The organism is Psychrobacter sp. N25K4-3-2 (genome assembly GCF_015351755.1).
Classification (GTDB): domain Bacteria; phylum Pseudomonadota; class Gammaproteobacteria; order Pseudomonadales; family Moraxellaceae; genus Psychrobacter; species Psychrobacter glaciei.
The window spans coordinates 173,015-403,700 of record NZ_JADKLX010000001.1 but is presented as its reverse complement, the minus strand read 5'-3'; the positions used below and the strand labels follow the sequence as shown (position 1 = coordinate 403,700).

Annotated in this window: 177 protein-coding genes, 1 other RNA gene and 1 pseudogene (1 of these 179 only partly in view); 101 read left to right on the top strand and 78 right to left on the bottom strand. The window is 43.6% G+C overall.

Going from position 1 to position 230,686, the window contains the following annotated elements; all coding sequences use genetic code 11:
* Positions 1-575: 575 nt before the first annotated feature.
* From ftsY to IOD06_RS01545, 3 genes are all read left to right on the top strand, one after another.
* Positions 576-1,550 carry a signal recognition particle-docking protein FtsY gene (gene ftsY / locus IOD06_RS01555; protein ID WP_227669908.1) on the top strand — a complete coding sequence of 325 codons (975 nt, stop codon included), beginning with the start codon at positions 576-578 and terminating at the stop codon, positions 1,548-1,550.
* A 103-nt stretch (positions 1,551-1,653) separates the two neighbouring features.
* The gene (locus tag IOD06_RS01550; RefSeq protein ID WP_194618739.1) at positions 1,654-3,723 is read left to right on the top strand and encodes a hypothetical protein; all 2,070 of its coding nucleotides are present in this window, start codon (positions 1,654-1,656) and stop codon (positions 3,721-3,723) included.
* A gap of 58 nt (positions 3,724-3,781) precedes the next feature.
* Complete coding sequence (locus tag IOD06_RS01545) at positions 3,782-4,354, top strand: methylated-DNA--[protein]-cysteine S-methyltransferase (protein ID WP_194618738.1); 573 nt, start codon at positions 3,782-3,784, stop codon at positions 4,352-4,354.
* 143 nt (positions 4,355-4,497) lie between these two features.
* On the opposite strand, the gene IOD06_RS01540 is transcribed toward IOD06_RS01545, so the two are convergent.
* From IOD06_RS01540 to IOD06_RS01520, 5 genes are all read right to left on the bottom strand, one after another.
* Complete coding sequence (locus IOD06_RS01540; RefSeq protein ID WP_194618737.1) at positions 4,498-5,712, bottom strand: ABC transporter permease; 1,215 nt, start codon at positions 5,710-5,712, stop codon at positions 4,498-4,500.
* Positions 5,712-7,022, bottom strand: a complete 1,311-nt coding sequence (locus tag IOD06_RS01535; RefSeq protein ID WP_194618736.1) for an ABC transporter permease — start codon at positions 7,020-7,022, stop codon at positions 5,712-5,714. The genes IOD06_RS01540 and IOD06_RS01535 overlap by 1 nt, the downstream gene beginning before the upstream one ends.
* Positions 7,023-7,025: 3 nt before the next feature.
* Positions 7,026-8,225: an HlyD family secretion protein gene (locus tag IOD06_RS01530; RefSeq protein WP_194618735.1), complete on the bottom strand. Its 1,200-nt coding sequence runs from the start codon at positions 8,223-8,225 to the stop codon at positions 7,026-7,028.
* Between the two features lie 85 nt (positions 8,226-8,310).
* A complete protein-coding gene (locus IOD06_RS01525; protein ID WP_194618734.1) occupies positions 8,311-9,174 on the bottom strand; it encodes a YihY/virulence factor BrkB family protein in 864 nt (287 codons plus the stop codon).
* 130 nt (positions 9,175-9,304) lie between these two features.
* Entirely contained in the window at positions 9,305-11,017 is a 1,713-nt protein-coding gene (locus IOD06_RS01520; RefSeq protein WP_194618733.1) for a TolC family protein, read from the bottom strand.
* A 596-nt stretch (positions 11,018-11,613) separates the two neighbouring features.
* Here IOD06_RS01520 and glpK point away from each other — a divergent pair.
* The 5 genes from glpK (at position 11,614) to IOD06_RS01495 (ending at position 17,676) form a co-directional block, all read left to right on the top strand.
* Positions 11,614-13,218, top strand: a complete 1,605-nt coding sequence (gene glpK, locus IOD06_RS01515) for a glycerol kinase GlpK (RefSeq protein WP_194618731.1) — start codon at positions 11,614-11,616, stop codon at positions 13,216-13,218.
* Between the two features lie 263 nt (positions 13,219-13,481).
* On the top strand, positions 13,482-13,994 hold the full coding sequence (locus IOD06_RS01510; protein ID WP_194618730.1) for a hypothetical protein: 513 nt from the start codon (positions 13,482-13,484) through the stop codon (positions 13,992-13,994).
* Between the two features lie 172 nt (positions 13,995-14,166).
* On the top strand, positions 14,167-15,498 hold the full coding sequence (locus tag IOD06_RS01505) for a sodium:proline symporter (protein ID WP_194618727.1): 1,332 nt from the start codon (positions 14,167-14,169) through the stop codon (positions 15,496-15,498).
* A gap of 241 nt (positions 15,499-15,739) precedes the next feature.
* A complete protein-coding gene (locus IOD06_RS01500; protein WP_194618725.1) occupies positions 15,740-16,768 on the top strand; it encodes an endonuclease/exonuclease/phosphatase family protein in 1,029 nt (342 codons plus the stop codon).
* A 215-nt stretch (positions 16,769-16,983) separates the two neighbouring features.
* The gene (locus IOD06_RS01495) at positions 16,984-17,676 is read left to right on the top strand and encodes a TetR/AcrR family transcriptional regulator (protein ID WP_010198157.1); all 693 of its coding nucleotides are present in this window, start codon (positions 16,984-16,986) and stop codon (positions 17,674-17,676) included.
* Between the two features lie 113 nt (positions 17,677-17,789).
* On the opposite strand, the gene IOD06_RS01490 is transcribed toward IOD06_RS01495, so the two are convergent.
* The 5 genes from IOD06_RS01490 to IOD06_RS01470 all read right to left on the bottom strand — a co-directional run bounded on the left by IOD06_RS01490 (position 17,790) and on the right by IOD06_RS01470 (position 28,633).
* Entirely contained in the window at positions 17,790-18,563 is a 774-nt protein-coding gene (locus IOD06_RS01490) for a hypothetical protein (protein WP_194618723.1), read from the bottom strand.
* A 110-nt stretch (positions 18,564-18,673) separates the two neighbouring features.
* Complete coding sequence (locus IOD06_RS01485; RefSeq protein WP_194618721.1) at positions 18,674-24,007, bottom strand: SdrD B-like domain-containing protein; 5,334 nt, start codon at positions 24,005-24,007, stop codon at positions 18,674-18,676.
* 125 nt (positions 24,008-24,132) lie between these two features.
* Positions 24,133-26,214, bottom strand: a complete 2,082-nt coding sequence (locus tag IOD06_RS01480; protein WP_194618719.1) for a hypothetical protein — start codon at positions 26,212-26,214, stop codon at positions 24,133-24,135.
* Positions 26,215-26,255: 41 nt separating this feature from the next.
* Positions 26,256-26,723 (bottom strand): hypothetical protein, encoded by a 468-nt coding sequence (locus IOD06_RS01475; protein ID WP_189581509.1) that lies wholly within the window; start codon positions 26,721-26,723, stop codon positions 26,256-26,258.
* Between the two features lie 263 nt (positions 26,724-26,986).
* Positions 26,987-28,633 (bottom strand): hypothetical protein, encoded by a 1,647-nt coding sequence (locus IOD06_RS01470; RefSeq protein WP_194618717.1) that lies wholly within the window; start codon positions 28,631-28,633, stop codon positions 26,987-26,989.
* A 691-nt stretch (positions 28,634-29,324) separates the two neighbouring features.
* Here IOD06_RS01470 and aceE point away from each other — a divergent pair.
* On the top strand, positions 29,325-32,138 hold the full coding sequence (gene aceE, locus IOD06_RS01465; protein ID WP_194618715.1) for a pyruvate dehydrogenase (acetyl-transferring), homodimeric type: 2,814 nt from the start codon (positions 29,325-29,327) through the stop codon (positions 32,136-32,138).
* 25 nt (positions 32,139-32,163) lie between these two features.
* Positions 32,164-33,903 (top strand): 2-oxo acid dehydrogenase subunit E2, encoded by a 1,740-nt coding sequence (locus IOD06_RS01460; RefSeq protein WP_194618713.1) that lies wholly within the window; start codon positions 32,164-32,166, stop codon positions 33,901-33,903.
* 195 nt (positions 33,904-34,098) lie between these two features.
* Here the strand turns inward: IOD06_RS01460 and IOD06_RS01455 are convergent, their stop codons facing one another.
* Positions 34,099-34,728 (bottom strand): OmpW family protein, encoded by a 630-nt coding sequence (locus IOD06_RS01455; RefSeq protein ID WP_010198177.1) that lies wholly within the window; start codon positions 34,726-34,728, stop codon positions 34,099-34,101.
* An 809-nt stretch (positions 34,729-35,537) separates the two neighbouring features.
* On the opposite strand from IOD06_RS01455, the gene IOD06_RS01450 reads away from it, so the two are divergent.
* Positions 35,538-36,521 (top strand): ion transporter, encoded by a 984-nt coding sequence (locus IOD06_RS01450; protein ID WP_194618711.1) that lies wholly within the window; start codon positions 35,538-35,540, stop codon positions 36,519-36,521.
* A 253-nt stretch (positions 36,522-36,774) separates the two neighbouring features.
* Here the strand turns inward: IOD06_RS01450 and IOD06_RS01445 are convergent, their stop codons facing one another.
* From IOD06_RS01445 to IOD06_RS01435, 3 genes are all read right to left on the bottom strand, one after another.
* Entirely contained in the window at positions 36,775-37,422 is a 648-nt protein-coding gene (locus IOD06_RS01445) for a TerD family protein (RefSeq protein WP_010198180.1), read from the bottom strand.
* Between the two features lie 80 nt (positions 37,423-37,502).
* Positions 37,503-38,657, bottom strand: a complete 1,155-nt coding sequence (locus IOD06_RS01440) for a YafY family protein (RefSeq protein WP_227669833.1) — start codon at positions 38,655-38,657, stop codon at positions 37,503-37,505.
* 210 nt (positions 38,658-38,867) lie between these two features.
* Positions 38,868-41,705, bottom strand: coding sequence for an ATP-binding protein (locus IOD06_RS01435; RefSeq protein WP_194618709.1), 2,838 nt, complete (start codon positions 41,703-41,705; stop codon positions 38,868-38,870).
* 379 nt (positions 41,706-42,084) lie between these two features.
* Between IOD06_RS01435 and rsmG the strand changes: the two genes are divergently transcribed.
* The 10 genes from rsmG (at position 42,085) to IOD06_RS01385 (ending at position 52,327) form a co-directional block, all read left to right on the top strand.
* Positions 42,085-42,801: a 16S rRNA (guanine(527)-N(7))-methyltransferase RsmG gene (rsmG, locus tag IOD06_RS01430; RefSeq protein WP_194618708.1), complete on the top strand. Its 717-nt coding sequence runs from the start codon at positions 42,085-42,087 to the stop codon at positions 42,799-42,801.
* A gap of 264 nt (positions 42,802-43,065) precedes the next feature.
* Positions 43,066-43,839, top strand: a complete 774-nt coding sequence (locus IOD06_RS01425; RefSeq protein ID WP_194618706.1) for a ParA family protein — start codon at positions 43,066-43,068, stop codon at positions 43,837-43,839.
* Positions 43,840-44,102: 263 nt separating this feature from the next.
* Complete coding sequence (locus IOD06_RS01420; RefSeq protein WP_194618704.1) at positions 44,103-45,248, top strand: ParB/RepB/Spo0J family partition protein; 1,146 nt, start codon at positions 44,103-44,105, stop codon at positions 45,246-45,248.
* 78 nt (positions 45,249-45,326) lie between these two features.
* Positions 45,327-46,061, top strand: a complete 735-nt coding sequence (locus tag IOD06_RS01415) for a MotA/TolQ/ExbB proton channel family protein (RefSeq protein WP_194618702.1) — start codon at positions 45,327-45,329, stop codon at positions 46,059-46,061.
* An 86-nt stretch (positions 46,062-46,147) separates the two neighbouring features.
* On the top strand, positions 46,148-46,579 hold the full coding sequence (locus tag IOD06_RS01410) for a biopolymer transporter ExbD (protein WP_010198193.1): 432 nt from the start codon (positions 46,148-46,150) through the stop codon (positions 46,577-46,579).
* A gap of 138 nt (positions 46,580-46,717) precedes the next feature.
* Positions 46,718-48,505: a lipid A export permease/ATP-binding protein MsbA gene (gene msbA / locus IOD06_RS01405; RefSeq protein WP_194618700.1), complete on the top strand. Its 1,788-nt coding sequence runs from the start codon at positions 46,718-46,720 to the stop codon at positions 48,503-48,505.
* A gap of 78 nt (positions 48,506-48,583) precedes the next feature.
* Positions 48,584-49,696, top strand: coding sequence for a tetraacyldisaccharide 4'-kinase (gene lpxK, locus IOD06_RS01400; RefSeq protein ID WP_194618698.1), 1,113 nt, complete (start codon positions 48,584-48,586; stop codon positions 49,694-49,696).
* A 35-nt stretch (positions 49,697-49,731) separates the two neighbouring features.
* Complete coding sequence (gene kdsB / locus IOD06_RS01395; RefSeq protein ID WP_194618696.1) at positions 49,732-50,580, top strand: 3-deoxy-manno-octulosonate cytidylyltransferase; 849 nt, start codon at positions 49,732-49,734, stop codon at positions 50,578-50,580.
* A 106-nt stretch (positions 50,581-50,686) separates the two neighbouring features.
* Positions 50,687-51,823 carry a DNA polymerase III subunit delta' gene (locus tag IOD06_RS01390; protein WP_194618694.1) on the top strand — a complete coding sequence of 379 codons (1,137 nt, stop codon included), beginning with the start codon at positions 50,687-50,689 and terminating at the stop codon, positions 51,821-51,823.
* 156 nt (positions 51,824-51,979) lie between these two features.
* Complete coding sequence (locus IOD06_RS01385; RefSeq protein WP_189581546.1) at positions 51,980-52,327, top strand: PilZ domain-containing protein; 348 nt, start codon at positions 51,980-51,982, stop codon at positions 52,325-52,327.
* A gap of 156 nt (positions 52,328-52,483) precedes the next feature.
* Here IOD06_RS01385 and ppk2 read toward each other — a convergent pair whose 3' ends face one another.
* Together ppk2 and IOD06_RS01375 are read right to left on the bottom strand one after the other, a co-directional pair.
* Positions 52,484-53,497, bottom strand: a complete 1,014-nt coding sequence (gene ppk2, locus IOD06_RS01380; protein ID WP_228293107.1) for a polyphosphate kinase 2 — start codon at positions 53,495-53,497, stop codon at positions 52,484-52,486.
* Between the two features lie 236 nt (positions 53,498-53,733).
* Entirely contained in the window at positions 53,734-55,305 is a 1,572-nt protein-coding gene (locus IOD06_RS01375) for an acetyl-CoA C-acetyltransferase (protein WP_194618692.1), read from the bottom strand.
* Between the two features lie 645 nt (positions 55,306-55,950).
* On the opposite strand from IOD06_RS01375, the gene IOD06_RS01370 reads away from it, so the two are divergent.
* The 4 genes from IOD06_RS01370 to IOD06_RS01355 all read left to right on the top strand — a co-directional run bounded on the left by IOD06_RS01370 (position 55,951) and on the right by IOD06_RS01355 (position 60,872).
* Positions 55,951-57,351 carry a 3-oxoacyl-ACP reductase gene (locus tag IOD06_RS01370; RefSeq protein WP_194618690.1) on the top strand — a complete coding sequence of 467 codons (1,401 nt, stop codon included), beginning with the start codon at positions 55,951-55,953 and terminating at the stop codon, positions 57,349-57,351.
* 415 nt (positions 57,352-57,766) lie between these two features.
* Complete coding sequence (locus tag IOD06_RS01365; RefSeq protein WP_194618688.1) at positions 57,767-58,681, top strand: MaoC/PaaZ C-terminal domain-containing protein; 915 nt, start codon at positions 57,767-57,769, stop codon at positions 58,679-58,681.
* A gap of 80 nt (positions 58,682-58,761) precedes the next feature.
* Positions 58,762-59,286 (top strand): sulfur transferase domain-containing protein, encoded by a 525-nt coding sequence (locus tag IOD06_RS01360; RefSeq protein ID WP_194618686.1) that lies wholly within the window; start codon positions 58,762-58,764, stop codon positions 59,284-59,286.
* Between the two features lie 170 nt (positions 59,287-59,456).
* Positions 59,457-60,872, top strand: a complete 1,416-nt coding sequence (locus IOD06_RS01355) for a serine hydrolase (RefSeq protein WP_194618684.1) — start codon at positions 59,457-59,459, stop codon at positions 60,870-60,872.
* A 13-nt stretch (positions 60,873-60,885) separates the two neighbouring features.
* On the opposite strand, the gene IOD06_RS01350 is transcribed toward IOD06_RS01355, so the two are convergent.
* The 3 genes from IOD06_RS01350 to IOD06_RS01340 form a co-directional block, all read right to left on the bottom strand.
* Complete coding sequence (locus IOD06_RS01350) at positions 60,886-62,133, bottom strand: sodium:proton antiporter (protein ID WP_194618682.1); 1,248 nt, start codon at positions 62,131-62,133, stop codon at positions 60,886-60,888.
* Positions 62,134-62,361: 228 nt separating this feature from the next.
* Entirely contained in the window at positions 62,362-64,248 is a 1,887-nt protein-coding gene (gene ilvD / locus IOD06_RS01345) for a dihydroxy-acid dehydratase (protein WP_194618680.1), read from the bottom strand.
* A gap of 180 nt (positions 64,249-64,428) precedes the next feature.
* Positions 64,429-65,241: a hypothetical protein gene (locus tag IOD06_RS01340; protein WP_194618678.1), complete on the bottom strand. Its 813-nt coding sequence runs from the start codon at positions 65,239-65,241 to the stop codon at positions 64,429-64,431.
* A 345-nt stretch (positions 65,242-65,586) separates the two neighbouring features.
* Between IOD06_RS01340 and IOD06_RS01335 the strand changes: the two genes are divergently transcribed.
* The 3 genes from IOD06_RS01335 to dusB all read left to right on the top strand — a co-directional run bounded on the left by IOD06_RS01335 (position 65,587) and on the right by dusB (position 69,501).
* Positions 65,587-66,030 (top strand): HIT family protein, encoded by a 444-nt coding sequence (locus tag IOD06_RS01335; RefSeq protein WP_194618676.1) that lies wholly within the window; start codon positions 65,587-65,589, stop codon positions 66,028-66,030.
* Positions 66,031-66,283: 253 nt separating this feature from the next.
* Positions 66,284-68,329: a BCCT family transporter gene (locus IOD06_RS01330; RefSeq protein ID WP_189581574.1), complete on the top strand. Its 2,046-nt coding sequence runs from the start codon at positions 66,284-66,286 to the stop codon at positions 68,327-68,329.
* Between the two features lie 134 nt (positions 68,330-68,463).
* Positions 68,464-69,501 carry a tRNA dihydrouridine synthase DusB gene (gene dusB / locus IOD06_RS01325; protein WP_194618675.1) on the top strand — a complete coding sequence of 346 codons (1,038 nt, stop codon included), beginning with the start codon at positions 68,464-68,466 and terminating at the stop codon, positions 69,499-69,501.
* Positions 69,502-69,533: 32 nt separating this feature from the next.
* Here dusB and IOD06_RS01320 read toward each other — a convergent pair whose 3' ends face one another.
* Positions 69,534-69,923 (bottom strand): DUF1622 domain-containing protein, encoded by a 390-nt coding sequence (locus IOD06_RS01320; RefSeq protein WP_194618674.1) that lies wholly within the window; start codon positions 69,921-69,923, stop codon positions 69,534-69,536.
* Positions 69,924-70,431: 508 nt separating this feature from the next.
* Between IOD06_RS01320 and IOD06_RS01315 the strand changes: the two genes are divergently transcribed.
* From IOD06_RS01315 to IOD06_RS01295, 5 genes are all read left to right on the top strand, one after another.
* On the top strand, positions 70,432-71,319 hold the full coding sequence (locus IOD06_RS01315; RefSeq protein WP_189581584.1) for an SDR family NAD(P)-dependent oxidoreductase: 888 nt from the start codon (positions 70,432-70,434) through the stop codon (positions 71,317-71,319).
* Between the two features lie 495 nt (positions 71,320-71,814).
* Positions 71,815-72,882, top strand: a complete 1,068-nt coding sequence (locus tag IOD06_RS01310; protein ID WP_194618673.1) for a DUF1852 domain-containing protein — start codon at positions 71,815-71,817, stop codon at positions 72,880-72,882.
* Positions 72,883-73,109: 227 nt separating this feature from the next.
* A complete protein-coding gene (locus IOD06_RS01305) occupies positions 73,110-74,138 on the top strand; it encodes a methionine synthase (protein WP_194618672.1) in 1,029 nt (342 codons plus the stop codon).
* Positions 74,139-74,291: 153 nt separating this feature from the next.
* Positions 74,292-74,795, top strand: a complete 504-nt coding sequence (locus IOD06_RS01300; RefSeq protein ID WP_194619586.1) for a flavin reductase — start codon at positions 74,292-74,294, stop codon at positions 74,793-74,795.
* A 217-nt stretch (positions 74,796-75,012) separates the two neighbouring features.
* Positions 75,013-75,828 (top strand): sulfite exporter TauE/SafE family protein, encoded by an 816-nt coding sequence (locus IOD06_RS01295; RefSeq protein ID WP_194618671.1) that lies wholly within the window; start codon positions 75,013-75,015, stop codon positions 75,826-75,828.
* Positions 75,829-75,915: 87 nt separating this feature from the next.
* Here the strand turns inward: IOD06_RS01295 and IOD06_RS01290 are convergent, their stop codons facing one another.
* From IOD06_RS01290 to lipB, 3 genes are all read right to left on the bottom strand, one after another.
* Positions 75,916-76,380 carry a hypothetical protein gene (locus IOD06_RS01290; protein ID WP_189581596.1) on the bottom strand — a complete coding sequence of 155 codons (465 nt, stop codon included), beginning with the start codon at positions 76,378-76,380 and terminating at the stop codon, positions 75,916-75,918.
* A gap of 162 nt (positions 76,381-76,542) precedes the next feature.
* On the bottom strand, positions 76,543-77,073 hold the full coding sequence (locus IOD06_RS01285; RefSeq protein ID WP_110923013.1) for an inorganic diphosphatase: 531 nt from the start codon (positions 77,071-77,073) through the stop codon (positions 76,543-76,545).
* A gap of 207 nt (positions 77,074-77,280) precedes the next feature.
* Positions 77,281-78,132 (bottom strand): lipoyl(octanoyl) transferase LipB, encoded by an 852-nt coding sequence (gene lipB, locus IOD06_RS01280; protein ID WP_194618670.1) that lies wholly within the window; start codon positions 78,130-78,132, stop codon positions 77,281-77,283.
* Positions 78,133-78,571: 439 nt separating this feature from the next.
* On the opposite strand from lipB, the gene IOD06_RS01275 reads away from it, so the two are divergent.
* From IOD06_RS01275 to pncB, 4 genes are all read left to right on the top strand, one after another.
* Positions 78,572-80,035, top strand: a complete 1,464-nt coding sequence (locus IOD06_RS01275; protein ID WP_194618669.1) for a coniferyl aldehyde dehydrogenase — start codon at positions 78,572-78,574, stop codon at positions 80,033-80,035.
* A 348-nt stretch (positions 80,036-80,383) separates the two neighbouring features.
* Positions 80,384-82,336 carry a glycine betaine ABC transporter substrate-binding protein gene (locus tag IOD06_RS01270; RefSeq protein ID WP_194618667.1) on the top strand — a complete coding sequence of 651 codons (1,953 nt, stop codon included), beginning with the start codon at positions 80,384-80,386 and terminating at the stop codon, positions 82,334-82,336.
* Between the two features lie 18 nt (positions 82,337-82,354).
* A complete protein-coding gene (locus tag IOD06_RS01265) occupies positions 82,355-83,293 on the top strand; it encodes an ATP-binding cassette domain-containing protein (protein WP_194618665.1) in 939 nt (312 codons plus the stop codon).
* A gap of 265 nt (positions 83,294-83,558) precedes the next feature.
* A complete protein-coding gene (gene pncB / locus IOD06_RS01260; protein ID WP_194618664.1) occupies positions 83,559-84,776 on the top strand; it encodes a nicotinate phosphoribosyltransferase in 1,218 nt (405 codons plus the stop codon).
* Positions 84,777-84,791: 15 nt separating this feature from the next.
* On the opposite strand, the gene xseB is transcribed toward pncB, so the two are convergent.
* From xseB to IOD06_RS01245, 3 genes are all read right to left on the bottom strand, one after another.
* Positions 84,792-85,037 (bottom strand): exodeoxyribonuclease VII small subunit, encoded by a 246-nt coding sequence (gene xseB, locus IOD06_RS01255; RefSeq protein ID WP_010198302.1) that lies wholly within the window; start codon positions 85,035-85,037, stop codon positions 84,792-84,794.
* Positions 85,038-85,082: 45 nt separating this feature from the next.
* Positions 85,083-86,633 (bottom strand): exodeoxyribonuclease VII large subunit, encoded by a 1,551-nt coding sequence (gene xseA, locus IOD06_RS01250; protein WP_194618662.1) that lies wholly within the window; start codon positions 86,631-86,633, stop codon positions 85,083-85,085.
* Positions 86,634-86,971: 338 nt separating this feature from the next.
* Positions 86,972-87,340 (bottom strand): hypothetical protein, encoded by a 369-nt coding sequence (locus tag IOD06_RS01245; protein WP_194618661.1) that lies wholly within the window; start codon positions 87,338-87,340, stop codon positions 86,972-86,974.
* A 389-nt stretch (positions 87,341-87,729) separates the two neighbouring features.
* Between IOD06_RS01245 and IOD06_RS01240 the strand changes: the two genes are divergently transcribed.
* The 11 genes from IOD06_RS01240 to purF all read left to right on the top strand — a co-directional run bounded on the left by IOD06_RS01240 (position 87,730) and on the right by purF (position 99,247).
* Positions 87,730-88,386, top strand: coding sequence for an alpha/beta hydrolase (locus tag IOD06_RS01240; protein ID WP_194618660.1), 657 nt, complete (start codon positions 87,730-87,732; stop codon positions 88,384-88,386).
* A gap of 208 nt (positions 88,387-88,594) precedes the next feature.
* Entirely contained in the window at positions 88,595-89,701 is a 1,107-nt protein-coding gene (gene zapE, locus IOD06_RS01235) for a cell division protein ZapE (protein ID WP_194618659.1), read from the top strand.
* Between the two features lie 145 nt (positions 89,702-89,846).
* Positions 89,847-90,521 carry a nitroreductase gene (locus IOD06_RS01230; RefSeq protein WP_194618658.1) on the top strand — a complete coding sequence of 225 codons (675 nt, stop codon included), beginning with the start codon at positions 89,847-89,849 and terminating at the stop codon, positions 90,519-90,521.
* A gap of 114 nt (positions 90,522-90,635) precedes the next feature.
* Positions 90,636-91,949, top strand: coding sequence for an NAD(P)H-dependent glycerol-3-phosphate dehydrogenase (locus IOD06_RS01225; RefSeq protein ID WP_194618657.1), 1,314 nt, complete (start codon positions 90,636-90,638; stop codon positions 91,947-91,949).
* Positions 91,950-92,057: 108 nt separating this feature from the next.
* Positions 92,058-92,516, top strand: coding sequence for a phosphohistidine phosphatase SixA (gene sixA, locus IOD06_RS01220; RefSeq protein WP_194618656.1), 459 nt, complete (start codon positions 92,058-92,060; stop codon positions 92,514-92,516).
* A 313-nt stretch (positions 92,517-92,829) separates the two neighbouring features.
* On the top strand, positions 92,830-94,134 hold the full coding sequence (gene gspL, locus IOD06_RS01215) for a type II secretion system protein GspL (RefSeq protein ID WP_194618654.1): 1,305 nt from the start codon (positions 92,830-92,832) through the stop codon (positions 94,132-94,134).
* Positions 94,135-94,236: 102 nt separating this feature from the next.
* Positions 94,237-94,785: a type II secretion system protein GspM gene (gene gspM / locus IOD06_RS01210; protein WP_194618652.1), complete on the top strand. Its 549-nt coding sequence runs from the start codon at positions 94,237-94,239 to the stop codon at positions 94,783-94,785.
* A 345-nt stretch (positions 94,786-95,130) separates the two neighbouring features.
* Positions 95,131-95,559 carry a hypothetical protein gene (locus IOD06_RS01205; RefSeq protein WP_189581640.1) on the top strand — a complete coding sequence of 143 codons (429 nt, stop codon included), beginning with the start codon at positions 95,131-95,133 and terminating at the stop codon, positions 95,557-95,559.
* A gap of 178 nt (positions 95,560-95,737) precedes the next feature.
* On the top strand, positions 95,738-96,772 hold the full coding sequence (locus IOD06_RS01200) for a quinone-dependent dihydroorotate dehydrogenase (RefSeq protein ID WP_194618650.1): 1,035 nt from the start codon (positions 95,738-95,740) through the stop codon (positions 96,770-96,772).
* Between the two features lie 27 nt (positions 96,773-96,799).
* Entirely contained in the window at positions 96,800-97,297 is a 498-nt protein-coding gene (locus IOD06_RS01195; RefSeq protein ID WP_010198340.1) for a CvpA family protein, read from the top strand.
* A gap of 414 nt (positions 97,298-97,711) precedes the next feature.
* Positions 97,712-99,247 (top strand): amidophosphoribosyltransferase, encoded by a 1,536-nt coding sequence (gene purF, locus IOD06_RS01190; RefSeq protein WP_194618648.1) that lies wholly within the window; start codon positions 97,712-97,714, stop codon positions 99,245-99,247.
* A gap of 154 nt (positions 99,248-99,401) precedes the next feature.
* Here the strand turns inward: purF and IOD06_RS01185 are convergent, their stop codons facing one another.
* The 7 genes from IOD06_RS01185 to yajC form a co-directional block, all read right to left on the bottom strand.
* Positions 99,402-99,935 carry a DUF2058 domain-containing protein gene (locus IOD06_RS01185; protein WP_189581649.1) on the bottom strand — a complete coding sequence of 178 codons (534 nt, stop codon included), beginning with the start codon at positions 99,933-99,935 and terminating at the stop codon, positions 99,402-99,404.
* Between the two features lie 269 nt (positions 99,936-100,204).
* Positions 100,205-100,561, bottom strand: a complete 357-nt coding sequence (locus tag IOD06_RS01180) for an AzlD domain-containing protein (protein WP_194618646.1) — start codon at positions 100,559-100,561, stop codon at positions 100,205-100,207.
* Positions 100,551-101,282: an AzlC family ABC transporter permease gene (locus tag IOD06_RS01175; RefSeq protein ID WP_194618644.1), complete on the bottom strand. Its 732-nt coding sequence runs from the start codon at positions 101,280-101,282 to the stop codon at positions 100,551-100,553. Before IOD06_RS01175 ends, IOD06_RS01180 begins: the two co-directional genes overlap by 11 nt.
* Before the next feature lie 110 nt (positions 101,283-101,392).
* Positions 101,393-102,814, bottom strand: coding sequence for an MATE family efflux transporter (locus tag IOD06_RS01170; protein ID WP_194618642.1), 1,422 nt, complete (start codon positions 102,812-102,814; stop codon positions 101,393-101,395).
* A 179-nt stretch (positions 102,815-102,993) separates the two neighbouring features.
* Positions 102,994-104,253, bottom strand: a complete 1,260-nt coding sequence (gene secF / locus IOD06_RS01165) for a protein translocase subunit SecF (protein WP_010198347.1) — start codon at positions 104,251-104,253, stop codon at positions 102,994-102,996.
* 9 nt (positions 104,254-104,262) lie between these two features.
* Positions 104,263-106,140 carry a protein translocase subunit SecD gene (secD, locus tag IOD06_RS01160; protein WP_010198348.1) on the bottom strand — a complete coding sequence of 626 codons (1,878 nt, stop codon included), beginning with the start codon at positions 106,138-106,140 and terminating at the stop codon, positions 104,263-104,265.
* 253 nt (positions 106,141-106,393) lie between these two features.
* On the bottom strand, positions 106,394-106,720 hold the full coding sequence (yajC, locus tag IOD06_RS01155; RefSeq protein WP_189581667.1) for a preprotein translocase subunit YajC: 327 nt from the start codon (positions 106,718-106,720) through the stop codon (positions 106,394-106,396).
* Between the two features lie 581 nt (positions 106,721-107,301).
* Between yajC and IOD06_RS01150 the strand changes: the two genes are divergently transcribed.
* The 3 genes from IOD06_RS01150 (at position 107,302) to IOD06_RS01140 (ending at position 112,745) form a co-directional block, all read left to right on the top strand.
* Positions 107,302-108,612, top strand: coding sequence for a CNNM domain-containing protein (locus IOD06_RS01150; RefSeq protein ID WP_194619584.1), 1,311 nt, complete (start codon positions 107,302-107,304; stop codon positions 108,610-108,612).
* Positions 108,613-108,989: 377 nt separating this feature from the next.
* A complete protein-coding gene (locus IOD06_RS01145) occupies positions 108,990-109,484 on the top strand; it encodes a hypothetical protein (RefSeq protein ID WP_189581670.1) in 495 nt (164 codons plus the stop codon).
* A gap of 267 nt (positions 109,485-109,751) precedes the next feature.
* Positions 109,752-112,745, top strand: coding sequence for a LysM peptidoglycan-binding domain-containing protein (locus IOD06_RS01140; protein WP_194618641.1), 2,994 nt, complete (start codon positions 109,752-109,754; stop codon positions 112,743-112,745).
* Positions 112,746-112,846: 101 nt separating this feature from the next.
* On the opposite strand, the gene IOD06_RS01135 is transcribed toward IOD06_RS01140, so the two are convergent.
* Positions 112,847-113,596: a YebC/PmpR family DNA-binding transcriptional regulator gene (locus IOD06_RS01135; protein WP_194618640.1), complete on the bottom strand. Its 750-nt coding sequence runs from the start codon at positions 113,594-113,596 to the stop codon at positions 112,847-112,849.
* A 359-nt stretch (positions 113,597-113,955) separates the two neighbouring features.
* Between IOD06_RS01135 and IOD06_RS01130 the strand changes: the two genes are divergently transcribed.
* A complete protein-coding gene (locus IOD06_RS01130; protein ID WP_010198359.1) occupies positions 113,956-114,786 on the top strand; it encodes an ion transporter in 831 nt (276 codons plus the stop codon).
* Between the two features lie 28 nt (positions 114,787-114,814).
* On the opposite strand, the gene IOD06_RS01125 is transcribed toward IOD06_RS01130, so the two are convergent.
* Together IOD06_RS01125 and aroQ are read right to left on the bottom strand one after the other, a co-directional pair.
* Positions 114,815-116,116, bottom strand: coding sequence for an AarF/ABC1/UbiB kinase family protein (locus tag IOD06_RS01125; RefSeq protein ID WP_194618639.1), 1,302 nt, complete (start codon positions 116,114-116,116; stop codon positions 114,815-114,817).
* A gap of 177 nt (positions 116,117-116,293) precedes the next feature.
* Positions 116,294-116,830: a type II 3-dehydroquinate dehydratase gene (aroQ, locus tag IOD06_RS01120; RefSeq protein WP_194618638.1), complete on the bottom strand. Its 537-nt coding sequence runs from the start codon at positions 116,828-116,830 to the stop codon at positions 116,294-116,296.
* A gap of 502 nt (positions 116,831-117,332) precedes the next feature.
* On the opposite strand from aroQ, the gene IOD06_RS01115 reads away from it, so the two are divergent.
* On the top strand, positions 117,333-117,548 hold the full coding sequence (locus tag IOD06_RS01115) for a cold-shock protein (RefSeq protein ID WP_010198374.1): 216 nt from the start codon (positions 117,333-117,335) through the stop codon (positions 117,546-117,548).
* Positions 117,549-117,808: 260 nt separating this feature from the next.
* On the top strand, positions 117,809-118,963 hold the full coding sequence (locus IOD06_RS01110) for a DEAD/DEAH box helicase (protein ID WP_194618637.1): 1,155 nt from the start codon (positions 117,809-117,811) through the stop codon (positions 118,961-118,963).
* Positions 118,964-119,212: 249 nt separating this feature from the next.
* Here IOD06_RS01110 and IOD06_RS01105 read toward each other — a convergent pair whose 3' ends face one another.
* The 8 genes and pseudogenes from IOD06_RS01105 to ilvA form a co-directional block, all read right to left on the bottom strand.
* Positions 119,213-120,166 carry a sulfite exporter TauE/SafE family protein gene (locus IOD06_RS01105; RefSeq protein WP_189581691.1) on the bottom strand — a complete coding sequence of 318 codons (954 nt, stop codon included), beginning with the start codon at positions 120,164-120,166 and terminating at the stop codon, positions 119,213-119,215.
* Between the two features lie 103 nt (positions 120,167-120,269).
* The gene (gene ccoS, locus IOD06_RS01100) at positions 120,270-120,566 is read right to left on the bottom strand and encodes a cbb3-type cytochrome oxidase assembly protein CcoS (protein WP_189581694.1); all 297 of its coding nucleotides are present in this window, start codon (positions 120,564-120,566) and stop codon (positions 120,270-120,272) included.
* A 146-nt stretch (positions 120,567-120,712) separates the two neighbouring features.
* Positions 120,713-121,441, bottom strand: coding sequence for a YdcF family protein (locus IOD06_RS01095; RefSeq protein ID WP_227669832.1), 729 nt, complete (start codon positions 121,439-121,441; stop codon positions 120,713-120,715).
* A 34-nt stretch (positions 121,442-121,475) separates the two neighbouring features.
* Positions 121,476-122,624 carry a UDP-N-acetylmuramate dehydrogenase gene (murB, locus tag IOD06_RS01090; RefSeq protein WP_227669831.1) on the bottom strand — a complete coding sequence of 383 codons (1,149 nt, stop codon included), beginning with the start codon at positions 122,622-122,624 and terminating at the stop codon, positions 121,476-121,478.
* A 93-nt stretch (positions 122,625-122,717) separates the two neighbouring features.
* On the bottom strand, positions 122,718-123,215 hold the full coding sequence (locus IOD06_RS01085; RefSeq protein ID WP_189581700.1) for a low molecular weight protein-tyrosine-phosphatase: 498 nt from the start codon (positions 123,213-123,215) through the stop codon (positions 122,718-122,720).
* 326 nt (positions 123,216-123,541) lie between these two features.
* A complete protein-coding gene (locus tag IOD06_RS01080; protein ID WP_010198411.1) occupies positions 123,542-123,982 on the bottom strand; it encodes an RNA-binding S4 domain-containing protein in 441 nt (146 codons plus the stop codon).
* Positions 123,983-124,167: 185 nt separating this feature from the next.
* Positions 124,168-124,326, bottom strand: a pseudogene (locus tag IOD06_RS13690) (excalibur calcium-binding domain-containing protein); the annotation flags it as partial.
* 391 nt (positions 124,327-124,717) lie between these two features.
* The gene (gene ilvA / locus IOD06_RS01070) at positions 124,718-126,271 is read right to left on the bottom strand and encodes a threonine ammonia-lyase, biosynthetic (protein ID WP_010198415.1); all 1,554 of its coding nucleotides are present in this window, start codon (positions 126,269-126,271) and stop codon (positions 124,718-124,720) included.
* 185 nt (positions 126,272-126,456) lie between these two features.
* Here ilvA and IOD06_RS01065 point away from each other — a divergent pair, with 185 nt between their 5' ends.
* The 5 genes from IOD06_RS01065 to rpiA all read left to right on the top strand — a co-directional run bounded on the left by IOD06_RS01065 (position 126,457) and on the right by rpiA (position 130,317).
* The gene (locus tag IOD06_RS01065) at positions 126,457-126,825 is read left to right on the top strand and encodes a helix-turn-helix transcriptional regulator (protein WP_194618636.1); all 369 of its coding nucleotides are present in this window, start codon (positions 126,457-126,459) and stop codon (positions 126,823-126,825) included.
* A gap of 53 nt (positions 126,826-126,878) precedes the next feature.
* Positions 126,879-127,280, top strand: coding sequence for an arsenate reductase (glutaredoxin) (gene arsC / locus IOD06_RS01060; RefSeq protein ID WP_010198418.1), 402 nt, complete (start codon positions 126,879-126,881; stop codon positions 127,278-127,280).
* Positions 127,273-128,031 carry an arsenical resistance protein ArsH gene (arsH, locus tag IOD06_RS01055; RefSeq protein WP_194618635.1) on the top strand — a complete coding sequence of 253 codons (759 nt, stop codon included), beginning with the start codon at positions 127,273-127,275 and terminating at the stop codon, positions 128,029-128,031. The genes arsC and arsH overlap by 8 nt, the downstream gene beginning before the upstream one ends.
* Positions 128,032-128,206: 175 nt before the next feature.
* Positions 128,207-129,517: an arsenic transporter gene (locus tag IOD06_RS01050; RefSeq protein ID WP_194618634.1), complete on the top strand. Its 1,311-nt coding sequence runs from the start codon at positions 128,207-128,209 to the stop codon at positions 129,515-129,517.
* 140 nt (positions 129,518-129,657) lie between these two features.
* Entirely contained in the window at positions 129,658-130,317 is a 660-nt protein-coding gene (rpiA, locus tag IOD06_RS01045; RefSeq protein ID WP_189581730.1) for a ribose-5-phosphate isomerase RpiA, read from the top strand.
* Positions 130,318-130,433: 116 nt separating this feature from the next.
* Here rpiA and argF read toward each other — a convergent pair whose 3' ends face one another.
* The 3 genes from argF to dnaB form a co-directional block, all read right to left on the bottom strand.
* A complete protein-coding gene (gene argF / locus IOD06_RS01040) occupies positions 130,434-131,351 on the bottom strand; it encodes an ornithine carbamoyltransferase (protein WP_010198425.1) in 918 nt (305 codons plus the stop codon).
* A gap of 214 nt (positions 131,352-131,565) precedes the next feature.
* The gene (gene alr, locus IOD06_RS01035; protein ID WP_194618633.1) at positions 131,566-132,672 is read right to left on the bottom strand and encodes an alanine racemase; all 1,107 of its coding nucleotides are present in this window, start codon (positions 132,670-132,672) and stop codon (positions 131,566-131,568) included.
* 150 nt (positions 132,673-132,822) lie between these two features.
* The gene (gene dnaB, locus IOD06_RS01030; RefSeq protein ID WP_010198448.1) at positions 132,823-134,226 is read right to left on the bottom strand and encodes a replicative DNA helicase; all 1,404 of its coding nucleotides are present in this window, start codon (positions 134,224-134,226) and stop codon (positions 132,823-132,825) included.
* A gap of 334 nt (positions 134,227-134,560) precedes the next feature.
* Here dnaB and pdxA point away from each other — a divergent pair, with 334 nt between their 5' ends.
* Positions 134,561-135,649, top strand: coding sequence for a 4-hydroxythreonine-4-phosphate dehydrogenase PdxA (gene pdxA / locus IOD06_RS01025; RefSeq protein ID WP_189581735.1), 1,089 nt, complete (start codon positions 134,561-134,563; stop codon positions 135,647-135,649).
* A gap of 331 nt (positions 135,650-135,980) precedes the next feature.
* On the top strand, positions 135,981-136,370 hold the full coding sequence (locus IOD06_RS13540) for a DUF6122 family protein (RefSeq protein WP_227669830.1): 390 nt from the start codon (positions 135,981-135,983) through the stop codon (positions 136,368-136,370).
* 220 nt (positions 136,371-136,590) lie between these two features.
* Here IOD06_RS13540 and IOD06_RS01020 read toward each other — a convergent pair whose 3' ends face one another.
* Both IOD06_RS01020 and IOD06_RS01015 read right to left on the bottom strand, forming a co-directional pair.
* Positions 136,591-137,229 (bottom strand): transmembrane anchor protein, encoded by a 639-nt coding sequence (locus tag IOD06_RS01020; protein ID WP_189581738.1) that lies wholly within the window; start codon positions 137,227-137,229, stop codon positions 136,591-136,593.
* 16 nt (positions 137,230-137,245) lie between these two features.
* Positions 137,246-137,986, bottom strand: a complete 741-nt coding sequence (locus IOD06_RS01015; protein WP_194618631.1) for a HupE/UreJ family protein — start codon at positions 137,984-137,986, stop codon at positions 137,246-137,248.
* 196 nt (positions 137,987-138,182) lie between these two features.
* Here IOD06_RS01015 and IOD06_RS01010 point away from each other — a divergent pair, with 196 nt between their 5' ends.
* The 6 genes from IOD06_RS01010 to IOD06_RS00990 all read left to right on the top strand — a co-directional run bounded on the left by IOD06_RS01010 (position 138,183) and on the right by IOD06_RS00990 (position 142,751).
* A complete protein-coding gene (locus IOD06_RS01010) occupies positions 138,183-138,461 on the top strand; it encodes a metal-sensing transcriptional repressor (protein ID WP_189581756.1) in 279 nt (92 codons plus the stop codon).
* A 30-nt stretch (positions 138,462-138,491) separates the two neighbouring features.
* Positions 138,492-139,814, top strand: coding sequence for an MFS transporter (locus tag IOD06_RS01005; RefSeq protein WP_189581759.1), 1,323 nt, complete (start codon positions 138,492-138,494; stop codon positions 139,812-139,814).
* A gap of 227 nt (positions 139,815-140,041) precedes the next feature.
* Positions 140,042-140,167: a hypothetical protein gene (locus tag IOD06_RS13685; protein ID WP_265087649.1), complete on the top strand. Its 126-nt coding sequence runs from the start codon at positions 140,042-140,044 to the stop codon at positions 140,165-140,167.
* A gap of 12 nt (positions 140,168-140,179) precedes the next feature.
* On the top strand, positions 140,180-140,515 hold the full coding sequence (locus tag IOD06_RS01000) for a hypothetical protein (protein ID WP_227669829.1): 336 nt from the start codon (positions 140,180-140,182) through the stop codon (positions 140,513-140,515).
* Positions 140,516-140,801: 286 nt separating this feature from the next.
* Entirely contained in the window at positions 140,802-141,665 is an 864-nt protein-coding gene (gene rsmA / locus IOD06_RS00995; RefSeq protein ID WP_194618629.1) for a 16S rRNA (adenine(1518)-N(6)/adenine(1519)-N(6))-dimethyltransferase RsmA, read from the top strand.
* Positions 141,666-141,914: 249 nt separating this feature from the next.
* Complete coding sequence (locus IOD06_RS00990; protein WP_194618627.1) at positions 141,915-142,751, top strand: symmetrical bis(5'-nucleosyl)-tetraphosphatase; 837 nt, start codon at positions 141,915-141,917, stop codon at positions 142,749-142,751.
* A 44-nt stretch (positions 142,752-142,795) separates the two neighbouring features.
* Here the strand turns inward: IOD06_RS00990 and IOD06_RS00985 are convergent, their stop codons facing one another.
* The 8 genes from IOD06_RS00985 to IOD06_RS00950 form a co-directional block, all read right to left on the bottom strand.
* Positions 142,796-145,285: a site-specific recombinase gene (locus IOD06_RS00985; RefSeq protein ID WP_194618625.1), complete on the bottom strand. Its 2,490-nt coding sequence runs from the start codon at positions 145,283-145,285 to the stop codon at positions 142,796-142,798.
* Positions 145,286-145,554: 269 nt separating this feature from the next.
* Positions 145,555-147,339: an acyl-CoA dehydrogenase C-terminal domain-containing protein gene (locus IOD06_RS00980; protein WP_189581771.1), complete on the bottom strand. Its 1,785-nt coding sequence runs from the start codon at positions 147,337-147,339 to the stop codon at positions 145,555-145,557.
* Between the two features lie 293 nt (positions 147,340-147,632).
* Entirely contained in the window at positions 147,633-149,426 is a 1,794-nt protein-coding gene (locus IOD06_RS00975; protein WP_194618623.1) for an acyl-CoA dehydrogenase C-terminal domain-containing protein, read from the bottom strand.
* A gap of 397 nt (positions 149,427-149,823) precedes the next feature.
* Positions 149,824-151,536: a bifunctional diguanylate cyclase/phosphodiesterase gene (locus IOD06_RS00970; RefSeq protein ID WP_227669828.1), complete on the bottom strand. Its 1,713-nt coding sequence runs from the start codon at positions 151,534-151,536 to the stop codon at positions 149,824-149,826.
* 366 nt (positions 151,537-151,902) lie between these two features.
* Positions 151,903-152,775 (bottom strand): 16S rRNA (uracil(1498)-N(3))-methyltransferase, encoded by an 873-nt coding sequence (locus IOD06_RS00965; protein ID WP_194618618.1) that lies wholly within the window; start codon positions 152,773-152,775, stop codon positions 151,903-151,905.
* Between the two features lie 205 nt (positions 152,776-152,980).
* Positions 152,981-153,829 carry a methylenetetrahydrofolate reductase gene (locus tag IOD06_RS00960; RefSeq protein ID WP_194618616.1) on the bottom strand — a complete coding sequence of 283 codons (849 nt, stop codon included), beginning with the start codon at positions 153,827-153,829 and terminating at the stop codon, positions 152,981-152,983.
* 13 nt (positions 153,830-153,842) lie between these two features.
* On the bottom strand, positions 153,843-155,267 hold the full coding sequence (ahcY, locus tag IOD06_RS00955; protein ID WP_194618614.1) for an adenosylhomocysteinase: 1,425 nt from the start codon (positions 155,265-155,267) through the stop codon (positions 153,843-153,845).
* Between the two features lie 355 nt (positions 155,268-155,622).
* Positions 155,623-157,548 carry a TonB-dependent siderophore receptor gene (locus IOD06_RS00950; RefSeq protein ID WP_194618612.1) on the bottom strand — a complete coding sequence of 642 codons (1,926 nt, stop codon included), beginning with the start codon at positions 157,546-157,548 and terminating at the stop codon, positions 155,623-155,625.
* A 406-nt stretch (positions 157,549-157,954) separates the two neighbouring features.
* Between IOD06_RS00950 and IOD06_RS00945 the strand changes: the two genes are divergently transcribed.
* Positions 157,955-159,898, top strand: a complete 1,944-nt coding sequence (locus tag IOD06_RS00945) for a mechanosensitive ion channel family protein (RefSeq protein WP_227669827.1) — start codon at positions 157,955-157,957, stop codon at positions 159,896-159,898.
* Positions 159,899-159,923: 25 nt separating this feature from the next.
* Here IOD06_RS00945 and IOD06_RS00940 read toward each other — a convergent pair whose 3' ends face one another.
* The 5 genes from IOD06_RS00940 to IOD06_RS00920 form a co-directional block, all read right to left on the bottom strand.
* Positions 159,924-160,556, bottom strand: coding sequence for a DNA-3-methyladenine glycosylase (locus IOD06_RS00940; RefSeq protein ID WP_194618608.1), 633 nt, complete (start codon positions 160,554-160,556; stop codon positions 159,924-159,926).
* Between the two features lie 280 nt (positions 160,557-160,836).
* On the bottom strand, positions 160,837-161,568 hold the full coding sequence (locus IOD06_RS00935) for a Smr/MutS family protein (protein WP_010201940.1): 732 nt from the start codon (positions 161,566-161,568) through the stop codon (positions 160,837-160,839).
* 108 nt (positions 161,569-161,676) lie between these two features.
* Positions 161,677-162,552, bottom strand: coding sequence for an indole-3-glycerol phosphate synthase TrpC (gene trpC / locus IOD06_RS00930; RefSeq protein ID WP_194618607.1), 876 nt, complete (start codon positions 162,550-162,552; stop codon positions 161,677-161,679).
* Between the two features lie 78 nt (positions 162,553-162,630).
* Complete coding sequence (gene trpD / locus IOD06_RS00925; protein ID WP_189581797.1) at positions 162,631-163,752, bottom strand: anthranilate phosphoribosyltransferase; 1,122 nt, start codon at positions 163,750-163,752, stop codon at positions 162,631-162,633.
* Between the two features lie 83 nt (positions 163,753-163,835).
* Positions 163,836-164,459: an aminodeoxychorismate/anthranilate synthase component II gene (locus IOD06_RS00920; RefSeq protein WP_194618606.1), complete on the bottom strand. Its 624-nt coding sequence runs from the start codon at positions 164,457-164,459 to the stop codon at positions 163,836-163,838.
* Between the two features lie 778 nt (positions 164,460-165,237).
* Between IOD06_RS00920 and glnA the strand changes: the two genes are divergently transcribed.
* Both glnA and IOD06_RS00910 read left to right on the top strand, forming a co-directional pair.
* On the top strand, positions 165,238-166,647 hold the full coding sequence (gene glnA, locus IOD06_RS00915) for a type I glutamate--ammonia ligase (protein ID WP_010201934.1): 1,410 nt from the start codon (positions 165,238-165,240) through the stop codon (positions 166,645-166,647).
* Between the two features lie 203 nt (positions 166,648-166,850).
* Complete coding sequence (locus tag IOD06_RS00910; RefSeq protein WP_194618605.1) at positions 166,851-167,615, top strand: DUF4124 domain-containing protein; 765 nt, start codon at positions 166,851-166,853, stop codon at positions 167,613-167,615.
* Positions 167,616-167,755: 140 nt separating this feature from the next.
* On the opposite strand, the gene IOD06_RS00905 is transcribed toward IOD06_RS00910, so the two are convergent.
* Positions 167,756-168,472: an SIMPL domain-containing protein gene (locus IOD06_RS00905; protein ID WP_189581806.1), complete on the bottom strand. Its 717-nt coding sequence runs from the start codon at positions 168,470-168,472 to the stop codon at positions 167,756-167,758.
* A 294-nt stretch (positions 168,473-168,766) separates the two neighbouring features.
* Here IOD06_RS00905 and ffs point away from each other — a divergent pair.
* From ffs to msrB, 12 genes are all read left to right on the top strand, one after another.
* Positions 168,767-168,863: signal recognition particle sRNA small type (gene ffs / locus IOD06_RS00900), an RNA gene on the top strand.
* 218 nt (positions 168,864-169,081) lie between these two features.
* A complete protein-coding gene (locus IOD06_RS00895; RefSeq protein WP_194618604.1) occupies positions 169,082-169,678 on the top strand; it encodes a LemA family protein in 597 nt (198 codons plus the stop codon).
* A 40-nt stretch (positions 169,679-169,718) separates the two neighbouring features.
* A complete protein-coding gene (locus IOD06_RS00890) occupies positions 169,719-172,547 on the top strand; it encodes a M48 family metalloprotease (protein WP_194618603.1) in 2,829 nt (942 codons plus the stop codon).
* A gap of 132 nt (positions 172,548-172,679) precedes the next feature.
* Positions 172,680-173,558, top strand: coding sequence for a hypothetical protein (locus IOD06_RS00885; protein WP_194618602.1), 879 nt, complete (start codon positions 172,680-172,682; stop codon positions 173,556-173,558).
* 160 nt (positions 173,559-173,718) lie between these two features.
* The gene (gene serC, locus IOD06_RS00880; protein ID WP_194618601.1) at positions 173,719-174,828 is read left to right on the top strand and encodes a 3-phosphoserine/phosphohydroxythreonine transaminase; all 1,110 of its coding nucleotides are present in this window, start codon (positions 173,719-173,721) and stop codon (positions 174,826-174,828) included.
* A gap of 271 nt (positions 174,829-175,099) precedes the next feature.
* Complete coding sequence (locus tag IOD06_RS00875; RefSeq protein WP_194618599.1) at positions 175,100-176,932, top strand: extracellular solute-binding protein; 1,833 nt, start codon at positions 175,100-175,102, stop codon at positions 176,930-176,932.
* Positions 176,933-177,020: 88 nt separating this feature from the next.
* A complete protein-coding gene (gene gloB / locus IOD06_RS00870; protein ID WP_189581821.1) occupies positions 177,021-177,800 on the top strand; it encodes a hydroxyacylglutathione hydrolase in 780 nt (259 codons plus the stop codon).
* A gap of 107 nt (positions 177,801-177,907) precedes the next feature.
* Positions 177,908-178,978, top strand: a complete 1,071-nt coding sequence (gene yejB / locus IOD06_RS00865) for a microcin C ABC transporter permease YejB (protein WP_194618597.1) — start codon at positions 177,908-177,910, stop codon at positions 178,976-178,978.
* A gap of 68 nt (positions 178,979-179,046) precedes the next feature.
* A complete protein-coding gene (locus tag IOD06_RS00860) occupies positions 179,047-180,060 on the top strand; it encodes an ABC transporter permease (RefSeq protein WP_201574438.1) in 1,014 nt (337 codons plus the stop codon).
* 7 nt (positions 180,061-180,067) lie between these two features.
* Positions 180,068-181,732, top strand: a complete 1,665-nt coding sequence (locus IOD06_RS00855) for an ABC transporter ATP-binding protein (RefSeq protein WP_194619576.1) — start codon at positions 180,068-180,070, stop codon at positions 181,730-181,732.
* Positions 181,733-181,944: 212 nt separating this feature from the next.
* Entirely contained in the window at positions 181,945-183,261 is a 1,317-nt protein-coding gene (locus IOD06_RS00850) for an iron-containing alcohol dehydrogenase (protein ID WP_194618595.1), read from the top strand.
* Between the two features lie 181 nt (positions 183,262-183,442).
* Entirely contained in the window at positions 183,443-184,657 is a 1,215-nt protein-coding gene (gene msrB / locus IOD06_RS00845) for a peptide-methionine (R)-S-oxide reductase MsrB (RefSeq protein WP_194618593.1), read from the top strand.
* 114 nt (positions 184,658-184,771) lie between these two features.
* Here msrB and folE read toward each other — a convergent pair whose 3' ends face one another.
* Complete coding sequence (gene folE, locus IOD06_RS00840; protein ID WP_010196233.1) at positions 184,772-185,368, bottom strand: GTP cyclohydrolase I FolE; 597 nt, start codon at positions 185,366-185,368, stop codon at positions 184,772-184,774.
* Between the two features lie 492 nt (positions 185,369-185,860).
* Here folE and IOD06_RS00835 point away from each other — a divergent pair, with 492 nt between their 5' ends.
* Positions 185,861-186,670, top strand: coding sequence for an enoyl-ACP reductase (locus IOD06_RS00835; RefSeq protein ID WP_010196229.1), 810 nt, complete (start codon positions 185,861-185,863; stop codon positions 186,668-186,670).
* Positions 186,671-186,848: 178 nt separating this feature from the next.
* Positions 186,849-187,559, top strand: a complete 711-nt coding sequence (locus IOD06_RS00830) for a YoaK family protein (protein WP_194618591.1) — start codon at positions 186,849-186,851, stop codon at positions 187,557-187,559.
* A 28-nt stretch (positions 187,560-187,587) separates the two neighbouring features.
* Here the strand turns inward: IOD06_RS00830 and IOD06_RS00825 are convergent, their stop codons facing one another.
* Positions 187,588-187,752 (bottom strand): hypothetical protein, encoded by a 165-nt coding sequence (locus tag IOD06_RS00825; RefSeq protein ID WP_189581845.1) that lies wholly within the window; start codon positions 187,750-187,752, stop codon positions 187,588-187,590.
* A gap of 317 nt (positions 187,753-188,069) precedes the next feature.
* On the opposite strand from IOD06_RS00825, the gene IOD06_RS00820 reads away from it, so the two are divergent.
* The 7 genes from IOD06_RS00820 (at position 188,070) to hrpA (ending at position 198,168) form a co-directional block, all read left to right on the top strand.
* Complete coding sequence (locus IOD06_RS00820; RefSeq protein ID WP_194618589.1) at positions 188,070-189,491, top strand: DASS family sodium-coupled anion symporter; 1,422 nt, start codon at positions 188,070-188,072, stop codon at positions 189,489-189,491.
* Positions 189,492-189,720: 229 nt separating this feature from the next.
* Positions 189,721-190,758: an alpha/beta fold hydrolase gene (locus IOD06_RS00815; RefSeq protein ID WP_194618587.1), complete on the top strand. Its 1,038-nt coding sequence runs from the start codon at positions 189,721-189,723 to the stop codon at positions 190,756-190,758.
* Positions 190,751-191,563, top strand: a complete 813-nt coding sequence (locus IOD06_RS00810; protein WP_194618586.1) for a metallophosphoesterase — start codon at positions 190,751-190,753, stop codon at positions 191,561-191,563. The genes IOD06_RS00815 and IOD06_RS00810 overlap by 8 nt, the downstream gene beginning before the upstream one ends.
* Before the next feature lie 263 nt (positions 191,564-191,826).
* A complete protein-coding gene (locus tag IOD06_RS00805; RefSeq protein ID WP_194618584.1) occupies positions 191,827-192,417 on the top strand; it encodes a DUF1543 domain-containing protein in 591 nt (196 codons plus the stop codon).
* A 1-nt stretch (position 192,418) separates the two neighbouring features.
* Entirely contained in the window at positions 192,419-192,736 is a 318-nt protein-coding gene (locus IOD06_RS00800; protein ID WP_194618582.1) for a hypothetical protein, read from the top strand.
* A 323-nt stretch (positions 192,737-193,059) separates the two neighbouring features.
* Complete coding sequence (locus IOD06_RS00795) at positions 193,060-193,818, top strand: hypothetical protein (protein ID WP_194618580.1); 759 nt, start codon at positions 193,060-193,062, stop codon at positions 193,816-193,818.
* Positions 193,819-194,016: 198 nt separating this feature from the next.
* Positions 194,017-198,168 carry an ATP-dependent RNA helicase HrpA gene (gene hrpA, locus IOD06_RS00790; protein WP_194619574.1) on the top strand — a complete coding sequence of 1,384 codons (4,152 nt, stop codon included), beginning with the start codon at positions 194,017-194,019 and terminating at the stop codon, positions 198,166-198,168.
* A 1,168-nt stretch (positions 198,169-199,336) separates the two neighbouring features.
* Here the strand turns inward: hrpA and IOD06_RS00785 are convergent.
* The gene (locus IOD06_RS00785; protein WP_194618578.1) at positions 199,337-200,125 is read right to left on the bottom strand and encodes a DUF2071 domain-containing protein; all 789 of its coding nucleotides are present in this window, start codon (positions 200,123-200,125) and stop codon (positions 199,337-199,339) included.
* An 84-nt stretch (positions 200,126-200,209) separates the two neighbouring features.
* On the bottom strand, positions 200,210-201,067 hold the full coding sequence (locus IOD06_RS00780; RefSeq protein ID WP_265087648.1) for an AraC family transcriptional regulator: 858 nt from the start codon (positions 201,065-201,067) through the stop codon (positions 200,210-200,212).
* 234 nt (positions 201,068-201,301) lie between these two features.
* On the opposite strand from IOD06_RS00780, the gene IOD06_RS00775 reads away from it, so the two are divergent.
* The gene (locus IOD06_RS00775; protein ID WP_194618576.1) at positions 201,302-201,715 is read left to right on the top strand and encodes an organic hydroperoxide resistance protein; all 414 of its coding nucleotides are present in this window, start codon (positions 201,302-201,304) and stop codon (positions 201,713-201,715) included.
* 299 nt (positions 201,716-202,014) lie between these two features.
* Here IOD06_RS00775 and IOD06_RS00770 read toward each other — a convergent pair whose 3' ends face one another.
* A complete protein-coding gene (locus IOD06_RS00770) occupies positions 202,015-202,962 on the bottom strand; it encodes a DMT family transporter (protein WP_194618575.1) in 948 nt (315 codons plus the stop codon).
* Positions 202,963-203,337: 375 nt separating this feature from the next.
* Positions 203,338-204,249 carry a DMT family transporter gene (locus tag IOD06_RS00765; protein WP_194618573.1) on the bottom strand — a complete coding sequence of 304 codons (912 nt, stop codon included), beginning with the start codon at positions 204,247-204,249 and terminating at the stop codon, positions 203,338-203,340.
* Positions 204,250-204,694: 445 nt separating this feature from the next.
* Between IOD06_RS00765 and IOD06_RS00760 the strand changes: the two genes are divergently transcribed.
* Positions 204,695-205,378 (top strand): DUF421 domain-containing protein, encoded by a 684-nt coding sequence (locus tag IOD06_RS00760; RefSeq protein WP_194618571.1) that lies wholly within the window; start codon positions 204,695-204,697, stop codon positions 205,376-205,378.
* Positions 205,379-205,493: 115 nt separating this feature from the next.
* Here the strand turns inward: IOD06_RS00760 and creD are convergent, their stop codons facing one another.
* The 4 genes from creD to pnuC form a co-directional block, all read right to left on the bottom strand.
* Entirely contained in the window at positions 205,494-207,131 is a 1,638-nt protein-coding gene (gene creD, locus IOD06_RS00755; protein ID WP_194618569.1) for a cell envelope integrity protein CreD, read from the bottom strand.
* Positions 207,132-207,260: 129 nt separating this feature from the next.
* Positions 207,261-207,785, bottom strand: coding sequence for a TIGR00645 family protein (locus IOD06_RS00750; RefSeq protein ID WP_194618567.1), 525 nt, complete (start codon positions 207,783-207,785; stop codon positions 207,261-207,263).
* Between the two features lie 63 nt (positions 207,786-207,848).
* Positions 207,849-208,433 (bottom strand): AAA family ATPase, encoded by a 585-nt coding sequence (locus IOD06_RS00745; protein ID WP_194618565.1) that lies wholly within the window; start codon positions 208,431-208,433, stop codon positions 207,849-207,851.
* A complete protein-coding gene (gene pnuC, locus IOD06_RS00740; protein ID WP_194618563.1) occupies positions 208,384-209,097 on the bottom strand; it encodes a nicotinamide riboside transporter PnuC in 714 nt (237 codons plus the stop codon). Before pnuC ends, IOD06_RS00745 begins: the two co-directional genes overlap by 50 nt.
* Before the next feature lie 295 nt (positions 209,098-209,392).
* Here pnuC and IOD06_RS00735 point away from each other — a divergent pair, with 295 nt between their 5' ends.
* From IOD06_RS00735 to IOD06_RS00710, 6 genes are all read left to right on the top strand, one after another.
* Positions 209,393-210,538, top strand: a complete 1,146-nt coding sequence (locus tag IOD06_RS00735; protein WP_189581890.1) for a beta-ketoacyl-ACP synthase III — start codon at positions 209,393-209,395, stop codon at positions 210,536-210,538.
* A 265-nt stretch (positions 210,539-210,803) separates the two neighbouring features.
* Entirely contained in the window at positions 210,804-211,895 is a 1,092-nt protein-coding gene (gene prfA / locus IOD06_RS00730) for a peptide chain release factor 1 (RefSeq protein WP_189581893.1), read from the top strand.
* Positions 211,896-212,293: 398 nt separating this feature from the next.
* Positions 212,294-213,826, top strand: a complete 1,533-nt coding sequence (gene lysS / locus IOD06_RS00725; RefSeq protein ID WP_194618561.1) for a lysine--tRNA ligase — start codon at positions 212,294-212,296, stop codon at positions 213,824-213,826.
* A gap of 220 nt (positions 213,827-214,046) precedes the next feature.
* The gene (locus tag IOD06_RS00720; RefSeq protein WP_194618559.1) at positions 214,047-215,312 is read left to right on the top strand and encodes a hypothetical protein; all 1,266 of its coding nucleotides are present in this window, start codon (positions 214,047-214,049) and stop codon (positions 215,310-215,312) included.
* Positions 215,313-215,396: 84 nt separating this feature from the next.
* Positions 215,397-217,325 (top strand): DNA polymerase III subunit gamma/tau, encoded by a 1,929-nt coding sequence (gene dnaX / locus IOD06_RS00715; RefSeq protein WP_194618558.1) that lies wholly within the window; start codon positions 215,397-215,399, stop codon positions 217,323-217,325.
* A 236-nt stretch (positions 217,326-217,561) separates the two neighbouring features.
* Positions 217,562-218,461: a LysR family transcriptional regulator gene (locus IOD06_RS00710; protein ID WP_010198065.1), complete on the top strand. Its 900-nt coding sequence runs from the start codon at positions 217,562-217,564 to the stop codon at positions 218,459-218,461.
* A gap of 228 nt (positions 218,462-218,689) precedes the next feature.
* Here the strand turns inward: IOD06_RS00710 and IOD06_RS00705 are convergent, their stop codons facing one another.
* Positions 218,690-219,871 (bottom strand): aspartate aminotransferase family protein, encoded by a 1,182-nt coding sequence (locus IOD06_RS00705; protein ID WP_194618556.1) that lies wholly within the window; start codon positions 219,869-219,871, stop codon positions 218,690-218,692.
* A gap of 40 nt (positions 219,872-219,911) precedes the next feature.
* A complete protein-coding gene (locus tag IOD06_RS00700) occupies positions 219,912-220,103 on the bottom strand; it encodes a DNA gyrase inhibitor YacG (RefSeq protein WP_194618554.1) in 192 nt (63 codons plus the stop codon).
* Between the two features lie 202 nt (positions 220,104-220,305).
* On the opposite strand from IOD06_RS00700, the gene IOD06_RS00695 reads away from it, so the two are divergent.
* Complete coding sequence (locus IOD06_RS00695; RefSeq protein ID WP_194618552.1) at positions 220,306-220,983, top strand: DUF938 domain-containing protein; 678 nt, start codon at positions 220,306-220,308, stop codon at positions 220,981-220,983.
* 73 nt (positions 220,984-221,056) lie between these two features.
* Here IOD06_RS00695 and IOD06_RS00690 read toward each other — a convergent pair whose 3' ends face one another.
* Entirely contained in the window at positions 221,057-222,451 is a 1,395-nt protein-coding gene (locus tag IOD06_RS00690; protein ID WP_194618550.1) for an AarF/ABC1/UbiB kinase family protein, read from the bottom strand.
* Positions 222,452-222,843: 392 nt separating this feature from the next.
* Positions 222,844-224,193 carry a phosphoribosylamine--glycine ligase gene (gene purD / locus IOD06_RS00685; RefSeq protein WP_194619570.1) on the bottom strand — a complete coding sequence of 450 codons (1,350 nt, stop codon included), beginning with the start codon at positions 224,191-224,193 and terminating at the stop codon, positions 222,844-222,846.
* A 460-nt stretch (positions 224,194-224,653) separates the two neighbouring features.
* Between purD and IOD06_RS00680 the strand changes: the two genes are divergently transcribed.
* Positions 224,654-229,504, top strand: coding sequence for an NAD-glutamate dehydrogenase (locus IOD06_RS00680; protein WP_194618548.1), 4,851 nt, complete (start codon positions 224,654-224,656; stop codon positions 229,502-229,504).
* 247 nt (positions 229,505-229,751) lie between these two features.
* On the opposite strand, the gene IOD06_RS00675 is transcribed toward IOD06_RS00680, so the two are convergent.
* Positions 229,752-230,686, bottom strand: the 3' end of a protein-coding gene (locus tag IOD06_RS00675; protein WP_194618547.1) for an AAA family ATPase. It continues 2,980 nt past the right edge of the window; only the last 935 of its 3,915 coding nucleotides appear in the window; the start codon falls outside the window, past its right edge; it ends in the stop codon at positions 229,752-229,754.

Here is a 230,686-nt window from a genome sequence, read left to right as displayed (position 1 = left end):
AATAATCTATCATTTGAATGGTAGAAAACTGACAATATACCGATCAATTTTAAAATAAACATCTTACTAATAATGATAACTTTTAGGGCAAGCTTATGAATAACCCAAATAATAGCAATCGTGTAGTCATTAACCTTGACGGTGGTCTCGATGACTTAGATGACGATGATATTACCTTACCCAGTCTACCGGTGCAATCTATGCCCATCGTTGATGAGGATAGCGTACCTACTAAACCGTTAGACGATGCTAGGGTGACTGATAAGCATCATGACAATGCGGCAAATAATGACAATGTGAAAAATAATGACGATACGACAAATCAAGAGACGACTACAAACAAAGACGTCTCAAGCGCCCATGCTGCTGAAAGTATCGCTTTAGCCACGCCGATTGTCATGACAGAAGAGCATAACGTACCTAAAAGTTCCTCTGAAAGCTTTTCGCGTGCCAAAGAAACAGAAGCTAGCAGCAAGACCAATACGGCTTCAACGATTCCAACCATGCCATTACAGGAGCAATTGGGAGATAGTCCAAGCGTGACCCCCGTTGTTAATAGCGGTGGGCAAGTTGCCATGCCAAAAGAGCCAGTAGCAGAGACTCAAGAAAGTCAGAAAAAAGGCAGCTGGTTTAATCGGATGAAAACAGGGCTGAGTAAATCACGTAAAAATCTAGCCGAAGGTATGGTCAGTATCCTGATCGGTGGCAAAGAAATCGATGATGAGTTGTTAGAAGAAGTTGAAGATCAGCTACTGGTTGCTGATATTGGTGTCAGCGCGACCAACCGTATTATCAAAAGCTTGACTGAGCAGACAGCTCGTGGGGATTTGATTTATGCGCATTCATTGTATAAAGCATTGCAAACGGAACTGGTTGATATCTTAACGCCAAAAGTTGCGCCGTTGGTGGTTGATACCAGCAAAAAACCTTTTGTGATTTTAGTCGTGGGCGTCAATGGGGTCGGTAAAACCACCACCATCGGTAAACTTGCCAAACGCTTACAAGGTGAGGGCAAATCTGTCATGCTGGCTGCTGGTGATACGTTCCGAGCTGCCGCAACCGAACAGCTGCAAATCTGGGGTGAGCGCAATAACATTCCAGTCGTGGCGCAAGGTCATGGTTCTGATAGTGCCTCTGTTATTTTTGATGCCATGCAGTCTGCCAAAGCAAAAAACATTGATGTGCTGATAGCAGATACCGCTGGGCGCTTGCAAAATAAAACGCATCTTATGGCTGAGCTAGAAAAAGTCGTACGCGTCATGCGTAAAGCTGATCCAAGCGCACCGCACGAAGGCATGATTGTCCTCGATGCTGGCACGGGTCAAAATGCCATTAACCAAGTAGAACTCTTTAACAAAGTCGTGCCATTAACGGGTATTACGATTACTAAGTTAGACGGTACTGCTAAAGGTGGTGTGGTCTTTAATATTGCCGAAACCACAGACGTGCCTATCCGTTATATTGGTGTTGGCGAGTCGATTGATGATTTACGCGCCTTTAGTCCAAAACAATTTGTCGCTGCCTTGTTCGAAACCGACGATAAAGAGTAGCACTCGATAGGTCGTTTTGCATTAAGTCATAAATATTAGGTCTGGAATAAATACAAAAGTAAAACTATAATATAAGTCAACTTTTGTTTTAATAAGATTTTTTATGGCTTTCTTAGGAACGCTAGCTTCTTTATGTTTGGCTGTGATAACGTTGTTTGTGGTTTTTAAATATTTATATCAGCTTGTATTTAGTGCCACAAAGCTGAAACGGCTCAAAGAGCCCATTCGCATACTAACCCAAACTGAAAAGCACTTTATAGCGCCTTATCTGCAAAAGTATGAGTTAGCGCTTAGAGATGATAATGTTTATGAGCTAAAGGGTGATGACCTAGCTGTCCATACCTTTACTGCTCAAGGTAATACGACCACTAGGTTATTATTTGCAGGTATAGAGGTTCTTATACCTTATGATTTAGATAGTTTTTTTAGAGCTGGTGAGAATACGGTTGAGATTGCTGTCGCAAAAGCTTACACAAGTAAGACATCAGGGGTTCGCATTGGCGTTATCGTTGCTATTAATGACATCGAGCTTACTGATAGAGCGACAGGCATCTGGCAAGAGAATAATAGAAATGAAGATGCTATATTTTATTTGAATATTATTTCCAAACGTAAAGAGTCTGATTTAGAGCTATACTTGCGTCGTAATCAGTTATGGTACGGCGGTAGTATCACATACAGTGGACTATCTTTATTGTCGTTTTTGGCGGTGCTTTATCTACCGCAGACCGTCAGTTGGTTTTGTTTAATAATAGCGTTCTTATTTATTCTGCTAGGCGTAAGAAGCCTTACAAAAACGTATCGAAGCCATCAGCAGAAACAAAATGTATCGACAGCTCGGGGTAAAATTACCAGTTTGCCCATCAAGCAGCTCAACAAGTGGCATCTGAATGATATTGAGCTTTACATTACCCCCGAATATCATTTAAGGTTTCCTGATGAGGAGCAAAAACGCACGTTTATTTACACCCACTATAATAAAGATACAGAATATTTAGCTGCTTTCACTGCCCATAAAAGTTCAGGCTATCAATTACTGTCTTTAGAACCCTTTCAATCTATACTTGAGCATTATCATAAAAAGACAAAGGTAGTTAACCTCAGAGCTCTATTATTGATAGGTGGGGCGGTGATAACACTTGCTCTGACATACCCTTTTTTTAACCAATTGGATATTACTCCAGAAACAATATTTCAAAATACAAAAAATCATTCCTCGGAATTAAAAGCCTATTCTGGTTATCAAGAAATTATAAACAATCCACCCAATATCGGAGATCGGATGACCTTGAATAGCAATGAAGTGCTGTCTTGCAAAATAGCGTCCAGGTTTCGAGGTAATAACGCGCCAGACTGTAATGTAATCATCATTGGCAAGCAAGGCGAAAGAGCTGAGACATTGCCTGATTATATTCAGAGCATGATGACGCTTAATATTATGCCTAGTAATGTAGGGTTTATGTCAGGTTCTGGATATGGTGATGACAAGATTATTATGAGACCAACCTACATACAAGATATTGATAAGGCTTGTGCCTTTAATCCTGCATTCGATTGTAATGAAATTTATCAAAAGCTAGCCAGTCGTTTTAGTACATCAACTACTGACTCTAGTTATGAGGATACAGAGATAAGCAGTCAAGCCCAGATTGACAATATAAAGGTAAGTCTCAGTCAGCCTGTTCTGCGTTTGGATACAACGACCCATTCTCTACTGATAACGTCAATCAGAACATGGGCAGAAAAAAGTGCCGCTAAATATTGGCAAAACTACTTTTCTGACCAACCAGAGTCGCAGAGCTCGACAAAAACAGATGAAGTCACTATTCAACTACCCAAAGGTTATTTTTATAAATTTGATGAGAACGCTGTCGTACCTATAACTAAATCTTATGCCAAAGATGAAACTGAATACTGGGTAAATGCTGGAAAAATAGCTTCATCGAAGCCTGATACCATAGCGGAATATAGTATTGAGGGTAATGTAGTGAGTTTTAAACGGCAAGGTGCAGCAATGGCTATCAAGCTGAGTGATGGTGGTGCAAACCCATACCAGCAGACGATCGCATTTTTCATGATTGTTATTTTATCAGTGTCAATCATGCTACTTACTATTGGACAGTATGTCTCACAAAAGAGTAAGATACGATTAGCAACTAAAACTATAGAGTAAGTCTAATTAATCTTGGGTAAATTTGATAGTCTATAGACATCTGGAAATGGGAAAAACTATGATAGTTACTACAGCGGCTTTTGGATCACATCAATTGACGTTGATTGCAAGTGTCAATGAGCATAGCAGCCCTAAGCTGGTTGAAGTCAATTGGCTGCTGGCAGGTAACTCTTGGCACCGCTCAAAATCTATTCCCAAACTTAAAAAGCACTACGGCCTTGTCGATCAGAATTTTACGTTCATTAATAACGATAGCCTAAGCGAAAGTGAGCCTGCCCAAGCATTACTCATAAATGCTATCGAACAATTAAAGGCTTATTTTAAAGGGAATCGTCAGAATTTCGATTTGCCTATAGATGCAAGCTTAGGAACCCATTTTCAGCAACGAGTTTGGCAAGCATTACAAGATATTGGGTATGGCGAGACAATCAGCTATGCAACACTGGCGCAAAATGTGGATAATCCTAAAGGCTTTCGCGCGGTGGCCAATGCCAATAGCAAAAATCCTTTTAGCATTATCGTTCCTTGTCATCGCGTCATTGCTAGCGATGGTAAGCTTGGTGGTTATACGGGCGGGCTGGATAAGAAAGAATATTTATTAGCGCTTGAAGGCGTCACGTGCAAAACTTAGTTTGAAGCAGATGCCTATCACACAAATAAACTCAAAAAAGGCCAAACATTTTAAGTGTTTGGCCTTTTTTACGAATATGTCCCGTCCTGAAATAGATCTAAGAAAAACGATTTCATTTATGGATGAGACAATCGGCTGACTTGTTATATCTTTATCGAAACTTTATGAGGCAATTGTCTTTGCGAGGTACGCCAGCGAAACAGCAGCAGTAATGCAAAGTAAAATGCCCATAAGCCTGCGAGTGCATAAAAGCCCATAGCGACTTGAGCGACACTGGCACCCATTTGATTTAGCTGCACAGAGGTATTGATAGCAGGGGTTGTCGGTACCAGCCAACGTACCAACTGTAGTATCTCAGGGAGTTGGTCGGCAGGCCAAGGGTAGCCACTGATAAAAAATAACGGTAACGAGCTAAAGATTAAAATTTGCATACTGCGCTCACGTTGTCGGAACCACAGTCCCAGCAAGCAACCAAGGGTGGCGACGGTCGGACAAAATAGCAGCAAGAATAACAAACTGCCAGCCATATTTTGTCCACGTGGATAATGATGGAGCTCAAACGCCCAGCCATAATAAAAGCAGCCGATGATAAAGCTCAACATGCTGAGTGCACCAATACGTCCTAGCCAGCCGCGTATCGTAGTCATGTGGCGGCGCTGCTCATACCAAGTACCGATCAGCATTGCGGTGGCCATGAGTAATGTCTGTTGTAAGATAATAATGGATACCGCTGGTACCACGTAGGCACCATAACCTTCAGTTTGGTTGTATAAAGGATTAATTTGTAGCGGTATGGCTTGGGTGTTTTTGGCAGCGGTGGGCGAATATGCGCCTTGTGCCACGCTTTTTTTCACTTCAATACCAGCCGATACCGTACTGACCGCTTTTAAAAAGCCCAGCTGTACATTTTTATTCAAGATAAAATAGCCTCCATTGCCGAGCACACTCACGCTAGCTGCTTTACCAGACAACACTTGCTGCTCAAGGCCACTTGGGATGACCATATAGCCAGCGATTTGATCTGACCACATGGCCTCGATGGCATCTTGCTCATTAACAAATCGCTGTGTGTTCAGCTGCGGGCTGGCACTCGCATAACGGACAATGGTACGAGATAAATTGCTATTGTCTTTATCGATAATGCCAACGGGTACGTGATTGACGACTTCAGTAGAATACGGCCATGGATAAAAGAAACCATAAATAATAGGAGCCACAATTAAAAGCAAAACCACGCCTTTATCGGTAAAGATATCTTTGAGAGTCTGTAAAAAACTGCCTAAGAAGCTCTGTGACGATGATGAAGTGATTGATTGCGTAGGTTTTTGATGTGGCTTGTTTTCTGGTAATGGTGACATTAGCGTGCTCCCCAACGTTCAGGACGCGCCAATGCGCGCTTGCTTAGTACGGCAGTCAAGCCCATAGCAAGCAAGGTCGCTAGCGTTAGGCCATAAATGATTGGCAAAGATATGGCAACGGGTGCGTGCATCTGTAATTGCGCGATATGTAGTTTTAGATAATGGGTAAGCGGTAGGATGTTCGACCAATGCTGCGCGCTATCACTAATAGCGATGTAAGGAAAAGTGACACCTGCAAAAGCGTAAGAAGGCGCGGAAATGAAACCGGTAGCGGATAATCCCATACGCAATGAAAATGAATTCAAAGTAAAGATGGCTCCCAGCCAAAATGACAGCATCATCAATAGTATCAGCCCGATGTAAGTGACAACCATTGAGGCGAGAGCGACCGTTTGTTGCGGTGTGGCAAGCCATAGTGCTAATGCAGACCATATACTATAAGCAAGCATTGGCCAAAAATATTTGCCCAATAAGCCAAAGATTAAGACGGCAATACTTACTTGCTGATTTTTTTTGAGACTTTCCGATGTTTCAAGGTCATCGATACGTGTTTGCTTATTGTCGAGCGTAGACAGTGCTTCACTATCTATAAGTGCCGTCAAATTGGGACGACCAGTATCAATAAAAGCGTACCAGTGACCGATTCGTTTATCCCGCAACTCACGTCCAATCGTCGTTGCTCCAATGACCATTGCCAAAATATGCAGCAGTGCAGGAATAACAGTTGAGGCCAAAAACTGCTGATAGTCGGTTGCGGCATTAAACAAACTGATGCGCTGAATACTGATCGGTGAGTAAGCAATCGCTGCTTGTGATGGTGCCATGCCTTGCTTGACCAAACGCTGTATCTCAACACCTGCGGATAAGGTGGCAGCGACGGACTGGACGCTTTTTTGAATAATCCCAGAGTGTGTACCGTACTGAGCATTTACTTGTAAAATCAGTGGCGCTGGCTTATTGGATAAAATATTGTGAGAAAAATCCTCAGGGATAATCACGACTGCATAAATATCTCGTTGCAGGATTGCCGCTTCAGCAGCAGCTGGCGAGCGATAAAGCTGTCTGACGGTAATATCAGGACTGGCCTCTAGATAGCGCACGGCGGTATTGGCAATAGGGCTATTGTCTTGATCAATTACCCCAATAGGCAAATTGGTAATTTGCGTTTGCGAAAAAATCCACCAAATCAGCAGTACTGTCGCCAGGGGTATCCAAACCACCATGGCAAAATCCCAAGAATTTTTGGCCAAAAAACGCCGCTCATAGGCGGCACTACGTATAAAAGCTTCGCTAAGCTGAGTTAGGCACATGGCTTATTCTTGGCTCTGATTAGCAAGGGTTGGATTGATACGGACGATGACACTCATTCCAGAGCGAATCCGCGCATCAGGTTTACTTGGTCGCGCCTTGACTTCAAAGGTACGCACATCAAAGCCATCATCATTATTGGTGGGCCGCCACGTCGCAAAGTCAGACAATGTAGAGGTTGCGTAGACAGTAAACTGCTTGCTATAGGGTTTGTCTGCTGATGATAACGCCGGAATAGTACCAGTAAACTGCTGACCAATGGCAAACTGGTTCAAATAGGTTTCGGTGACATTCAGCACCACCCATTGATCATTGGTATTGACCAACGTTAATAGCGGCACACCTTGACCGATGACTTCACCAGCACTGACTATTACATTATCTACGATACCAGCAATCGGGCTTTTTAAGTTGGCTTCTTCTTTTGCAGCCAGTGCCTCATCTAGTTGAGCATCGACTTGCGCCACTTGGGCGGTAGCTGCGGATTTGTCTTCACTACGCGTGCCTTCCATCGCCAAGTCATATTGCAAGCGTGCCGCTTCAGTTTGATCTTGGGTCGCAAGATACTGCGCATAAGCTTCATCGCGTTTTTGTCGCGCCATGAGACCTTCTTCATAAAGTCGATTGACACGCTGATAAGTATTTTCTGCCAAATCCGAGGCCGCTTTGTTGGCTTGCCATGCAGCCTTTGCTTGGGCAATCTCTTGCGGACGAGCACCATTTTCGGCTTTATCAAGCTGACTTTGTGCCATTTGCTTGCCAGCCTTTGCTTGATTAATCTTTGCATTAATCTCAGGCGAATCCATCTCAATCAATTGTTGACCAGCCGTCACCTCATCCCCTTCAGTGACCATAATCTGAGCAATACGCCCCGGTACTTTTGCGGCGATGGAGGTTTGCTGCATTTGCATTTGCCCTTGTAGGGTAATGACGTCAGGTTCGCTGCTTTGATTGCTTGTATACAAACCATAAGCGATAACACCCAAGGCAATCAGCACGAATAAGACAAGCAGCGCCTTTTTTATCATGGCAGACTTGTCAGATTTAGGATCATCACGATAAGTAGGTGTTGCCTGTTCTGGTTCCACGTCAGGTATGTCTTCTACAGAATCGACTGACGGCTGATTATTATGAGACAGCGTTGACTCATCAGTCGAATCAGTTGATTTGCGTGAGTCGTCTGATTCGTTTGGAAATTCAGTCATGACAGTGAGATTCCTAAAGCAATAAAGTTGAGAGTGAAAGTCTTATAGTACAAGTGCTTTAACCAGTAATATCGTTATCCGTTTATTAGTACACTCGAATAGCATAAGGTTTAGAGTTTTCTATGGTTTCAAAATTAAAAATAGCACCAAAAGCGACAATAAATGCTGAGTAATAAAGCCACAGCATAATGACTACCGCTGCTGAAAGCGCACCAAACTCAGCGCTATAGTTATTAAAGTTTTGGACATAAATCGAAAATAACACGGACAATAGAATCCAGAGAACAGTAGCTAAGGCAGCACCTGGCACCAGTTTTTTTAGCGCTACGGCGTCACGGTTTGGCGCAAAACGATATAGGCTTAAGAAGCTTAAGAATATAATGCCAGCCAATATCGGCCATCTACTCCAAAGCGCAATGGTCTTAGCGATTTGCGGAAAAGGAAAATAAGCCGCCGCCAAAGGAATAATAGCGATAGAGGAGATGGCTATAATCAAGACCACAACGGCAGCAAAAGTTAAACTAAGTGCTCGAATGGTGCCTTGTATAAAGCTGCGCTCTTGGGTGATATGAAAGGCAAGATTAACAAGGATAATTAAGGGTTTTATGCCTTTGGAGCCTGCATACAGGGCTAGTAGCGTCGATACAATCAAACCAAAAGTCAGTTTTGATGCAGTGTTAGAAGCCAGCTCGCTTAAGCGTGAATTAAGAACATCATATACAGACTCAGGGATAAACGAACGTAAAAGTGAAATCTGCTCTTGCATTTCAACAGGTGAAAAAGCGAGACCATAAATCAGTACAAACACAGCCATTGCTGGAAAAATAGATAAAAAACCAAAAAATCCTACGCTCGCGCAATGTGCCCAAACATTAGGGCTATTTGCTATACGCCATGTCTGAAGCAGGTGCGGCAGCCAATTGGTTACTTTAGAAGTTAATTTTTTCATAAAACGCTTATTCGCAGTAGAGCTAGGGTTAGTAGTATCGTAAGGTCAGTAATAATATAGCCATTAGCCATTTAATTATCATCAATATAAGCGCTTATCAACAGGCTCTATTACTCTTCACACGAGATCATCATTCACTATACAAGATAGGTAGCTGAATATCTGCCGCATTAAGATAGGTATTAAAAGCCAGTGGCGTCCCGCAACTTTGCATGAGGGCGGCAAGCGCTTGCACATAACTATTGGCTGCCTGCGCTTGTTCAGTTCGTGCTTTGAGAGACTGCGTTTGGGCTTGTACCACGTCGACCGTCGTATTTACGCCTTCTTGGAGACCCAACTGGCGCAAGCGCAATACTTCTGCTGCCAAGTCAACATTGCTCTGTAATGCTTGATAACGTGACTGGGCATTATTTATATCGTGCCAATTTTTTTCGACCAATAACAATAGATTGTCACTGACTTCAATTTCAGAGAGATCCGCTTGGCGTATTTGCGCGTTACTTGATGCCAGTGATGCTGTTTTATCGAGTCCACCCCATAGCTTCCAAGTGGCAGAGATACCAGCGACCCAACTGGGGTCTTTTTCGACTTGTCCGTAGCCGTACAGCATAACGGTAGGCTTATAACCCGTATCCGATAACGCATGGAGTTGCTGAGCCTGCGCGCGTTTGGCAGCGACTTTCTGTAACCCTGGATGATTGGCAAGTGCCAAGTCTTGGAAATAACTCACATCAGGTAGCGGGCGACTGGAGACAAACAAAGGCGTGGTTGGTTTAATGCGATAGTCGGTACGTAGCAGCCGCTGTAAGGCAATCATCGCAAGGCGTGCATCATTATTGGCATTGACCGATTCGCTTTTGGCATCTGCTAAGGCAGACTGTGCTTCTAGTCTGTCGACGCGTGAAATAAAGCCTTCTTCGAACAGACGCTCCGCCATATGATCGGTCTGCTGCAAGGTATCATAAGCGTCTTCACGCAAGTAGGCAGCGATAATGGCCAGCTGCGCCTTAAAATAGCGCTCAATTAGGGTGTTATAAAGCTCGTTTTTGTCTAATAGGCTGTCCGCGACCGCTTCTTGGGTGCGTGCATCGGACGCGCCTGTTAACGCTGTTGTCCGCCCAGCAGTGTAAATAGGCCAAACAACGCCAATACCTGCGCCCGTCGTTGAGCCTGAACGATTAAAATCATAAGACTCTGGGAGACGCTCACCGACCAATTCACCAAAATTTGGCAAATCTGTGGTTGGTGGAATAGGAGGGATAACATCATCTACGCTATTATTGATCTCATTAACGATGCCGTTTTTGAGCGATGATAAATCAATGTCTTCTTCCACATGATAGGCACTGGCCGATACGCGGGCGAACACCAACGGATTGTCTATGGTTTTTAGGGCATCGGTCTGATATTGACTGGCGGCAATGGCGGCTTCATTGGCCGCAAGTTTTGGCGAGACTTGCAATAAGATGTTTTGCGCCTGCTCAAGACTCAAAAAGCTAGAGACTTCTAATGGATAGCTGTTATCAACCGCTTTATGCGTGATAGGATCGATAAGCGTGGCTAGGCGGCTCTGTTGCTCAGCGCCTTGGCTATGCATGGTGGATGCAGAGCCATTAATGGCAGTATTATCGCCCACTGACAACGTTGTATCCGTCTGAACAGCCGTCGCAGCGCCAGTTTGTCGTTCATCATCAGCGTCAACGATCTGGGTTACCGTTACTGGTGGCACGTCATTCTGTGACTCAACGTTATCCATGTTAGTGTTTGCTGAGGTAGCGACGGACATCCCCATGAGCATAACCGTCATCACAGCAGTAGACAGAGTTGATAATGCAAATTTCATAAGTCACATAAGCCATTAATTAGAATGCAAGATTTTTTAAAACAACGCGCGATACTCATCACTTTAGCCGACCACATATTAGCGTCGTTATGCTCTTATTATAGTCAGTTCTATAAAAGCAGGATGTTTTGTCTTACTTTCTCTCGCTTTGCAAATATAAGGGAAAACAAAATACAAAAAACATAACTAAAGTTTTGTCATGCATAATTCGGGTACACTCTAGACACACAACCGTGACGGGTCAAGCCTCAATATCTTGCCGTTGTCTATTGTATAGTCAATCTTGATGTGGTAAAGAAATGGTTTTGGCTTTTATAATAGCATTATTATTAATTAAACTATCAGAACATAACCGTGATCAGATCATGAGTTTTTTATCTATTAACCAATTGATAATTAAATGGTTTTTTTCATTTCATTACTTTGGTTTTACTGCTCATTTATAATAATGAAGGTTATGTTTCGACTATTGATATTATGAAAGAGTGGCTATTTAAGTAGATTAATTTATTTATGAAAACCGCTGAATATAAAAATATGAGAATGATATAAACTATCAATCATAGAATAAATAAGACCAGTAAAGGATATGAGTAATGGCAGGATATATTTTGGCTTTAGATCAAGGCACTACTTCGAGTCGCGCGATATTATATGATGATCATGCGCGTCCCATCAAAATGGTGCAACAGCCAACCACATTACAGACACCCAAAGCGGGCTTTGTGGAGCAAGATGCCCAGCAGATTTGGCAAACTCAGATTAGTTGTGCGCATGACGTCATTAATCAAGCAGGGCTGCTCGCTACCGATGTCACTAGTATCGCCATCACCAATCAGCGTGAGTCTATTGTCATGTGGGACAAGCAAACGGGCAAACCCTTGGCACCTGCGATTATTTGGCAAGACCGCCGTACTGCAAGCTATTGCAAAACGCTTGCCGCTGAAAACGCGGGTGGTGGGGCTCATAGCGGTAACACGAATGAAGACGATGACATGGCACACGAAGTGCAGCGAATCACCGGTTTACGCTTAGATCCGTATTTTAGTGCCAGTAAAATCGCTTGGCTGCTCGAAAATGACCCCAAGCTTAGCGTACGAGCTAGCAAGGGTGAGATAGCCGTTGGCACCATTGATAGCTGGCTGATTTATAAATTGACAGGTGGTGAACATGTTATTGATGTGACCAATGCTTCACGGACTCTGTTGTACGATATTCATAAGCTGGCATGGTCGGAGGAGTTGTGTGCGCGCTTTGCTATTCCCATGAATATTTTACCCAAAGTCCTACCCTCTGATGGGGATTTTGGCAAAACAAAAAAAGGCTTATTTGCCAAGCAAATCCCTATTCAGGCAGTATTAGGCGATCAGCAAGCAGCACTTTTTGGCCAAGGCTGCCTCGATGCTGGCATGGCCAAAAACACCTATGGGACGGGCTGTTTTATGCTGATGAATATCGGTCAACAGCCAAAGTTGAGCGAGCATAAGCTATTGACGACGATAGCATGGCAACGAAAGACGACAACGTTGCGCCCCGACAATTTATCCTTTGATCAAATTGTGCAGTCTGGCAAGCGTATGCTACAGCCGCCCAAAAAAGAAGTCACCTACGCGCTAGAAGGCAGTGTGTTTATGGCAGGGGCAATCGTCCAATGGCTACGTGATAATCTGGGTATGATTCAGCAAAGTAGTGAGGTCGAAAGCTTAGCACGGCAGGTCGATAGTAGTGAAGATGTGGTGCTGCTCCCTGCATTCACAGGGCTTGGCGCACCTTATTGGCGCTCGGACATCAGTGCCAGTATTACAGGTATGAGCCGCGGCACGACTAAAGCGCATATTGCCCGTGCCGCATTGGAAGCAGTTGCTTACCAAACGTATGACGTGCTAATCGCTATGCAAAAAGACAGCCCGCACCCCTTAACCGAACTGAGAGTCGATGGCGGTGCCGCCAATAATGATTTGCTCATGCAGTTTCAGGCAGACTTATTAGACGTCCCCGTACTGCGTCCCAGAGACACGGAAATTACTGCCAAAGGTGCTGCGCTCCTTGCTGGTCTAAAGACGGGATTGTACGATGAAGCAACGATGCAATCCTCATGGCAAGTCGATCGAGTATTTGAGCCGAGTATGTCTGCTGATGAACGCGAGCAGCATCTCTATAAATGGCAACGAGCCATCGCAAGGTCGTTAATGCAGATGTAGACAGGGTTTTTTTGCTGAAACTAGCGGCATCATGTGTTTGTGATTACTCAAAGCATAAATCCATCGTACAAAACCTTGAGAAAGATACAGGCTGTAACGGAAGACAATCATAATATGGACACAGTTTACATAATATATCTATCTGTTCTTGTACATAAATTTCTATACTTTAGATGAATCAAATAAAAAATGACTCAAGCAACACCGCTAATTTTTAGCACTTAATAACTCTAAAATATAACAAATAATTTAAGGATAATATTATGAGTAACCATGACGAAATTGATCGCAGTGAAGTAAAACATATGTCAAAAGAAGCCAAACAAGACTTGAATGCTGACATCATCACAGGTGAGCCAGGCTCACATCCAGTAGGTACTGGTATTGGCGGCTTAGGTGGAGCAGCTGCAGGTGCGGCAATCGGTACGATGGCAGGACCACTCGGTACGTTAATCGGCGGTGCTATTGGCGCTATCGTTGGTGGCGGTGCAGGTCATGCAGCAGCTGAAGCAATTGATCCAACCCATGAAGAAGCTTACTGGCGTGCAGAACATGCAAATGCTGACTACTATACAGAAGAGCATGACTTTGACCGTGACCTACATCCAGCTTATGCAGTAGGTTATGCTAACCGTGCTCGCTATCCTGCGGACGCTCGCTTTGAAGATCATGAAGCAGATTTGGAACGTTCATGGCATGAAGTGAAAGGTGAGTCACGCATGGAGTGGAATGAGGCACGTAGAGCATCACAGGATGCATGGAATCGTGTGTCGTAACATTAGCAAATAGAAAACCTCGGCATTTCCGTATTTTTATAGCTGAGTTTTTACTTTTGGCAATTGTAGTTATATTAAAGCCTCTAGAGCATGCTCTAGAGGCCTTTTTGCATGTTGAAACCTTGGTAGTTGTGGTAATCTTAATGATGTCTTAACAACCCATAGAGCTACTATGACTGACTCTTCTTCTGAAACGTGTGAGCTTGCCCCTGATATCGCCAGATTTTATCAAGGTAAGTCTTTACAAGGTCAGCCACCCAGTCTTTGGACGCTGGTGTTGTCTCAAGTCACTACTTGGATATTTGCACGGTCGCTCATGAATGCGGCCGTTTTGGGCTTTTTCTATGGTATCGCTGGTACTTTGGCTTATGGGATGTATTATTTTAGTTTTATCACTGGCGCGCATATTGTCGATAGCTTACGATTCAAACATGGTTTCAATAACATACAGACATTCATGCAAGTCAAGTTTGGGGCAACTGGTGAGCATTTTTATAATGCAGTGATTGGTTTTCGATTAGTGAGCGAGGTGTTCAGTAACTTACTGGTATTTGGGTTTATCACCACCTTGTTCGTAGGCTTTAATGAGAATTATCTAATACTGATTATAGCGGTTGCTACCTTAATTTATTCTTCGATTGGTGGGCTGCACACGGCGTTAAAGACAGATGTTGCCCAAGCGTTATTGACGATCGTCGCCATTGCTGTTCTGTCGGTTGCTATGTTTGCACATCCCTTGTTTTCCTTCGATGACATTATCAGCTCCTCCAATACCGCTGACAACAAGGGATGGATATTATTGATAGTTGCATTTATCCAAATATGGAGTTATCCCGCTCATGATCCTGTTATGACTGACAGAGGATTTTTAGCAGACAGGGCGACTACCAAAAAGTCATTTTACTATGCTGCTCCTATTTCGATGGCTTGTATCCTTCTGTTTGGTTTGCTAGGTGTATTCGCACAGCTGAACAATGCAGGCGGTGCCACTGAAGTGACGCAAACGCTCAATACGCTATTCTCGCCAGCGGTAATGATATTGTTTAGTTTCGCCTTAATTATTTCAGCCATATCAACATTAGATTCTACGTATGCCAGTGCCGCAAAGTTGATAGCCATTGATATGAAACTGGTAAAGCCAACTGTCAGAAATGGCAGACTGATTATGCTAGGATTTTTGCTGGCAGGCTTGGCCTTCATTGCAACAGGCAGCAAAGACCTGTTTGATGCGGTGGCTATTAGTGGTACGGCTTCCTTGTTTTTAGCACCTGTCGTGTTTTTTAGTATTTGGTCAAGTTGGGAAGTCAAACCTTGGGCCATTATAGTGAGCTTTGTATCAGCGCTCATGGCTGGTATTGTCTATATGTTAGAAAACGGTGGCTATATTACAGTGATGGCACCAGTGTTTGGCGCAGAGCACAAATACGTGCAGCTGTTGATATTATGTGTCATGGCTTCTATGATTGGTAGTATCGCCTTTGTATTGGCTCGCAAACGAATGTGATTAGCCAATCTGTTAAACAGCTAACTACGTATAGATGTAACATGTATATAAATATTTAGTGTTATGACTTTGATGGAGCAAGTATTCGCTACATTATCAGTTGATCGATTTTTTGAGTTTTAAGTAGCAGGATAAAGCAATACGAAACACTACAGATTTAGTACGGGTGGTCTATTATCATGAACAAGTTGCGTTGTTTATTCATAATAATGCATACTATTCAAATAGCACTAGGATTTTTATGACTTACTCTGCCAATAAAGGTATTGATAAACAATTTTATATCGCCACTGCTAATTTACTAAATTTTGCCAATCCCAATCGTACTTACTATGAAAATGCTGAGCCATATAGCAATAAAGCGTATGAAAATAAACTGCGTGGTATCAGCGATTTATTAGCAAAAGCCCATGCCGACATCATTGCCGTACAAGAAGTATGGGACAGTGAGGCGTTAGAAGCGCTGGCGGTATCGTTAGGATTTAAGCCTGAACATGTGGTTATACCGCTGGCAAGCAACGATAGTGCGAGCCCTTATACTCAAGGTAGAGGGGCGCAAAATACGCCTGCAGTGGGAATTATTAGTCGCTTCGAGCAGCTAGAGACGACTTTATTAGAAGAGGTGGCACCAAAGGCAATGATTGATATTCCTGATATCGGTCCTTATAAACGCTTTAATCGCCCACCGTTGGTATTGCGAGTCAATGCATTCGAGCAACCGATTACTATTATTACGGCTCATCTTAAAAGCAAGCGCGCTTTTTTCTTACGTGATGAAGCTGGCAATTTGCTAGAAGATATGGATGATCCTAATATTCGTATTCGTGCCAAACTTCGTAGCTTATGTATGCGGGCAGCAGAAGCGGCCTCCATCCGTATGTTTATTATCGAACGCTTAAAGCATACTCGCGAGCCCTTAATCTTACTCGGTGATATGAACGATGTCACGGGTAGTGTGACCACGCAATTGATGACTGAAACTGGTGAAGTGAATTACGACAAAAGCATGCGTGATGTTGCTTTGTTTGATGCCGCTCGTGTCCAAGCGCGTTATGGCTGGATGAAAGATGTAGCGTATACCCATATCTATCAAGGTATGCCAGAAGTAATTGATCAGCTGTTTGTTTCAGAAGAATTCTTGGCTGATAGCAAGTTTGCGCTTGGTCAAGTCGAACGAGTTGACTATTTTAATGACCATTTAAAGTGGGATTATTCCGATAGAGTCATCGATCATGGTATTATAAGGGCGAAAATAAAACTTCATGATTAACCCTATTATGTTGTTAATTGATACATTCTTTTTTAACCCATGCATGTCCCTTGCTTGATAATGTACAAGCGTTTATGATGCCTCTTCATTGAATATAGAGCGGTAATATTAGCCCGTATTACCAACTAACGCACAGTCTTTCTTAGATTTAGAATGAATACTGTCCAATGAAGACCATATTTATAAAGATAGGGCACAACATTAAGAGATTTATAATGAGCGAAAACAAAGACGAAAAGATTGAAGATGTGTTGGTAGACTCGGAACTGGCAAAAAAACTGGTACCGAATAAGTTCAAATTCACCAGTCAGCAAGGCCGTGCACGCCGTCAGAAACTTTTGGCTGGTGCCAAAAAGTTGAGTGAAACACAAGCTATTAATGACATTACTTTGGCTGCTGTATGTGAAGAAGCCGGCATTCCAAGAGCCTCTGCTTATCACTTCTTCCCTAATATCGAAGCAATATTTTTAGCATTACGCTTTTTGAATGCAATTGAAATATTAGAAATAGTAGAAACGGTCGATATCGGTAATTATGACAGATGGCAGGGTTATTTGACGGCACTTATCGATAAGTGTGTGACGATATTCCATAACGATAAAACCAAAGCCAAGCTCGTTTATGACACCAATACACCTGATTTTGAAGGCGATAGTTTTGGTGAAGATATCGATCATCAAATCGTTGATTTGGTTTATAAGCGTTTGTCAGAGCGTTATGAGATGCCGAGTTTCCACGACATTCAAGACACGCTATTGATCGCCTATAGTATTGTAAATGCTATCTTTACCTTATCTTATCGCCGTCATCAAAGCATTACCAATGAGTATATTCAAGAAGCGAACACCGCATTTATTGCTTACTTGCGTTGCTACCTACCAGAAAAACTACCACGTAAGAATCGCTAGTCTCTCTGCAATTTAGCCATTTTGATGACACGCCTTAAGTAAATAAAAAAATCCGACATCATATGTCGGATTTTTTATGTCTACTGTCTTTGTTCGCTGTGGTTAGGATAGGTCTAACGGATCGGCGTTAATAACTGCCCACGGCAAATATCAGTACTTGTATCTAAAGGCGCATATTTCTCATAATAGCTGACAATTAGGTTCTGCAAAGCAACGTTGGTTTGCGAATCATGGGCATTCACATAGGCTTCACGCGCTTGCTCTAGCCAACGGTCTGCCATGCGAAAGTGGCTGCCTGACTCGCGCCAGCCTCGCTCGCATTGATTGGTCGCTGCCCAGATGAGAGAAACCTCACTGAACGCCAGTTCACGTGGTGCTGAAGTAATACCGTCACTATCTTTTAGGGCGCTTAGGGTTGCCCACAGATCGGGTCGCATCAAGGCTGAGTTGGAGGGAATGTCTTGATGCAGGCTGATGTCTTGTATCGTATCATTCTTTAGCGCGTGTAGTATGGTTTCTGCAAACTGTGCTGCTTGTAGCCCAGCAGTTGAGCGACTATTCATGCTGTCTTGATGGATGGCATAGGTCAGCCAAGCTTGCGCTTTATAAGCAAAGTATTGCTGACGTGCGCTCATACTTTTTTGCTGATACTCTTTCAATTGTGTCAGCATACACTGCATAGCACGTTGATGCGTGCTTTGATATTTATAAGCAGGCGTTTCGCTTTGCAATTCACTATCACAATAGTCATTGGTTTGTAGAGTGGTAGCTTGAGTATGGCTGTCTGCTGCCACTGCTGATGACGCAGTTGCCAGTAGTAATACTGCTGAGAGCGCAGTATAGATAGGCTGTTTGTAAGTTATTGCTTTAATCGCAGAGTACAACATAATACTGACCTTATATTAAGGTAATAAGTGTGGATATTTACTCTTATTAAGACTGACTTTATGAGTCACTAACCGATGAATAATAGCAAAGTAACATTGTAACATTTAAACTATAACGTAGAATTACTGGTCAGACGTTTGTTTTTACGTGGGTCTTCACGTTTGAATAAGTCTTCATCAAACTTAAAGCGCAGTCTAAAGTAAGCACCTTCTTGAGTGCTATCATCATAAGCGATGTCTTCATCTTCAAAACCCATAAAGTTGTAGCCGAGTGATAACCAAAGATTGGTCATTGGGCTATAGCCCACTTCAGCACCCAGCATATAAGACATATCATCCGCTTGTTTATTCCAATAAGTACCTGCTTGTAAGCCAATATCCCAGCGCTCGCTAATGTCATATAAGCTGCGTGCATAGACAGCATGAGCTGTGTTATCGCTTAAGATATCGTCAGCATCATACTCTGTATATTTACCCGCATAACGACCTGATAGCGTTAATGGGCGAGTCGGATGGTAATTGCCGCTCCATGACCAAACAATCGCATCTTTTTGATAAGGGTCGTCACCAGTCGCGTTGTCATCTAGACGATACTCAAGCTTGGCAAGCATGTCGAGTTGATTGCTATCATAATCACGATAAGCAGCGCCAAGCTGGAAACGGTTGATGGTGCGATGACCATCGTTATAATCTACTTTTGAGTAAATGTCTTTTGCTAATAAAGTAATATCATCGGTGTAACGATAAGCAATGCCCGCGCTGCCGAGAAGGGTGTCACTGGTGTCGCCCCAACGTTTTTCTAAACGCCCTGAAGCCTTGTAGTTTTCTTTGGCTAGGTACTCAACACCGACACCCGCTGCGGTTGCCGTGCTATCTTCGTCACCTTCTAAAGACTCGACACGCTCAAATAGTGTGCTCAAGGTTAGGCCTTCTTGGACATACCATTTGTTTTTTAGACCGATAGCTGCTTCTGCTTCGCGTGCACTGATTGCATCACGCATACGGTATTCGCTGTAAACCTTACCGTCTTTCATATAAGTGGCATCGAATCCCACGACCGTACGCTGACGCTCATCAGAATCATCTAGACCGTAGCTACCTGACAAACTATTAATTAAGTCATGGCGGGCGTATAAGCGACCTAAGCTACCCAGTGGCGTCTCGCCGCCGATAGAGGTGGCATTACGTTCGCTATTGTCAATATCTTGCTCATATTCGGCAAACACTAACGAGTTGTTCAGCTTGGGCAAACGTGCTGTCAGACGGGCGCGGGCAGTCGTCCCTTCGATATCTTTGTCAGCGTTACTGACGCCATTGAGTGCTGATTGATTGATGATGTCATCGTTGAATATTGTGTCATCGGTGACATCTAGCACGTCAGTGGCTGCTTGGGTATTACGTGAGGCGGCAGTTGCATCTTGCTTGTAGTAGCGCACCCCAATCTCGCCAACGATATTCTGACTTAGACGCTGTTCAATGCTTGCTTCTACACCTTTGCGATTGGCATCGGTCGTATGATCTTCAGTACGTACGCCCTCAAATTTAAGTGCCGTTTGCTTGTTGTTTAATGTATGAGTAACTTCAACACCAGATTCAGTGCGACCAGCTGTCTGCGGCGAGGCGCCAGTGACAAAGCCTTCGTCTGTATCGTTATAATAAGCTTTGGCACGGGTGTTTTTCTTGTTATTAAAGTCAAGCTCGATACGTAGTGCGTCGCCTTCGACGTCGTTACCTTCTAAAAGATCGGCATTAATCTGATTGCTTGGTTGAAAGTTTGGGTTTTCAGCTTTGTTCATCGCGTATTCGGCAACCAGCTTTAGCTTATCGCTAAATTTGATAACGCTGTTGACACTGGCCAGCTCTTCTTTATTAAGTGGATCGTCACTGTTGACATAGCTACCACCGATAGCCACTTTAGCATTCAGTTGTTGCTTGGCAGCGATACCGCCGACCAAATATTCTTCACCGCCTTCATCGACTTCTACAGTGACTCGTAGATAAATAGGGTTGCCATCGATATCTTGGCTAGCGATAGGGGCTTTTAAGAATAGGCTGCGACTAATAGGATCAATTTCATAATCTGCAAAGCGGGTAAGGGTTTCACGGTTGACGATCAAACCTGGGTTGTTCGCATCGCGAGTAATGACCTCGATCGTTTCTGAATTCTCTAATACGGCGTCAAAGTTTTCAGCCAATGGATAAGGGCCTGAGATACCCAAACCACGAGTTTCATTAACGCGCTGACTGGTGCTGGTCTCGGCTATGAAGGCAGTAACACGAGTATTGCTGTCTTCATACTGTGCTTTTATACCCGTCAACGTACGGTTGTACTGACCAAGCTTGATGCCTTCATCGTTATCGATTTGAGTTTTTAAATCACCATACATGGCAAATGAGCGGCCTTTATCTACTCGAACATAAAGCTTGCTGGTAGATTGGGCGTCAAAACCTTTGGCTGATGAATCGCCATAGACGGGATAGTATTCGCCCGGATCGATATCACGGAATAAACGTTCGCCTTTTTTATCACTGTCATAAGCGAGGGTTAGCAGATAGTCGCCGCGTACTTTGCCTTTGAGGAACATCGCAGCGCGACCAGATGCCGTATAGTCATCGTTACCAGCAAAATCATTAAGCTCTTGCTCAAATGCACCTTGAGCATCAGTAATACTGCCGCCATCAAAATCTTTGAGTGAGATAGCACCTTCTACGATACCAACAGCAATGAGAGGACGTAGCTTAGCAGTGAACTGTAGCGGAATGATTTGTTTGCTACTACCGGTATCAATAATCAGCTCACCCTTACCTGGTACACTCGGGGCGATGACTGAAACCAACAGCTCACCACCTGATACAGTAACTTGAGTACCGGATTGATCTATGCTGCTGTCTTTCAAATTGATACGACCGATATTAGTATCAAGCGTAAGAGAAGTAGTACCAATATAGGGGCGATTGTCACGATCTTTTAGACTAACGACTATCTGGTATTCGCTCACGCCATCAGCAGGCACTAGCTGTTCTTGAGTACGATAATTAATAGCTTGTAAACTATCAGGTGTCAATACTTTGATAGTTTGCTCAGAAATGACTTTGCCATTTACGTCAGTTGCCACACCACGTAAGGTGTTTTTACCACGTTGTAAGTCGACGGCATAATAATCAAAAGCAGTCACATTTTGCTTCTCTTGTTCAGCGGTTTTACCGATTTGCTGTTCTGATACCGCTTTACCATTGGCATAAAGGGTAAAAATAGAGCCTAAAGGCGCTTGGACCTGTACCATTTGCTTATAAATACTGAGCTGCTGACCTTCGCTTAGGTTTATAAAGGCGACATCATTATTAGCCACTTCTTTTAAGTATTCTTCTAGCTCTTTTTCTACTGGCGGTGCTACTGTGGTGACAGCCATATCGACACGATTGGCTGCTGGATTGACTATTTCATTGATGATAGCAGAGTCACAGTTATTACCAAGGTCTAAGTCGCCATTGACGTTACAGCCACTGGCTTCCACATTGTCATCGTAGTCACGATTGTAATCAGGGTCTAGGGTTAGCTCAGTTTTTACGGCTTGCTCAAGGGTGTCATTCTTAGCGCTCACAGATTTGCTACGAGCAATAAGCTCTGCGTTCAAGCGTTCCGTGCTATCGCCCATACCACCAACGATAGCAAAATCGGCACGATGTAATTCGCCATATTTTAAGTCAACGAAACGGCTACCCGCATCACCCGCATTACGATTGCTTTGGGTAACCAGTTCGGTTTCTCTAGGTATGGTAGTGCGATCAACTTTTAGCACGTGAGTCTTTGCACTAACGCCATAAAAATTATACTTACCTTCAGGATCGGTCACGATAAAGTTACCGTTTTCCATATAAATACGCACGCCTGCGACGCCAAGCTCGCCATCATTTTTTTGTTGGATACCATCACGGTTGATGTCGTGATAAACCTTACCGATGATGATGCCATCTGTATTCATGACACCGCGTTCGACTTCGATCTGCCACTGTGCTTCTCTAGAAACTATAGTGGTGGCTTGAGCCGTTTCGCTGTTACGAGCTTGTGCGGTAGCGCGGTTGATACCGTCACCACCTAATGCCGAAGCACCTACTAGCACGCGATAAGTGATCTCTCTATTTTCGCGAGCCTCTAAGTTACCTAGGTTCAGGACTTGGTATTTGCCTTCTGCTTTGAACTCAGTGGTCTGTGGTTGATTGACATTGATAGTCGTCGTAGGAGTAACGCGAGCACTACCTGCTACATAGTCAAAACCACGGGGCAATGCGTCTTTTAGCTGTACGTCATAAGCGGTGAAATCACTATTATTTTCAACGTTAATAGTATAGCTAACATAATCACCAAGCTCAGCGCTCTTTGTTTCGCTCTCTTTGGTGACGACTAAGGTTGGATTGTCATCAATGATATTGATTTGCGAGCTTAGGTCACTGATACTTACTGTGAAATCTGAAGCGCTCGGAAGTTCATCAGCACCGATGCCAACTGAAGGGGCGATACAAGCATCTAAACTGGCAGTCAATGTGTCGTTGTTCAAGGTCTGGATAAGCTTGTCGTTAATAGCATTAGCGTTATTTTGAGTTGCTGCGGACAGCTGATATTTACCTGTGTTATTACCGGTCTCTATTCCTTTAAGTGAATAGCTGTCTCCAGTCTTAGGAGATTTGATGGTAATCCACACTTGATCTGGCTTATCAGATTGAACGTTGCATTGGGCGTAGCTGGCATTGATATAGACGTTTTCATCGATTTGAGAGGTGGTTTTATTTTTATCAAACTTAGGCGTCGTAAATTTTATCTCAGGCTCAACGATAACGAGCTTGTCAGTAACGTTAGCAGTTATTGAGGGATCTTCTAGAACGATAGCACCAATCTGAATCTCAGCAGTATCATCAGTTTTACCGTTAGGATCCGACAAGGCTTGTACGATAAGTTGAATGCTTTCATTGTGCCCAAGCATGATCTGAGTGCTCAAGTTGTCAAAGATAACTTCTCTATCATTACTATCTACGATGCCGTTTTTATTTAAGTCTTGATAAACTTTTAAATTAGAAAGAGTTGGCGATATATTTAATGTCAGCTCAACCGTTTGGTTGCTGTAGCTGGTATTGCTTAGGACATTGACCCAATTAACCAAAGTATTGGGCATGACTGTCTGTACTGCCTGCTTCGTTAGATCAATACCAAATTCAGGAAGTGCAGAAGCTTTGACTTGTACTTGGTTAGAGATGCTACTCAAACCGACGCTATTATCACCATCGACGTTAAAGCTAGCATTGGCAGTATTAGTAATAGTTTGTACAGTATCATCAGATGCTGCAAAAGCCATATTTGATTGCATAAGCAACATTGCCAATGACAGCGCAGAGATCTTCGCTGTACACAATGCGGTACGATTAGACGGTGTCATAATTGATAGAGTCATATGTCGCTTATCCAATAAAACATAAAGGGGCTGGGGTGGTAACTCTCTAGCTTGGCTAACGAACCTTTAGGTCAAGCTAGAGGGTTTATCTACAAGCCTCTTACAAGGCTTATAGATTATAAAAATTAACGAGCGTTTTTAATTTTAATTCTAAAGGTCAAGGTGCCAACGCCCTGAGGAACTAGGGTATAGCCGCTACCAAGAACCGCAGTAGTACTAGTACTAGCTAGACCTGCAATAGAGTTAGAAGTAGCAGAAGTAGCAGGTGAACCAGCTACTAAATCTGCACCCGCTGAGAAGTTGGATAACAAATCCGAGATGTTTAGATCGGTGAGACTGAAACCTAATGCCGCTGAAGACGTATTAGTTGCCTGAATACGATAGATGACACACTGATCAGGGATTGCATTAATAGCAGTTTGAACAAACGCCCCTGCAGCAACCGTACCTGAACAAGTCGTATCCAAGGCTTGAGCCTTCACTAAAGCTAAGCCTCTAACATTAGTTGTATCAGTCACTGAAGTAGCAGCAGGTGGATTAGTACCAGCTGGGGTCAAAGTTACGATAGTCGTTTCAGTGCTACCAACAGCTGCTGCATCAGCAACAGTTCCAGGAGTAGCGACATTGCCTGAAGACACTTTATAGTTAATCGCTAGTACGCCACCAGGTGCAATGCCACCAGGTAATGTAGTTGTGTTGAGCGTGTAAGTATTACCATTAGCAACAGTAGGTTGAATGGTTGTGGTAACAGGTGTTCCACCACCAGGCGGTGTATAAGTCACACTGACAGGACCAACAACAGGTCTGACAGCTGGATTCAAGCCACCATCAGCAATAGTGAAGGTCAATGGATTAGCATCAGTACCTTCAGTATCTTGACCGTCGTTAGTAATAGTTGTCGTCTGTGTGGCTTGACCAGCAGTACCTGAGGCAGGGGCAATCTCTTTGGTGGTTGGCGCACTCAATACAACTGCTCGTCTAGTAAAGTTGGTTACACCAGCGCTATCGACACCAGCGCCATTCGCTTGATCAGCAGCAGGAGGAACTCTAGTGACATCTCTAGTGTTATCTGTACTATCTAAAATGTCATAGTTAGTATTAAGTGTAGGAGTAGCAGGTAACGTGCCAACTGCACCGACGATTTTATCGTAGACTTCTACGTTGTTCGTTGCCGTGCTATTAGCAGCAGTGTAGCTTGCAGGAGCAACGTTAACAGTGAAGGAAATAGTTTGACTTGCACCAACGGCTAAGTTTGCTACGGCAACATCAATAACGGTTCTACCATTTACAACAGAAGTTGTCACTGTAGCGCCATTTGAAGCTGTTACGCTTGCAGCACCATTAGGTAAGGTCATACCTGCAGGAAGAACATCTCTAATGACAAAGTCAGTCGCAGCAGCACTATAGTCAGTAGTTGCGTTAAGCACGGTAATACCATAAGCAATCTGCGGGTTAGCTACTGTCAGATCAACAGTACTCGTCGCTGTTTTTGTGATTCTGTAGGTAGGCAATCTCACGATCGTTTGGTTTTCGTTTACCAATGTCGCATTTGCTGGTTGATTAGCTGTGAAGAAAGTACTGGTCGCTGTTAGTGTACCAACGCCTTTATCGTTACCATTACGAGCGGCTGGCGTAGCTGCTGCATAGCTTAGATTCGCTCTAGTACCTGGCTGTAGTCTGATAGTACCACCATTAGCTAGGGTACCTGTCTGTGCTTGACCATTTAAAGCGGTGACTTGAGCAGGAGTTAAAGCAGTACCATTTGCTTGTACAATAGTAAACGTAACAGGCGCAGTACCTAAAGGATAGTCAGGAGAAGCCGTTACTAGTGGTGAGTCATTACCTGTGGTATTGACAGTATAAGTATCCGTCACGTTACCCGTGTTGGTTAAAGCATGAGTAAAGTTAGTCGTACCACCTGGCGTAGCAGTCTGATTGATAGCAGTATCGTCACCAATGCTACCATCATCAACAGTCGATATGAGTGCAAAGTTAGCTGTTTCACTAACGTTGACAGTTACAGTATTGGACGCCACGTTTGGCTGAGCGATACCAGCAACGCTATAGCTGGCAGTCGCTTGGTTATTAATAGGTGCAGCACCTGAAGTAGCAGCGTTAGCAGGGGTCGCAGCGTTAGCAGTAGTGATACCCATTGCTGCCACCACACCAACAGCTAGTACTGAATATTTAAAAGAATTTGGTTTCATGCGGTAGATCTCCAAAAAGTTAAATTATTAAGGTTGAAGGATTATTTATTAACGACAGTATTAAGGGCAACAGCCGCCGCCTTTTTCGCAGGTAGTAACTTGATGTTCCAGCGTAGCGTACGGTATTCAGAGTAGGGTACCTTGATCATCTTGCCGTCGATTTTACGCATTAGAGGCATATCAGCGTAATTCTTGCCATCGATACTGGCTTGTGCGCTGGCAGGGTTTGCCTCACCTGTGAATGTCATGTTTGCAGGGATAGGTAGTGTCACCATCAGATCATTAATATCATTATTGACGGTATTGGTATAAGTTGCTTTGTATTGGATGACAGTACCTGCTGGCGCGGTACGCACTGGGGAATATACTGTCTTACCGTCAGCATTCTTGATGACTTGATTAGCAGTCAGTTCCATTTTTAGAGCATCATCAGCATGTGCGACATTCAATAAAGAAATAGAAGCAGCGGTTGCCAATAAAATACCGTGTAAGAGATTAAAACGTTTCATATAAAATCCTTTCTTAGAACATGACTATCAGTGAATAGCAAACGTCGTATGTTTTGATGGAGGAGCTTGCAATCTAATATGATTCTCATTTTTAGAAGGCATCTATCTTCCTTTTTTCTATTGTCACGTAATTGATACAATTATTCATCACAAAAACGACAACTGGCATTTTGAAGTATATAAACGGTAAAAGCCCCGTCTGGCTAGACAGGGCTTTTATTATGAGATACTAACGAGAGATGAAAGTGTTAAGAGAAGATAAATTATTGATTGCTTGCAATAGTGCCATATTTTGTATTGAAGTAAAAATCTCGTTTAGCTCTAGCTGTTAATGTAAGAGATTTAGTTTTCACCTCACCATTTCCTCCAATCGCTGGATTCTCGCTAGTAGTATAATCAGTTGTTGAAAGTGCGGGGTTAGCTAATACGGATGTAACTGTCGCGCCATCAACACCTTGTTTTTGGAGAACATCCTTCATCACAAAGTTGTTAATGTCAATATTTGCACGATTGGTAGCAGTAATTCTATAAGCGATACATTGTCCAGGTATGATATTGCCGTTAATGCCGCCTTCACTAAAACCGGTCCTAGGATCGGTATTTCCTGAGACATTTAGGGTACTATCAGAGTAATTGAGCGTTGCAGGGCAGTTGTTGACGTATTGAGCCTTTCTTAGTACCAATGCAGCGTTTGCAGGAATGACTCTGCCAAAGTTTCTGTTAGGATAATTATAGGTTGTAGTTGCAAATCCAGTACTAATATTATCAGTCGTGGTTCGGATAGGGTAAGTCGTTCCTGTTCTACTTTCTATCAAACAAATATTTCGATTAGCACCAAAGGTAGAAATAGGCACACTGAACTGATACTGTCCAATCGTAGGGCCTGTACCTGAGGGCTGAGTCGCATAAACAGTGCCAGCATTGCCACAATTCACAAGCCTGACTGTACTACCACTAATACCTAATTCAGGAGCAGTAGGATCAAATCGGCCATTAAAATAATTGGGCTTGTTGAAATAAGTACCGCTTGTAATATTAGCGTTATTGGCATCAGCTTGAGCAGCGGTAACACCACCGTTATCATCAAATACAGTACCAGAGAAAATGTACTGAGGGACGTAACAGTAGTTGTCTACTCGAATATCAATCTCTTGATTAGTCGCAGTTGGAAGAAAGCCCGTATTTGTATAACGAATTTTTACTGAAGTCACTGGCTGAGAAAACTGAATAGATCCTTGGCATTGAGTACCTAGATCTTTAGCTGGACAGTTAGGATCATTAACAGTTCTAGTATATAAACCCTGTAGATTCTGATCAAAAATTATATTTGATCCCACTATGGGTTGAAAGGCTCCAGTAATAGTAGCGCCTGCTTCATTGACGCCTGTAATTTGAACAAGGTCATCAAAAGTATTGCCGTTGCTATTGGCGTAATCAATGTCAAATGCACTTAAAGCTACGTTAGTAAGAAAAATTGGCTGAGACGTTATGCTATTACGAAAATCAAGATTTATGTCTGTAAAAGCAGTGTTATTGGGAAATGTCCGTCTAATGTTAATAGCATTGAGACCACCTGCAGTAATGACGCCGAAGTTACTAAGTTGTGTATTAGTACTAGATTCAACCGTATTCATCCTGATCTGTAAAGGAATACTGCCTGCTGCATTGCCTGCAACCGTCACATAATTATTGGTGTTGACTGCAGAAGCTAAGCTAGAATAATCAGCATTGGTTAAGCTACCTTGAGAGAAGTCAGCAGAGCAGACTGCTCCAGGATTAGGAGCAAGTGCAAAAGATGAGTGGCTGATTAAAAATGACGCTATAAACCCTACTAAAGTCAGTAGTATGAATTTATATTTCTGGAACAAATCTATACTCTTAGATCCTGCAAAGTATTTATCGATGTACATAGTAATATTCCTATAAACTCACACTGACGATTAGAATTCGTACCGAACATATCTGTTACCAGTTCAACAGATGAATGTATAAATCATGTAACTTACTATTTTATAGAATAATTGTAAAAAATGTCTTAAAGAGTCGATAGGTGGCAGGTTTTTTGTGACCAGATGCCAAATTTCTGACTTGTAGTATAATTATTTATATTTTGTACTTCTTATTTTCTGTACATCTTATGTTTACACATCGCGATTATCTCAAATTATTTGAATTTTTCCTTGTCATTCAAATTGTTACATTCTGCATATTCTCTTAAAAAGCCATCAAATATTTACTTAATAACTAATCGTTATTTATTTAAAAAATACTTGTCATTTCGCCATTTCTTTACAGCCATAAACAACCTATCAATAAACGCCTATAATATAGAGTGATTATCGTTTAATAATTAGATATATAGCACGAGTTTTGATTTTGTTATGCTTCTTTTTCTTCAAGATGCTAAAGGGTCGTTGCGTTATATTGTCACCTGAGCTTTATATGACTGCAACACATGATGGAGCGGCGGCCTGTCGCCTGCTACCTGTAACAAGGAAGTCATTCAGCAAAGCGTTAGCACATTACTATATTAAATAACACGTTGATTTAACAACACCCTGTCATAGTACAGGGCTGACTGATAAAAAAGGATGAGTAAAGATGAGTTATTATAAGGATGCTGATAGCACCGAAACCCAAGAATGGCTGGACGCCTTTGAGTCTGTCATCAAACATGCGGACAAGGATCGCGCGCAATTTTTGCTAAAAGCCTTGTACAACATGGCGGTACAAGAGGGATTGCCATTTAATAGACTAGATACTGCCTATGTTAATAGTATTGCGGTCGAAGATGAGCCAATGTACCCAGGTGATTTGGGTATGGAGCGTAAAATTCGTGCCTTGATTCGCTATAACGCTTTAGCAATGGTCATGCGCGCCAATAAGAACGATGATGACTTAGGTGGTCACTTAGCGACATTCGCGTCTAGTGCCACGCTATATGAAACTGGCTTTAACCATTTCTTCCGCGCCGCTAGCGATCACTTTGGTGGTGATATGATCTACTACCAAGGTCACTCTGCTCCAGGTATCTATGCTCGCTCATTTCTAGAAGGTCGTTTGACAGAAGATCAGCTCGATAATTTCCGCCGTGAAGTCGGTGGTAAAGGCTTATCAAGCTATCCGCATCCTTATCTAATGCCGGACTACTGGCAGTTCCCAACCGTATCGATGGGCTTAGGTCCGATCATGTCGATCTATCATGCTCACGTGCATCGTTATATGGAAAACCGTGGCTTGCTCGAAAAAGAAGGTCGTAAGATTTGGACGTTCTTGGGCGATGGCGAAACGGACGAGCCAGAGAGCTTGGGTGCAATTTCTCTCGCGGGTCGTGAGAAACTGGATAACCTAATATGGGTAGTCAACTGTAACTTGCAGCGTCTGGATGGTCCAGTCCGTGGTAACGGTAAAATCATTCAAGAGCTAGAGTCTGTATTCCGCGGCGCAGGTTGGCGCGTGATTAAAGTTATTTGGGGTGGTAACTGGGACAGTCTACTGGCCAATGACAAAACGGGTGTGCTAAAGCATCGTATGGAAGAAGTGGTCGATGGTGAATACCAGTTATATGAGGCCCGTACAGCTGAGTTTACTCGTAAAGAATTCTTTGGTAAATACCCAGAGCTAGAAGAGATGGCAGATGCCTTGACGGATGATGATATCGCACGCTTAAATCGTGGTGGTCATGATCCAGTGAAGGTGTATGCAGCCTTTAGTGAAGCCATGAAAACCAAAGGTCAGCCAACGGTTATTTTGGTCAAAACCGTCAAAGGTTACGGCTTATCCGCCCAAACCCAAGCAGTCAATAAATCGCATCAGGTGAAAAAGCTTGATCAAGACGCACTGGTCTATTTCCGTGATCGTTTTGACTTGCCATTTACCGATGAGCAGCTAGAGACTCTACCGTTTTACCGTCCTGAAGAAGGGTCGGCAGAGATGAAATATCTCAAAGGTCGTCGTGAGGCATTGGGTGGTCATTTACCAAACCGCCGCAGTGGACATATTCCATTGAATATTCCTGAATTGTCTATTTTTGACCGAGTGCTAAAAGGCAGCAATGGTAAAGAGCAATCGACGACGATGGTATTCGTACGCCTGTTGTCAGCTATGCTAAAAAACAAAGACATCCAAGATCGTGTGGTACCAATCGTACCAGATGAAGCGCGTACTTTTGGTTTAGAAGGCATGTTCCGTCAACTGGGTATTTACTCTGCAGTTGGTCAAAAATATACGCCAGAAGATAGCGAAGCATTAATGGGTTATAAAGAAGCTATTGATGGTCACATGTTAGAAGAGGGTATCAACGAAGCAGGTGCAATGAGTACGTGGATTGCGCTCGCGACCAGTTACTCTGTGAACGCGTTACCGATGATTCCAATGTATATCTACTACTCAATGTTTGGTTTCCAACGTGTGGGTGATTTGGCTTGGGCGGCAGGCGATTGTCAGGCGCAGGGCTTCTTGTTGGGTGCTACCGCTGGTCGTACTACGCTTAATGGTGAAGGTTTGCAGCATCAAGATGGACATTCGCAGATATTGTTCAACGTAGTACCAAACTGTGTCAGCTATGATCCTTGCTTTGGTTATGAGCTAGCAGTTGTGATGCATGATGGCCTGCGCCGTATGTATGGTGAAGGCGAGCGTGTTTATTACTACCTAACGCTAATGAATGAAAACTACGAGCAACCTGCCATGCCAGAAGGTAGTGAGGAAGGTATCAAGCGCGGTATGTACTTGCTTGAAGACAATGGCTCAGCACAAGTACAACTATTGGGTTCAGGCGTGATTTTACGTGAAGTACAAAAAGCGGCACAGATTCTAAAAGATGAGTTTAATATTACCTCTAACGTCTGGAGTGTCACCAGCTTTAACGAGTTGACGCGTGATGGTATGGAGTGTGATGATTACAATCGCTTGCATCCAATGGATGAAGAAAAAGTGCCTTGGGTCACTGAGCAATTGGCACCGCACGAAGGTATCGTAGTTTCTGCAACTGACTATATGCGTAACTATTCAGAGCAGATTCGTGCTTGGTTACCAGACAATCGTCCTTATACCACGCTAGGCACTGATGGCTATGGCCGTTCTGACACTCGTGAAAACCTACGCAGTTTCTTCAATGTTGATGCCGCTCACATCGTCGTTGCCACGCTTAAGCGTCTGGCAGATGAAGGTGAAGTTGAGATGCGTCTGGTAAAAGATGCGATTTCAAGCTTAGGTATCGATGTCGATCAGCCACCTGCATGGCAACAGCAGTCTTATTCGGATCATTCTCCAGATGCGCCAGCACCAGGTAACGTCAATCCAAATCCTGTGCCTGAGTTCGTTGCTGAAGACGATGACGAAATCAGTAATGAGGGTCGTTCTGAAGATCAAGCAGATTCGACTTTACTCAATGACGGCGATGTCAAAGAATAATAACCATAAGACAAGGAGATAAATCATGGACATTAAAGCCCCCGATTTGGGTGTCGATAGCGCCGAAGTTAGCGAAATTATGGTAGAAGTTGGCGACGTCATCGAAAAAGACGACAATATCATTTTATTAGAATCTGACAAAGCCTCGGTCGAAGTGCCTAGCTCTGCTGCTGGTAAAGTGACCAAAATCAGCGTTGCGGTTGGTGATCAAGTCAGTGAAGGTATGGTACTGATTGAGCTTGAAAGTGAAGCGGACAGCGCAGAAGAGAGTAGCGATAGCGCATCTGATGCCGATCAAAAACCCAATGACGAAAAAAATACTAATGTTGCACCAGAGACAGAATCTGCCGCTGAAGCCAAACCTGCGGCAACGGAGTCTAGTGCAAAGCCTGCGTCTAACGCTGGCAAAGCCACGACTCATGCATTACCTGATCTAGGTGTCGATGAGGCGCAAGTTTCTGAGATTATGGTGAGCGTTGGTGATATCGTCAGTGCTGAGCAATCAATTCTATTGATTGAGTCTGATAAAGCATCGGTAGAAGTGCCTGCACCAGTCGCTGGTAAGGTTGAGAAAATACTGGTCGAAGCCGGTGATATGGTTGCCAATGGTCAGGATTTCATCGTCATTGTCAGTGATGCAGACACTTCTGATTCACAAGACTCAGCACCAGCCAAGTCAGACGATAATGCTAGTAAAGATAACGTTAGCAAAGACAGTGCTGATAAAGACGATAGCGCTGCTCAGCCAAAAACCACTGGTGAGCCGAAGCAAGCTGCCAAGACTGATACAGCTGCTAGCAAAACAGATAGCAAGTTGACCGAAACTCAGGTAAATGAGAAGTTAGTTGATGTTTATGCTGGTCCCGCAGTGCGTAAGCTGGCACGGCAGCTGGGTGTCGATATTAGCCAAGTGACAGGTTCTGCAGTCAATGAACGTATCTTAAAAGAAGACTTGTTTGCTCACGTCAAAGAAAGTTTGACCACACAGAAAGCAGCACCTGTAAGTAGTGGTACTATCAGTTCAGGACTGCCAAAACTGCCAGATATGAGCAATACTGAGATTTGGGGCGAGACAGACACACAAGACCTTAGCCGTCTGCAAAAAGTCTCGATACCGCAGCTTAACTATAATACCTTACTGCCACAAGTCACACAGTTTGATCTGTCTGATATTACTGAGACAGAAAAGCTACGCGGTGAGCTAAAAGGTAGCATGAAAGCGGAAGGTATTGGTTTCACTATTTTGGCCTTTGTGGTTAAAGCAACGGCCTACGCCTTGACCCAGCATCCACGTTTTAACAGTCACTTAAGCGACGATAATACTCAAGTTATTTTGCGTAAGAGCGTTAATATGGGTATCGCAGTGGCGACTGATGATGGCTTAATCGTTCCTGTCATCAAAAATGTGCAAGATAAAGGTCTTAAGCAAATCGCCATTGAGATTGGCGAGCTAGCAGTCAAAGCACGTGATAAAAAACTCACGACTAAAGATTTGCAAGGCGCAAGCTTTACCATATCAAGCCAAGGTAATCTAGGAGGCACTGCCTTTACACCATTGGTAAATTGGCCACAAGTTGGTATCTTGGGTGTGTCTGAGGCAAGTATGCAGCCACGTTGGGATGCTAAAACGCAAAGCTTTGAGCCGCGTTTGATGTTGCCGTTGTCACTGTCTTATGATCACCGTGTGATTAATGGGGCAGATGCCGCAGTGTTTACCCGCTATATCGCCACGTTACTGGCTGATCCGCGCCGTATCCTGATCTAGAATTGATAAGCAATTAAGAAAGAGACTGCCTATGGGTGGTCTTTTTTTATGTGTCATGATTTGTTTTTATAGGTCGTTATCTGCTTTTATAAATAAATGCTCAGTAGTTAGGGTAGACAGTAATGATCGTAATAAATAGGCACAAAAAAGCCAGCATAATCGCTGGCTTTTTGTATACATACTATTTTTGCTATCTTAGAACTGTTTAACGAATGCTACGCCGTATACCCAAGGGCTGATATCGACTTCGCCAATGTCATTACCATTTAGGCTAGCATCTGTCTTGATATCCATATAGCGTGCATCGATACGGAATGCCTCAGTCGGGGCAAAAGGTATGTCAAGACCGACATGACCGGCTACGCCGACGCTATCATCAAGCTCTAAATCGTTGCCATTTCCAAGATAGATTCTTTCTTTAAAGAAAGTTGTATAATTGATCCCCACACCAACAAATGGCTTGACGTTCATTGGCAGGTCATAGCCATCGAAGTGATACTGTAGAGATAGCGTAGGTGGGAGATGCTGAGTTTTTGCATCAATTTTATTACCATCGGCATCGGTTAGAGTGATGTCGTGATGGAACGGAATCGCCGCTAGCAGTTCGACACCGACGTTGTCAGCAAAAAAGTACTCACCGCTGATAGTCGGACGGATATCATCATCAACTTCTACGGAAAGTGTACCATCTGCAAGCGTGCCATTATCACTTTTAGGGTTGACCATATGAGCGCCAGCAGCCACAGACCATGTACCCGCAGGTACGGCAAAAGCAGTTGTCATGGTAAATGCGGCAGCCACTAAAACTAGGGATTGTAGTTTCATCGTTTGGTTCCTTGGTGCAAAAATAGATTATCGATAAGCACTTAATGAGGGATGACATTAAATGCTGATATACAATGTTATCTTTATTGATTGCTCTGTAACATTGTTACGCTATTTTAACACTAAAACCATTTTGTTAGTAAGGTTTTAATTAAAAAACCTTACTATTTTTAAGGGAATGACAATGTAGAACAGAAACTTAATGTCCGTAAAAACATATTTGTTAAACAGTTCTCATTGTTGTAAGTTAGTAGTCAGGTTTATGTTCAGGACATAAACCGCGCCAAATGAATAACGAATAATAAATAACAAGGTAAAGGTATATTATGCTGGGTTACTGTAGTAATTCGCCATTGCGTTGTCAGAAAGCACGTTCGATGATCCTGTTAAATCAAGTGGATACTTATTGCCCAGAATGTGGTTTGTTTCTACTACCTGCTCAAAATCTCAGTCGGCAATTACGTGCCGACGAGCGATTTTTACAGTACACTTTTCTTATAACAGGACTGGTGTTGCTGGCTTGTGTCTACCTTTATTATCTAAATTTTGCATAATTATGATTTATAGTGAAACCTTTCGTGTTAATAAGTAGGCTATTCTCACCACTACTGGCTTAGAGGGCTGTTAATAAAAGTCTCTTTCTAAGAGCTTCTATCCAACATACGGTAATAAGTGCTTGAAAACCAGGATAAGTAAAAGATTGGTTACTGATATAGAGTGCTCTTTATACTGTTGTTGAGCGCGACAGTCAGGCTTTAATACTTTTACTTCATTATCACAAGATCGGTGTTACACCGTATAGGGACCGCATGCAATTCCAACATATACGGCGCTTGCGTATTTTCGTTTATAATATTTTGCAAAATGATGAGCATGACACGCTCTTTAGCCGCTATGTCGATTATTTTCTGATATTTCTAATCATGACTAACGTAGCAGCTGTGATTGCGGAGTCTGTCGATCGGTGGTATTACCCTTACCAAAATTATTTTACGTGGTTTGAAAACTTCTCTATTGTGGTGTTCTCTATCGAATACTTGCTACGCTTATGGAGCGTAGCCGAAGCGAAGCCGGATAATACGACTTGGCGTCAGCGTTGGCAGTGGTTAAAAAGCCCTTCTGCATTGATTGATTTGGTCGCCATTGTGCCTGCATTCTTGAACTTCTTTGTCACGATTGATTTACGCTTCTTACGTATTTTGCGGCTTTTCCGTATTCTTAAATTGACGCGCTATTTTGCGTCGATGCGTATTTTATTGGTGGTAATCAGTAAAGAAAAAGGCTCATTTCAAGCCGTTATCTTCATTCTAATTATCATGATTGTGACCGCTTCTAGTGGTATTTATCTGGTGGAGAACCATGCACAGCCAGAAGAGTTTGAATCTATACCCAAAGCGATGTGGTGGGCTGTGGTGACACTGACGACAGTGGGTTATGGTGATGTGATACCCATTACCAACGCTGGTAAAATATTGGGTGCAATCATTACGATACTGGGTGTGGGTTTAGCAGCCTTGCCTGCAGGTATTCTCGCCACGGGTTTGGCAAACGAGCTAAACCAGCGCCGTGAAGAACTAGAGCAGCACTTTCGTGAACAGCTGGTCGATAGCGATTTTGATTTGGTACAGAATCAGATGATGGTAGAAAAAATACGCCGTGAGCTTGGGCTAGATAAGGAACAGGCGCAAAACATCGTACTACAGGTATTGCGAGAGCAAGAGCTGGAGCGTCGTGAAAGAGAGGTGGAGTTACGCCAAAAGAACTTTTGTCCACATTGCGGTGAGGCATTGTAAGTAATATTTGTAGTAATTATAGTAAGTGAAAAATAATATCGATACATCACGCACTGCTGATATCCATTTTTCTTGCTTGCTGTGCCTGCGCAGACAGAGGCTACAAAAAATTGATATCAGCGATACTTTCGCGTTTTTACGATATTTTGACTACATTTGGAATTTGCAAAAATTAGAGTTTACAAAAAGGGTGCGACGTTATTAATACGTCGCACCCTTTTTTTTGTAGGGATAGATTGCTAAGTTGCTGACATTAAATCCCTTGCGGAATAGGGAGTGCGCGTGCCAATTCATGGGCGACTTGCTGCGCTGCAATGGCCAAATCTTCGGCTGGAAGCGGTAAATTTTGCAGCGTGAGATGCCAATCATCTACTTCTCGGCGCAAATGTGCCACCCAAAGTGTGGTGCAATCACGGGGCAATTGTTTTAGATTGACTTCAAAACAATGATTGCCCTCGTCATCGCTCAGATGAATTTCGCCTTTTTTGACTCTCGAAAACGGATGACCATGGTAAGAGTTGGCAATCATAGCAATATGAGTGATATGTGCTGGAATCTTATCCAAATAGAGTCTGATTTGTTCTTGGTCAAGGGGTGCCAAATACATGGCTTGATCGCCGCGATCTTTTCCATTGAGACTGTCACCTTGATGTTTTACTGATTCAGCTTTATCACGCAGCTTTTTGAACCAGACAATGTCGCTAATAGTGCAATGCTCGTCGTACAGCACACAAGCTAAATCAATATCAATCGCGCCTTCATTTTTTTTAAAACGCTTTAGCATACCTTTTGGTTCAGTCTTGGTAAACTCGTAATTGAGCGCAAAAAATAACGTTCCCGCATCCAACCCTAATCCTTTTAAGCTGTCCGATAGTAATGGTGACGGGGAAGTGGTCGACATAGTATTCCTTGTTACTTTTGATGTTTTAAGTGACTTTATTTTAATTGCATATCGTTTGAGTTAAGCCTTGTACTCAATCATCACGATTGATTATTCAGTGTTTCATCCAAGACGGTTTTATCCAAGACGGTTTTATCCAAGACGGCTTGATACAGCAGTTCAGGCTTGGCATTTAAGAGACCACTGCCAAAACCGCGCAACCACCAGACCAGCTGCGAGGTCAAATTCACTGTTGCTTGAATGGTCAGTGTGTCATCATCATTTAACGTGACCGTTTGATCATCGCTAAGCTTGCTTTCGGTTAGGCTCTTGCCCGCTTGTTTGGTGAATTGTAGCTCAATAGGCGTATTTTTGCCATGATCGGCTAGCTCACGAAATAATGGATGGCTAAAGCCCATGCCACCAGCATCTAGATAGGTGTCTAGTTGGAATGCGTCGGGCGTTTTCGCCGAACTCTCAAGAATCTCGACGCTGGCAAACCGATGCAAGGCAAAGGTGCGAATGACAGTCTCTGGATCATCCGTGCGAGTTGCCAGTAAGTAAATGATGACGCCGCGTTGAATGATAGCGATGGGATTTAGGATGTATTCACCAGCTTGCGATTTATTGCTACGGGTATAACAGGCTTTGATTTGTAATTGATAAAAGAGCGCATGGTAAATGTTGTCTTTGCTATCCAAGTCAATATGTGGCGCGATTAGTGGCTGGGTGGCAGGCTCGATACGCACTCTGTCTATCCATGAATGAGTGACTTTGCTATTTTTTAGCTGCCGCCGTGCTAGGTCAAACCACGGAAATAATTCATCTAAAATAACAGGCGGTAATAGCTGGGTTAGGTTGGCTTCAACCATATTAAAGGCAACCGCTTGCGATAAATTCATATGCGGTAAGCTTTGTAATGGGGCATCATCGCACCAACGCCAGCCTTGCGGATTGGCATTGTTTTTTTCAATGGGAAAGCGTTTGGCGAGCGCATTTAAGTCGCGCTGAACAGTGCGTAGGCTGATATCAAAGCCCGCCATCATCAGCTGCTCGTAGATGTGGGTTGTGCCCACCCAACGATTGCGCTGTAGCTGTGATAGCACTTGCCATTGGCGTGCAGTTGTCGCTGCCCCGTGGCGATTATCACTGCTATTTCCTGAAACATTATTGTCCGTAGCCGATACGGTATTGGCAGTCTCAATAGCATCTGTTTGATCTTGGAGAAGGCCGGTGTCAGTAGAATGTACAGTCATTAAGCGATAACCTTTATGAAGTCACGAATCAGTTTTTAGATATCTTTATCGAGTCACTAGCCGTTTATCATCGCAGAAAAGTATCGTAGCGTCTAGGGCGTCTCATCATTTAGCCTATTGAGTCGTTAAGTGGTTTTAAACGGCTAACTTTTTCTATCAATCAGCTTGTACGGTATTGATGGACATTTTAGTATCATTATTATTGACCTCTTAATCGATGCCTTGATTGATGCTTTGGTTAACACCTTGATCGTCATTCATCGCGATTTCATTGTCCTCTTTCTTGTCTTTACGTTTCTCTTTTTTTCTCTTATCTTGTTTTTTTTGACGTTTTGCTTTCTGCTTTTTTTTATCTTTCTTTTTAGACTTTTTATCATCAATATCATCGTTATTGTTATCTTGGTTCTCATCCCATAACATCAGACGGCTTAAGACTTTGCCAAATAATGTCTCTTTACGATAACGGTCTTTTTTATTCATGGTATCGATAGGTAAGCCAGTCATCAGTGTCAATGCTTCACTTAGGGTATGGACACCATAAATATGAAATTCTCCCGCTTTGACAGCAGCAATGATATCGTCGCGTAGCATGAGCTGTTTGACATTAGCCATTGGAATGACCACGCCTTGCTGACCCGTTAGCTCTTGCTCGCGGCACGCATCAAAGAATCCGGCGATTTTAGAGTTGATACCACCGACTGCTTGCACTTCGCCCAGCTGGTTCATAGAGCCGGTAATGGCGAATGACTGATCAATCGGCACGTTTGCTAAGGCAGACAATAGCGCACAGCCTTCGCTGACGGTGGCACTATCGCCATCGATATGGGCATAGCTTTGCTCAAAAGCGAGCGAAGCACTGAAGTTGAGCGCATGATGTTGGCTAAATAATGCGCGCAAATAGCTGGTCATAATCAGCATGCCCTTAGCGTGCAAGCTACCACCCAAGTCTACGTCGCGCTCGATATCGAGAATCTCACCCGTACCGATATTCGGTTGAATGACCGCAGTCAGGCGGGCTGGCATGCCAAACTCACTATCGGCATAGCTGACCACGGTGAGGGCGTTTACTTGTCCAACGGCACTGCCTGTGGTTTGGATAAGCTGCTGACCGTTTTTGAGCTCATCCCAATAGAGGTCACGCAGGTATCCTGAGCGCTCGTCCATATCTTCAATGGCTTGAACCACATGCTTTGCACTGACCACTTCCTGTCCGCCTAAACGCGCATGACGGTTAGACTCGTGCAACAGCTTAATCAATAAATCACTGTGCAAACTTAGTCGATCTTGGTCCTCTGCTTGTAAGCTTAAATGCTCTAGTAGGGCGGCTTGTGCACTACGATCAAATGGGTAGAGGTTGGCATAATCAATGATGTCAGCCATTTTTGCGACCAGTGCCAATTCGTGCTCACTGCTGCGAACCACATCATCATGGAAATCAGCGCGTACTTTAAACACCGCATCAAACTCAGGCTCAAGCTCTAATAGCTCATAATACAGATCTGCTTCGCCAAGCAAAATCACCTTAATATCAAGGTCAATGGGCGCAGGTGCTAGCGATAAACTGCCTGTTAAGGTCAGCATTTGCTCAAGGCTCGAGAGTTTGATTTTGCGCGATTGTAGTGCGCGCTTAAGACCCTGCCATGCATAAGGATGCTCAAGTAAATGACTGGCTTCTAACAGTAGATAACCACCATTGGCACGATGTAACGCACCGGCTCGAATCATACTGACATCGGTGGTGACCGTGCCTAATTGGGTGATTTGCTCAACATGACCCAATAAGTTCAGATGCGTCGGCAAATCTTCAAAGACAACAGGGGCGCCGCTGTCTGGCGTGTGACTGACAATGACATTGACCGCATAGCGGCTTGGAGTCGTCGCCAGAACTGCGGTCACAAACTCTTCATCATCGCCATTGACGATGCGCTCGACATGCGTAACCATGTCGGCAAATACGGCTTTGAGATAATCAACGATTAGCGGATGACTGGAAAACTGCTCATAAATAGGGGTAAACAAAGGCTGTAGGGCACGACGTGCAATATTGCGATGCAGTGCTTCTATAGCGTCATTGGCTTCGTCCTCTAACTGTTCTAGGGCGATGGTCAGCTGACTTAGGCGTTTTTGCATATGGTTCTTTTGCACAAAGTTACTTAGCTCAGCTTCGTATTCACTATTGCCATATTCGTTATCGTCAGCAGCATCGTTGCTAGAAGTGGTGGCTTTCTTACTTTCTCCTATTACTGATGGGTTTTGACTGTTAATAGACGTTTTGTCATCTTTATTATCAGTATTATTACTTTGAGTCGTGGTTTGATCGGTTTCTGCTGCCAATTTGCTTGGATGGACAAACACTGCCTTGTTATCAAAGGAGCGAAACGTCAATGCCAAGTCATATTGCTTACCTTCCGCATTGAGCACCTCGTAGGCCTGACTTTCTTTTTGATGCGTGTCGTTTTTGATGGCCTCGATTTTGCTTTGATACTGGTCGCTACGGAAGCGTTGGCTCAGTCGTTTTTTTGCTTGCTGCCATAAGTGATTGACTTGCTGCTGTAGCAGTGAGGCTTGACCATCAGGTAGGCGCAAGGCTAGTGGGGTACGTGGATCGGTAAAATTATGCACATAGACCCAGTCATCCGGTGTGGGTGCATCGGCGGCAATACGCGTCAGCAAACGACTAATGATGGTACGCTTGCCCAAACCATTTTCACCAGCCGCAAACACATGATAGCCACTGGCTTTGATATCTAAAGCCGTCTGCAGTGCTTTTAGCGCGCGCTGCTGACCAAAGCCAACGTCCAAATCTGGTGCCGTGCGTGTGTCCGTCGGCAGCTCATTTGGTTCGCTATACCGCTTTAGTTGCTCAGCGCTGACAAGGCAGCGCTGCTTAACCTCAGTAAAGAGTGGGTGCGGCGTATCCAGTGTTGCTTGCTTGCCGTCTTTCGGCGCGTCAGTCAATTCAGCAATAGGTGTTACCATATTAGTCGTGTCTTTTTTATTAGCGTCATTTGATATTTTAGACGTAGGGGCATATTTTTGTTCGGTCATAGGCGTATGGTGTGTCGTCTTAAAAAAGTGGATTGTTTTTAGAGGGTAGAGTGGTTATTTTTTACACAATGTCTTTATGCTTAATTTTGTCTTTATGCTTAATTTTTTATTATTAATTAAAGACATCTTACAAGATATAGCGGTGTTTTAAATAAGTCATTAAACGCAGTTTTGTATCATAATTGGATGCGTCACTGAAAATAATGAATAAAAGAGCAGCCGATGGATGGCCAGTTTAATGCGATCAAAGCAGAATAACGCCTCAATAGCAGCGCAGATAGTATAAGATGTCTCACATTGGCGCAATCTGCAACTATTCAATAGGCAGGCTGCATGATAAAATAGTCGGTTCACATGTCAAAACTGGATAACTCGTTGTATGTCAGCTTCCGCTAAAACCACGTCATCGTCTGCTCGTACGGGAAATATTTCTATTGATCCTACGGGCTTTGTTAAGCTTGGTGCGCAATTGCCAGCGTTGGCCAATATATTGGCACAAGCGATAAACGAGCTAAGTCTACCCTTAAGTGAGACGCAGCAGCGCACGTTATTATTGTACTTAGACCAGCTTTTATTATGGAATAAAGCGTATAATCTGACCGCCATCACCGATCCAGAAGAAGCGCTGATCAAGCATGTGATTGATTGTTTGTCTATTATAACGCATTTACCGTCAGGCTCGCTGCTGGATATCGGCACAGGGGCTGGCTTGCCCGCCGTTATTATTGCGATTTGTCAGCCTGAGCGGCAGTGTACGGCGCTTGATAGCAACCAAAAAAAGATTCGCTTTATTAAGCAAATCAGTAGCGAGCTTGGCTTGAGCAATATGCAACCTATTGCCTCTCGTATTGAAGCGCATGAGGCCAGTTATGACGTGGTTACTTCTAGAGCATTTGCCAGCCTCATAGATTTTGTCGAAGTCGCGCAGCCAAGACTGGCGGATAATGGTTATTTATGTGCGATGAAGGGTAAAGCGCCAAGTGATGAAGAGCTACAAGCGCTAGATAACGACTGGCATATTAAGACGATTAAGCTTAAAGTGCCACGTCTGCATGACAGTCGGCATTTAATTGAAATGTCTGCTAAAAATGTCTAAGCTATGAGCACCTTGTAGTCGTGAAACATCGTTTACCTTGGTATCTAAATAGCATAATATCTAAAAAATCTGGATGCAAAGCGAGTTATTTATATTGTAAGTATCATTTGTATTATAGTGATAAGAAGCTTAACGCCAAGCATTGCGACTGCTTAAATATCTATTAATAACAGGCAACCAGTAAAATCTGGCGGTCACAGATATGCAGTACAGACAGTCGGTAAAATACAGTAAGTAAAGACCCTAATTAAATTGAGTGAGTGTATGGAAATCATAGCAATTGCGAATCAAAAAGGCGGCGTGGGTAAAACCACGACGGCGGTAAATTTGACCGCCAGCTTGGCTGCTAAGCGCAAGCACGTACTGCTGATTGACCTAGACCCACAAGGCAATGCGACCAGTGGTACTGGTGTGGACAAAAACGCATTAGAGTTGACCATCGCCGATGTGTTGCTGGATGGCGTCTCGTTGTCTGATACCATTGTTGTCAGTCCAGCAGGGTTTGATGTGATCGGTGCCAATCGTGATTTGGCTGGTATGGATATCACCTTGATGAGTAAAACCAACAGTCATGAGCTCTTTAAGACAGCGATGGCAGCGTTGGTCAATGATCAAGTCGCTGCGAACAAGCCCCCATACGACTATGTCATTATAGACTGTGCCCCTAGTTTGAACTTGCTAACGATTAATGCCTTGGTCGCCACTGACGGGGTTATTATTCCTATGCAGTGTGAGTATTACGCACTAGAAGGTTTAGCGGACTTATCGCAAACGATTGAGCGTTTGACTGAGCTCAATCCGAAGCTCTATATTCGAGGCGTCGTCAGAACATTATTCGATTCACGTAACACACTGGCTCGCGATGTTTCTGCTGAATTAGAAGCGCACTTTGGCGATATCATGTACAAGACGCACATTCCAAGAAATATCCGCTTGGCAGAAGCGCCAGCGCACGGCTTGCCAGTTATCGCCTACGAGCGCTGGTCAAAAGGGGCACGCGCTTATCAAAAACTGGCTGCTGAAGTGATGAAACAGTAATAAAAAAGTCGCTAGTTTTTTGTGTCTAAGCGCAAAAACTGGTCATAATGGAAAATGACCAAACAGAAAAATAGTATTAAACATCGTATTTATTATAGTCAATCTAAAATAATATCAATACAAGCAAACCGAGTGCTAGCGATACATTAGTATGGTCAGCGAGGTTGACAACGTAATGATTTTATAGTGGGCAGGCTATAGTAATGAGTAAGCCGCATTTACAATTATTTGGCTTTTATTTTAGCGTTAGAGGATAGGTAATCATGGCGAAGAAAAGAGGGTTGGCTGCTAATCGAGGCTTGGACGCCTTGTTAGGGTCAATCAAAAAAGAAAAGCAAATTACCGCCTCTGCCTTGCAAGACGATATGGCTGCGCGTGACAACACTTTGCCAGCTGAAACATCAAATACTGATATGCTCAACACAAGTGTGCCCGCCAAAACTGTAGGCACAAAAGCCAATGAAAAACCGATGGCAAATACCACAGGATCTGGCACGACTAACCGTAATCGTACAACGCGGTCACCGCGGATGGCTAGTAAAACGTCTGTCAATAAGTCCCGTACTGCTGGCACAGACAATAATGGAGCAGAAGACCAAATTAGCTTGGTACAAATTGACGTCACGCGTCTGCAAGCGGGTAAGTACCAGCCACGCCGTGATATGAGTGAAACTGCGCTGATGGAATTGGCGTCCTCTATTGAACAGCATGGTGTGATGCAGCCCATCGTTATTCGTCCATTACTGGCTAACGAAGACAAAAGCGAAGCATTCGTTACCCACGAAATCATCGCTGGTGAGCGCCGCTGGCGTGCGGCGAAAATGGCAGGTAAAGCCGTGATACCGGCGATTGAGCGTGCATTGTCAGATGAGCTGGCTATTGCACTGGCATTGATTGAAAATATCCAGCGTGAAGACCTGTCAGTGATTGACCAAGCCGCCGCATTGCAGCGTTTTCATACAGAGTTTGGTATGAGTCATGCGATGATTGCTGAAGTTGTTGGCAAGGCGCGTACGACCGTATCGAACCTACTACGTTTGAACCAGTTACATGACACAGTAAAAGACTATTTAGCAAACAGCGCCCTAGATATGGGTCATGCCCGCACGCTTTTGGCATTGTCCTCTGAGCAGCAGCCTATCATTGCGCAAAAAATCATTGATGGCGGCATGACGGTGCGAGAAGCTGAAAAGCTGGTTAAGTCAATTTTGCAGCCCGCCCCCAAAACCAACCGTACGGAAAAAGCACAGTCTCGTGACGCTGAACGTCTAACGCAAAGACTGACCGACATGCTTGGTGCTGAAGTTAAGCTTAAGCATAAAAAAGACGGACAGGGCAGTGTCGAGATATTCTTCCACAGCCAAGATCAGCTAGCCGCTTTGATTAAACATATAGAAGCGCAGGTTTGATAGTTTCCGTCAGGTTATAACAACGGTTCAAACCATCTTTATAAAACATATTTTTTAAAAATATAAAAGAGAGTCAGTATGTGGGAGTTGGTAAAGGCGGGTGGATGGCTGATGACGCCGATTGTGGTGTGTTCAATATTGGCGTTGGTCATCATTATTGAGCGTAGCCATACCTTGCAATTTAATAAAGTTGCCCCGAGTAGATTACGCGAACAGCTCATTACCCGTTTACGTGAAAATGGCGATATCGGGCGTACCCAGTTGATGAATGTCAAAGAAAAAACCGCTCTTGGTGATATTTTAGCGACAGGGCTGCTTTATCGTCAGTATGGATTAGAGTCGATGACGATGCATATGCAAAACCGTGCAAGTGTGCAAGTGCATCAATTAGAAAAAAACATCAATATGCTTGGCACTATAGGTGCGATTGCACCGTTGCTCGGACTATTAGGGACGGTATTGGGGATTATCTCGTCGTTCTTAGCGATTACTGATGGCGCGATGCAAGATCCAACGATGCTTGCTGCTGGCGTGTCACAAGCCTTGATTACGACGGCTGCTGGTATGATTGTAGCTATCCCAGCACTGGTTGCCTATCGCTATTTTCAGCGCCGTATCATTGATATCAACGCCCAGTTTGAGACCCAAGCAGGACTAATGATTCAAGAGCTGTATGATTATCAACTGTTTGAAAATACTTACAACCCTAGTTCAAAGGCCTCAGCACATCGTGCGTCATCGGATGAGACTGTAGGCAATGAACATTCAACCAGTGTTTTAAGCTCAGATAATGGTATTGCAATGACGTCGTAGTATGAATAATTTCATTGGTACTACGTATCATGATATGAATAGTCATTTATCGAAAAACTGAGTATTAAGCATTTAAAGAGGGTGATATGCGCTTTAGAAAACCAACCGTCGAGCCGCTTGAAATCAATTTAACGCCAATGATCGATTGTCTATTATTTTTAATTGTATTCTTGCTGCTGGCAACGTCGTTTAATCATTTTAGTCGCTTAAATATCATTCTGCCTGAAGCGGAAGGCGTGGCACTGACCGAACAGAAAAACAGCATCGAAGTCGCCGTACAAGAAGATGGCAGTTATTTAGTCAATGGCATTACGCTTGCTAGTAGTAATGAGGCTGAGTTGACCAGTATGTTACAGCAAGAGGCGGGTAGTAATCGTGATATGCTATTCGTTATTGCAGCAGATGCCAACGCTACCCATCAATCGGTGGTAAGAGTCATGGATATCGCTGGCAAACTGGGGTTTTTGAACCTAAATATTAGTACTGTTGTACCACTTGGTCAGCCTCTACCACAATAATATTTTTATCCTGTTTGTGCTGTGATTTTTAATTGTACTATTTAAACGTTTAAGCGCTGTATTATCACATCAATACCACTATAAAACTGTGCTACTAGCACAGTCCATTCATGTCATGACACTCAAATTGAGGCTTTTATGAGCCAAGCTTATCAACCGGACTCTGCAAAAACTTCTATTAAGAAAGTATCAGTGTCTTCAGAAAGTCCGCCTAAGCATAAAACATTACTGCGTCTACTTAGCTACCTAAAGCCATATTGGTGGGCATTGCTATTGACGGTCGTGGGCTTTGCGATTAATGCGGGGACAGAGATTTGGATTGCTAAGTTACTACAATATATCACTGATGCCATCAACCAAAATGATCAAAGCAAGAAAGCCTTATTTCCCCTATTGATCATTGGACTGTTCTTTGTACGCGGTGTGGGTAGCTTTTTGGGTAATTACTACTCTGCTTTGGTCTCGCGCAACTTGGTCTATGAGTTGCGAGTAGAGGTGTTCAATAAACTGCTGCGCTTGCCGAGCTCATTTTATTTGGCAAATCCCGCTGGGACTATTTCATCGAAATTGATATTTGATGTTGAACAAGTCACCGCCGCGAGTACAGACTCGATGAAGACGTTGCTGCGTGATGGTTTGACTGTCGTGGCGTTGATAGGTTTTTTGCTGTATAGCAATTGGCGTTTGACCTTGATTCTATTTGTCGTATTGCCGCCCATACTATGGCTCATTCGCATCGCCTCCAAGCGTTATCTCAAGCTTTCTAAAGGCATTCAAAAGACGATGGGCAACGTCAGCCATATCACCAATGAAGTCATCGGTGGCTATCAAGTCGTGAAAAACTACGGTGGGCAAGCGTACGAAGCTGAACGCTTTGATAAAACATCAAAAAAGAACTTGCGCCAAGGCATGAAAGTTGTCGTTACCAACAGCATCAATACGCCTGCGGTACAGCTATTAATGGCGATGGCGATGTCAGTTGTGGTGTGGCTCGCACTGAGACCTGCGGTAATAGATAATATTTCAGCTGGTGAGTTTATCTCATACATTGCAGCAGCAGGCTTGCTGAGCAAACCAGTCAGGTCGCTCACCGATATCAATCAAAAATTGCAAAAAGGCATTGCCGCTGGTGAGTCTATTTTTGCGCTACTTGATGAGCCAGAAGAAGAAGATACAGGTACAATAAACAAAGCACTATCAGGTGAGATGTTGTTAGAGAATATCAGTTTGATTTATCCTGATTCGACGGTCGCCCTGCATGACTTTACATTGAACATAAAAGCAGGTGAGACGGTTGCACTCGTGGGACGAAGCGGTGCAGGTAAGTCATCGTTAGTTAATTTATTGACGCGCACTCTAGAAGCCTCTTCAGGGCAGATTACGTTAGATGGTATGCCCATTGAAAGTATTAAGTTAGAGAGTTTGCGCGCCCAAATTGCCATGGTGAATCAGCAAGTAGTCCTGTTTAATACCACAGTTTTCAACAATATTGCTTATGGCAGCTTAGCTAATAAGACCCAAGCTGAAGTTGAACGTGCCGCAAAAGATGCCTTTGCTCATGATTTTATTATGAAGATGCCAAACGGTTATCAAAGTGAGGTCGGTGCTGAAGGCTTACAACTGTCTGGTGGTCAACGTCAACGCTTATCGATTGCTCGCGCCTTGTTAAAAGACGCCCCGATTCTAATCTTAGATGAGGCGACCAGTGCGCTTGATAATGAGTCAGAATATTACATTCAGCAAGCGCTTGATAACGTAATGAAAGATCGTACTACACTGGTTATTGCACATCGATTAACCACGATTGAGTCAGCCGATCGTATCGCTGTACTAGATGGCGGTCAGATCGTTGAGCTAGGGACGCATGACGAGTTGATGCAGATGCAAGGTCACTACGCGCAAATGTATGAGCGCGATTTTGAGTAAGATTATGAACGATTTTACTAAGGTTTGAACGATAAAGTGTGAACGAGCACTAGGCTAATAAAAAAGTGACCAATACGAATGAGCATTGAGACGACAGTGACGCGTGCTTGGCAACGTCAAGCCGCTTGGTTGTGGCTATTATTGCCGATTAGCTGGTTGTATGGGCTCATTACCATGCTGCGTCGTCAAGCTTATAAGATGGGCTTACTATCCAGTTACCGCGCCCCAGTTCCTGTGATGGTGATTGGTAATATCAGCGTGGGTGGCAGTGGCAAGACGCCATTAATTATTGCCTTGGTTGATTATCTACAAGAGCAAGGCGTAAAAGTCGGTGTTATCAGTCGCGGTTACGGTGGCGATAGCAGTCAAATGCCAGCTTTGGTCGATGCCGCCAGTTTACCCAATGTGGTAGGGGATGAGCCTTGTTTGATTGTCAATATGACAGATGCGCCCATGGCGGTATGCCCCAATCGTAAGCAAGCGATTACTACTTTATTAGATGCTCATCCTGACTTACAATTCATTATTGCCGATGATGGCTTACAGCACTATGCCCTACAACGTGATATTGAATGGATTGTGGTCGATTCAGCACGGGGCTTTGGTAATAAGCAATTACTCCCAACTGGGTTTTTACGTGAGCCAATGTCACGGTTAGAAGGTGCTACTGTTATTTATCATGAAGGGCCAAATAATAGTGCAGCGCCTCATAGTAAAAACACCGAGCAACAGTCACAAGCTGAGCATCTGTCCATGCACCTGCAAGCGGACGACATGCAATTATTATGGCAACCTTTATTAGCTGACGCTCAAATTGATGCGCCTAAAAAGGGCAGTAGAGTCCATGCGGTGAGCGGTATTGGCTATCCGCAGCGGTTTTTTGATACTTTACACTCGCTTGGTTTTGAGGTTATAGGTCACCCTTATCCTGACCACTATGAGTTTAGCTTGGCTGACTTGTTGCAATATCGCGAATACCCCGTCGTGATAACCACTAAAGATGCAGTAAAAATAAGAGCTTTGCTATTGAAAGCAACTGCGGCGCAAACGTTGAGCAATGACCATAAAGAGCTTGTAAATAGACTCTGGATATTACCGGTGACAGCGGTGTTATCGGATAGTTGTTATGACAATTTACAGCAGCAGTTAACCGTTTTAAATATTGATATGTCTAATAGTAAAAAGCTGTAAATCTTAGAATTTAAATGATTTTGTAGGAATAAACTATGTCGCCCATCATTACGCCCGCCAAAACGCATATTGTCGTTCCTGCTCGCTTTAAGAGTACGCGATTACCCGGTAAGCCTTTGTTAAATATCCATGGCAAGCCAATGATTCTTTGGGTCGCCGAAAAGGCGCAGGCAGCTCACTTTGCTGATGATATGTGTATTGCGACCGATGATGAGCGTATTGCAAAAGTGTGTATGGAGGCAGGTTTTGATGTGGTGATGACCAGCGCAGAGCACGCTTCAGGGACTGACCGTTTGGCGGAAGTCGCTGCCATCAAAGGCTGGGCCGAGCATGATATTGTGATCAATATGCAAGGTGATGAACCGTTGGTACCGCCGCTATTATTAGAGCAGGTAAAGGCGCTTTTGGTAGCAGACAATGACAGCGTGATGGCTACCTTATGTGAACCTATTGATGATCACGAGACTTTTATACGTCCATCAGTGGTAAAAGTTGTCAGTCAGCACGCTAATGATTTGCAACGGGCGCTATATTTCAGCCGAGCACCGATTCCTTGCGATCGAGATGTCGTATTGGCTGATGAGAGCCATAAGCAGCCACCCAAAAACGCTTATCGTCATTTAGGATTATATGCTTATCGCGTTAGCCTATTGCAGCAGTTTGTACATTGGCCGCAGACACCGCTTGAGATACTTGAAAGCTTAGAGCAATTACGTGTTTTAGAGAATGGTGGTCATATTGCTATTGCCACAGCCGCTTGCCAGCTGCCAGCAGGTGTCGATACTCAAGAAGATTTAGAGCGTTTAAATAGCATGAGCTTGGCGGATTTTCAAAACCCTCTCTCTCTAAATAGCCTAAGTAAAAACAAACTTCCTGCTAAGTGACACTATTACACTACCTAATCGCACTACCTACTAATTTATCAGGCACATTTATCAAGCATAATAGTCGTCAAGTACAGTCATCAAGCAAAGCTATAGAGCAAAATTTATGAGTGACCTCACAGAAAGTACAGGTGCATTAGATACATCAGATGGCATTTATTTTGCACCGTTACTGCCGTGGCAGAAAACTCTGTGGTCGCAGTTGACCAAGCGGGTGTCAACGTCGCAACAGTCTTTGCCTCATGCAATGCTCGCAGCAGGGATGCAAGGTATGGGCAAGCGTGCTTTTGTATGGCGTTTGGTCGCTTGGTTGTTGTGTCGTCAGCGTGATACTCATCCATTTGGCGCTTGCGCCGAGTGTGAAAGCTGCCAGTGGCTCAGATCCGGTACGCATCCAAGCTTACAAGTGCTTCCTATCGTCAGTATGCCGGTCAGTGTGGAAAACGCAAATAATAAAGAAGCTGCCAGTAGTAGTGCTAAAGACAAAAAATCTGCCAAAGCCGCTAGCAATAGTGCTCTTAAAATAAAAGTTGATGATATTCGTGCGTTGCAGCCTTTTATTTATCAAGGCGGGCAAGGGATGCGCATCTGCGTGCTAGATCATGCCGAAAAAATGACGGTTGCTGCTGCCAACGCGCTGCTTAAGACTTTGGAAGAGCCGCAAGCGCAAGTTCATTTATTTTTACTCAGCGATACGCCAGCGCAGCTTTTACCGACCATTAAAAGTCGGGTTCAACAGCTGCCACTTCAGACCATTGAGCCTGCTACTGCCGTTGAATATGTGACGCAGGCGCTTGGATCTACGGTCAATCGTGAAGCGGTCGGTACAGCGGCAATTGAGCAACTTATCCAACTGGCAAATGGTGCGCCTTTAGCGACGATAGCGCTGGCGCAGGCACCTTGGTATAGTAAGCGTGCATTGTGGCTGACAACATGGCAAGCGTTACGTAGTGGCAAACGAAGTAGTATCGCAGCCAGCGATTATTGGCAAACCCAGCTTAGTATCATAGAGTTTATCCAGCTGTCTGAGCTGATGCTGCTTGATATGCGCCGTGTTTGCTTGGGGCTGAGCGAACTGCAAAAAGATATCAGTCTCTCAGTAGCATTAAACGCTTATCAACCTACTGACAGTGGTTTAGAAGGTTTTGCGACTAGCCTACAGCAGACCAAAATTGCCCTACAACAAAATGTGCAAGAAAAATTCGCCTATGATAAGCTAATGCAAGAATTGGCCTATCTATAGTCAATCCACTGTAGAAATTAAGTAGAGCAGGACTAAGAAGATTAAGACCAAGATTAAGATGCTCACTTATTATTTGGTGATTTATTAATGCGTTGGTCTAGCTATGATTTATCATTTATAAAATACCTCAAAACTCATTTATAAAGGAAGCTGACTATGGCAATGCCAGGGCGTGGCGGGATTTTGACCTGCCATATGGAAGATATCGAAACGTTATACGCCAGCTATTTATCCTTTGTAAATAATGGTGCCTTGTTTATTTCCTCTGATCGCGTGCAAAAGCTGGGCGATGAGGTGTTTATTGCGGTGACTTTACCCAACTCTAGCGAGCGCTTACCGATGAATGGTAAGGTGGTGTGGATTAGTTCTAAAGTTCAAAGCGGTCGCCCTGCAGGTTTTGCGGTGCAGATTGGCACTGATATCGCAGGGCAAAGAATCAAAAATGAAGTCGAGCGCTTATTGGCTGGTAAAATTGACAGTTTGCAGTCTACTTATACCATGTAGCGTGTCTGTCTATTCGTGCGCTTATCTACTGAAATAACGATGAATTTTAAGATAGATAGTCAGATAAAAAACACCACCTTATATATGTATAAGGTGGTGTTTTTTTAAGTAAAATATGACTGGGTTGAGTGAGGCTAAACAAAGCAAGAGTGTGTTTTAGTAACGCGGCGGCACATACATATCGTCTGGAATCGGCTCACGATAATATTCATCATCACGCTTGCGCTCGGGTAGTTCTACCTCATCGCGCGGCACTTCTTTATAAGGAATTTGCTCCAATAGATGCGCAACACAATTTAGCCTCGCGCGCTTCTTATTATTACCTTCGACCACCCACCACGGTGCTTCAGGGATATGAGTACGCTCAAACATGGTCTCTTTTGCCTTGGTATAGTCCTCCCAACGCCGCCGTGATTGCAGATCCATCGCTGAAAGCTTCCACTGTTTAAGAGGATCATGAATGCGGCTCATAAAGCGTGAATGCTGCTCATCATCAGTAATTGAAAACCAGTATTTGACCAAGCGAATACCAGAGCGTACTAGCATGCGCTCAAATTCGGGTACCGACTGAAAAAACTCTTCATACTGCGCATCCGTACAAAACCCCATGACGCGCTCGACACCCACACGGTTATACCAACTACGATCAAAAAGTACAATCTCACCAGCGGCTGGCAAGTGCGCCACATAACGCTGAAAATACCATTGTGATTGCTCACGTTCCGTTGGTGCAGGCAGGGCAGCGACCCTACAGACGCGCGGGTTTAATCGCTGAGTGATACGCTTGATGGCACCACCTTTGCCTGCAGAATCACGACCCTCAAATATCACCACAATACGCTCACCGCGAGCTACCACCCAATCTTGTAACTTGATAAGTTCTCGCTGTAGTCGCACTAACTCTTGAAAATACATACGGCGATCGAGTCTTTCTTGCTCGCTCATTTCCCGACCATCAAACCGAAAGTCTCGCATGTAATCATCGATTTCGTTCTCAAGCTCTTCGTCATAGGTATCAATCAAGTCTTGATGCATCTTACGGCGCAGCTCATCATCAAAGACTTCCTTATCCATGCGACCAATAAAATTGGCCTGCTCAGATGAGGTGAGCTCATTACGCTCTTGCGCGGTCAATGAATTGGGTTCAATCGCTGAGGGTATTTTGCTCATATCAAGCTCCAGATAAATGATGTCATGGTTATTATTGATTATTCTTACTTTATCATATCTGCTAGCAGTGCTATGCGTTGGCTACGTTTCATTATTGTGTTGTCTGACGGTTTCTGACCAAATTTACAATTATTGATGGATAGAAGATAGGCATAAAAAAACACCCTCTAATCTATTGATTAAAGGGTGTTTTAAAACTCTAAACTATTTATTGCCAAGTTACCTCAGCTAGAAATTTACTTCTCTAGGATGCAAGTCACACCTTGACCACCCGCGGCGCAGATAGAGATAAGCACACGTCCTGAGCCTTTTTGATCCAGCAGTTTCGCAGCCGTTGCTAAGATACGACCACCAGTGGCAGCGAAAGGATGCCCTGCCGCAAGTGATGAACCATTCACATTGAGTTTGCTACGGTCGATAGAGCCTAGTGGCGCGTCAAGACCTAGACGCTCTTCACAGAACTTTTCATCTTCCCAAGCAGTTAATGTTGATAATACTTGTGAAGCAAAAGCTTCATGAATTTCGTAAAAATCAAAATCTTGCAACGTTAGACCAGCACGCTCAAGCATACGCGGTACGGCATATGCAGGTGCCATTAATAAACCTTCTGTTGTGCCAGATTTGCCGATGAAATCCACAGCAGCTGTTTCTTGATGGACGATATAAGCCAATGGCTTCAGACCATGCTCTTTTGCCCATTCATCCGTACCCAGTAGTACACAAGAAGCACCATCAGTTAGCGGCGTAGAGTTAGCAGCCGTCATCGTCGGGTTAGCATTCTTTCTGCCAAATACTGGCTTTAGTTTACCCAGTTTTTCTAAAGTGGTATCCGGACGCAAGTTATTGTCGCGCGTTAGACCTTTATATGGAGTGATTAGGTCATCAAAGAAACCTTCATCATAAGCGCGCGCTAGGTTTTGATGGCTATTAAAAGCAAGCTCATCTTGTGCTTCACGGCTGATATTCCATTCAAGTGCAGTGATGGCTTGATGATCACCCATCGATAAACCAGTACGTGGCTCACCATTTTTTGGCGCATCGAGTAAGTCTTTTGGATTTAAGCCCATTAATGCTTTTAGACGTTGTTTGTTGTCTTTAGCAGCACCCAATTTGATAAGGACTTTACGTAGGCCATCGCCAACTGCGATAGGGGCATCAGATGTAGTATCTACGCCACCAGTAATGGCTGAATCGATAAGACCAAGGGCGATTTTGTTAGCAGAAGCAAAGGTCGCTTGCAAGCCAGTACCGCAAGCTTGTGAGATGTCATAAGTTGGGGTATGTGGGTTCAGATCGGTGTTCAGTGTGGCTTCACGAGTTAGATTGATATCGCGGCTTAATTTCATAACGGCACCAGCGACGACTTCACCGATTTTTTCGTCTTGCAAATTAAAGCGCTCAACCAAGCCATTCAATGCAGCGGTTAACATATCTGTGTTGCTGACGTCTGCATATGAGCCGTTTGAGCGTGCAAATGGGATACGGTTGCCACCTAAAATTGCGACGCGGTTTAGACCAGAAGCAAGCTTCGTAGCGCTTGATTTTTTAGCAGAGGTAGCAGTCTTTTTGGCAGCAGGAGTATCGACTTTATCATCAGCGGCTTTTTTGCTGGTAGTGTCTTTAGCGGCACTTGTTTTAGTGTCGGTGCTGCTGGTTTTCTTAGCCGTCGCTTCTTTCTTGTTGCTCTCTGGCTTAGCATTATCTGGCTTAGTGTTATCTGATTTGGTACTGCTTGATTTGTTATCGGTAGACTTTACGACAGTGCTTTCAACAACAGGACTCTCAGGGTGATTATTTTTATTACTCATAATATTATCCTTAAAATATTGGCAGAAGAAAAAAAGAAAATAGCCCTTAAAAAGGGTGGCTAATTAAAATGTACTGCTTAAGTTGCTTGCAGGTATTACTTAATGATTTAATTCAATGAGCAAATGTTATCATTTATTATGCCGTCTAGCTGTGTATCATAAGACGTTTTTGCTGCCTTACTGTATGTCTTTAGCAAACTATGTGACACTTATTTAAGCTCAGTAATCTCTCAGTCCACTGATAGCTATAAAAGCAGCCATGATATTTCTTAGAATGATAACTTTCGTAGACTGGCTAGTATTGATTATTAGCATTGCATAACGGCACGTTTGATAATATATTGTTATCGATAAATGCATTTGCCATAACTTATAGGTCTGATTTTAGCACAACATGGCGATTTTTAAATCTAAAAAAAGAGACTGTCTTGTATACTGGCTTGTCTACAGATTGTTATAGACATTGTTGGCTTTTGGACTTGTTTACCATGTGAGTGTATAGTTAAGGCAGTTTTGTACCCATTCACTAAATATAAATAATTATGATGCTAATGAGTCTTTATACTTGTTGGTGTTTGTATGAGTGATTATAAAAGACAAATTTCATTTACTCTTATCTTAACCTTTCGTTATAGGAATTATATTATGTCAGACCGTTATGGTGATTTTGTTCAGTCTTCTATTGGTAAAAAAGTTGCAAAAAACTTAGGCTTGCCTATGCCAGTGGAGCTTGACCGTTTTGATAGTGGCCAGCCTTTGGTACGCGGTAGCGTCTTGGTTGGTCGTGCTAGTGGCGATGATAAAAGCGTGAGTGCTTCTGTTGCACGTATCTTGTCAGATGTACATGCTGATGTGTATGTAAACAGCAGTGATGACATCAAAGATGCGCTTTCTGATGCGGGTGTTGAAGCTAAAGCCAACACGGGCGGCGATGATAAGTTTAAAGTATTGCTTTTTGATGCCAGTAATATCAGCAATGCCGATCAGCTCAAAGAAGTTTATGAGTTTTTCCATACGGTTGCTCGCCGCGTAGAACAGTCAGGTCGAGTAATCATCGTTGGCCGTACGCCAGAAAACTTGACTGACATCGAAGCAGCATTGGCACAACGTGCGCTTGAAGGCTTTGTAAAGTCGGTTGGTAAAGAGTTTAAGCGCGGCGTTACCGCACAACTTATCTACGTTGAAGAAGGCGCAGAGCAAAACTTAGACTCAACCTTGCGATTTTTCACGTCAGCTCGCTCAGCTTATGTGTCGGGACAAGTGGTACGTGTCAGCACAGGCGATAACGTTGATGTCGATTGGACACAGCCTCTAGGCGGCAAGACCATGCTAGTCACCGGTGCAAGCCGCGGTATTGGCGAAGCCATCGCGCGTGTATTGGCTCGTGAAGGCGCTCATGTTATCTGTCTTGATGTTCCGCAGCAACAAGCTGACTTGCAAAAAGTCGCTAGCGAAATCAGTGGTTCTGTATTGACCGTTGACATCACCAGTGCTGATGCAGGCAAAGAAATCGCAGAAGCGGCGCAAAATCGTGGCGGTCTAGATTCAATCATCCATAATGCTGGCGTGACGCGTGATAAGACCTTGGCAAAAATGGATGAGAAAAAGTGGGACATGGTCATCAATATCAACTTAGGTAGTATCGCTAAGCTGAACCGCTATTTACTTGATAATGACGTCCTAAAAGACAATGCGCGCATCGTTTGCGTCTCATCAATTTCAGGTATCGCTGGTAATATGGGTCAGACCAACTACGCGACTTCGAAAGCGGGTGTGATTGGTTTGGTTGATGCCACGGCTAAGCAACTAGAAGACAATGCCAAAGGCATGACTATCAATGCTGTTGCCCCAGGATTTATCGAAACTCAAATGACAGAAGCCATCCCATTTGCCATTCGTGAAGCGGGTCGCCGTATGAACTCAATGAGCCAAGGCGGCTTACCAGTTGACGTTGCTGAAACCATCGCATGGTTTGCATCTCCTGCTTCTGGCGGTCTAAATGGCAACATTGTACGCGTTTGTGGTCAAAGCTTGCTGGGTGCATAGCTCTAGTTTATTTGTGGGTATAAGTGATGAGGTTGCTCATAGTAAATATGTGATATAACGTATTATTTTTTATTTACCTCACATATGCTTACGAAAAAATTGCTGATAAATTGTAATAAAGCTGCCCAAGGGTGGCTTTTTTATGATAAAAACACAGGAACCATAAGCCAAATTGTTTTTCGTAGTGATAAGTGCCTATACTGTTCATGAGAATAGCTATGAGACTGGCTATCAATGTATCAATGTATTAATGTATTAATGTATTAATGTATCAATGTGCTAATTGATGACAGGCTCCAGTACTTATAACTCCAGTACTTATAAAAAACATCGTTCAATAATAGGCTTAATCAACGACTTCATAGCATTTTAATATGCATTAAAAAATCAGCTTGAGCCACACTTAGGATTTATTATGTCAGACAAACATTATGATGCGTTGCCAAAAGCGCATACGACTTACGCCAATATTGTGAAAAGCCTACTGCCTATTGGCAATAGTGACAAAATCAGTAAAGATCAACTGCCGCAAGCGACCTATTATGTGGATGACCTGCACATTGATCAGGGCAATCTAAACGATTATCGTAAGATTTGCGGTTTTGCCGATAATGGTAAAGTGCCCATTACTTATTTTTCAGTGCTGTCACAGTCGCTGCAAATGAACATGATGGTCAAAGAGCCATTTCCGTTTGCTATGCTAGGTCTGGTCCACGTGGATAATAGCGTGACTCAGTATCGTCCTATTGGTGAGCGTGAGACGGTCGCTATGTCGGTCGCCTTTGATAACTTGCGTGACCATGCACAAGGTCAACAGTTTGACTTCGTGACGACGATCAAGTCAGAAGACGAAGTCATCTGGGAAGGGACGTCAACGTATCTGTCCCGTAGTAAAAAATCAGACAGCAGCAAAGATAAAAAAAGTACCCCGCGCCCAGTAACGATGAAGCCAGAAGTGAACGCAGACGGTGTGCATAGCATCTTTGAAGTGCCAGAAGATATCGGTCGTCGTTATGCTTTTGTTTCAGGTGACTTTAATCTTATCCATTTGCATCCGCTATCCGCGCGCGCGTTTGGCTTTCCTAAAGCGATCGCTCATGGTATGTGGTCAAAGGCCAAGTGCCTTGCCATGATGGACGAGCTACCTGATGCTTGTACGGTTGACGTTTCATTCAAATTGCCTATCTTTTTACCCGCTGAAGTAGAGCTTATCGCTGAGCCAGTAGCGCAGCTTGACAATGCAGACGATACTTGTGAATTTGGTTTGTATAGCTCTAAAAATGATAAGCCGCATTTGGCTGGTGTCGTTAAATTGCACAATAACCATTAATGAGCCGTTGGTAAAATGACCATCAGTGACCCAAATAGCTTTTATCTCAATAGCCCAATCTAACGAACAAATTTATAATTATGACTTCACATACAGCAGCAATAAATGCAGATCAACCTAATAGCCTAGCAGTTACTGATAATAACGTTCTAGATAATGGTGTCGATCTCGCCACTATGTTTGACCCTTACTTTCGTCCTGATGCAAACACCATTGTGTGCGGTGCGCTCGATGAGGGAAAAGTAGCGGCTTTGGCCGAAGCTGGGGTTGAGCTGGTCATTAATTTACAGCCCGACGAGGAGTTGAGCTTTGATGAAGCAGCAGCAGTCGCGCAAGCTGGCATGCATTATGAGCATCTGCCTATCAACGGTGTTGCAGACTTAAAGCAGCTTAAAATATTGGCATTTGATAACATCTTACGCCAACATCATGGCAAAAAAATAGCCATGCATTGTGGCTCTGGCAATCGAGTAGGGGCAGCCATTGCTCTGCGTGCAGGATGGCTTCGTGGTCGTAAGATGGACACTGCCATGGAGCGTGGTCGCAGCCATGGCTTGACGAAGCTTGAAGACGAAGTTTATAAGCGTTTGCTAGTACCGCGCTAAGACATAAAGATGATAAAGTGTTATTGAGCAGCACTGAGTAACAAAAAGGCGACCAATAGGTGGCCTTTTTTATGAGCAAATAGATGCTCAATATTAAGGCACTGAGGGACTTTTAAGACTTCGGCGTTTTTTTGACACTTAGCAATTATAAAAAATGGAGCAGGAAAACCATGACTGACAACAATAAAAAAACCAACCAGAATCTTGATCAGCAAATCGATGGCGAGTTTCAGAAACGCATGCAGCAATTATTGACTGATTTACAGCTTGACGATGCGCCCGCTGGCGGTGCTGTGGTTGTCTATCAGGACGGTAAATGTATCGCTCAGGCGAGCGTGGGCATGGCTCGTCCAGACATATCATGGCAGCCTGATACCTTGGCGATTAACTTTTCTACTGGTAAAGGCGTATTGGCAACGCTAGTGCATGTGTTGGTTTCGCAGCAGCTGCTTGCTTATGATGAGCCGATTGCCAGCTATTGGCCAGCCTTTGCTGCCCAGCATAAAAGTGCTGTTACGCTACGCAATGTTATGTCGCATCAAGCCAATTTGTTTTCTATTCAGAGTGTTGACGCGGACAGCGAAGCGTTGCTCGATTGGCAATTGATGCTCAGCAAAATTGCCGCAATGTCAGTCACTGCACCTGAAGATGCCGAGTTATATGACAGCGCTTACAGTGCTTTAGTTTATGGCTGGGTATTAGGCGGCGTCATAGAAGCCGTCACTGAAATGTCATTGGCTGAGGCGCTGCATCATTATCTGACTGAACCATTGGGTATCGCCGACAGTTGTTATTTCGGCGTGCCTGCTAGCAAAGTCGATCAAGTGGCGATGCTGGCCAAAAACTTTGCTGAGTCAAATGAGGACAGCTCACAGCTAGGTAATAGACGTCATAAACCTACGATAAAAGCAGACTCACCAGAGACGATACAAACTTATGCAAATCTGCCCAGTTATGGGTGTTGGCAGCAGCAAACATTAGCAAATAAAGAAACGGCAAATACAATTCAGGATGATGAGAAAAACAACCTATCTACATTAGACACCGCTCGTATTAATGGTTTATATTTCAATACGAGCAAGCTTAATCTAAGAAATTATAAATCGGCACTCATACCCGCCAATAAACAACCTATCGACTATTACCAGCGCCAGACACTACAGGCAGCCATTCCAGCAGCCAATGGTGTTGCCTCAGCGCAGGCACTGGCCACCATCTATGCGATGTTGGCTAATGGAGGGAAATGGCAGGGACGCACGCTTATTGATAGTGCTACTTTTGAGCAACTATCGACACCGCAAGTCAGAGGACTAGATGCCGTTATGCCAGCGAATATGGATTGGCGCTTGGGTTATCATCGACTATTTAGCATTTGCCAAAACGTAGACAGTGAGATGCTAAAGGCAAACCAGCAAGGATTTGGGCATATGGGTTATAACGGTTCAGTGGCTTGGTGTGATCCTGCGCAGCAACTGTCCTTTGCTTTTATTCATAACTTTGATACCACGATGCTCAATGATGTGCGTCAGTTTGCCCTAACGGAAGCCGTGCTTAGCTTAGTCTATTCGAAGCTTTCAAAGCGCTAGACAGACCCTAAGGTTAATGTAATTTATTGGGCGCTATTTTGAGAAGTCTTGTGGCGCTAAGACCGTGGATAAAAATTGAAGCTAAAATCACAATCGAACAGACTACCCATAATTTGAGCGCATCTTCCTCGCCGAAAAAACCTTGATTGAGCGCGTAAGATAAATAATATAGCGTGCCAATACCACGAATCCCCAGTGCTGAGATGGCATATTTTTCGGCGTGTGGGAGATTCAGGCCTGACAAGGCAATGAATCCACCAATGGGCCGTATCAATAAGAGGAAAGTGAAACTGACGATGTAAACGCGCCACGTTAGCTCAATACCTGACTGCAATCCTTGACCAAGAAACATACCGAAAGCAACAAGCACTAGCGACATGAGCAAACCTTCTGACTGTTCTGCAAAATCATGGAGCTTGTGGTGATAACTGTGTTTATGCTCTGAACGCCGGAAAGCAAAAGCCGCGACAAATACAGCAATAAAACCATAACTATGTATAAATTCTGCTGACCCATATGCCACTAGTGTTAGAGCGATGACCACATAACCTTGAGAAATGGTCGTTTCGTGGCTGTGCTTTGAAAACACCAATTTTGCCAATAGTTTACCGACAACAATACCAACCACCAAGCCTGCGCCAATTTTCCACAGTACATCATGAGTAAACCACGACCAGAGCATCTCACCCGTAAAACGCTGCCCTTCGCTAAAAGCCTCTGCTATTTTAATCGCTAAATAAACGAACGGAAATGCCAATCCATCATTCAATCCGGCCTCTGAGGTCAAGGTAAAGCGCGGTGTATCTTCACCGCCCGTATTTGGTGGCCCCACTTGAATACTAGAGGCCAGCACGGGATCGGTGGGTGCCAATACAGCGCCTAGCAATATTGCCGCGCCCATACTTAGACCAAAGGCATAATACCCCAACACTGCCATAGCAAAGATGCCAATCGGCATGGTGATAAGTAACAAGCGTACGGTAGGGCGCCATAGTTTCCAAGACAGCTCAGTATCAATCTTAATACCGGCACCAACCAAAGAAACCAATATCACAATTTCAGTCAATTTCTCGACGATTAAACCATTATCAAGTGGATTCAAGAATGACAGTGTCGTCCACGAATAACCCATGAGCAAGCCAAAGCTGACCTGTAGCATAGGTAAGGAGATGGGTGTCCGCTTAAAAATAATAGGAAACAACGCCCCTAATAAAAAGGCAATGCCGCAGACCAATAAAAATAAGTTATAGTGTTCAATCATAACGTTCAATACGTCCCAATTATCTTGATCTAAAACAACCTGTATGAATGATAAACAGAGTCGCCATCACCAAGCCTTATCATGACGTTAAAATTTTTTTATTACCGCAAAAAAACGTTATTGAAACGTCTGCTACGTTGTTTTTTGGTGAAAAAAAAGCCTGCATCGCGCAGGCTTAGGATGATAATAATAAATATGTCTTAAAAACGGGCCACTAAGATTTTTGGCTTAGCGCTCAACTTGACTCACATCGCGTACCGCGCCAGTATCGGCACTGGTGGTCATTGCCGCATAAGCACGTAGGGCAGGAGAAACATGGCGCTCACGACTGACGGGTTTCCACGCATCGCGGCCACGAGCTTCCATGACTTCGCGGCGAGCGGCCAACTCTGCATCGCTTACCTGCATATTGATAGTACGGTTAGGGATGTCAATATGAATGGTATCGCCTTCTTCAACCAGACCAATTGCACCGCCTTCAGCTGCTTCAGGGCTGGCATGACCGATCGAGAGTCCTGATGTGCCACCAGAGAAACGACCGTCAGTCAGTAGCGCACACTCTTTACCCAAGCCTTTAGACTTAAGATAAGTCGTTGGATAGAGCATCTCTTGCATACCGGGGCCACCTTTTGGACCTTCGTATCGAATGATGACCACATCGCCTGCAACGATATCGTCAGCCAATACCGCAGCGACGGCATCATCTTGTGACTCAAAGAGTCGCGCGCGACCAGTAAATACTAAGATGCTTTCGTCAACGCCAGCGGTCTTGACCACACAGCCACGCTCAGCGATATTACCGTACAGTACTGCAAGGCCGCCATCTGCTGAATAGGCATGTTGGGCACTGCGGATACAGCCTGACTCACGGTTGACGTCAAGGTTTGACCATTCTTTTGACTGTGAGAAGGCTTCAGTGGTGCGTACGCCACCAGGCGCTGCTATATAGCGTGCGCGTGCCTCAAGATTGTCAGGATTCATGATATCCCATTTATCAATCGCTTCTTTCATCGTCGCACTATGAATGGTCGGCAAGTCAGTTTTCAGTAACCCTGCACGATCAAGCTCGGCCAACAAGGCAAAGACGCCGCCAGCACGATGCACATCTTCCATATGGTATTTTTGCGAAGCAGGAGCGACTTTTGCAAGACAAGGAACACCGCGGCTTAAGCGGTCAATATCATGCATTTTAAAGTCAATTTCTGCCTCATTAGCAGCAGCCAACAGATGCAAAATAGTATTGGTCGAACCGCCCATAGCGATATCCAAGGTCATCGCATTTTCGAACGCAGCCTTGCTGGCGATTGAGCGCGGCAATACGGAATCATCATCTTGCTCATAACGGCGCTTGGCAAGCGAGACAATGGTGCGACCCGCTTCTAAGAATAGCTCGCGACGTAATGAGTGAGTCGCCAGTAGCGAGCCATTACCAGGTAATGCCAAGCCTAACGCTTCGGTCAAGCAGTTCATCGAGTTGGCAGTGAACATACCAGAGCACGAGCCACAAGTGGGGCAAGCTGAGGCTTCAATCGCGGCGACATCTTCATCACTAATGCTGTCATCAGCGGCATCCATCATCGCATCGACAAGATCAAGCTTACGAACGGTGCTGCCGTTACTGTCTTCATTATTGTGACTTTTACCAACCGTACTGGCTAGAATTTTGCCCGCTTCCATTGGGCCACCTGAAATAAATACCACTGGAATATTAAGGCGCATGGCAGCCATCAACATACCCGGAGTGATCTTGTCGCAGTTAGAGATACATACCAAGGCATCTGCGCAGTGAGCATTGACCATGTATTCAACAGAATCCGCAATCAAGTCGCGACTCGGCAATGAATACAACATACCGCTATGACCCATCGCAATACCGTCATCAACGGCAATAGTATTGAACTCTTTTGCCACGCCGCCTGCTTGCTCAATCTCGCGAGCGACCATTTGCCCCAAGTCTTTTAGATGCACATGACCAGGTACAAACTGGGTGAAGGAGTTGGCAATGGCAATAATTGGCTTGCCAAAATCGCCATCAGTCATACCTGTTGCACGCCATAGGGCACGTGCACCTGCCATATTACGACCACCAGTAGAGGTTTTTGAGCGATAATCCATGTGATATTCCTTACAAATAAGCGAGATTTATTAACGTGTGCAGCATCAGCTTTGATGCGGATAGTGTGCTTTTTATGCAGAGTGAGTACTAGTGAATAATACTAATTCGTTACCATACCATTAGCTATGAATAACTGAAAATAATGCATAGACAATCATAAAGGAGTTGTGGTTAAAACACTACTCAAGGCGTTCTAAAATTGCCGTGTCAAACCATGGTAGCTCGGCTTTATCCGCTTCTAATTTGGCAATGACAGTTAATGCATGAGAGGATAGTAGTTGTTGATAGTCAGCACTAGCCTCAATAGTTAGTAATGGCTCTTCAGTGTTGCCTTGCTCATCGATACTCATTAAAGTTTGCTTGTCGTTTTTATATAGAACATCAACGCGACCAAAAAACTGCCAGTCTTTAAAAGCGGCTGTCATCGCGTCTTCTGCATCTTTGGTATATATTTGCTGCGTCTCTTTGCCCGTATTGGTCCAATGTAGACGTACGGCTAATTGCAGTGCCTCACTAAAGACCACCAACGAGCCAATCACTTTGACATGCCAAGGACTAGACAATAAATCATTAGAAATATCTAAGAGAGTCGCGGCCTCAGCAGCAGTCATGGGTGTGTTAAATTGAGCGAGTAAGGTAGGTGTCAGCGGATGCGTCTGTTTAATAGCGTCATCCAAGCTATCATAATGATATAAGAACGGCAATGGCAAGTCTTGCGTGACCGTCTTTTTGCTAATTTTGCAATTATGAATACGCCAGCTAATGGTGGTATCTGTTAAAGCCTCTGCCAAGACAATCGTATTTGGATTTATCTTTAGGAGATTATTATTTTGAGTGTCACTTTGATCGCTACTGACAACAGCAACTTGTTCATCGCTTGCAGATGTAGGCGCATCTGTGTTGTCGTTGAGGTCATGGGCTAATAGCGTATCTGTGTCATGCGATGTGGTGGTATTGTCTGATAATTGAGTCGGCAAGGCAGTCAAATTCATAACTCCAGCGTTAGCAAAATAGGGGGTTAATATAACATTTAATAGAGGATACTCGCCAATAAATTAGCGTGTTTGAATGGTCTGTCAGTACAAAGATAAATTTGATTTTTTCACTTATAGTCAGTGAAAAGTAATATCGATACATCACGCACTGCTGATATTAATTTTTCTTGCTTGCTGTGCCTGTGCAGACAGAGGCTACAAAAAATTAATATTAGCAGTATCGTCGCGTTTTTGGGGTATTTTGACTCTATCTGCTGCTTGTACTTAACCCACATTTCGTCCACTATGTTGCAGATGGCATATTCACTACTCAAAATCATAAAATAACCAAAAGGAATGATAATGACTGAAGTTAAACAACAAGCTGATTATGACGATAACAACATTTTTGCCAAAATGCTAAACGGTGATATCCCGTATCACAAGGTTTATGAAGATGATAAAACCCTCGCTTTTATGGATATCATGCCGCAAGCAGAAGGGCATGTATTGGTCATCCCTAAGCAAAAAGCCGTTGATTTGGCAGGTCTTCAACCTGATTATGCCGCTGCAATACTAATGACATCCAAAAAGGTCATGCAAGCGCAGCGCCAAGTGTTTGAGCGTGAGGGCGTTATTCAGATGCAGTTGAATGGATCACAAGCAGGTCAAACGGTGTTTCATTATCATGTGCACCTGATTCCATCGAGCATTCATGAGTTGGGTCGCCATGCAGTGACGCAAGCAGATCATGAAAAACTGGCGGAAATTGCCAAGCAACTTGCGGCAGTGATTGCTGCTCAATAATATATGTCTTTAACGAAGAATTTTTGAGAGTTCCAAAATAGATAAAAAGGTCGCTAGCAAGCGGCCTTTTTTGTTGCTTGGTAATAGTCATGTAATAATCGTTAAAGTAATGTTACAAGATAAGAGCTTATCTGGGGTTCAGGCAAAGAGTGTGATACAAATTATATTTTGTTAGGCATATCTGTTTCATATTGCTTCTACGAATAACCTTTTCATAAAATAAAGCTGTATTAATTTGAGGATATCACTTTTTATGAGTAAATTACCTCGCTCTACTATCTTATTGCCAGTGTTTGTACCTGCTGCTGTCATCATGATTTTATTGGTGGTTGGCACTGCTGCAAATCCTGAAGCGGCGGGCGCACTATTTAGTACTGTTTTGACATTCACCACCAATACCTTTGGTTGGTTTTATATGTTGGCAGTCGCGCTGTTTTTAATGTTTATTATCGCGCTGGCATTTTCATCTTATGGCACTATCAAGCTTGGGCCTGATCATGCTGAGGCTGAATATAAATTCCTTGAATGGTTTGCCATGCTGTTTTCGGCAGGTTACGGCATTGCCTTATTGTTCTTTGGTGTGGCCGAGCCAGTCATGCATTTTGCCAGCCCGCCATTGTCTGATCCGCAGACTATTGAGGCGGCAAAAGAAGCGATGCAGATTGCTTATTTTCATTGGGGTTTTCATATTTGGGCGATTTATGGGGTGGTAGGGCTATCGCTGGCGTATTTCTCTTTTCGCCATGGTCTACCATTGTCGATGCGCTCCACGTTATATCCTTTAATTGGTGACAAGATTTACGGGCCTATTGGTCATACTGTCGATGTGTTTGCAATTGTGGGTACACTGTTTGGTATCGCGACCAGCTTAGGGTTGTCAGTATCGCAAATTAACGCTGGCCTCAACTATCTGTTACCGGACCTCATTCCAGTTAATACCACCGTACAGGTCATTGCTATTGCATTGATTACCGCTGCTGCACTGGTCTCAGTGCTGGCAGGTATGGATAAAGGTGTCAAGCGGCTGTCTATATTGAATATGGTGCTGGCGACTGCGCTGATGATTTTTGTGTTTGTCGTAGGGCCAACGGTCTTTATCCTAAATGCCTTTATGGAAAATACGGGCAGCTATTTGGGTAATATTGTCGAGCGCACCTTTAGCTTGCAAGCGTATGAAAACAGCGATTGGATCGGTAGTTGGACGTTGTTTATTTTTGCTTGGACAATCGCATGGGCACCTTTTGTTGGTTTGTTTATTGCCAAAATTAGCCGTGGTCGTACCATTCGTGAGTTTGTACTTGGTGTCATGCTAGTGCCAACGTTCTTCACTTTCTTTTGGTTTGCCGTATTTGGTGATACTGCATTGCATATGATTATGGTAGATGGTTATACCTCGTTAATTACTGAGGTACAAAACAACCAAGCGATTGCCTTGTTTAAACTGCTAGAAAACCTGCCTTTCACTGAGTTTGTGTCTTCATTAACCATACTACTAATCATTACCTTTTTTGTGACGTCGTCAGATTCAGGTTCATTGGTTATTGATTCGTTAGCAGCAGGCGGTCGGAGTGATACGCCATGGTGGCAGCGTACGTTTTGGGTAGTGACCGAAGGGGCGGTGGCCGCTGCGTTATTGCTTGCCGGTGGCCTAACAGCACTCCAAACGGCTTCTATCGTTAGTGCCTTACCTTTCGCGATTATTATATTGATATCGATGTTTGGCATGTGGCGTGCGCTACGTATCGAAGGACATCGTAACCAGAGCTTGGGTAATGACAGCAAACTACCACCGCACCTGCTTAAGCCATCAGCATGGCGCGATCGTATCGATTACATCACTGATCAACCAACCCGTGACAAGGTTTTAAACTATATCAAAGAGGTGATTATGCCCTCAATGGTAGAGGTTTCAGCCAAATTTGCAGAGACAGGCTGGACGACTGATGTCAATTATGATGCGGTCAATAATCGTGCCGTGCTTGAGCTGCATCGCGGTGATGATGTCGAGTTTTGGTATGAAGTGCGCCTATCTGAACATGATGCGCCGGATTACCATACTGAAAGTACAGCAGGTGAGTTGCCACAAGAGCATCATCATCGTGCTGAGGTTTATCTGCGCCGTGGTGGTCAGACCTATGATTTGTATGGCTATGAGACAGAGTCCGTCATCAACGATATCATTGATCAGTTCGAGAAATATTTGCACTTCTTAAATGTGTCACCGGACAGTTTGCCGTGGCGTATGCAAGAGCACGATGATGACATTACGTTGGAGCAGGGCAGCGTGTTTGATAAATAGTTGGTTTGGCGCTTAAAGACTGATGTTTGTGGGTGCAAGTTATTCGAGTGAGTCGCTTGCAATATGCGTATGAACCCTTAGAATAACGGCTTGATTTCATTGACCTGTTTTTATTAATAAGTAAGCCGTTATTTATGTCTATAGATATTTCAGTCTCTGAGACTCTGCAAACGCAGATTGCAAGCGATCATCCCTTATTACAGCCGTTGAATATCGGCGGCTTGACGATTGAAAACCGTCTGATAGTCGCACCAATGGCAGGAGTCACAGATAACCCCTTTCGCCGTTTGTGTAAGTCATTTGGCGCAGGTCATGCCGTCAGTGAGATGATTATCGCTGATACCGCGCTTTATGCACGCAAAAAATCGCTATACCGTGCCAATTTCGATAATGAGATCGCCCCTATTTCTGCACAAATAGCGGGGGCGGAGCCAAACAAACTGGCGGAAGCGGCTCGCTATCAGATCGATAATGGCGCACAGATTATTGATATTAATATGGGCTGTCCCGCCAAAAAAGTCTGTCGCAAGCTGGCGGGTTCCGCCTTGCTTCAAGACGAAGATTTGGTGGCACGTTTGCTGGATGCTGCGGTAAATGCCGTCGATGCGCCCGTCACTTTAAAAACACGATTGGGCTATGAAAATGGGCGTGAAAACATTTTGCGCGTTGCAAAGCGAGCAGAGCAAGCGGGCATTGCTGCCATTGCCATTCATGGACGTACGCGCGAGGATATGTATACGGGTGAAGCGCGTTATGAGCTGATACGTGAGGTTAAAGAAAGCATCAGCATTCCAGTCATTGCCAATGGTGATATCGATAGTGCGCAAAAAGCGCAGCGTGTTTATGAATTGACGGGTTGTGATGCCGTAATGATTGGACGAGCGGCACAAGGTCAGCCGTGGATATTTCGCGATATTGAGCATTTTTTGCGTACTGGTGAGCGTCTTGATGCGCCAAATGTTGGCGAAATCAAAGAAATTGTACTGGCGCATTTACAAGAGCTATATGACTTTTATGGTGAATACTCCGGCTGCCGAATCGCCCGTAAGCACATTGCTTGGTATACGACGGGCATTCCAAACTCTAATGCTTTTCGTCAAGCAATGTATGGTGAAGATAGCACCGCTGGGCAGTTTCGTGTGGTCGAGGATTTTTTACAGGCTCACGAGTAAGGCATAAATAGCTATTGGCTATGAATAACTGATTACAACTTATCAGCATGCTCAGTCTTTGATGTTTTTTCAGGCACAGACTTGGAGTGTTGCCAAGGAAAGCGACCTTCTAATTCTACTTGTAAAGATAAGCTTAAAAAAGTTCGAATGAGCACAATAAACCCCAGTACCAAAACACTACGCAGCGTAGGCTCTGTAACGACAGTAGCCATAATGTCAGCAGCAATGAGCACTTCAAGCCCTAACAAAATGGACTTGCCAACCGTCTGTCTGATCTCGACGTAGGTGTCATGGGTGAAACGACCTGTTGAACGAACGCCTCTATAAAAAGCATAAAGCAGTCCAAAGAACATAATAAGGACACCAATGACTTCAACGATTTTGGCAATGAAATCAATATAATGAGCCAGTATTTCTACCAAGGTGTGTTCTCCTTATGATGCGTAAATTGCAAAAACAATTATAGCCAAAAAGCTGGGAAAAATGGGATGTTAAATTTGCAGCCCTTTTACTGGGTAGTGTACTCAATCTAAACGAAAACGCCTAAATGGGTTAAAAATAGCTAAATCTTGCCAAATATAGTCAAAGTATCCTAAAAACGCGTCGGTATTGCTGATATCAATTTTTTGTAGCCTCTGTCTGCGCAGGCACAGCAAGCAAGAAAAATTAATGTCAGCAGTACGTGATGTATCGATATTAATTTTCACTGACTATAGCTGATGGATATCTCGATATTATCTACGCTAGTTTCCTTGTTTGGCTGCCATTTACCTCGTTTTTATCACCATTTTAAAAATGAGGACACACCCTAGTGGTTCGCAAAATTATTTTTATCAAATTTTACTGGTACTTTTTCGAGTAATTACAATGTAATTTTGGTATTCTAGAGCTGCACACTATTGGGAATATAATAAACAAAAAGGATTTTTTATGGCTACTCCCTCAAAAAAGGCAATTAGCAAAGCGGTTAAAGACAAACATATCATCATTACTGGTGCTTCAAGCGGTATCGGTGAACGTACAGCCTTTTTGCTTAGTGAATGCGGCGCTCATGTCATTTTATTAGCACGTACCGAAGAGAAGCTAAAAATAGTAAAAGAAAATATTGAGGAACTTGGCGGTAAGGCCAGTTATTATCCTTGTGACTTGACCAATATGGATGAGATTGAAAAAGTCAGCGAGCAAATTTTGGCTGATTTTGGTCATGTTGATGTATTGGTCAATAACGCTGGTCGTTCAATTCGACGTTCGGTGCACGAATCTATTGATCGTTTCCATGATTTTGAGCGTACCATGGATATCAATTACTTTGGCGCTGTCAAAATAGTTCTTGGATTTTTGCCGACGATGATTGAACGCCAAGCCGGTCAAATTGTTAATATCTCATCTATTGGCGTACTGGCAAACAGTCCGCGTTTTGCCGCCTATGTCGCCTCAAAATCGGCATTGGATGCCTTTAGTCGCTGCTTGGCTGCTGAAGTGAAAGGCGATAATGTCACGATTACCAATATATTTATGCCATTGGTACGCACACCGATGATTGAGCCAACCAAGCTATATCGTTACATGCCTGCGCTGATGCCGGATGAAGCGGCGATGATGGTCGCGAAAGCGATTGTTCATAAACCAAACAGTATTGCCAGCAACATGGGTAAATTTGCGTCGGCGACTTATTCGTTAGCACCAGCGATCAACGTTGGTATTCAATCGATGGGTTATCGTATTTTCCCAAGTACCCGCGCAGGACTGACTACCGATAAAAAACCAAACCTTGCTCAGCGTGCCTTTGCCAGAATTCTTCCTGGTGAGCATCACTAGAATAGAACTTTTATTAGCTCTGAATAATTAAAAAAGGATACTGCGGTATCCTTTTTTAATGTCTTGAAAATAATAGTAGACAAAGTAGGGGTATTTTTTAGCATCTCTATGTTGATGCTTCCTACTATTAAGATGAGATAAAATCATTATTTGTCGCCACATGCTTTTTATTACAGCTTATGGAGCTTTAAATTCAGTATATTTATTTCTTTACTCTAGTCAATTTAGATCGCTTCTACACATACATCAAGTCACGTTTTAGATACTCGTAGTTGATATATTTAAATGATTTGATAGGCTTAACTTTTTACTGATTAAGCCATCAAAACCTCCGCTATCCAAATTTATTTCATGCTTCTAGAATTATTAACATGAATTTTATTCATGTTATATTTAAATAGTATCGTTTTTATTCATGTAATGTTTTAGGTATGATTCACCCCATACAGAAATTCATTTTTATCTTAGTTAATGAGATTAGGGTAGGGGATTACCATGAATAAACAATTTACATATTCCATCTCAAGCATTCGTTTTGATGAAAACTATCAACCTGCAGACAGCACACGCCTGACGACGAATTTTGCAAATTTGGCGCGTGGCGAGAATCGTCAAGAGAATTTGCGCAAGACATTAACCATGATCAACAATCGTTTCAACGATCTAGCACATTGGGATAATCCGACAGCAGACCGTTATTCTGTCGAAGTTGATATCATTTCTGCCGACTTGGATATCGAAGGCAATGGTCATACCTTCCCAGTCATTGAGACCTTAAAAACAACGATCATCGATCATAAGGAAAACAAGCGTATTGAAGGTATGATCGGCAATAGCTTTTCCTCTTATGTGCGCGATTATGACTTTAGTATTGTGTTACCAGAACATTTTGCAAACCATCCAAAATCCGCACCGCCAGAAGAGTTTGGCGATTTGCATGGCAAACTGTTTCAACATTTATTGAACTCAGAGGCCTACCAAGCTAACTTTGACAAACAACCAGTGATTTGTCTGAGTGTGTCAAGCAGTAAAACCTATCAGCGTACGGGCAATCAGCATCCTGTATTGGGAGCCGAATACAGACAAGATGGCGGCTCTTTGAACAAGGGGTCATTAACTGATGAGTACTTTTCCAAAATGGGCTTAGCAGTGCGCTATTTTATGCCTGCTGGTAGTGTGGCGCCTTTAGCATTTTATTTCGCGGGTGATTTGCTAAGTGATTACACTGACCTTGAGCTAATCAGTGCCATCAGTACTATGGAGACTTTTCAAAAGATTTATCGACCTGAAATTTACAATGCCAACTCGACCGCCGCTCAAATATATCAACCCAGCTTGAAGTACCAAGATTATTCACTAACGCAAATTGTGTATGATCGCGCGGAGCGCAGCCAGATGGCGGTGACACAAGGTAAATTTACGGAAGACGAGTTCATTAATCCTTACCAAGACATTCTTGAAGAATGGGCGGCAAGCTACGATGTTGCAAGCGAGACTGTGCAAAGAGAAGCGGTGCAAAGAGAAGCGGTGCAAAAACGCGCTGATGATAAACAAGCTGCCTAGGGCGTGTCCTCAATTCAACCGATAGCGATCTAAATGGGCTAAAAGTGGTTAAATCTTGCCAAACATCGTCAATTAGCTAGGTAATATATCGATATTATCTAGCTAATTGACGATGTTTGGCAAGATTTACCTCACTTTTATCCTCATTTTTAAAATGAGGACACGCCCTAGCATAACCTCACTGGACGCCAAAATAAAAAAGTAAACATTATAGAAGATTAAAAATTATGAAACTATTATTACCGACATCGACAGCGGGTAGCTTACCAAAACCTTCTTGGCTCGCTGAACCTGAGAAAATTTGGTCACCTTGGGCATTAGAAGGCGAGCAACTGCTTGAAGCCAAACAAGATGCCTTACGTTTGACATTGCAAGAACAGCAGCATGCTGGGATTGATATCGTCAGTGATGGTGAGCAGACCCGTCAGCATTTTGTGACTACCTTCATTGAGCATCTAGATGGCGTCGATTTTGAGAATCGTAAAACCGTTAAGATTCGTGATCGTTATGAGGCAAGTGTACCGTCAGTCGTTGGGGCGGTGAGCCGTCAAAAGCCAGTGTTTGTAGACGACGCTAAATTTTTGCGGGCGCAAACCGATCAGCCCATCAAATGGGCGCTGCCAGGGCCTATGACGATGATTGATACACTGTATGATGGTCATTATAAAAGCCGTGAAAAATTGGCTTGGGAATTTGCTAAAATTCTGAATCAAGAGGCGAGAGAGCTTGAGGCGGCTGGCGTGGATATTATCCAGTTTGATGAGCCTGCGTTTAATGTGTTCTTCGATGACGTCAACGACTGGGGTATCGCCACGTTAGAGCGCGCTATCGAAGGTCTAAAGTGCGAAACGGCGGTGCATATTTGCTACGGCTATGGTATCAAAGCCAATAATGATTGGAAAAAGACACTGGGTTCAGAGTGGCGTCAATATGAGCAAGCGTTTCCAAAATTGCAGCAGTCAAGCATTGATATCATCTCGCTTGAGTGCCAAAACTCGCACGTACCGATGGATTTGATTGAATTGATTCGCGGTAAAAAAGTAATGGTCGGCGCTATCGATGTGGCAACCAATACTATTGAGACCCCTGAAGAAGTGGCAGATACCCTACGCAAAGTCCTGCAATTCGTCGATGCAGACAAGCTCTATCCTTCGACCAACTGCGGCATGGCACCTTTGCCTCGCGAGGTAGCACGCGGCAAGTTGAAAGCATTGAGCGAGGGCGCGGCAATCATTCGTCAAGAGCTGAGCGCTTAGTTACTGGCTCGCACTTATCAATAGGTGGGATAGGTTTAATCAAGTTTGTTTATTCGGTTTGATTGAAATACTGTGAGTAGGCCATCAAGTAGTCTTAATGCCATTTAGAGATAAGTCATAGCCAAATTTAGGAGTTCAGCGATGAGTAAAGATATGATTGAAGCCACCGACTTTAGAGATGCCATGTCGCTATTGACGACTGCCGTTAATGTGGTTACCACAAAAGGTAGCTCTGGTATTCATGGGTTTACGGCATCTGCGGTATGTAGCGTCACAGACACACCGCCTACCTTGCTGGTCTGTATGAATCAGACCTCTCGCTCACATGCCCACTTTCTTGAAAACAAAACGTTGAGTGTCAATGTATTAGGCGCACATCATGAGCCAATATCTAATGCGTTTGCCTCCAAATTAAGTTCGGAAGAACGATTTAAACAGGGCGTTTGGACGCAATTAGCGACAGGTGCGCCTATTTTAGAGGATGCGCTGGTCAGTTTTGATTGTGAAATTCAGGATATTCAAGAAGTCGGCACGCATAGTGTCTTTATGTGCCGTGTGGTTGCCATTAAGCACGCCGTATCACAAGGTGGCGCTGATGAAAGTTTGGTGTATTTTAATCGTGCCTATCATCAAGTGGGTCAAACAGAAATTGCTTAAGCTGACTTTCTGACATTGATTATTTAATGGTCATCTAACTATAGTCAGCTCAATATAAAGAAAATACAGTAAAACTGGAATGAATTTTTTGTAGCCTCTGTCGGCGTAGGCACAGCAAGCTAGAAAAATTTGTATCAATTTTACATTGTCAGATAACGTATCCATTTTATTTAGCATCGACTATAAAACTATCCTTTAACCGAGAAGTAACTATCCCGTGGAAATACTCATTTTTTTAATAATTGGTGCGCTAGCAGGGTTTGCTGCAGGGCTATTTGGCGTGGGCGGTGGCACCATCATCGTACCACTATTATTTATCGTCTTTACCCAAATGGGCTACAGCCCTGATAATATCATGCATTTGGCGTTAGGGACATCACTAGCGACCATTATTGTCACCTCTATTAGCTCGCTCATGGCGCATAATAAAAAGGGCGCGGTCATGTGGCCGGTCTTTAAAAATCTGGCACCAGGTCTAGCGATTGGTTGCTTTTTGGGCGCGGGAATAGCAGGGCAAATATCTGGGCTATATCTTCAGCTTATCGTTGGCGTATTTTTACTTTGGGTCGCCTATAAGATGTTTTTCGGTGGTAAAAAGCAGGTCGCTAGTCATTCTAATGATATTAATCCAGAACTGCCGTCTAAGCCTAAGCAATTAGCAGCAGGCGGAGTTATCGGTGTCGCTTCTGCCATTTTTGGTATCGGCGGTGGCAGCTTAACCGTCCCTTATCTCACGCGTTATGGCGTGGTCATGCAAAAAGCCGTCGGCACCTCAGCAGCGTGTGGTTTACCGATTGCCATTGCTGGTGCGTTAGGCTTTATGATTTTTGGCATGCAGCAGCAAGTAGATGTGCCTAATACTATTGGCTTTGTCCATATTTATGCCTTTTTAGGCATTAGTGTCATGAGCTTTTTTACTGCGAAGCTAGGCGCGAAAGTCGCGCATATACTATCACCAGCATTACTAAAAAAATGTTTTGCGATATTATTAACTGTGGTAGGGTTTTATTTCCTTTATAAAGGCTTGCTCTAAGTGCCGCTTATAAAGAAAAATAGTTAAGCAGCTGCCATGCATTAATACAAAATTCTATGGAAAATATGACAATCCAATATTTTTTATTTAGCCAAATACTTGCCACAATATCCAGAACAATCCTGTCATGATGAAGATAATGATTAGCAACCGCTTTGCCCAATACGGTAAAAGCGGTTTTTTATAGCCCAAATCATTCAACTGGCTGTCGACACCTCGCTGTAGGCTTTTGAATCCTTGATCTGTTTGAGTGGTTTTCACACGGTTTTTTATTAAACGATCTGGTTCTTCCTCTGCTTGCTCTCTATCAAAACTGATCGCTTGATTAGGAATACCTTGCTTATTGGCAATAGTATTTAATTTCTGCTGTTGTTTTACCTTTAATGCCGTCTCATAAGCATCGATTCTACTCTTTGCTTCATCCATACTGATGTTTTCATCTGCTGCCAATGTTTTGATCGCCATCACCAAATTGTTTTTTTCAATCATCATGATGATCGCTTTTGGCAACTTTGTATTGACTGGTTTTGCGCTAGGATCAGGATTAAACATGATTGTCCTTATTACAACATGAGAGTGTGAATAGGTCGTACGGTGGTTCATTATAACCATTTTCTATCAGCAAGATTCAAGCAAAAAAATACCGCAATCATAATAATGACTGCGGTATTTTAATAGTTATCTTTATCAGCACTTCTGCCAATCTTCGATAAATTATAGATCTTTCCAGCGTTGGATAGACTTTTTGATCACTTCTTTAGCTTCTGCAACATCATCCCAAGATTCAACCACTGTGCTACCTGGTTTTTTCAGGTCTTTGTAATGGCTGAAGTGGTACTCTAACTGGTTGATTAGCTGCTTCGGCAGATCAGCTAGGCTGTTGTAAGCATTGCCTGTGTCACGGTCATCAGCAGGTACGACAACGATTTTGTCATCCACTTCGCCATCATCAACGAACTTCATGACGCCGATTACTTTGGCTTTTAAGAAAATACCCGTTGGTAATGGCTGCTCAGTTAGCAATAACACATCTAGCTCATCGCCATCTTCGTCTAGCGTTTGTGGGATAAAACCATAGTTGCAAGGTTTGGCAAAAATCTGTGGATCAATACGATCAAGCTCAAATACGGCCAATTCGCGATTCCACTCAATTTTATGGCTGCTACCAGCAGGGATTTCTACTACTACGTTGATAATGCCGCCATCTACGTCGCCGGCGTCCAAAATTTTGTTAAAATCTGCCATAAAATGCTCCAATTTTCTTTTGTTTTAAGTGTTTGAATAATCAATGATAGTCAAAGGATTGAGCTGGACAAGCAGTAAGATTATTACTGTGCCCGATTTGTGCTGCATGCAATTATAGCAAGTTTGGTCTGAATTTTCTCATAATGCTTAAGTCTAAGCGGGCAAGATATTATGCAAAAAAAGATTATGCAAAATGGCCTCAGAAAATCACTTGGGTGCTATTGCTCGTAGCTCAATCAGTCCTGCATGACGTTTGGCAATATTATCAATAAGCTTTTGGGTCACTTGCTCATAGCTCAGGGAATTATGTATGTGCTGAGCTGTTTGCGCCTCTGGCTCTTTTTGTATGGTCAAAAAATCAGCCAAGCGTAGCATTTGCATGCCAGCGTAGCCGCAAGGATTGATGGCATTAAAAGCTGATAAGTCACAATTGATATTGAGTGCAATGCCATGATAGCTAAAACCATGCTTAATCTTAAAACCCAATGAGGCTATTTTGCCAAGCATGATTTTGTCATCCAAAGAAGTGTTCTGGGCTTGCGCATCATTATCAGCAACAGTATCAGTATCAGTATCTGCATATAAATAAACACCGGGTGCATCACGGCGAGCGTGGGCGCTGATATTATCACTGATAGATGACGATGAGTTCTGTAGACAGTCATTTACCATGTCCTCGATCGCTTGCTCTGCATGCGATACAAGATTGCGTACACTCCAGCCTATACTGTCCAGATCAAATAACCAGTATACAACCAGCTGTCCATGACCATGCCAGGTCACCTGTCCACCGCGATCCGTCTTGATAATCGGGGTGTCAGTTCGTTGCAAGATATGTTCTTCTTTACCTGCTTGCCCAAGCGTGTAAACGTCGTTATGATCGACAATCCATAGCTCATCAGGCGTGCGTAAGCCTTGCTCTTTTTTGAGTGCGATACGCTCCAAGGTGCGCGCTAGCATAGCATCATGGGTAGAGACATAATCGGCGGCCGACAGCGATTTTGTAAGAAGGGTGTCGTGAAGAAAGGTATTGTGAGTCTGCTGCGTGACATTTTGCATAAGCGTGACTGTCTTATTGGTTGTCTGGTGTAAAGTATTGGCGAATTTTAACGATGGCGAAAGTTCAACACGCCCCAATACTGAGTGTAGCAGTTTTTGTGATTATCGCCCAAATTTTAATCGATACCTACTATAAAGCCTAAATATTAAAGAGAATATAATTAAAGAGACCATAAAAGGCGATATATCCTTTAAATGATGATTCAGTGCAGCTATTGTCCCTGTGACCGACACGTATTTTATACAAACCCAGCAGTCAATCAAAGACACTGTTCATTGCTTAGTCAATGCGCTACATTAAACAGCAACGAATGGAATCTTGTTAGTTTTTATAATGATATGCGCGTGTGCAGCTATTTCCGCTAGCGCTTAAAGACAAATATAGAGTTATCAATCAAATATAGCGTGCTGACTCTAACGCTTATGACAAGGAAGATACATGACAGACAATAATCAGAACACCACTAATCAGGCGCATACCAGTACCGATAAAGCGCTTAGTATTATGACTACTATCGATGAGATGCAAGCGCAGTTTTCTAGATTGCAAGCATTGAGCCGTGCTCAGCCAATAAATGATTGGGCGACACGGGAGACTCAATTAGACAACTTAGAGATGATGCTTAGCGATAACCAACACAAACTTGCTCAAGCGATTAGCGCAGATTTTGGCTATCGCAGTGAGTCTGAAACCCAATTTGCGGAGCTTGTTCCCAGTTTTACGGGTATCAGCCATGCCAAAAAGCATGGCAAAAAATGGATGAAAACACGCCGTGCTTCTATTTCAGCATTATACATGCCAGCTCATAACGAGATTCAGCCGCAGCCATTAGGTGTGGTTGGTATCATGGTGCCATGGAACTATCCATTGTTCTTAGCCGTCGGGCCAATCATCGATGCGCTCACAGCAGGCAATCGAATCATGGTTAAGATGAGTGAGTCAGCACCGCAGTTCGCGCAAGTGTTTGCAGATCTCATCGCTCATTACTTTTCGCCCGATATGGTTTGTGTTGTACTGGGTGAAGTAGAGATCGCTGCCGCTTTTAGTAAGCTGCCTTTCGATCATCTATTGTATACCGGCTCTACTGAAGTAGGCAAAAAGGTCATGGCTGCTGCTGCGCCTAATTTGACCCCAGTCACGTTGGAGCTTGGTGGTAAGTCACCCGTTATCGTATTGGACGGTGCCAATTTAGAGGCGGCTGTCAATCGTGTGATGATGGGTAAAACGCTCAACGCTGGTCAAACTTGTATTGCCCCTGACTATGTCCTAATCCAGCGCAAAGATCACGAAGCGTTCATTGGCTTAGCAAAAGAGTGGATGCAAAATCATTATCCGAACATCAGCGAAAACCCAGATTACTCACGTATTATCAATGGTGAGCAGTTTAAGCGTATCAAAGGTTATCTAGATGGCGTCTCTAGTGAAAACATTCATAAGATAACTGACGCAGACTATGATATCGAAACGCGGTTGATGCCACCAGTTATTATCAGTGAGCCTGCACCCGATAGTGATGTGATGCAAAACGAGCTGTTTGCACCGATTCTGCCGTTGATGCACTATGATACGCTCGATGATGCGATCGATTTCGTCAATGCTCGTCCACGTCCATTAGCGCTTTATGTGTTTGGTGAGCGTAACAGCGACATAGAAAAAGTACGTGACAATACGGTATCAGGTGGCTTAGCTATTAATGAAGTGATCCTGCATGTGGTGCAGCACGATTTACCGTTTGGCGGGGTTGGGCACTCAGGCACTGGCGCGTACCATGGCAAAGCTGGTTTTGAGCGTTTAAGTCATATGAAGCCTGTGTTTGTACAAAATAAGCTCAACGGCATGAATTTACTATTGCCACCATATGGTGGGTTATTTAACAAAGCCATGGCATTTATGATGAAGTAAGTGTGACGAGACTACCTGTTTAATAACGATAGCATCTACGCAAGTAGGTGCTATTTTTTTGTCCAAAAAACAAAGTTTTGATGATTATAGTATTTATTTTTGATGGCTTTATAATATTTTTTATATATAAAAGAAAAGCTGAACCTAGCCAATAGTTATCATAATCATTCTCATATGTCGCTACATTTCTTAATATTACTAGACGGTAGTTATGGTAAGTTTATATTTCTAATGAGAAATAAAGATTGATTCCACATTCGCTATCAGCCAAGTGCTTCATAACTTGATATTGATACCTGACTTTGACATCGAAATAACTCATTTTAATAACGAAATATAGGACATCCCATGCGCCAATGGATTGCGTTAAGTTTACTGTGTATGAGCGTGTTGTTACTGCCGGTCTCAGCGTCAGCCGCTTGCGCATCACCGATCAAGTTTGGCGCGCTTACTTGGGAGAGTGGTCAGTTTACGACTGGGATACTCAAATATATTGCTGAGAGTGGTTACGACTGCCCGATCGAAGAAGTACCTGGGGCAGGACCTGCACTCGAGACCGCATTGTCGCAAAATGATATCCAAATCATCGGCGAACAATGGATTGGGCGCTCACCGATTATGGAGCAGGCCATCAATAACAACAAAGTTGCGGTCATTGGTGATACGTTGCAGGGCGGTGCTACTCAAGGTTGGTACGTGCCGCAATACGTCATGGATGACAATCCGGGACTGCGTCGTTATCAGGATTTGCCTAAGTACGCAGAGCTATTCAAAGATCCAGAAAACCCTAGCAAGTCACGGTTTATGAATTGTCCATCAGGTTGGGCATGTGAGATTTTTAATACTCGCCTGCTTAAAAATACTGGCTTAGATGCTGTTTTTAATAATGCCCATCCAGGTACTGGTGCAGCACTCGATGCTGAGATTGCCTCCGCCTTTGAACAAAAAAAACCACTACTATTTTACTATTGGCAGCCAACGGGGCTCATCGCCAAATACGACTTTGCGCCGCTAGCGTTCCCTGCCCATAAGGATGAGTGCTGGCAAGACTTGTTACTGGCTGATGGTACCTTGGATTGTGTCTCTGGCTTTCCTGTCTCCCCGCTTAAGATTGCTGCATCGACGCTTTTTATCAATGACAATCCTGAATTAGCAAGTGCCTTTGAAAAAGTACAGTTCACGCCAGACCAACTAAACAGTGCGATTTTAGAGATGAGTGAAAGCAAGCGCAGTGGTGATGAACAGGCGCTTGAGTTTTTACGTGCCAATCCAAACGTTTGGCAAGCGTGGCTACCCAAAGACGTCGCTGAAAATCTTGCTGCCAATTTAGGTATTAATTTAACGAACGATGGCACAGGCAATAGCAGTGTCAATGCACCGTTGAGTGACGCCACCTCAAGTAACGCCTTCCTAGCACTAACCTCCAGCTTTCCGTCATGGTCCCTTGAGACACCCCTTAATAAAGCCTTAGCGACTGTGGTTAGAGATTATGGTGATGTGTTTCGGAGTATCAGTAGCGTCACTTTGACCTATTTGTTGTTGCCTATTGAGCGCCTATTGACGGTAATTCCAGCATGGTTAATTATTGGTCTGGTGACCGTATTAGCATGGTTTGGCGTGCGCAAAGTATGGTTTGCCATTGCTTGCGGGGCAGGACTGTTTTTAATCGGTGCGTTTGGACTGTGGGGCGCTTTAATCGATACCTTAGCGTTATTGATCGTCTCCGTTTTGGTGACGGTGGTGATCGGTATTCCCATCGGTATTGCTATGTCGGGTAGCCGTCTGCTGCGAAAAATTGTCACGCCGATATTGGATGTGATGCAAACCATGCCAAGCTTTGTCTATTTAATCCCCGTGCTCATGTTATTCGGTATTGGTAAAGTGCCAGCATTATTTGCCACGATTATTTATGCCTTGCCACCGCTTATTCGTTTGACGACGTTGGGCATCACGCAGGTCAATCATGAAATGATCGAAGCAGGGCGCTCGTTCGGTAGTACCCACTTTCAGCTACTCATTTGGATCAAATTACCACAAGCGTTGCCCAGTATTATGGCGGGAATTAATCAGGCAGTGATGATGTCGCTTGCCATGGTTGTACTGGCGTCTATGATTGGTGCGCCGGGTCTGGGAGAAGACGTCTTACAATCTATTCAGACGCTCAATATCGGTCAAGGACTACAGGCGGGTACGGCAATTGTCATTGTGGCGATTATCATTGACCGTATTAGCCAAGCTTTTGGTCAAGGAAAACGCGCGCGGCAAAAGAGCATTGAAGCTGGCAAACGTCCTATCGGTTAAACAATAATGAGAATAGCTATGAATCATATCCAGTTAGAGAATATCAGCAAAATTTATAATGCTAATGAGTCGCAAGCACAATCAGTGTTGCAACTACTAGCAGATGGTATGGATAGTGTCGCTGTCAAAAAGCAGACTGGCTATTCAGTCGGGCTCTATGATGTTAATTTGGCGATTAAAGCGGGGGAGCTGCATTGCATCATGGGACTCTCAGGCTCAGGTAAATCGACCTTGATACGTCATCTTAACCGTTTGATTGATCCAACCAGCGGCAAGATATGGGTCGACACCACTATTAACTCTAAAACCCTGTCATCAAAAGCACAAGGCATAGCAAAAGAAAAGGCATCGACTGCTGCTGCACCAGTAACCGCTAATACAGACGAAATAAACAATACCAACTCAAGCGACTCTATTAATATTCTAAAATTGGATGATAAGGCGTTACAGCAATATCGTCAGAATACCGTCAGCATGGTGTTCCAGCATTTTGGCTTGATGCCGCATATGACCGTTATGCAAAATGTGGCTTATGGGTTACGTGTCCGCAAGATGAGCGTGGAAGCACGTCATGAAGTCGCGCGTCATTGGCTTAATGAGGTAGGGCTGCCCAATCTAGAGCACAGCTACCCTGATGAACTGTCGGGTGGTATGCAGCAGCGCGTAGGGTTGGCGCGAGCCTTGGCGACTGACAATCCGATTTTACTGATGGATGAAGCGTTCTCTGCACTTGATCCGCTTATTCGTGCCCAACTACAGGATCAGCTGCTTGAGCTACAAGACCGTCTCAATAAGACCATTGTCTTTATTACTCATGATATCGATGAAGCGGTCAAAGTGGGTCAGCGTATTAGTATTTTAAATGGTGGTCGCTTGGTGCAAACGGGCGCGCCTAGTGAATTAAGAGACAATCCTGCCGATGACTATGTCGCTCAATTTATGCGTGCTAAAGCCTAATTATGGATTTATTCACGTTGAGGTCACTCTGAACGTCTTTGTTATACCAATCTAAGCAGCAGTTTTTATAGACGTTTTTGATTATCGTATGATTTTTGCTGCTAGGGGTAGTCACACCTGCAAAAAACAACAAATATCGTTATACTGAACGGTCTTTTAAAGGCTCATGAGCATTTATTATTAGAAGCCCCAAGATATCTTTTAGTCAGTATCGCTTAGCTATTGAGCAATATGGATTTTTTACTTTTGCGTTTAAGGTTGTAACATGACGGTCACTTCTGCACCTATTATTACCTCGTTACTTGATAACGATTTGTACAAATTTACCATGCTACAAGCCATGTTACACCAGTTCCCGCAAACCCACGGTGTCTATCGATTTCGCTGCCGCAATAACAGTGAGGCGGTTTATCCACTAGCCGGCATTAAAGAGTCGTTAGAGCAGCAATTAGATATGCTATGTGAACTGCGCTTCTTAGAAAATGAATTGGAATATTTACGTGGATTACGTTTTATCCGTTCTGATTTTGTGGATTATTTAGAGTTGTTTAAACTTAAGCGCCGTTTTATTACCGTCAGTACAGACAGCAAAGGGCGCTTGTTGATCGATATCGAAGGGCCAATGATTCAGGCGATGTTCTTTGAAGTATTCGTGCTGGCAATCGTCAACGAGCTTTATTTCAATGCCTTATCCAACCCTAGCGTGATAGAAGAAGGACAAAGGCGCTTGGATGACAAGGTTGCGCTGTTGCATCAGTATGCAAAGCAACAAAGTACAGATAAGCCACCGTTCATCGTTGCAGACTTTGGCACACGTCGACGCTTTAGCAAAAGCTGGCAAGCGCATGTGGTAGAAACCCTGCACAAAGCTGAGCCAAAAATTGTTAGCGGCACCTCTAACGTGTATTTGGCAAAGCAGCTTGGGATGACACCAATAGGGACGATGGCGCATGAGTTTATGCAAGCTTTTCAGGCATTAGATGTACGCTTGCGTGACTCACAAAAAGCAGCACTCGAATCTTGGGTGCATGAATATCGTGGGGATTTGGGTATTGCGTTGACCGATGTCGTTGGCATGGACGCATTCCTGCGTGATTTTGATTTGTATTTTGCCAAGCTTTTCGACGGTCTGCGCCATGACAGCGGCGATCCGTATATCTGGGGTGATAAAGCCATTGCTCATTATCAAAAGCTAAAGATAGACCCTAAGACAAAGATTCTAACCTTTAGTGATGGTTTGACGCTTGAAAAGGCGTGGGAGTTGCATCAGTACTTCAAAGAGCGTATCAGAACCAGCTTTGGTATTGGCACCAATCTCACCAATGACATGGGCATCACGCCGATTAACATCGTACTAAAATTGGTGGAGTGCAATGGACAACCTGTGGCTAAACTGTCTGATAGCCCAGGCAAGACCATGATTAACAATGATACTTATCTTGCCTATCTGCGCCAAGTTTTCGAGGTTGATGAACCTGAGTAGATGCCATTTAGCTATTTAGCTATCTAATTCCTCAGTTTTTACCTCTTCAGCAAAAGCTGCATCCAATGCTTGTTGTACGGCATTGATGCGTGTCTCGCAAACGCGGTAAGCAGCAATTGATTCTTCCACCGTAGTCATCAAATTGTCGATATCAGGCTCGTCTTGTTGCTGCAATTCAGCCGCATTGGTTTTTAGAATATCGTAAGCCGCTTTAAAGGTTTTTGGAGCGGCTTTTTTGCGCTTGCGAGTAGGAGTCGTCATGGGTTTTCCTGATTCTTAAAGTAAAAGTAAGTAGATAAGTAATCGTTAGATATTATTATATGGTTCAGTTGGTATGTCTGAGGTTTCTGTCGTGTTCTTCTCAGTATTAACATCAACAATTTGAGCTTGAGCCTTGCCATCTTTTAAGACGATATGAATAGTTTGCTCAGGATAAAGCTGTGTACTGCTAGTGAGTATCTGTTTGTCTTTATCATCAGTCAGCATGGTATAGCCTTGCTTGAGCACGCGAGACGGTCGGTGCAAAAGTACGATATCACGCAGATGGGCGCTATCACGCTGTGCCTGTATCAGCTGCTGCTGAGCGCTCTGCATAATGGTTTTTTGATAGATGCTACTATAGTTATGGGCGCTGGCTAATTGCTGATGCGCAAGGGCTTGCGTCTGTGTGTGTAACTCGGTTGTCAGTCTCGCCGTTTGCTTTACTTGCCGCTGTGCGCTTTGCTGAATACTACGCCACGCATAGTCGCTGTCTTTTTGCAGGGCAGTTAATTGACCGATGGTGCGCGACTGCATTTGGCTCAATTGTCGCGCCGTTTGTTGCTCCGCGATATTGAGTTGACGCTGAGCGGCTTGTTTGATTTGCGCTTGATAATGTAAGGTCTGCGTGACCAGTTGCGCTAAATGACTACTAATAGCCGCTATCACTTTGGATGGCGTGTCAAAGCTACTGTGCGCCACTTCATCTAAAATTACTTTATCGCGCTCGTGACCAATACCAACCCAAACGGGAACAGGCTGTTCAGCGACCAATGCGGCAAGCTCGTAATCATTGAGGTAAGCCAAATCTCCCACCGCGCCGCCGCCACGAATAATCACTAATAAGTCAGGCAGGCGCTGATAAGTATCTTGGAATTGTTGCTGAGCACTGACGATGGCTTGGCGAATCTCGCTTGGGGCATGATTGCCTTGAAAGGTCGCGTGATGGTAGTGAAATTGACAAGCGCCTGTACTCGCTAAGCGATCTGCATCGGCTTGAAAATCACCTAAACCTGCGGCCTTTTCAGGAGCAATCACTAGGACATGCTCGATATCAAAGGGCACAGGCAACTGCTGATTGAGCTGCAATAAGCCTTCGCCAGTCAAGCGATCGATCATTTCGGCATATTGCCGTGCCAAATCCCCCAAGGTATAGCTGGGGTCAATGTCTTCAATGGTAATAGAGAAGCCATATTGTGCATGAAAACCTGCGGATACTTTGAGTAACACGGTCAAGTCGCGCTCAAGAGGCATGCCGGTTGCCCGCTCAAACTTTGCCAATACGCGTGCAGCTTTAAAGCGCCAGAGATTGCCACGGCAGCTGGCGACTACTTTGCCTTCCTCATCTTTTTCAGCCAACTCAAAGTAATAATGCCCGCCTTTGCTAGACAGATTACGAATTTCAGCCTTCACCCATACGCGGTGGTCAAAGGTTTGTTTGATGACCATCTCAACCGCTGATAAATAGTCACTCAAACGCAAGACCGTATCTTCCAAATGATCTTCTTGTTCCGCCAGTTCGGCCTCCAGCGTCGCTAAATCTTTGGCAGGCGCTAACACTTTTGCTGGTTTGGTATTTGAAAGATTGGGTTTGCGCATAATAGTAGACCAAGGGTTTTGAAAACAAAGATTCTAAAAATAAGGGTTCTAAAAACAAGGATTCTGAAAACTAAGAAACTGAATAGGGGGTGTAGAAGATTAAACAGGGTAGTTTACCTCAAAAGTGTAGCTACAAAAAGTAAAGCCAGTAAGTCAGCGATCAATATATTATTTTCATCGCTGATTTACTGGCCAAACCCTATTATATTTTACACCAAATACCGTTATTTTTATTGAGTACAAGGCAAAGCTAGGGCTACTCACGTGTTTATCAGCTTATTCAGTCAGCTTAAAAATTTAGTAGAATGCTTTAGCTTTGTCAGTTGATAATGACTCTTTTATTGGCAACGGAAGTTGATCGTATACTCATAATCGTCATCGCGTGACAAATTGGGTGAGCCAGTGCCAAAGATAGAACCGATAACCGCACTCGCTTGTCCGACCATACGACCCGTGCGCTCATCTAAAATACCATTATAAGCAACTTTGTCATCAACGATGATCACTTGTTTGCTGCGACAAGTATCCTTCGCGCTATCAAGCGCATTTTGCTGAGCTTTTACTTTGCTATCCGCTATCCCAGTAGTCTCGTAAATAGAGTTGGCACGTTGAATGACTGGTGAGGAAGGCGTGCTCTGGCAGGCACTCAAAACAAGCGCAGTCGCTAAAGTAGCAGTAATGGTGGCAGTTTTATTAACAGTATTCATAAATTATTCCTCTTTTCTATAAATTAATCATAAAAACTAAAGACAAGTAGGGCAAGTATTTTGTTTATTAAAAGACAGACTAAATCTAACCTATTGCAGTCTGGGGTGTCTAGGCAGTTATTGTGTTCGGTATTGCGCTTGTATTACATGCTAACGTTGCAGCCAAGCAAATTATCCTAATTTTACTAGGGCGTGTCATCATTTAGATTTTAAGACCACTAAATGTATCCATGTGCTAATTGATGACACGCCCTAAGTGTTCCAAGCTATTAGCTATGATAAAACCATGTGCACTTGCCACAAACCTGAGGCGTACACAGCAAATCACTTGAAATAAAAATCATATCTAGGATAATTGAGGTATTCATTTTTAATTATTAAGTAATTTTATGCCATTAATTCCTGCTCCTGCTGGCGTGCTCGAAGTTGACGCGCTATGGCAACAAGACAATCCTAACGATCCGAATACCGACACGGTGGCGCTGCTTTGTCATCCCAACCCGCTGTTTGATGGCACGATGAACAATAAAGTGGTCACCACAATGTACCGCTTTGCGCGTGATAACGGTATGCACGTGGTCCGTTTTAACTTTCGCGGTGTCGGTCAGTCGACTGGCGAGCATGATTATGCGGAAGGCGAGGTGGTGGATGCAATGACCGTGCTACAATGGATTGCAGAACAAACCAATGCGCGCAAGCTATGGCTTGGCGGTTTTTCTTTCGGTGGTTACGTGATTGCGCGTACGGCTGAGCAGGTGCTCGAAGCCTCTCATGTTTGGGGGTTAAGTGATTTTGAGATTACTAAAATTGCTCTTATCGCTCCGTCTGTTGAAAAAAACGACAGCGAAGATTTAAGCTTGCCAGCTGACAGAACCTTTGAGATATATGGCAATGCTGATGAAGTGATTGATCCTGATAATATGCAGAAATTTGCAGAACGCTTAGGTCTAGCAGTCAGTGTCGTGGACGGCGCTGGACATTTTTTTCACGGTCGCTTATCTGAGTTAAAAAAACTGTTGCAACAGCATAGTTTTGATGAGCATTGAAGATCAAGTCACCTCATAAGTTTCACCACCTGAGATAGTATCCGTCCGTAGGGACAGCACTCTTTTATGCCGCTTCCTTGTTGAAAATAGGCGCTTAGAAATATTGCCTTACTATCTCTAATGTCGAATCGCCTGAAAAATAGTCAGTGTCATGATCGAAGGATTAAACACGCCCTAATATTTACCTTTTTAAATGATGAGTCGTATTATGAGTTTATCTCCATTGCAACGTTACGAGCAAGCCGTCAGTACCGATGAGTTTACTCGAGATGAGCAGCAATATCAGGCCATGAGCTATCTTGATGAGCTACATCACCAGCTCACCAGTCGCGTGGAACAAAAAAAAGGCATTTTTAGTTTTTTAAAATCTAAGCCGACTGCCCCAAAAGGTCTGTATATGTGGGGCGGTGTTGGACGTGGTAAGACATGGATGATGGACATGTTTTATGATTCTTTGACGATTGATCGCAAGATGCGCCTTCATTTCCATCATTTTATGCAGCGCGTTCATCGTGAGCTAAACGCCATACAAGGTGAAAGTAACCCACTAGAGAAAGTGGCTGACATCATTTATAAAGAAGCAGTCATTATCTGCTTTGATGAATTCTTTGTCTCTAACGTCTCTGATGCGATGATTTTGGGCGATCTCTTTACCATGTTATTCAATCGTGGTATTACATTGGTCGCTACCTCAAATATTGAGCCAGCAGGACTCTATAAAGACGGTTTACACCGCGATCGCTTTATGCCCGCTATCGCTGAAGTTGAGCACCATACCGCCGTGATGAATATTGACTCCGGTATCGATTATCGTTTGCGCGTGTTGCAGCAAGCAGAGCTGTACGAGTCGCCCATGACCAAAGCCAACCACCATTGGTTGGCCAACCGTTTTGCCAGTTTATCTAATAATCAAAAAATCAGTAATGAGCCGATTACTATCAATGGCCGTCAAATTAAGATTAATGCTCGCACTGAAGATGTTTTATTTTGCGACTTCCGTCATTTATGTATGGAGCCACGTTCGGCTGCTGATTTTATTGAGCTTGCGAAACAATTTAGTACGGTCTTAGTCGATTCAGTACCATCATTGGATGATGACCTGCGTGATCCGACGCGGCGTTTTGTCTATCTGGTCGATGAGTTTTACGATCGCCGCGTAAAATTACTGATTCGAGCAGAGCAATCAATTCTTGAGCTGTATCAAGGCGAAAAACTGGCGTTTGAGATTGAACGGACGCGTTCGCGCTTGCTTGAGATGCAGTCAGAAGATTATTTAAAAATGGAGCACCGTGTTGAAAATGCAGATGTGGCTTGATGGTATGATCACTATTTAAAGTGAGAGGGTAAAGGCTGCTTGGTTTTTCGTTTACGGTTTTACGATTGTCTAATCATATTTATAACGGGATAATCTGCTGATATAAACAGTAGCAGTCAATATCAATAATAAATAAGGGTGAATAATGAATAAGTCTGACGAAACTAATTCTACAACAGACAATCAAGTAAAGAAAAATGAAAAAATATCGATTAAAGCACTAACGACTGAGAGTACGCCATTTACTAGCGACGAGCTGATTCACTGGATCAATTCAAGACGTAGCGTGGGTAACTTAGATCTTCCTGCACCAACGCGCGCTCAGATTGAAGAAGCGATTGGGTGTGCCGCGACCGCGCCTGATCACAAAAAACTGCGTCCATGGCGTTTTATCGTGACTGCGGGCGATGCTCGTCATGATTTAGGGCGTGCCCTTGTCGAAGCAGCAAAAGCAAAGGCGACAGAAGAGGGCGAGGTGCTCTCTGAGAAAACAGTGCAAAAAACGCAGACGATGCCGCTGCGTGCACCAGTTGTGATTACCGTGGTTACTCAGATGCAAGAACACAAAAAAGTACCGCATTTCGAGCAAATGTTAAGTGCAGGCGCTGCGGTTCAAAATCTTATTCTGGCTTTAAAAGCGCAAGGCTTTAGCACAGTATGGCGCACAGGCTTACTGTGTAACGAACCTGCTATAAAAGCATATTTTGGCGTAAGTGCAGATGATTATGTCACGGCTTTTGTTTATACTGGCACCAGCCCTAAAGACGAACCCACACGCAAAGCTATTGATATCGAGCCGCTGGTCCGCTTTGAGCCATAAACATACTTGAGTGCTACCGAGCTAAGATTGGTTACTTATTAAACATAACTGGTCTCAGTAGCTGTGCACTAAAGATATTATTAATAATAAGTCAGTCAATACGGATAAATGCATATGACAAGCGCTAATGACAGCAATACCAATGCCAACAAAGATACCAATGAAAATAGTAGCAACGAGAGTAATAAAGCAGCTGACAAACAAAACAGTCTGTTGTCGGGTATCATTGGACGAGCTAGTAAATCTGGTATTGGCCGTAAGAAGCTAGATCCTAGTGCGGTAGAGTCTGCGGTGGCAAAAAACATGGCAGAGATTCATAGTAATCCTACCAAGCTGCGTTTGGCATTTTTGGGCGGTGGTAGTTTTGGTACAGCGATGGCGAACCTAGCCGCGCGTAATGGTTGTGATACCACGCTGTGGGTTCGTAACAAGCGTACCGTCAAGGCGATGCAAAAAACGCAGATGAACAAGAAATACCTGCCCGGTCACAAGCTTGATGACCGCCTGAAGTACAGTCATGATCTAGCGTCAGCAGTCAAAGATACCGACATTATCTTTATTGCAGTGCCAGGCTTGGCCTTTCGTGAAACGCTGAAAAACATCGCGCCCTTTATCAGTGGGCAGTCTATTGTGTCGCTAACGAAAGGCATGGAAAAAGACACTTTTGCCATGATGAGTGATATTATCAAAGAGGTGTTGCCTGAAGTGAATTTTGGCGTTATGTCAGGGCCCAATCTTGCTATAGAAATTATGAAAAATATGCCGTCTGCGACAGTGATTGCGAGTGAGTCTGAACCACTACGTCATGCTGTACAAGCAGCACTGCATAGTGCCTTCTTTAGAGTGTTCGCCAGCGATGATATTCGCGGTGTTGAGCTGGGCGGGGCGCTCAAAAACATCTATGCTATTGCGATGGGTATGGCGGCTGCCTACGAAGTGGGTGAGAACACCAAAGCTATGATATTAACTCGCGCGCTGGCAGAGATGAGTCGTTTTGGTGTCGAAGCCGGTGCCAATCCACTGACGTTTTTAGGGTTATCAGGTGTTGGTGATTTATACGCAACCTGCAGCTCAGAATTAAGCCGTAACTACCGCATCGGTAATATGCTTGGTCGTGGCATGAGTATCGATGCCGCCGTCAAAAAGCTGGGTCAGACTGCTGAAGGCGTTAATACTATTCAGCAAGTTCACGAAAAAGCGACTAAAGACGGTATTTATATGCCGATTACCCATGCACTTTATGCGGTCATTTATGAAGATAAAGCAGCACTAGGTGTGGCGCTTCATTTGATGGAAGCGGGATTTCGTAGTGACGTCGAGTTTGTGATGGCTCATGACCATAGCAATGCTGCCCTTACTGCGCAAATGAAAGCTGCCAATAGTACCTCTAAAAACGAGAGTAGCGATAAAGACAGCGACTCTAAGTAAAATGATTGCTAGAAATGTGTATTGCTGAAAATGTGTAAGGTCAGGCAGTGGCAAAGCAGGTTATAGAAAGGCAGCTGATAAAAAGGCAAGCTATAGACAAGGAAAGTTATGAAAATTATACTAGTGCGTCACGGTCAAGCAGAAGACGAAACGCGTCCAGATAGCGCTCGTCAGCTGACCAAGTTTGGGCAGCAGCAAGCCGCGCAAACTGCAGAATATATCACGACCAATTATAGGCCCGATCGTTTTATCGTGAGTCCTTATGATAGGGCGCAGCAAACGTTAGCAGAGCTGCAAGCGCATGCGCCTACAATACCAGCAACGGTACAAGATAATATAACGCCTTCTGACGATGCTCATAGTGCGTTGACCGATATAGCAAAGATTGAGGCGCAGTGTCTCGTGGTGGTGTGTCATATGTCTATCGTCGCCAATCTCGCCGGCTTATTAACGGGTGATTATCCGGAGTCGTTTTCTTTGGCAGAAGCACGAGTATTTGAGATGGATTTCATCATGTCTGGAATGGCAACCGAGGTCGATCGCTTTGTACCTGAGCAACCGTATTGATATCGCTCTTTCATTGGCTATAGTCGATCCTAAATAAAATGGATACGCTATTTCATAATGCGAAACTGGTATAAATTTTTCTGGCTTGCTGTGCCTACACCGACAGAGGCTGCAAAAAATTCATCCCAGTCCCGCTGTATCTTTTTCATATTGGAATGACTATATTTAGTAGTAGTAATATTATTCATCATGACCCTGTTTAAAAATATTAAGATGTTTTAAACATAAACATAAACATAAACATGGTCATGGGCGCTTACAGAACGTATAAGTTTGCTATTTTACAGCTTTGATATAATTAAGGACACACTTAGTGTTACATGTTTGGTTAAGAGCGCAGCACAGTCCGCTAGCTGTCTGGCATGAAGACGTACAACAATGGCAGTCAGTTGCTGGCTGGCAACAGTTGCATGACATTTATAACAGCTATAAATCCAATAGCCATAAAAAAGTATGCTTGTACTTTCCGTCAAGCCACGTATTACAAGTGGATACCGAGCTTAATGGTGCTCAGCTGAAGCAATTGGGCAATACCGGTAAGCAGTATCTATTTGAAGAGACGTCCTTGACCCCTGTTGAGCAATTGGCAATACGGCAAACCAGCCTTGCTGATAGCCAGTATTTATATGCGCTCGCGCAGGGTGATATTGAGGCATGGCAGCAAAGTGCCAAACTTGTCGGTATGAGTATCGCGGCATTACTGCCTGATTTTTTATTGTTACCAGTTCCAGAAGAAGGCGCGGGGCAGCAAATCACTCTATATCAAGATGACCAGACGATGCTGCTACGCCAATCATTATATCAAGGGATGGCGGTCAGCTATTTACCGTTGATTTTTGAGCGCTTTCCGCAGTTGAGTGAAGTGATGGTGGTGCCAAGCATTGAAGCTTTTGGTAATATCAATTTTTCAGACCTTGATGCTACAAAATCTGATCCTAGTATCGATTTGCAAAACCCAGTAACGACCACCGATTTTTCGGCACAAACAGCCGCGCTTATCGCAGATCATCAGCTGCTATTGACTATGTTAACCAGTACGCCAAAGCCGATTGATAGCCCTGAACGTCATGCGCTTAATTTCTTTATCAAATCAACCGATTCGCAATTATCGCCTTACCTACGTGTAGCAATGATGGTGGCGCTGTCAGCCCTAGTGCTGCAAATAGCGACAGATGGGGTGCAGTTTTATCAATATAATCAAGCGACGGCTGCAACAAAAACAGCGATTACTAATCAATATCAGTCTTGGTTTCCTGATGAACGTCTAAACCCACGCACCAATTTGACCACGCAAATGGCGCCAAAACTGGGTACCAATGGTCAAGCATCCCCACATATAGCCGTGTTATCACGCATATCACCACTGATTAAGCAATCCTCCTTAAAGGCACAGTCTCTTGTTATGCAACCGTCCGCGCTCAGTTTTACCTTGATTGCGCCTGACCGCGACAGCCTTGATAAATTTGCCAATACCCTGTTCACCCAAGGATTAACAGCCAAGTTAGAACGGGTAAATAGTAATGAGCAAGGGCAGTTTAGTGGGCAAATTACTGTGAGTATAAATGAAGAAGGTACTACGCCAGAAAGCGTTAGTGCAGATAAGGTAGCAGCATCTTAAGCTCGCTGAGAACTTCAACTTCTTATGACTGATATATTTTTGATGACAATAAACATTATAGTAGTCACTTGATCGCAAACTATTGGCAATAAAGGTTAGAGAATGAAACGATTACAGCGCCGTGCCAAACGTAGCATCACCGCGCCTAAAGCAAGCGCTTTTTCAGAGCGGGTGAATAGTTATCAAAATGTCCTATCATCACGCTGGCAGGCATTGTCTCCACGCGATCAATTAGCATTGGCCATATTGTCTGCTTTTCTGCTGTTGTTTGTGGGTGGCTACGGCGGTTATACGGTTCATCAAGCTGCAAGCGATAGCAAAAGTGAGTATCAAGAGCAAGTTGCCGACTATTTTTGGCTGCGTGCGCAAGCGGGTAATATTGATAGTAATACGGTCAATACTGTAGATGGGGCAGCCGCTATGCCACCTGCCAGTACTGTCAGCGCGCTGTTAAATACTTCGGGTATTACAGATGCGCAAGTAGTCGCGGCTGGCGATGCAATTCAACTGAGCTTTACCAATGCCAGTCAGGCGGTTGTGAGTGCGGCACTCGGTAAACTTGAGCAGCAAGGTTGGCAATTTACTCAACTCTCGATGCAACAGGACGTGACCACCAAAGCCATTGAGGTACAAGCGACTGTCACTTCTTAGAATCATAGTCAATTCTATATAAATCAGACTTCCTTTTATCCAAATTATATTGAACCGATGATACGCTTAGGATTTTCTGCATAAGAAAAGTCACAGCGTAAACCGTGTTTTATTAACATTACTTTCACCTACTGTTACTGCTTCATATTTTGAATTGAACTTCATTGAAAAATATCCTATCCGACACAATTAAAGTTTTGTGGCACGCTTTAGTGATAGGCATTTTCTATAAAGTATTTCTATAAAATGTTTTTCTGAGCTTGAATGGATAAGCATCTGCGTCAACAGACTAATGTGAACATTAAGACGTCTGATTATAATATGACCTGTTAAGGATCAAGACACATGATAAACGATAATATAAGCGGCAACATGAGTGACAGTAAACGCCGTTCTTTGACCACTTATAATCACATCACCTATCTATTGTATGTGATCAGTTATTTTACGGCTGGTCTATTGTGGGTTGTGCCGATTATCATGAATTATGCTAAGCGCCACGATGCGGACGGCTCATGGCTCGCTACACATTTTGATTGGCAAATCAAGACGTTTTGGTACAGTATCGTCTGGTTTATCATAGGCATTCTTATCATCACGTTTGCTTTAGGCGGTTTTGGTGTCAGCATGCTTGCTGATAGCAGCAATATAGCCATCGGTTCGTTTTTATTGGTCAGTGTTGGTTTTATTATTATGGGCCTTACCTTTATTTGGCACCTTTATCGTATTATACGAGGTTGGATCGCCTTAACAGATGGGCGACCTGTGCCATAATATGGGCAATCTCATATCATTTTGATACGGTGTTTAGCAGCGCTTATTGACTTTTTGGAATAGAAATTTGCTGTATGAAACTTTGGTCTTATTTCTGTTAAGCTGATATAATCGCTGCGCTTAACCTCTTTCGTTTTTCTCATTCATCATTGCTTTTCGAGCAGGGTCTGTCGTTACTATGTCTTATGCCTTACTTCGCCCTTTTTTATTTAAGATGGATCCCGAACACGCCCATGAGATGACTTTATCTTTATTAGATAAAGCTCATAAAGCGCGTGCTTTAGGTTTGGTATATGGTCAGTCGATGCAACCCACAGACTGTATGGGGTTACAATTCGATAATCCAGTCGGTCTTGCCGCAGGGTTGGATAAAAACGGCGATTATATCGACGCACTTGCCGAGCTTGGCTTTGGCTTTATAGAAGTGGGTACGGTCACGCCAAGACCACAAATTGGTAATGATAAGCCACGACTATTTAGAATCAAGCAAGCCGATGCTATTATCAATCGTATGGGTTTTAATAATCAGGGCGTTGATTATCTGATTGAAAACGTCAAAGGCTGTAAATATAAAGGTAATATCGGCATCAATATCGGTAAAAATGCCAGTACGCCAGTGGAACAAGCCGCTGATGATTACGTCTATTGCTTAGAGCGGGTTTATCCACACGCTTCTTATATTACCGTCAATATCTCATCACCAAATACCAAAAACTTACGTGATTTGCAGAGTGGCGAAGCGTTGACTCAGCTACTTGATACGATTAAAAACCGTCATAATCAATTGGCAACAGAGTATGGTTTTTATGTGCCATTGGTCTTAAAAGTAGCCCCTGATTTAGAGCCGCTACAAGTGGATTATATTGCACAGCAGTTGTTAGATTTTGAGATTGATGGTTTGATAGCTACCAACACCACATTGAGCCGCGTCGGTGTCGAAGACTTGCAAGATGGTGACCAAGCCGGTGGCTTATCTGGTCGTCCAGTGAGCCACATTAGCACCCAAATTTTACAACAATTCTCTGATCAGCTGGATGGTAAAGTGGCTTTGATTGGCGTGGGTGGTATTGATAGCGGTGCCAAAGCGGTTAAAAAGATTGAAGCAGGTGCCGATATGGTACAGCTTTATACTGGGCTGATTTATCGAGGTCCTGGGCTGGTACAGTCGTGTCTTCAAGCGATTGGTGGCTATTACGATGCCATGGAAGGTTAGACAACCACTAAAAATGAGGCGTTATATATGAGTGGTCTAGACATCGTGATTGCTATTGTGGTCTTGATTGGCTTATGGCGTGGCTTTCAGGTAGGACTCATTAAGACGGCAGTAGGTCTGGTAGGCTGGTTTATTGCTCTCATTGCTGCCACGCGCTTAGCAGGCTCAGTTGCTCCGCAGTTATCAGGTGTTGTACAAGCTCCCGTCTTACAAATGGCAATGGCATTTTTAATCGTTGTGATTGTTATATTAGCGATTATGCATCTAGTGGCTTTTGTATTCTCAGGCGTGCTAAAAACCTTGCGTTTGGGCGTAGTGGACAAAATGGCAGGTGGTGTCCTTGGGGCAGCCAAAAATGTATTGATGGTGTTGGTTGTTCTTAGTGTTAGCGCACCACTATTGGTACAAATGCCGCAATGGCAAACCTCGGTGCTCGCGCCTGAACTACTACCTTATGCACCGATGGGCAAAGCTTTGGTCTCAGATGTGCTTGGTATGGCTTGGGATCAAGTCAACCAGTCTTAATGCTTAGAACTTGCCTTAGACTTATTCTTTGTTCCTAAAGCCTGCATTTCTAACATGCCAAACTTACATATATTTTGATATTACCAATTAAAATTCCAAAGACTGTCACTTCAAAGCTTGTGTTTTTAAAGCATTATTTTTTAAACAATGCGATGCCAAAAATCATGACTGCGTCTTTGTAATTCATCCTTGATAAAAAGTTATTTGATAGCATTTAGGGTTCATAAATTCCGATTTATGAATGATTGATGACTTTGCCGACTATACATCAGCAAGGAAGTTGTCATCAATATTTTAAGCTTAAGCAACATCATCAGGTCAGCGGCAAGGGTTAGATAGCTGTTCTTTATAAAACACTGTCAAGATTATGCCGTTATTGTTTTACTAATGTGTGGTTCAAAATAGGATATAACTATGTGTGGAGTCATTGGAGTTGCAGCTCATGAGCCAGTTAATCAGATTCTTTATGATGGCTTAACAATGCTACAGCATCGTGGGCAAGACGCGGCAGGTATCGTGACTTTGCAAGATGGTCGGCTTTATTTGCGTAAAGAAAACGGCATGGTACGTGACGTTTTTATGAATCGCCACATGATGAAGCTAGTTGGTAAGTTTGGTATCGGTCATGTGCGCTACCCGACGGCAGGCAGCTCAAGCAGTGCAGAAGCTCAGCCGTTTTATGTCAACTCACCCTATGGTATTACGCTGGCACATAATGGTAATTTAACCAATGCTGAAAGCTTGGCTAAAGCCTTGTACAAAGAAGACCGTCGTCATCTGAATACCGACTCAGATTCGGAAGTATTGTTAAATGTACTTGCGCATGAAATGCAGAATTTGGGCAAAACACACCCAACGGCTGATGATATTTTTGAAGCGGTAAAAGCGGTCTACAGCCGCTGCGAAGGCGCTTATGGTGTCGTTGCCTTGATTACTGGTCATGGCTTGCTTGCTTTTCGTGATCCAAACGGTATTCGTCCGCTCATCTTTGGTGAGCGTTTGGCAGCTAATGGCGGTACAGAATATATGGTTGCCTCAGAATCAGTTGCATTGACTGGCTCTGGTTTTACAATCATCCGCGATGTTAGACCTGGTGAAGCGATTTTTATTGATTTAGACCATCAGCTGCATACGTATCAGTGCGTTGAGCAGCAAGAGTATACGCCTTGTATTTTTGAATACGTCTATTTCGCTCGTCCAGATTCTATTATGGACAACATCTCAGTCTATAAATCGCGTCTGCGTATGGGTGAGAAGCTTGGTGATAAAATTCTTGCAGAATGGGGTGAGGATCACGACATCGATGTGGTCATTCCTATTCCGGATACTTCGCGTACCTCAGCGATGGAGCTGGCGCTTAAGATGAATATCAAGTACCGTGAAGGGTTTATGAAAAACCGTTATATCGGTCGTACCTTTATTATGCCAGGCCAGCAGCAACGCAAAAAATCAGTACGTCAAAAGCTTAGCGCTGTACCGTTAGAGTTTAAAGGTAAAAACGTTTTACTGGTCGATGATTCAATCGTTCGCGGCACCACTTGCCATGAAATCATCCAGATGGCGCGTGATGCAGGTGCACGTAAAGTATTCTTTGCCAGTGCAGCGCCACCCGTAAAATATCCAAACGTGTATGGCATCGATATGCCAGTGCGTAGCGAGCTTATTGCTTCAGGACATAGCGTTGAAGAAGTACGTAAAATCATTGGTGCTGACCGCTTGATTTTCCAAGACTTAGACGATTTGATCGAAGCAGTAAAAGACACCAAACACAGCAAAGTCGAAGGGTTTGACTGTGCGGTATTTAATGGTTGCTATATTACTGGGCAAATCAATGAAGCCTATCTTGAGCATCTGCAAGAGCAGCGCAGTGATACCGCTAAGACTGGCAAAAAAGGCGTACAAATAGTGGCTGATACACCCGTAGATATGATGGGTGTAGAAGAGCTTTAAGCCTCTAAATACTTAAATTTCTGTATATAAAAAGGCTGGATTCTTGATAGAATCCAGCCTTTTTTATTGCTTAAAATAAGAGATATTCTTTGAAAAACCGCTATTTATGGTAAGAGGTGATCTTGGGAATATATATAGCGCTTTATTGGTAGGATTACCACATTAAATCATCTGGAATTACATAGGCGGCATAAGGATCGTCATCCGCTAACGCATTGTCTGAGGTATCGTTAGACACCACCATAAAGCCTTCCAATTTTGTATCTATACGATCGGCTAAAGGGCGAGGAAGCAGGGCATAGCTTTCTTCCAAGCGTGCAATGACCACATGACCCGCTACGATTTGATCATATAATTTTTGCGTGATAGAGATTTTTTTGACTTTAGCATGATCAACAAATTGATAATTGACCTCACCTTGTGTATCGGTGATTTGATGCTGTCTAATCATTTGGACGATATTGGCCTTTAGCATTTTCTCTTCTAAAAGCTGCTGCTTTTCTTGATTCAGCTTCTGATCCTTCTCCAGCTTTTTCGCTTGGGCTGCTGCCAACGCTTTTTTAGCTTCCACATTGGATACATCTCCAGTACGTTTGGCATGCTCAGATTGCTTACTGATCTTTTTGGCTTTTTTGCTATCAACCAATCCCGCTTTTAACAATTGAGCTTGTAGGGCATTCTTGGCCATAATTTTATTACCTAGATGATAAAAATAAAAACTAAATAGTAGCAAATTTTTCGGCAGTGTGCCGTTAATTCATTGCAGACAGTAAAAGTGCGCATTGTTGTATAAAACACATAGTCGATACTAAATAAAATGGGTACACGACATTATGATGCGTGACTGGCACAAATTTTTCTTGCTTGCTGTGGCTACGCAGACAGAGGCTGCAAAAAATTTATACCAGTCACGCTGTCTCTTTTTATATTGACCTGACTATAAGTAGTTATTAGCGATTAAGTCAGTTGAGTAAATAGCCAAAGCAAACCATTAATCGCAGCAATGCCGACAACCATGCTGACCAATAATTGACGGCTCAAATGATAGACCAATAATACCAGAAGTAAAGCACCGATTTGTGCCATTAGTAAATGCAGCTCTGCACTTTGCAGGCCAGTGCGCACTGATAAATCTTGGTAAGAGAGGCTGGTCAAAACAAGCAGTACCATCACGGATAACGGCAAGCTTTCATTCAAGCGATGTAACCATGGCGTATCCAGCATATTTTTGGGTATCAAGGCGGGAAGGGCGCGAGTGATAAAAGTAACAGCAGCCATGGCAAAGGTAGCAAAAATTAAATAACTACTGGTCATGCCTTCCTCCTGTTACGCTGCGTTTGGTCCAAAACCCGCGTGCCAAAATCATCAGCATACAAATGCTAATCGCTACCAATAACAGCCAATTGCTAGTAAATAAGGAGGCAACGGCTAAAGCAATTACGGCAATACCGATAGGGAAATAGCGCTTGATGCTCTGAAATTGCTCATAAGCCAAAATGACAAATAGACATACTAAGGCAAAATCCAAATGTGGTATCAAGTCACTGAGCGTGCTACCTATCATCACACCAAGCGTGCTCGCTAGCACCCACCAGCTTTGATTAAACAAACTAATAGGTAGGATTAGGGCTTGTCTCGACTCATTGGGTAAACTGGTCATGACTGAAAAAGTCTCATCAGTCAGGGCAAATAAGCAGTATGTTTTGGCCAATTTTTGTTTCGGTAAATACTGTAGCAATGGCATGCCATAAAATACGTGACGCAAGTTAATAGCGGCAATATTTGTCGCAATATTACCAATCGGTAGACCGGCACTTAGCATGGGCAAACAGGCATATTGCGCCGCGCCCGCATACAAGACAATACTGAGCATAATTGTTGCCCACACAGGGATGCCAGCAACTTGCGCCAGCACACCAAAGGCGATGCCCGCAGGCAGATAGCCCATCGCGACTGGCAGGCTCTTCTTAAAGCCTTCTGTCCAATCATAGTGAGCCGCTTGTTGATGATTTAGTTCATTTGAATGAGTAGTCACATGACATCCTGATTTTTCTGACTGTATTTTTATAATTGATGGTCGGTCTTTATTTGATAAGACTAAGAAAGTCCTATTTTTTAGGTAAATAAACCTTTAGATCATCCATGCTAAACATTGGGCTGTAATTTTTCATAGCTACCGGTTTGATGTGCACGGTATAAAAATCCGCCAAGAATAATAAGTCTTAGCAGCAACAAACACCAGACGCTAAGCCAGATACCAGTCATATCCCACTGCTGATAGAGTAGCCAACTCAGTGGGAAAAAGACCACTGCCAATATAAGGGCGGCGTTACGAATGACATTACCCGCCGTTAAGCCAAAGAATATGCCGTCTAACCAATAAGCGCCAACGCCGACCAGCGGTAATAGCACTGCATAAAGATGGTAGTCATAGGCAAGGGCAAAGACTGGTTCAATATTGGTCATAAGCTGCAAATAAGTTGGCATGGCAAGCCACCATAGTGCACTTAGCATGATGGCAAGCCCATAGCTGACTACGCCAGTACGTTTGACGATAATACGAAACCGTGGCCAGTCACGTCTTCCAGCTGCTTGACCGCTCAAGGTCTCAGCGGATACTGCTACGCCATCAAGGGCGAAGGCTGAAATGCTCAATACTTGCAATAAAATAGCGTTGGCAGCCAAAATTACATCACCACTTTGCGCAGATAGACGAGTGATCCAAGCAAAGCTTAACGTTAAAATCAACGTGCGGATAAAGATATCTTTATTAAGAGAAAATAGCCTAAGCATTTTTTCTTTAGTGAAATGTTGACGGTCGGCAGTAAACAGCGCTGTCCAAGATATCTGCAGATGTTGGCGGCTCAACCATAAAGCCAGTAACACGCCAGACCAAAAGGCGATAGTAGTACCTAGTGCCACACCGACCAACCCCATTTGCAGTCCGTAGACAAAGAATAGAGTGAGAATAATATTAAGTAGGGCGATAAAGCCTTGTTGGTAGAGCATGTAACGTGTCTTACCTTGACCCGCAAACCAGCCGATAAATGCAAAATTCATTAGCTCAGCGATGACGCCCCAAAAACGTACGTCCAAATAAGTTTTGGCAGCAAGTCCACTGTTAGGGTTGGCAGATAAGGCTCTTAAGCCAAAATCAATCAACCATGGCTTTGCCAACAGTAATAGTGCGCCGATGATGAATGCTAATAATAAAGCACGTTGCAAAATAGACAGCAGTGGTGAAGCAAGCAGACTTGACTGCTTGGTCGTCGTGTTTTCAGCACTGTCAGCATGGCTGACTGATTGTCCCAATGCTTGAGCTGATAGCCCAGATGAAGCGTACTGTAAGAAGTTAAAACTGACGAGTAATAAAGACAATAACTGTATAGCCAACCCCATACCAGCAAGCTTAGCAGTGTCATTCATATTACCGACAATGGCGGTATCAATCACGCTTTGTAGCGGCATCGCCAAGTTAGCCAACAATACCGGTAATGCGATGGCGATAATACGCGTATAGCGAGTATCAATCGGTGGTATGGAGCGTGATGGCGTAACAGTTGGCATTGGTTGCTCGTTTATACTTAATGGCTATGGTTGTAGCAGTATATAAAGATAAAAGCACCCAACACTCATTAATTATGAGTCAGGTGCTTTTATTTGTAGCTCACTTCCGTACAGTGAAAAACGGATTATGAGCTTGTTTGAATACTCTTTTATTTAAAGGTTAACTTAACTAAGTTGCTTTAAATATTGTCTTGTTCAAACATTTTTGGGTCATTAAAAGTGACGATTTCTTCTTCAAATTCAGGCTTAACCTTGACCACGAAATCATCACGAGATAGCCCCATACGTAGTGGAATCGAGCTTGCGATATACGTTGACGAATAAGTACCCGCCAGCAAACCGATAAATAGTGCAACCGAGAACCAATAGAGACCGTCACCGCCCAAGAACAGCATGGCTAAAACAACCAGTAACACAGTTGAGATAGTCATGATGGTACGGCGTAACGTTTCTGTTAATGACAAATCAATCGTTTGACGCGGTGTAATACCACGGACGCGGCGGAAGTTTTCACGAATACGGTCATAGACAACGATCGTATCGTTCAAGGAATAACCGATCAAGGCTAAGATAGCCGCCAAAACAGTTAAGTCAAACGGAAAGCCAAATAGGGCAAAGACACCGATGGTCACGATAGCATCGTGGAAGAGTGACAGCACCGCACCTAGAGACAGCTTGAACTGGAAACGTAGCGCGACATAACCAAGCATACAGACCAAGGCTAAAACCAGTGACATAACAGAGTTTAAGTAGACTTCATTACCTACTTGGCTACCAATGATATTCACATTACTGATTTCAACCGTGTTATTAGGCAATGCTAACGCGGCACTAAGACTGGCATTGAGTCCGTCAATATTGTCAGACTGAGGTGGCAAACGTACCAGTAACTCTTGACGTGTGCCAAGATATTGTACGACAGCATCATCAAAGCCATTATCAGCCAAGGCTTTGACCACTTCTACTTGCTCAGCAGGCTGCTCATAACGTACATCTGCTGAAACACCACCGGTAAAGTCTAGACCTAGATTTAGACCATTAACGGCAATCGCGATAATACTACCAATCACCATGAGTAACGATAAAATAGCCATCGGCTTTTCTATCTTCATAAAGGGAATGATACGTTGATTACCAACGGCTTTGATACCGCCTTCAGCTTGTGCAGCAGCATCCTCAGCGGCATCACTCATCAATTGAGTCTGGTCGACAGGCGTACTTGTCTGTGTGGTCAATTCTTGAGCATTTTGACCGCCACGACGCGTTTTGCTTTTGTCTGATTTCGCCGTCGTAGGATTGTTGGTTTTAGTATTACTACCTTTACCATCACGACGCGGTTTGTTACGGCGGCGCGTACTGTTACTGTTTGAATCGCCATTTGAGCCATTTCGATCTGGATTATTTTGCTGTTCTAGAGGATTATTCTTATCGATCGCCATATGTTTCTCCTAACCGATGCTCAGACGTTTGATAGATTTACGTTTACCGTAAGCAATTTGTACCAGCGCACGCGTTACCAAAATCGCGGTAAATAGCGAGCTGACAATACCAATCGCTAAGGTGATCGCAAAGCCTTTAATCGGACCTGTACCAATCGCAAATAAGATAAAGGCGACCAATAAGGTAGTGATGTTGGCATCGAAGATACTACTAAAAGCGCGATCAAAACCCGCCACAATGGCAGATTTTGGCCGGACGCCATTTGCCAGCTCCTCACGTATCCGCTCAAAAATCAGCACGTTGGCATCGACCGCCATACCAATGGTTAAGACGATACCGGCAATACCGGGTAGGGTCAGTGATGAGCCTAAAATTGACATAATAGCGATGATGATAATGACGTTAATCGCTAGCGCCACGTTGGCAATGACCCCAAACAGACGATAGAAAATAATCATGAACGCAAAGACTAACAAGTAACCAACTTGCGTAGAGAAGAGACCTTTATCGATATTTTCTTGACCCAGTGAAGGACCAATGGTGCGTTCTTCTACAAAGTACATCGGTGCGGCTAATGCGCCTGAACGTAGGAGTAGTGCAAGTTCTGCTGCTTCTGCACTACTATCAAGACCAGTAATGCGGAAAGAGGAGCCTAGTACGGCTTGAATATTGGCACGATTGATGACTTTAGTTTCAGCATAAGGCGTACGTACTTCGACCGTTTCGCCAGTCGCTGGGTCTTCTTCGTAAGTGATTCTTTGCTTATTTTCAATGAATAAAACGGCCATTTGCTTGCCAACAGCAGTACGTGTGGCGTTTTGCATCAGCTTACCGCCAGCACTATCCAGCGTAATACTTACTTCAGGTGAACCGCTCTCATCAATACCCGTCTGTGCATTAGTGACTTTATCACCTGTGACGATAGATTGACGCTCTAGCAATACCGGTGGACCATCAAGCGTCTCAAACGGGAATGCTTCGGTACCAGCAGGAGGAATGCCACCCGTGTAGTTTTCACTGTCCTCAGCCACCATACGGAACTCAAGGTTTGCTGTGCGTCCAAGGACTCGTTTTGCTTCCGCGGTATCTTGTACACCAGGTAATTCAACGACGATACGACTCGCGCCTTGTGATTGTACCAAAGCTTCGGTGACGCCAAGTTCAGCAATACGATTGCGTAGGGTTGTTAAGTTTTGATTGACCGCATAGCTATTGATTTCGTCTAGCGTTGCATCGTTGTATACCAAAATCAGGGCAGGGCCTTGGTCATCAATAGAAGACTGTAGACTAAAAGTATTGCTCATCGAGCCTTGCAAGACATTTTGTGCACGATTACGGGTGTCTGTATCGGCGAAATGTAGCACGATGCCTTGGTTTTCAGTTTTGATGCCTTTGATCGCAATACGTTCAGCCCGTAGGTCACGGCGTACATCACGGCTGGCACTGGTCAGGCGTTGATCGAGAGCCTTATCCATGTCAACTTCTAGCACAAAACGCACACCACCACGTAAATCAAGACCGAGCTTCATCGGTCTAGCACCGATATCACGTAGCCATTGCGGGGTTGTCTGCGCTAAGTTGAGCGCGACCACATAGTCCTCGCCCAAGTTCTGACGCAGTACTTCCTGTGCTTTGAGCTGATCGACCGGGTTATCAAGACGTACCAGCGCGCTGTTGCCCTCAAAGGTGCCGTCATGATTGTTCAAACCAGCGTCTTCGAGTAAGCTTTGAGACTGGGTCAAGATACCATCAGACAGCTGCGTACCTGCTGCTGCACTAGTAATCTGTACCGCAGGTTCATCAGGATAGAGGTTAGGAGCAGCATACAGACCGGCAATGATTAGCACGACGGTAATAAGTAAGTATTTCCAAGCGGGATATTGCATAATCACTTCTTTAAGTTGATAAACTATTGGCGACGCAGGCCACAAGTTAGCAGATGGGAAGTTAGTGAGAGCAATGGTTGAGTGCTTATTTAGCAGCCGTCATGATGCACCATTGCGATCATCCGCGATGATAATAAAACGTAAAAAGGTAAAGCGAAAAGTGACCGTAAATCAGATACGGTCACTTTTATAGCGGTTGCTTTTATAGCTATGACAACTATTCATTAATTATTATCAAAGCCATTGACAATAATTAGACGCTTTCGATAGTGCCAGCTGGCAATACTGAAATAACAGAAGCACGCTGTACTTTGATATCTGTATTATTGTTTAAGCTAACGACTGCATAATCGCCTTCTAATGCTTTGATACGACCCATTAGTCCACCAGCAAAGATGATTTCACTACCGACTGTCAACGCATTGACCATAGCACGATGTTCTTTCGTGCGCTTAGATTGAGGACGGATCACTAAGAAGTAAAAAATTGCAAAAAAAGCAACAGGTAATAAGATTTGACCAAATAGTGATGCAGCACCGGCAGTTTCGGCAGCATGGGCCGCTTGGATAAATAACAACATAATCTCTCTCAGTGAGTCATAGATAATAATAAATTAAACGCATAGTAACAAAAAATCCTAGACTTGGTAACTGTTAATCATAGGCTGAGGATGTTTTTCTTAACGTACTGGCATACTAGCAGTCAATATTTATCCCTACAATCTCTTTGGTGTATAAAATAGGGTGTTGTGAAGTGGAGACTGACTTGGAATATCTAAGGGTTAAATTCATGCAAACTATGCCTCAACACCATCAGAATTATGCAACATAATAAGTATGGTCAAGACAATACTATTAAAAATATCCATTTTAAGCACCCAGTTACATTAAAACTATCCGCTTAAAAACAAATAGCGACTTATTGTGCATTCACATCATCAGTGCTACTATCAAAAGACAATGATTGCCTGTATTTAGTGCGCTCTACTATTAGGCTATAATTGTATCTAATAGAAGGTATGAGAGCAGCATTACTTGACCATTTAGCACGATCCAGTTTTTTATCATAGATGGTTTGCTGTCTGATGTAGTCTGCTAATTATCTTTTTCGATTCCTTTTTTCTCTTTTATGTTTAGGTTACCTAACTTGTCCACCACTTTTATGTTTATACCTCGTTTGTGTCGTCCACGCGCTTGTCGTAAAGACGTCTCTGCTGAACCTCCCCCGACGATGCGCTATTTACAGCGTCTTAGTCTTACTAAATCAGTCTCTAGGCTGTCGGCACTACTAGCAATGCTGATGTTCTTATTGCCTCATTCCGCTTTTGCAGCGGGGGGCGTAGTAACAGAAAGTCTAGTAGCAGAACCGACTGCTGCCAGTGTACTGCTGCTCATATTGTTTGTGCTGATCGCTATTGGTATCTCGTTTATTTGCTCTCTGGCTGAATCTGTTTTGCTGAGCATGACACCATCCTATATTGCGGATGTTCAAGAACGCAATCCAAAAAAAGCAAATATGCTAAGACGATTAAAGGTCGATAATATCGATCAGTCGTTGGCCGCTATTTTGACCTTGAATACAGTGGCTCATACGTTAGGTTCTATCGGAGCGGGTGCTCAGGCTACGATCGTGTTTGGTAGTGCTTGGTTTGGGCTATTTTCTGCCATTATGACGTTGGCTATTTTGTTTTTATCTGAAATTATCCCAAAGACACTTGGAACGGTATATTGGCGTCAGTTAAGTGGCATGGTCGCTTACTTTGTGCGCGGTATCATTTTACTGCTTTATCCGCTTATTTGGATTTCGGAGCGGCTAACGAAACTGCTGGTACGTGGCAAAGAACCACAAGCATTTAGCCGTCGTGAGTTTGCCGCGCTTGCTAGTATTGGTGAAGAGTCTGGGCAAATCGACCCACTAGAATCTCGAATTATTCGCAATTTACTCGCATTTGGTGCTATTAAAGTCGAAGATATCATGACGCCGCGTTCGGTGATGTTGGCGTTTGAAGAAAACAAAACCGTGGCTGAATTGCTGGTTGATCGTCCTAAACTGACTTTTTCACGATTGCCGATTTATGATGGTGACTTGGACAATATTACCGGCTTTGTCTTAAAAACAGATATGTTGTTGGCGAAAGTCAATCATGCTATGCATAAGCCGTTGACCCAATTTAAACGAGACATCACCTTTGTATTTTCAAAGATGAAGTTGTTTGATTTATTGGAGCTCATGCTAAAAAATCGTATTCATATCGCCATTACCGTGGGTGAGTACGGTGAAGTAAAAGGCTTGGTCACCTTAGAAGACGTGTTTGAAACGTTATTGGGTCTTGAGATTGTGGATGAGATAGACCGCGTTGAAGACATGCAGGCGTTAGCACGGCAAATGATGGACAGACGCGTAGAGCGTTTGGGCATGAAACTGAGCGATGATGAGCAGTATGAAGACAGTAATACAGAGAGTAAGTTATAGCGTTGTCATTGATGCGCCAGACATTGGGCTTCTGAGTCATGACAGTACAGTTGACGTATGGTCAGTGCTTTAGAGCAATAAGTGCTGTAGGGTAATAAAGGTGTAAGGCGTTCATAGTAAAATGATATTCGCAATAATTACACAGGGTGTCACATGGCTGTGAGAATTGAGTGATAGGCTAAAATCACTAACAAAGTATGCTGTTAAAAGTTTTAAGCAAACGCGTTAATAAAAGGTTAGCGTCCAGCGGGGCGTTATATTTATCATATCTTTTTATATTGAACTGACTATAGCCATCTATCATTAAATAGTAAACAGGTGCTAAACGTCAATTAATGCCAACGACAACAACGAAAACGGTATCGTTAAGGATTATCATGAAACGACTATGGGGAAAAGGGCTGTTGGCTCTACTGCTAAAAAGTGCTGGCGCAACAGCAGTGGTTGCTGTGGCAAGCACCGTAAGCATCACTGCGCAAGCCGCGACCATGACCGAAGATTTGGTACAAAGCTATGCAGCAGCCATGAAGTCATCAGCGAATAATAAAAGCATCAATCAAGTCGCCGGTCTTGTCTCTGACGATGCGCTGATTTCATTGTCAAGAAAAGGTAAGTCTACCAGCTTAGACAAAGATGCCTACTTGAAACTACTGCAAAACAGTTGGAATGACACGTCCAATTATCGTTACGATATTTCTGTAGATAACGTTGTCATCACTGGTAATCAGGCCAAAGCTAATGTTACGACCAATGAAAGCTGGGTAAAAGACGGTCGCAATGTGTCGTTTGTCACTACCTCGCGAGTGACTTTGACGTTGTCTACTGGCAATGCAGTTCTGCTACGCGCTGTATCACAAGTGGCTATTAATTAAGAATTTAGTACTTATAGTTAGTGCTTATAACCAGTAGTTATGGCTTAGCGTGCATGTTCAGCGCTGAGCTATAAAAAAGATGATAATTACTCAAAGTTATATTAGCTACTAGTTCGAACGTGCAATTTTTATGCATGTCGTCGTAACTTTTAGAGTATCGGCTGATTATTATCTTTTATATTAGGCTAGTCTTTGCTTAACATTGCATACTATACTAGCCATCAATATTACCTTATCAATTCTTGTCGTTAGGAAACTTCCAATACCATGTCTACTGTGCTCTCAAACTCTCGCTCATTTATTGCCTTACCATTGACGCTTGCGGTAACGACTTTACTTATCAGTGCTTGTAGTAATACGTCAGCGGTAAAAAATAAGGGCATGACCAACAGCTCAGCTGTGGTTACCAAACGTCCTACCAATCAAGTCGCTAACCCAAGCACTAATGCTGATTATTCAACGGCATTTTTGGATGCTGAAAGCTTAGATGAGCTTGCGGATTTGCTAGAAGCGACCGATATGACGATGGTTGAAGGCAATAAGCTTGCTATTCAACAATACGGGGACTTATGGAATCGCCTACGTGCGGGCTATCGCATGAATGGTGGTCAGCCTGTTTATAATCAGCGTATCGAAGGGCAGAAGGGTTGGTTTACCAGCAGACAGGACTATCTAAATCGCTTAACGGCGCGTGCCAGTCGCTATCTATACCATACCGTGCGAGAAGCTGAGCGTCGTAATATTCCCACTGAACTTGCGTTACTGCCCGTGATTGAGAGCTCCTATGATCCAAGTGGTACCAGTAGTGCTGCTGCCGCAGGTCTATGGCAGTTCATTCCGAGTACGGGTCGTATTTATGGTCTCAATCAAAGCAGTAGTTATGATGGCCGCCGTGATGTCATCGAATCAACGCGCGCTGCTTATGACTTTTTAACAGCTCTACACAATCAATTTGGTAGTTGGGAGCTGGCATTAGCCGCTTATAATGCTGGCCCTGGTCGTGTGCAAAAAGCAATCGATGCCAATGCGGCTCGCGGTTTACCAACTGACTATTGGTCACTCAGATTACCGACTGAGACCATGAACTATGTACCGCGCTTTTTGGCAGTGGCTGAAATTGTGGCAAAACCTGAGCAATATGGCGTTTATCTGCCCGCTATCGCCAACCGCCAGCATTTCCGTAGTGTGCCAGTGAACTATGGCGTTAGCTTAGCCGAAGTGTCACAAGTGACAGGCGTTAGTTATGATGAACTAGAAAGGCTGAATACCGCACTGACGTCAGCCCGTGTTGATTCTTCAGGCCCGCAGCGTATTATCATTCCGAATGATGTGAGTCTCAATACTGACGCAAAATTAAGCTCGTTAAGAGGCAACGGTAGTAGCAATGTCATCGCTACCAGCAACACGAATCCTAACGCACCAACGACACCAAGCTACAATAGCAAGCCCTATACCGGAACGTCATTGCCTTCTACAGGCAGTGCGCTTGCGGATTATGCGGCGAGTGCCAGTGTGCCTCAGCAAACGACCAGTTATATTTCACCATCAGTCACGCCGACGAGCAGCTCTGTCTATAGCAACAATGCTGTGCGTACTGAGCCGCCTTTGACTACGGCAGAAACTAACAAAATCAATGCAGAGCTCAAAAGCAGCAACAGTTTACCGACTACTTCTGCACAGATTACCCAAAACAACACTATCGTCCAAGAGCCGCCGCTAAGCAAAGAAGAGCGTGACTTTATTGCCAATCAAATTCGAAGCAATACCGCTGAGACCAACGTCATCAATGCGGATGGTAATATCAACCTTTCCGCAGTACAGACACAGCAGTCTATTTTAGAAGCACGCGGTGAAGAGAAAAAGCTGAGTTTTCCAAAGACATCAGTCAGTAAGCCAAAACCACAAGGCACACGTACCACTTATACCGTAAAACGTGGCGATACTTTATCAAATATCGCCAGTCGTGCTGATGTAAGCTGGCGCGATATCGCTGAATGGAACCAAATAGATGCCAGCGCTAAGCTATTGTCTGGCAGTACGTTATACTTGTATAGTGCCAAAACTATTGAGCCATTAAGCAGCAGTAGCGCCACCGTCGCAAGCCAGCCTGAGAGTTATGTGGTACAAGGTGGCGACACCCTAATTGGTACGGCCAACCGCTTTGGTTTGTCTGTGACACAGTTAGCAAGTTACAACAACCTAAGCAGCCGTGCTGACTTACTTAGAGGTCAAAAGCTGTGGTTGATACCAGGTAAGGTGACCGCTCCAGCAAGTACACCTGCTGCGCCATCGACTAAACCAAGTAAGTCGTCGACTGCGACCAAAAATTATAAAGTGAAAGCAGGTGATGGGCTAATTGCCTTAGCACGCCAATTTAACATCTCAACTGAAACCTTGGCGAGCCTTAATAACATTGGTACGACTGATTCATTGTATGTGGGTCAGACACTGAAAGTACCGGCCAGCGTTGAGTTTAATTCTACTAGTAATAGCACTAGTGCCAGTAGTTCGACTAGCCGCGCAAGCTCTTCAGTATCAACGACCAACTATAAAGTAAAATCAGGTGATACCTTGATTGGCATTGCGAACAGTGTGGGGGTCAGTGCGGCAGAGTTGGCTGCGGTCAATAGCAGTTTTGATGCTAAGGCACGTCTACAACGCGGTCAAACAATTAAAGTCCCAGCGTCTAAAGAGTTGGTTGATCGTCAGTTGAATGATAAGTCGGTCAGTTATAAAGTGAAATCAGGGGATACCTTAACGGGTGTCGCTCAACGTTACAATATCGGTTTGGGTGATTTGGCAGCAGCCAATAATTTAAAAACCAACTCCAATTTGATATTGGGTCGCACCATTACCATTCCTGCTAGCGGTAGCGCTCCTGCTACTAGCAGCAATCAAAGCAGCAGCAGTTCTGCCAGTACTACGGCTGGTACAGTAAGTAGTAATGGCAAAAAACTGGGCGACACTGAGAGCTATAAAGTGAAATCAGGTGATGGTTTAATCGCGCTGGCGCGTCAGTTTGGCGTTTCAGTCGAAGATTTGGCGGCGACCAATGATCTTGCGACCAATGCTCAGCTACAACGTGGACAAACCATCAAAGTGCCTAAAGTAACAGTCAGCTATACGGTTGGTTCAGGGGATAGCTTGATTGGTTTGGCTCGTAAATATGGCGTATCAACGCAAGAGCTGGCTGATATGAATAAAATAAAAGCCGACACGATGCTACAGCGCGGTCAGCGTTTGACCGTCCCCAACCGTTGATTTTAAAGAAGCTTTAACTAAAAAAGCTGCTCTATATAAGAGCAGCTTTTTTTTGTCTATTTTAGGATGGGACAATGAACTTAAATAGTTAAGGGATAAAACTATTGCTCAAGTTGTGCCATGACGTCAGCAGAGAAATTCACATTGCTATAAACTTCTTGTACGTCATCGATGTCTTCTAGCATATCAATCATTTTCATAACTTTTTCGGCATCATCCACATTGTCTATCTCAGCAGTGGTTGAGGGCGACATGGTCACTTCCGCATTGTCAGAGATGAGACCTGCAGCATTAAGTGCATCTTTGACTTGACCGAAAGTTTCCCATTCGGTGATGACCAGCAAGCTATCACCATCATTTTCGATATCAAGCGCACCAGCATCTAGGGCGACCAACATCACTTCGTCTTCTAAGCTTGTATCATTAAAAGTGATTTCACCGCGCTTAGTAAACAGATAGGCCACTGAGCCTGAGGTGCCAAGATTACCCTCATTTTTGGTAAACGCGTGGCGTACTTCGCTGACGGTACGGTTAAGGTTGTCAGTCATGGTTTCGACCAGCACCGCCACACCGCCAACGCCATAACCTTCGTAGCTGACTTCTTCCATGTTTTCGTTATCACCGCCGCCCGTACCGCGATCGACAGCACGGTTGATCGTGTCGCGGGTCATATTGACTGATAATGCTTTTTCAATAACGGCACGCAAGCGTGGGTTTTTGTCAGGGTCTGGGTCACCTTGCTTGGCAGCAGAAACAATTTCACGAATAATCTTGGTAAATACTTTACCTTTTACCGCATCTTGACGGGCTTTACGGTGTTTAATATTTGCCCATTTTGAATGGCCTGCCATATGACATCCTTAAATTTTTACGTGGTATTTATGGTGTGAATAAAAAGAGTATGAATGATGATTTTTGACACTTAACGAGCTATTTTAATTATATGATTGACCTGTTTTTCTAAGGTAATTGGCTTACTTACAAGTTAACAATTTGTATGTCGTTCGCAGTGCTTTTTTGCTACACTATTATTCTTTGTATTATGGCTACCTATATAACTGTCTATCAAACCTGATAATAGCTATTGGTACTCATAAGCTGTCGCGTATTATAAACCACTTTTGCGCATTTTGACCAATCTTAGCTTGTTCCTGCTAGCCTAAATCGTTCGGTTTTTTAAAACCATTGATCTTGTGACTCTATTGACTCTATGAAGCAACCAAATAACGAAGCTATTACTCACTTGCGTAACCGCATTCATATCATTGTCGAAGGCACAGATACCCGTATGGGTAAGCTTTTCGATGTCGTATTATTGATAGCGATTTTGACCAGTGTTGGTGTTGTGATGCTGGATAGTGTGTTATATATGCGTTTGCAATATGGTACGCTGTTTTTTTATGCGGAATGGTTTTTTACCATTTTATTTACCATTGAGTATGCTTTACGCTGGTTTTCAGCACCCAATCGTTTTCGTTATGCCTTTAGTTTTTTTGGGATAGTAGATTTATTGTCCGTTCTACCCAGTTATTTAAGTCTATTGTTCGTGGGCGTACAGTACTTATTGGTCATACGTATTTTACGTATTTTGCGTATCTTTCGCGTACTTAAGCTTAAAGCCTATATGCAACAAGCGGGCTTCTTGGCCTCGGCACTTAGAACCAGTCAGCAAAAAATCACCGTGTTTTTCTTATCACTGGTTTTATTGGTAACGATTTTTGGCTCGATTATTTATGTGGTAGAAGGTCCCGAAAACGGCTTTACCAGTATTCCGCTTTCTATCTATTGGGCGGTCGTTACCATGACCACGGTCGGTTATGGTGATATGTCACCTAAAACACCGCTAGGTCAAGCGATTGCGAGCATGGTCATGATTACAGGTTATTCGATCATTGCGGTACCAACGGGTATTTTTACCTCTGAGCTGGCTCGGAATATGCGCCCACAACTCAATCCAATCACCTGTCCGAATTGCGGAAAATTTGGCCATGCAGTCAGTGCCACTTTTTGTGATCGCTGCGGCCATGCATTGCATGTGTAATGCACACTCGTCTTTCTAATTAGGTCAACTAATTGGTTATATATTGAGCGACCAGCGGTGACAGATCGATCTCGACACCCAAATTGACCAAGTTCCAATATTGTCCTGATACGGTGCGATCCAGCATCATCGTCGTGGCTGAAGGTTGAAATTGCCCAAAGTATTTTAATGAGGTGCGCATTTGGCTGATTGCTTCGTGATGAACTTGGCTGCTGCCAAAATCAAAAGCCCCTTCTTGATAAGGTGCAATGGAGAGCGGCTTCATCCCGATAGCCAGCCACTTTTCATAGAATTCACCTGGCACATTTTTATCATCCTCACGGCGAATGTCAAGAGCGATTAAGTCTTGCTCAAGTGCGGTAACATCGCCTTTGACGGCATGTTGCGCGAAGCGGCGAAACAATTGAACCTCACTATGGCTATAGCTGCGAATGCCACCAAAGTCGTAAGCCACGACACTGCCGTCATGACGAAACGCAAAGTTACCAGGGTGGGGGTCACAGTGCATGCGATATAAGCCAAACAGTTGGCCGGCAGTAAAATGAAATAGACGCTCAGCGATTTTCTGTTTAATCTCATTATCCCACGTTGCGGCGACTGTCAACGTTTCACCCATCTCTTCCGTCAACGTCAAAATTCGCCTAGTAGAATGGCTATTGACGACTTTAGGGATAATAAGCCCTTCGTCCTCAGCATGAAAAGCACCAAAGACCTGTAGGTTGTGGGCTTCTTTGACGTAGTCCAATTCATCGTGCAAGCTTTGGCGAATCTCGTTAAAGAGTTGCTCTTGTAATTGCTTGCTCATGTTTAGAACGCCAGCGATTTTCAGTGCCATACGGACTTGCTTAAGATCGCTATCACAGTTTTCATCCACGTCGGGGTACTGTACTTTGACGACGACTTTTTGCCCAGAAGGTAAAATAGCCTTGTGCACTTGTCCAATGGAAGCGGCGGCAAATGGTGTTTCTTCAAACATGGTAAATAGCTGATCAACAGGGGCTTTGAGCTCACGTTCGATTTGTGCCCGTATTTGCGCATAAGGCATGGGCGGCGCATCTTTTTGTAACTTCTCCAAAGCGGTCGCCACTTCAGGGGGAAACACGTCTTTATATTGTGAGGCGATTTGTCCCACTTTCATCACCGCGCCTTTCATTTCACCAAGCGTTTCGGCTATCTGAATACCCACATCTTGCATCAAGTCTGAGCGTGCCTGCAGACGTTTTTCTTCGTCACTTGAGAGGTGCCTTAATGAGTTTTTAGCTGCTTTTCCAGCAATACTGGCTGTCATACCAGCCAGTTTCATAAAGCGTTTTCCGGACGATTTTGCCATTCATATCACCATGCAGGGGTTTATTTATCAAACCATAATTTTATTATTTTGAGTAAGCAATTGCTGTTTGACTCGTGTGCTAAAGATAAGGTTGTCTTGCACGAATGAGTTTTTTCTTTCTGTATGACTTTCTCAATATATTTGAGCAACTTTACTATAAATATCCACTATAAAGCATTAATCGGTCAGGTTTATCGCATACATATTAGTCAGCCAATAATCCAATGCCATCTGATAGCCCCTATGTCCTAAGCCACAAATGACGCCTGTTGCAATATCGCTTAAATAAGAATGCTGCCGAAAGGCTTCACGGGCGTGCACATTAGACAGATGCACCTCGATAAAAGGTTTTTGTGTGGCCAATAACGCATCTCTTAGGGCAACCGAGGTGTGAGTGAATGCAGCAGGATTGATAATGATGGCGTCTACTTGTGCCGCTCTATCTGCCAGCAATCCGTAATGCTGAATATCATCAACGAGCGTACCTTCGTGATTTGACTGTATGCAAATCAGCTTAACACCATAATTGGCAGCGCGGTCAATTAAGTGCTGCTCAATATCAGCCAGCGTCATATGACCATAAATATCCGGCTCACGCTTGCCCAGTAAATTGAGATTGACCCCATTAACCAATAATAATTTATGGGTCAGCATTATTTCTGCTGATTGACTAGCAGGTTCTAATGTCGCTGCTGACTGAGAAGAGGTCGTCATAATGCTCTCTATCGCTATTGGATGGTATGGATAATTGATAAGTTATTAATCAGTAGTAGGGTTCAAAAATCAAGAAATGACGCGCTAAAACCAATCTTATTTCATTATGATAACAGCTTGCTAGTAGGGTTATAAAAAAATTACATGAAAAATCAATCTAAGTTTTAAAAACCATACTAAAAGTCTTTATGTTGCTAAAAACCCGTGCTATGATATTTTTTAAGCAATCTATATTACGAATTTGTTACTAGTGCTCTAATATCATCAATGCGAGCTTATATATAAGCTGTCTAACGTAAGTTATAGTGAATATAAAAGCTATTTTGGTATTAGTAAAAGGTAATGGCGAAACACTGCAATCTACAGGGTTCAGCTAAGTATATATTCAGACGATAGTGTTTAACGTAGTAAGGTTTAATTCTGATTTCACAATCTTAGACCCCGTTTATATGCAATGTTGCAAAGGAATTTGGGGCTAAGCGACTTTTTTAGGAAGTAAATTATGTCAGCTCGTGAGCAAGGTATCGTAAAGTGGTTTAATGACTCAAAAGGCTTTGGTTTCATTCAACGTGATAGCGGAGAAGATATTTTTGTCCATTTTCGTGCGATCCAAGGTGATGGTTATCGCTCTCTAAAAGATGGCGAAAAAGTTGAATTCAGCGTTGTCGAAGGTGATAAAGGCCTTCAAGCTGAAGAAGTCAGAAAAACAGAAGAGTAGTCGAGACAGTCATTAGCGCAGTTTAGTTGCAATGTCTGGATAAACTACTGATATACTACTGAGTCAAGCCCGTCTTATCTTACCTATGTTGATTTTAATTCATCATTATGGGTGAGGTTAGGCATCGGGTTTGGCTTTTTTTATGCTTACCAATGCATGATTTTTATCGTTATTGGTAGCGATATACAGCGAGGCTAAGGCTTAGCATAAGCTTGTCACTGATTGAAAAATACAAGCAATTCATATAAAAGGATGATTTTTTGAGTAACTTCACAACGTTTACTGATTTACCACTCTCTGCACCGACCTTACGCGCGGTAAGTGATTTAGGTTTTACTGAATTGACCCCTATTCAAGCGCAGATATTACCGCACACCTTGGCAAATCAAGATGCTATCGGACAGGCACAAACGGGTACTGGTAAGACGGCAACGTTTTTGTTAACTATTATGGAAGCATTACTCAAGCGTCCTTTTACCAATGATGAAGAGCGCTATCTAGGTGAGCCACGTGCAGTGATCATGGCACCGACCCGTGAGCTTGCACAGCAGATATTTGACGATTGTATTGCTCTGACCAAATATACTTCGCTACACAGTGTTTGTATTATGGGTGGCACAAATTATGAAACCCAGCAGCACGAGCTTGACCGTCAATATGTTGATATTTTAGTGGCGACACCTGGTCGTCTGATTGATCTGGCCAATAAAGGCATGGTCTATTTGGATCGAGTAGAAGTGCTGGTACTAGATGAAGCAGATCGCATGCTGGATATGGGTTTTATTCCAGATATCAAGCGCTTGGTCGGTCGGATGCCTTCTAACACCGATCGCCAAAGTTTATTATTCTCTGCCACTTTCAACCAAGATGTGATGAACTTAGCGTATCGTTGGTTACATGAGCCGCAATTTGTCGAAATTGAGCCTGAGCATAAAACCAGTGAATTGGTCGATCAACACTTTTATCTATTAACAGAAGATCAAAAATTAGAAGCTTTGCAGCGTATTATCAGTGATGCCGCTGTCGATAAAGTCATTGTCTTTGCCAATCGCAAAGACCAAGTGAAGCGTCTCTATCACAAGTTGCGTCAAGGACATAAAATTGTGATGTTATCAGGCGATGTCATTCAGCAAAAACGCGAAAAATACTTGCAGCGTTTTAAAGATGGTCATGCTTCTATCTTGGTCGCCACCGATGTCGCAGGGCGTGGTATTCATGTGGATGATATTAGCCACGTGGTCAATTATACCTTGCCTGATCAGCCAGATGACTACGTACACCGCATTGGTCGTACGGGCCGTGCTGGACAGACTGGTATCAGTATTAGCTTCGTTAGCGAAGATGATGCTTTTAACTTGCCTGCGTTAGAGAAGCACTTAGATACCAAGTTTACGCTTGAGCAATGGCAGGAGTAATTGGTCTAACTTAGGATTTATCTTGATATAGTCAGTTCAATATAAAAAAGAGACAGCGTGACTGATATAAATTTTTTGTAGCCTCTGTCTGTGTAGACACAGCAAGTAAGAAAAATTTGTACCAGTCACGCATTTTATAATGTCGTGTATCTATTTTATTTAGTATCGACTATAGCTTTGTATGAATAAAAAAGCCCTTAACGTCATGATTGATGTTAAGGGCTTTTTTTGATTATGACTTTTGATTCTTTATTCAGCAGATTCTATCATCGCTTCATGATGATTTTGCATGTCTGCTTCGCTGGTCATACTGTCCATATCGTGCATGCTATGATTCATGGTGTCATCCATAGGGGGTGTCATGTCATGATTCATTTGGCTCATATCATGATGGGCATTGGTATCTGCATCAGTCGTCGTCGCAGAATGGCTGCCATGATTCATCGATCCATCCATGGGCATGTCCATCATTTGTGAATCATTCATTTGCATATGATCGCCATGCATATTGGACATATCATGCCCACCATGCATATTTGCCATGACTAAGGGCACGACAATGACGGCCATACCTGACACTACCATCAGTGCGCCATTCATCTGGCGTAGACGAAAGCGTCCAATCTTGTCGCGTAGCCAGCCAACGGTTTCGTGTGTCGCAACCAGCATTGGTACTGTGCCCAGACCAAAGACGAACATCAATGCTGCACCGCTTAATGGGTCATGGGCAACCACTGCAATCAGTAGAGCGCCGTAAACCAAACCGCAAGGCAAAAATCCCCACAACAGACCAGCGGCTAATGCTCGTGGAAAGGTGTTTAAAGGAAACACTTTTTGACGCAGTGGACTGAGATACTGCCAAAAACGCATACCATAGCGCTCAAGTTTGGTCAAAAATGGCGCGCCAAGCATGGTCACACCAACAAAAACCAGCACAAGACCTAATAAGATACGCGGCATATTATTGCCTCGCATCAATGGCTCTAATACTGTCGTACCAATCAGACCTGCGACTAAACCCAATAGCGCGTAGCTGCTAAGACGCCCTAAATGATAAGTGGCCACAAGAGCGCGGCGTTTGGCGGGGCTAACGTCTTTCATAGACAGACCAAAAGCCGTCACCAAACCGCCGCACATACCTAAACAATGCGGTGAACCAAAAAATCCCATTAGTAATGCCGCAACGAGTAAAGCTGTGGTCATGGGGTACTTCTCCTAAAAATGGCGAAAGGTGAGCCTACTTTTATAGTTGGTCACTGAGAAAAAAATGAACAGCAAGGCGTGCAAAGGCAAAATGTTTTTAAAGCTATGTTTTGGGTGTGCTATCAATATCAGCAGGCGCAATCGCCGTGATATCAGTATGAGCTGATTGGTCATTGACAGCATCATCCACTGGGATGGTACTGTCAATTTGCGTACTTGGTGCTGACGGCTCATGAGCTTGCATGGTTTGTCGACGTTCTTGACGATCATCTAATATAATGCGTTGTGAAGCATTGTCTAAGTCTTCAAATTGGTTTGATTTGACCGCATAACGCACTGCCCAGATGGCGACCACAAACAGCATTAAACTTAGTGGAATTAATAAAAATATACTGAGCATGGCAAACCTCTTGAATAGCAGTTTCTGACATTATAATACACTTGTCATCAGTGTAATGGATGACTTGTAGAGGTAAAAGTGATGTAGCGAATCCTTGGAAAATATAAGTCACGGAAACCAACCATGGCATGAACCAATTATTGACGTTATTGCACAGGCGTTTTTGCGGCATTACCTCTGGGTGTCAATAGCTGTTCGGACGTCACGTCATTCGCATGGCGACAGTCTATCTGCGGACGTATCACATCTCGCAAGTAGGCCGCGATTTCGTAAACGGCACGCCGTGAGTGACTCAGGTTTTGTGCTGGTTTCATCCAATCACGCCTGACGGGTAATGGTGCCTCGATGGGAGTGCTATTGATACCATTTAGAGAAAATTGTCTGCGGGCACGTGCCATATGGTAGCCATCAGTAATGAGATAAACATGATGTAGCGGAATGCGCTTAGCCGTAAAGCGGGCATTTTCGCACGTATTCATACTGGCGTTTTCGCTTATCAGACCATCAATGCCATGCTCGATGAGCCATTGACCGAGCCAAGGTGCTTCGGCACCACTGAGAACAATAGGCAAGGGTAAATCATGATAAGCAGTGGCAGCGGTACGAGCACGATTGAGACTGTAATTATTGAGGATAATTTGGTTGTCGTGATCGTTGGTTAGACCACCACCCAAAACCACATAAGCGGTAGGTGGAGAACTCTTTGCGACCGATGGCATGCTGGGCAATGGCAAAAGCATAAATACATAAACGACCGCTTGCGAAAATAGCGGAGTGAATAGGCTAATGAGCACTAAAATGACAGAGGTTGAGCCGAGCAAAAAGGTGACGTTAATGATGCGAAACAGCTTCACCATACGTTCGGCTGATCGCAAATAGTATCGCCATAATCGCTTAGATAATAGCCGCTTAGACCACATGCTCATCATACCCAATGGAGCCGTCTGCATTTATCCAAACAGGCTCACGCGATAACTGAATGGCAAATTTTTCATATACGGTAGCAGCGATATAGCGCTGAGCTGTCGCCACATCATCTTGGGTTGCTCGATAAGGGGTGTGATTGGTCAGCACCAGTGCTTGCTGCTGATGGGTGACAATAGGGGCGATACCGCCACCTTTTAAACCAGCCTGTTCAATCAACCAACCAGCAGCAACCTTTACCATTGCCTCGGGCATAGGGTAGCCAACGATAGCAGGATAAGTCTGTTGTAGGGCAGTAAACTGTGCTTGAGGAATAATAGGATTCTGAAAAAAACTGCCACAATTAGGCAGCTGCTTAGGATCAGGGAGTTTTTGCTGACGAATATCGATGATCGCTTGCATGACGTCGGCGGGAGTGGGTTGCTCACGATGTTGCTGTTCAGCATAGCGCTGCGCCACTGTGTACACATCGCCATAATTAGCTAGAATTCTGCTGGTATCGGTATGCAATCTAAAGCCAACGCGGCTGATCAACCATGTATTAGGCGTGCGCTTAAAAATACTATCGCGATAGCCAAACTGGCAGTCTGTCAGCGATAGACGATGCCACGTTTGAGTTGGCAAATGATAAGCACGGACGTATTGTAAACAGTCCTCTAGTTGGACACCGTAAGCGCCGATGTTTTGTACTGGTGCTGCACCCGTTAGACCAGGTATCAGTGCCAGATTTTCTAATCCATACCAGCCTTGCTCAACAGTATGAACCACTAAATCATGCCAGTTCTCACCCGCCATCACCTCAATATCAACATAATCGTCAGTTTGAGTAGTCAGATGAATACCACGCATCTGTGGCTGTAATACCGTCGCCGTTAACTGCGCGGGCAATAACACGTTGCTACCGCCAGATAAGACGAATAACGATGGCTTATGCCCAGAATTATTGACATAGCTTGTCATAAAAACGTCTAGCTGCGCCTCGTCTGTCAAGGTCACGACAGCGTCAGCGACACAGGCCAACGCCATAGTATTACCATGCGACAAATCGACCGCCTGAGCACTGAATAAGTCAATCGGTAACTCAGTTGATACAGGGTGTTGGTCGCGGGATTCAAGATGCACAGCTGAGGTCATAACATAGCCTATGGGGCAAATAAACAAAAAATGATGCGGTGTTTATTATAAAGGATACAGTCTATAAAAGTAGCATAAATATGGACGGTCTCGCTAGCAAGTCTTCCAACTTTCGATCCAAGCCTGTGCGCTTGACTCAATCCGTTCAATCACTTCTTCAAAGGCATCGCTATCGCCTTTATAAGGGTCGGGCACGTCATCGCCGCCATAAGTAGGGTCTTCTTCACTGAATAACGCCAACTTTGCTAAATTGTCATCTGTATCCGATAGACTGTCTTTAATGGCTTGTAGGTCGGCTAAATTTTGCGTGTCCATTGCCAGTATTAACTCAAAATTACGAAAGTCATCAGCACTTACTTGGCGGGCAACCAGTTTGTTGATTTTGTAACCGTATGCTTTTGCATGGCGCTGTGCACGCTCATCTGGCGCATGACCAATATGCCAGTCGCCAGTGCCTGCTGAATCTACCTTGATCGATAAGCCTGCAATCGCCGCTTGCTGACGAAAAACTTCCTCAGCAGTTGGTGACCGGCAAATATTCCCTAAACAAACCAATAATACGGACGATGGGGTACAAGTTTTCATCAGCATAATATGACCTTTTCTTACAACAAAAAAAACATGCCATAAAAAACCGGCATTGATGATGCGGTTTATGAGCATGCTATCTAGTAGATAAATAAGTAATCAGCGTAACGCTTAATACCTTGAATGGCAAGGGTAGAAGCTAAACAATAGGGTCACGCAAGCGATTATCTCTAAAAGCAGCTCAGCCTTTAGAGATAGAATGATTTATTAACGTTAGTATAGTCGGTTTAATTTGAAAGTGGTACAAGGCAACCGAATGCAGAGGTATAGGTCATACTTCAAGCGGGGTTAACGCTGTCACACTTTTATAGTGGGTTTGACTATAGCTGTTAGTCTTGTTTGTTCTTAAAACGTTGTATGTCGCGGCGCTCTTTCTTATTGGGTTTGTTATCAGGGCGGGCAAGGTTGGCAAGTTTGCGCTGCTCAGCATGATAAGCACGACGCTCTTCGCTCTCTTCAGTCTCTGAATACAATACTTGCGCGGCAATTGCATTACCACGTTGCGCTGTTAGCGATTCGACAATGACGGTTTTTTCAGTCATGGCGGTGGCTGAGCCTTGGCGAATACTCAATTCATCTCCAACGGCAATCTCTTTGCTGGTCTTTACACGACTACCTGCATAATGTACTCGTCCGCTCTCGATGGCTTCTTTGGCAAGAGTACGGGTGCGATAAAAACGCGCTGACCATAACCATTTATCAAGACGCATACGCACAGCATCAGGTTGGCTATGGCTGGGTTGATTGTGGTTTTTATTGTGTTTACTCATCAAAACCTCATAGATATCAATAAAGTAAGATAATAATGGTGCTTTTTTTGCCAATTGAAAGAGCAGAAAGCTATTAAAATATGTAAAAGTAGATTTTCATCGCCAATAGTGCTGAGCATGGAAGCTTCGACTTAGCTATTGATGTAACATGCATAGCAGTCGCTCAATTTATGCTTTATATAAAATCATTTACACCATTGTTTCTCACAGGGTATACCATCATGGTTGCCATCCATTTTTGTGTTGGGGCAGTGGTTGGAGAAGTAAGTCGCTTCTGCACAGGATGTCATCTGGGAGCAATGTTTTCTACCGTCACACGAAAAGCTTGCCACGGTTGTTTGTGACGCTAATACTGGATTTACCACTGAAACTGATGATGAAGTTGCCTCTAAATCGACATAGGTTGGTGATATATCATCGAAGTCAGTAGATGTGAAAGCACCATTAGCAGAACGGTCAGCCATAACTTCAGTGGTAGGAGTGTTCATGGCGTCTTTAGGTTGAAGCATCCTATAACCCACAAGTGCTAAAACGAGCAATATAACGGTTATTAATATTTTCTTAATCATCGTTCAGTACCTGTTTATAACCGCTACATTATTTTATAACCGCTACATTATAATCACTATAAGTTAATTATTTCTACAAACGAACAACCTCTACGAATTTATTAATGGCCATTTTTTAATCCATTAAAAAACGGCCATGTTAGAGGATGGTTTATCGCTATTCTGTTTATTTCAAAAACAGTTGATAGCCGATATTGTCGGTAATAGTCGTACAGTCATAGCCGATATCAAGTAGGGCGTCTTGTAATAAACGTGAATTACTTTCAGAGGCTTGTAGACCAACCAACACACGGCCTTCAGCAGCACCATGATTGCGGTAATGGAACAAGGTAATATTAAAATCATCGCCCAGCTTTTCTAAGAAAGTAAGCAACGCCCCGGGACGTTCAGGAAAGGCAATCTTTAACAGTTGCTCATTTTCGACATGTGCGTGACCACCAATCAAATGACGGATATGTGATTTGGCAATATCATCATCGGTTAGGTCATGCGCGGTATAACCATCATCTGCCAACTGATTGCTGATGGTTTTGCGTTCTTTATCCCCTTCTTTTAGGGCGATACCGACGAATATCGCCGCAGGTTCCATCGAGTCTGGTGATTTTTTGCTATCGGCACGGTAGTTAAATTCAGTGATATTACGTCCATGTAGGCTACGGCAGAAGTTTAAGAACGCCCCAGTTTGCTCAGGAATCGTTACGGCAAAAATGGCTTCTTTTTTCTCACCAATTTCAGTACGCTCAGCGATATAACGCAGGCGATCAAAATTCATATTGGCGCCGCAAATAATACCGACGCAGTTTTTACCTTGTAGATTATGAGCTTCAATGTATTTTTTCATGCCAGCAACAGACAGTGCACCGGCGGGTTCAACGATACTACGGTTTTCTTCAAAAATGTCTTTAACAGCGGCACAGACTTCATCATTACTACAAGTAACGACCTCAGGTTCGACCACAGGACCTGAGTTATCACTTTTTTGAGTACGTACTACCTCAAAAGGCAACTCGCCAATTTGCGCAACGGCCACACCATCGACGAAGAGTCCTACTTGCTCAAGTTTCACGCGTTCATTCGCTTCGAGTGCGGCTTTTAAGCAGGCTGATTGTTCCGCTTCTACGGCGATGACTTTGACATGCGGCGCCACTTCTCCTAAGAATGCGGCGACACCTGAGATGAGACCACCACCGCCAACTGCGACGAAGACGTAATCCATATTACGCCATTGTTGGGTCAGCTCAAGTCCAATGGTGCCTTGTCCGGCGATGACCAGCTCATCATCGTAAGGTGGAATAAAGGTTAGGCCCTCACGCTCAGCACGATCAATCGCATAGCGGTTGGCTTGGTCAAAGCTATCACCATGTAAGTCGACATTTCCGCCCAGTGCTCTCACCGCATCCACTTTGATATCGGGTGTGGTGGTCGGCATGACAATGATGTTGTTAAGCGATAATTTGCGCGCAGAGTAGGCAACCCCTTGTGCATGGTTGCCCGCTGAAGCACAAATGACACCGCGCGCTTTTTGCTCATCGCTCAATTGGCTAATGCGGTTATAAGCACCGCGTAATTTAAAGGACTTGACCGGTTGTAAATCTTCGCGTTTAAAACGAATATCATTAGCAAAACGTTGGGTCAGCTTGGGTGCCGCTTCTAGTGGCGTTTGAATAGCAACGTCATAAACGGTGGCTTGCAAGATGGCTCGTACCCAGTGTGACAGCATAATGATTCCTAAAAAAGTGAATATAAAAACGAAATAGATTAGCCTATGCTGATTTTAACTATCTTGCAAGACACAATTGCAGTTTTTGCATGATTTAAAATTTTGATGAAAGATGAGGTTGGTTGTCGATAAATATTTTATTAAAAAACATTGAATTATTTCCATATGTCTATATTATTGGACATATGGAAATAACTAATGCTATCGCAAGCTTTGCGGCGCTCTCTCAAGATACTCGTCTTAAGGCTTTTAGGTTGCTTGTTAGTCAAGAGCCTGAAGGTCTGCCTGCGGGTGAAATAGCCCGTCAATTGTCAGTGCCACATAACACCATGTCAGCGCACCTATCGGTGCTGGCACGAGCGGGGTGGGTAGTCTCTCAACGGCACAGCCGGCAGATAATCTATCGCGCCTCATTGTCGCATATGGAAGCTGTTGTGCAGTTTTTATTGCAAGATTGTTGTGCAGGACATCCAGAATTATGCGCATCGCTTATGAGCAGTTTAAACGGATGTGAAAGTGATATATCTGACAATGAAGACAGTCATTTAAACTAATACCAAGCCAAACCCATTTAATAAATTACATCGATAAAATAGGTGAAATTGCTATGACATCCTTAATTTTTCATAATCCAAAATGCGGTACTTCTCGTAATACGTTAGCCATCATGAAGGCATCTGGTGAGCATCCAGAAGTCGTGGAATACCTAAAAACTCCACCAGCCCGTGAATACTTAGTAGAGCTGTTGGCAAAGATGAACATCTCCCCAAGAGAGTTATTACGAAGTAAGGAAGCCATTAATGATGAATTGGGATTAGATAATCCTGAGCTATCTGATGATCAGATTATCGATGCCATGATTGCGCATCCTATTTTAATCAACCGTCCTATCGTGCTCACCAATAAGGGCGCAGCGCTATGCCGACCTTCAGAGCGTGTGTTTGAATTATTAGAAAATCCAGTCAGTAGCTTTACTAAAGAAGATGGAGAGGTTCTACATCATGGTTAAGGTTAATACAGGGCAACCTGACGTAGATGACTTGTCTAATCTAAGTGACTTGCCCAATATTGATTCACTCAATATACAACCTATTGATATTGAGTCTTTGATTGCGCCAAACGACCCACGACACCCACCCAAGATATTGGTGCTATACGGTTCGCTACGTGAGCGCTCTTTTTCTAGACTGGCGGCTGAAGAGGCTAGCCGTTTACTGCGTTGGTATGGCTGCGAGGTGCGGATTTTTAATCCATCGGGTTTGCCGTTGCCTGATGATGCTGATAGCGACCATCCAAAGGTACAAGAATTACGCGAGCTGGCGCAGTGGTCAGAAGGCATGCTGTGGGTCAGTCCAGAGCGTCATGGCAGCATTACTAGTATTATGAAAGCACAAATCGATTGGATTCCGTTATCACTGGGTGGCGTACGTCCAACCCAAGGTAAGACCTTAGCCGTGATGCAAGTCAGCGGTGGCAGCCAAAGCTTTAATACAGTCAATCAATTGCGTATTCTTGGGCGTTGGATGCGGATGATTACTATCCCGAATCAATCATCTATTCCTAAAGCCTTTTTAGAATTTAACGACGATAATCGTATGGATAAGTCGTCCTTATACCTGCGTCTTGTGGATGTCTGCGAAGAGTTGGTGAAGTTCACTTGGCTCACTCGTGGGCGTTCAGCCTATCTGACTGATCGCTATTCAGAACGGGTTGAAAACGCTGAAGCAGTGTCGCAACGTGTCAATCAAAAATCGATCTAATCTCTTATATAGTCAAAACACCCTAAAAACGCTACGGCACTGCTGATATTAATTTTTTGTAGCCTCTGTCTGCTCAGGCACAGCAAGCAAGAAAAATTGATATCAGCAGTGCATGATGTATCGATATTGCTTTTCACTGACTATATAATAAATACGCTGTAAATAAGGTTGCTCCATGCTCGCACTCATTATTTTTATCGTGACTTTGGTTTTGGTGATATGGCAGCCTAAAGGATTGGGCATTGGTTGGAGCGCAATGGGCGGTGCCTTGATCGCCTTGACTTTCGGCGTGGTGCAGTTATCCGATGTCGGTGTGGTATGGGACATCGTTTGGGATGCGACCTTTACTTTTGTGGCGCTTATTATTATCTCGCTTATCTTAGATAAAGCAGGATTTTTTGGTTGGGCGGCTCTACATGTGGCCAGACTTGGTAAGGGGCAAGGGCGGTTGTTGTTTCCCATGATTGTGATATTGGGCGCGTTTATTTCAGCCTTCTTTGCCAATGATGGTGCAGCACTACTCCTGACACCGATTGTCATTGCTATCTTGCTACGGCTTAAGTTCTCACCGCCATCCGCTTTGGCTTTTATCATCGCGACCGGCTTCATTGCTGATACCGCCAGCCTGCCTTTAATTACGTCTAATTTGGTCAATATCGTCAGCGCCAATTATTTTGATATTGGCTTTGGACGTTATGCGGCGGTCATGGTGCCGGTAAACATCGTCTCTGTCATCGCGACATTAGCAGTGCTATGGGTGGTATATGCTCGTCAAATCCCAAAACACTATGCCATTGTCAATCTTAGCGCGCCAATGTCTGCTATCGAAGATCCGTTAGTTTTTAGAGCGGCTTTTCCGCTATTGGCATTATTACTGGTTGCTTATTTTGCAACGGAGTCCTTGGGATTGCCTATTTCACTCGTCACCGGAGTCGCCGCGCTACTACTGATGGCAATTGCAGGTCGCTGGTGGCAAGGTGGTCGAGGTGCCGTTATTTCTGTGTCTAACATTGTACGTAAAGCGCCTTGGCAGATCGTGTTGTTTTCAATCGGTATGTATTTGGTGGTTTATGGTTTGGGTAATGCAGGGTTAACCGCTTATGGTGCTCACGTTTTAACTTGGTTAGGGCAGCAAGGCAATCTCATAGCAACATTAGGGACTGGGTTTCTTTCCGCTATTGTGGCTTCAGTCATGAACAATATGCCATCTACCTTAGTAGGCGCATTAGCGATTGATAGCGCGCAAGTACCTGCCGCTACTCGTGAGCTGATGATTTATGCCAATGTGATTGGCAATGACTTGGGTCCAAAATTTACGCCTATTGGAAGTCTGGCAACCTTATTGTGGCTGCATGTATTGGCAGAAAAAGATTATAAAATCAGCTGGGGGCAGTATATGAAAATCGGGCTAATTATTACACCGCCAGTATTATTAGCCACGCTGCTAGCCTTGGTATTTTGGTTGCCACATTTATCTCGATTGTAAAAGATTGACGTGATATCTTGCTATCAGAACCGGCTATACGCTGACATCCATTAAAGTCATCGGTTATAATAGCCGCGCATTTTACCTCTTTTGCCATTTACTTTTTTAAAACGATACGTTTATTTTACCAAGGATTTATGATGAGTGATCAGCAAGCACAGAAGCAAGCCGCCGCCAAAGCAGCGCTAAGCTATATCGAAGACGGTATGATACTTGGGGTAGGCACAGGCAGTACGGTCAACTGTTTGATTGAGCTCTTGCCGCAGTTAAAGCTTGCTGGCGCGGTTGCCAGCTCACAAGTGACTGAAGATAAGCTTCGTGCGCTTGGCATTGAAATAGTCGATTTGAACTTTGCTGGTACGCTAGATGTTTATATTGATGGTGCTGATGAAGTCAATGAACACTTGCAATTGATCAAAGGCGGCGGCGGGGCACTCACGCGTGAAAAAATCGTCGCGGCGGCATCTAATAAATTTATATGTATGGTCGATGAGAGTAAGAGTGTCGAAATACTGGGCCGTGCGTTCCCAGTACCGATCGAAGTATTACCACAAGCACGCTCGTATGTGGCGCGGCAGCTAGCTCGTCTGGGCGGCGATCCTGTTTACCGTGATGATTTTGTCACCGATTATGGCAATGTCATCTTAGATACGTATGACTTAGATGTGAGCAATCCAATAGCGCTTGAGAAAGAGCTGAACAATATCGTTGGTGTGGTTTGTAATGGTATCTTTGCCGCCAACCAAGCCGATGTGTTGTTAAAAGCGGGTAGTAATGGGGTTATAACACTTACTCGTTAAAATTTCTTGATCATAATGTACCGAATTGATAGCAAAAAACAAAAAGGCAAATCACTGTAGATGTGATTTGCCTTTTTGTTTTTTGCTCGTTGATAAATAGCTTATCGCTATATTTCTTAAATTTTGATCTTATCTTTTAGCAAAAACTCCATCAATGCCTTTTGGGCATGTAAGCGGTTTTCGGCTTCGTCCCAAACGACAGAGCGGGGATCATTTAGCATATCATGGGAAATCTCTTCGCCACGATGGGCTGGCAAGCAGTGCATAAACACCACTTCAGGATCAGCTTTATCCAATAGAGAAGGTGTTACTTGATAAGGCGCGAAACGACGCGCGCGCGTGTTTTGCTCTGACTCTTGCCCCATACTTGCCCACACGTCGGTGACGATTAAATTGGCGTCTTTTGCCGCATCTTGCACGTTTTCTACTAGACTGACGCAATGCGAGAAGCGCTCCATGAGCTTTGGATCAGGCTCAAACCCATAAGGCGCTGCCACGCGTAATTCAAAGCCAAACTGATTGGCAGCTTGCATAAATGATGAGCACATATTGTTGCCATCACCAACCCAAGTCACGATTTTGTTTTCGATACTGCCGCGATGCTCATAGTAGGTCTGCATATCTGCCAGTAATTGGCAGGGATGATAATCATCGGTCAACGCATTGATAATAGGTACACTTGAGTATTCAGCAAAGGTTTCAACTTTTTCGTGCCCAAAGGTACGAATCATGATGATATCAACCATGCTAGAGATAACACGTGCTGAATCTTCTAAGGGCTCACCGCGACCTAGCTGTGTGTCGTTCGGTGATAAAAATATGGCATTGCCACCAAATTGACCCATGCCTGTCTCAAACGAGATACGGGTACGAGTCGATGACTTTTCAAATATCATGCCAAGCGTACGACCCACAAAAGGCTGATAAATCTCGCCTGCGTGTTGCATCTTACGCAGCTCGCTTGCACGTTTGATCAGGTTTTCTAGTTCTTGTTTGGTTAAATCAGATAAGGTTAAAAAATGGCGCAAACTCATAGTAATCCTAGCAGTCGATCGCAGTCAGTGAAACATCATCAGTGTTCAATAGCATCGCGTCAATGTGTGTTCAGTGCGTATACTGGGTTGACAACAAACTTTTAGTATAGCGTATTTACTTTCAATGTAAACGGGCAATTTTATCAAGATTCAATGGCTCACCAAATACGTTAAACAGAGTAGTCAGCCGTTAAATCCTGATAGGTTTCGATGACTACGCCAGTACACGCTTTGGACGTATGCTGAGGCGACAAAGTAGCTCGTAGCTAATCGTGCCCGCATGTCCTGCGATTTCATCGACGCGTGGCGCATCGCCCCATAATACCACCTTACTATCCAAAGCAAGGCTCTCAGGCGCGTTACTGATATCAATGACAATCATATCCATGGCCACACGCCCAATCACAGGGCAGCGGTAGTGTTGGGTGCTATCGGCATCGATGACCGTGACATAAGCGTCGCCTGTGACCACACGCGGATAGCCATCTCCATAGCCTACACTCACTAATGCCGTTCTAGTGTCTTGCTTGGCTTGCCAGCGACTACCATAACCGATAGCATCATTGGCACTGACAGTCTGTAGCGCAATGATTTGAGCACTAAAATCCATCGCTGCTTGCAAGTTTAATTCCTGTGCGCTTTGGTCAGTAACAGGTGAGCTACCATATAAGATGATGCCTGGACGTACCCAATCATAATGGTGCTCTGGAAAATTAACGATACCAGCAGAATTGCACAATGAGCCTTTGATATCTGGGCTAATAGTACTTTGTAAAGTCGATAATACGTCTGAGAAACGCTGAATTTGCATCGCATTTAATGGGTGGTCACGGTCATCAGCATTGGCAAAATGCGTGGTTAGTATCAGCTGATATCCCGCTTCATGTAGACGCTTAGCCGCCAACAGCACGCCCTCGGCATTAAAGCCCAAACGGTTCATACCCGTATTGTATTTAAGCCAAACCACTCTAGTCGCACTATTGGCTGGAGGAATGTTTTGTAGTGCCCATTCCAATTGTGGCTCGTGGTGAATCACGCAGCTTATATCTTGCTCAACGGCCTGCTGCCACTCATCGGCGGTAAACGCACCTTCTACCAATCCTATGGTTTTATTCCACCCCAATTTTCTGGCTTCTAGCGCTTCAGTTAAGGTGGCGACACCGATGCCATCTGCTTGCTGTAATGCTGGCAAGACTGCCGCCACGCCGTGCCCGTAAGCGTTGGATTTGACCATCGCCAGAACTTTAGACTGCGGTGCTCGTTGTTTTACTTGATTGAGGTTATGGGTAATGGCTTTTGGTTTTATAGTAATGGTGCGCATAATCGCCTTCTTTATGAGTAGAATTATGAAGTTATAAAGCCAGTACGGCATCAATTGGCTAATGCAGCACTGGCTATTTTCTAAAAAATTATTTATTAATTGATGCTCAAACCTCTACGTCTTTATCAAACTTAAACCTTATAAGATTGGTTATTCATCATTTTCAAAGCTGGCGTTTTGATAGTACTCGGGCGTTAAGTTGATAAAGCGGGTAAATTGACCTTCAAAGCCTAACCGTAGCGTACCGATAGGGCCGTTACGTTGTTTACCGATAATAATTTCAGCCACACCTTTGTGGTCTGAGTTCTCATTATAAACCTCATCACGATAGATAAACATAATCAAATCGGCATCCTGCTCAATCGCACCCGATTCACGCAAATCCGACATGATAGGACGTTTGTTGGGGCGGTTCTCTAGACTGCGGTTAAGCTGCGATAACGCAATGACGGGACATTCAAGCTCACGTGCCAGTGCTTTTAGACTACGAGAAATCTCAGAAATCTCGCCCACACGGTTGCCATCGAGATTGGGTACTTTCATCAACTGCAGGTAATCGACCACGATAGCACCAAGCTTGCCATCATGGTTTTTGGCGATACGGCGACAGCGTGAGCGCATCTCAGATGGTGGCAGGGCAGTACTGTCATCGATATACAAGTGTTTTGATTGGAGGTGTTGAATGGCGTTCATCATTTTTGCCCATTCATCTTCATTCATTTGTCCCGAACGCAAGTGCGTCTGATTGATTGCACCCCACGATGACAGCAAGCGCATGACAATAGACTCTGCGGGCATCTCCATCGAAAACACCACAACTGGTAAATCTTCGTTAAATAAAATCCCTTCTGCCAAGTTCATGGCAAAGGTGGTTTTACCCATAGAAGGACGGGCGGCGACAATGATCAAATCGCCTGCTTGCAGCCCCTGCGTTTTATTGTTCAACTCAGCGAATGGCGTCTGCAACCCAATCATGCCGTCGGGATTGGATTTAAGCTCTTGAATTTTATCGATGACATTGGTCAGCACAGAGGTGATGCCCACAGGGCCACGTTGTTCGGCACGTTTATTGTGCTGCTCATTGATACTAAATATTTTGCCCTCGACACTGTCCAAAATATCACTAACACTTTGGCTTTTAGGATTATAGGCAAGCGCTAGCATCTCATTGCCAGTGGTGATCAGTTGGCGTAGAGTAGATAGCTCACGTACACGCTGGGCATAAGCGGTGAGGTTGAATAAAGTGGCGGGACTTTGGCTCAGAATATCTGCTAAGTAACTGTCACCACCTGCACCTTTGAGTAATTTCTGCGCTTCTAGCCAGTCGTGCACCATGACCGTATCATAAGGTTCATTGACGGCTGCTAAATGGGCAATGGCATCAAAAATATATTGATGTCGTCCAGCGTAGAAGTCATCTTTTGTGACGATATCCGCAATTTTATCGTACGCCTCTTCGATACTCATCAAAGACGCAAGCAAAGCCTTTTCAATATCGATATTGTGCGGCGGGGTTTGATTGAGTAAGTCGTCGGTTTTTTCAGTATCTGCCATGAGTGCCTAATGAGTTAAAAATCGGTATAAGAATGTGGGTTGGTCATGTAGCAAAACAAGTCAGGCATACTCTATGGTAAAAATACCAGAATATAAGAAGTTCTAAAACTCAAAAAGTAATAAAATGCGGTCTTGCGCTTGCTTGTAAATGCTACAATCAGAGGCGAAAGTTTAACACATTATGTGCTTTTTTTAGACGAGATAAATAACTAAATCCGTAGTTATAGAAATTCCTAGACTGTGAAACAGAATATAACGCCCAGATACAGAATATGACAAGTTTAATTATAAATACAATAAAATCAATTACTTAATTTAAAATAAGGTCATTGTTATGACGAATAAAAGACTGCCGCTGCTTATTACAACAGGTGAGCCTGCTGGTATTGGTATGGACGTCGTACTGCTATTAGCAGCTGAAGGCAAGTTGCAAGATTTTGAACGTCCCATTTGGGTTACGGCAGATAGCACCGCTATGCAAAAGCGCGCAGATACACTTGTAATGGCAGGCGTACTCGAAAGCTGTCCAGCTTGGCAAACGATGGATGCAAATATAGAAACTGATGATTTTTTAAGTCAATTATCACAGCAAACTTTGAACAGCGATAGTGCTTTTATTCTGCTGAATACGCCTTGTGCTGTGCCAGTCGTTCATGGACAAATTAATATCAGTAATTCAGCGATGGTTGCCACGCAATTAGCAGTTGCCCATCAGTTGGCAACCAAAAAAGCAGTTGCTGCTATCGTCACAGGACCATTGCAAAAATCTGCCTTGATAGATGCTGGTATAAAATTGCTCGATGGCACGATGTTTAGCGGTCATACCGAGTTTTTTATGCAGCAAAGTGGCTGTGAGAAAGTCGTCATGATGCTTGCTAATCAAGCCATGAAAGTGGCGCTCGTCACCACGCATCTGGCACTAAAAGATATTCCTGCCGCCATCACTGCTGACAATGTCCGCCAAACAGTACAAATCGTCATCGATGATATGCGAGAGAAGTTTGGCTTAATGCAGCCACGCATTTTGGTTTGTGGTCTTAATCCTCATGCAGGCGAGGGTGGGCATTTGGGCATCGAGGAAATTGAGATTATCAATCCGGTATTACAAGCGTTTATTGATGCAGGCGTCAATATATCAACGGCGATGCCAGCGGATACGTTATTTACCCCAAGACATTTAGCAAACTGTGATGCAGTGATTGCTATGTATCATGACCAAGGGTTGCCGGTGCTAAAATCGCATGGCTTTGGTGATACGGTCAACCTAACTTTGGGATTGCCTTACATTCGTACCTCGGTCGATCATGGTACGGCGCTTGATTTAGCGGGACGTGGAGGTGCAAGTGCCACTAGCTTATACCAAGCATTATTGATGGCAAATGAGATGGCGGATAAATCGCTTATTAATAGACCTCTTGTATAAAACTGGTGCCTTAGCGAGAATTGTCACGCAGTATTGGGTCACTTTAGTGCCAGCAATGCCTATCTGTCTATGCATCATCAAAAACACTCTAATATAAGTGGTTCCATTATAGCGGTCTATTTTAAGTGGTCTGTTAATAGGTTTAAAGGGTGAAATGACTGGTTCCCTTGGGGTATACCCTAACAGGACTAGCTGTTTTCTGGACAGGTACGATAAAGAGGAAGTGAGTGTATGATGAATATATTTCATATGCATTCGGAAGGCGAAAAATGCCTTATGTTTTATCTGAGATTGATGTGCCACTGCAAACTATCTTGAGCTGGAAAAAACGATGATTCAAACCGTTATCCATTATTTTCTACATTTCGGTATGCCGTTGATTATCGCCTATACATTTTTTCGTAATGACTATAAACGCGTATATTTGATCTTGTTAGCAACTATGCTAGTGGATCTAGATCACCTACTAGCCACACCTATTTTCTCGCCCAATCGATGCAGTATTAACTTTCATCCACTCCATACTTATTATGCGATGGCAGTATATGCAGCTATGTTGTTTTTACCTAAGCCGTATAAAATAATTGGTTTGGGATTATTACTGCATATTCTCACTGATTTGAACGACTGCGTAATGACCTATCTGAATTGCCCACAGTGTTTGAATGACGCTCCTGCTCGTGAGTTGGTGGAATGGTTAGTCAGAGCTACAAGCACTTGATGCAGCTATAAGAATATCGTCTAGTATTTATCCTACCAATCAACTCTCTCATAACTTCTAGTAGCAGCATCTATGCCCTTGCTATCCAATTTTAAATAAACCTAGCAGCAGACCTAATGTGTTCTACCACTAGAATTTATTTAGAGTGTTGCTACACATTTGATAAAACAATTCAGTTTCTAAGTAGGCAACAGTAAGATCGCACTAACCACTACTGTTTTCACATCGTTTTAATACTGCTGTAATCGCCACGGGTACGCAGAATAACTTCAACATCTGAATCGCCACGATTGCGCCAAAACCAGCCGTGATTGCCTGTAAATGCGGCTTCTAAAACCCCTTCATCAGCGGCAACGCCGCGACCTTTCTCATAACTAATAGCCTTGCCTAATGCATCGCCATGAGTATCAAAGTTGACCTCACCGCCTGTCACGACCCAAGAGTATTCAGTCTTGGCACCTGAATCCATTTTCATTTTAATCTCTATTCCTTCCCCTGGCGTCAAGGTAAAGGGAGTTTCATCGCGCCATTCACCACTTGCGATGGCAGTATCAGCGGGTGTGGCACTCATTGCTTGCTCAGTCACACCATCTATATTTGGTGTTTCAGACGTCATTGTGTCAGTTGCTAGTAAACCCGCTGCATCGGCGGCAGCTTCATCTGCCAATTGCTGCTTAACTTGTCCCATTTCTGTCAATTGAAGAACACTACCAATCCCAGTTGGATCAATACCATACTCAGCGGGAAGAACCACCGTAAATAAGAGAACGACTGCTGCGATGCCAGCTAAAATAGTAGATTTGACGAGCTGCTTTGAAGTGGGAAGTTCAGCTTGTAAAGGAGTATCACTGTTATACATATTAAAAACCCTTGAATTAAGAAGACATTAAATAGCCAGTGAGCTGCATGCCCACTAAAATAAATCCTGCGCTCATCATAGCCACGTTGGCGGTATAGGCGTTACGGATGAAACTTAGCGTACGACGCCAATAGCTCATGCCAATTAATATGATGGCTAGAGCCAGTAGCTGCCCAATCTCCACACCGACGTTAAAGGCGAGTAAGTTAGGGAGTAGACCGTCAGGCAACATCTCATATTCAAGGAGCTTAGTAGATAACCCAAAGCCGTGGAAAAGACCAAAGACAAGCACCGCTATTTTAGTATTTGGCTGAAACCCAAACCATCTCTGGAAGGCACCAATATTGTCTAACGCTTTGTAAACGACAGAGAGACCAATAATCGCATCGATCAGGTAACTATTCATACCGATGTTGAAGTACACGCCTAAAATCATCGTGGCGGAGTGACCTAATGCAAATAGGCTCACATAGACACCAATATGCTTCATACGGTAAAGAAAGAAGATGACCCCGAAGAGAAACAGGATATGGTCATATCCCGTAATCATGTGCTTAGCGCCTAAGTACATGAAGGGCAGAATATTGACTCCTGAAATCTCCTGAATATACCCTTTATCCCCTGCGGTTACCGCATGAGCAAGCGCTTCATTGCTACCAGTAACAAGACAAATAAGCAGTATTGAGAGTACTAACAGACGGGTCTGCCAAGTCGCCCATGGCGATCTTGGAAGCCTATTGTAGACATGGCTATACATTAAGAATCCTATAGTGTAAGAGTGATGAATACGTGTATGTGCTTTTTAGAAAAAACTCTAAAATTATGAAAATTTTAAATGCAAATCGAATACTTAAGGAGTAAGATACTATCCCCTAGGGGGGGATAATGTCAACCATAAAATCTCAAGTCTTGTGAGGTATAATGGCGCTCTCTAGAGAAAGGACACTGTCATTATGAAAAAACCACACGTACACGCATCTCATCCAGCCGTAATCACACGCCTCAAAAAAGCGAATGGTCATTTAAGCAGCACGATAGAGATGTTGGTTGAGGGTCGAACCTGTCTTGATATAGCGCAGCAACTGCAAGCGGTAGAAAATGCCATTCATCAAGCTAAAAAAGTGTTAATTCAAGACCATTTAGATCATTGCCTTGAAGACTTATTAGGGGCTGTTGACAAAGATCAGCAGGACTCTATAGAGGAGTTCAAGGAAATAACTCGTTACTTATAAGATCAACCGACTGATCTAAAGAGACACTCCATGCTTAGTATCTTTGCAAACCGAACTTATCGCCATTTATTTGCCGCGCAAGTGATTGCCCTGATTGGTACTGGTCTAGCTACGGTGGCGCTAGGCCTTTTGGCATTTGATTTGGCAGGCAATAATGCTGGGGTCGTCATGGGAACGGCATTGGCCATCAAAATGATTGCCTATGTTGGCGTGGCACCCATTGCAGCGGCCTTTGCCGAACGGTTGCCTAAACGCACGCTGCTAGTGACACTAGATGTGATACGAGCCGGTGTCGCCCTGCTTTTACCATTTGTTTCCCAAATCTGGGAGGTTTATGTGTTGATCTTTGTATTGCAAGCCGCCTCAGCAGCTTTCACGCCTACTTTTCAGGCCACTATTCCTGATGTTCTGCCTAATGAAGCGGATTACACCAAAGCTTTGTCGCTCTCACGCCTTGCTTACGATATGGAAAGTCTAGTCAGTCCCATGTTAGCGGCAGCATTGCTGACAGTAATGAGCTTTCACAATCTATTTACGGGAACAGTACTGGGATTTTTAGCGTCTGCCATATTGGTCGTATCGGTCACGCTACCAGCGCATGCAATGCCCGCGCGCCGTAGCATTTATGATAGAACCACGCGCGGCATTCGTATCTATTTAGCGACCCCTCGACTGCGCGGATTACTCGCTGTTAATGTTGCCGTTTCTGCCGCTGCGTCTATGGTCTTTGTAAATACCGTGGTGATTATCCAAGGTGGTATGGGACTCACTCAGAGTGCAGTCGCATTAGCATTGGCGAGCTTTGGCGCAGGTTCTATGATTGCGGCACTGGCTTTGCCAAGTTTATTGGGTAAGCTGACAGATCGCAGCGTCATGTTAAGCGGTGTAGGGTTGCTTGTGGTGGGTATGTTCGCTGGTACCTTGATGATGGGACAAAACTCGCTTATGGCCTTATGGTTCGTGCTAGGTTTGGGTTATTCTGCTGCTCTGACACCTGCTGGACGCTTGCTATGGCGATCCTCACATCAGGAAGATCGTCCTGCATTGTTTGCTGCTCAGTTTGCTTTGTCTCACGTCAGTTGGTTAGTGTTCTATCCATTAGCGGGTTGGTTAGGTGCGCGCTACAGTATGACCGTAGCTTTTGCGGTATTAGGCGGTGCTGCTGCACTAGCGGTATGGGCGGCTTTTAGAGTATGGCCGTCTATTGATTTAAAAGAGATTGAGCACGAACATGCCAATCTACCAGAAGGTCATGTTCATGCTACAGGATCTCCTACACCTAACGGCTTACGCCATACCCATCCTTTCATAGTTGATGACTATCATCCGCGTTGGCCAAGCTCTGGTTCTTGATATAGATCCTGTACATGGGGGTTCGCTATTTTATAATAAAAAGTACACTGCTATGTACACTGAGCTACTATAAATGACTTTGACTACTGATATAAATAGCCTACAGCCTACAGCCTACAGCCTACAGCCTACAGCCTACAGCCTACAGCCTACAGCCTACAGCCTAGTGTTCAAGTCCTCACTAGGAAACCATGCTTATTTCTATATCGTCATAGAGGTGAAATAACATGACAACATTTAATATGAATAAACCAGAAATAGAGCAAGCTGCTATTGAGTTTAAAACGGTGCTGATAAATTGGAAATCAAGAGAAGGTATTATAGGGGCTTTCTCTACATATCGTGATCAATAGACAGACGAAGATGTGAGTAAAGCTGTAAGTAAGGAAACACAAGTTATTAAACCAGTATTAGAAGCCTTCGAGCCTGTATACCGTCTAGCTATACAGGGTAAAATAGAGAAACCTTTTTCCTTTCAAAGTTATATGATGACTTATGTTGGTAGAGTACTGGGCGATGAGTTGTCATGGCCTGAAGTTCGCGAGCCGTATCAGAGAATGATTAATAGTTTGAAAGGTGGGTTAACTACAGAAGAGCTCATAGACAGTATTTACTACAGAAATAATTTATTACCAGAGCATTATGATCAAGCGGTTAAGGAAATTGTAGCAGAGGGTTGGACTCATAATTACCCACAATAATTACTAAGAATGTTTTTCAATAAAAACCGCGAGACCATCCCAGCTTAATCTAAAGATTAAGCTGACCTTTCACATTAATAACTTTTATCTTATTCCCATAACGGGTCTTATGACAAATGATTATGAGGATAAAAAGTCTCGGGTCGGTTGCGCTAAGGTGTGAGTAACTTATCGATAAAACGTCTCAAAAACACAGCCTAATTATGAGCTGTGGTATAATTTGCCATTATAATACCAGCATATTGCTGCCATAGCCCATTTCTCTTTTATACATTAAGACTCTTTTATGTCCAAAACTTCGTTTGATGCCCAAACCATTTCCAATAGCCTACGGGCTGCCAAACACCAACCGCGTAAACGCTTTGGTCAAAACTTCTTACATGACCGCAGTGTTATCCGTGAGATTGTTGAGAGCATTCGCTTAGAGCGCGATGACAATTTAATCGAGATTGGCCCAGGTATGGGTGCGCTGACTGAGCCGTTATTGGCAGAAGTGGATGCGATGACGGTCGTAGAGCTGGATCGTGATTTGGCGGATAGCCTGCGTATTCGTATTGGTGCCAATAGCCATCCGAATTTTGAAATTATTAAAGACAATGCTATGCATGTCGATTATCGTGAGTTGTATAGCGAGGAGCGCGGTAAGCTACGCGTGGTGGGTAACTTGCCGTATAATATTTCTACACCGATACTTTTTCATTTGCTCAGTTATGCCGATGTGATTCAAGACATGCACTTTATGTTGCAAAAAGAAGTTGTTGAGCGCATCACTGCTGACGTTGGCAGCAAGACGTATGGTCGCTTGTCGGTCATTATGCAATACCACTGTGATACGGATTATTTATTAACTGTGCCACGTGGCGCATTTAATCCGCCACCAAAAGTCACCAGCGCTGTATTTCGCCTGACGCCGCATATCAACAAACCTATCGTCGCAGAAGACGAAGCGTATTTTGCGATTGTGGTACGCGAAACCTTCAACCATCGTCGCAAGACCCTACGTGCTATTTTTAAAAAATCAACCTTGTTGCCGACGTTGAGCGAGGATGACTTTGCCGCTTGTGGTATTGATCCACAAGCACGCCCTGAAGTCTTGAGTGTGAAAGATTTTGTCAATTTGAGCAATCAGGCAGGCAAAGTAGCAGATTAATTCATCATCCAAAAATAGTTATCTAGGGTGTGCCCTTATTTCAAAAATGGTGATAAAAATGAGATAAATTGCAGTCAGACGAGGAAAATAGCGCAGATAATATCGGGATATTAACCAGCTATTTAACGATGTTTGGCAAAATTTAGCCATTTTTAGCCCGTTTAGATATGATCAATTGAATTGAGGACACGCCCTAGATATGAATAAAAGTCATCACATAAAAGTCATCACATAAAAGATAGAGGATTTATGAGTTTTCGCCACCAGTACGTCATCGGTGATCTGCAAGGTTGTTATGCGGCGTATCTGCATCTACTCGAAACATTGGATTTTGACCCTACTCAAGATAAATTGTGGTTTGCAGGTGACTTAGTGGCACGCGGCGAAGACTCACTAAATACGTTGCGCGATGTCAAGGCGCTCTGTGAGCAAGGCGCGGCGGCTACGGTGTTGGGTAATCATGATATTAACTTAATCGCTGTTTGGCGCGGTGCTGCTAAAATTAAGAAAAAAGACAAGACCGCACCAATTTTTGCTGCCGATGATTGTGATGAGCTATTACATTGGTTACGTCAGCAGCCGATACTGGCTTATCCTGATGCCAATACCGTACTGGTACATGCTGGCATCCCGCCGCATTGGACTATTGAAGCAGCAGCGGACTATGCCCAGCAGTTAGAGGCGCAATTACGAGGCAGCTTAAAGCAGCTTGATCGGTTGTTGCCACACTTATATAGCAAGACGGCCGATGATTGGCATACAGGTATCAACGGCTTTACCAAAATGCGCGCGATTGCCAATTACTTCACTCGTATGCGTTTATGCAAGCAGGATGGCACGCTCGAATTTAGCTTTACGGCAAGCTTAGATGATTCGATGCCAAAGGATTTTTTGCCGTGGTTTGAGTGGCAAGTGCCGCGCAAGCGTAAGATACTATTTGGTCATTGGGCAGCGTTAAAAGGTGAGGTTGATCTGCCACATGCGCGCGCTTTGGATGGCGGCTGTGTTTGGGGAAATCATTTATTAGCCTATCGATTGGGTGATGAAGCGGTAATAACGTCAAGTGCGCATTGTCATCCGCCATAATTATGGCAGCTCATTAACTGAAGCGTGTCATCAAAACTGCCCATTTAACTGGGCAGATTGGGTGGTTTTTTCGGTTTTGGCAGTGGGGTTTTGGCATCGCCAGCACCTTTGCTATCAGAGTCAGTATTGTCTGCCTCATCGCGGCTTATGTCATTACTACTAGTCGCAAAGCTATCAAGCGTCTTAGTGCTTCTATCATATTGAATATCATCGGTGTACGGCACACTATTGAGGTTGTCATCCATCAGACCATCATCGAGATCGATCACTTGTTTGGCCATGGTTGGATGGGTGGTGCTATACGCTTCACGACTAGTCATCTCAGGATCAAAACTACTGTCTGATGTTTGATTGTCATATTGTATGTCGGTCACTGCTGGATCATTTTTCATACTGCCTTGCATGGATTTGGGCAGTATTTTTACGTCCGATAAGCGGCGCACAACGTAATTAGCAGGTATAGGCTTGCCACCTTTTTGCCCTGAAGTATCATCAAATATCATACGACCTTGGCTATCGATGCGCGCATATTTCATCGGTTTGTCGCGTGGCCAAAAAAAGTCAGATGGGTGACTGATAATATGACCAAAAACCAATTTGGTCAGACGCCCCCATTCAAAGAAGCGCACTTCTTTTGAGCGTAGTGCCACGAATAAGGCGAGGGAAAAGCTGACCATCAAGTTGACGATACCGATAAGAGCAACACCAAGAATGGACAGTAAGATGACGTTCCAGCTTATATCATCAGCGGACATGTTAAACAGTCCATGCGCCAAGTTGGCTGAGGCAAAAGCAATGTGGCGAATATCAATTGGTAAGCCGAAGATAAAGCCGATAGTGGCAGTGCTGCCTAAGAACACCCCGAATAAAAAGTTGCCCATGATGGCACCCAAATTCGCTTCTACAAAGCCGCCAAAGCGCTGTAGCCATGATTTAGGCAAAAGGATTTTGAGCAACTTATGCCGTTGTATACGTGCGCCCACATGGTTATAAACCGCTAAGTTGTCATAATAACCAGCGATCAGACCCGATAAAAATAAATAGACACCAGCAATGGCAGCATGGGGAAGGGCGAGCGAGCGAAAAGGATCAAGATCATGCAAGAGATGCCCAGCCTTCTCAGTATCAATCATCGGCGTGCCTGTATATTGCAGCCAAGCAAAAGAGATAATAAGAGCGACCGGTACCGCTAGCATTACATTACCCATGATAGCGACAAATTGGGTACGTAAAATATCGACCACCAATTCTGACAGCTTGGTTAGCTGATGAGACTTCTTGCCAGAGCCATCTGATATAGTGGAGGCAATAGCCGCCGCCGTCATGGCAGGCTGCTTGGTAGCGACTGTACCGCGAATGACATGAATAAAGACAAAACCCAAGCCATAAATCATGCTATTGATAAATGCCCGACCCATTGGTGCGAGGGCTAAATGATAAGCCAATATCTTGGTGGTCGCCATAAAAGCAATGATAAAGCCACCGATAGAGGCCTTTTTAAACATCTTCTGATAACCAGATTTATCGGTGCTAATGTAATGCTCACCGACACGGCTCGCGTTTTCAGTCACTTTGCGCGAGAGCAGTTTGGTATTATTATCAATCAAATAGCCGATACTATAGCGACGATTGGCAGTGGTAATCAGCGTTTGTATCAGTTCAATGACGGCCAGATCACGCTTGTTATAATCATCAGTCACCAGTTCAGTCAAGATACGCATACGCTGCAAGCTTTGGTCGAGGCGCAGCATCATATTGGTCAGTCGAATAGAAATACCCGTCTTATAAATACGTTTGCGAACCGTGGCAACGATATCTTCGCATTGCTCAATCATGACAAGCAACGGCGCTGGATCGACAGCTTTTTCGGGGGTGATATCAGTCAAAGTATCAAGCTCATGCGCCTGCCTATACTGATTGACAAATAAGACCGCTTCTTGATTTTGTGCCACAAAAGAGGCTGAGTAGTTCAGCATTTGCGGGTAAGAATCCATCAAGTCAGGATGCAAGCCAAGACCGCTGATGCGATAAGATAAAATGATAATCGCGTTTAAAATACTGTTTTTCGCCGTGGCGACTAGATCTAAGTGTTCTTCTTTGACTCTCAATAATTCAACCAGCTCATCCCATTTTTCTTTGTCGATATTGGCCAACCAACGCTCATCAGAACGCTTATTAAATAGGTAACCAACCAACTCAACCACGGAGTCCTCTTGCGGTAGTATCGGCAAAAGTCGATGGCCAACTAAACGACGCAAACTATTAAAAAATCCCTGATCCGACATAATGCCAGTATCGGTATAGAGTGCAATTTGCCGGTACTGGATAATGAGCTTTAATACAAAGCTGGCAAGGCCGTCACCATATTCTGGATGCTGACGAATGACATCAATGAGGTTCTGAATGTTATCATTGGCCAAGACCGGCTCTTTTTCAGTGACCCGTAGCTCATCTATTAAGCGTTTTAGTACCGCAGGATCGGGCACATCACTTAGTGCCGTAATTTGCTGTAAAATGCGTTTTAGTTCTGGCACGTCGCATCCTTTATCATGGTGGTTTCAACCGTTTTTATTGTTAGATTTTGAATATTATTATCTGGCGTACAACATAGGTTATGACTACAAGCTTGGTAATACTATGAAGTAACTTAAGCGATAGTTTGCTTTGCGTTATTCTAATCGGAACGATGCATCGATAGTTAATTATTTTGTTAGAAGTTATTTAAAAAATATTTTTGGCAAAAAAAGGGACAGTAGCGATACTGTCCCTTTTTCATGGTACTTTAATTATTAAACATCGCTGATTAGTTAGCAGGTACATCAAAGTAGTCAAGATCAAAGTTCATCATAGGATCGCTACCTGCTTGCACCATTTGCGCATGCGCATCGATACGTGGCAATACACGACCAACGAAGTAGTCAGCAAGCTTGGCTTTGTTCGTGTAGAACTCGCCTTCTTGACCGTCAGCAGCTTCAACCATCAACGCAAACATATACGAGTAGCACAGGTAGCCAAAGGCATGCATGTAGTCAACGGCACAGCCATTGATTTCGTTTTTACGTTCGCCAATGTTGCTCAGCACAGTTTTAGTCAATGCTTCAATCGTATCAGCAGCATCCAGTGTGGCTTGTTTGATGCCATGGTTGGCTTGCATATTATTGACAAAATCACGAATTTCACCTAAGAAATGAGTGACGTATTTGCCGTTATTGCGCGCCACTTTACGACCTAGTAGGTCAAGGGCTTGAATGCCATTGGTGCCTTCATAAATCTGGGCAATACGCGTATCACGAACGATTTGTTCCATACCCCATTCGCGGATATAGCCGTGACCACCAAATACTTGCTGACAATCAATAGTGGCTTCTAATGCTTTGTCCGTCAAAAATGCTTTGGCAACTGGAGTCAGTAGGGCAACGCGAGCGGAAGCCGCTTTGGCTGCTTCTGGATCGGTACTAAACTTTTCTTCATCAAGATTCTTGGCGACATACATGGCAAAGCAACGTGACGCTTCAGTATTGGTCTTAGCATTTAACAACATGCGGCGTACATCGGCATGATGGATAATCGCATCCGCAGGTTTTTCTGGGCTTTGCAACTGGGTATCACTACGACCTTGACCACGGTCATTGGCATAAAGTGCCGCATTTTGATAGGCAAGCTCAGCACCACCAAGGCCTTGCAGACCCATAGTGACACGCTCATAGTTCATCATAATGAACATAGAAGACAGGCCTGTATTTTCAGCACCAACCATCCAGCCTTTGGCACTATCAAAGTTCATCACACAAGTGGCAGATGCTTTGATACCCATTTTGTGTTCGATAGAACCGACAGCCAATGTATTGCGTTCACCCAAGCTGCCATCTTCATTGACCAAGAATTTTGGTACAACAAATAGCGAAATGCCTTTTGAGCCTTCTGGTGCATTGGGTGTTTTTGCCAATACTAAATGAATAATGTTTTCAGTTAGATCGTGCTCACCGCCTGTGATAAAAATCTTAGTACCAGAGATGTCATAGCTGCCATCATCGTTAGGTACGGCTTTGGTCTTGATGATGCCTAAGTCAGTACCCGCATGTGGCTCTGTTAAGCACATAGTGCCAGCCCATTCGCCGTTGTACATTTTTTCTAGATAGGTTTGCTTTTGCTCTTCAGAGGCTGCTGCGTTTAGACAAAGCGTCGCGCCTACAGTCAAGTTAGGGTAAAGGGCAAACGATTGGTTAGCGGTAAAAACCATCTCTTCGGTGAGCATGGTCACCATTTTTGGAAAGCCTTGACCACCGTATTCAGAGTTACCGCTTAAGCCAACCCAGCCTGACTCAGCATACTGCTTATATGCTTCTTTAAAGCCTGTTGGGGTAGTGACAACGCCATCACCCTGAAAAGTAGCGCCTTCTTCATCGCCACTACGGTTGATGGGCAGCAGAACGTTTTTGGTCAGTTTTGCCATTTCTTCTAAAATCATATCGACAGTGTCCATGTCAACATGAGCCAAATTGTCGTTGTTTTGCCAAAATGCATTTGCATTAAAAACATCATTTAAGATGAAGCGCATGTCATTAAGAGGGGCATTATAAACAGCCATCAGCAGTCCTTTGGTTCAAATGAATAAAAATTAAATACATTAAGATTATCGGTTGTTCTTTTTGAGTTAACCTTAATGGCTAATAGCTAAAGTTTAGCAAATTAGAGGCTTAGCTTGTGTATTTCTTCGTGAATTGTGCGTACACCAAAAACATTTATCATGCGAAATAATAGCTTTAATAGGCTTAAAAGGAATTGATAATACGCAAATCGGCAACATACTTTGGTATGTTGCCGATCGAAATTACGATAGTGATGCTAATTCAATAAATCTTTGATAAATTGATGGCTTACTTAAAAGGCAAATTGATCAACATCCATACTCATGTACGGCTCAACACCAGTGCTGATGCGCTCTACGTGTGTGGTGGTACGTGGAAGCAATTTGGCAAAATAGAACTGTGCCGTCTTGATTTTAGCATCATAGAACGCAGGCTCGCTGCTGCCATCAGCAATGGCAGTTTGTGCCACAAGTGCCATACGTGCCCATAAATAAGCCAGAGTCACGTAACCACTGAAGTACATGTAATCAACCGCTGCACCGCCTACTGCTTCAGGGCTTTCAGTGGCTTGCATGCCAATGCGCGCTGTTAAGTCACCCCATTCTTTTAGATGCTTGACCAGTGGACGGATAAATTGACCCATCTCATCATTTTCTTTGTTTTCATCACAGAAGTCTTGGATGACTTTGACAAAGTTTGCAAGCAGCTTGCCTTGTGAACCCAATACTTTACGGCCCAATAGATCAAGTGCTTGGATTTCAGTCGTACCTTCGTATAGACAGGCGATACGGGTATCACGGACGTTTTGCTCCATACCCCATTCACTTACAAAACCGTGACCACCATAAACCTGCACACCATGGTTTGCCGCTTCTAGACCAGTCTCGGTCAAGAAGGCTTTAGCAATTGGTGTCAACAATGACAGCATTTGATCAGCAAATTTAAGCTCTTCTCCTTCACCTTTTGCGACAGTATCCGCAAAATGTGAGAGATAATAGACCAATGCACGGCCACCTTCAGCAAAGGCTTTTTCGGTCAATAGCATGTTGCGAACTGCTGGATGTACAATGATCGGGTCAGCTACTTTTTCTGGTGCTTTGGTACCTGACAAAGAGCGCATGGCCAAACGATCTTTGGCATAAGTCAATGAGCCTTGGAACGCGTACTCTGCTGCAGTCAAGCCCTGAACAGCAGTACCGATACGGGCAACGTTCATAAAGGTGAACATGCACTGTAGACCACGGTTTTCTGGGCCAATCAGGTAACCTGTTGCGCCATCGAAGTTGATGACACAAGTGGCAGAGGCTTTAATGCCCATTTTATGCTCGATAGAGCCACAAACGACATTGTTACTATCGCCAACGCTGCCATCTTCTTGAACCGTCATCTTAGGAACGATAAACAACGAGATGCCTTTTGTGCCAGCAGGTGCGCCTGGTAAACGCGCCAATACAATGTGAATAATATTGTCCGTTAAATCATGCTCGCCGGCTGAGATGAAGATTTTTTGACCAGTAATGCTATAGCTACCATCTTCTTTTGGCTCAGCTTTGGTACGGATAATACCCAAGTCAGAACCAGCGTGTGCTTCGGTCAAACACATCGTACCTGACCATTCACCGCTGATCATTTTTTCTAAATAGATGTTTTTTTGCTCATCAGTACCATGATGCTCGATGGTTTGGATCGCACCATGTGATAGGCCTGGGTACATAGAGAATGACCAGTTAGCCGTACCAACCATCTCATTGATGACCGTTGATAATGAAAACGGCATGTTTTGACCACCGAATTCTTCTTCAGCAGACAACGCAGGGAAACCAAGCTCACAATACGCTTTATAGGCTTCTTTAAAGCCTTTTGGTGTCGTTACTTTGCCGTTATCAAACTTGCAGCCTTCCGCATCGCCGCTTTGGTTCAATGGTGACAGCTCATTCTCAGCAAAGCTTGCAGCCATTTCAAACAGGCTATCCATTAGCTCGCGATCTGCTTCTTGAAATGCAGGTAGCGTTTTGTAGTGGCTTTCGCTATCGAGTAGTTCATGCATAACGAATTGAATATCGCGTAAAGGTGCTTTGTATTGCATAACTTCCTGTCCTTTTTGTAATGCAATCAATAATAGCTGGTCGTCCTATGACAGCGCTAGGGTTTAGCGCATGATGCAGGATTGACTATATCCAGATGGTCTGTTGAAGTCGCAGACCTATCTAAGGTATCGATTGCATAAAATAGTATTGAAAAGAATGGTGATTGTTAGAGTCAGTTTGATATTTAGTAAGCTCTAACAAATTCACTATAAAAGATAGGCTTTCATAGGCGATTATACAAGTTTGGTAACAGCACTGATAAGTCATGAACCTACCTTGCATCCGTTATGCAATCAACGTTAGGCGAAAAAAATAATGATAATGATCGACTAAAAAATGGTGGTTCATTCTCGATTAAAATACTGATTAGTCAGTTGCATTAAAAACTGAGTCTTATCATTTAGATAAATATTGCTGAGTCAATAGCTCGGTTGCGATATCAGCAGTCACGGGTTTACTAAACCAATAGCCTTGTCCATATTTACAACCCATGTCTAACAGTAAATCGCGTTGTTGCTTGGTTTCGATACCCTCAGCGATGACCTGCATATCAAGCGCCATCGCTAACTCTAAAATAGCCTTAACGATCGCATGTTGGGTACGGTCCGTCTCAATCTTAGAGATAAAACTTTTATCGATTTTGATAAAGTCAAAAGGATACTCTTGTAGATAGCTTAAAGAGGCATAACCTGTACCAAAATCATCCAGCGCTAAACAAATCCCTAACTCTTTTAGTAAATTGAGCTGTTTATTGACATTAGCATGGCGCTGTATTAATGAGGATTCTGTTACCTCTATATGTAATTGATGGGTATGGATATCGTGCTGTACAAATAAATTGCTCACCATCTCAAAGAAATCAGGATGGCTAAATTCAGCAGCATCGGCATTGATACAAATATGTTGATCGAAGCCAAGTTTTTGCCAAATAGACAACTGTTCCGCAATTTGAATCGCCATTTGTGAGAACAGCTCAAACGACAGTTTGTGCGTGATGATGGCATTCATAAAGTGAACAGGTTTTAGCAGCCCGCGAGTCGGATGCTGCCAGCGTACCAGCGCTTCAAAGCCAGTAATAGCCCCAGTATCTAAGGAAAATTTCGGTTGATAATAGGGTACAAACTGAACATCATTGGTGGCAGCTCTAAGCTCCGCTTCCAACTGTAAGCTATTGGCAGTCGCTTCATCGATGGTTTTGTTGTACCAACAGATGTCGTCACCACCTTGCTGTTTAACATACTGTAGGGCTTTCTCAGCTTTGGTCAATAACCCTATCATTTCGTAATCATTTTCAGGGAAAAAACTGACCCCAACTGAGATATGACAATAAATGGCTGTATCTTCTGCTGGCTCATTACTGACGAAAAAAGGGTGCTCACACATTTGCATTAAGAGGTCTAATTGATTGCGTACGGAATTGGCATCAGTGCATTCGAATAATAAGGCAAAGTCATCACCACCAAAGTGTGAAAAACAATGCAAATCTTCGAGCTTTAAGGTTTTGACCCGTAGTACGAAGCTTTCTATGAGAGTATTAATACCGTCGGGGCCGAGTAGGCTTGCGAGGTTACGATAACGATCAATGTTTAGGCGTACAATCACGACTTCTTGATAACTTTCTAACAATAGCTCACTGGTCTGACTCAAAAAAACCTTGCGGTTGGGCAACCCTGTCAGTTGATCGTAATTGAGTAGATGATTCATTTGTTTTCTGTCTTTTACGACCGACGACATATCGCGCACCACACCGATATAATAGCCCGTTTCTCCCACGTAGATTCTTCGGTAAGTGATATGGCAATTCAGAACTTGTCCATAGCGAGTCGCTATCGAAAAGTCAATTTCATAAAATCCCTTACTGTCTAAATGACTGGTAAGATCATTTAAAATAGCTTGCTCTTCTTTTGATAAAAACTCAGCCGCATATATACCAAGTGGTCGCCCTAGCAAAAAAGATTCACTGTAACCAATCATAATCTCGTAAATAGCATTGACCGACAGATAACGAAAGTTTGCGTCTAAGATAAAGATAGCGTCTTCATATTGCTCACATAACTGTGTCAGCAATTGCTGCTTATCTGAGAGCGGTAGGGTGGTAAAAGTAGTCATAATTGGACTCACTAAGTCAACGTCAAGTCTAAAAAATTGGTCAGTCATTGCTAGCAATAACCACCGTCAGTCATATGGATCACCTAAGCTCAACGGCTCAAGCTATCTCCCAGTTTGCAAAGCAATAAGAAATGTTGTATCAGAGCACTTCATTTAACCTAGGGCGTGTCCTCAATCTGGACGAAAGCGACTAAATGGGCTAAAAACGGCTAAATCTTGCCAAACTGCGTCAAACAGCTAGTCAATATCCTGATATTCTCTGCGCTGTTTTCCTTGTTTAGCTACAATTTGTCTCATTTTTATCACCATTTTCAAAATTAGGACATGCCCTAGCCATCAGCATATATACAGAATGGCGTTTGGTGATTAATGGCTAAGCGCGTGCAACGTTGCCAAGGCGACGACAGGCGCGGTCTCTGTTCGTAGCACGCGATTACCGATCTGCCAAGGCGCAAAGCCTACTGTTTGTGCTTGCACTGATTCGTTATTACTGAGACCACCCTCAGGACCGATTAGCAGCTCAATGTAGGGTTTGTCTTGTGTTAGTGCGATTGATAGTGTCTCTGGCTGCAGAGGTTGTCCCGCTGCTGGCACGCTCATCATCAAACGGCTATCTGCTGGCTGGTTTAATACTTGATAATAAGGGGCTTCACTGAGGGCCGCGACAATGGGGCTAACCGCAGCGCTGGCAGATATGGCTGTGTCTGTAGCGTCGGTCGCTGAATCACGTAACCAGTCATTGATAGACAGTGGTGCAAGGATAAGAGGAGGGCGATTGAGGCCGCATTGTTCACAGGCGGCGATAGCGATTTGTTGCCAATGTGCCAGCTTTTTTTCGACTTGGGCGGGTTTGAGATTGACTTCGCCATGATGACTGCTGAGGAGCTGAATAGCAGTGACACCAAGCTCAGTGGACTTTTGAATGGCATAATCCATCCGTTCACCGCGACTCATCACTAGGGCGATTTTAGTCAATACAGGGGCGCTGCGGTCATCCGTTGAATGACTGAGCAAAGTAGCCGTTGCATTTTTTTTACTAATCGCTTGTAGCTCTACCTGATATTCGCCGCCAAAGCCATCAAACAAAATACCTTGATCACCGATATTTGCGCGTAATACTCGGCACCAATGATGAACGATGCTGTCTGTTAATTCGACACTAGCACCAATAGATAATGTACTAAGGGTAGGAAAGGTGGTGTTCAGATCGTTACTGATAGCATAAAAAAAACGTCGCACAGTCGTTTAGTCCTTTAATTGAACAATAATCCCTCTCAACATGTTAGCAGAATATGAGTGGTGGAGGGAAAGGTATTGTCACAGGTGTTTGGGAAATAAAACAGGTCGTGTAGAGCAGTTGTTAAGACAAGATAGATCATAAGTAAAACGAAAAAACTGGCACTCCGAAGAATGCCAGTCATTTAACAAGAAGTTCAACAAAGGTCTAAGCGGTAAGTCCCAACGCTTCAACCAAACGCTTATTCGGCTCAACCTTATTCATGCTATAAAAATGCATGGCAGGTACACCCTCATTGATTAAACGCTCACATAGACGATATACCACATCAAAACCAAATTCGCGAATGGCTTTGCGATCATCACCAAAGTCAGCCAACTGCTTACGCACATAACGCGGAATATCAGCGCCACAGCTATCGGCAAAGCGTACCAAATTGCTTGAATTGGTAATCGGCATAATGCCAGCCACCAATGGCTGCGCCACTGTATCAATCCCACGCTTCTCTAAGGTATCACGCAAATATAAGTAACTATCAGCGTTATAGAAAAACTGCGTAATCGAAGCATTAGCTCCAGCTTGGTATTTATTGACCAAATTGTCAACATCAAACGCAAAGCTACGCGCTTGTGGGTGCATCTCAGGATACGCGGCCACTTCAATATGGAAGTGATCGCCTGAGTGTTCACGAATGAATTTTACCAAATCGACAGCAAATGGTAGTTCACCCATACCCACCTGACCTGAAGGCAAGTCACCACGTAGCGCGACTAGGCGCTTGATACCTAAGCTTTTGTAGTGTTCAAGCAGTTCAGCGATTTCTGCTTTATCATCACCAATACAAGACATATGCGGTGCAATGTCAGTATCGCCGCGTGCACATAGCGCTTGAACGATATCTAAAGTGCGGTTACGGGTTGAACCGCCAGCACCGTAGGTCACCGAAAAGTACGCAGGTGATAGCTTATTCAGCTCATCATAAGTGCTGAGTAGCTTTTCATGACCCAGTTCGGTTTTGGCCGGAAAAAACTCAAAGGAGAAAGCAGGCTTAGTCACAGTCTGGCTCCTTTTAGTATTTATAAGCGTCAGGCTTAAATGGACCTTCGACAGGTACACCCAAATATTCTGCTTGTTTATCCGTTAGCTTCGTCAATGTACCGTTAAAACCGGCAACCATCGCAGCAGCGACTTCTTCGTCGAGCTTCTTCGGCAATACTCTGACGTATAAATTGTCAGTGCGCTCATCAGCTGGCAAGTCAGCGAATTTCTCTTCGAACAAATACATTTGTGCCAAGACTTGGTTAGCAAATGAGCCGTCCATCACGCGTGATGGGTGACCAGTGGCATTACCAAGGTTCACTAAACGACCTTCAGCAAGCAAGATCAAATAATCATTCTCATCGTCTGAGCGGAAGATTTGATGCACTTGTGGCTTGATCTCAACCCAGCGCCAGTTGTCACGCATGAATTGGGTGTCGATTTCGGTGTCAAAATGACCGATGTTACAAACGACCGCACCAGGTTTCAGTGCTGCAAGCATATGTCTGTCACACACATGGTAGTTACCAGTAGTCGTAACTATCATGTCCGTATCTTCTAGCAAGCGGGTGTTGATGTTTTCTGCGCCGCCAGTGTTATCACCGTTAATGTAAGGCGATAATACTTCAAAACCGTCCATACATGCCTGCATGGCACAGATAGGATCGACTTCTGATACACGTACGATCATGCCTTCTTGACGTAAGCTTTGCGTAGAGCCTTTACCTACATCGCCATAACCGATAACTAGAGCGCGGCGACCAGCAAGGAACATGTCGGTAGCGCGTTTAATGGCATCGTTTAAGCTATGACGGCAGCCGTATTTGTTGTCATTTTTAGACTTAGTAACGGCATCGTTGACATTGATGGCAGGTACTTTAAGCGTACCTTTGTTTAACATCTCAACTAAGCGATGAACACCAGTGGTGGTTTCTTCTGAGATACCATGGATGCTATCAAGAAGCTCAGCATAGTCGTTATGGATCAATGCAGTTAAATCACCGCCATCATCCAAGATTAAGTTAGTATCCCAAAGCTGACCTGAGGCTTCACCGCCAACGTGAACTTGTTGACGCAAGCACCATTCATACTCTTCTTCTGTTTCGCCTTTCCAAGCATAAACAGAGATACCAGCAGCAGCAATCGCAGCAGCAGCATGGTCTTGAGTTGAGAAGATGTTGCATGATGTCCAACGTACTTCAGCACCTAGCGCGACTAGTGTCTCGATAAGTACGGCAGTTTGGATGGTCATGTGGATACAGCCAGCGATTTTCGCGCCTTTAAGCGGTTGGTCGGCTTCGTAGCGACGACGCAGACCCATAAGGGCAGGCATTTCAGCTTCGGCAAGGGTGATTTCACGGCGGCCGTAATCAGCAAGGCTGATGTCAGCGACTTTATAGTCAGTGAAAGAGGGATCGATCGTATGGGCAGATGGTGTAGTAGACACTGCGTCCATAATATGCTCCTATCAGTGGTTAACGTATGATAAAAAGAATAAAAACGCAGGTGCCGTTGTTTGCGCTGTGAGCGACCAAAATAGGGCGCTCGACAGTTAACCGAGCCTAACATAACCTATAATTTGCATGATTTTAGTCTCTCAATGCAATATCTATGGTAATGGCGCAACACCTCTCGGAGGTCGTTATTGTAATAGATGAGTCATGGATTGTCACCTGTTGGATAACATAAATAGCTGACGGTATAGGAACATAAGATGCCGATCGGTAATATAGAGCACTAAAAAAAGGCCATCGATATGGATGACCTTTTTTATTCTCAGTTCAGACAGTCTGAAGGGTACTAAGAAAAACTTAGTACCAGTTATAGGTCAAAGAGGTAAAATAGTTGATACCATCAGTGTCGTAACCAGGCAGAGTAATATACTTTTCATTAGTAATATTGTCTAAGCGTGCTGCTATGGTTAGGCTTTCTGTTAGCTGGTAGTTACCGCTGATATTAAACAACCCATAATGATCGACAAACTGCGATTCTGCATTGGCAACATTGCTATAGTAATCACCGACATATTCATATTCGGCACGAATGTCAAAGCTTGATAAGCGATAGCCTAAGTAAATCAGACCTTTATGCTCAGGACGAATGGCAAGAAAATTACCATCGTTGCTCCCGCCACTATTGTCTTCTGCCTGCTGGTAGTCATAGCTACCACCAAATAAGTAATTATCGACTATCCAATCTGATGTTAGTGTGAGTCCTTCGATTTTGGCTTCATCGACGTTTTCGCTAGAGCCTGCATAAGGATTGCTAGGCGTGGGGCTTGCGACATAGCTGATTAAGTCGTCAACTTTGTTGTGATAGCCTGTCAAACGAGTAGACTGAATAGGAGTATCGTATTCAATAAAAGCTTCATAGTTATCACTGGTTTCTGGTGTCAACTCAGCATTACCACCGAAAGGTGAGTACAAGTCATTGAAGCTCGGCGCTCGGAACCCTTTAGCATAACTGGCACCGATGCGTAGATTGGGACTGATGTGTAGCGCGCCACCTAAATTATAAGTGGTCTCATCACCATACTGTGAGTTGTCATCATAGCGTAGGTTTGCTTGTGCATCGAATTGATCATTAGCCAATACATAACCCAAAAATGCACTGGTTACATCACGGTCATCAACGTCATAGTCAGTCGTATCAATACTTTGGTTTAAATACTCTGCACCGTAAATGCCTGTACCGATAGGTAGGGCATGCTGACCGACTAGGCTGACTTGATCTTGCTCTGTATCATAGTTACTGCTATAGGTTTCTGTGTCTATGTTGTCGATAGAGTGTCCATACTGTAGCTTCACCGAAGCGCCTGGCTGGTAGCGCCAATCAACGAACGCTTGAGCCGCACCCGTTTCTTGATCAGAATACACATTCTCTGCAGCGCCATTATCAAAATAAGTCGTTGACTCGCTATACAGAGCGCTAGCCCCAACTGACAATTGATCGTTGATACGCTGATTTAGAGCAATGCTAAAATTATCACTTTCGAAACCATCATCGTCCTTGTTGTAAGGGGCGTATTCATTACTAGGATCGGGTAGCGTTGCATTGATACCATCTGTTTCGTTGTGGCTGGCTGAAAGGCTCAAAGCGGTGCCAGTATCATTGACAAATTGTGCGCTAGCACCGTATAAGTATTGATCATTTGAGCCAACACCAGCGGTAACCGACATGCTGCTTTGATCTACATTGCTGCCTTTGGTGAATACTTGAATCACACCACCCATCGCGTCTGCACCATAGATACTAGATCCTGACGCACCGTATAGTATTTCGATACGATCGATCTGGTCGGCTGGTAGTAAATTTAGGGCACTATTACCTGTGCTTAACGAGCTATAACGTATGCCATCAATAAGTACCAAGATTTGCTTACCATCATAACCACGCATATACAGATTGGAAACGGTGCCCATGCCGCCGCTTGTATAGTGACTGATGCCAGGCTGACGCTTCAGTGCTTCTAAAACTGTCTGTCCTTGATAACGGCGCAATTCTTCGCTATCAATCACGCGAGTTTGGGCGATTACGTTACTGGTTTTGGTAGGCGTACGCGTCGCTGTCACAACGATTTTATCAAGCTCGACTTGTGGCAGCTCACTATCATTGACTGTCTCTAAGTCAGGGTCAGATGGCGTGACAGCCATGGCTGTATTTACGGCAAATACGCCAAGTGCGCTTAAAATACAGCACCGCAAATAAGTAGACGAAGAAGAGCGTGTTAACAACATAATGATTCCCAAGGTTACAAAAGCAAAAGTTAAGAAGGTAAAATTTACAAAAAACAGTAGACAAGTTACACAGGGTTCATTATCTATAAATATGCGCGCTTTATAAACCAGTTTTAGCCAATATTTATTCATGATAAGCTGAGGAATTTTCATGATGGCTGATTATTGAGCCATTCTAAAGCGATGCACAGGGTATTTATTGCTTAGCAACTGTGCTCAGTACCAATAATTGCTCATCATTAGAAACATTCTTCGGTAGAAAAATTTGTAATCAAAAACACGACAGTTAGTTATAATTGCTATCATGGCGGCAGGTTGTGTTGATCATTGGCTATTTAGGCAATTTTCTCTTTATGCCTATGTCTATCTATAAATTAAGAGGTTTGTTTTGTCTATTGAGCGTCGTATGAGTCCTACTGGCTTACTTTTACCCTTAAAAGCATCATTATCAAGAGTCATGGTAGTGGCCACCTTGTTGCTGACTTTATTGTGTAGCTTGATACTGCCGAATGCTGCTTTCGCGGCTGAAGCTGGCGTGTTGGGACTTGGCGGGACTAGTGAGGCGAGCAGTGAGCCGATACCTGATTCCTTTGGGCGAGATACGCCGCGACATACGGTGCAGGGATTCATTAGTGCTTTAAGCGAAAACGATTACTTATTGGCGAGCAATTACCTTAACTTATCAAAGTCTGACAATCCAACTACCGTGGTGCGTCAATTTAAGCAAGCACTCGATGCTGGTGGGCGTTTTTTACCTGACTTGCAGCTCAATAATACGCTTGAAGGTAATTTAACCGATCAATTGCCACCCAGCCAAGAAAACGTTGGTGCGATTAATATTGGTGAAAAAAGCGTGCCGTTGTTATTAGAAAGAGTGGTGTCTAATAACAATGATCAGTACTGGCAATTCTCTGGTGATACGCTCAGCTCAATACCAGAAGTCATAGAAGATACTGAACCGACCTTGGTGTCCCGCTATACGATGGATTCACTGGACGGCAAAAAGGTTTTTGGTTATCAGCTGGCTGACTTGGTCGCAGCGCTAGCCATGATTGTGAGCAGTTTTGTACTCACTTATATTATGGTGTGGTTGTTGTACCATCTCCTAAGAATTGTTTATCCTCGTGTGCGCGGTGTACCATTGCCGCTGCCTGATAAAGTAATATTGCCACTTGCTGTTGTCATTATGGCGTCGATGCTATCGGAAGTTATGGTTTACTCAGGCGTGTCAGTGACGCTGCGTGAGCCGGTTAATCGCTTTACCGAGGTCGCATCTTGGCTAGCAATAACGTGGTTATTACTGCGTGTCATCGATGCGATATTCTCTCGTGCTGTTAACTTAAGCTATAAGAAAAACCATACTGAACGTGTCTCAATCTTAGGACTGCTACGCAAAGTCGTCAAAGCATTGCTGCTTATATTTGCGGTTATTGTCTTCTTTGGTAATTTGGGTTTTGATTTAACGACCGGTATTGCTGCATTGGGTGTGGGTGGACTGGCTTTTGCTCTTGGTGCGCAAAAAACCATTGAGAACCTTGTTGGTAGCGTTGTAGTCGTGGCAGATTCGCCAGTACGTATCGGTGATTATTGTAAATTCGGTACTTATGAAGGCACCGTTATCGATATTGGTATTCGCTCATCACGCGTCCGCACATTGACCCGCACCATCGTCACCGTACCCAATGGCGACTTCTCGTCCATGCAAATTGAGAACTTTACCTCACGCGATATGTTCCGCTTCTTTCATCAGTTGTATCTTAAGCGTACCGCTGATATCGACGTGGTCTTTAAAATGGTCAAGGATTTGGATGAGTTTTTGAATGAGCATTATTTAACCAATAATGAATGGAACCAAGCCAATATTTTAGAGCTGCGCCAAGACTGCTATGTGATTCAATTACAAGCTTATATTAATGCCAACGACGTCATGGAGTTCTATGACAAGCAAAACGTGGTATTCGTGGATGTATTAAACCAAGTTGCAAAATATAAGGTTGAGCATGCTTTGCCAACACAGCAGTTGATTGTCAATCAAGCTGAACTTGAACATCATATGGAAAGCAATACAGTTGAATCGGTAGAAGAAGATACCTCACCCAGCAGTAGCAATACGGATAATGATGAAACGAATGTAAGCTTAGACAATCATGATCACTCTAGTAACAACGGCAGTGTTGATATTAATAAAAGCAGCGACAAAGCGAGAGGTGATAACCAGAAATCATCGATGGCAACAGTAAGTAGGGAAGGTGCACTCAAAGCACTGAAACACAAAAGTCGTATGCTAAGAAAAAGTAAATTTAAGCACACCAAAAGAAAATTTGGTTTTTCTATATGGAACCAGCCTTAAAAATAAGCTTTCTCCGTATGGAGACCTATAAAGGTACGGCAGTTTTATCACGTAGTAAGCCGTAATATGACCATAGAAGCAGGCTGGCAGCGCTACGATGTGGTGACCAGCTTTCGGTCAATCCCTTTAGCTGTTTCGGTGTCGGGCGTTCTGCCAGACCTAATACTGTCATCGCTGCGACTTTAATCGCTAAATCATCGACTGCCAGTATGTCATCGCGTTTTAGAGAAAACAATAAATACATCTCAGCCGTCCAACGTCCAATGCCAGTGACTGCTGTGAGGGTCTTTATAGCCGCTTCATTTGGCATGGTTGTTAAGGTAGCAAAGTCTATATCATTCGCTACTAAGGATCGAACATAGCGCATCTTTTGCCTAGACAAGCCTTGTGCTCGTAACGTTTCGTCCTGCGTTCCAGCAATAGCCTGAGGGGTTGTCAAACCTGCCGCAACCAGCTTTTTCCAAATACTGGCCGCGGCTGCTACTGATAGCTGTTGACCCACCATCGCTCTCATTAGTTGCTCAAACCCACCTGCATTGTGCCTAAGACTGGGCATACCAACTTGCTCATAAACAGGAGCGAATCTTGGTTCGATGGCAATCAAAGCAATGATATGCTCTTCTAGTGCTTCAGTGTTTTCAATAGTTTGTAGGCTCATAAATGTCTTATCCTAAGTGAGTATCATGCCGCTGAAGTTGGACGCTGAAAATGATGTATAGTCAAAACACCCTAGAAACGCTACAGCACTGTTGATATCAATTTTTTGTAGCCTCTGTCTGCGCAGGCACAGCAAGCAAGCAAAATTGATATCAATAGTGCATGATGTATCGATATTACTTTTCACTGACTATAAATAGTCGTTTTGATAATGAGCTAAACATAAAAAAGACTGCTATTTGCAGTCCCTTTTATTTCTAATACTGAGCTAACGATAAAAATTATTCGCCATCGGTTTTAGGCTTTTTAAGCAGTACTAATACCGCACCGTTTCCGCCATCTTTTGGCGGTGCAGAGCAAAATGCCAGTACTTCTGGCAATTGACGTAGCCAACCGTTGACGCAAGTTTTTAAAATAGCTTCGCTACCTTTACCATGGACTATTTTTACCATGGTTTCATTATTTTGCTTCGCTTGGCTCAACAGTTGAGTCATGGCAGCGCGTGCTTCATCAATGGTGCAACCATGGATATCTACCGCATCATACCAACGCAGCTTGCCCTGTTTGAGCTGGGTAAAAATTTTATTTTGTAGGGTCGGCTGCTTGTAAGACAAATAAGCTTCGCCAGCCACAGGATTGAGTAGCGCCTGCATATCTGATAAGCCAGCGCCTAAATCACTAGCCTCACTACCTTGCGCGGCAGCACGTTTCGAAAGTGTGGCGGCATCAGGTTTACGCGCTTTTGCGGCGTTGGCAGGGGAGCGGACGTTTTTGTCATCGAGCTGATTGACGCCATGCATCGCTTGCATAAACAGAACTTTATCGTCGTCGATATGCTCACTGTCCAACTGTTTGACAGTCTTTTTGACTTGCTTTTGGGTGAGTAACGAGACAGGTTCTGTAGGCTTTTGATCTTCACCTTCAGGTGAATCGGTATCACGGCCTTTGCTCAGCTGTCCTTTTAACTCTTTGAGTTGGTCTTGCATTTCTTTTGAAAATAGAGAATTTGACATAAAAGTTAACGTATCGTTGATGGATGAATAAAGGGTTGAACAATCCGTATAGCACACGCATTGTTCAAGCGATCTAGCGTCTATTGAAGCTTGAATTATTGAGTTACTTTACCCGTCTGCTGCGCTGCCCGCAAGTAAGGATTGTAACGCTTGTCCAGGGTGATCGGTTTTCATAAATTGTTCACCGATCAAGAAGTGCTGAATGCCTTGCTCCAGCATCAAACGGATGTCATCGCTGCTATGAATGCCGCTCTCAGTAACGATAAGGGGTTTCTGTGCTGTGCTATCAGCATCGGTAGCCAATGCTTCGAGCAAAATATTTTTTAGGTCAAGCGTGGTTTGTAGATCAACGTCAAAAGTATTCAAATCACGATTATTAATACCATAGATATTATGATCAGAGCGTGGCAATTGTAAGGCGCGCTCAAGCTCAGCCTTAGTATGTACCTCAATCAATACGTCCATGCTCAGTTTGATACTCAAGGCATGGAGCTCTTGCACTTGCTCATCGTCGAGGCAAGCCATGATTAATAATATGCAATCTGCACCCATTAGATAGGATTGATATATCTGATATTCATCAATCATAAAATCTTTGCGCAGTATCGGCAGGCTTGAGGTATTAGCTGCTTGAATAAGGTAGCTGTCATCGCCCTGAAAATAATCGCGATCAGTTAGTACTGACAAACAACTTGCACCAGCTTGCTCGTATTGCTGAGCAAATAACGCTGGGGCAAAGTTATGGTTGATAATGCCTTTAGAGGGAGAGGCTTTTTTAATTTCAGCAATGATACCAATACCGTTCTCTTCAGTACTGATAGCTCGCAATGCCTGAGCAAAACCTCGACGCGGTTTATTATCAGCTGCGACCTTGGCTTGTAAATCTTCAAGAGATAATACCTCTTGAGCCTTTTTTACTTCTTCTATTTTAGTAGCGACAATGCGCTGTAGCACTGAAGGTATGTCTGAATGGGTTGTGGTCATGCTGGTATCCGAATATCGTTAGATGAAAATAGACAGTAATGGTAATAGTAATGAATGCACTACATTAGTGCTTGCAAATTAATCCTGAGCCGCTAGCTGCTGTGTGTATTTGGCTAAAGACTCAAGCTTGATTAACGCATCGCCATTTTGGAGGATCTGCTGAGCACGGCTGACACCATTAGGATAGTTGCTTGCAAGCCCTGCGGTGTATATCGCTGCGCCTGCATTTAGAGCAATCATATCGCGGGCTTTGAGTACTGAGCGGTCGTTGGTTTCTGCGCCTGATAAAGCGGCGCGTATTAGCTCAAGGCTTTGCTCTGGTGAGTCTACATCGAGCCCAATCAGAGTCTGTGATTCGATGCCAGCATCTTCTGGCATCATCTCATAAACGGATATCTCACCGTTTTTTAACTCAGCGACAGTGGTAGAGGTGGCAAGGCTGATTTCATCTAAGCCATCTTTTGCACCAACCACCATGACATGACGTGCGCCTAGGTTTTTCATGACTTTGGCGATAGGTTCACACAGTTGAGCGGTAAAGACACCAATGACCAAATTGGGTGTGCCAGCAGGGTTGGTTAATGGCCCTAAAATATTAAAGATAGTACGCGATTTTAGCTCACGGCGTATAGGATTGGCATAACGCATGGCGCTATGGTGATTGGGCGCAAACAAAAAGCCGATGCCTTGGTTTTCGATACAGTCTTTTGCTTGCTCTGGGGTGAGCGACAGACTGATACCTGCCTGCTCAAGTAAATCTGAGCTACCAGATCTAGTAGAGACCCCGCGATTGCCGTGTTTAGCGACTTGTGCTCCCGCAGCCGCCACAACAAAGGCCGATGCCGTCGAGACGTTGAATAAATTTGCGCCATCACCGCCAGTGCCAACGATATCGACTAGATGTTCACAGTTTTTTGGTTCGATATTCGCCGCCAATGCACGCATGGCGCTGGCTGATGCCGTAATCTCATCGATGGATTCACCTTTCATGCGTAGACCAGTCAAAATAGCGCCCATCATAGCGTCGCTACATCTGCCTTGCATGATAATCAGCATCACTTGATACATCTCATCAAAGGTCAAATCAATGTGCTGAAAAATTCTACCTAAAGCGGTCGTCAGCAGTTGATGTGTTTCTGTATCGGACAGTCTCTCAATACTATCTGGCGTGTGCGTTTCTTCTATTTTCGTCGTACTCATTATGGTCTCGCTTAATTTTATTTTTTATATGGATCTATAAGGGATTTGGAATAGAGTAATCAAAGCAAGTACTTTAGTCAAAACTAACCAACTTGCGGTAGCTTGTCTGAGGCTAGTACAGCCAGATTATGAGTGTGCAAAAAGTTGTTAAGTAGCTGATAGCCAGCCTCGCTCAAGATAGATTCAGGATGGAACTGTACGCCTTCTATAGCAAGTTTTTTATGACGGATACCCATGATTTCCTCAATGCTGCCATCAATATTTTGTGTCCATGCGGTCAGCTCAAGACACTCGGGTAAACTGATCTTATCAATGACGAGTGAATGATAACGCGTGACTTGTGAGGGATTAGGTAAGCCTAAAAATACGCCTGTGCCATTGTGGTAAACGGCGGATAAACGTCCATGCATCACTTCACCTGCTTTGACGACCTGTCCGCCAAATGCCTGCCCAATGGCTTGATGTCCCAAGCAAATACCCAGTATAGGGATAATACCTTTAAAAGTCTCAATGACGGCTAACGAAATACCAGCGCGGGATGGGTCACACGGTCCTGGACCAATGACAATGGCATCGGGAGCTAAGACCTTAATTTGATCAATGGTGATCTGATCGTTACGCCACACAGTGATGTCCTGCTGCAACTCACCGAAGTACTGTACAATATTGTACGTAAAGCTGTCGTAATTATCGATCATTAGAATCATTGTTTTCAACTTATTGATTTTTAGGTGTTTCTATAGTTGAATTTGTCTGCGCTGCCATTGCCTGCACTGCTATGGGTTACTGTCAATGCATGATGCCATACCGCTATAAGAGTGACAGCTGTTGCTGTGGGATGCCGTTATCTTACCATTATTTCGTGCTCTATCAAATATGGCGCATAATGATGGGATTACTAAATAACTCTAGATATTAAATCGCACCAAAAGAAAGCAGTTTATTACTATTATATTAATAATCACACTAATTTGGTGCAATGGTAGTGCGGCTCATTGCTCTACATAAGAAGTATTAAAAGATAATCATCTGAATAACAGACTTCATATATGTATATTTTTTTATGATAAGTCATTGTATTTACTATCAGTAATGGTGTTGCTTCAGCTATCAACACCATTCGCTTCTTAGAGAGTTGGCATAGCCCTTGCATTTATACTGTTATGATTATTTGTGACCACAAAAAGACAGGTCTAAAAATAATTATTAACAAGTGCCTGAAGAGTTCAGCATTATGAGTTATATATTGCTAGAATAACGTTAGAATTGACTTGGCGTATTTTTAGACCATTGAGATGACTGTTGGTCTGATTGAAAAAACGCTTTAGATGAGTATCTTGACTAATACGCTGAATAGTGCTGATAATAAGCAGAATATCGTATGCATTATTTAAGTCTCAAAAGCACATCTAACATTCTTGAACAAGAATACTGCACTCATAATTTTAAATCGCAATAACGTGATCAACACAACGGAGACTATTCATGTCGAATAAACTATTAGATCTTATCCAATCCTCTAATGCTAAATGGGTTGACTTTCGCTTCACCGATACACGCGGTAAAGAGCAGCACATCAGCTTCCCAGCGCATAGCGTTGACGAAGATGTGATGGAAGACGGCAAAATGTTCGATGGCTCATCTATCGCTGGCTGGAAAGGTATTGAAGCGTCAGATATGATCTTGCGTCCTGATCCAGAAACGGCTTTTCTAGACCCGTTCTTTGATGCGGTCACTGTTGTGGTCACTTGTGACATCATCGAGCCATCAACGCTACAAGGCTATGATCGTGACCCACGTTCTATCGCTCGCCGCGCTGAAGAGTACTTGAAGTCTACTGGTATTGGTGATACTGCTTACTTCGGTCCTGAGCCTGAATTCTTTGTATTCGATGACGTTAAATGGTCAATCGATATGTCTGGCGTTAGTCATAAAATCACTGCTGAAGAAGCAGCATGGTCGACTGGCGAGACTTACGAGTGGGGCAACATGGCGCATCGTCCGCGTGTTAAAGGCGGCTATTTCCCAGTACCACCAATCGATAGCTCACACGATATGCGTGCTGTCATGTGTGAACGCATCGAAGAAATCGTTGGCGAAGGCACAGTTGAAGTGCATCATCATGAAGTTGCTTCTTGCCAGTCTGAGATTGGTGTGGCATTCAACACCATGGTTCGTAAAGCAGATGAAGTTCAGCAATTGAAATACGTTGTTCATAACGTTGCGCATCAGTTTGGCAAAACAGCTACCTTTATGCCTAAGCCAATCGTTGGTGATAATGGCTCAGGTATGCACGTACATATGTCTATCTCAAAAGACGGTGTAAACACATTCTCAGGTGATGAGTATGCTGGTCTGTCTGAAACCGCATTGTACTTCATCGGTGGTATTATCAAGCACGCTCGTGCATTGAACGCGATTACCAACCCATCAACCAACAGCTATAAGCGCCTAGTGCCGCATTATGAAGCACCTATTAAACTTGCTTATTCAGCGTCTAACCGTTCAGCGTCTATTCGTATTCCACACGTAAGCAGTCCAAAAGCAGTACGTGTTGAAGCACGTTTCCCTGATCCAACGGCTAACCCATATCTAGCGTTTGCTGCATTGTTAATGGCTGGCCTTGACGGTATCCAGAACAAGATGCATCCAGGCGAAGCCGCTGACAAAAACTTGTATGACTTGCCACCAGAAGAAGAAGCACAAATCCCAACGGTTGCAGAAAGCTTAGACGTCGCATTGCAAGCGTTGCGTGATGACCATGACTTCTTGTTAAAAGGTGATGTATTCACTGAAGATATGCTAGAAGCGTTCATCGCTTTGAAAGAAGAAGAAGTACAACGTCTGAACGTGACTGTACATCCTGTTGAGTTTGACATGTATTACAGCTGCTAATTTATAGCGTAGACTCAATATTGTTTTAATGAATAAAAACCAGTTAAGTAACTCTTAGCTGGTTTTTTTATGTCTGCGGATAAAGCGCACAAGATAAATGAATAACATTTCTCCAAAATCACTACTGATTTCGACTTGAAAGTATCGCATAATGGTTATTATAAAAGTATATTAATAGTAGACACTAATTAGGTTGACTGACTATGATTCCATCATCAAAACTGAATGTTTCGAAAGGCCATGCGAAGGTAGGGCTATTGACGATCACTGCCATAGCCAGTCTCTGTGCGCCTTTAGCAAATGCTGCACCCATTTATAAAGTGGTCGACGAGCAAACAGGTCAGGTGACCTTCACTGATCGCCCGCAAAGCTATGAGCAGCAGGTGGGTAAACAAGTCAGTCAGACGACAGTGACGACAGGTAATGGAACGAGTGGCTCAAATAATAGCACTAGAGATAATCAGACTGCTACGAATGCCACGCAAACCGCCTCTATACCTGCTACCAACGATGCAACGGTCAAAGCACCAATCAACTATCAACTGGCTATCACTGAGCCCAGCGAAGAACGTGCTTATCGGCGTCCAGCGCAGAGTATTAATGTAGCACTACAAATTAAGCCTGCGCTGCAAGCAGGTGATAGTGTCCGTATTTATTTTGACGGCAACGAAGTCGCTCAAGGTCTAAATGCGACGATTGCTACGATAGATGCATTGCCAGGCGCTCATACGATAACGGCGGTCATTCAAAGCGTGAAAGGTCAAACGCTGCAACAAGCCGCGCGCACGGTTTATGTGATTCAAAACAATACAACTTTGCAAAACAATAAGAAGATTGCAAAACAGCTTTTGGCTTATCAGAATTTACCGTGGTATCAAAAAGTGATGTTAAAACTGCGCCAACAGGACGGTAGCCTACAAAAAGTACAGAGCAGTCAATCTATCGCTAACGATGCTTTTACTAGATAAGCTGTATAGGTGCTGATTATATTAATAAAACTATTTAAGCTATTTTGTTGTTGAGAATTTAAAAAAGGAGTAACCACTATGGTAAGTGAGTACTCCTTTCTTTTTGCTTAATTATCTTACATTGGACGAACTTTGCTTAATTATTTAGTCAGCTCAATGGTACCGTTGGCAGTGACTGATACAGTACTATTACCAGATTCAAAGCTTTGGCTTGGCACTGCCTCGTCTGCCATTCCTGATTTCATGCTCATAGCGCTATACATTGGACGTGGATAGTTGCTACCTGTATTCAAATTAACATTGACGACGCGGTAGCCACGAGCGTCCCAAGCACGGGTGAGGCTCTTGGCTTGCTGTTGAAAAGCGCGAGAGGCTTCGGTCATTAGCTTTTGCTCTAAAGCATCTTTTTTGGTATCTGAGACACCAAAGTTCAGATTGTCCATAACCAATGTTTCTTGTAAATCAGCAATGAGCTGGCTGGTCGCTGAGAAATCTGTACTCTTCAAATCTATATTTGCCTGACCTGTCCAGCCAATGATTTTGTCGTTTTTGTCATAGCGTGGATAAGTGCGTTGCTGTCCGGTGCTGACAGTGACGCTAGGATAGCGCTTGGCAATTTTCATAGCATTATTAATGGATGTATTGAGCGTTGTGGCTAGAGTTTTAGAATCTGCTGCCTGTGCTTTTTTGTACAAGCTTGCTCTTACTTCATCGTTTTGGATCTCTTCTTTTACTTCTGTTTGAAACGTTAGCTGGTCATAGCCTGTTGGCTCTGCATGGGCACTACCCATCATTGCGGTCATGAGACAAACCGTACCAGAAGCCAATGCTGCTTTATTAAGTAAAGTATTTTTCATTATTATCTCCTAAGTTCATTTTAATGGTCTTTATATGAGAAGCTGTACCTCTTGTTTTCTAAATATTGATATGTGTGCAACTTCATTCACTAAAATAGCAAAATTTCTGTGAGTTGCTGTGAGAATTTTGTGACCTAAGTTACTGACTTAAATTACAGGGCTAAGTTGCTGAGCTGAATTACTTGCCTAAGTTACTGACTTAAGTTACAGGGTCATTTTCCGTCTAAAACAAACAGTTTTAAGATAGGGGTTGTAAAATTAAAAAATCCTTGTATAATTTGCACCTGGTGGCTCCATTGGTAGCCTCGCAACATTGTTCTATGAATCCCGCCAGGACCGGAAGGTAGCAACGGTAATAGTTATGATGTGTGCCGAGGATGTGCTTTTGGAGTCGCTTTTTTTTGCCTAAAATTTGATATTAGTTTTGACGAAGTATCAAAGACGCTTTTACGATGTATTAAGCCCTTCATTGTAAAGGGCTTTTTTTTGTCCAAAATTTCATTCTATTTCCTGTTTAATTTCTTTAATTTCAAAGCTTCATTGATTAATATAGGTTAAAATACAATGTATTAACTTTTATTAACATTCTAGACACTCTGGGGTTCGATTATGAAGATGTTTGTTTGGCTATTCATTATTATTGTGGTGTTGGCAGTAGTATTTGGCATCACGATATTTAATAAGCTGGTACGCGCACGTAACCAAGCAAAGAATGGTTTTGCACAGATAGATGTACAGCTTAAACGTCGTCATGATTTGATTCCTAATTTGGTCGAAACAGCCAAGCGTTATTTGAGCCATGAACAAGAAACACTTACTCGCGTCATCAGTGCGCGTAATCATGCTCAAGAGCTACAAGACTCTAATAAGCATCAGCCAGAATCGCTTGATCATATGGCGCTATTTGCCAAAGCAGAAGGTATGTTGTCTAAAGCGTTGAGTCAGTTTTCTGCTGTCGTTGAAGCATATCCTGAGCTAAAAGCCGATAGTATGATCAAGGAATTAATGGATGAGTTAACCAATACGGAAAATCGCATTGGTTTTGCTCGTCAGCATTATAATGATAGCGTGATGTTTTATAATAACGACCGCGAAATATTCCCCAATAACCTCGTCAGTACGACTTTTGGCTTTCGTCCACTCAGTCCTTTAGTGTTCGAAGATAGAGAAACGATTGCTCAAGCACCGATTGTCAATATGGGCTGAGGTTTAGATAAATTTGGCGAACTCTAGGCAGCTTAAACTGATGGATTTTTTCGGTGAACAGCGGATACGTACGCGGCGCAGTCTATTCCTTTATGGGCTTTTTTTGCTGATTGTACTTGCTCATATGGCGGTAGGGCTGGCTGTCATGGGGCTACTATTAACTGTATTTACGGGCGGTATATCTCACTGGATATTGGTTCTGGTCATTATCTTGATATTAGGTAGTTTCATTGGTGGTAGTTTCTTAGAGTATCGACGCCTGAGAGCAGGTGGCCGTGCTATTGCTCAGCGAGTAGGAGCGGTTAGGCTGTTCATCGATAACAGTCAAGAAGCATGGGAGCACAGCCACGGGGTCGCGCATCAACACGAAACTAAGGAGAAAGTTCGCTATAGTTCACGCCATATAGCCGTGCGTGATGAGCGTGACTTTCCACCAGTCTATCGTCGTTATTGTGAAATTGCCCAACAGTTGGCGATTGCTTCGGGCTTGAGTACACCGATCTTATATGTATTACCTGATGAGCAGGGTATTAATGGTTTCGTCGCTGGTCGTCATAGCCAAGATATGGTGCTGGTCGTTACCCAAGGCGCGCTAGATAAATTGTCTGATGAGGCGTTGTATGGTCTCATTGGTCATGAATATGGTCATATACTGCATGGTGATGCCACCTTTAATCTACAGCTGATGGTGATATTGGCAGGCTTGCAAATACTATATGACTGGAGTGATCCAATTTCCAATCATCGTTCCTTTGAGACTGATATCACTTCCCATCAGTCTCTATCACAGAGACAAGTTGATAATTTTGCACGCAGTACCGAGGCGCAAACCGCCAGTTTTACCACGCATAGTGAGTGGGTCGTTTACTGGCAGCAGCAACCACAACAAAAGCAGCTCTCAGCCAAGCGTCAGTCGAAATGGGTGCAAAATAGACCTGTGATAGATCGTCAAGCACCGCGTAGTGTTTGGACATTGCTATTACATGGCTTGAGTTTCTCTAGTATGGCAAGTGCTCAGTTGATTAAGCACAGCTTCAACCGCCAGCGTGAGCTACTTGCTGATGCCACTAGCGTGCAATTGACACGTTCGCCGGCGATTGTAGAAACCTTAAAAGCCATCTATCAAGACTCACTTGGCTCGCGTCTATCTGGCATCGCTGATATCAATGGACTCAGCCATTTTTTCTTTGCCAGTAGTGGGGCGGATTTGGGCGATGTGTCATGGTTTGCTACCCATCCAAGCTTGACTGAGCGTATGGGTGCTATTAATGCTGATGCGTATCATCAATTTTCGGTACAAGTCGCTAAAGATAAACAGATAAATCAGCAAAAAATAAAAGAAATATATGAGCAGCGTCGACTCGGGGATGTGGGGAAAGTAAAAGAAAATAGCCTAAGCATTAATAAAAAGGAAAATGCTAACAAACAATCGCTCTACGCAGAACCACTCTCTACTCAAGCCTTGGATAGTCGAGTAGAGAAAGAAGAAGAAAAAGGGCTAGATTTTGTTGTAGCAGAAGATCTAGTCATTGATGGACGGTTACAGGTAAAGCCGCAAGATACTGGCACTCATCAACTGTTAAAACCTTGGCAGGCAAAACCTGATAGCGATTTGCCATCGGCAGTGCTCATTAGCATTGATGATATTGAAAAAGTCTCATTGCCACAGTACATTCTTGATCACAGTCATCATCCTTTAGGCGCACAAGCATTGATCGAAGCTGTGATGCTTTGTCATCAGGGTCAAGCTCTAGCAACGACAAGTACTTATGACTTGGTTGACATTTGGTACGAGATTTCTACTAACAAAGCCGATAATAATTGCCAATCGCAAATTCTACCGCATGCCATCGACCATAAATTGATAGAAACCGTGGCGAGTGTTGATCGACGATTGGACAGTGTTCTAATCACGACTGCCATAAAGAACTTGAGTCAGCACGACCTATCAGAAAGCGTGATTGCAGAGCTACGTCTGAAGCATGAGAGCAGTCATAGCAATCAAAGTTACCAGCATTATGTCCAGCAAAAAAAGTGCCGTACGATGTTGTTGCGCTATCAGCAGGGCATATTTGAGTTATTTCAGGGCTGCTTGACGGCTGATTTAAGCCAAAATTTTGCTGATAATATCGTCAATGATGATGGTTCTGCTGATACAGCTAAGTCAGGATTCACTCACTCAGAGAATGCAGTGTCTCAAGTGCCATCGATTTTATCGCTATGGCAGGCGCTGCATTTACAGAAACTGTTGCCGATATTGTCTAAAGTTTTAAATGATAAAAGTACAGATAGACAGATTGCATGGCAGCAAACACTGCAGGCTGGCACGGACAGTATCGTTGCTCAACTTGATCCATCAGGTCAGGTGTTTGATGGTCTTAGGGCTTCTGATACAACGATGCTTACTTTGTTGGCTTATCGCTTATCGAAAGATGTCAAAGGTCAAATGATATCGAAGCTAGATAGCTCGCTATTTGGTTATAATAATGACAGTGTTTCCCACTATATTGTGGATTTGAGACGACATGCGCGCTTGGTTGATATTACTTTGACCGAAGTCAGTGATGCAAATTTGCAATGGCTATTATTGACGGCACAAGGTTTGAATAGCGTCCAGCTACTGGCCATCATTGACGCTGTACCTAGCTTTCATAAACCCACCTCTAGGGTGTCCATCACAGATACTCAGATTGAGGATAATTATCGAGAGAAGCAACAGGATAGCAGTCAAATAGATTATAATGAATATCGGCAATGGCTGAGTACATTGCATACGGTGATGTTACACGATACGATAGTCAGTCAAGATGAGCACGATTGCTTGATGCTACTAGCAGAGCATTGGCTAGGCGTTCGGCAGCTTTTCTAATAAATTGAATTGATTGAAGCGCTATGTCTATTCGGCTGACAAAGAGCGAGATGTTTGAAACGCTTTTTTAACGTTATTTTCAGCATTAAAAAACTGTAAACCCATTTAAGATAAGTAGGATAGTAGAGTCGAATGAGTGATATCCAAGACCCGCTAATTGTATTGCAACATCGTATGCAGCAGCGTCAAATTTTAGCAATGATGGGTATCAATCAATGGGTACAGCCAAGCTCAGCCACCATAAATATGGCAGATATCTCTGCGCCTATTATTCCTGATCCTACAGATGATACTAGCACTCAAGATAATACTAGCACTCAGGCTGTGTCGTCTGATATAAACATCGAAAAACCAAGTATAGAACAGCAAGGTAATGCTGCTGCGAACGTTGATATGTCGAATATATCGTTTGCTGATTCTGCATCAGCGGTCGTCAATGATGAGCCTATTAGTCACTATTATCATGATGCTGGTGATATAGGATTAGCACAACCTGACGCACAAAGCCCCGTCACCTATAGTTTTGATACTAGTGTCAAAGCTGTAGGTGACGTACCTGTTAAGTCTCTCGTAAACGAGATAACTCAGCAAACTACTGCCGCTATCGGACAGAGTCCTCTTGCTCATATAAATAGTGATGATAGCTTTAAAAAAGTCACCCCATTTGATTTGCAAGGTGGTCGCTATGGCGATTGGGTGATTTTGGTTGATATCCAAGCACTTAATAATGACAGTCAAAAGCTATGGAAAAATATCACTCAATCGCTATCAATCACTTGTGAGACAACGTCCTTTCCTATCTGTGAAGGTATGGATACTGCTGAGCTTGCCAATGCCAGTCTTGCTGGATATGTCTTTAAGATTGGTCGTAGCGAGGAGATAAAAGTAGCAGCATTAACCGCATTGCCTGAAGGGCTTGAGCATCCTCACTTTACGACTGTGCCCACGTTAGAGGAACTGCTCGCTGATAGCAGCTTAAAGCGGCAGCTTTGGGAGAGATTGTCTGGTTAAGCTATCTGCCCAATTGCCCATTGGTATTTTGGCAAGTTATTTGTATAAATAAAAACATTAGCAAATAAAGACAACTAAAGTCACTTTTAAAATAATTTTGATAGGCAACTTTTACGCTCCAACAAACAACGATGATTTCATCATATTTAGGATAATGATTATGACTACCCAAGCTGCTCCTAACCGTGTACCTAATTTTTCAGCGGGACCTGCTACGATACCAACTGCCGTATTATCACGCGCTCAAGAAGAGTTGCTCGATTGGCAAGGACGTGGACTGTCGGTCATGGAAGTAAGCCATCGCAGTAAAGAGTATCTGGCGATTACTGAAAAAGCTGAGTCTAAATTGCGTTCGTTGATGGACATTCCAGATAATTATAAGGTGCTATTTTTACAAGGCGGCGCTAGCTTACAGTTTTCAGCGATTCCACTAAACCTATTAAACGGTGGGCGCGCAGATTATCTAACGACAGGTGCTTGGTCAGGTAAAGCAGTCAAAGAAGCGGCGCGCTATGCCAAACTAGGTCTTGGCGAGACTAATGTGGTTGCAACAGGCAAAGAAAGCAACTTTACTGATGTACCTGATCAAAGCGATTGGAATCTGAGTGAAGATGCAGCTTACTTCCATTACTGCGCCAATGAAACGATTCATGGCTTGCAGATATTTGAGCCGCCAACCGTTGCTGCACCAATTATTGTTGATATGTCTTCTTGCATTTTGTCACAGCCAATTGATGTCTCAAAATTTGGAATGATTTACGCGGGCGCGCAAAAAAATATCGGTCCAGCAGGACTTGTTATTGTGATTATCCGTGAGGATTTATTAGGGCAGGCAAGTGAGTGGTGTCCGCTGCTAATGAACTATGAGCATCAAGCTGACAAAGAGTCTATGTCAAACACGCCAGCGACGTATTCTTGGTACTTGGCGGGATTGGTATTTGAGTGGTTGGAAGAGCAGGGTGGCGTTGCTGCTATCGGCAAAATTAATCAGCAAAAAGCAGACCTGCTCTACAAAACGATTGATGACAGCAGTTTTTATAACAACCCAGTTGCGCCTAAGTATCGCTCTATCATGAATGTGCCGTTTACTTTAGCAGACAGTAGCCTTGATAAAGTATTCTTAGAAGAGTCAGAAAAAGCAGGCTTACTGCATCTAAAAGGTCATCGTGATGTCGGCGGCATGCGTGCCAGTATCTACAATGCTGTACCGCTTGAGTGGGTACAAAAACTGGTCGACTTTATGATTGAATTTGAAAAGAAACACGCCTAAGTCAGTACGGGTTTGAGAAAAAAGACGCAACTTTATGAGCTGCGTCTTTTTTTATGAGAATTATTATTGTTTTAGGGCAAATGATGCGCTATACCTAACACTGCAAACTATTAGGTTAAAAAACCTAAGTTTGTTATGATAAAATTTTCAGCTGTTGTGATAGCTTATGTTTTTGTTTGCTTCTTATTTAAGCTGCGATGAGTTTTCAGTCATTAGGTAAATTCTCTATACATCCATTTGGTTTAGCAGAGGGGTTTGTTATAACTTTATTATGATAAAAAATACCATGCTAAAAACCGTCTTGTTAGTGGCAATGGCGAGTTGGATACCAGCCAGTATGGCGACACCAATTACCATTACTGCGCTTGCACATAACAGCACTGCTGAATATGTCAACGCGCCTTATATGCCTTATGCCAATCCAAACGCGCCGGCAGGGGGTACGCTCTCGCTCGATGCGCGTGGCACCTTTAATGCTGCCAATAAATGGATGACCACGGGCGTGGCGATGATTGGTACCGATTACCTATATGATACTTTAATGACGGGCTCACTAAATGAAGCTTTTACGATGTATCCGCAGCTGGCAAGCAAGGTAACCTATGATCCTGATGACACCAGTTGGATTGTATATCATCTCAATCCTGCTGCCCGTTTTTGGGATGGATCGCCAGTGACCAGTCGCGATGTCAAAGCGACTTATGAGGCGATATTAAATAAAGGCCCGATGTATATTCGCAGTTATCTAAGTGATATCAAAGACATTCAAGTCATTGATGATCAGCAAGTCAAATTTGTCTTCGCTTCTACTGAAAACAAAGAAATCTTACTAACAGTTGGACAGTTTCCTATCTTTGCCAAATCCTCTATCGATGCTGATTTTGAAAAGATAAGCTTAACGCCATTGATGGGTAGTGGGCCTTATAAGCTAGGTCGCGTCGATGCAGGGCGTTCGGTGAGCTATGTACGTGATCCCAATTATTGGGGACGTGATCTGATGGTCAACCGTGGTCGTTATAACTTTGATATGATTAAGTTTGTCTATTATCAAAGCGATGAGATTGCTTTTGAAGGGTTCAAGTCTGGTCAATATCGCTTCCGCCCTGAGAACAAAGCCTCTAATTGGGCAACGGGTTATAATTTTCCAGCAGTAAAAGCGGGTCTCATTAATAAAGAAACGATCACCAGTCAGAACCCAATACCGATGCAAGCCTTGGTCATGAATATGCGCCGCCCAATCTTTCAGGACATTAGAGTTCGTCAAGCACTGACCGCCGCTTATGACTTTGAATGGATGAATAAGACCTTATTTCATGGGCAGTATGAGCGCTTGCAGAGCTTTTTTCATGGCTCAGAGCTGGCGGCAACGGGTACGCCGTCTAGTCAAGAAATGCAGGTATTAACGCCTTTATTGTCTAAGCTTGAGCCGATTCAACGTAAAGCCGTATTAGCAGAATGGCAGCTGCTCACCAGTGATGGTAACGGCTTTAACCGTGAAGGGTTACTAAAAGCGCGGCAACTTTTGTTAGATGCTGGGTTTTATTATAACGATATGAAGTTATATCAGCCTAATGGATCACTTGCTCAGATTGAGATTTTGATGACAGGCGAGACCATGGGCCGTGTATTGCTGCCTTATATTCGTAATCTAAAACGTCTGGGATTTGATGCAACTTTGCGCCAAGTCGATGGGCCACAATATTATGAGCGTATGCGACGTTTCGATTATGATATGGTTGTCGATGTATTTGCCCAAAGTCTGTCTCCTGGTGCTGAGCAAGCAGCATTTTGGGGCAGCGCTGCTGCCGATGAGCCTGGCAATCATAATACGGTTGGTATAAAAAATGCCGCTATCGATGAAGTGGTAGTAGCGTTGGGCGGCGCTGAAAATCGTGAAGAGATTGTGTTGTATACTCAGGTACTTGATCGCTTGCTACGCGCAGGACATTATTTAGTGCCGCTATATGGTAAATCTGGCACCAATGTCGCCTATTGGGATCAATATCGTCATACTAAAAAACTGCCAACCAATGCCGTCGGTATTGACTACTGGTGGGTTGATAAAGAAGCAGAAGGACGCGTCAATCAGTACTTAAAACAATAAACCACATGACGCTTAATCTTAAAATTTTATTTTAAAAAGATTGATAAAAGATATTTGCAATAAAGACAATCATCTGTAAGGATTTAATATGAGTATCCGTATTCACCCAATTAAAGCATTTAGCGACAACTATATTTGGACATTAATTAATGAAAATAATAAGCAAGCGATTGTCATTGATCCCGGTCAAGCTGAACCTGTCGTTGCCTATTTAGAAGACAACCAGTTAGAACTTACCTCGATTTGGACGACACATCATCACCACGACCATATTGGGGGCGTCGCAGAGTTGCAAGAATCCTACCCGATGACGCATTTAGTCGCACATAGTGAACATACAGTGGATGAGGATCAAACGATAAAAGACGGTAGTACAGTCAGTGCGTGGGGCTGCTCTGCACAAGTTTGGGATATATCAGGGCATACCGCCAGCCATATGGCTTATATCTTGGATATTGATGGACAAAAACATTGCTTCTGTGGGGATACTTTATTCAGTGGCGGTTGTGGGCGTGTTTTTACTGGTACGATTGAGCAGTTGCATGATAGCTTTAAACGTTTAAATGAACTGCCTGCCGAGACATTGCTATATCCTGCACACGAGTACACAGCCAGCAATCTACGTTTTGGGCTATCTATTGAGCCTGACAACGAAGCGATGCAGCAAGCCTTAGCACAAGCAGAGGCGCAAACCGCACAAGGTGTGCCGACATTACCAGTGACCCTAGAGCATGAGCGTGCAATAAATGTATTTTTACGCACACAAGAACCGAGCGTGATAGCAGGAGTTAAATCTAAAGTGACGATCGATGATGACAAGTCTTTGACGGTATTCGCGGCGCTACGTGAGCTGAAAAACAACTTTTAAAGCCTCATGCATCTTTGATAGCTGTTTTTTAGATCATTGCTTTTTAAATAAGTGTTAGCTGCTCATTTTTCTGTTCCGATATTTGTTTATTTTAGGAAGCTGCCATTATGGGTCGTTATATCTTAAAAAGATTACTGTTGATATTACCGACGCTATTTTTGATATTGCTGGCGAATTTTGTGATTGTGCAAGCAGCGCCTGGAGGTCCTGTCGAGCAGCAAATGGCGCTCATCGAGCAAGGTGCAAAAGACAATGCGCTCGGTGGTAATATTGGCGCGGGCAGTGCAGGTGGTAATGACAGCACTTATCAAGGGACGCGAGGTCTCTCTGAGGAGATGGTTGCTGCGATCAATGCCCAATATGGCTTTGATAAATCTGCCCCCGAGCGATTTTGGCTTATGCTAAAAAACTACGCCCAACTGGATTTTGGTGAGTCGTTTTTTAAAGGCCAATCGGTGACTGATCTCATCATAGAAAAGCTACCAGTCTCAATCTCGCTTGGGCTTTGGAGCACGCTGCTGATTTATATGATAGCCATTCCATTGGGTGTTTATAAAGCCATGCATCATGGCTCAGGGATTGATAAATTCACTGCTATGCTGCTTGCTATCGGACATGCGATACCCGTGTTTGTATTTGCCGTCATACTGCTGGTGTTCTTTGCTGGTGGCAGTTACTGGAATATTTTTCCGCTGCAAGGATTAACTTCCGAGAATTTTGACCAATTAAGCACACTTGGTAAAGTGAAAGATTACTTTTGGCACTTGGCTTTGCCGCTGTTGGCAAGTACCGTGGGCGGTTTTGCGGGCTTGACCTATCTAACCAAATTCAGTTTTTTAGAAGAGTTGGGCAAGCAATACGTACTTACTGCACGTGCCAAAGGTTTAGGAGAGCGGCAAGTGTTGTATGGGCATGTGTTTCGCAATGCCATGTTAATTATCATCGCAGGTATTCCAGCTGCTATCGTTGGGATTTTCTTTGCAGGTAACTTTTTGATTGAGATTATCTTTAAGCTTGATGGTTTGGGGTTGTTAGGTTTCGAAGCCATTCAGCAGCGTGACTATCCAGTGATATTCGGCACACTGTTTATTTTTACTTTGGTCGGACTGCTATTACAGTTAATCAGTGATTTGAGTTATCACTTAATCGATCCTCGTATTGATTTTGAGGGGCGCTAATGTCAAGTCATCCATTACCTTCAACGCCTTCATCTGCATCTCCTGTCTCTATGCCAAAAAAACGTCGGCTGAACCCTATCTGGCAGGCACGCCTAAACCGCTTTCGCCAAAATAGGCTTGGGGTGATATCGCTGTTTGTTTTTGCGGTGATATTTGTCATTTGTATGGCGGCTAATGTCATCGCTAATGACAAGCCGCTGCTGGTGCAATATCAAGGCGACTATTACTTTCCTGTATTAAAAGCCTATCCTGAAACGACGTTTGGCGGTGTGTTCGAGACCGAAACCAATTATAAAGATCCTGCAGTGCAAACGCTGATTGATGAGCAAGGGTTTTATGTGATGCCGCTTATTCCGTTTGCCGATCAGACGCCGAATGTTGAGTTGGGTCTGCCTTATCCAGCAGCACCAAACGCTCAGAATTGGCTTGGCACTGATGACATGGGGCGTGATGTGCTGGCGCGGATACTTTATGGTATGCGGGTATCGTTATTGTTTGGTCTGGCACTGACGCTCGCGGGCGCATTAATTGGTATTATCGTCGGTGCAATACAAGGCTATTATGGTGGTTGGGTGGATCTAGCAGGGCAGCGCTTCATGGAAGTGTGGGGCGGTATGCCTCAACTATTTATGATTATTATTTTAGTTAGCTTATTCAGCCCCAGTATTACGATGTTATTTGGGTTAATGCTGTTATTTGGCTGGATGGGTCTGGTTGGTTTGGTGCGGGCAGAGTTCTTGCGCGCCCGCAACTTTGACTATGTGCGAGCCGCGCGCAATTTGGGGGTGTCGGACAGTCAGATTATGCTAAGACATATCTTGCCCAATGCCTTAGCGTCAAGCTTGTCGCAACTACCGTTTATCTTGACGGCCAATATTATTGCTCTGACCGCGCTGGACTTTTTGGGATATGGATTACCGCCCGGCTCGCCGTCTTTAGGTGAGCTGATGGTGCAAGGGAAAAATAACCTCGATGCGCCTTGGCTGGCTTTGTCAGGCTTCTTTAGTTTGACTTTTATCTTGTCATTGCTCATCTTTGTAGGCGAAGCGCTGCGTGATGCGTTTGATCCGAGGCGCTCTTAATATGACCATGATTAATAAAAAAAATAGCACGTCGAATGAAAAGCTCGACCGTGTACCAGATAAGCTCATGTTGACAGTAGATAAGCTAAGTATCAGGACGGCTACAGGCGTCCAACTGGTCAACGAGCTGTCTTATGAGCTGCGGCAAGGGCAAACCTTGGCCATCGTTGGTGAGTCTGGCTCTGGCAAATCGATTGCCAGTCTTGCGCTATTAGGTCTACTACCAGATAGTTTAACTATCACGGGTGCGGTTCAGCTGGCAGGCACAGCAGGCATGTCTACATTACCGATAGCCAATGACAAAGGGCGTAATGCTGCACTACGACCTATTCGTGGGCAGCGTATTGGCATGGTGTTTCAAGAACCGATGACCGCATTGAATCCATTACATACGGTCGCCAAACAAATCGCCGAATCACTGCGTCTAAGCAGCGTGCCAAAAAAGCAATGGCGAGCAACCAGCATCGCTTTGCTAGATGATGTCAATATTACGGATCCTGCTGACAAGTTGAATCGTTATCCACATGAGCTATCAGGTGGTCAGCGTCAGCGAGTGATGATTGCCATGGCATTAGCTCAGCAGCCTGATATCTTAATTGCCGATGAGCCGACTACAGCGCTTGATGTCACTTTGCAGCACGAGATTTTAGCACTATTAGATGATCTTAAGCGCCAGCATGATATGGCAATGATATTAATCAGTCATGATCTTAATTTAGTCAGGCGTTACAGTGATGAAGTCGTCGTCATGCGCCAAGGCCAAACGATTGAACAGGGGCAAACATCAGCGGTATTTAGTCAGCCTAAAGCCGACTATACCCGTACGCTTATTCAGCAAGACTTTGGTCAAGCCTTAACTTTAGTCGATGATAATGCAGATAAGCAATCAAGCGTACTAGAAGTGAAGAATCTAAAAGTACAGTTCCCGATTGAAAAAAGCCTATTCGGTGGTACAAAACGCTGGTTCGATGCGGTCAAAGATGTCGATATGACGTTACAAAAAGGACAGGCGCTGGGCATCGTCGGTGAGTCTGGCTCTGGCAAAACCACCATCGCACTCGCACTCAGTCAATTACTGAGCAACCAAGCACGTGTGAATGGGCAGATAGTCATCAATGGGCAAGACCTCTCAGCATTGTCCAAGAGCGAGCTGCGTAAGTTCCGCTCACAGATTCAGATGGTGTTTCAAGACCCATTTGCCAGTATCAATCCGCGCATGACAGTTATGCAGATTATTGAAGAAGGGCTATTGGTACAAGGCGTGGACAAGGTCGCGCGCCAGCAGGCAGTCATGGAGAGTCTGGCTACTGTGCATTTGCCAGCAGATTTTGTGCAGCGTTATCCGCATGAGCTGTCAGGTGGACAACGTCAACGCGTGGCATTGGCGCGCGCATTGATTATGAAGCCGAGCCTGCTCATATTAGATGAGCCTACCTCGGCGCTGGACAGTACCACGCAGGTAACAGTGGTCAGCTTGCTACGTGAAATCCAAGAAAAGCTGCAAATCAGCTATGTTTTTATCAGTCATGATTTAAAAGTAGTACGCGCACTGTGTCAGCACATTATGGTATTAAAAGAAGGCATATGCGTGGAGTATGGTCACACCGAAAGTATATTTAATAACCCACAGCATCCATATGCTCAGCAGTTATTAAAAGCGAGTACCACTTAACAGGAACTAAAAACGGCTCAAAAATCAGAACATACCAGTTCATAATAATAGCGACATCCTAAAAAATGCAATGGTACAATAAGTTTAGACACTCGTTTGCTCTATCGATATATTTTCGTGACCCATATATTTACCTATTTTGGCATCGCTTATCGTTAGCGGATCAAAATGGTCATCATTGCCATTAGAGCATTATTAAAAAAGGATTTTTTATGCCCAGTAAAAAGCAAAGCAGTCTTTCTAAATTAGTAAATAACAATCCATTACAGCACGCTGGTTACTTGGCGGTTGCCAAAACGCGCGCCAAAGTGCTAAAAGCCTTTTCTTATGTGATACCGATAAGAAGACCAATGCTATTCGTCGGTGAGACTGCCTGTGATGAGATATGTGATATGCTCATTAACGAAGGCAGTACCAATGTATTTATCGTCACTGATGCAGTGTTAAATAAGCTTGGTATACCTGCCAAAGTCACCGATTATTTAGATAGTAAAAGCATCAGCTACCAGCTCTATGATGGTATCACGCCAGACCCTACTTTTAAGGTCGTTGAAGAAGGACTACACAAATCAGTTGACGCTAAGTGTGACTCGATACTGGCCATCGGTGGCGGTTCAGTCATTGACGCGGCTAAGATGATTGCAATGTCGCAAGGTAATAACTGTAAACCTAGACAACTTATCGGTATTCTCAAAGCAAGAAAACCTTCTATGCCATTGTATTGCATTCCTACTACCGCAGGTACAGGCTCAGAGGCAACGCTTGGTGCAGTGGTATCAGACGATAAAACCCATCAGAAAGCCTTGTCTATCGACCCAAGAATGGTGCCATTAGCTGCAGCTATAGACCCGGTTATTATGAAAGGTATGCCCGCGCACATCACAGCGGATACTGGTATCGATGTGTTGACACACGCGCTCGAAGCATGGATGAGCGTAAACGCAAGTGTAGAAACTGATTACTATGCGGCCTCAGCTGTCAAATCAGTCATGCACTATCTACCAATGGCCTATAAAGATGGCGGCGATCTAAAAGCACGAGAAGAGATGGGTATCGCAGCTCACTACGGTGGTATTGCCTTTAACAAAGCAGGCCTAGGTTATGTTCATGCTATTGCTCACCAATTAGGGGCATATTATAGTATTCCTCATGGTCGCGCGAATGCCATCGTTTTGCCTTATGTGCTTGACCTAAATCGTAAAGCGAGTGAAAAACGACTGGCAGAATTGGCAAAGAAGACAGGCATGGTCAAACATGGTCAAGCCAGCAGTGGCAACGGTGCGATAGCAGATAACTTAATCGCCCAAGTACGAGAGTTGATCAAAAGTTTAAACATTGATCCAACGGTTAAAGGCATGAAAACCAGTGATTTTGACAGTATTGCTAAAGCCGCTGCAAAAGAAGTCAGCGATACTTATGCAGTTCCGACTTATATGCCAGCGTCTGGTATCAAGGAAATCTTGACCAAGATTATGCAAGCCAGTGAAGGTCGTTCTGGTGAAAATAAAAGTAGCGATAAAGCAGCATAGACTATTGTAGTCTGCTTATAATCATCGACTGATAAATTAAAAAAGTCTATTACCATAAGGTAGTAGACTTTTTTTTGAAAAATAATTGGACGTGCTGTACATATATATATAACAATATAGGAATACTTCGGTGAGACCTAGAGGTTATGATAGTTAAATGAAATCCTTTTAGGAGATAGTTATGAATCGTATATTACCGTCTAAAGTCATTGGGTTAGTAATCATGGCGAGCAGTGCTTTTTATGCAGGCTGTGCCTCGACCGAAACCAGCCCTACTGTGAAAGACACCACTGCTGCCAACCCTTATGCACCGACAACCCCAGGATTGGCAGTGGCTACGGTTGCTGGTGGGTGCTTTTGGTGTGTGGAAGCAGGCTATGAGAAAATTCCTGGTGTGGTAGAAGTAGTGTCTGGCTATACAGGTGGCAGTGCTGAAAATCCGACCTATAAAGAGGTATCAGCAGGTGGCACAGGTCATACGGAAGCGGCGCAAGTATACTATGATCCTAAGAAGATTACTTATAACGGTATAGTACAGGCGCTATGGAGAATCGCTGATCCAACTGATAATAAAGGTCAGTATGTCGATCGAGGCACGCAATATCGCCCCGCTATTTTCTATAATAATGCCCAAGAAAAGCAGATAGCAGAAGCTGCCAAGCAATCATTGCAAGACTCTGGTGTATATGAAAAACCAGTAGTGATTGAGATTGTTCCTGCCAGCACCTTTTATCCGGCAGAAGAGTATCATCAGGACTATTACAAAAAGAATCCGCTACGCTATAAGGCTTATACTTTTAATTCTGGTCGATATCAGTTTATCGAAAGCGTCTATGGCAAAGATTATGAGCTAGATTTTAACCAGTTCAAACCCACTGCTAGTAGCGTACAGCAACTAACATCAAATAAGTCATCAACCACTAAAGCAAGTGCTGGCTTCAATCCAAAGACATTTGTGAAGCCAACACAGGAAACGCTGAAAAACTCGCTCAGTGACATTCAGTACAAAGTCACTCAGAAAGAGGGTACCGAGCGCGCATTTGATAACGAATATTGGGACAATAAAGCGCCCGGGCTATACGTCGATGTGATATCGGGTGAGCCACTGTATTCTTCTCGTGATCAATTTAAGTCTGGCACAGGCTGGCCTAGCTTTATCCGTCCGTTGAGCGCTGACGTGGTCGTCGAAAAAGAAGACCGTGGTATTTTTTCAACCCGTACCGAAATTCGCAGCCGCTACGCTGACTCGCACGTGGGTCATGTATTTGACGATGGTCCAGCCCCAACGGGTAAACGCTATTGCATGAATTCAGCGGCAATGCGCTTTATTCCACTAGCTGAGATGGAAGCTGCTGGTTATGGCAACTGGGTAGATGATGTAAAACCAGTTAGCTAAGACTGGTTTACTACGCGCTAATAGTATCTCTGTTTTAAAAACATCTAAATTGCATAAAAAAAAGGACACTTGATAAGTGTCCTTTTTTTATTTTTAATATTCTAAAATACCATTTTAAAATGCCGGTTGGCGCTTAGGTACAGCACCCAAAAACTCATTTCGTGCTTGATTATCATGAACATATTCGCCCAGCATCGCCGTGCTTCGTGTGGTTGAATGCTGCTTATTAACACCGCGCATCATCATACACATATGCGATGCATCCATCACCACGGCTACACCGCGGCAGCCCGTCACGTCCATAATGGTCTGTGCCACTTGTTCACTTAAGTTTTCCTGAATTTGTAAACGACGGGCAAACATATCTACGATACGCGCAAACTTTGACAGTCCTAATACTTGTCCATTCGGTAGGTAGCCAATATGTGCAACCCCATGAAAAGGAAGCATATGATGTTCACATAACGAATAAAACTCAATGTTTTGCACCAGCACCAGCTCGCGGTTGGTCGATGGGAATACTGCGTCATTGACCACTTCATCTAAGCTTTGATGATAGCCTTGGGTTAAATGAGCAAAGGCTTTTGCCGCCCGAATAGGCGTATCTTGCAATCCAGGACGATCTAAGTCTTCGCCAGTTGATTCAATCAGTTGGCGATAAGATTCGGTACTTTCTTTATAATCTGGGGTTATGATGGGAGTGTTACTCATAGGTTTGGCAGCCATCCAAAATGTGGGTGTAGCTTAACGTTGAATCCTATCATGTAAGGATTCTTATAAAAATTATGCAAGCTGGGAAGGGCTGTGATTATACTCGAAATCTGCTTAACTTCATACTGCTGTGGCGAGCAGTTAAGCGTTTAATCGCAAGAGTGGTGCCGATGGTGCCATCGAAGCCACTAGGGCAATTGTGTTTAATGGCTGACTTTTTGGAAATAAGCAGTAAAAAGATAACGGTATATGGGTTTTATTATCAATGTAGCCTGCTAAAATATACTGACCATCATTGTCAGCATCATATTTTGATATGAGTGTATTTGAATAACGGCATTCAAGTACAGTTTACGACTGTTTACTTAAATCAATTCATGTATAATGGGCCATCTTCTGGTTTACATTTTTTATCACTTGCTACTTTTCACTTAAAAACTCTAAATAAATATCGATTCTAGATAATTTCTATCGATTCAAAAAGGAAATATTATGCTACTTCAAGGACAAAGATTCGTCGTCACTGGCATCGCAAGTAAGCTCTCTATCGCCTGGGCTATCGCAGAAGCGTTACACCGTGAAGGGGCTTCGTTAATCCTGACGTACCCAAATGACAAAATTAAGAAACGCGTCGATATGGCTGCTGAAAAATTCGAAGCAGATTTGGTACTGGAGTGTGATGTTGCCTCTGATGAGTCTATTGCTGCTTGCTTTGAGCAAGTGACTGCCCATTGGGGTGATGGTATTGATGGCGTGGTGCATGCGATTGGCTTTGCACCGATGGATCAGCTGAACGGGGATTTTGTTAGCGCCACGACGCGTGAAGGCAGTCATATCGCCCATGATATATCGAGCTACAGTTTTGTTGCTTTGGCTAAAGAAGCTCGTGAATTATTAGCAATGCGCCATGGCTCTATGTTGACATTGACTTACGAAGGCAGTATTTCAGTATTGCCAAACTACAATGTCATGGGTATGGCAAAAGCCAGTCTTGAAGCTAGTGTCCGTTATCTAGCGACCTCTATGGGCGGTGAAGGCATACGTGTTAATGCTATATCTGCAGGACCTATTCGCACGCTTGCAGCCAGCGGTATTAAGTCTTTCCGCAAGATGCTCGATATCAGCGAAAAAATCGCACCGCTGCAGCGTAATGTCAGTCAAACAGAAGTAGGCAACGCGGCTTTGTTTTTACTATCGCCTTGGGCGTCAGGTATCACTGGTGAGATTATGTTTGTTGATGCTGGGTTCAATACTGTCGCCATCAGTGAACAATTAATGATGCTTGATGAGCCACAGCAGTAATTATTCAAAAAGTCTTAATTGGCATTTATTGTGTTTTATGAATTCTTGAGAACTATAAAAGCCATAAGAGTCATTGGTTATAATAAACCCTTAGCGTAATGACAGAGAAGGCAGCCAACCGGCTGTCTTTTTTGGTTATACTACGGGCTTTTCGGTAACAAGCCTTTAGGTGGTGGATATGATAACCAAATTACCAAGGTGGATACTGTGGGGCGGGGCTGTACTGGCATTCAGTGCGGGCTGCCTCAATACGGCAGCGTTGATGGGATTTACCAATTTGTCCGTCTCGCATGTCACAGGTAACGTGAGTCTGTTTGCTGCTGCTATTGCTCATTTTGATGCCCGAAGTATTTTATATATTGGCGCGTCGTTGTTGTCATTTTTGGCAGGGGCAATATTGAGCGGTTTTGTCATTGGGCAAACCTCATTGAAGTTAGGACGGCGCTATGGCACTGCGCTTTATATTGAAGCGGCGTTACTGCTGATCAGCTATCTGCTGTATAAAGAACATGATTACTTTGGACAATTGGCGGCGGCAATGGCGTGCGGATTACAGAATGCGATGGTGGCGACCTATAGTGGCGCTGTCATTCGTACTACTCATCTAACGGGTCTAACGTCAGATATGGGTGCTGCTATTGGTAATTGGCTAGCAGGACGCTCGATTAGCAAACCGACATTGGGTTTTCAAGCGATTATTTGGTATTGCTTTTGCGGTGGCGGGGTAGTGGGCGCGTTTTTATATGCTAGGATCGGCTATGGCGCGTTGTTTGTACCGATCACTATCGTACTGACAGCGGCATTCGTCTATAACTATGCCTCAGATCATCTGCCAGAACAGAGACCACCACAACTAAAAAAGCGCTTATCATCAGATAAGCGCTTTTAGGCTATTTTTTATAGCTGTTTATACCGAATTATTTATCGTCTTCTGAGTCATGGTCTTCATGTTCGTGCATACCTTGCATCATATCTAGGGCAGAATCATCCGTACGCTGTTGGTCTTTTTTATCGAGACCATCTTGGTTGATATCTGTTGGCGCCATCTTCGTGGTTGCGTCTGTTTTATTTGAGTCTGTCATAGCATGCTCCTGATTATTTTTATTGACTGCCAACGAAGAGGTGAATAGCAAATATTCATTGGCGTTTCATTTTTATTCTACCCATCAAGTATGTGATAGCGCTACCTCGTTGTACATATGCGATGTGCGCTTGTTTAGTGACGATATGTAACGGAACATCATTGGGGTTGCCATTCAACCACATAAATTTCTTAGTAGGATGACGTTATCTTTAAAAGGTTATCGTTAAAAAGTTATCGTTAAAAAACAGTCACGATTCAAAATCATCTTTATATTTTAGTTTTTTATAACGTCTTTGAGGACAATAAGGATATGTTATGTCAGAGCAAAAGTTAGACAGCCATCTTCCTGATGATGGCAATGAGTATTTATTTACCGATACCTTTCCAAAAGGAACTGGCAAAGGGCTGATACTGGTTATTATCGCTGCCATTGTCAGTATGATTATTTACAATGTATTGCCGTTCGATATAAATGCCAATAAAGGCTTGGCCATGCTGTTCTTTATCGGCGTGTTATGGCTGACAGAAGCGCTACATGTGACCATTACTGCACTATTAGTGGTGGTGGTTGGCGCACTGATTGGCATCCCAGAGTTCGATGCCGAAATCGGTTTGCAGAGCTTTGCAAACCCAACGATTTACTTGTTTTTTGGTGGTTTTGCTTTGGCTGCCGCCTTGCATGTACAGCAATTGGACAAAAAAATTGCGCTAAAAATTCTGTCTATGTCAGGTGGCAAGCTTGGTACGGCTGTATTTTTAATATTTGGGGTCACTGCATTTTTGTCGATGTGGATATCGAACACTGCCACGGCTGCGATGATGCTGCCCCTTGCACTCGGTATTCTGACGCAGGTTGACCGCGAAAAAGATCGCGGTACGTTTGTGTTTGTATTATTGGGTATCGCTTACTCTGCCAGTTTGGGTGGTCTGGGTACGATTGTTGGTTCACCGCCCAACGCCATCGCCGCAAAAGCGCTTGATATTGCGTTTATCGATTGGATGAAGTTCGGTATTCCAATGATGTTGGTACTATTGCCGTTGTTGTTAGGCGCTATGTATTTGTTCCTGAAGCCCAATCTTAATCGTACGGTCGTCCTTGTCGAAGAGGAACCTATTGAGTGGAATAAACCTCGTGTAGTGACGATTATTGTCTTTATTGTGACAGCACTGAGTTGGATATTCTCCAAAAAAATCGGTGCGGCACTTGATATCACCGATACCGATGCGGTCATTGCTTTGTCAGCAGCTGCAGCGGTGGTGAGCTTAGGGCTCGTATCGTGGAAACAAGTCTCTGATAATACTGACTGGGGTGTGCTCCTGTTGTTCGGTGGTGGTATCGCACTATCAACAATTTTGAAAGTTTCTGGTGCCTCGTTGGTGCTGGGCGAGACCGTGGCCAATGCGTTGTCTTCGGCACCACTTATTATCGTAATGATTGCGGTATCAGCATTTATTATCTTCTTAACAGAGTTCGCTTCTAATACCGCCTCTGCCGCATTATTAGTACCGGTATTTGCTGCTATTGCTGAACAGATGGGTTTACCACATGAAGTGTTGGTACTGGTCATAGGTATTGGTGCCTCTTGTGCCTTTATGCTTCCTGTCGCCACACCACCAAACGCGATTGTATTTGGTACGGGGCTTATCAAGCAGTCAGAGATGATACGGACAGGTATTATTCTTAATATCATCGCCACCTTTGTGGTAGGGCTATGGGCGTATTTTTTCCTAATTTAGTCTTATAATAAGCTGACTATAAATCCATGACACCCGATGTTTGAGTTACTCTCAAGCATCGGGTTTTTTGTTTCTTTTTAGGTTTAATGACTGTATAACATAACTAATAACGGTATAAGATTTCTCTTTTTTAACGACAATCTGTCTGATTTTTATCACCTTGATTTAAAATGAGGACATGTTCTAACAATAATCAATAACGTCATCTCATTAAACGGATTTAATAAAAATGGCAAAACGTCTAACGAAAATCATGGTCTTTATTGTTTTGGGGCTGCTTGTTTTATTGATAGCTTTAATCGCACTTTATTGGGCGTCTGATAAAAGCGTCGCCGACCTAGAGCGTTGGCAACTGCCCAATAGTGAGTTTGTAGACGTGCAAGGTATGCAGGCGCATGTGATCAGGTCGCCAAGATGCACTGCCCATCCGAGCAAAAATGCCATAAAAAATGAGATAAAATCTAACCTTAATAGTGCTAAAGCTTTTGAACAATCCAAAACTATCGTATTACTACATGGCACTTCAGCAAGTTTGCATACGTGGCAGGGCTGGACGCATGAGTTAAGTGATGACTATTGTGTCATCAGCATGGATCTGCCAGGGTTTGGCTTGACTGGCCCTTATACCGATGAATCTACTCAGTATGACAGTGCCAATTATGCTAAGTTCGTCATTGATGTGCTTGATCATTTAGAAGTGGGTCGTGTGACGTTAGCAGGAAACTCGCTGGGTGGTAAAATCGCGTGGCGTACTGCGGCATTATATCCTGAGCGGGTTAATAACCTTATATTGGTCGATGCAGTTGGCTACCCTGCAACACCAAAGCAGGTGCCTATTGGTTTTAAACTGGCGAAATATCCCATACTGACCCCACTGCTTAGCCGTGTGCTACCGCGTGATGTTGTGAAAAAAAGTATCTTAAGCGTCTATGCGGACGACAGTAAAGTTGATGAGGCTTTGGTGGATCGTTATTACGATTTGACTTTGCGTCAAGGCAACCGTCTGGCGTTGAACCGCCGCTTGCTGGAGATGGATAACACGGCAAATCAAGCACAAATCAAACAATTAAATTTACCAACCCTCATCTTATGGGGTGCGCAAGATGACCTAATTCCAGTAGAAAATGCCAAACTGTTTCATCGAGATATCGCTAATAGCCAGCTAAAAATATTTGATAATTTGGGACATGTACCACACGAAGAGGATTCCGTAGCGACGGTTAAAGTAGTAAAGCAGTTTTTGCTTGGTGAACAAATAGATGAGTAATCCAAAAAATAAACGAATAACGACAATAGCCGCTATTTCCGACATTCATAGCAATGTCTTCGCGCTTGAAGCTGTGTTGGCTGATATCAAACGTCGCAATATCAATCAAATTGTCAATCTAGGTGATATTTTATACGGACCGATTGCCCCTAAAGATACCTATGCGCTTTTGATGGCGCATCAGAACGATATCATTACGATTCGAGGTAATCAGGATAGACAGATTTATGAAGCGACAGCGGCAGATATTGCTGATAACGCAACCATGGCTTTTATCCTTGAGGACTTACCCAAAGCGGCTATTGAATGGATGCAAGCTTTGCCGTTTGATTATCATTTGAGTGAAGATATATATCTATGCCATGGGTCACCAACGGATGACATGGTATATATGCTCGAGAATATCGAAACAGGGCAGCCGATAGTACGTGATGATGCAGATATTCTGGCACTGCTTAACGGTATTGAGAGCGCCGTTATCATCTGTGGTCATACTCATATCCCACGTACCGTTACGCTATCGACAGGGCAAATGATAGTCAATACAGGTAGCGTTGGTTATCCAGCCTATGAAGATGATTTGCCTATCGCTCATAAAATGCAAACCTATTCGCCACATGCCAGTTACGCGCTTATTAAATGCATTGATGCTAAGCAAAGTACTATACAAGATGCTGTGCAAGATACAAGCTGGCAAGTTGAGCATATCAAAGTACCTTATGATTATGAAGCTGCGGCTAAATTGGCTGCAATGAACGGTCGTGAAGATTGGGCGTTTGCGCTAAGGACAGGGCGGGTGTTATAACTATAAAAATAGCTAAAGCAGTTTCAGACTAAGCTGATAACATTAACTAGGGTGTGTCATCATTTAGATTGTGTGGCTTAAAATGAGGAAAATTGCAGCCAAACAAGGAAGGAATTGCCGTAAATATGAACATATTGACAAGATTTCTGACGATGTTTGGCAAAATTTAGCCATTTTAAGACCACTAAATGTATCAATGTGCTAATTGATGACATGCCCTAGATTAACGACAAGTTTTATATGCCTAATAAGGATTGCATAAGATGCCAACACTATTTATGGTGCAACTTGGTGGTCGCCCAAAAGGTCGTTTGATTGAGCAGCATGACATGTTTTTTGGCGTGGCCAATCAGGTGAGCGAGCTAATAGAGGATATTAATCACCATTGGCCTGAAGTCAAAAATAAATGGCACATCGACTCGTATCGCGCTATTACTAAGGTTGGTAATCACTCGATAAAGTTAGTCGAATCAGCAACTAGTGATGGCAATAATGGTTTAAAACTGTTCTTTATTAATTTAGGCGGCTATCAGCAGGGGAGCTTCGAAGAGTTTCATTATAAACTACTTATCGTTGCTGCCACTCAAGCCGATGCTGTCAAACAAGCCAAACAGAGTGCATTTTATAAAGAATTTACTTTTAAAGATAAAGATTCACCTTTCGATGCCGCGTCGCATATTGATGATAAATTTGCGGTGGATATCGACGATATTTATAACGTTAATGATCTTATCTCAAACGTACAGATTTTAATTGAACCTATTGCTCATGATAGTCATGCACTTGCAAATACCGATGATGACAAAGAGTACGTCGGTTACCTCAGTATTAAGAATTTAAGGAAGGTGACATAATATGGCTTTAAATATGTACTTTAAGAACGGCATAATTCGCAAAACGCGCTGCCAAATCTCTGATGAGCTAGTGCCCGCCCTATATCAGATTCATGACAATGGCAGTTTTCCGCAACTCACTTGGTTAATTGATAATCTGTATGACAATCCGCAGATTCAACCCGACATTGCTCAAGCATTGGCTGATGAGATGGTAGGGTTTGAAAAGTTAATACTCTCGCTACACTTACCTTTCCCTAGGGTGCCACTACAAAAGATGCAGAACTTCTTTATGCAAGCGGCTGCTAGTCAACAGGTTATTCATACGAGTAACGATTAGGGTCTGTTGAACATTCAAATATTAGGACTGCTGATTGCTAAAATCGCATCAAACTAGGCGTAAACCGACGATAATGTCGAGACCTTAGCTAGGTTTGCAACAACGTTTGGAGTGATTTTAGCATCAGCCCCAAGTATACAAGCAGGGGCAGGGCTATTTTTTGCCAGTACATGGCGAAATTGTCTACCCTAGAATGACTAGGCGTCAAAAATTTCACTGCGTACTGTCTAAAAAATAGCCACTGCCAGTTCCACATTTCAATGTTCAACAGACCCTAAATTTACAAATAATTTATTCATAAAAATAAAATATGGCTGGTAGATTTGAAAAATTTTATAAGAGGGTTTGTTAAGTGGGTTATCGCAGGTATTGGCCTTGGGATAGGAATTTTTATTGTTCTAGTGGCTATAACACTTTGGGATAAAAAGAATAAACAAGACACATCGGACGACACTACAGCGGTACTGAGTAACGATACTGACAATTCTCGAAAAGAAAATAATGAGTTGTTAAACCTCCAGTTTACGGTCGAAGATCAAGACGTACCAGCAGGGTATAAGTTGATTGAGGATGGAAGCCTCATGTTAGATGCGCCTATTATGGGGATGGAGTGGGAGAGCATAGTGGACGAGAATGTCGCTACTGAACCACGGGTTTATGAACCTTTTATGATCTATCAGTGCATCACACAAAACGGTGAGCATTTACGTTTGGATGTGATTAATAGTGATATTGGTTATATGCTCAAGTATTATTTCGCCACCCAAGGCAATACCTTAAAGTTAGAGGCGCAGCAAGCTGCTGAGGGTGCTTATTATGCGACTTATTTAAATAGTACTAGACTCATTATGAGGGATCCGAATAATTATTATCAGCTGTCGCAATTTGAAGATGGCGATACCACCTTTTATATTATTAATACTATCACCGGTCAAGAGATGAATCATTTTTCTTGTGAGAATAACTCGATTGAAAATGCTCAGTATGCTTTGATTGCTCAAATGGAGCCAGAACATTTTAAATTTAAGCCTATGACTGATGAGCTTGAAGAGATTTTAAATGAGCGTTTTGAAAATAGGTAAAAGAGGTCTCAGCTGCCAAGCAAGCACTATAACCACCTTGAATCTGACCCAAATTACCCCCATAATCAAACCACTTATAAACAATAAATAGCCTAAGCAAATATGTCTAATACTTTTAATGATGATTCAAATTTAGCAAGCGATGATTTTTCTGATAGTTTAAATAACGCAGCTGGTGATTTAGCTGAAGCAAATGATATAAATAACTTTGCAGAACTGCCTGTACTGGCAAAAGACAGCTATTATCTAAACCGCTTAGAACGTGAGCTGGCGCGTGCTGTTGTTGCTAAGAATAAAAAATCCAACAATAACGCGAACGAGAAAAACGATAAAGCAGAAGATATTCTTGCCAAAAAACGCGCACAATATGACAAAATAAAAACCCGCTCGCAGCAAGCAGTGCAAGCGCGTATCAATAGCATTCCTCAGGACTTGCCAGCCAAATTAAACCTTGATTTACCTGTCAGTCAGCGAGCAGAAGATTTAATCCAAGCAATTATTGATAACCAAGTCATTATCATTGCTGGTGAGACAGGCTCGGGTAAGACCACTCAGTTACCGAAGCTGGCAATGTTGGCAGGTCGCGGTATTACTGGGCAAATAGGGCATACACAGCCAAGGAGATTGGCAGCACGGAGTGTGTCGAATCGTATCGCTGAGGAGTTAGGCGAGCAGTTAGGTAATACGGTTAGCTTTAAGATTCGCTTTAATGAGCAGGGTACAGCGCAATCGGTCGTTAAGCTCATGACCGATGGTATCTTGCTGGCTGAACTAGGACATGACCGATTTTTAAGTAAGTACGACACCATTATCATTGATGAAGCCCATGAGCGTAGCTTAAACATTGATTTTATTATGGGTTATTTGAAAAAGCTATTGCCCAAGCGTCCTGATCTAAAAGTTATTATCACTTCTGCAACGCTTGACACCAAGCGCTTTAGTGAATATTTCAGTCGTTATGATAACAAGCTAAAACGTAACGTACCCGCACCGATTTTTAATGTCGAAGGGCGTAGCTTCCCCGTTGAAGTTCGCTATCGTCCGCTGACCGATGAGCCGGTGACCAGCTCGGATGATGACAGCTACGATGATTTTGAAGAGAACCTGCCACGGGCGGTTGTGGCTGCGGTAGAGGAATGCTTTAGCGACGCCCAAAGCAAAGGTCATGCTGATCAAGCAGACATCTTGATATTTGCCGCGACCGAAGCAGAGATTCGTGAGACACAAGAGGTGCTAGAGCGTCATGGCCCGAAGCACACTGAAGTGTTGCCTTTGTTTGCGCGACAGACGTATGAAGAGCAGCAGCGTATTTTTCAGCCGTCCGGTCGCGGCAGACGTATCGTTATCGCGACCAACGTGGCTGAGACAGCGCTAACCGTGCCCGGTATTCGCTATGTGATCGATCTGGGCTTTGCACGGATTTCACGCTATTCATATCGTTCACGCGTGCAGCGTTTACCGATTGAGGCGATTTCACAAGCGGCTGCTAATCAGCGCAAAGGTCGCTGTGGTCGTGTCGCACCAGGTGTTTGTATTCGTCTTTATAGCGAGGAGGACTTTACTGGTCGCCCTGAGTTTACTGAGCCTGAGATTCTGCGTACTAACTTAGCTTCAGTTATTTTACAAATGGCCAATCTGCGTTTAGGTAGCGTTGATGATTTTGAGTTTATTGAGCCACCCGATAGTCGTTTAGTTACTGACGGTCATAAATTACTCGATGAGTTAGGGGCAATTACGGCTAAAAGCGAAGCTGTCGCCTCTCCTCAGACCAACAAGCCAAAAGCAAAAAAAGGTCTCGATCATTTAAGCCTGACGCCTACTGGTCAAAAGATGGCACGTATGCCAATTGATCCAAGGCTGGCACGTATGCTGGTTGCTGGTTCTGATTTTGACTGTATTCGTGAAATGCTTATTGTGGTCGCTGCGCTTGCCGTACAAGATCCGCGCGAGCGTCCTGCCAATAAGCGTCAACAAGCGGATCAAAAGCATGCAGAATTTCGCCAAGATGACTCAGATTTCTTATTTTATCTAAGTCTGTGGAAAGCCTTGTTTGAAACCGATGAAGATGGCAACAAGCTCTCTGGTAATCAACGCAAGCAATTTACCAAGAAAAACTATCTGAGCTTTCCACGGGTGCGTGAATGGAGTCAGACTCATCGCCAGTTGGTGCAAATGGTCACCGACCTCAAGCTTACGGATGTTAAAGAGGCAAAAACTACGGATACGTTAGAAAACGTGACTAACGATCCAACAGCGATTGATGATGAAGAAATCAAAGCGGTCAAATATGCCAATTTACATCGCGCATTATTAACAGGTCTGTTGTCTACGATTGCTCACAAGACTGAAAGTCGTGGTGAATATCTAGCGGCGCGCCAGCAAAAAACCAAAATCTTCCCAGCGAGTACGGTGTTTAAACAGATACCACCGTGGGTCATGGCGTTTGAAGTTGTAGAAACCTCGCAAGTCTTTATGCGTACTGTTGCCAAAATTGAACCAGAATGGATTATCTCAGCGGCAGGTGACTTATTGAAGTATCACTACTTTGAGCCGCATTGGTCGAAGAAAACGGGACGTGTTAAAGCTTACGCACAGATTAGTTTATTTGGTCTAATTATTATCAGTAAGCAACTGACCAATTATGAGCAAGTCAATTTAGTTGAGTCGCGAGAAATCTTTATCAGAGATGGTTTGGTAACGGGTAACTTAGGTCGCCAAGCGCCATTCTTGCAGCATAATATGGACAAAATCGCTCATGTTGAGCGTATCGAAGACAAACTGCGCCGTCGTGATTTATTGGTCGATGAAGAGACGCTGTACCAGTTCTACGACAAGAAAATCCCTGAGCATGTCGCCAGTCGTAAGGCTTTTGAAGATTGGCGTGCCGAGGTTGAAAAAACTGATGCCAAGCATCTTTTCTTCACCGATGACGACGTACTCAATAGCCAAGCACCGACCACAGGTGACTTTCCAGAAGTATGGCAGTTGGGTGATTTGAAATTACCACTACGCTATATTTTTGATCCTGCGAGCGATGATGATGGAGTGACTATTCGCGTGCCACTTGTGGCGCTACCGCAGCTAGATGCTATCGAGCTGTTATGGGGCGTACCCGGTTGGCGCTTTGAGTTGGTTTTGCAATTACTTAAGTCACTGCCAAAAGATATTCGCCGTCAAATTGTGCCGATTCCCGATACTGCCGATAGTTTGTTTGATGAATTGCAACCCGCTGGTGGACAAGGATTGCTCAAGCAGCTTTGCCAAGCCTTAAACCGTCGCGGCATTATGTCGGTTACAGCAGACAATTTTAATCCCTCTGCCATTGATCGCTATTTGCAGCCACAAATCTGTGTGGTCGATGATAAAAATCACATTATAGAAAAAGGTCGCGACCTCCAGACGCTACAGATTCGTCACGCCTCTGAGACCAGACAGGCTGTGAATGAGCAGCAAGGCGCGCATACCGAATTCCCTGAGCATTTTGCCTTTAGCAAAAATCATCATAGCGCAGGCGTGGTGATGAAACAGTTTGCTGCTTTGGTCACTGATGAAGCTGGTGAGGCGGTATCGATCCATCAGTATACCGATGTCAATGCTGCATTGCAGGCGCACCGTATCGGGGTATTGACCTTAATCAAAGGTAAGCTTGGCGCTAAGAAAAAACAGCTGACCAGCCAAATTGATAAGATATTCAAACTGGCATTTGCGCCCCTTGGCGACATGGAAGCCTTAAAAACCATTGTTATCGATGCGACGCTAGATGCCGCTCTGGAAGAGCACTATATTTTATTTGATCATAGTGAAGATTTGCCAGAGAGCGCTGATGATATCGCTGTTGGCTTAAGCGAGGAGCTCCCGTTCACGCCAGAGGAATATGGGCAAACACTTGAGGTTGTGTTGAGCAACTTCTTATTGACTGGTCAAGCTGTCATAAAAACTCTCAAAAATGTCTACACTCGCTGGCAACGCATTCGTCAGAGTTTGCTCATGCTCGATCGAGAGATCTTTGGTGAGTCTATCGAAGACATCGAGGATCAGTTGCAGGACTTGCAGCTTGCCAACTTTGTCTATCATATGGATTACAGTCAATGGCAGCAGTATCCGCGCTATCTAGAGGCGCTGGAGGTTCGCATTGAGCGCCTTGAACACAATATCGAAGCCGACCTAGATGGTGTCTATGCGCTGGACTTGCACATGGAGCGTCTGGCAGGTCGCGCCAACAATGAGTCTATCAGCGAGTACCGCTGGATGGTTGAGGAGTATCGCATTCAACTGTTCGCCCAGCCCATGAAAACCCGTATGGCGGTATCACCGAAGCGTCTAAGCAAGATGTGGGATAAAGTGAGTTAAGGCTCGATATGAGTGTTAAAGCTTGCTCATTGACAACATATGACCATTGTATTGTATAGCCCTTTAATTTAGTCGATAATATTTGATTAAATTAAAGGGCTATTATTCTTTTACACTAGGGCGTGTCCTAAATTCAAGCGATTGTATCTAAATGGGCTAAATTTTTTCAACAGATCCTAATATACAGATATTATTGGCACTATTTTCCTCGTTTGACTGCAATTTATCTCATTTTTATAGCCGTTTTTAAAATGAGGACACGGCCCAGAGTTTTTTGGACTTTATTCAATACATTGACGTAGATTTTTGAGCAGGATAAAAAATAATAATTAAAGGTAGATTGATAATATTAGGATTTGCATCAACTATATTTATGAGTACGGACTGTGATGAAACACAAGCCAGTAATAATAAAAATGCGAAGGTATTCGCGCCAACAAGCGTAGAAAAAGAAGTGTAGTTACGAGGCAGTTTTAAAAGAAGCTTTGAGGTTAATGAATTAGTTTCTGGTGGTATTAGGGAATCTTGGCTATTAGTTTCGACCATTCAGATTTCTTTTTACCACGCCCATGCTATAAGCCAAAAAAGCAATAAATGTTAGAAAGACGATAAAAGGGGTAAGCAGCCATATCGTAATATTGATGAGTAAGGGTGATAACAAGCCATCAAACATATCGAAATCGAGCCTCAAAGAGTCACTCAATACGTCAATTGCTCGCTTGGAAATCGGGAAGAGCAATGTGCTTAGCGCTAACATATGGTTATATTTACCAAAATCAGGATCTGTCATTAACACGGAAAAGTAAAAGACCGAGTAAAAGACAGTACTTAGTGTCCAGCATTTAAGTGTGTAACTGAAACGAATCATAGTAGCTCCTCACGAAATATACTTGTGATTAACCTAGGAATAACGGTGTTTTAATAGCCCTAAATGCATAAATTATATATATGTTATATTATGAATATATAGGTCAAGTCAACTGTTATTTTTTTGATTAGGATATTTCATGAGTGATTCGATTGAGAAGTTGAGTCGTCTAAGCGGCTCCTTGACGTGAATACGTAAAATAATAAAATGAAGTCAAAAGCTACACTGACCTATAAGAAAAAAGTTATCAAAGTCTGAGTGTTATTTCATAATGTATACACCAGACAGATAGCGAACGGGTCAACCAATCACTTTTGGCGGTAAATAGATAGTAAACCTATTTAAAGGCTGAATAAGTACACTATAGGGGGTATTTTGCTCTGAAAGAGTGACAATGCCTAAGTCTGATAACAGCTTGAAATTGGCAGAAATCAAAGAGGCTGGCTGTACCTCAAGTCTTTTATGCCAGACCCGGTAACTACCAAGCTTACCATCACGGCGATGATAAAATCCTGCCAGCGGATGGGTCAAATAAATAAGCGCCGATTCTGTATCAGGGAAGCCTGGGAACGAAAAATCATCCTCTGTATTTTGCGCAAGCGATACCGACGCCGCTGCCCATTCTGACTCAGCGTTTACCGAATACTTTACATACTTGCCAGTTGCGTCATCAAATTGACAATCAAAAGTCATTTTCGCGCTATGCCAAGGCAAACTCCATAAGTACCTTGGTACTGCTAATGTCCAAGAATCTAAAGTGGTGCCTAAAAACCATACGCAGCGCTCACCAGTCTTTTTATCTATGATATAGATACGATAGTTGGTCTGTCCCATGGTGAATGTTGGAAAAGGATAAACCGCAGAGGTAAAATCAACATCGATAAAGGGTACAATAGAGATCAAGCCTTTTTCTTCGCCGTCTATCATGACCGTATCGAGCTTGAACCTGTCAGGAAATATTCCCTCGAACCTGTCTACTGGCACTGCATACGTGATAATAGAAAAATGTTTTAATCCGCATACAACGTCGATACCTGTGGGTTTAGGTCTCTCATATAAATAATCCTCAAAACGTCGTAATTCTTGCACGATATTTCCTTATATAATTATGATAATGGTTAAGGTTAAGATAATGAATCTACACCCTTTATAGCGCTCAAGGTGCGTCAGTTATTAATTAAGCTCACTGCTCGGACTGACTCCAAACAAGCGCTTATATTCACGGCTAAATTGACTGGGACTTTCATAGCCTACCTGCATGGCGACTTGTGAAATTTGTGATTCACCACGTTGAATAAGCTGCCTCGCTGCCATCAAGCGTAGGCTTTTTTGGTATTGCAGCGGACTTAATTGAGTGATCTCTTTAAAATGCTGATGAAACCCTGAAACACTCATGCCACATTTACTGGCCAACTCTTCGATGATGACGGGTTCACTCAAATGTGCTTTGAGCCAATCCGTCGCTTGGCTGATACGATGCGTATGACTGCCATTGACGACGAGCTGTCGCAATTTATTGCCTTGCTGTGCTGAGAGCAGTCGGTAGTAGATTTCTTGTTGAATTAATTTAGATAAAAATTCTATATCATTTGGATAATCGAGCAAGTTGATGAGTCGTTCAAAGGCGGCAAGTATCGTATTATCCAAATGCCATTTTATACCCAGATGCTTTTCTTCTGTATTTCGTGCGGGCGGTATCTGGGCCAATATTTCTCTAATCATAGCAAGGTCTAACTTCATAGACATTACAATAACTGGACTGTCTACTGAGGCATGTTTGACATGCATGCTCAGGGGAATGTTTACAGGGCAAAACATCAAATTGCTATTATCAAAATTTTGGCAATCATTCCCTAAATAAATCTCTCGCTCACCTTGTAATACAATACAAATACTAGGCTCTTGAATATAGCTGACGGTTCTATTGGGTCTATCTGCACAGTAGAAAAATAAACCCGGAATAGCAGACTCGATGGTCTGATTCTTGGGCAGTATGTTAAGTAGTTGCGCAATCGTTGTTGGCTGCATCATAGTTATCTTAGATAAAGGCGTGTTGATTGAAAGTTTATAAGCTTGGTGTTTCTCGGTTTGATATTTTTTATAGTATGTCTTTAATATAATTAATGACTTAATATTACATATATTTATAGAATTAGGCAAGAGTTTTGGAGGACTATTCTAACGCTTTAAGCTGAGAGTGCCTATAATAACTCCATTGAAACAAAACAAGCATGACTTCTAATAACATCAAAAAAGGAATATATTATGAAAATTTTCTATAAAACTCGCGCAACAGCAACCGGTGGTCGTTCTGGACATACAGGCTTAGATGATGGCTCATTAGGCTTTGATTTGGTCTCTTTTCAAGAGCAAGACAAAGAGGGTGTCAATCCAGAGCAGCTTTTTGCGATGGGCTACGCGGCCTGTTTTGATAGTGCCTTGAACCTGACGGCGCAACAAATGAAACTGCCGATCACGGCTTCGAAAACCTCTACCCAAGTTGGTATTGGTATGAAGCAAGATGGCAGCTATAACTTAGATATAGATCTATACGTTGAAGTGTCTGGCATTGACGAAGCACAAGCGCAAACATTGATTGAAACGGCTCATCAAGTGTGCCCGTACTCGAATGCCACGCGTGGTAATGTTGATGCCCGCTTACACGTGACCGTTGTCTAATATAAGTGCTTTGTCGTAGAGCGATTATGGTTTTATGCTAATAAACCAATAATCTCTTACTAGTCAGCGTAAATCTCCAAAAAAAACGCCAGTAGCTTAAGTTACTGGCGTTTTTTTGTCATCGATAAATAGGGTTTTCAGATGAAGTTGCAATAGCAAGAAGTGATACCATTCACAAAAATTAGAGTAGCAAGGACAACGAATATAAGTACTACGCATTGTAGATTAAGCGAGTTTGACACAGCTAATCGTACTTTTTGGGTTTGGTATGATCCGTATTTTTAAAATGAGGACATGCCTTACTGATGCGTATTATCTGGAATTACTATCATTTTTACGCCACCCCAAGTGACCAATACGATGCCAAGGGCAATTAAGGAAGCTCCTAAAAACAGACCCTCTGGTGGACTTTCTCCCTGCAAAAAGATGGCTACCGGCACGCCAACGATTGCGCCTACTGAGCCCAATAAACTTAATAGCACGGGACCGCCTGTTTTTTGCAATAAAAACAGCAATAAAAATTGTCCAGCAAAGATAAAGGCTTGTAGCACAATCAACCCAATAGGCAGTAATGCGCCCGTTGGCACCGCAAGCGAGAAGTTCGGCAAGGTGCCAACCACACCTAAAAAGATAGCCGCCGCGATTAACATGCCGGGTGCCAGCGAACTAGGCGACGCCGCATTTGGCCAACGCAAGGTACGATAGATATTCCCAATCGCTAGCAAAACAGGGCCACACAGCGCGAGTAAAATCCAGAAAATACTGGCATCGGGAGCCGAAAACTTGCGTATTGCTAAGACACCCACACCGCTCAGCGCTGCCGCCACGCCCATAGCGCGAACGACATTGAATGTCTCCATACGCATAAATAGCGCGCCAAGATAGGTGAGCAATGGTGGCAAAGCGATAATTAAGGCGACAAAACCTGCACCAACTTGTGGAATTGCAGAAAATAAAATCAAGTTGGAGCCTGCAACACTGACAAGGGCAGCGACCGAATAATATTCCAAACTACGGACAGTTAGCGGCGGCAAATCATGCCGTAAAATCGCCACGGCTGATAGTAGAAACGCTGCACCAGTAATCGACCAAAAAAGAAAGGCGAGTGGCGATAAGCCAATTTGCCCTGCCGCTTTCGCTAGATTGGTGGAAATGCCTATCAAGGCGCCACCAGCCAACAGGCAAGTTAACGGGACAAGCCAAGTGTGTCTTTTATAAAATGAGTTGTTATTGGTTGATTCACTCATGAACTACCCTAGTAATAAGTAATGAAGCCGATTATTAGGACGTGTGCTCATTTTGAAAATGGTGATAAAAATAAGGTAAATTGTCGTCAAACAAGAAAAATAGAGTAGATAATATAAGGATATTGATCAGCTATTTGATTCAGTCTGTCAAGATTTAGCCGCTTTCGTTCAAATTGAGGGACACGCCCTAGATAGGATATCATTATTAAAGACATGGTAGCCAAAACCAGTTGAGTATTTATGAGTATATTGGCTGTTACATAGTCATAACCACACATAAAAAATGCCAGTAACTTATGCTACTGGCATTCTTATTTTTGATGGGTATGACATAGAGTAAGTCATTTTATATCGGACTTACCATGCCTCATAATATTAACTAGCGGTCTGTGGTGTTTTTTTATTTAAGATAAACACCAGTACCGCGCCCAAGATGACTGCACTTGATAGGATAAACGGTAAGGTCAGTTGCTCCGATAAAAATACCACACCAAGTATGGCAGCCAATACTGGTACGCAGAGTTGTACTACTGCCGCCTGAGTGCTTTTTAATAAAGGCATTGCCATATACCAAACGCTGTAGCCCATGCCAGAAGCAATTGCGCCCGACGCGCAAGCCAATAAGATGCCCTCGATACTGATAGCGGACAATGGCATGTTTTTTAAATAAACCATGCCAATGATGAGTAATAGCGGAATAGCGACGAGGCTTCTGATAAAGTTAAAGCCCGTGGCTCGTAGCGGTGATACGCAGGTTTTGCCGCGTATACTGTAGATGCCCCATGCCACACCACTGATGGCCATCAATGTCGCTGCCAATACGGATGGAACAGCTGCTGATGGCAGCATAAGATAGACAAAACCTGCTACTGCTACGATAAAAGCCATCCATTGTAAGGCACTCAACTGCTCTTTTTTGTAAATACCCCAACCAATCATGGTGAGTTGAACCGCTGAAAATAAAATCAACGCGCCAGTTCCGGTGTCAAGCTCAACATAAGCAATCGAAAAGCAAAGCGCATACACCACCAAACTTAGACTGCTGAGCCAGCTGCCTTTGTCTTTCAAAATAGCTTTATTTTGTGGATTGTTGAAGGTTAAATCTTTACGTCGTAGATTATAGCTATAAACGCCCATAATAATGCTCAGGCAGATAGCACCACTAAGCAGACGGATGATAGTGAAACTCCACGCATCTATGTATCCCTCTGCCAAGGCCATTCTACAAAAAAGAGAGTTTGCGGCAAATGCTATTAAGGCAATAATCGTGTATAACGTGGCTTTCAAAAATAATTCCTACAATCATTAAATTGGTTTTAATTAGCTAGAGCGTGTCCTCAATTCAATTGATCATATCTAAACGGGCTAAAAATGGCTAAATTTTGTCAAAAATCGTTAAATAGCTGGTTAATATCCCGATATTATCTGCGCTATTTTCCTCGTTTGACTGCAATTTATCTCATTTTTATCACCATTTTTGAAATGAGGACACGCCCTAGAGTCTGTTGAACATTTATATGGTGTCAGGCGCGCTCAGTTTATCATCTATGGCACTTTTACTCGCCTTCCTTGTATCCAAAATATCTTGGATCGACTATAGCCAAAATTTACTGTTGAGCCTTATATTGGAATGGAAGTAGTATAGTGCAATACCAAAAAACCTAACTTATAGATTAAAATGATACATACCTTATAAATAGGCTCGATTTGAAAATGACAAGGAAAGAAAGATATGGATTGGGCAAGTATTTTTATTTATGACACCACGTGGGCATTTGCTGCTGAAATTGTGGTACGCGTCATCGTGATGTTCGTTTTGATCATTTTGTTTTTACGCTTTACTGGCAAGCGTGGCGTGCGCCAACTGTCTATTTTTGAGCTGACCATTATTTTATCACTTGGTTCCATTGCAGGTGATCCCATGTTTACTGAGGATCTTCCGATTATTCAGGCTGTACTGATTATGAGTACGGTAATTCTGCTTTATCGATTATTCACATGGATCATGATGAAATATCAGCCTTTCGAAGATCTGCTAGAAGGGAAGTCGCTCTACATTGTAGAAGACGGCATGCTGGTACTCGATAAAATTAAAAAGGGCAAAATGTCCCATGATGAGTTTTTTGCTGAAATGCGCCAACAAGGGGTTGAGCATCTGGGTCAAGTGCGTACTGGCTTGCTAGAAACAGATGGTAATTTTAGTATCTTGTTATATGAACCTGAGAAAACTGGCTATGGTATGCCACTTTTTCCTAAGCAGTATCAACCTGTCGAGGAGATAGAGTCAGGAACGTATTATGCATGTATGCATTGCGGCTACGTCAATCACATATCTGACCCTAATCAGTGCTGCGAACGCTGTGAAAACGACTGTAGAGACTGGGCAAAAGCCTTAAATAGCAAGATTATTAGATAACAACTATATTGAATTATCTATGAGTAGATTGAGCAGTCTTATGTTGGTAGGTTTAGCAAGTGATACCAACGTAAGACCGTCCTAGACTGAACGTTTTTTGCACGTGCTAACTGAGTTAGGCAATTTTATACCAGTCAATTTTACGGGTCATGACCATCACGCAAGCGAGTAGTACAAAACAGAAGACAGCACCAAGCAATAAATTCATATCTTCAGTGGTTAAGATGCCGAAAAATGAGGCATACAATCCTGCCAGTGTGGCAGTAAAAATCGCGGCTCGTTTGATGCCGCCCAGTACATAATAAGTATACCAACCAATAAGTCCAACACAGGCGCTGGCAGCAATGGCATAAGCCTTCCAAAAGACGATTTGCTCAGCAAGTGGTAATAATAAAACATAAAAAACAAACAGCGCACAACCGACCAGCAGGTACTGAATAGGGTGGATGCGGCTGGATTTAATCACTTCAAATAAGAAAAAAGTGCCGAATGAGACCAAGATTAATAATAAGGCGTATTTCATCGCTCGTTCGGTTTGTAAATATACGTCATTGGGCTCAGCAAAACTCACACCAAAGCTGTTCAGGCGCACATTTTGGTAGCTGTCAGTCACGGTAGTGCCTTCTTCTGTGACAATACCTTCCATTGCTGTAATCGCATCATCAGGAGTCATTGACTGGCTACTGGTATCGAGAGTGGCTTTACTGATGACGACACATCGGTTGTTAGCGGTGCTAAGACACTGCGACAAATCTTGATTGTTGGCGATCGTTAGATATTGATTTTGCCAACTGGCTTCAAAACCGTTAGCAGTGAATTTCTTGGCGTTAGGGAGCGCCTTGCCAATGAAATTGGGCGCATGCCAATTACTGCGCATCGTTAAGGTAAAGTTTTGTCCAGTCGGAACCGTATTTAAATTGCTGATACCCGCTAATGGCAAGTCAATCATGATGTCAGTCGCTTGATTGCCTTTAATATCGGACGACTGACTGCTGATATCTGTACTGGCTAATGCCTCGCTGTTGATGCTTGTGGCAATGAGACTGCTTTTATTCTGCTGGCTAGCCATGTTTTTCGTGGCACGCTGCAATATGTTTTGCGGAATAGCGACTTCTACATAGGTCAGATTTTTCAGTAAGGGTGTCTGCGGGTAAGTAGCTTTTATCGGTTTTTGCTCAATGGTCACCGTTGGTAGAGTCGCGACGCCGCGCAGATCTGACACTGGAATAATCAATTTTGCTTCATTCCAGTGAATGATGGTTTCTTTGGGTTTCGTTTTATTTTTACTGGTAGGTGTATTGACGGAGCCTTGCTCTCCACTAGCCGTGCTCGTCGCTTCATGTAAGCGGCTGATGGCTTTATCAAAAGTGTAACGTTGGTCAAATTTCAATGTCCCATCATAACTGGTCGCATGATAGATGCCGCGCTTATAGGTATCAGTGCTTACCTCAAGATCTTGTGTTGCTTGGGTTTGATTTGCGAAAATGGTTTCAATTTTTGAGTAGGACGATTCACATTTACTGGTTGTGCCAGGCGCTGTAATCTGACATTCAGGCGTGACAGTAGTTGGAATGGCAATAAATGGTGTAATGACTTCCTGAGGATTGATATGCTGCTGGGCGATTTCTTTGATCACCGACGCAGCATAATTTTGTCGCTCGTAAATCACCGAGCCAATCATATTGAGACCGATGGCGAAAATAATGCATAGCCCAGCGATGATAGATAGTTTGGTAAATAGTGTTTTTTGCATGAAAGCTCCTCATATGATTCTTTATTCCAAAACTGTCCATATAACAGTCAATAGGTTCAAAGAAAATCATAAAGGAGTGATAAAGAAAAAATATGTAAGAACAATGGAGAGTGTGTGGAATAATAAAAATCAGTGCTTTTTGGTGTCGCCAACCACTTTGTCCATAATCGCAAATAGCAGGCCGGATAGAACGAATGTCATGTGAATAATGACTTTCCACATGAGTTTGTCTGCTTCACCCTCACTCAATTCATTAGGAATATCCATAAAGGATTTTAAAAGATCAATGGCAGAAATAGCGACGATAGCGCCAATGACTTTTAATTTGAGCCCAGAAAAATCTACTTTGCCCATCCAGTTAGGTCGATCAACGTGATCACCAGTGTCAATTTTTGAGACAAATATTTCATAGCCACTGAATATGATGATTAATAACAAACTGGCTACTAAGGAGAGGTCGACTAACACTAATATATTGACAATGACGTCTGACACAGAAGCGCTAAATACAGTATTAAACATCATGACTGTTTTTTGAATGAATTTTATAAATAATAAAATAATACCTAGCACGAGCCCTAGATAAAAAGGCGCTAGTATCCAGCGGCTATTGAATATGGTTTTTTCTAGGTAGCGTTCAATGTTTTTTAGCATAGACATCTCTTGATATTCTTAAAGGTTGTAGGTCATTTACTTATAACGTGGTATAGGATAAATTTAAGAAAGCCATTCGAGCATTTGTTGTACTCGCTCCTTTCTATCGCCACCAATGCGCTGGAATGGTCTTTGGTGTTTATTTAGTTGGCTGGCGAAATAGGCGCTTATCTCGTCACGTTGATGTGGACTGTCTCGCAAGTCATCAGCGACCCATGGTGTATCAACGTCAGTCAATAATATCAAATCATAATGATGTGCCAATGCCGCTTGCTCAAGGGCGATAGGACAGTCGCCATAATACCAGTGAGAATAAACCATTAGCTCAAACAGACTGGTGTCACAAAACAAATAATGGCTAGCATCGGACGTCTGAGCGACTTGTTTAGCCAATTTATTTTCTAATGCAATCTGACCTTGTGCGATAGGTAGCAGATCATCCCACGTGCAAGTCAGCTGCTCGTCATCCCATTTTGCTTGTAAGTAGGTGCGCATATATTCTGATACCCAAGGGCTATCAAAATGTCCTGCCAAATCCCGACATAAAGTCGTCTTGCCCGTACTTTCTGCGCCTAAAACAGCGACATTTATGACAGATTTAGGCGTATGCTGCGTGAGATTGAATGCGATAGCGTCGTTGCCATTCATAATATGCCCAGATTGCGATGAGAGTGAAGACTACATATTGTAGCGCGGTAAACGTAAAACCTTTATAAAAGTATAGCGGTACTGATATTGCATCGGCAATGATCCACAGTATCCAATGCTCAATCTTGCGCCGTGCCATGAGCCACATTGCCATTAAAAATAAAGCGGTAGTGAGCATATCAGTGTAGTCGACCCACGTAAATAAATGCAGTCCAAGTACTGCACCATCGAAGCTAAAACCGTTATTAATCACTGGTCGGAAATAATAAATCAGTGCTACAAATCCGATCGTTCCCGCTGCCAAAGTAGAGAGTATAGGTATGTCGCCTGCATGCAGGTGCTCGATACGGACATTATTAGCGTCGTTTGACTGCTTATGCTCGACAGATTGAGTCTTCTTATTCTTTGACCAATTAATCCAGCCATATAGGCTCATCACGGTATAGTAAGCATTTATAAACATATCGCCAAACAGCTGCCACTTCCACAGTAAATAGACAAATATAGCAGTGCTGACCAAGCCAATAGGAAAGACCAAAATATTGGTTTTGCTGGCAAGTAATACACTTGCCACGCCAAAGACGACGGCAATCAGTTCAAGGACAATGAATATCGTAGAGTAGTCAGCGTATTGACCAAATAACCAATTGAGAAGTTCTGCCATTAGCTTTCCTAAATATAAGCGTGTATTGATATTCTTGCTAAATAATATAGTTCGATGAATAGTACAGAGTAAAACAGCGCCAATTATAACGTAGCTACCGTAAAATGAACTGAGTCTTTGCTTATTTATGGTGAGAAACAGATTATTTGTAACAAAGTATTAGAAAAATTATAATATTCAGGCATAATAAAGGCACTGATTTTAAGTTTACAGTTATTCACTGAAATTGAATGGCTATTATTTTCCACTTTTATGCTTATTCCAAGCACCACAGTAGTAGACAAGGAAGCTTATCATGACGACTTGTATCACGGGCACGGGCCTATATATCCCACCTTATAGCATCAGCAACGAAGAGTTAGTAGAGTCATTTAACCAGTATGTTGAAAATTATAATGCACAGCATGCTGATGAGATAGCAGCAGAGACTGTGACCGCACTTGAGCCTTCTTCAGCCGCTTTTATCGAAAAAGTATCGGGTATCAAATCACGTTATGTGATGGAAAAAGACGGCATTTTAGATCCTGAAATCATGGCTCCCGTGATTCCTTATCGCAATCTAGGCGAAGAGCTGTCTATCATGGCAGAAATGGGTGCCGCAGCGCTTAGAGATGCTTTGGCTGATGCTGGACTTGAGGCCAATGACTTGGATGGTATTATCCTTGCTTGCTCAAACTTCCAGCGCACTTATCCTGCGGTTGCCATCGAGATTCAAAATGAAATCGGTATGATTGGCGGCTTTGCTTATGATATGAACGTCGCTTGTAGTGCCGCGACTTTTGGTCTATCACAAGCACATGGTTCTATCGTATCTGGTTTGGCCAAGCGCATCGCTGTGGTCAACGTAGAGATTACCTCGGCGCATCTTAACTGGCGTAACCGTGATAGCCACTTCATCTTTGGTGACGTAGCGACAGCGTCTATCGTTGAAGATCTCGATACGCCAAAAGGTTATGAGATTCTTAACTCTAAGCTATTTACTCAGTTTTCGACCAACATCAAAAACGAATACGGCTTTATGGATCGCTCAGAGTTTTTAGCGGCACAGACTGAGATGTATCCAGATATCAAAGAACCAGTCACTGATAAACTGTTTTTACAAAACGGTCGTAAAGTATTCCGTGAAGTCTGTCCAAAAGTGTCAGAGATCATCACAGAGCATTTGACTGAGAACGAATTACAAGCCAGTGATGTGAAAATGATGTGGTTACACCAAGCCAATGCCAATATGTTAGATTTAATTCTACGTACAGTCATCGGTAAAGAAGCAGATAAAGCGATTGTCCCAAGTGTCATCGCTGAATTTGCCAATACCAGCTCAGCCAGCCCGATGATTGTGTTCCATCGCTATAAAGATGAGTTAGCATCAGGTGATTTGGGCGTGATTTGTTCATTCGGCGCAGGTTATTCGATTGGCTCAGTATTGGTTCGTAAAGTGTAGCGTTTCATTCTAGATCTTTTTTAACGATAAAAATAGCCAAGATCTTTCTTGGCTATTTTTTTTATGTCTACGTTTTTAGTATCGCATTTTATAACCACTAACTGATGAGAAAACAGGGGAGTATTTCAGCAGCGATAGGAATGTCTGCCAATAGAACGGCAAAATTACTTAGAATAGCAGCAAGATTACTCAGAGGTTTTAATTTACGGTGAAAAATTTGCTATAATCACGCTCTTACTCTTATCATCCAATTAAAAGTCCTTTTATGAAAGAATCCTTACGCCTGCGTTTAGACCAGATGGTAGACCGTTATGAAGAGGTCACCGCCTTGTTATCAGATCCTAGTGTCATTAGTGATAATAATAAATTCCGTGAATTGTCTGTCGAGCACAGCGACTTGATGGATATCACTACTTTATGGCAAAACTACGTGGGTGCAGAAACGGATCAGGCCGATGCAGAAGCTATGCTGGCTGATGCGACAGATCCTGACATGAAAGAGATGATGCAAGACGAGATTGATAATGCTCGTGATACCATCGTAAAGATGGAAGAAGCGCTTAATCTTATGATGCTACCAAAAGATCCTAACGATAAAGTGCCAGCATTTTTGGAGATTCGTGCAGGGACTGGCGGCGATGAGGCAGCGATTTTCTCTGGTGACTTGTTCCGCATGTACCAAAAATACGCACAGAGCCAAGGCTGGACATTGGACGTGCTGTCTGCAAGCGAAGGTGAGCATGGCGGGTATAAAGAAATCATCACTCGCGTATCAGGCAACAGCGTCTATGGTCGCCTAAAGTTTGAGTCTGGCGTGCACCGTGTCCAGCGTGTTCCTGAAACCGAAAGCCAAGGCCGTGTGCACACCTCAGCTTGTACCGTTGCAGTCATGCCTGAAGTTGAGATTGATGATACCGTCGAGCTCAACCCAGCTGATATCCGTTTTGATACGTTCCGTTCAAGCGGGGCTGGTGGTCAGCACGTTAACACCACCGACTCAGCTGTACGTTTGACGCACATTCCAACGGGCACAGTCGCAGAGTGTCAACAAGAGCGTAGCCAACACAAAAACCGTGCACAAGCGATGAAAATGCTCATTTCACGTATTCAGCAGGTTAAGGTACAAGCACAAGTCGATGTTGCTGATTCGATGCGCCGCGACTTAATCGGTAGTGGCGATCGCAGTGAGCGTATTCGCACCTATAATTTCCCGCAAGGGCGTATGACAGATCATCGTATCAACCTGACCTTATACAAGCTTGATTCTATTATGGAAGGCGACTTGGATGAGATTCTTGACTCATTACTACGTGAGCATCAGGCTGATTTGATGGCGAGTATCGGCGGTGGCGACTAGCAGCCAATCCTACAACACATTGGCAGTTTTATGGTTTTTCATCATGATGTCATTTTTTTATAATAATAGGATCTGTTGAACATTCAAATGTGGCATTGGCGGTGGCTATTTTTTAGACAATACGCAGTGAAATTTTTGACGCCTAGCATTCTAGGTTAGACAATTTCGCCATGTATTGGCAAAAAATAGTCCCGCCCCGAAGGGCTGATGCTAAAATCACCCCAAACGTTGTTATAAACCTAGCTAAGGTCTCGACATTATCGTCGGTTTACGCCTAGTTTGATGCGATTTTAGCGATCAGCAGTCCTAATATTTGAATGTTCAACAGACCCTAAGCATTGATTTAATTTTTCTGTTTTCGTTTATCCATTTAATTATCTAATAATATTGAGAGTGTTATGTCAAAGCACAACAATCAGAATCAAGAGCAAGCCCCAGAAGACGCTAACGAGCTAATTGCTCAGCTACAAGCCAAGCTAGACGATATCACTGCTTCAGGCAAGCAGCCTTATCCAAATACGTTCAAACGCACCGATTATGCACAAGATTTGCAAGCAGCCTTTGACGGCGTCTCAAAGCAAGAAATTGAAGAAAAAGCGGCGAATGGCGAAAAAACACAGGTCAACGTAGCAGGTCGAGTCATGCTCAACCGTGGCTCGTTTATTGTCATCCAAGATATGAGCGGCCGTATTCAGCTATATGTCGCGCGTAAAGAGCTCGATGATGAGACGCGTGCAAGCATTAAGTCGCTAGATTTGGGTGACATCGTTGGGGTCTCAGGCTATATCGGTCGCTCAGGTAAAGGCGATCTATACGTGCATATCGAAGAGATCAGTCTGCTAACCAAATCATTACGTCCAATGCCAAATAAATTCCATGGTTTGGCAGATGTGGAAGCCCGCTATCGCAATCGTCATCTTGATTTGATGACCAATGAGACAACTCGTGATACCTTTATGATTCGCAGTCAGGTCGTCAGCGGTATTCGTAAATTCATGTTGAATGAGCGCTTCATGGAAGTTGAAACGCCAATGATGCACCCGATTCCAGGTGGTGCAGTGGCACGTCCATTTGTGACGCATCATAACGCTTTAGACATGCCGCTTTATTTACGTATCGCGCCTGAGCTTTATTTGAAGCGTTTGGTGGTTGGCGGTTTTGAAAAAGTATTCGAGATTAACCGTAGCTTCCGTAACGAAGGCGTCTCAACCCGTCACAATCCTGAATTTACGATGATTGAGTTTTATCAAGCGTATGCGGATTATCATGACTTGATGGATTTGACCGAGCGTTTATTTAATGAGTTGGCGATGGATATCTTGGATACGACTGAGATTACTTATCAAGAAGAAGCCATCAGCCTAAAAGCGCCTTTTGAGCGTTTATCGATGTCTGATGCGATTGCCAAATATGCCGAAAACTTCGACATGGCGCATATCAATGACCGTGAGTATCTAGCAGAGTACGCATCTGCTACGCTCAAGCAGCAAGTAAAAGATGGTTTTGGTGTGGGTAAACTGCAAACGATTATCTTTGAAGAAACCGCTGAGCATCAATTACGCCAGCCAACCTTTATCACTGAATATCCTGCAGAAACCTCACCACTCGCGCGCCGTAGTGACGACAATCCTGAGATTACCGATCGCTTTGAATTGTTCGTTGGTGGTCGTGAATTGGCCAATGGCTTTAGTGAGCTAAATGACCCAGCAGATCAGGCGGAACGCTTTCGTGGTCAAGTCGCTGAAAAAGACGCGGGCGATGATGAAGCCATGCATTTTGACGAAGAATATATCGAAGCATTGTCTTATGGTTTGCCACCGACAGCAGGTGAGGGTATAGGTATTGATCGCTTAGTCATGCTACTCACTGATTCAGCGAGCATTCGTGATGTGATTTTGTTCCCACACATGCGTCGCAAGCTTGACAACTAGACTAGCGTCTACTTATTATGAAATATAGTCAATCCTATATAAATTAGGTACGGTGTCAGGCTCGCTTAGTTTACTACTTGTAGTATTTTCACTCGCCTTCCTTGTGTCTAAATTATATTTAACCGACTATGACGCTGTTACTGAACTGAGTATAGAGCGAGTTTTGCAACGTTGATGACAGACGCTCAGTGGTTTATGAGCACTCATTTATAGGGATATTATGGACACTCAGCACCTACCGCTCTCAGTTTGGCAGCAGATGATTCAGCAAAGCTTCTTATCTTTGTACGATGTATCAGAAGAAGACAGTAACCATTCCCAGCATCTATTGCAGGGTTATGACTTTGTTTTTGAGTTTTCTGGTGCGACGGTTTACCTTATCGTCAATGATGTGGTGATGCAGGCCAATCAGCAAGAGGTTGACAGTACGCAGGTTCGTGAGTGGCGAAAAGAAGTGGTTAATCAATTAATCAAACGTCATGCGCAGCTTTATCTAAAAAATGATAAGGCATTGGCTGACGTAAACGCGTCGGCATCGGACAAGGCGATTTATTTTATTGGTCTGACGTCACTTGCTATTAAGCATGAAAAAGATAACCCAGAGTCACAACCCCATACAGTCAATTACGAGTATGGCAGTCAGTTCTTTGCCGAAGACTGTGTGCTGGACTTGGACGATGAGGAGAGTGTCTTACAAGTATTTAGTCATCAAAACTTTGTCGACATTCTCAATCAATTGGTGACCCCGAGTGATCTCAGTGCTTATTTGGACTTTCATCGCCGCAAGCTTGCTGGCTTTGAGACGTTTCAAGACGAATCAATGTTGCTCGCCCAATTTTTACAGTCGCCCAGTTTTCACCAAAGAGCCATTGAGGTGCAAGAGCAGTTGGTCGCTCATCAGTTAATAGACCAAGTGGAACCGCGCTTACTCACAGCAGTAGAACCCGACCAAGTAACTTTTGCCAATGCGCTGATGCTCGATATTCAAAAGAATACTCGCATGTGGTACAAGCTATTTAATAGCTTGATTCAGCAGTATTATGAGGCGGGAACACCACTGCCAAAAGAGCAGGTCGATGTGTTGGTCGATGAGTCAATGTATACCTATGCGTGTTTAATAGAAAAAATATTGGCGCATAGAACGATTGATAAAGATTCAAACTGGAATGGTTATGTTTGTCATGAGCATTCTTATCATGTATTTGGTCGCCATTATTTGATGGTGTTTTATGCACAAGATGAAAATAGCACATTAAGTGCAGACAAGGTTCGCGCCTCGCATCAGGATTTATTGTTTGAGCTTAATTCACAGATGCAGCAGCCGGTGATGGACCATTTGTTCTTAATTGGCGTAGAGGTTAGACCTTGTGAAGACAGCGTCAATACTGAGGTGCATGTTGACGTGTTTCATCAAAATGGCTCGGCTATCGACGCAAACACTCAGCGCTTATACGAGCAATTGGCTGAGCTAAGATCGCAGTCATAGACTCATTATATTGTAGATCGCTGATCTGATGCTTCACCTACATTTGTACTTTTCACATTGGCAGTTACTATATTGGCAGTTACTATGACGCAGCAATATCAAGTTTTAGCTCGCAAATACCGTCCCAAGAACTTTCATGAATTGATTGGGCAAACGCACGTCTCGCAAGCACTGATTAATGCCATCGATTATAATCGTCTACATCATGCTTACCTCTTTACAGGTACGCGCGGTGTGGGCAAGACGACGATTGCGCGTATTTTATCTAAATGTTTGAATTGTGATACTGGGGTGACTAGTACGCCTTGTGGTGTGTGTGATAACTGCGTCGCCATCGATCAAGGTCGTTTTATTGATCTGATTGAAATTGATGCGGCCTCTCGTACCAAAGTGGAAGACACTCGCGAGCTGTTAGATAACGTGCCTTATGCGCCAAGCCAAGGACGTTACAAGGTCTATCTAATTGATGAAGTGCATATGCTGTCTACGCACAGTTTTAATGCATTGCTGAAAACGTTGGAAGAACCGCCTGAGCATGTAAAGTTTTTGCTAGCGACGACCGATCCACAAAAATTGCCGATTACTATTATCTCGCGCTGTTTGCAGTTTGTGCTGCGTCCGTTGCCGCAAACCTTGCTGAGTGAGCATCTGGCAAATGTCCTTACCCAAGAGCAGGTAGGTTATACTCAGCCAGCACTTTGGCAATTGGCCAGTGCGGCAAAAGGCTCGGTACGTGATGCTTTATCCTTGACCGATCAAGCCATTGCTTTTGGTCAAGGTGCGCTGGATGATGTCACTGTCAATGCCATGCTTGGTCTTATTGATGCGGCTGATTTGGTCAGTTTAATTACCGATATCTATAATCACGATAAGTCTGCTGTTGCTGCACATATTGAGCAAATGCGCGCGCAAATGGTTGATGCGACGAGTATGTTTGATGGGCTGACTGAGCTACTACATCAATTGGCGTTGACCCAGCTGCTTCCTGAAGTGGCTCTCAATGTGAATGAGGCGCAAGCCCAAGACATTAATACGCTTGCGCAGCATATGAGCCCAGACGTCCTGCAACTGTATTATGAAATTGTCGTGCAAGCGCGTGAAGGTGTTAAGCTTGCCAGTACCCCGATGCAAGCGCTGGAGATGTGCATTTTACGTTTGCTAGCCTTTCGCCCGTTGCCAGTCGATGAAGTACTAAGCCCTATTTATGATGGCTCTGTGTCATCTGAAGTACCAGCTATAGAAAATACGACTTCTACGCAGGCAGCCATTACCCATTCAGCTTCGATACCGCCGTTACAGCCTTATGATATCGACTATCAAGAGCAAGCCAGTATTGAGCAGCCAAACGCTAGTTTTGATGAGAATGCGTTAAGTATTAATCCAGCTCATGAGCCTGAACCCGTTGTTGAGCCTGAACCCGTTGTTGAGCCTGAACCCGTTGTTGAGCCTGAACCCGTTGTTGAGCCTGAACCCGTTGTTGAGCCTGAACCCGTTGTTGAGCCTGAACCCGTTGTTGAGCCTGAACCCGTTGTTGAGCCTGACGCAAATGATTCTCAATTAATGTCTGAATCTGATGATCCACGCACGTTGTTGCGCTGCGCACCGCAAGAATTGATAGGCGAGTGGACACCAGAGAAATGGGATTATTGGCTACAAACTGCTCGTGAAGCCGAGATTTTGGCACAAGATGAGTTGGCACTTGCTCGTCAAGGTATGATGACGGGTCTATGTAATGGCAAATCGACCTTTGTTACCAGCGTTGACAGTAAGCACTTGCAGGTGACCTTTCAGCAACTGGCAGAAAAACTGCAACAGCAGTTCATACAGGCAGATATTGGTCTGCAAATTGATGGTAGTGTCATGCAAGCAGATGACAAAACACCTGAGCGTCGTCAACAAAAGCGTTTGGTGCAAGCAAAGACGGTAGCAGAATCAAAATTGATGAATACACCGGTGATGAAATATCTGACCGAGCGCGGCGAAGGAAAAATGGGCAAAGTTCAGTTATATTAAACAGTCAGAAAAACGATTATTAATATTATTTAATAGTCTGTGTAGTTAATGGATATAATATATCATAAAAAATATCAAGTCGATGTTATACTATCGCCTTGATATTTTTGCTTTTATTACTTATGAAATAAACTTAATTCAAACAACAGCAGTATATTTAATCGCTGTAAGGTAAACTAAAATCCTTTATAATGGTTAAGTTATACTAAAAATTAAAACGCAGCTTAGGTGAGAATATGTTGGATAATTTACGCGGTATGGCTGTGTTCGCCAGTGTGGTTGGACATGGCTCGTTTAGTGGCTCAGCTCGTGAGCTTGGTATTACCACCAGTGCAGTCAGTCAGCAAATTCGCTCGTTAGAAAACGACTTGGGTGTCGTACTATTGCATCGCTCTACTCGTAAGCTCAGTTTAACGGAAGCAGGTGAGAGTTTTTACGAAGCGGCAAAAGACGTGGTCAGTGCGGCTGAGCAAGGTAGAATTAAAGTCAATCAGTTGCGTGATGAGCTCGCCGGTAGCTTGCGCGTAGCTACAACACCTGAGCTTGGAGTCAATCATATTTTACCGGCCTTATCTACTTGGATGGCGGCACATGATGACCTGAGTGTTACTTATTTAGCAGACAATCATTATATCGATATGATTGATGAGCGTATTGATATCGCGATTCGTATGAGCCCAACGATCAATGATTCTAGTTTGAGTAGTCATCCTTTAACAGATGTGCGCCAGATGCTTGTCGCCTCACCACAGTATCTACGCCAACATGTAAAACTTAAAACCCCTAAAGATTTGGCCGAACATCAGCTGATTTGTATTGAAATCATGAAAGATGCCAATCAGATTGATATGATTCAGACCGAAACTGGCAAAAAATCGCGCATAAAACTGAATTCACGCATTTATACCAATAATGTGTTTATGGCCACAACTTTGGCAAAAGAAGGCCACGGTTTGGTTAGAATGATGGAAATGGACATTAGAAAAGAGCTAGAAAGTGGTGAATTGGTCGAAGTATTGACCGGTTATCAGCTGCCGAGCTTTGTGCTATATGCGGTTACTTTAAATCGGGATCAGCAGCCGGCTAAAATCACGCGTTGTCTAGAAGTGCTGAAAAAGTATTTCCATGCGAATTAACTTTTAATCTATTTATATATAGTCGATTCAATTTAAAAGTAGTACAAGGCAACCGAGTGTAGACGTATATTAAATACTTCAAGCGAGGTTAACGCAGTAATACTTTTATAGTGGAATGACTATACCCATAAAACTTGATCAGTAGTAAGCAAAAGAAGCCTATAGATAGCGATTATCTATAGGCTTCTTTTTAACTGTAAATAGGGTTTGTTTCTCTAAACCTTTGGGCTAAAACGACGGCTTTAATAAATCAATCAAACGATCAGCCACTTGTGTGCTTTCGTCACGGCTGATGTTAAGCGGTGGCAGTAAGCGTACCACATGGCCACCAGTTACATTGATAATCAGATTTTGCTCGTCACGGGCACGATCCACCAGCTTGCTACAATCCAACTCTTCAGGTAGCGCGATACCAATCATCATACCAGCGCCGCGACTGCTAACGCCATATTGTCCCAATGTATCGACTATACTTTCTCTGATGAATAAGCCTTCAGTCACTGCGTTTTCCATGATATTACTGTTCGCTAATACCTCGTAGACGCTATGGACCACGCGGCTGGCCAATGGTGTGCCACCATAAGTAGAGCCATGGCTACCAGCACCGAACAAGCCGTTAGCGCGACCGCGTACCATACAAGCGCCGACTGGAAAACCGTTACCTAGACCTTTGGCTGTCGTTAAAACATCAGGACGAGCGTTGCTATGTTGATAAGCAAAATATTTACCGGTGCGACCATTACCGGTTTGCACTTCATCCAACATAAATAGCCAATTATGAGCATCACATTCTGCTTGCAGCTCTTCTAAATAAGTAAAGCCATTGGGGGCAGTATTGAGTCCACCCTCGCCTTGGATAGGCTCTACAAAGATGGCGCAAATGTCATCATGAGCTTGCGCGGCTTGCTTAACCGCTGCAATATCGCCAAAGGGTACACGGATAAAGTCATCGTCCAAGGTATAAAAACCTTCACGTGCTTTTGGGTTGGCGGTTGCTGATAACGACAGTAAGGTACGGCCATGGAACGATTGCTCCATTACAATGACCTTTGGACGTTTAAAACCTTGCTTGTATGCATATAAACGCGCCATTTTTAACGCCGCTTCGTTTGCTTCAGCGCCACTATTAGCGAAAAACACGCTGTCCATCTGAGCTGCTGTACATAGCACTTCGCCAGCGCGCTCTTGCCAATCGATACCGAATAGGTTACTCGTATGAACTAATGTACCTGCTTGCTGCTGAATAGCATCAGTCACTTGTGGATGGCAATGTCCTAAGCCGCACACCGCGATACCAGTTAAGGCATCTAAGTATGGCGTATCCTCTTTGGTATAGAGCCAACTGCCTGAACCGCGTGTAAAGCTGATTGGTTGACGATTATAAGTGGGCATCAGGTAAGTAGCAGACATGTAAAACATCCTTGGTATAATAATTGAATAAAAGTGTAGTTTATAGCTCGTCAGAGAAAGGTGTGGTTTCCGCAGGCAACGTGTAGTCTTCGTTTGCCCAAGCACCTAAGTCGATAATTTTGCAGCGACTGCTACAGAATGGTTTATATTTATTGTCTTGCCATGCCGTCAGGGTACCGCAGCGTGGACAAGGATAGGTCTTGGGGGAGGTGTTTGAAGTAGAGTCAGTCATAATAAGTGAGGCCATCCTCATGGTTATTAGGAAAAGTATAATCAGTGAACGAGAATCGGTATAATAGCATGGGGCTAAAGAATGACAAAAGGCAAATACCCGTCTATCTATGTCAAACCAAATCAATCTAAGCAAAGCCAATAGTTTAACAATCATATTGATACCTTGCTAAAGGTTATCGTTCACAGGGCTATATCTTATCATGATGCAACAACCAACGCTTTCCCATCAGAAAACCCGCGCTTTTCAACCACATAAACTGTCAGCACCGCGTGACTTTATTGTTCCAACAATAATCAACGAAATTGAAGATAATGTCCCTTTACTGCTAGAGATTGGTGCAGGGAAGGGTAAGCACGCGCTCAGTTTTGCTACACAGAATCCTGGCAAGCAGCTGATAGCCATTGAACGTACTCGTAATAAGTTTGAAGCCTTTGCTAAACTTGCCACACAGCAAAATGTAGATAACTTAAATGCTATTCATGCTGATGCCATCGCGTGGATCGTACATGCGATCGCACCCCGTAGTATTGCCAAAATTTTTATACTATACCCCAACCCTGAACAGCACAATCCTAATCAACAATGGTTGAATATGCCATTTTTTGAGTTCTTATTATCGCGTCTAAAAGTAGGCGGAGAAGTGGTGCTAGCGACTAATATAGAAGCGTATATGGATAATGCAGCGCAACAAGCCTCTGCGGTATGGTGTTTGCCAAATATTCGCCACCACGTGCCAATAGACAGTGAGCGTACGCACTTTGAGGTAAAGTACCTAGCACGCGGAGAGACATGTTGGGAGCTGACGATGCGTAAGCCAGAGGGCTACAAAACGAGGTTTGATGATTGGCATGCTAGTAATTTGAAAGACAAAAAATAGCCTAAGCAAATAAAATGATTACATAAAAAAGACTGCCACTGAAGGGCAGTCCAAAAAATCGCATGTTTTTATACTATAAATAAGGCTTCACTAATTTGTTAGAGTCCGTATAGGCGTCTAAAACTGTTAAAAGAGTATAGGCACCAATAAACTTACGACTAATAAACATAAATTCTTTTGGCGGCAGATTAAATTCAAAAGACTGCATCGCCCGTGTCGCAGCAGATGAGAGGCGTGAATGCAGCTTGCTGTTTGCCCAGATATAGCGATTTTGTTCATCTAAACACTCAGTAGGAATGTCGCTATTCATCGCGGGATCACTAAATGGCTCAGTTGCCAATAAAAATAACGAGGCAATATCGGAACGGACTTTGTCACTCATCGTGTCAAAAAAGTCATAGCCAGTCATGGCTTGGATCATCGCCTGATGGTCATGACGATAACCAGCTTTTAGTAACCCATGAGCAATCGTCAATAGAGTATTATCAAACTGGCGAATAGCCCCAAAATCTAATAATACTAATTTATCAATATCGTTTTCATTATTGCTGACACGGACGAGGTAGTTACCAAAGTTTGGGTCTGTTTGCATCTCGCCCCAAACAAAAATTTCTTGCATCATAATTTCTATGGCTGCTTGACCAATGGCATTGCGGCGCTCGTGGGGCAAAAGCTGTAGCGCTTCAGAAACAACACTAATGCCAGGCTCATAAGACATACATAACAGACGTTTGCTCGAATAAGTGCGATTTATTTTGGGCACAGCATAACGTGGATCATCTATTAAGCGCTCATAAAACCGCTCAGTGGTTGCAGCCTCTGCCTCATAATCAACTTCGTGATGGAGTAGGTCGCGTATCTCTTCAAACCATGCATCGAGCGAGCGCGTTTGCGGGACAATGTTGCTGACTTTTAGCAAACGCTTAAATAAGGCAAGATCAGAGTTGATGGCGTCTGCGACCCCTGGATATTGAATTTTCAACACCACTTGCTCACCAGTCGCTAACACCGTGGCTCGATGGACTTGGGCAAGAGAAGCTGTACCAATCGGGATAGTATCCACATCAAGCTCACTGAGTTTGTCACCCAGTAGTTGACGCAAGGTATGCTCGATGGTTGGCCATGACAGGGTAGCTGTATCATCATTAAGCGTTTGTAAGGCACGTGTTATTTCAGGCGGCAATACATGCTCACCATAAATGGCCAGCATTTGACCGATTTTTACTACTGAGCCTTTCAGTTTGCCCAGTTCTTCTGCCACATAATTTGCCTGCGCTTCCATAAAAGCTTGGTTACGTGCCGTGCGCGCTTCTTTATTCAAAAACATACCAGACACGCTATTGCCTGCCCAACGACGACCAATATTTAGAGAGGTTTTGGCAATCGACATACGACGCTCAAACCCTGAGGTTTTTAAGTTGTCAATTGACTGCTTATTATTAGAAGGTTTAGACGTATCATTTGCCATAAATATAATCATTCATCCAGTTGGTATTGATTTGCGGGTTCAAAACCTACAATACAAGAGAGATGCGACGCGCAGGTACAAACGGGTACAAAATTGTATCATATAAAGAGAAGGCGGTTTATAAGCCTTAGTTGACTACTGGCAGTTACTTTGTAAGCTAAAGTAAGATTCGAACGTTTACACACGTTAGCCACTGTTGTTGCTACAAACGACTTCATAAAGTAAAAAGTCTGTATCGATTTAAAGATATAGCAAAAAACACGACCTAGCATAGTACTAGGGCGTGTCATTGATTAGCACATTGATATACTCAGTGGTCTTAGAATAGCTAACAGTAGTCTGAGAATGGCTCAATTTTGCCAAACATCGTCAGAAACCTTGTCAATAATGAACTATGCCTTTGCTTTTTCGCGGGTAATCGCATGATGACCGATATCGCGGCGATACTGCGCCCCATCAAAGCTGATTGCACCTGTTACTGCTAATGCGGCTTGTTGAGCGTCTGAAATAGTATCTGCTAATGCCGTCACGCATAATACTCGTCCACCATTAGTAATAACTTCTTTATTATTACCCGTATTTGCCGTATCAGCATTGCTATTATGTGAAAAGGCCGTGCCTGCGTGAAAGACTTTAACCGCACTATCACTATTGGCATCCAACTCTGGCAAGCCAGCAATCACATCACCTTTTGAAGAAGTTTCAGGATAGCCTTTTGAGGCAACCACGATACCAAGGGCAGGGCGCGCATCCCATTGAGCATCACTTGGTAATTGACCAGCCAGCCCTTGAGCGACTAAATCTACCATTGAAGACTGCAAGCGCATTAAAATTGGCTGTGTTTCTGGATCACCAAAACGGCAGTTAAATTCGATGACATACGGATCGCCTGCCTTGTCAATCATGAGACCAGCATATAAAAATCCAGTATAAGGATGACCGGCGGCATTCATAGCGTCAACCACGGGCTGAATAACTTGTGCCATTACCTTGTCATGAACCTCTTGAGTAACGACTGGTGCAGGAGAATAAGCACCCATACCGCCAGTGTTAGGCCCAGTGTCGCCTTCAAAAGCGCGCTTATGATCTTGGCTGGTCGCCATCGGCAGGATATTTTTGCCATCAACCATACAAATAAAGCTGGCTTCTTCACCTTGCAAAAACTGCTCGATAACCACACGGCTACCGGCATCGCCAAATTTGTTGTCAGCCAGCATATCGTCGATTGCATCATGTGCTTGTTCGACAGTTTCCGCAACGATGACGCCTTTACCGGCAGCTAGACCATCCGCTTTGATAACAATAGGCGCACCTTGCTCATCAATATAGGCTTTGGCAGCATCAGCGTCTGTAAATCCTTGATAAGCCGCCGTTGGAATATTGTTCTGTGCCATGAATTCTTTGGCAAAGGTTTTTGAGCCTTCTAATTGCGCACAATATGCGGTCGGTCCCCAAGCCTTAATGCCAGCAGCACGGCAGGCGTCGACGATACCTGTGACTAGTGGCGCTTCTGGGCCTACGATGACCATATCGATGGCGTTATTTTGGCAAAACTCGATGACAGCAGTGTGTTCGTCCGCCTCACTGCGTGCAGGCTCTAAAACAACGTTTTGGCATTTAGGTTCAAGGGCAGTACCAGCATTGCCTGGCACGACGTAAACGTGTTGGACATTGTCGTCTTTTGCACATTGCCATGCTAGCGCGTGTTCGCGACCACCTGAGCCAATCACCAAAATATTCATCATACGTCTTGCCCTTAGCATTAAAGTTAATAATGAGTTAGTCATACACTCTGAGAGATACGGTCATATTCTAACAAAAAAAGTGTCTTGATTACCATGAGTATCCACTTGCCAGCAAGTATTCACTAACAATTAAGGACTCATTGTCTCATGAGCAAAGGTTATCGGCATGTTGCTGATTCATGAAATGATGTTGTACGCTTTAGCTATGAGCGTAGGTGCGTTACACTTCAACATATTAACGGTATCAAATCTAGCAAGCCGTTTGCTCTTATAAAAGTTAGGCAATAAAAACCAGGAGAGGATGCCAATAATAACAAGGTAGCTCACAAATGGAGTACTACCATCTGACATCGGTAAGATTCATTATATTCAAACGTTGCTAGTCATTGATATTGATTAATGAGTGAAAATAAATAGAGAAAATTGAAGTACTAAACTTATAACAAGGACAGCAAACATGCCAAACTCTCTAAGTATCGCAAAAGAGCACATAAGCCAGATAAGCGATATTGCCACCAACTATGTACAAAATGACAAATCGCTATTTGATCATTTTATTCATAGTTATTACCAGCCGCTGCATCAGGAAACAGCAGAGGCGATAAGTAATACTGATTTAGCTGGCATGGCACTCCATCACTTTACGCTACTGAAATCTTATGATGGCAAAAAACCACAACTCGCTATTTTAAATCCAAAGGCAGAAGAGCAGCATTTCCACAGCTCACACACAGTCATACAGATAGTGGCTTACGACAGGCCGTTCTTGGTAGACACAATCTTGATGAGCCTTGAGGCTCAAGGTATCGACGTCCATCGCACGTATAACATCATTATTAGTGTTGCGCGTGATGATGACGGCAATATCGTTCATATTGAAGGCGCGCATGAAAGCGCCACGTCTCACTTATCTTTGATTCATTGCGAAATTGCCTATCAAGACAACGAAGAGTTAGCAGCATTACAAGAACTATTATTAGCAAAAGTGGACACGCTTGATACAGTCGTTGGCGATTGGAAGCAAATGAGAGAAAAACTGACTTCTATTCAATCTGAACTGTCAAAAAAACCACTGCCAGAAGTATTCTATTCCCAAAAAGAGATTCAAGCATTTTTGGATTGGATATTAGACGATCATTTTATCTTTTTAGGCTATCGTGAGTACCGCTTAGAAGGCGGTAGTATGATGGATGTCAACAGCGACGCTACTAACGCCAAAAATGCAGACTTGGATTTATTTGCTATTGGTAATAGTGGGCTTGGTCTGCTACGTGGCGCTGAAGAAGACAAACTGTCAGAAAGCTTTAGCCAATTGCCAACAGTACTCAAGCAGCTATTGACTGAGCCGCGCGTACTGATGCTCTCTAAATCAAGCCGTGTCTCGCCTGTGCATCGCCCAGTATATATGGACTTTTTGGGCATTCATAAGTTCGATGACAACGGTAAACTGGTCGGTGAATATCGATTTATCGGTTTGCTGACGTCGCAAGCCTATCAGCTGACCGTTCAGCAAATACCATTACTGCGCGAAAAAGCCAATAAAATCATGGCAATGGCGTACCTGCCACGAGATGGTCATGCACACCATAAGATGATGCACGTCATCAATACCTTGCCACGTGATGACCTCTTTCAAGCCAGCGTCGAAGAGTTATATCCAATTGTCTCTGGCATCAGCCAATTACAAGATAAAAAGAGCCTACGTCTATTCAGCCGCATCGACCATTATCAGCGTTTTGTTTCCTGCTTGGTCTATATTCCCCGTGATAAATTCAACACCGAATTGCGCATTAAAGTGCAAAATGTCTTGAAAGATGCTTACGGTGGTACGTCATCTGGCTTTACCACTGAGTTCAATGAATCTGCCCACGCTCGTGTGCATGTCCATGTACGCACCGTGCCCGGTCAAGTTAATGAAGTGAATACGGCAGCTCTAGAAGAAAAGCTATCGGCACTCATGCAGTCATGGGGCGATCATTATCAAAAAATGCTACTCGATAATGTGGGTGAACAACAAGCCAATGCACTCAATCGTCGTTTTTTAAATTACATACCTGCCGCTTACCAAGAGCGCTTTGATGCTCGTACTGCTGTCGAAGATGTCAAGCGTCTGGCTGGGTTAACCGACGTTCAGCCAATGATTTGGCACTTGTATCAGTCAACGGGTGACGCGAGTAATCAGTTGCACCTGAAGCTCTATGGTCGTGAGCAACCAGTCATCTTGTCAAAAGTATTGCCCATTCTTGAAAACTTTGGTGTCTCGGTGATTTCAGCGCAAACCTATGAGTTTGACTTGCCTGAAAAGCCTATTTGGATGCAAGAGTATGAGCTCACCTTGGAACATGTCGATACGGTCAATATGCAAGTGGTGCGCAATCAATTTGAAGAGAGTCTCAAGCAGATTTGGGCAGGACGTGTTGAGAGTGACTCTTTTAACGAGCTGGTATTAATTACCAAGTTAGATACTCATGATGTGGTTGTGCTCCGTGCCTTGCAGCGCTACATGATGCAAGCCCGTGCACCATTCTCTAGTGCTTATATTCAGCAGACTGTGGTCAAAAATAGCGACATTAGCGTGGCATTAAGCAGCTTGTTCGATGCACGCATGAATCCTAAATATAGTGAAGATGAGCGCCAAGAAAAAACCACGCAGATTCAAGAGAGAATTAAAGCAGCATTGATAGACGTCGATAGCTTGGATGAAGATCGTATCTTGCGTTGGTATTTAGATTTAATCAATGCGATGGTGCGTACCAACTTTTATCAGAGAGACAGTGAAGGTGTACGTAAAGACCGCCTATCGTTTAAGTTTTTGGCAGCAGATATTCCAAACTTGCCCAAACCTAAGCCAATGTTTGAGATATTTGTCTACTCGCCACGCGTTGAAGCCGTACATCTACGCGGTGGTAAAGTCGCCCGTGGTGGTCTACGTTGGTCAGATCGTATGGAAGATTTCCGTACCGAAGTACTCGGTCTGGTCAAAGCGCAAATGGTCAAAAACGCGGTTATTGTTCCTGTCGGTTCAAAAGGCGGCTTTATCGTCAAGACCAAATCTATGGCAGATGGCCGCGAAGCGTTCCAAGCCGAAGGTATCGCCTGTTATCAGACGTTCTTACGCGGTATGCTCGATGTCACGGATAATATTGTGGATGGAAAAATTGTCCCGCCAGCCGATACGGTGCGTCATGATGAAGATGATCCGTACTTAGTCGTTGCAGCCGATAAAGGTACGGCAAGTTTCTCTGATATTGCCAACGCCTTGTCTGCCGAATATAACTTCTGGCTCGATGATGCCTTTGCCTCGGGCGGCTCGGTCGGTTATGATCACAAAGCCATGGGTATCACCGCTCGCGGTGGTTGGGAGTCGGTTAAACGTCACTTCCGTATGCGCGGCATGGACATTCAAAACCGTGACGACTTCACTGTGGTCGGCATCGGTGATATGAGTGGTGATGTATTTGGTAATGGTATGCTGCTCTCAACCCATACCAAGCTAGTCGCTGCTTTTAACCATCTGCATATCTTTATTGACCCTAATCCAGACACTGCTGCCTCATATGCTGAGCGCGCACGTTTGTTTGAATTGCCACGCTCATCGTGGGCTGATTATGAAAAATCATTAATTAGTCAAGGTGGTGGTATATTCTCACGTCAAGATAAAAGTATCGCTATCAGTGCTGAAATGAAAGATCTCTTCGATATTAGCGAAGACAACTTAGCCCCTAACGATCTCATTAGCGCCTTGATGAAGTCACCGGTCGACCTCATTTGGAACGGTGGTATCGGTACTTATGTCAAAAGTGAAAGCGAGAGCCATGCCGATGTTGGTGACCGTGCTAATGATGTGCTGCGTATCAATGGTAATGAGCTGCGCTGTGCGGTGATTGGAGAAGGGGGTAATCTGGGATTCACCCAGCAAGGGCGTATCGAATACGCACAAACGGGTGGGCGCATTTATACCGATGCCATCGATAACTCAGGCGGCGTCAACTGCTCAGATCATGAGGTAAATATCAAAATCCTACTCGGCAAAGTAGTCGAACAAGGCGATATGACTTTAAAACAGCGTAATGAGTTGCTAGAAAGCATGACTGATAATGTAGCAGAATTGGTGCTGCGCCAGAACTATCTACAACCGCAAGCGATTGAGCTAAGCCATATTCGTGCCGCTGCTAACTTAAGCGATCATCAGCGCTTCATCCAGATGCTAGAAGGTGAAGGGCGTCTTGACCGTGCTATTGAGTACTTGCCAGCAGACGAAGAGATTGCTAAGCGTCAAAAAGCAGATACGGGTTTGACCCCTCCTGAGCTTGCCGTGGTCATGGCGTATGGCAAAATGTGGGTTTACGACAACTTGTTGCTATCTGACTTGCCAGATGACCCGTATTTCATCAATGAGCTGCGCAAGTACTTCCCAGATGAGCTGGCTACACGGTTCTTTGATGAGATGACTGAGCATCGCTTGCATCGTGAGATTATCAGTACTTATATGACCAATAGTGTGGTCAACCGTTTGGGTATCGAAGCATTGTTCCGTCTCTATGAAGAAACAGACCAATCTCTAGCGACCATCATCCGTGGATACGCGATTAGCCGTGATGTCTTTAATGTATCAAAAGCTTGGAACACGCTTGAGTCGTTAGATAATAAAGTCGATGCGACATTATTGCTCAACCTTGAGCTACGTCTACGTGATGCGCTCGAGCGCGGTGTGGTTTGGTTCATCAATACCTTTGGGCAAAACTTGCAAGTCGCTGATATGATCAGCCGCTTTAGAGATAGTGTTGAGAAATTAACCAAATCAGGCGGGTTCATTGAGCAGCAATTTGCAGAGTACTTAGAAGAAGACACTCATAGCCTAATGCAAAAAGATCTGTCAGATAGTGATGCCACCTTGTTTGCTATGCTGCCTTACCATGTCGATGCGCTAGATGCGGCATTACTTGCCGAGCAGTATGAACGTCCTGTCGACGAGATTGCGACTTTATACTTTGAAGCCTATCAAGTCTTGCAGCTCGACTGGATGACGGATAACATCGCGACCTTACCGCAACAAGGCTATTGGGATCGCCGTGCACGTCATGCCTTAGCGAATGAATTATCACGCAGCTTGCGTCTATTGATGGATGCTGTTCTCTCAAAACCAGATGCAAAACAAGCATTTAGTGAGTGGAAGTCTCGTCATCAAAACCAGCTCGAATTGATAACGACAGAGATGCACAAGCTCGATAGTAATGATGATATTCAAATCAGTCTGTCAACGCTATCTGTGCTCATGAGTGAGCTGAGCGGCTTAGTGACAAAGTAGCTAGAAAAGTAACTAGCAAAACAGTTGCTATTAAAATAAATGATCGTAAAAAAACCACCGTTATTCATTAACGGTGGTTTTTTATTATTCAATAAACGATGGTCATTAAACGTTGGCTGTCATGTTATAGTCAAAATACCCCAAAAATGCGACGATACTGCTGATATCATCAGTGTGTGATGTATCGATATTACTTTTCACTGACTATATATGGCCTTTATCGTTACGCTGTTTTTTAATAACGGCGTTAACTTAGCACCTTCTGACAACCTTGACCAGATATCTGACTGAATCCTCCTGAAAGTTTTTCAACCTTAATTTGAGTGAGAATACGATCTTTTAATGCCTGTACATGCGAGATAATACCGATCAATTTACCTTCTTGTTGTAGGCTGGTTAAGGTATCTAGCGCAATATCAAGTGATTCTTCATCAAGTGTGCCAAAGCCTTCATCCAAAAATAACGAGTCGACGCGAATATTGTGACTGGCCATTTGCGATAGTCCCAGTGCGAGTGCCAAGCTGATAATAAAACCTTCACCGCCGGATAGATTTTTAGTACTGCGAATATCACCGCCTTGGTAGTTATCGATGACATTTAGCTCAAGCGGGTTGTTATCGTCATGAATCAGCAAATAGCGATCACTCATCTTTTGTAATTGGCTATTGGCATGGCTAATCATGACCTCAAACGTTAAGCCTTGGGCAAAGGTACGGTATTTTTTGCCATCAGCCGAACCAATTAAAATGTGGAGCTGTTGCCAAACTTGCAGCTTTTGTTTCTGTGCATTGATAGCAACAAGCTGAGCTACTTGTTGTCCTTTTTGGTTGTGATTGTCTGTGAGCTTTTGATCAATAGCCCCGATTTTCTGACTTAACTGATCAATCTCCGTCTGAATCTGGTGATACTGCTCAGCAAGTGTGTCTCGGTTTTCCTCGGTCATAGGGGTGGCAAGCTTTTGCTCTAACGCTTGCTGAGTCACATCCAACTGTAACTTAGCTTGATATAACGCATTATCAATCGCCAATTTACGTATATGTAGGGCTTCTCGCTCTTCTTTAGGCAGGCGTGCATTGATAAATTCTGACTCATCCGTGAACTGCGACTCTGCGAGTGAATCATTAAAGGTTTGTTGCTTATTACCCATCATGACAGTGGCAGACTGTAGCTCCATCTCTAGCT

Bases quoted from the DNA above. Each gene is read 5' to 3' on its own strand.
- IOD06_RS01505 (WP_194618727.1), top strand. From the start codon at position 14,167: ATGACTGACTCTTCTTCTGAAACGTGTGAGCTTGCCCCTGATATCGCC.
- glpK (WP_194618731.1), top strand. From the start codon at position 11,614: ATGGCAGGATATATTTTGGCTTTAGATCAAGGCACTACTTCGAGTCGC.
- IOD06_RS00825 (WP_189581845.1), bottom strand. From the start codon at position 187,752: ATGACAGACTCAAATAAAACAGACGCAACCACGAAGATGGCGCCAACA.
- dusB (WP_194618675.1), top strand. From the start codon at position 68,464: ATGTCTATAGATATTTCAGTCTCTGAGACTCTGCAAACGCAGATTGCA.
- IOD06_RS00975 (WP_194618623.1), bottom strand. From the start codon at position 149,426: ATGCAATACAAAGCACCTTTACGCGATATTCAATTCGTTATGCATGAA.
- IOD06_RS00850 (WP_194618595.1), top strand. From the start codon at position 181,945: ATGCCCAGTAAAAAGCAAAGCAGTCTTTCTAAATTAGTAAATAACAAT.
- aceE (WP_194618715.1), top strand. From the start codon at position 29,325: ATGAGTTATTATAAGGATGCTGATAGCACCGAAACCCAAGAATGGCTG.
- zapE (WP_194618659.1), top strand. From the start codon at position 88,595: ATGAGTTTATCTCCATTGCAACGTTACGAGCAAGCCGTCAGTACCGAT.
- IOD06_RS00780 (WP_265087648.1), bottom strand. From the start codon at position 201,067: ATGATGCAGCCAACAACGATTGCGCAACTACTTAACATACTGCCCAAG.
- IOD06_RS00690 (WP_194618550.1), bottom strand. From the start codon at position 222,451: ATGGCAAATGATACGTCTAAACCTTCTAATAATAAGCAGTCAATTGAC.
- IOD06_RS00705 (WP_194618556.1), bottom strand. From the start codon at position 219,871: ATGTCTGCTACTTACCTGATGCCCACTTATAATCGTCAACCAATCAGC.
- IOD06_RS01305 (WP_194618672.1), top strand. From the start codon at position 73,110: ATGAAACTATTATTACCGACATCGACAGCGGGTAGCTTACCAAAACCT.
- ilvA (WP_010198415.1), bottom strand. From the start codon at position 126,271: ATGCTGTCACACTGGGTACGAGCCATCTTGCAAGCCACCGTTTATGAC.
- alr (WP_194618633.1), bottom strand. From the start codon at position 132,672: ATGCGCACCATTACTATAAAACCAAAAGCCATTACCCATAACCTCAAT.
- trpD (WP_189581797.1), bottom strand. From the start codon at position 163,752: ATGAGTACGACGAAAATAGAAGAAACGCACACGCCAGATAGTATTGAG.
- IOD06_RS01385 (WP_189581546.1), top strand. From the start codon at position 51,980: ATGGCAATGCCAGGGCGTGGCGGGATTTTGACCTGCCATATGGAAGAT.
- IOD06_RS01300 (WP_194619586.1), top strand. From the start codon at position 74,292: ATGATTGAAGCCACCGACTTTAGAGATGCCATGTCGCTATTGACGACT.
- aroQ (WP_194618638.1), bottom strand. From the start codon at position 116,830: ATGACGACCTCTTCTCAGTCAGCAGCGACATTAGAACCTGCTAGTCAA.
- IOD06_RS00990 (WP_194618627.1), top strand. From the start codon at position 141,915: ATGAGTTTTCGCCACCAGTACGTCATCGGTGATCTGCAAGGTTGTTAT.
- IOD06_RS01550 (WP_194618739.1), top strand. From the start codon at position 1,654: ATGGCTTTCTTAGGAACGCTAGCTTCTTTATGTTTGGCTGTGATAACG.
- ahcY (WP_194618614.1), bottom strand. From the start codon at position 155,267: ATGGACGCAGTGTCTACTACACCATCTGCCCATACGATCGATCCCTCT.
- IOD06_RS01330 (WP_189581574.1), top strand. From the start codon at position 66,284: ATGAGTAAATTACCTCGCTCTACTATCTTATTGCCAGTGTTTGTACCT.
- IOD06_RS01540 (WP_194618737.1), bottom strand. From the start codon at position 5,712: ATGTCACCATTACCAGAAAACAAGCCACATCAAAAACCTACGCAATCA.
- IOD06_RS01535 (WP_194618736.1), bottom strand. From the start codon at position 7,022: ATGTGCCTAACTCAGCTTAGCGAAGCTTTTATACGTAGTGCCGCCTAT.
- IOD06_RS01420 (WP_194618704.1), top strand. From the start codon at position 44,103: ATGGCGAAGAAAAGAGGGTTGGCTGCTAATCGAGGCTTGGACGCCTTG.
- IOD06_RS00680 (WP_194618548.1), top strand. From the start codon at position 224,654: ATGCCAAACTCTCTAAGTATCGCAAAAGAGCACATAAGCCAGATAAGC.
- lysS (WP_194618561.1), top strand. From the start codon at position 212,294: ATGTCAAAGCACAACAATCAGAATCAAGAGCAAGCCCCAGAAGACGCT.
- dnaX (WP_194618558.1), top strand. From the start codon at position 215,397: ATGACGCAGCAATATCAAGTTTTAGCTCGCAAATACCGTCCCAAGAAC.
- IOD06_RS01490 (WP_194618723.1), bottom strand. From the start codon at position 18,563: ATGTTGTACTCTGCGATTAAAGCAATAACTTACAAACAGCCTATCTAT.
- ilvD (WP_194618680.1), bottom strand. From the start codon at position 64,248: ATGGATTATCGCTCAAAAACCTCTACTGGTGGTCGTAATATGGCAGGT.
- IOD06_RS00805 (WP_194618584.1), top strand. From the start codon at position 191,827: ATGCCAACACTATTTATGGTGCAACTTGGTGGTCGCCCAAAAGGTCGT.
- IOD06_RS01440 (WP_227669833.1), bottom strand. From the start codon at position 38,657: ATGACTGTACATTCTACTGACACCGGCCTTCTCCAAGATCAAACAGAT.
- IOD06_RS01450 (WP_194618711.1), top strand. From the start codon at position 35,538: ATGCAATTCCAACATATACGGCGCTTGCGTATTTTCGTTTATAATATT.
- yejB (WP_194618597.1), top strand. From the start codon at position 177,908: ATGGGTCGTTATATCTTAAAAAGATTACTGTTGATATTACCGACGCTA.
- IOD06_RS01005 (WP_189581759.1), top strand. From the start codon at position 138,492: ATGCTTAGTATCTTTGCAAACCGAACTTATCGCCATTTATTTGCCGCG.
- IOD06_RS00750 (WP_194618567.1), bottom strand. From the start codon at position 207,785: ATGCTAAAAAACATTGAACGCTACCTAGAAAAAACCATATTCAATAGC.
- IOD06_RS01230 (WP_194618658.1), top strand. From the start codon at position 89,847: ATGAATAAGTCTGACGAAACTAATTCTACAACAGACAATCAAGTAAAG.
- IOD06_RS01360 (WP_194618686.1), top strand. From the start codon at position 58,762: ATGACTTCACATACAGCAGCAATAAATGCAGATCAACCTAATAGCCTA.
- IOD06_RS00855 (WP_194619576.1), top strand. From the start codon at position 180,068: ATGATTAATAAAAAAAATAGCACGTCGAATGAAAAGCTCGACCGTGTA.
- IOD06_RS01015 (WP_194618631.1), bottom strand. From the start codon at position 137,986: ATGTATAGCCATGTCTACAATAGGCTTCCAAGATCGCCATGGGCGACT.
- IOD06_RS01085 (WP_189581700.1), bottom strand. From the start codon at position 123,215: ATGCTGATGAAAACTTGTACCCCATCGTCCGTATTATTGGTTTGTTTA.
- purF (WP_194618648.1), top strand. From the start codon at position 97,712: ATGTGTGGAGTCATTGGAGTTGCAGCTCATGAGCCAGTTAATCAGATT.
- IOD06_RS01410 (WP_010198193.1), top strand. From the start codon at position 46,148: ATGCGCTTTAGAAAACCAACCGTCGAGCCGCTTGAAATCAATTTAACG.
- IOD06_RS01545 (WP_194618738.1), top strand. From the start codon at position 3,782: ATGATAGTTACTACAGCGGCTTTTGGATCACATCAATTGACGTTGATT.
- IOD06_RS01365 (WP_194618688.1), top strand. From the start codon at position 57,767: ATGTCAGACAAACATTATGATGCGTTGCCAAAAGCGCATACGACTTAC.
- purD (WP_194619570.1), bottom strand. From the start codon at position 224,193: ATGAATATTTTGGTGATTGGCTCAGGTGGTCGCGAACACGCGCTAGCA.
- lipB (WP_194618670.1), bottom strand. From the start codon at position 78,132: ATGCAAAATGTCACGCAGCAGACTCACAATACCTTTCTTCACGACACC.
- IOD06_RS00820 (WP_194618589.1), top strand. From the start codon at position 188,070: ATGTCAGAGCAAAAGTTAGACAGCCATCTTCCTGATGATGGCAATGAG.
- IOD06_RS01335 (WP_194618676.1), top strand. From the start codon at position 65,587: ATGACTGAAGTTAAACAACAAGCTGATTATGACGATAACAACATTTTT.
- IOD06_RS01115 (WP_010198374.1), top strand. From the start codon at position 117,333: ATGTCAGCTCGTGAGCAAGGTATCGTAAAGTGGTTTAATGACTCAAAA.
- IOD06_RS01390 (WP_194618694.1), top strand. From the start codon at position 50,687: ATGAGTGACCTCACAGAAAGTACAGGTGCATTAGATACATCAGATGGC.
- serC (WP_194618601.1), top strand. From the start codon at position 173,719: ATGACTACCCAAGCTGCTCCTAACCGTGTACCTAATTTTTCAGCGGGA.
- IOD06_RS00935 (WP_010201940.1), bottom strand. From the start codon at position 161,568: ATGTCAAATTCTCTATTTTCAAAAGAAATGCAAGACCAACTCAAAGAG.
- msbA (WP_194618700.1), top strand. From the start codon at position 46,718: ATGAGCCAAGCTTATCAACCGGACTCTGCAAAAACTTCTATTAAGAAA.
- IOD06_RS01510 (WP_194618730.1), top strand. From the start codon at position 13,482: ATGAGTAACCATGACGAAATTGATCGCAGTGAAGTAAAACATATGTCA.
- IOD06_RS01310 (WP_194618673.1), top strand. From the start codon at position 71,815: ATGAATAAACAATTTACATATTCCATCTCAAGCATTCGTTTTGATGAA.
- secD (WP_010198348.1), bottom strand. From the start codon at position 106,140: ATGCAATATCCCGCTTGGAAATACTTACTTATTACCGTCGTGCTAATC.
- rsmG (WP_194618708.1), top strand. From the start codon at position 42,085: ATGTCAGCTTCCGCTAAAACCACGTCATCGTCTGCTCGTACGGGAAAT.
- IOD06_RS01020 (WP_189581738.1), bottom strand. From the start codon at position 137,229: ATGTATAACAGTGATACTCCTTTACAAGCTGAACTTCCCACTTCAAAG.
- pdxA (WP_189581735.1), top strand. From the start codon at position 134,561: ATGACGAATAAAAGACTGCCGCTGCTTATTACAACAGGTGAGCCTGCT.
- IOD06_RS01350 (WP_194618682.1), bottom strand. From the start codon at position 62,133: ATGATTGAACACTATAACTTATTTTTATTGGTCTGCGGCATTGCCTTT.
- IOD06_RS00815 (WP_194618587.1), top strand. From the start codon at position 189,721: ATGGCAAAACGTCTAACGAAAATCATGGTCTTTATTGTTTTGGGGCTG.
- IOD06_RS01140 (WP_194618641.1), top strand. From the start codon at position 109,752: ATGTCTACTGTGCTCTCAAACTCTCGCTCATTTATTGCCTTACCATTG.
- IOD06_RS01185 (WP_189581649.1), bottom strand. From the start codon at position 99,935: ATGGCCAAGAATGCCCTACAAGCTCAATTGTTAAAAGCGGGATTGGTT.
- IOD06_RS01145 (WP_189581670.1), top strand. From the start codon at position 108,990: ATGAAACGACTATGGGGAAAAGGGCTGTTGGCTCTACTGCTAAAAAGT.
- IOD06_RS01340 (WP_194618678.1), bottom strand. From the start codon at position 65,241: ATGAATTTGACTGCCTTGCCGACTCAATTATCAGACAATACCACCACA.
- secF (WP_010198347.1), bottom strand. From the start codon at position 104,253: ATGGCGATCGATAAGAATAATCCTCTAGAACAGCAAAATAATCCAGAT.
- IOD06_RS01415 (WP_194618702.1), top strand. From the start codon at position 45,327: ATGTGGGAGTTGGTAAAGGCGGGTGGATGGCTGATGACGCCGATTGTG.
- IOD06_RS01180 (WP_194618646.1), bottom strand. From the start codon at position 100,561: ATGACCAGTAGTTATTTAATTTTTGCTACCTTTGCCATGGCTGCTGTT.
- IOD06_RS00945 (WP_227669827.1), top strand. From the start codon at position 157,955: ATGAGTCCTACTGGCTTACTTTTACCCTTAAAAGCATCATTATCAAGA.
- IOD06_RS01455 (WP_010198177.1), bottom strand. From the start codon at position 34,728: ATGAAACTACAATCCCTAGTTTTAGTGGCTGCCGCATTTACCATGACA.
- ppk2 (WP_228293107.1), bottom strand. From the start codon at position 53,497: ATGAGCAAAATACCCTCAGCGATTGAACCCAATTCATTGACCGCGCAA.
- IOD06_RS00895 (WP_194618604.1), top strand. From the start codon at position 169,082: ATGAAGATGTTTGTTTGGCTATTCATTATTATTGTGGTGTTGGCAGTA.
- IOD06_RS01240 (WP_194618660.1), top strand. From the start codon at position 87,730: ATGCCATTAATTCCTGCTCCTGCTGGCGTGCTCGAAGTTGACGCGCTA.
- arsC (WP_010198418.1), top strand. From the start codon at position 126,879: ATGACATCCTTAATTTTTCATAATCCAAAATGCGGTACTTCTCGTAAT.
- IOD06_RS01370 (WP_194618690.1), top strand. From the start codon at position 55,951: ATGTCAGACCGTTATGGTGATTTTGTTCAGTCTTCTATTGGTAAAAAA.
- IOD06_RS13685 (WP_265087649.1), top strand. From the start codon at position 140,042: ATGACAACATTTAATATGAATAAACCAGAAATAGAGCAAGCTGCTATT.
- rsmA (WP_194618629.1), top strand. From the start codon at position 140,802: ATGTCCAAAACTTCGTTTGATGCCCAAACCATTTCCAATAGCCTACGG.
- IOD06_RS01105 (WP_189581691.1), bottom strand. From the start codon at position 120,166: ATGACCACAGCTTTACTCGTTGCGGCATTACTAATGGGATTTTTTGGT.
- IOD06_RS00830 (WP_194618591.1), top strand. From the start codon at position 186,849: ATGATAACCAAATTACCAAGGTGGATACTGTGGGGCGGGGCTGTACTG.
- dnaB (WP_010198448.1), bottom strand. From the start codon at position 134,226: ATGGCAGATACTGAAAAAACCGACGACTTACTCAATCAAACCCCGCCG.
- IOD06_RS01170 (WP_194618642.1), bottom strand. From the start codon at position 102,814: ATGCCAACTGTTACGCCATCACGCTCCATACCACCGATTGATACTCGC.
- argF (WP_010198425.1), bottom strand. From the start codon at position 131,351: ATGAGTTTGCGCCATTTTTTAACCTTATCTGATTTAACCAAACAAGAA.
- xseB (WP_010198302.1), bottom strand. From the start codon at position 85,037: ATGACGACTCCTACTCGCAAGCGCAAAAAAGCCGCTCCAAAAACCTTT.
- pnuC (WP_194618563.1), bottom strand. From the start codon at position 209,097: ATGGCAGAACTTCTCAATTGGTTATTTGGTCAATACGCTGACTACTCT.
- IOD06_RS00875 (WP_194618599.1), top strand. From the start codon at position 175,100: ATGATAAAAAATACCATGCTAAAAACCGTCTTGTTAGTGGCAATGGCG.
- IOD06_RS00835 (WP_010196229.1), top strand. From the start codon at position 185,861: ATGCTACTTCAAGGACAAAGATTCGTCGTCACTGGCATCGCAAGTAAG.
- pncB (WP_194618664.1), top strand. From the start codon at position 83,559: ATGACGGTCACTTCTGCACCTATTATTACCTCGTTACTTGATAACGAT.
- IOD06_RS00970 (WP_227669828.1), bottom strand. From the start codon at position 151,536: ATGACTACTTTTACCACCCTACCGCTCTCAGATAAGCAGCAATTGCTG.
- IOD06_RS01425 (WP_194618706.1), top strand. From the start codon at position 43,066: ATGGAAATCATAGCAATTGCGAATCAAAAAGGCGGCGTGGGTAAAACC.
- IOD06_RS01520 (WP_194618733.1), bottom strand. From the start codon at position 11,017: ATGAAATTTGCATTATCAACTCTGTCTACTGCTGTGATGACGGTTATG.
- IOD06_RS01265 (WP_194618665.1), top strand. From the start codon at position 82,355: ATGAATCATATCCAGTTAGAGAATATCAGCAAAATTTATAATGCTAAT.
- IOD06_RS01270 (WP_194618667.1), top strand. From the start codon at position 80,384: ATGCGCCAATGGATTGCGTTAAGTTTACTGTGTATGAGCGTGTTGTTA.
- IOD06_RS01290 (WP_189581596.1), bottom strand. From the start codon at position 76,380: ATGTTTAATCCTGATCCTAGCGCAAAACCAGTCAATACAAAGTTGCCA.
- IOD06_RS01135 (WP_194618640.1), bottom strand. From the start codon at position 113,596: ATGGCAGGCCATTCAAAATGGGCAAATATTAAACACCGTAAAGCCCGT.
- IOD06_RS00810 (WP_194618586.1), top strand. From the start codon at position 190,751: ATGAGTAATCCAAAAAATAAACGAATAACGACAATAGCCGCTATTTCC.
- IOD06_RS01435 (WP_194618709.1), bottom strand. From the start codon at position 41,705: ATGACCGAACAAAAATATGCCCCTACGTCTAAAATATCAAATGACGCT.
- IOD06_RS00720 (WP_194618559.1), top strand. From the start codon at position 214,047: ATGGACACTCAGCACCTACCGCTCTCAGTTTGGCAGCAGATGATTCAG.
- IOD06_RS01485 (WP_194618721.1), bottom strand. From the start codon at position 24,007: ATGACTCTATCAATTATGACACCGTCTAATCGTACCGCATTGTGTACA.
- arsH (WP_194618635.1), top strand. From the start codon at position 127,273: ATGGTTAAGGTTAATACAGGGCAACCTGACGTAGATGACTTGTCTAAT.
- IOD06_RS00920 (WP_194618606.1), bottom strand. From the start codon at position 164,459: ATGATTCTAATGATCGATAATTACGACAGCTTTACGTACAATATTGTA.
- IOD06_RS01195 (WP_010198340.1), top strand. From the start codon at position 96,800: ATGAGTGGTCTAGACATCGTGATTGCTATTGTGGTCTTGATTGGCTTA.
- IOD06_RS01205 (WP_189581640.1), top strand. From the start codon at position 95,131: ATGATAAACGATAATATAAGCGGCAACATGAGTGACAGTAAACGCCGT.
- IOD06_RS00910 (WP_194618605.1), top strand. From the start codon at position 166,851: ATGATTCCATCATCAAAACTGAATGTTTCGAAAGGCCATGCGAAGGTA.
- IOD06_RS01500 (WP_194618725.1), top strand. From the start codon at position 15,740: ATGACTTACTCTGCCAATAAAGGTATTGATAAACAATTTTATATCGCC.
- IOD06_RS01525 (WP_194618734.1), bottom strand. From the start codon at position 9,174: ATGAAAAAATTAACTTCTAAAGTAACCAATTGGCTGCCGCACCTGCTT.
- IOD06_RS01315 (WP_189581584.1), top strand. From the start codon at position 70,432: ATGGCTACTCCCTCAAAAAAGGCAATTAGCAAAGCGGTTAAAGACAAA.
- IOD06_RS01480 (WP_194618719.1), bottom strand. From the start codon at position 26,214: ATGAAACCAAATTCTTTTAAATATTCAGTACTAGCTGTTGGTGTGGTG.
- IOD06_RS01375 (WP_194618692.1), bottom strand. From the start codon at position 55,305: ATGAGTAATAAAAATAATCACCCTGAGAGTCCTGTTGTTGAAAGCACT.
- IOD06_RS01130 (WP_010198359.1), top strand. From the start codon at position 113,956: ATGAAGCAACCAAATAACGAAGCTATTACTCACTTGCGTAACCGCATT.
- glnA (WP_010201934.1), top strand. From the start codon at position 165,238: ATGTCGAATAAACTATTAGATCTTATCCAATCCTCTAATGCTAAATGG.
- kdsB (WP_194618696.1), top strand. From the start codon at position 49,732: ATGTCGCCCATCATTACGCCCGCCAAAACGCATATTGTCGTTCCTGCT.
- prfA (WP_189581893.1), top strand. From the start codon at position 210,804: ATGAAAGAATCCTTACGCCTGCGTTTAGACCAGATGGTAGACCGTTAT.
- sixA (WP_194618656.1), top strand. From the start codon at position 92,058: ATGAAAATTATACTAGTGCGTCACGGTCAAGCAGAAGACGAAACGCGT.
- folE (WP_010196233.1), bottom strand. From the start codon at position 185,368: ATGAGTAACACTCCCATCATAACCCCAGATTATAAAGAAAGTACCGAA.
- IOD06_RS00735 (WP_189581890.1), top strand. From the start codon at position 209,393: ATGACGACTTGTATCACGGGCACGGGCCTATATATCCCACCTTATAGC.
- IOD06_RS01050 (WP_194618634.1), top strand. From the start codon at position 128,207: ATGCTCGCACTCATTATTTTTATCGTGACTTTGGTTTTGGTGATATGG.
- murB (WP_227669831.1), bottom strand. From the start codon at position 122,624: ATGACCTCAGCTGTGCATCTTGAATCCCGCGACCAACACCCTGTATCA.
- IOD06_RS00950 (WP_194618612.1), bottom strand. From the start codon at position 157,548: ATGTTGTTAACACGCTCTTCTTCGTCTACTTATTTGCGGTGCTGTATT.
- IOD06_RS00980 (WP_189581771.1), bottom strand. From the start codon at position 147,339: ATGGCTGTTTATAATGCCCCTCTTAATGACATGCGCTTCATCTTAAAT.
- IOD06_RS01275 (WP_194618669.1), top strand. From the start codon at position 78,572: ATGACAGACAATAATCAGAACACCACTAATCAGGCGCATACCAGTACC.
- IOD06_RS00890 (WP_194618603.1), top strand. From the start codon at position 169,719: ATGGATTTTTTCGGTGAACAGCGGATACGTACGCGGCGCAGTCTATTC.
- IOD06_RS01475 (WP_189581509.1), bottom strand. From the start codon at position 26,723: ATGAAACGTTTTAATCTCTTACACGGTATTTTATTGGCAACCGCTGCT.
- IOD06_RS13540 (WP_227669830.1), top strand. From the start codon at position 135,981: ATGATTCAAACCGTTATCCATTATTTTCTACATTTCGGTATGCCGTTG.
- IOD06_RS00695 (WP_194618552.1), top strand. From the start codon at position 220,306: ATGATGCAACAACCAACGCTTTCCCATCAGAAAACCCGCGCTTTTCAA.
- IOD06_RS01150 (WP_194619584.1), top strand. From the start codon at position 107,302: ATGTTTATACCTCGTTTGTGTCGTCCACGCGCTTGTCGTAAAGACGTC.
- IOD06_RS00885 (WP_194618602.1), top strand. From the start codon at position 172,680: ATGAGTGATATCCAAGACCCGCTAATTGTATTGCAACATCGTATGCAG.
- IOD06_RS01460 (WP_194618713.1), top strand. From the start codon at position 32,164: ATGGACATTAAAGCCCCCGATTTGGGTGTCGATAGCGCCGAAGTTAGC.
- IOD06_RS00905 (WP_189581806.1), bottom strand. From the start codon at position 168,472: ATGAAAAATACTTTACTTAATAAAGCAGCATTGGCTTCTGGTACGGTT.
- IOD06_RS01530 (WP_194618735.1), bottom strand. From the start codon at position 8,225: ATGACTGAATTTCCAAACGAATCAGACGACTCACGCAAATCAACTGAT.
- xseA (WP_194618662.1), bottom strand. From the start codon at position 86,633: ATGCGCAAACCCAATCTTTCAAATACCAAACCAGCAAAAGTGTTAGCG.
- creD (WP_194618569.1), bottom strand. From the start codon at position 207,131: ATGCAAAAAACACTATTTACCAAACTATCTATCATCGCTGGGCTATGC.
- IOD06_RS01245 (WP_194618661.1), bottom strand. From the start codon at position 87,340: ATGAATACTGTTAATAAAACTGCCACCATTACTGCTACTTTAGCGACT.
- IOD06_RS01010 (WP_189581756.1), top strand. From the start codon at position 138,183: ATGAAAAAACCACACGTACACGCATCTCATCCAGCCGTAATCACACGC.
- IOD06_RS01080 (WP_010198411.1), bottom strand. From the start codon at position 123,982: ATGAGTAAACACAATAAAAACCACAATCAACCCAGCCATAGCCAACCT.
- IOD06_RS01125 (WP_194618639.1), bottom strand. From the start codon at position 116,116: ATGGCAAAATCGTCCGGAAAACGCTTTATGAAACTGGCTGGTATGACA.
- IOD06_RS00760 (WP_194618571.1), top strand. From the start codon at position 204,695: ATGGATTGGGCAAGTATTTTTATTTATGACACCACGTGGGCATTTGCT.
- yajC (WP_189581667.1), bottom strand. From the start codon at position 106,720: ATGTTGTTATTTATCCAAGCGGCCCATGCTGCCGAAACTGCCGGTGCT.
- rpiA (WP_189581730.1), top strand. From the start codon at position 129,658: ATGAGTGATCAGCAAGCACAGAAGCAAGCCGCCGCCAAAGCAGCGCTA.
- IOD06_RS00700 (WP_194618554.1), bottom strand. From the start codon at position 220,103: ATGACTGACTCTACTTCAAACACCTCCCCCAAGACCTATCCTTGTCCA.
- ccoS (WP_189581694.1), bottom strand. From the start codon at position 120,566: ATGCTCAGTATATTTTTATTAATTCCACTAAGTTTAATGCTGTTTGTG.
- IOD06_RS01225 (WP_194618657.1), top strand. From the start codon at position 90,636: ATGACAAGCGCTAATGACAGCAATACCAATGCCAACAAAGATACCAAT.
- IOD06_RS01065 (WP_194618636.1), top strand. From the start codon at position 126,457: ATGGAAATAACTAATGCTATCGCAAGCTTTGCGGCGCTCTCTCAAGAT.
- trpC (WP_194618607.1), bottom strand. From the start codon at position 162,552: ATGACCACAACCCATTCAGACATACCTTCAGTGCTACAGCGCATTGTC.
- gspM (WP_194618652.1), top strand. From the start codon at position 94,237: ATGAAACGATTACAGCGCCGTGCCAAACGTAGCATCACCGCGCCTAAA.
- IOD06_RS00775 (WP_194618576.1), top strand. From the start codon at position 201,302: ATGAAAATTTTCTATAAAACTCGCGCAACAGCAACCGGTGGTCGTTCT.
- ftsY (WP_227669908.1), top strand. From the start codon at position 576: ATGCCAAAAGAGCCAGTAGCAGAGACTCAAGAAAGTCAGAAAAAAGGC.
- lpxK (WP_194618698.1), top strand. From the start codon at position 48,584: ATGAGCATTGAGACGACAGTGACGCGTGCTTGGCAACGTCAAGCCGCT.
- IOD06_RS01445 (WP_010198180.1), bottom strand. From the start codon at position 37,422: ATGTCGACCACTTCCCCGTCACCATTACTATCGGACAGCTTAAAAGGA.
- IOD06_RS01470 (WP_194618717.1), bottom strand. From the start codon at position 28,633: ATGTACATCGATAAATACTTTGCAGGATCTAAGAGTATAGATTTGTTC.
- IOD06_RS00940 (WP_194618608.1), bottom strand. From the start codon at position 160,556: ATGAGCCTACAAACTATTGAAAACACTGAAGCACTAGAAGAGCATATC.
- msrB (WP_194618593.1), top strand. From the start codon at position 183,443: ATGAATCGTATATTACCGTCTAAAGTCATTGGGTTAGTAATCATGGCG.
- IOD06_RS00800 (WP_194618582.1), top strand. From the start codon at position 192,419: ATGGCTTTAAATATGTACTTTAAGAACGGCATAATTCGCAAAACGCGC.
- IOD06_RS00770 (WP_194618575.1), bottom strand. From the start codon at position 202,962: ATGAGTGAATCAACCAATAACAACTCATTTTATAAAAGACACACTTGG.
- IOD06_RS01200 (WP_194618650.1), top strand. From the start codon at position 95,738: ATGTCTTATGCCTTACTTCGCCCTTTTTTATTTAAGATGGATCCCGAA.
- IOD06_RS01495 (WP_010198157.1), top strand. From the start codon at position 16,984: ATGAGCGAAAACAAAGACGAAAAGATTGAAGATGTGTTGGTAGACTCG.
- IOD06_RS01355 (WP_194618684.1), top strand. From the start codon at position 59,457: ATGACTGACAACAATAAAAAAACCAACCAGAATCTTGATCAGCAAATC.
- IOD06_RS01285 (WP_110923013.1), bottom strand. From the start codon at position 77,073: ATGGCAGATTTTAACAAAATTTTGGACGCCGGCGACGTAGATGGCGGC.
- IOD06_RS00710 (WP_010198065.1), top strand. From the start codon at position 217,562: ATGTTGGATAATTTACGCGGTATGGCTGTGTTCGCCAGTGTGGTTGGA.
- gloB (WP_189581821.1), top strand. From the start codon at position 177,021: ATGAGTATCCGTATTCACCCAATTAAAGCATTTAGCGACAACTATATT.
- IOD06_RS00745 (WP_194618565.1), bottom strand. From the start codon at position 208,433: ATGAATGGCAACGACGCTATCGCATTCAATCTCACGCAGCATACGCCT.